The sequence below is a fragment of the Alkalicoccobacillus porphyridii genome, assembly GCF_007293315.1.
In the GTDB taxonomy this organism is placed as follows: domain Bacteria; phylum Bacillota; class Bacilli; order Bacillales; family Bacillaceae_D; genus Alkalicoccobacillus; species Alkalicoccobacillus porphyridii.
This window is the reverse complement of record NZ_VLXZ01000001.1, coordinates 115,343-346,028: the sequence shown is the minus strand read 5'-3', so window position 1 is coordinate 346,028 and position 230,686 is coordinate 115,343. Positions and strand designations below refer to the sequence as shown.

Below are 230,686 nucleotides of genomic sequence, written 5' to 3'. Positions count from 1 at the left end.
AAAGGTAGAATTCATTTGGAATCAGGTTGTAACGGAGATTCAAGAAGAGAATGGTAAGGTTGGAAGTGTGAAGCTGAAAAACACGCAAACGGGTGAAGAGTCCGAGTTCAAAGCAGATGGTGTGTTCATTTACATTGGTATGCTTCCATTAAATGAAAGTGTTAAGGATTTAGGTATTCTTAATGAAGAAGGCTATGTGGTGACAAACGAGGAGATGGAAACAAAGGTTCCTGGTATCTTTGCCGCTGGAGACATTCGCGAAAAATCTTTACGTCAAATTGTGACAGCTACAGGTGACGGAAGTATCGCCGCTCAAAATGTGCAACACTATATCGAAAGTCTTGCTGAAAAAGTCAAACCATGACGAAATGTCAAACTGTTGTATAAAATGTAGGATAAAAGATACTATGTTTTAGGCAATATTCAAAAATGGGGGACTCTGAAACCCTTGCAGGGACAGGGTTTCGTAATTCGCTCTTAATCATTCTGTAACAATCATGAAATATAAAACTGTTACACTATGTTTAAGTAATTGACCCCCTTTTTATATATCTTTTGCACGAGTTCTTTGGAGCTCGTGCCCTTTTTTTGTGCAAATGGAAGAGTGAGTAGGCTTCTGAATAATTGTAGCAGTCTCAAAATAAATGTATACTATTACTGTAAAGACATTGAGGTGATTTGATTGCAGCGAGTAACAAATTGCACGGTTATAAAAGATGGCAAGGTTTTGCTTCTACAAAAGCCAAGTCGTGGCTGGTGGGTGGCTCCAGGTGGAAAGATGGAGACAGGCGAAACCATTAAGGAATCAGCTATTAGAGAATGTAGAGAAGAGACAGGCTTTACTGTAAAAAATCCTGAATTAACAGGAGTTTACACGATGGTTATAGAAGAAGATGGTAAGGTTATCTCGGAATGGATGCTATTTACCTTTAAGGGCACGGATTACTCAGGAACCATGCTTGAGCATTCTCCAGAAGGTGAGCTGAAATGGTGGGATACCGATAAAACAAATAACCTGCCTATGGCTGAGGGCGACAGAAAATTAATGCAGCACTCGTTACACGGTGAGGGTATCATGTTCGGAACCTTTTACTACTCACCGAGTTATGAGCTTCTCCGATCACGGATAGATTCAGATCCTACGGTGAAATCATAATATCAAGTACTAACAAGAGGTGTTTTTTATGGGAGAGGTAGATCATACAATTGAAATCGTCATCATAACAGGAATGTCTGGAGCGGGGAAAACGGTAGCTGTTCAGAGCTTTGAAGATCTGGGCTATTTCTGTGTTGATAACCTCCCACCAGCACTGCTTCCAAAATTTATTGATTTAATTGAGGGTGCCAGCGGTAAGATGAACAAAGTGGCTTTAGTTATGGATTTACGGGGGCAGCGCTTTTTTGATCATTTATTTGAAGCCGTAGATCAGCTAAGTAACGGAAACAGCAAACCAAACGTTCAAATACTTTTTCTTGAATCAAAGGATAATAAACTCGTGCAACGCTATAAGGAATCAAGGAGAACACACCCACTTGCTAAAAACGGATTACCACTTGAGGGTATTCGATTAGAGAGGGAAATGCTTGAAGAGCTTAAAGGGCGAGCGCAATTTATTATTGATACGACAGATCTTAAGCCAATTGAGCTTAGAGAGCGACTCATTCGACGTTTTTCTTCTGATGCTAAACAATCCTTTTCAGTTCAGCTCCAGTCATTTGGTTTTAAGTATGGTATTCCTATTGATGCAGACTTAGTTTTTGATGTTCGATTCTTACCTAATCCTCATTATGTTGACCATATGAGACCGCAAACGGGGCTTGACGAAGAGGTTTCTTCCTATGTCCTAAAATGGTCAGAGACTCAGCAATTTGTGGAAAAGCTAACGGACCTTTTGAATTTTATGCTGCCACAGTACAAACGAGAAGGAAAAAGCCAGGTAGTCATTGGCATCGGCTGTACGGGTGGTCAACATCGATCGGTCACATTGGTCGAGTATTTTGCTAAGCAGTTTTCAAAGGACTACGAGGTACATGCAACTCACCGAGATATTTCCAAGCGAAAGGGCGTCCATTCTTGAAGCGTAATATAGTAGTTATAGGTGGCGGGACGGGCTTATCCGTGTTATTACGTGGACTAAAAACGTACCCTGTCAATATTACAGCCATTGTTACGGTAGCTGATGATGGTGGAAGCTCCGGCATTCTTCGGAAAGAACTGGATATTCCTCCTCCGGGAGACGTTAGAAACGTCTTAACAGCACTTGCAGAAGTTGAACCATTAGTCGAAGAGTTATTTCAACATCGTTTTACAAATGGTAGTGGATTGTCCGGGCACTCTCTTGGGAATTTACTTCTTGCAGGAATGACGTCCATTACTGGAGATTTTCATCAAGGAATTGTGGCCGTGAGCCGTGTTTTAAATGTACGTGGGACGGTTCTACCAGCCGCAAACCAAAGTATCGTCCTGCATGCTGAAATGCAGGATGGTTCGATCATTTCAGGAGAGTCAAAGATTCCTGCCGTTCAAAAACCGATTAAACGAGTCTTTCTTACTCCTGAACAGATTGACCCTTTACCAGAAAGTCTGCAAGCAATTAAAGAGGCAGATTGGATTGTCTTAGGGCCAGGAAGCTTATATACAAGTGTGCTTCCGAATTTATTGGTGCCAGGAATAGCAGAGGCGATTCAGAGTTCGACGGCGAGAAAGGTCTACATTTGTAATGTGATGACGCAGCAGGGTGAAACGGACGGTTACAGTGCCGCCGATCATTTAAAAGGCATCATTTCACATTGTGGGACAGGGCTAGTCGATGATATTTTGGTGAACGGAACTACAATTTCCGATCAAGTTATGGAACGCTATGCAGAAGAAATGGCTTTTCCCGTAATGGTTGATCAAGAGGAGCTTAACAAGCTTGGTGTGCAGGTGATTAAAGACCATTTTGTGCTCGAACAGGATGGACAGCTTCGACATCATGCTAAAAAGGTCTCGGAAGCCATTTTAAGTGCAGGACCCTATAAACTTAATTGTTAATACAGACTTAAATGGAAGGAGTGGGCGAAGATGTCCTTTGCAGCCAAAGTAAAAAAAGAACTGACTCAGCTGGAACCTGCCGATACATTTGCCTCAGCTGAATTGGCTGCCTTAGTTCGCATGAACGGCTCGCTTTCGTTTGGTCGACAGCAAGTAGGGCTGGATATAACAACGGAAAATGCAGCCATAGCAAGACGCATCTATACACTGCTAAAGCAAGTGTTTCCAGATACATTTATCGAGCTTTTAGTTCGAAAAAAAATGCGATTAAAGAAAAATAATGTGTACCTGGTACGAGTATCCAGAGGTGCACAAGCTTTGATGGAACAGCTTGGTATTTTGGGTGAAGGCTTTACAATCATACGAACGATTGACCCACATGTGATTGATACAGAGCAAAGAAAAAGAGCATATATGCGTGGCGCTTTTCTTGCTGGAGGGTCAGTCAATCACCCAGAAACCTCGTCCTATCACCTTGAGATATTCTCTTCCTCGGAGGAGCATAATATCTCTCTTTGTGAACTGATGAACGAGTATGGATTACGAGCAAAGACACTGGAACGGAAAAAGGGCTATATTGTGTACATTAAAGAAAGTGAAAAAATCACCGAGTTCCTTAGTATTATTGGTGCTCATCAAGCATTACTTTACTTTGAAGATGTGCGTATCTTAAAAGATATGCGCAACTCTGTAAACCGTTTAGTCAATTGTGAAACGGCAAACTTAAATAAAACAGTTGGGGCGGCATTACGCCAAGTCGAAAATATCCGCCTTATTCAACGAACGATTGGCTTAGAGCAGTTGCCGCCAAAGCTACGCGAAATTGCTTTATTACGTCTGACCCATCAAGATGTTACATTAAAAGAACTTGGGGATATGCTTGAGGGCGGCAAGGTCAGTAAATCAGGAATTAACCATAGATTAAAAAAAATAGATGAAGTCGCAGAAAAGATACGAAACGGTGAAGTTTTGAAAAATTAAATGCTAAGGGGATATGTATATGCTTAAAGAAGAAGTAACAGTTGCCATAAAGGGAGGGCTTCAGGCTCGCCCGGCCGCATTGTTTGTGCAGGAAGCTAATCGTTTTTCATCAAATGTTAACATTGAAAAAGACGGAAAAATAGCAAATGCAAAAAGTATCATGGGAATCATGAGCTTAGCTATCAGACATAACGCATCCATCGTAATCAGTACAGATGGACACGACGAACAAGAAGCATTAGACGCACTAGTAGCTTATGTTTCAGACCAAGCATAAAGTGTAACAGACTGCGATTGGAGAGAAGGGCAGGGGTGATAGCAGCGGGCCAAACCAGGTTTTTTATCGTGCCTACGGAAAGCGTCTCCAATTGTTGACTTGGATGCAATTACTAAACAAATCAAAAAAGCTTGCCAACAAGTTAACTTGTTGGCAAGCTCGGATGGCCAATGGCCGTCTTTTTTTGTGTCATTATTTCTGAGGCTGAGAAGCAATAACTTCATCAATTAAGCCGTACTCTTTGGCACGTTCAGCAGTCATGAAGTTATCACGATCTGTGTCACGAGAGATAATATCAATCGTTTGACCCGTACGCTCAGAAAGAATTTCATTTAGCTTCGAGCGCATCTCAATGATACGACGAGCATGGATTTCGATATCTGAAGCCTGTCCTTGTGTTCCGCCTAATGGCTGGTGAATCATAACTTCACTGTTTGGAAGAGCAAGACGTTTACCTTTTGCACCTGCAGCTAATAGGAAAGATCCCATTGAAGCAGCCATACCTATGCAGATGGTTGATACATCAGGCTTGATAAATTGCATCGTGTCATAAATGGCCATACCAGACGTGATAGAACCACCCGGACTGTTAATATAAAGTGAGATGTCCTTATCTGGATCCTCTGCTTGTAGGAATAAAAGCTGAGCCACAATCGAATTTGCGACGTTATCATCAATCGCGCTTCCTAGCATAATAATTCTGTCCTTCAAAAGACGAGAATAAATATCATAGGCACGCTCGCCGCGGTTGGTTTGTTCAATAACTGTAGGGATGAGATTCATGTTTCATTCCTCCTGTGAAATGTAGTTAAATTAAGTAAGTTCAGCTTAGATTTAATTGCTGTATGTACATCATACCGATTAGGTCAAAGAAGGTCAAATAAAATACACTCCTTCTCTTTTATTAATTCCCTACGCTTAGCAAAAACCCTTCTTTAATCATTTCCGATTTATTCAAATGTTAAACCGGCTTATCGTCAATCGCTGAGTTTTGCTATACTAAACATAATACGTATGAAACGGAGACAAAGATCATGCATCTAATCTTTTATTCTAAGGAAAACTGTTCAATTTGTGATAAAGGGCTGCAAACCATCGAATCTCTTAAAAAAGAATTTACATTTACATTAGAATATGTCGATATCTATTCCGATGACCAATTGCTAGAACAATATATGTGGAGAATTCCCGTCGTTAAAATGGATGGAAAGGTAATTGATGAAGGCATCCTTTCAACAAGCAAATTGCGTTCTTCATTTCCAAAAACGTAATCATTTGTACCTGTAAAAAAGCAGGCAAAAAACTTGTCAATGTCGTGAACAATTGATATGATATGAAGTGAAGTAGACATTTGCTCTCATTGGGACGTAAAATGTCTATGAGGGACATTTTATGTCCCGTTAAAGGAAGAGGTGCTGCTGATGATGAGGAGCTTGGTTACTTTGCAAAAGCAGCTTGTGCCAGAATTGGTAGAGGTTATGCAGGAGCGCTATCGCCTGATGCAATTTGTTTTTTTACATCAGCCAATAGGACGAAGAGCCCTTGCCGTGAATCTTCAGCTTTCTGAACGGATTGTACGCAGTGAAGTAACATTCCTGAAGAATCAGCGCCTAGTTTCATTTACAACGGCTGGTATGAGCTTAACGCGAGAAGGAGAAACTGTTCTTGTCCAACTTGAGGATCTTATGAAGGAGATTCTGGGTTTGAGCGCGCTTGAAACAAAGCTCGAACAAAAGCTGGGTGTTGCAAAGGCTGTGATTGTAGCAGGAGACAGTGATGAAGAAGACTGGGTGAAACAGGAGATGGGCCAGGCTTGTGTGAAAGAGCTTAAGGCTATTATTGAACCCGATTCTGTTGTTTCGGTTATGGGTGGAACAACTCTTGCGGCAGTTGCTCAAATGATGACACCTGATCCAAAGGTAAGTCAATGTATCTTTGTACCAGCGCGTGGAGGCCTCGGTGAGAAGGTTGAAAATCAAGCCAACACCATTAGTGCAGAATTTGCTGATCGAGCTGGGGCAGAATACCGATTGATGCATGTACCGGATCAGTTAAGTGAAGAGGCTTATGCATCACTGATCCAAGAGCCTTCTGTAAAGGAAATACTTGATTTAATCAAAACCTCTCGCATTCTCATGCACGGAATTGGTGATGCTACGAGAATGGCAGCTAGAAGAAGCTCAGAAGAGCCGTTTATGATGAAATTAAAAAGGGAACACGCAGTAGCAGAGGCCTTTGGTTATTATTTTAATCAAAGTGGTGAGATTATTCACCGCCAGCGCACAATCGGTTTGCAGTTAGATGAACTCGACACTGGAAAGCATGTTATTTCTGTTGCAGGTGGGGCATCAAAAGCAAATGCCATAGCTGCTTACACCAAGCATAGGCCGAGTGATGTATTAATCACAGATGAAGCTGCTGCTAGAAAATTGCTTCAATTGTAAGACTCAACGTAGGAGAAAAGAGCAATGCTCTTTTTGATAGATTAAGCTTTTAAATTATGTCAGGAGGAATTTCAACATGGCAACGAAAATTGGTATTAATGGTTTTGGACGTATTGGACGTAATGTATTCCGCACGGCGCTTCAAAACCCTAACGTAGAGGTAGTAGCAATCAACGACTTAACAGATGCAAACATGCTTGCTCATCTTTTAAAGTATGACACGGTTCACGGGAACCTGGATGTAAGCATCGAAGTAAAAGACAACGCGATTGTTGTTGACGGTCAAGAGATCAAAGTATCTGCTGAGCGTAACCCAGCTGAAATTGGATGGGATAAGCACGGAGTAGAAGTGGTTATTGAGTCAACTGGTTTCTTCACTAAACGTGCAGACGCAGCGAAGCACATCGAAGCAGGAGCAAAGAAAGTAATTATCTCTGCACCAGCCTCTGATGAAGATATCACTGTCGTTGTAGGTGTAAACGAAGACAAATATGATCCAGCAAATCATGACGTTATTTCTAACGCATCTTGTACAACTAACTGCTTAGCGCCTTTCGCTAAAGTATTAAACGATCAATTTGGTATCCGTCGTGGACTAATGAACACTGTTCACTCTTACACAAATGATCAGCAAATTCTTGATCTTCCACACAAGGATTATCGTCGTGCTCGTGCAGCTGCTGAGAACATCATTCCAACATCAACTGGTGCAGCTAAAGCCGTAGCTCTAGTTCTTCCAGAGCTTAAAGGAAAACTTAATGGTGCAGCAATGCGTGTACCTACACCAAACGTATCACTAGTTGACCTTGTTGTTGAGCTTGATAAAGAAGTAACAGCTGAAGAAGTAAACGCAGCACTTAAAGAAGCATCTGAGGGTAAACTTAAAGGTGTTCTTGGTTACTCTGAAGAGCCATTAGTATCTCATGACTACAATGGCAACACACATTCTTCTACAATCGACGCACTTTCTACAATGGTTATGGAAGGCAACATGGTTAAGGTTATCTCTTGGTATGATAACGAAACTGGCTTCTCAAACCGTGTCGTTGACTTAGTTGAATACATCGCAAGCAAAGGGCTATAATGGAGCAAGCGGAATATTTAAGAGGAGCAGGGTCTAACATCTGACTCCTCTTTCCGCTTGTAACACTTTAAGAATGAGGAGGGCATGTTCATGAAGAAGCAAACGCTTCAGGATGTAACACTTACTGGAAAACGCGTGTTTGTTCGTGTTGATTTTAATGTACCAATGAAAGATGGAGCTATTACCGATGAAACGCGTATCAAAGCAGCGCTCCCAACGATTAAGCACCTAGTAGAACAAGGAGCTAAAGTCATCCTTGCCAGTCATTTGGGTCGACCAAAAGGACAAGCAGTGGACGAGCTTCGCTTAAAGCCTATAGCTGAAAGATTGTCTGAGCTATTGAACAAGCCTGTAGCCTCAAGTACTGAAGCTCGTGGTGAAGTAGCAGAAAAGGCTGTTAACGAGCTGAACGATGGCGATGTACTATTACTTGAAAATGTTCGTTTTTATTCTGGAGAAGAGAAAAATGATGCAGAGCTTGCAAAAGAATTTGCAGCATTAGCTGATTTTTATGTAAATGATGCATTTGGCGCAGCTCACCGTGCTCATGCTTCAACCGAAGGCATTGCCAAACATCTTCCTTCTGCCGCTGGATTCTTAATGGAAAAAGAACTTGAGGTACTTGGTCAAGCATTAACTGAGCCAAAACGTCCATTCACAGCCATCATTGGTGGGGCGAAGGTAAAGGACAAAATTGGTGTTATTGACCATTTGCTAGACAAAGTAGATAACCTAATCATTGGTGGAGGACTTGCTTACACCTTTGTAAAAGCCCTTGGTCATGAAGTAGGAAAATCACTTCTAGAAGAAGATAAGATCGACCTAGCTAAAAGCTTTATGGAAAAAGCAAAAAAGAACGGTGTAAACTTCTATATGCCTGAGGACGTTATCGTTTCTGATGACTTCTCTAACGATGCGAACACACAAATTGTTCCAATTAGCGAAATTCCGGCAGACTGGGAAGCTCTGGACATTGGTCCAAAAACACAGGATACATATAAAAAGGTCGTTGCAGACTCTGCACTTGTGATCTGGAACGGTCCAATGGGTGTATTCGAACTTGAGACCTTTGCAGGTGGAACAAAAGCAGTAGCGACAGCACTTGCCGAAAGCACAGACACCTACTCTGTTATTGGTGGGGGAGACTCAGCCGCTGCAGTAGAAATGTTTGGACTAGCAGATAAAATGAGTCATATCTCCACTGGTGGTGGCGCATCACTTGAGTTTATGGAAGGTAAGGACCTTCCTGGTGTTGTGGCCCTTTCAGATAAAAAGTAATTAATTACGAAAGGTGATGAAGCATGCGTAAACCTATTATTGCAGGTAACTGGAAAATGAACAAAACCCTTTCTGAGGCAACAGCGTTTGCTGAAGAGGTAAAAAACAAGATTCCTCACGCAGATGCGGTTGATTCAGTTGTGTGTGCACCATCCCTTTTCCTTCATAGCCTTGTTCAGGCAGCAGAAGGAACGGATTTACAAATTGGTGCGCAAAATGCTTACTTTGAAACAAGTGGAGCTTTCACTGGAGAAACAAGCCCAGCTGCTCTTGCTGACTTAAAGGTAGAGTATGTTGTACTTGGTCACTCTGAACGCCGTGAGCTTTTTGGTGAAACAGATGAGCTTATTAACAAAAAGGTACATGCTGCTCACGAACAAGGTCTAATTCCTATTCTTTGCTGCGGTGAAACGTTAGAAGAGAAGGAAGCAAATCGTACGAATGATGTGCTAAATGAGCAGATTACAAAAGGTCTTGCTGGTTTAACTGAAGAACAGGTTAAGAAAACCGTGATCGCTTATGAGCCAGTATGGGCAATTGGTACAGGGAAATCTTCATCTTCAGAGGATGCTAACGAAGGCTGCGGTTATATCCGTACAGTGGTCGCAGAAGCATTTACGCATGAAGTATCAGATGCTGTTCGTATTCAATACGGCGGTAGCGTAAAACCAGCGAATATTGCTGAATACATGGCGCAATCTGATATTGACGGAGCTTTAGTTGGAGGAGCAAGTCTTGAACCAGCTTCATTCCTAGAGCTTCTGGAGGCGGTAAAATGAGTAAGAAACCCGTTGCTCTAATTATCCTAGATGGCTTTGGTTTAAGGGACGAGACCAAAGGCAACGCGGTAGAGCAGGCGAACAAACCCAATTATGACCGTTTTCACAATGAATTCCCCCACGCAACGCTTAAAGCGGATGGGGAAGCCGTTGGATTACCAGCCGGTCAAATGGGTAACTCAGAAGTAGGTCATCTAAACATCGGTGCGGGACGCATTGTGTATCAAAGTTTAACACGTGTTAATTTAGCTATTCGTGAAGGGGAGTTCTTTGAGAACCAAACCTTCTTAGATGCGATTAATCATGTGAAAGAAAAAGGAACAGCTCTTCACCTATATGGCTTACTTTCTGATGGTGGAATTCATAGCCATATTGATCACCTTTTTGCTCTGTTAGATTTAGCTAAGAGAGAGAACCTAGAGAAGGTGTATATTCATGGTTTCTTAGATGGTCGTGATGTGAGCCCTACCTCTGCCGAATCCTACATCAAGTCCCTTCAAACAAAGCTTGATGAGATCGGCATTGGAGAGATTGCTACATTACATGGCCGCTATTATGCTATGGACCGTGATAAGCGTTGGGATCGACTTGATAAATCCTACCGTGCCATGGTTTACGGTGAAGGACCATCTTACAGCAGTGCGTATGAAGTGATTGAAGACAATTATAAAAACGAAATCTATGATGAGTTTGTTATTCCTTCTGTGTTGACGAACAAAGAAGGCCAGCCTGTAGCTACAGTGCAAAATGAGGATGCCGTTATTTTCTTTAACTTCCGTCCTGATCGTGCCATTCAGCTATCACAGGTATTTACAAACGATGATTTCAGAGGATTTGAACGTGGAGATAAGTTTCCAAAGCATCTTCATTTTGTTTGCCTGACAAGATTCAGTGAGTCTATTGACGGATTTGTAGCCTTCAAACCAACAAATCTTGATAATACACTTGGTGAAGTATTGTCGCAGCAGAACCTACGTCAATTAAGAATTGCAGAAACGGAGAAATACCCGCATGTAACATTCTTCTTTAGTGGGGGACGTGAGCAGGAATTCCCTGGTGAAGAACGAATTTTGATTGATTCACCAAAAGTAGCAACCTATGACTTAAAGCCGGAAATGAGTGCCTACGAAGTAACAGATGCGTTGGTGGCTGAGATTGAGGCTGAGAAGCATGATGCGATTATTTTAAACTTTGCAAATCCAGACATGGTAGGACATTCAGGAATGCTTGAACCAACCATTAAAGCGATCGAGGCAGTTGATGAGTGTCTTGGACGAGTAGTCGATGCCATCCATGAAAAAGGCGGCGCTGCAATTATTACTGCTGATCACGGTAATGCAGACGAAGTCGTGACTCTAGAGGGCAAGCCAATGACGGCTCATACAACAAATCGTGTGCCAGTGATTGTAACTGAAAAAGGAGTAACACTACGTGAGGATGGCAAATTAGCAGACCTTGCACCAACCCTTCTTCAATTACTTGATGCAAAACAGCCGGAAGAAATGACGGGACAAACATTAATTAAATAACAAACAAAAAGGGAGATGATTAGCTTGACTATGATTACTGATATTCATGCACGTGAGGTTCTTGATTCACGCGGAAATCCAACAGTAGAAGTAGAAGTTTACCTAGAATCTGGAGAATGGGGCCGTGCACTTGTACCAAGTGGTGCTTCCACAGGAGAATATGAGGCAGTAGAGCTTCGCGATGGCGGAGACCGCTTCATGGGTAAAGGAGTTCTTCAAGCAGTAGCAAACGTTAATGATATCATTGCACCAGAATTAATTGGTGAAGATTCACTAGACCAGCTTGGTATCGACAAGCTTTTACTAGAGCTTGATGGCACAAAGAACAAAGCAAAACTAGGAGCGAATGCAATCCTTGGTGTATCTATGGCCGTTGCACACGCAGCAGCAAAAGCACTAGGATTACCACTTTACGTATACCTGGGTGGATTCAACGCTAAAACTCTACCAGTACCAATGATGAACATCATCAACGGTGGAGAGCATGCTGACAATAACGTAGACATTCAAGAGTTTATGATTATGCCAGTGGGAGCAGAAAACTTTAAGCACGCCGTTCAAATCGGTGCAGAAATTTTCCACAACCTTAAAGCTGTTCTTAAATCAAAAGGCTACAACACAGCTGTAGGTGATGAAGGTGGATTTGCTCCAAACCTATCTTCAAACGAAGAAGCGCTTCAAACAATCATTGAAGCCATCGAAAAAGCAGGCTACAAGCCAGGAGAAGAAGTTCAATTAGCAATGGATGTTGCCTCTTCAGAGCTATTTAATAAAGAAGACGGTAAATACCATCTTTCAGGAGAAGGTAAAGTCTTCACATCTGAAGAGCTTGTTGGCTTCTATGAAGAGCTTGTATCTAAATACCCAATCATCTCCATTGAAGATGGCCTAGACGAAAACGACTGGGATGGTCACAAGCTATTAACTGAAAAGCTTGGCGACAAAGTACAGCTTGTTGGAGATGACTTATTTGTAACCAACACAGAAAAGCTAGCTGAAGGAATTGAAAAAGGAATTTCTAACTCAATCCTTATCAAAGTGAATCAAATCGGTACACTTACAGAAACATTCGAAGCAATCGAAATGGCAAAACGCGCTGGTTACACAGCTGTCATCTCTCACCGCTCTGGTGAAACAGAAGATGCTACCATCGCAGACATTGCAGTTGCAACAAACGCTGGTCAAATCAAAACGGGTGCTCCATCACGTACAGACCGCGTAGCGAAGTACAACCAATTACTTCGTATCGAAGACGAGCTTGCTGACGTAGCTATCTACGGCGGACGTAAGTCTTTCTACAACCTATCTAAATAAGTACGCAAATAAAAGCCCCTTAGGATGACTCCTTAGGGGCTTTTTTATATGGATTCAGTGAGACGGTGGGTTGGTCTTGGTAAAGAGCGTGGAGTTCTTGGAGAGGAAGCCGTTCTTCTTGGTAAGCGATGCTGAGTCTTGGTAATGGACGTGGAGTTCTTGGAGAGGAAGCCGTTCTTCTTGGTAAGCGATGATGGGTCTTGGTAAAGAGCGTGGAGTTCTTGGAGAGGAAGCCGTTCTTCTTGGTAAGCGATGCTGAGTCTTGGTATGGACGTGGAGTTCTTGGAGAGGAAGCCGTTCTTCTTGGTAAGCGTGGCTGAGTCTTGGTAAAGAGCATGGAGTTCTTGGAAAGGAAGCAGCTTTTCTTGGTAAGTGAGGCTGGGTCTTGGTAAAGAGCGTGGAGTTCTTGGAGAGGAACCTGTTCTTCTTGGTAAGCGTGGCTGGGTCTTGGTAAAGAGCGTGGAGTTCTTGGAGAGGAAGCCGTTCTTCTTGGTAAACGATGATGGGTCTTGGTAAAGAGCGTGGTGTTCTTGGGGAGGAAGCCACTTTACTTGGTAAGTGAGGCTGGGTCTTGGTAAAGAGCGCGAAGCTCTTGGAGGGGAAGCCGTTCTTCTTGGTAAGCGTGGCTGGGTCTTGGTATGGAGCGTGAAGCTCTTGGAAAGGAAGCAGTACTTCTTGTAAAAGTGCTTAGACACTAGTAAAGTCCTTATTATTGTGTGATAACTGACTCCAATTCCCATCTAAATAAGCGGACGAAAATGGAGGGCCGACACCTGCGGGATATAAAGGAGGCCACTGAAAAACGATCTTTCTAAGACTTCGAACTCTCATCAATTGTTTAAGTCAGAACGTAGGGTTCTCCTGCGGTAAGCGAGTCCCCATTTTCGGGAGCGGCAGCCGAAGAAACAAAACATTTCCGGTCCTGCTGTGATAGATCATAAATGTGACTCATACCTTCTCCCTAACAAGCAGAAGAAATCAAAGAGCCTAGCCCTGACAGTTCAACCCACTCATTCGACAGCTCTAAAATATTGCGCGGGAAATGATGGCGGTAATACGCACATTAAGAGGAATTATCGTTCAAGTCCTTATTATTGTGTAAATAGCGTGCCCCCTATTTTGGCAGCGAAGGACGAAGAAATGAATCAAAGCAGCCCTCTTTCCTTAAAATTTACAGATCCATTTACACATAAATTCGGACTAAATCGAATTATCGAAGAAAGGCATAATACACTTATAATTATCTCAACGATTTTATTTATTTCTAGTAATGACATTGCTTAAGCCGCAATGGTATGGTAAGTTTATACTAGCGCAAGATGTGCATGGAGGTGTGAGTTTTGCAGTTAACGTTAATGATCTTATTAGTAATTAATTCAATTGCTCTTATTACGGTTGTAGTTCTTCAATCTGGGAAAAGCGCTGGTTTATCGGGTGCCATTTCTGGTGGAGCTGAGCAGTTAATAGGGAAGCAGAAAGCCCGCGGAGTCGATCTCGTTCTACATAGAGCAACGATTGTATTGGCTGTCACGTTTTTTCTTTTATCTGTAACTCTTGGATACTTCTTATAATAAATGCTTGTAGGAATCACTCCCATCATTTACAGATGAATGGAGTGGTTCCTTTTTATTTTTCAATAAATTCTTCTGTATCCATGACGCTTACTGTTCCAGACCAATGTAGAATAGTTGCGATAAAATCTCGAATGTCAAGTCCTGGCATGTCGTAGGTTGTTTCCGTGTTTACGGTCGCAGAGGCGTCCTCTATAAAGGTAACGGAGTATCCCTTCTCTTGAGCGATGATGGCATTAAACAAGCAACAAAATTCAACGTTAAACCCAACAATGACAAGATCTGTGATAGCTTCTTTTTGGAGCCATTCTTCTAGTAGTTGATTTTTAAATACGCTAGGTTGGTCTTTTAAGAGAATTTCATTTGTGTATGCAACTACTCGGGGATCAATCTCGGCCAGGTCTGTACCGGCTGGTATATAGCTAGAACTAGACGAATCAAAATGTTTTGTTGCATAGATTGGCCATTTCCGCTGTTTAAAGTATTCGGCGATATCTGTAATATGATTAATTTCAGTGTCAAAAGAGCCCGCTTGAACAAAACCTTTTTGAACATCTAGCATTAATAATGCACTTTTCAAAGGCAACCAACTCCTTTCACAATCTATGATACTACATTTAAACAGCTTTTGATTATTAAAAACGGGGTGGTTTGCATTAGTCAATTTATTTTAGCTTTTTTAATGATCGCCATTGGTCTAGTTTTAGGAAGAATGTTACGAATGTTTGCAGATACACAAAGGCTGCCAGGCTGGTTTCCGTTAAGTAAGTTCTTATCCATATGTATTCGAGTGGTTCTTTTGGGTATTAATCCGATTATTTTGATCGGTGCGTTTTGGTATGTTGAATTGACTAATCCTAATCTTATCTATCTTCCTATGCTAGGCATCTTCACCATTATGCTTGGTGGATTATTTGGTGTTTTCCTATCAAAATATAATAAACTTTCAAGAGCTCAGACGGGTTCGATGTTTGTGACGGGGTCCTTCATTAATCTAGGCAGCTTTGGGTCGTTATTTTGTGTCTTATTACTAGGGGAAGAAAGTCTTGCCTACGTTGTCATGTTCAGGCTCTTCGAGGAATTGTTTTATTATACTGTGTGCTATCCTATAGCGAAGAGCTTTGGTCAGGCGAAGAAATCAGATGAGACATTAAAGTCTAGAGTACATATGATTCTTAAAGATCCTTTTATCATGATTACATTTTGTGCGGTCATTACAGGTGGTCTGCTAAATCTATCCCCTTGGGAGCGGCTAGATGGGTATGGGGAATTGAATCAAATTCTTGTTCCTCTTTCCGTTGTTATTTTACTTATTCCAGTAGGTTTTTCAATGAGATTGACTTCAGTCAAGAAGCATCTCAAATTAGGACTTTCACTATCAGTAGCAAAAAATGTGATCGTGCCAGTTTGTGTGATCAGTCTTGCTCTTTTGTTGGGTCTTGGTGAGATGTACGACGGCTATTTAATTCAAGTGATTTTAGTGCTGACAGTCATGCCTACAGCGGTGTCCTCATTAGTGCCTCCGCAAATTTTCAAATTAGATGTGGAGCTAGCTAATTCTAACTGGATTATTAATACCGCTTTACTAATCATAACGATTCCATTTTTGTATTTAATCATTTCCGTCTTATAATTAAAAACTGTACTTAATAACATTTGCTGTTATAATACTAACAAAGCTAACAAAAGACGTTGTCAGGTGGTGGGGGAAATGGGTCAAAAGAAAATAACCATGCAGGTCATTGCTGATACTGTAGGGGTTTCTAAATATGTGGTATCAAAAACATTAAATAGTAAGCCTGGAGTGAGTGAAACTACAAGGCAAAAAATTCTTTTTACTGCTAAGCAGTTGGGTTATTTTAAGGAAAGAGAAAATGGTAATGGTCAATCTAATAGTGGATCTATAGAGGTCGAAAATGGATACATTTTAGTTGTACTGCCGAACTACGAATATCAGAGTATCTCTTATACGTATTGGGGAGCTGTCTTTCAAGGGCTTTCAGTTGGTATTCAGTCGAAAAAAGCTGGTATGATCGTCATTACGAGTGAAATGGATTTGACAAAAAAGGTAGATGTGACAAACTTGATTGGCATTATTACTGTGGGAACTCTGGACGAACAAACACTTATTTCCCTTACTGATTATCAACTTCCTATAGTTATGGTTGATCATGAAGATAAGCTCATGCAGGCAGATAGTATTTTTATGGATAATCAAAATGGAGTAGAGAGAATGACCAATCACTTAATAGGTTTAGGTCATAAGCAAATAATGTTTGTCGGCCAAATCAATTATTCTCGCAGCTTTTATGATCGATGGATGGGCTTTAGAAAAGCTATGGAGCAAGCTGGATTTGATGAATGCACAAAAGAAAATGCACTCATTGATATTCGCTATAATGATGATTTCGAGATTTATTTACAAGAAAAGATAAATGAAATGATGCGTAAAAAGACCCTGCCAACAGCTTTTGTATGTGCAAATGACCACATTGCTAGACGAGTAATTGATCAGTTTCAGCTAAACGGGTACAAGGTTCCAGAGGATTTTTCGGTTACTGGATTCGATATGTTAGACGAAGAAGAAGGAAAGACACCTTCTCTGACTACAGTGCAGGTACTAAAACAGGTAATCGGTCAAAGAGCTGTTGATCGGTTAGTGTGGAGGATTCAGCATACTGAATACCCACCAGAAAAGATTTTGATTATTGGAGATATGCATATAAAAGAATCGATTGATAAGCCAAAACGTGATTAAAGCTGGGGTTTCCAGCTTTTTTTATATTTTATAAAATTAAGCGTTTACATTCTCGTGATTTAGTGATATCTTTTTACTTGTAAATAACTTTTATAATAACAATACTAACAACTATAGGGGGAGTAAGTATGCATCATCTAGCTCGTAAATCATTGTTGGTTTTAGGAACGGCGGGATTGGTAGCAGGTTTAGCTGCATGTTCATCTGGTTCCAGTTCTTCTGGAGGCGGAAGTGAAGATGGCGACGATGTAACATTAACAATGTGGCTTTGGCCTGGGATGGGTTTTGAAGAGAAAGCTAGACAATATGAAGATGAAAACCCTGGTATTACAATCAACATTCAAGAAGCTGAATATGCAGATGCTCACCAGAATTTGATCACAGCTTTAGCAGCAGGATCTGGAGCACCTGATATCTCTGGAGTGGATGAAGGTTACTTAGAGAGAATTAAAGAAAGTAGCGATATGTTCTATGACTTATCAGAGTATGGTGCAGCTGATCTTGAAGGCGATTACTTAGATTGGAAATGGAAACAAGCTTCAACTGAAGATGGACTAGTTATTGGGATTCCAACTGATATCGGACCAATGGCAATGGCATATCGTGTAGATTTATTTGAAGAAGCTGGTCTTCCAACTGATCCTGATGAAGTGTCTCAAGTATTAAGCACATGGGATCAATACATTGAAGCTGGTAGACAGTTAAAAGACGAAACTGGCGTTTATATGTTTAGTGATGTGGCTGATATGTACTCTGCTATTAGAGAGCAAGGAGATAAGCAGTACTTTGAAACAGACGGTACATTAATTCTTGAAGATAGCCCACAAATTATCAAAGCTTGGGATACATCAATCGAAGCGATTGATATTCAAATGAACATTGAAAGACAAACACCTGAGTGGGGAGCAGCGCTAGCTAATGGAGATTTTGCAACCGTATTCTTACCACCTTGGATGCTTCAAAACATCAAAAATGACGCACCTGACACTTCTGGACTTTGGGATATCACATTAATGCCTGAGGGCTCTGGAAACTGGGGAGGATCATTCCTTACTGTTCCTAAACAAAGTGATCATCCAGAGGAAGCATATGATTTCATCACTTGGTTAATGTCTCCAGAAAATCAACTAGACATTTTTGAAGAGAATGGCAACTTCCCATCAACTCCTGGAATTTACGATGAACCAGCTATTCAAGAATTAAATGATGAATTCTTTATCCGTAACGATATTGGTGGTATTTACGCTGAGGCAGCTACATTGGTTCAAGATGTATATCGTGCTCCAATGACTGCACCTATCAATACCATTATGCAGGATGCACTAGGTTCTGTAGCGGATGGAAATTCAACACCTGAAGCTGCATGGGATAATGCTCTTCAAGAAGTCGATAGACAGGTTTCACGTTAACAAAGCCTTATAACAGCGTAGGAGGAATCTTACGCTGTTTCTTATGAACATTAAGGAAGGGTGAAGAGCATGAGCACGCAATCAGATGTGCAGCAAAGTCCAACCATACCGCGTAAAGAGAAACGAAAATATAATCAACGAGTTAAGGATCGTATTTCCGGCTATTTATACATCTCACCTTTTTTCTTATTATTTGGTGTTTTTGGCCTATTTCCATTAATATTTACAGCTTATTTATCCTTTCACAAATGGAATATACTAGGAGAAAGAGAGTTTATTGGTTTCGCGAACTATGTTGGGCTTTTTACAAATGACCCGTTGTTTTGGAAGGCTGTAGGAAATACTTTTAGTATTTGGGCACTGTCAACAATTCCTCAGTTATTTGTAGCCTTAGTGCTAGCATTTTTATTAAATCAAGCGTTCCTAAAAGGAAAGAGCTTATTTCGATTAGCTGTATTTATGCCAAACGTAACCTCCATTGTAGCAGTAACCATTGTATTCTCTGCTATTTTTGGTACTCAATATGGAATTATTAATTATGTACTTAGCACAATAGGAATCGATCCTGTTAATTGGAAGGGGTCATACTTTGGTACACATGTGGCTATTTCCTTAATGGTCATGTGGCGCTGGGTCGGCTATAACACAATTATTTATCTAGCTGGACTTCAAAGTATCCCAAAAGACTTGTATGAAGCTGCCACTATAGATGGGGCTAATAAAATTCAACAGTTTTTCTATATCACGATCCCAATGGTACGTCCAATTATCATTTTTACTGTTTTGTTGTCTTCCATTGGAGGTATGCAAATTTTTACAGAACCATTGATCTTTGGAGCTGGATCGGAGTCTCAAGGCTTAACTATGACTCTATATTTATATCAAGAAGCTTTTGAACGCTTCTCATTTGGATATGCTGCAGCCATAGCTTGGGTTCTATTCCTTATTATTATTGTGGTTTCCATCATTAACATGATCTTAACGAAACGTATTAAGTCAGCGTAAGGCAGGAAGGAGAGGCGCGATTATGAAAGAAGTAGGTCAAAGAAAGCTGCCAAAGATTCTATTATATGTCTTCTTGGTAATGAGTTCACTCTTATCATTATTTCCATTTTATTGGATGTTTGTCATTGGTTCTAATACGACAAACTCGGTTAATCAATTTCCGCCAGCCATGCTCCCAGGAACACATTTCTTTGAGAATGCAATGAATGTGTTTGATAGAATAGATTTCTTTGGTGCCATGTTTAACTCATTTTTTATCTCTTCAGCGGTAACAATGTCCGTTTTATTCTTTTGTTCTTTAGCTGGATTTGCTTTTGCAAAGCTACAATTCGAAGGGAAAAATATGTTATTTGTATTCCTTCTAGCTACGATGATGATTCCGCCACAATTGGGGCTAATTCCATCATTTATGATCATAAGTTGGTTAGGATGGATTGATACACTTCAGGCAGTTATTGTTCCAGCGATGGTTAGTGCCTTCGGTGTGTTTTGGATGAGACAATATATCTCTTCATCAATCCCAGATGAACTACTTGAAGCCGCAAGAATGGATGGTTGCAGTACATTCCGTACGTATTGGAATATTGTCCTGCCAACTGTAAAACCAGGTCTTGCTACATTAGGAATTGTTACCTTTATGAACACATGGAATGATTTCTTATGGCCGTTAGTAGTACTTAAGGATCGTAGTGTCCATACCATTCAAATCGCATTAAGAACGTTAAATGATGTTTTTTATACCGATTATTCAATGATTTTAGCCGGAACATTTATGGCTACTCTACCAATCTTAATCGTCTTCATTATCTTTAGCAGATACTTTATTGCAGGATTAACAGAAGGCGCTGTTAAAAACTAGTTGTGAAGGAGTTCTACCAATGAGTTACTTATTCTTCTATGATGATACATTCCCTTATGATGGTGTGAGACCGTCACAACATATCTTGTCTGGATTAACCGATCAAGTTGTCAATGCAGAACAATTAGCTGATGCTTTAGCAAGTGGACATTATCAAACATTTGTTAATTTGCATGGTTCCTATTTTCCAAAAGACGTATGGTCACTTATCCTTACCTTTTTACAAGGTGGAGGCGGGCTTGTTCACACGGGTGACATTCCATTTAGAAAGCCGGTTTATAAAGAACAGGGTGAATGGAAAGTAGAGGTTGAACAAACAGCTTACCATCAGCAGTTGAACATTCATGAGGCGTTAGAGGTGACTACATCGAAGGTTGAGCAGCAAATTAGTGTTGCAGAACGCCCATTATTGGAGGATTTAGAAGATGCTTTCTCTATCCAGCCAACCTATGGCTTTGTTCTTCACCCTACAAAAGAAGATGATCAGCCACATGAAAATGGTTCAAGTGGTCCGATGGATGCGCATATTTATCCACTACTTAAAGGGCTTACTTCAGATGGAAGAGATATTTCTGCTCCAGTGGTCCTTATTGAAAATACAAAAGGTGTATTTGCGGGTGGAAGATGGATTTTCTTAAACCAACGCTTAGATGAACAATTTTGGAAGATGGGTGAGAAAGTTCTCACTACCCTTGCTTGGTATGCTGCAGAAGGAGTAACGGAGATTTGGTTGAAGCCGGGATATGCAAGCTACTATCCTCAAGAAGTGCCTTCCCTTTCCATACAGCTTCAAAGCTTGTCGCTACAGCACAAAAAAAGCGAAGGCAAACAGTGGACATTTGAGCTGCACGTATTAAAGGAAGGATCAAATGAAATTCTTTATCAAGAGGTGATTGCACTTGATGAATCAAAAGAATGGTCTTGGATCAGACGCACATTACCGTTTCAGGTGGAAGAAGGCTTCTATACAATACATGCCAAAGCTTCATCTACAGCGGGTGAAATTTCCCACTTCCACCAGGGATTCTGGGGCTTTTCAGAAAGCCTTTTACAGGAAGGGTCTCCTTTAGTCGCAAAACGTGATTACTTTGAAAAGGACGGTAAACCTTTCCCAATCGTTGGAATGACGTACATGACTTCAGATGTAGCTAGAAAGTTTTTGTTTATGCCAAATGCTATGGTGTGGGACCAGGACATGGAGCAAATGAAGCATGCTGGAATTAACCATATCCGTTCTGGAATTTGGACGGCTTGGAGACAAATCATGTATGTGGATGGTCATCCGTACGAAGAGGTCCTTCGCGCTATAGACGCCTTTGTACTTACGGCGAAAAAGCATGATCTTGATCTGTGTTTCACCTTCTTTGCTTTTACTCCAGAGCTATGGGAAGGAAAGAATCCATATCTTGACCCACGTAGTGTAGAGGCTCAAAAACGTTTTATTGCGGCAATCACGTCTCGTTATACGCAAGCAACACATCTGCACTGGGATCTAATTAATGAACCGTCTATGTTTGACCCTAAGAGAATCTTTTCAGGACCAAAATCAGCAAGAGACCCATTTGAAATAAAGGCATTCCAAGAGTGGGTCAAAGAAAAGTATCAAACCATTCGTCAGCTACAGGAAGCTTGGAACTATTCATCTGTTGAATTGCCAGACTTTTCGGCGGTTACCACTCCTGAGGCAGAGGACATGAACTTTGATGTACAGGATATGAGAAATCCTAGTAAAAGCCTTGTTTGGCTTGATTACACATTGTTCACAATGGACATGCACAATCGCTGGGCGGCTGAGCTGTCTACGACCATTCATGAAACCAATCCGGGCCGCTTAATAACGGTAGGTCAGGATGAAGCGTTAGTATCACAGCGTCCTACTCCGTTTTTCTATGAATCGGTAGTAGATTATACGACGAACCATACGTGGTGGCAGCAGGACCACTTGGTTTGGGACGGTGTCTTCACTAAGACAGCTAACAAACCAAATCTAGTTCAAGAAACAGGTATTATGTATCTTGAGCAGCCGGATGGAATGGCAAAACGTTCTGAAGAAGAGCTTCGAAACATTTTGGAACGGAAATATGCCTATGCGTTCTCTACTGGTGGCGCTGGAGCTGTACAATGGCTGTGGAACACAAACTTCTACATGAACAATGTAAACGAATCAAACATTGGCGCATTAAGAGCAGACGGCACTGAAAAGCCTGAGGCAGATGTATCGTATGATTTTGGTGCCTTTATGAATGAGTCTAAGGATTTGTTTGTGAATAGAAGCTTGGAAGAAGTGGCTGTGGTCTATCCATATTCAAACGATTTCTCAAGCCGTAAATTAGCGTTTGAAGCTACATCTAAAACGATTCGTACCCTTTCCTATGAGATGAATACTCATGCCCGTGGCTTTGGTGAGTATCACTTAGATGAGCTATTAGAAAATCAACCTAAGCTTGTGATTGTACCAAGTGCACATAACTTCAGTGATGAAGCCTTTGATAAGCTGATTGCTTATGCAGAACAGGGTGGAACGGTACTTTATACTGGCCCATTACGACTTAATGCTGGCTGGAAGGAATCAGCTAGATTAGTTGAACTTGGAGCTACCGAACGCCGCAATGTTCTTAGAGAAGAAGCTTTAGTAATTGACGGAAAATCTTATCCTGTCAGCTTTGGTGCACGTCGTATTGCTGAACTGACAAAAGAAACATTAGTGGAGTCTACCCGTAATGAAGTGATTAGCACTTCTATAGGAGACGGTCAATTTATCTGGAGTCCTCTCCCGATTGAATTAAACAATCGACTTGAATCCGTTATAGCCCTTTATGCATATGCTCTAAATCAGGCAGGCGTTTCCGAAGAGCTAATTTGGAGCAAGGGAGCCGAGAACCCTGGAATTTACGGCCGCCGATTGTCATATGATCAGGGTGATCTTTATATCTTTGTTTCCGAGTTTGCAGGGGAAGCAGAAATTGAAGTCACAAATCCAGAAAACAATCAATCGTATTCCTTTGTGATGGAGGAAGAACGTTCAATCCTTTTCCGGACCAATAAACAAGGCGACGTCATCTCAGTGTACCGTCCAAAAGAAGTTAAGATTGAGGCGGGCATCGTAAACGTATAACGTAAGCTAAAATACAGTGAGTAGCCCTTCGTTTTTCAGCTTGTCGACTTTGTCGACAAGCTTTTTTTGGTTGAAGGGAATGGAAAGTTTATGTTTTACATGCAAGAGTCAAGCAGCTCCGACGACAAGGATAGGGTCCATGCATGTGCGTAAATTAGTTTTGTTTCTTCGGCTGCCGCTCCCGAAAATGAAGGGCACGCTTACCGCGGGAAGGTAATGAGCTAACTCGAATCCGTCGATCTATCTCATTGAACCTTTTCATCCCGCAGGTGTCGGCCCTCCATTTTCGTCCGCTTATTAGATGAATATTGGAATTAGTATTTATGCAATCAGAAGGACTTTACCTCTTTCCAGATATAGTCCATGTTCAAACAAAAAAATAGAGGAAGGATACTGTTTTGTATCTTCGACGCCGCTCCAAAAATGGGGTACGCATACCCGAGGCAAGGTAATGAGCTAACTCAACTACGTCGATTTATATCATTGAACCTTTTTATCGAAGTCCCTGTAAAAGAAGCTAAGGATGATAGTGAATCTTCTTTTAAACAAAAAATTCTTCATTTCTTTAAATGGAAATGTTAGTCAGTTGGCTGATCGGGAACATGAGCGGAAGGAGAAAACGGAGACTCCGGAACAGAACGAGGCAGACCGACATTGAAGTGGCGTACTTTCACTTCAAGGGCTGAGGCCATTCCCGTGGAAAGCGTAGGTTTCTCCTGTAGCGGTGCACATGAGCTTAGTTCTAGATGACTTTTTCAGTGGCCTCCAATTTCATCCGCTTGTTAAATAGGTATTGGAAGCAGTATTTACACAAAAATATGAACTTTACCGCGACAAGCGAGGAGCTCATCTCTCCATGCAAGCCCGGCATTTTAACAAGCAAATAGCAGTCTGATTGTTCTTTTTTTATGATTAATGTACAGGATTAAAAGCCGAATAATAGGGAATCTAAACGAAAAAGGATACAATAAGGGGGAGGGGCGTGATACATTGATAAAGCTTGGTATCCTCGATCAAATCCCTTTGTCAAAGGGCCATCTTGTGGAGGACAGACTAAAGGAAACATTAGAGATGGTTCAACTGGCTGAGCAACTTGGCTACTCTCGTTATTGGTTTGCAGAGCACCATGGAACTAAAGGGATGTTAAGCAGTGCGCCTGAAATTTTGATGGCAGCAGCCGCTGCTTCGACAAAATATATTCGAATTGGAACGGGTGGCATTTTATTACCTCAATACAGTCCTTACAAGGTGGCGGAGGTTAGTAAACAGCTCGCAGCCTTATTTCCAGGTCGGATTGATATCGGAATAGGTCGTTCGCCTGGAGGCAATAGAGCAATACAAACAGCCTTATCGGATGGAGAACCTAAAGGAATGGAGGATTTTGATCGGAAGCTTCGGGATTTGGTCTATTTTATAAGAGATCAGCTACCAAATACACATGCTTATTCTGGAGTAAAGGCAGTGCCTCAGGTTGAGTCTCCACCTCCAATATGGCTGCTTGGTCTTGGTGAAAATAGTGCAGAGCTCGCGGCTGATCATGATATTGGATTTGTGTTTGGGCACTTTATTAAGCCGCAACGGGGAGCTAAGGCCTTTGAAGTATTTCATCAAGCGGCAAGTCCCAATACGAATAATCAAGACATGGCCGCTATTTTTATAATTTGTGCTGACACAGATGAAGAGGCGTGGGAGCTTGCCAAAACTCAGGATCTCTGGCTTCTGAAGGTAGAGAAGGGCATAGATAGTCGAGTTCCTAGCCCTGAAGAAGTCGTTAATTATCCATATACAGCTCTAGATAAAGAGCGAATGATACATAATCACAGTCGAATGATTATTGGATCAAAGGAAACCGTTCGTAGAAAGCTTATGATTTTGGCTGAACAATACGGAATAAACGAATTTTTGATTTTGTGTAATCTCCATTATGCGAATGATCGAAAGAAATCTTATCAATTAGTAGCTGAGGCTGTAGGTCAATCATAAGATAAGGTAAGAATAAGGAGGGAGCAGCGTTGAAAGGGTGTCTTTGTATTCATGGCTTTACAGGTGAACCGTGGGAAGTTGAACCGATTGCAGAGTCTTTACGCAAACAAAAGGATTGGCTGGTTTATGCTCCGACCTTACCTGGTCATGGGCCTAATGGGGATTTGCGCCAGGTGACGTATCAGGAATGGCTATATATGGTCGAGGTTGCAACAGAAGAGCTATTAAATCGATGCGATGAAGTGTATGTAATTGGCTTTTCCATGGGTGGTTTGTTAGCGTGTTACATTGCAGCAAAATACCCGATTAAAAAACTGGTTCTGCTTAATGCGGCGGCCTATTACCTTAATCCATCTATGTTAATGGATTCTATTAAGGAAATGGTTCATACTCAAATAACAGGGGAATCTAGTCCTGATCAAATGGTTGATCTATACCGTTATAAAGTGATACACACACCGATGCATGCTCTGCGTCAGTTTATGACCGCTGTTAAGAAGATAAGACCGTACATTAGACATGTAACAACTCCTGTTTTAATCATACAAGGAGAACGAGATGCGCTTGTACCTAGAAGAAGCTCGGAATTTTTATTTAAAAATATTGCAGCCGAAGAGAAGCACATTTATTATCTGAAGGATGGCAGACATATGATTTGTCATGGCTTTGAGCAAAGTCAGCTCTTAGGATACATTCACGATTTTTTTATGGAAGCACAGGATAGAGAGGATGTTTTAGATGAAGTTAGTAGCACCTAAGCCTTTTTTCTTTGAAGGAGGCGATAAAGCTGTGTTACTTCTGCATGGGTTCACAGGAACCACTGCAGATGTAAGGATGCTTGGCCGATTTCTCCAGAAAGAAGGCTATACTTGTTATGCACCACTTTATAAAGGGCATGGGGTTCCACCAGAGGAACTTGTTCAAACCGGACCAAAAGACTGGTGGAAGGACGTTGAAGATGGCTACAATGAACTAAAAGATAAAGGATATCATGACATAGCGGTTTGCGGATTATCGCTTGGAGGGGTATTCTCCTTAAAAATCGGTTACACTCTACCTGTAAAGGGTATCGTATCTATGTGTGCACCTGTAAAAGCACGTACGGAAGACGCGATTTATGAGGGAATGCTTGAGTATGCAGAAGCTTATAAGAAAAGGGAGCAAAAATCAGAAGACACGATTCAAGAAGAAATGTCTGCTTTCAAGCAGCTTCCAATGGATACCTTGTTCCAGCTCAAAGAGTTAATGAACGATGTGCGTAGCCAATTAGATTACATTTATTCGCCATTATTTGTTGTTCAAGCGACAAATGACGAAATGATTGATACAAATAGCGCCAACATTATACATGACGAGGCGGAGTCAGATCGTAAGCAAATAAAATGGTACGAGCACTCCACACATGTGATTACACTAAGCGATGAGAAAGAGCAGCTCCATCAGGATATCTTAGACTTCTTAGAAGCATGTGATTGGGAACAATAATAGATCTAAAAGGGAAGACACAGTAGAGAGAGATGAAAGGAGTCAGACAGACATGAATGAAGAACAAATAACAAAACTCACACATTATTTTAAAGACACAGCAGAAAAGCCCCTTTCTGTCTCAGAGTTAGAAGTTGTGTTCCCTACACAAAGTAGTGAGGAATTTAAAGAACTTGTTAAAACTCTTAATGAGATGGAGCGTAGAGGCATTTTAGTTCAGACTAGAACGAACCGCTATGGCGTGCCTGAAAAGATGAACCTAGTTCGAGGTAGATTACAGGTACATGCCAAAGGCTTTGGCTTTGTCATACCTGAAGAGCAGGAAGAACAGGATATTTACATCGGAGCCGAAGATATGCAAGGTGCGATGAATGGAGATACCGTCCTTGTTAGACTGCATTCGCGTAATTCGGGTTCAAGACAAGAGGGACAGGTTATCCGTATCGTTGAGAGAGGCACAAGCGATATCGTAGGTGAGTATGTAGATTATGAAGCATACGGAATGGTCATTGCGGATGATAAACGAATTCCCGATGACATTTTGATTCCAAAAGGTAAAGAAAAAGGTGCTGTTTCCGGGCATAAAGTCGTTATTGAAATTACAAAATACCCCCAAAATCGTTCAGGCGCTGAGGGTGCGGTTAAACAAATTCTAGGTCACAAAAATGACCCAGGTATGGATATTCTCAGCATCATTTATAAACACGGCATTCCGCTAGAATTTCCTAAAGAAGCATTACAGCAGGCTGAAGAGGTTGGAGATGAAATTGATCCAGCTGCCATTGCGGGACGCAGAGATTTACGCGGTGAAACGATCGTTACAATTGATGGTGCCGATGCAAAAGACCTTGATGATGCTGTGCAGGTAAAACAGCTTGAAAACGGTAACTACGTGCTTGGTGTTCACATTGCCGATGTGACGCACTATGTAACCGAAGGATCAGCTATTGATAAGGAAGCGGCGGAAAGAGGAACCAGTGTCTATCTTGTAGACCGAGTGATTCCTATGATTCCGCACCGACTTTCAAATGGCATCTGTTCTTTAAACCCGCAAGTAGACCGATTAACGCTCTCGTGCGAAATGGAGTTTGACAAAAAAGGAAAAGTGGTGAACCACGACATCTTTGAAAGTGTGATTCGCACAACAGAGCGAATGACCTATAAGGATGTAAATTCCATTTTACTTGGAACGGATGATGAAGTCAGCAAACGTTATGAGGAGTTAATTCCAACGTTTAAAGAAATGGAGCAGCTTGCAGCAATCTTACGCACGAAAAGAACCGAGCGCGGCGCCATCGATTTTGACTTTAAAGAAGCCAAGGTATTAGTGGATGAAGAAAGCAAACCAGTAGACGTAGTCATTCGTGAACGTGGACTGGCTGAGAAGCTGATTGAAGAGTTTATGCTGGCAGCAAATGAAACGATAGCAGAGCATTTCCACCGTATGGATTTACCTTTTGTTTATCGAATTCACGAAGACCCTAAGACGGAAAAGCTGGAGAAATTCCTAGAGTTCATTACAAACTTCGGTTACGTGGTACGCGGAACAGCGAATACCGTTCATCCACGTGCCCTGCAGAAGCTTTTAACTGAAGTAAAAGGGGAACCTGAAGAGGCGGTCATTAGTACAATTATGCTTCGCTCCATGCAGCAAGCAAAATACGATCCACATAGTCTCGGGCACTTTGGATTATCTGCAGACTTTTACACTCATTTCACATCACCAATTCGCCGCTATCCGGATTTAATTGTTCACCGCTTAATTCGAACATATTTAATCCGTGGAAAAGTGGACAAGGCGACTCAGGATCACTGGAATGAGCGCTTACCAGAGATTACAAAGCACTCATCAGAAATGGAGCGCCGCGCAGTTGACGCTGAACGCGACACAGATAGTGCAAAAAAAGCTCAATATATGCAGGACAAAATTGGCGAAGTGTTTGAAGGTATCATTAGTGGTGTAACCAACTTTGGCTTGTTTGTTGAGCTTGAGAATACCATCGAAGGGCTTGTTCACGTCAGCTACCTCACCGATGATTATTACCATTATGATGAGAAGCAGTATGCAATGATTGGGGAACGAACAGGCAAGGTCTTCCGTATAGGCGACCAAGTTGAAATTCGCGTCGTTCAAGTAAACGTAGAAGAATCATCCATTGATTTTGAACTAACTGGTATGAAAGCACGTCCAAAACGTGAAAGCAAAAGCCGACCAAAAGTCATTGATGGCGGCAAACGCAAACCACGCTCAAGCAAAACAGGACGCCAGCCATTAAAAACATCCGGAGCAAAAGACAAAGACTCCTCAGGCTCAAGTGGCCGCAAGAAAAAGAAAAAACCATTCTACGAAAACGCACCAGGCGCCAAGCGTAAAAAAGGCAAACGGAAGAAGAAGTAGTTGGTGTGGGGGATTATTAATGCTGTTCTCATAACAAGCGCACAAAATCGGAGGGCCGACACCTGCGGGATGAAGAGGAAGCCACTAAAAAACGATCTTTCCAAGACTGTGAACGTTCATCCATTGTTTAAGTCAGTACGTTAGCGGAAGGAGAACCCGTAGACTCCTGCGGAACAGAACGCGTCTGAAGACATCGAAGTGGTGGTTTTCCACTTCGAGGGCTGAGGCCGTTCCCGCGGAAAGCGTAGGGTTCTCCTGTAGCGGCGCCAGTAAGCTCATTCTTACATGACTTTTTCAATGTCTGCCCGCGGTAAGCGTGCCCCCGATTTTGGGAGCGACAGCTAGAACTTCTTGCATGAGCATACCTATATCCCAGAAACACCAACAGTGTCTAATTGACGTTCACTCAAAGCCTTTGCTAAGATAGATAAACGAAGACAAATTGAGGTGCGGACAATGGCAAAACCAAAAACTGATGACAATGTAATAGCACAAAATAAAAAAGCACGTCATGACTATTTTGTAGAAGAAACCTTCGAAGCCGGAATGGTACTTCAAGGAACCGAAATCAAGTCCATGCGTGCTGGCCGTATGCAGTTAAAAGACTCATTCGCCCGTATTCGAAATGGCGAAGTATACCTGCACAACGCTCATATTTCAGAATACGAACAGGGCAACCGCTTCAACCACGAGCCAACACGTGCTCGTAAGCTACTCTTAAAGAAAAAAGAAATCAACCAGCTCATCGGACAAACCCAGCAACAGGGCTACTCCCTTGTGCCACTAAAAGTGTATATTAAAAACGGCTTTGCCAAAGTATTACTCGGCGTGGCAAAAGGGAAAAAGAACTTTGACAAACGTGAAACCCTAAAGCGCCAGGATGCTAAAAGAGACGTAGAACGCGCATTAAGGGAACGGATGAAAGGCTGACTCACACTGGCTTTACATCATGTTTTGTGTTATCATTATAGTTCTGAGGGACAAAAACCTCGGAACTTTTTCTGACACGGGGACGTTTTGGATTCGACAGGAACAGGTCGTGCTTGCGTTGCGAGCCGTGGGGGTCGGCCACGTTAAAACGCCAAAGCCAATTAACTGGCAAAGAAAACAACAACTTCGCAGTAGCAGCGTAACAGCTCTTTTGCGGTTCCACCCTCCATCGCCCATGTGGTAGGATCTGGGACTCACTTATAGTGGGCTACGCCTTTCCCCTGCAGTCTGAAGGGGCAGGAAGAGAATAATCGGGCTAGCCGTATCAAAGCCTGTTACTGGGCCGAGATGACGGCGAAATGCTAATACAGTAACTACGCTCGTAGAAGCGTAAGTGTCGTTGTTTCTGGACGTGGGTTCGATTCCCACCGTCTCCATTATATAATAAAGCGCCAAGATCCTTAAACAGGATCTTGGCGCTTTATTATATATACCATTGGAGGGGAATATATGTTGGGCTTATCTGTTATAACTGGAATGTTAGGATCGGCAATTACTTCTATAGTTGAGAAAAAAATAATAGAAGAGCCAATTGAGAGAGTTTTTGATAATGCACTAAATAAATTCATAATTAAAAATGACGAAGAAAAAAGAAACTTGAATCTAGAACTAATAAGAGGAGTATATAGATCGGTTTTTAAAGCCTTAAAAAGAATAAACTCTGAGGTAATTGAGATAGTAGATAAAGAGGGAGATCAAAGTAAATGGGTAGCAAATTATTTAAAAGAAATTAACAAGAAATCTGATAAAAAGTTAGAAAGTATCATTGAAGCATCAAATCCATTTGTAGAGGTAGAAAAAGCACTAGGCTATCTTTCTTCACTTGATAATCTGGAAAAAAGTACTTTCAATAAAAAAGGCTTTGAAGAAGATTTAATTGAACTAGCTTTATCTATATTTAAAGTTGAATCAGAAATCTATGAGAACAGGGTTAAAACTAAAATATTCAGTTATACGAGACAAGAACTTATATCTCAGATTATAAATAACGAAGAGTTTAATGTGATTTTTTCAATACATTTAAATACATCAACTAATGAAAAAGTTAAGTATTTGGTTGGAGATAGTAAAATCCAAAATAATAAACTAAACGAAATAAAATCGGATTTAGAGAATTTAGATAAACTTCTGACTGGGAGTTTAGATAGAAATTCTAGAGATAAGCAGAATGAAGAATCGGAACATTTAATAATTGAAATTAACAATAAGAATGAAATGGTAACGAGCGATAAAGAGTTGTTCATATTAATTAATAAGGCACATGATATATTAATGACTGGAAAGACACCAATATATATAATGAAATTTCACATAACTAAATTATTTAAAGTTAAATTAGGTAAGTTAAATAGTGAAATATTGAATTCTGAAAATGAGGAGATTATCCTAAAAATTAGAGAAGATTTTAGAGATTACAAGACAGCATTAGAAAGAAAAGAGCGAGAAGCGAAAGATATTACTAATATGTTAAGAGTTTTATATATGAATAAATCTCTTTACTCCTACCTTTATCAAACAAAGGAGGAGAATTTAATGATATGTATAAAAAACATAATAGAAATAGGTCTAGGGACGTCAAGAAATTCTAATTATACAAAAGGTACTCTAATTGAAGCATACGCTTCTCAAAAATTACCTTCAATAAAATTCAGTTTGACCGAAGAAAAAGAAACTAGTTTCCTAAAGGAAGATAAAGATTATATTCTATTAAGATTCCAAGGTAGTTATTTCTTATTTGATTTACATGAAGATACGATAGTTAAAAAAGCAATTCCTGCATATTTACAGATTTACTGTATATTTGTTGAAAGACATCCTGAATTAAAGAGTGATCATAAGTTTAATGATTTATTTAGCTGGTACGTAGGGTTAGCTTAATCAGTAAATGTCTAGTGCAAACTCATTCAAATGAAATGTGGAGATTTGATTGTCGAAATGCTCTTCAATCAAACTAATAGTAACGAATTTATAAATATTTTAAGATCCGTGTATCTAACTTATTATCAGCTTATTATTTATCATAAAAGAAAAGCATCCTAAAGGGTAACAAATTATTATTGTATGGATTTGGTGGGGGATTGGCTCATGCTGGATTACTCATTCATTGGACGATTGATGGTTAGGGTTTACATAGGTGGCAGGAAAGAACGATTACCTTTTAAGGGACAAAAGAAGAAAAAGGAGCAGAGATTCAGTTTATACTATATATGACTTGTTTAGAAAATATATTTACCATGGATAACTCGCTTGGTCACGAGATCATACAAATCTATCAGAAGAATTAATGTAGTCAGTTGTTTCAACAGAGTCCAATCTTGTACTCTTAATTAAAGTATACTACACATACGTAACGATTATCAGTCTTTGTTTTTTTCGTTTTTTTGTTATCGTTATCTTACCAGTGAATGGGAGGGTAACAGATGATTGATTACAGAATAAAAACGAAAAAGCATTACACGGATAAGATCGGGGAGCTTGTCTCTATGCTTGAGCACACTAGAGAGGTCACAGTTAGTGAAATCACTGATTTAGCTCAACACGAATTAGACTATTTAGCGAATGAGAAATCAAATTCAATTGGTGCATTGCTCGCTCATATTACATCGATAGAGTATGTTCATCAGGTTATTTCATTTGAAACTCGAGATTTAACTAAAGAAGAATATCGAAAATGGGGCACCGCCTTAGAGCTAGGAAGTAAGGCAAGAAAAGAAATAAAGGATCGTCCTGTAGACTACTATATTGAGGAATTACACAAGGTTAGAAAAAATACGCTAACCTATCTTAAATCAATTGAAGATAGCTGGTTATTTGAAGAAAAGAAATGGGATAATGGGGTTTATCATAATAACTATTATTTATGGTTTCATGTGATCGAAGATGAAATAAGCCATCGCGGGCAAATAAAAACAATCAAAAGGCTACTGTTAGAGAAATAGCTTGTTCAAAGATTATGATGGTAATTGATCAATCCATGAAATGACTTCCTCGACTAATTGATTTAGCTCATCTTCTGAATGCTGCAATATATCATAATTTGCACATAGTAGTTTTAATAACGCTTTTGCATCTTGTGGCTACATTACATTAATTTTATTTATTCTTCTTTCAAGATCAGTCATGTCGAAACCTCCTCGTATTTATTTATTTTATAAGAATAAGCGATTGTTTTGAAACGATCAATAAGTGAGGTGTTATGATGTCTAACTCTGCACATAAACAAATAAATAATACACTTCTTTCTGATTGCAGCCAATGCTTTGGCTTATGCTGTGTGGCTTTACCGTATGCTAGATCAGCTGATTTTCCCGTGGACAAGGCTGCTGGTACGGCGTGTCAGAACTTACAGGCAAATTATCAGTGTCGTATTCATACGGCCTTGCAGGAGCATGGTTATAAGGGATGTACAGTGTATGAATGCTTTGGAGCGGGACAGAAGGTATCTCAGTTTACGTATGAAGGTGTTAGTTGGAGGGATCAACCCGAGACGGCTGAAGAGATGTTTGCTGTTTTTCCTATCATGCAACAGCTCCACGAAATACTTTATTACTTAGATGAGGCATTGTTGAGAAAAGAAGCCAAGTCCCTTCACCAAGAGCTACAGCAGGCATATGAGGAAATAAAAGGATGTACCCTTCTTCCACCTTCTGCTTTATTAAAGCTGGATGTTTCCAGCTTACGGAGTGATATTAGCGTTTTGTTAAGGTTAGTCGGAGAATTTGTAGGTCAAAAAAGACCAAATAGAAATCAATTTAAATCAGTCGATTTTGTTGGTGCTGATTGTAGAAAGCAGGATTTACGTGGTGCCAATCTAAGAGGAGCACTTATGATTGCTGCTGACTTACGAGGGGTGAATTTGCGATCAGCTGAATTATTAGGTGCCGACTTGCGTGATACAAATATTAGTAGAGCTGACTTACGAGATACGATTTTCTTAACGCAAGCACAGGTAAACGCAGCCAGAGGAAATAGCAAAACCAAGCTGCCAGGGCATGTACAAAGACCAAAACACTGGCCCGAGTAACTGTGGAAAGGGAAAAATAGAATGTACCTTCATACCAAGAGACTGACCATTCGACCGTTCAAATCAACGGACTGGCAAGATGTACACGCTTATACTTGCAATCCGACTGTCATGCATTACTTACCTGAAGAAGTATTTTCTGAAGAGGCAGCCAAACAGTTTGTGCAGGATCATTCAGGAGAAGATGCAAAGCAATTCGCTGTAACAATAAAGGATACAAACCAACTTATTGGACATATTTCCTTCTTCCCATACTTCGGAAGACATACCTATGAGATAGGCTGGGTATTTCATCCATCATTTTATAACAAAGGCTATGCCACTGAGGCCGCAGCTGCGGTCATTCATTTTGCGTTCTCTAACATGGATATTCATCGCATCATAGCCACCTGCCAGCCAGAGAATCACGCATCCTACAAAATCATGGAGAAGATAGGGATGAGAAGAGAAGGACATTTTAAGAAGTGTATTCCGAGTGGAAGTGAATGGTGGGACGAGTATTATTATGCGGTACTAAGGGAAGAGTGGGGTAACAAAGGTATTAAGCGATTAGAATAAAAAGAGACCCTGGGTGTTCGACCACCCAAGGTCTTGTACAACCACCTCATTAAGAGGTTGGCTCTGTAAGGTCGGAATAGACCATACCCTAGAACTTTGTGGTCTCAAGGGATGGTCTATTTTTTATACTGAAATGAACGCACCTACCTTTTGGGTTAGGTGTTATTTGTTATTCAAATAAGTTGTATAAAGAGTTTTATACACAATATATGTGAAAAACACAATTCCTATTATAATCAGAGTGCTCACAATGGGCGTTGGTTCACCTAACAAATCATATAATAGCGGGGCGATTGAAGGATTAAGGCCAAAGCGTCTCAGAATAGCTAGTATGAATATACCTGAAGTAATTCCAGCAATAAACCACAGTGTTAGCTTCATGAAGACCTCCCATTTTTAATTGTTGTGTCTTAAGTGTAACAAGCCATGCTACAGAATAAAACCTAGATCCATCAAAATGACAAGTATCCCGACCAGACATTCCGTGTTTTATATCACTGGATGTTTCCCTAAAGGAAAAGATTTGGTATGATCGTATGGGAATATTTATTACGGATAAAAGGGAGAGACTTATGGGCAAACAACTTGTTTTTGGACACAAAAATCCTGATACAGATACGATTACATCTGCGATTGTATATGCAGCCTTAAAGAAGCAGCTTGGAGCAGATGTAGAGGCTGTTCGTCTTGGTGAGGTAAATGGGGAGACGGCGTTTGCATTGGACTACTTTAATGCGGAGGCGCCTCGTCTTGTTGATACGGTTGCCAATGAAGTATCAGAAGTCATCCTGGTTGATCATAATGAGAAGCAGCAGAGTGCAGATGATCTAGATGATGTCAGAGTGGTAGAAGTGATTGACCATCACCGTATTGCAAACTTTGAAACCAATGACCCACTTTATTATCGTGCGGAGCCGGTTGGTTGCACAGCTACTATTCTTTTGAAATTGTTTAAAGAAAACAATGTGACTGTAACAAAGGAGTTGGCAGGATTAATGCTCTCGGCTATTATTTCTGATTCCCTTCTGTTCAAATCACCTACATGCACAGATCAAGATGTAGCGGCAGCGAAGGAACTTGAAGTCATTGCTGGTGTGGATGCCGGGGTTTACGGATTGGACATGCTTAAAGCAGGAGCAGACCTAAGTCAGAAAACAGTTCAAGAGCTAATCACGATCGATGCAAAAGAGTTCTCAATGGGCAGCAAAGAAGTTGAAATTGCTCAAGTAAACACGGTGGATGTTCAGGATGTTGTCGCTCGCCAAGTAGAGATTGAAGCAGAAGTGGAAAAAGTCATTGCAGAAAAAGGCTTGGATCTTTTTGTGCTAGTGATTACAGATATTCTTGCTAATGATTCAGTTGTGTTGGCCCTTGGAGCATCAACCGAAGCTGTAGAAAATGCGTTTCAAGTGAAACTGGACAACCATGTTGCGAGTTTACCTGGAGTTGTCTCACGAAAAAAACAAGTGGTTCCACCATTATCTGAAATTCTTAGTTAAAATAAATAGCGTTTAGTAAGGTCCAACAAGTCTGCTATGACAGCCTGTTGGACTTTTTTTGGACGCTCACGTCTTTTTCCCAATACGAAAAGATGTTTTATACCCCTTGGCCTAAGGTAATAGAGAAGGACAACATAGGAAAGGGGTCTACATCATGAAAATGAAATTGAGCTTTTTAATGATTTTAAGTGTGATCCTGGTGGCTTGTGGTAGCGATGAAGAAGCGCCTGAAACCGGAGCTCCGGCTGATCCGCCTGAAGCGATACCAGAGACAGAGGATGAAGAAGCTAGAGCAGAGCTAATGGATGATGAGGGGAATTCAGTAGGGTTAGTTAGTTTTCTTAGAGCCCCTGACGGTAACTTACATGTAGAAGCTTCCGTAAATGGACTTGGACCGGGATTCCACGGATTCCACATACATGAAGCACCTGCTTGTGATCATGAGCATGATGAGGGTGCATTTACTTCAGCTGAAGGGCATTATGATCAAGATGGAAATTCACATGGTGACCATGCGGGGGACATGCCTGCACTTTTTGTAAATGAAGATGGAACGGCTCAAATGACATTTAGCTTTGACCGTGTAACGACGGAAGAGTTAATTGATGAAACCACTGTGATGGTTCATGCTGATCCAGATAATTATGGACATATCCCGGATCGTTACCAATCAGATGACCAAGAAGAGCCAGGACCAGATGAAGAGTCTTTATCTACTGGTGATGCTGGAGATCGAGTAGCGTGTGGTGTGGTGGAATCACCGCAGTAAGAAGTCTCAAAAGCAGGCGATTTGCCTGCTTTTTGTTATGAGGCAGAGGCTTTTGATAGAGTGAATAAGCTTAGAAACGGAATAAGAATAGTGGAAGCCATAACGACCCAAAGTATTGTTAGGTTAGTACCTCGATGAAACAAAACAATGTGATCAAAAAGCTCGTTATGGACAGGAGGGATTAATAAAACCAAGATAATGGCTAGTAATGCTAGGTAAACGGCTAGCTGACCAAAGCGATACAATAAACTCGCTAAAAAATATAAGAGGGTGCCAAAAAAGATAGAAAGAAGTAAGTCTAATCCGAAATTCAGAAGATAGCTCATATATTGATTAGAGAAAACAGACCAAGTCCCTGTATCTTGACTAAGAAGAGAGGACCATGTACTAGTAGTTAAAAAATGCCCGACTAGATTTCCTTGTAGTATCGATATGGTAAATAATAATAATTGATTAAAGATATTGAATAGCAAAGATACAGCAATAATGTACATCATACTACTTAACACAAAACGATTTCTTGTTGATCCAAGGTGTATGGAGTAACCAAAATCATCTTTTACTAGGCGGAAAGCTGTAATAGCAATGAAAACATAGATGGGGACATTTGTAATTACGAACATACTCACGGCACCAAAGATAGCAGCAATTGAGTAAAAACCAATAACAACTAAAACCAATATCGTCCAAAAGATTGTAATGTTAAGCTTTAATTCAGATGAATGCAAGCGAAGCTGAGCGATTACTTGACCCATAGTGAGTTCTCCTCCTTGTGATTTGTTAGGTATACCATAAGCTGCTGAAGTGAAAGCTTATGTTTTTTACACGTTGTGGGGATTGAAAAGTCATCCAGTGAATCTTCATGTACATATAGAGTCAAGCTATAATCCCCCATGAAATTCGATTTATCTAATACGTGGCCTTTAGGATAAAGCGATTCTATCGCATCCTTAGGACCATGAATTAAAAAGGCTCTCTGTTGCAGATTATCAATTGTTTCATGCAAAGCGATTTCGCCTTTTTTCATAAAATATACTTCTTGAAATAAGTCACTGACTTCATCAATAAGATGTGTGGATAGGATGATTGTACGAGGGTGCTCTGTGTAGTCATCAAGCAGTTCTTTATAGAATTCATCCCTCGCATGTGCATCCATCCCAATATAGGGTTCATCAAAAATAGTAAGAGGTGCACGGCTGGCGATACCTACTGTAATGCCTAGTGCAGATTCCATTCCCTTTGAAAGCTGTGATACCTTTTTTGTTAGAGGGAGCTCAAAAAGCTCTAATAATTCGGTTGCTTTATGTTGGTTCCAATTGGGGTAGAATGCTGGCATCATCTTTATGATCGCCCTTATTGACAGAGTAGGTTTAAAATTCTGACTTTCCCGAATGAAACAAATTTGTTTTTGGGAATGTTCATGATTAAAAGGGTTTTGGCCACTAATTTTTATTGAGCCCTCATCAGGAAGAGATTTACCAGAAATCATGTTAAGGAGTGTTGTTTTTCCAGCACCATTCCTTCCGAGTAACCCGTATATTACATCCTTTTCAAAGGAGCAAGAGACACTTGAAAGGACTTTGTTTTTATTAAGAGACTTAGAGACATTTTGAACCGTTGCTTGAAAAGACATTTAGATAGTTCCCCCTTCATCAATCATTTTTTTAATTTGATCCTTACTCAGTTGAAGGTATTCAGCTTCCTGTAATAAAGGCACTATATATCGCTGATAAAACTCAATTTGACGTTGTTTCACAAGAAGGTCCCTTGCCCCCTCGGCCACAAACATACCCACACCCCTTTTTTTAAATAAAATCTCTTGTTCCACTAAAAGGTTTATGCCTTTTGCTGCTGTAGCAGGATTAATCTGATAATGTTTGGCGAATTGATTTGTAGAAGGTACCTGCTCTCCTTCTTTTGTTGCGCCATTAATGATGTCATCCTCTATTCGTCTAGCAATTTGCAGAAATATCGGCTGACCCTCATCAAATGATTGAGTCATATTAACCTCCTTGGTTCATTACTCATGTAACTAACTATAGAACCTGTGTGTAGAAATTGTCAATAGGTTATTTGAAATTTTTTGAAAAAATAATTAGGGAACAGATATTAGAGAATAAGAGCTGAAATATTATAAGTGAAAGGCGGAGGTAGATAATACATCGGAAGAAGAGAGAGCGGATACATCACGAGGAGGTAGAAATACATCGGAAGGAGAGCGGATACATCGCGCGGAGGCAGAAGTACATCGGAAGAAGAGCGGATACATCGTGCGGAGCAGAAAATACATTGAAAGAAAAGCGGAATACATCGCGAGGAAGCTAAAAACCACGACACAAAAAAACAAAGCAACCAGCGTCACTGGTCACTTTGCTCAGAATACTGTTATAAACTCATTCACAATTCATCTTCCTCAAAAAATTAATGTGTGTTTGTATAGGGAAGCTGGTTGCTATAGCCGGAGAATTGCTGGTAGCTTTGCTGCAGCTTTTGTGGGGACTCGCTTTCGATGGCGTATAGTCCTTTTTGGAACATGAGTGTGTATAGATGTCTCTGGCAATCCTGAGACTCTTGGTAGATCATGTTGATGTCCTGGTAGAGCTGGGAGTGGCTGGCTTCATTTTCAGCGATGTCGTAAGCGGATGTGATGTATTTTTCGGTTGTGAGCATGTCTGTAATAAATTCACGGTCGGTCATGTGTGTGTTTTTAGGATATTGAACTTCTTGATTTTGAATTTTCATGAGTGTCTCCTTTTCACATTATTGAACAGTTGGCTGCTCGGTGGTTGGTTTAAGGTGGGTAAGTAGGCGTTCATAGTGGCGTTGGTGCATTTGACCGGCCTGTGAAATCGCTTCTTTGATTTCGGGATCCTGACAATTTTCCGCATAGAAATAGGCTTTTTTTGTTGCGAGCAGATTCCATGACAGCATGTCATTAAGGTAAAGATGGTCTTTGTTTGAAATGACCTGTGGTGGTTCTGAAATAAATCCTTGTTGTTGATTTTGTTGCATCCCGTTTCCTGGTTGTTGTTGCATAATCAATCCTCCTAACAAAAGTATGTCCTGCATGGTTAGTTTGAAATAAGTTGGCTGATTTTATCCATGAAATGCATTTCAATTGTGGAGTGATTTAAAATCGGACATAATAAAAAGGATGAATCAAAAGGAGGTTGGCGGAGAATGAGTGTTACGTTTTATCATTATCCAAAGTGTGGAACATGCCGCAAAGCGAAGAAATGGTTAGAGGAACACGAAGTCGATGTAAAAGCAGTACATATTGTAGAAAACCCGCCGCAAGCAGCCACATTAAAGGATTTGTATCAAAAAAGCGGACTAGAGCTTAAGAAATTTTTTAATACGAGTGGGCAAAAATATCGCGAATTAGGACTAAAGGATAAGCTTGCAACGATGAGTGAACAGGAGATGTTAGAGCTACTCGCGTCTGACGGGATGCTAATTAAACGACCAATCACTACGGATGGACAAAAGGTCACTGTAGGATTTAAAGAAGCAGAATTTGAACAAAACTGGCACTAACTCGTTTTTTTTATGAGCAAGTTCAGTTATAATGAATGCAGATTTGAACAAGTAGATGGAGGGATTTAGTCATGAGTAAGCTACCAGCAGAACTTAAGTATTCAGAAGAACATGAGTGGGTTAAAACAGAAGGGGACAAAGTTAGAATTGGAATCACTGACTTTGCTCAATCCGAACTAGGAGATATCGTATTTGTTGAGCTTCCAGAAGTAGGAGACGAAATCGAAGCGGACGAGCCTTTTGGAAGTGTTGAATCCGTAAAGACGGTTTCTGAGCTATATGCTCCAGTTAGTGGAAAAGTAGTTGAAATTAATGAGGATCTAGATGACTCTCCAGAGTTTGTGAACGAATCACCATATGAGAAAGCATGGATGATTGTTGTAGAGCCAAGTAATGCCTCAGATGTAGACAAATTAATGTCAGCAGATGAGTACAACACCATGATCAGCGAAGAAGATTAATTCTTCTTTAAAAGCGAGCTTCACGTGGATAACATGTAGGAGCTCGTTTTTTTGTTAAAAAAGTTAATGCATATGCCTTCTATTCCTGAAAGAGTTCGTATATAGTTACTTAGGGTGGCGAAATATACATGAGAGTTCAGGAGAACATAGATGGCACAATTTACAAAAGATTGGTCAAGCAAGTTAAAAGGATATAATAAAAATATACGTCTATTCCTCATCGCATCAGTTTTACTAAATGTCGGGATGGGTATCTTTATGGTGATTTATAATTATTACATACGAGAACTAGGGTATTCCGATGATGTGAATGGACGAGTGATCGCGATGCAGGCAACGGCTACGGCGATTGCCTTACTGCCGGTCGGTCTGTTGAGTGATCGCCTTGGGAAGAAGCGGCTCATCGTCATTGGTTCATTACTTGTAACCGCTAGCTTACTGTTTAGAAGTATCGGAGTTGCGGAAGACCTTTTGATCGTAGGAGCGTTTATTACGGGGTTCTTTATGGCCTTTGTTCAGGTGACGGCCATTCCGCTATTGGCAGAGAACTCAAAGGAATCTGAGCGAGTTCATCTGTTTAGCTTAAACGCAGCATTTATGATGGCGGCGAATGTCATTGGGAATCTATTCGGTGGATTATCAACAGATGCCCTTCATGCCTGGTTTGGGATCTCCATGCTTTCTAGTGTGCGTATCACACTTCTACTTGGCGTTTTAATTGTGTGCTTTGGATTACTGCCATTATTTAAAATTAAAGAAGAACGTAAGCTACAGCATATTCTAACAAGACGTCTAGCAGGCTTTAAGCAGATGAAGGAAAAAGCAGAATCACTAAAGCTCATCGTTTTATTTGCGATCGCTAGTCTATTAATTGGGTTTGGATCTGGTTTAGTTATCCCCTACTTAAATTTATATTTTACGGATCGTTTTGACATTAGCTATTCGTTAGTAGGATTTATCCTAGCACTGGGGCAAGGCATGACCGCAGTGGCGTTGCTGATTGGTCCAAGTGTAGTGAAGCGATTTGGAGAAGTAAAAGCGGTGGTGCTGCTTCAGCTTGGTTCCTTGCCTTTCCTACTTTTAAGTGCGTATACAGAAATACTCTGGCTAGCAGTGATTGGTTTCTTATTCAGGCAAGCTTTGATGAACGCCGGAAACCCGATACACTCTGCGTTGATGATGCGGCTAGTGGACCCATCTATGCGTGGTCTTGCTAATTCGCTTGGTCAGATGGTCTTTCAGCTTGGTTGGGCTGTCATGGGTCCCGTATCAATGGGGATTGTCCTCGCATATGGTTCTTATACAGGCTATGCGATTGTCTTTTCTATTACAGCAGGCCTCTATTTAATTGGCTCCATCTACTTTTATTTTGTTTTTAGCAGACGTCAGAAGAATGTACCAGTTCAAAAGACCGTATAAAAAGATTGACCAAAAGTCATTCCCGTGCTATGATTCTCGCATTCAATAAATAATGTTATGGATAATTAAATATACTCTTATCGAGAGTGGCGGAGGGACTGGCCCTTTGATGCCCGGCAACCACGGAACATTAATTTGTTCTGCAGGTGCTAAATCCAGCAGAGTGATTCACTCTGGCAGATGAGAGAGGGATATAATGAAACCTTCTGCTTATCTGCAGGAAGGTTTTTTTGTTGTATAAAGGTGATTAGAAAGTGGGGAGCAGTAAGTGATTGCATTAAGAGGATTACAGAAAATTTTTGCCTTAAAAAGCGGAGCGGTAACAGCTGTTGATGGGGTCGATCTCACCATTAATAAAGGTGGCATCTTCGGTATCATTGGCTATAGTGGTGCTGGTAAAAGTACACTGATACGCTTACTAAATATGCTTGAGCGCCCAACAGATGGCGCAGTTGAAATAGATGGACAGGACATTTCTAAGTTAACCAATAAAGAGCTTAGAAAGGCACGCCAAGGTATGGGTATGATTTTTCAACACTTTAACCTTCTTTGGTCACGTACTGTCTATGATAATATCGCTTTTCCTCTAGAGATTGCAGGGGTAAAAGGTGAAAAGAAACACAATCGCGTCAAGGAGCTCATACAGCTTGTAGGTCTAGAAGGCCGTGATAAAAGCTATCCCTCACAGCTGAGTGGTGGTCAGAAGCAGCGTGTGGGTATTGCAAGAGCATTGGCTAATAATCCAAAGGTTCTCCTGTGTGACGAGGCAACCTCAGCACTTGATCCAAAAACCACGGAATCGATTTTAGATCTGTTAGTAGATATTAATCAAAAGCTAAACCTAACGATTGTACTAATTACCCATGAAATGCACGTCATTCGCAAGATTTGTAATGAGGTTGCCGTCATGGAAAACGGGAAGATCGTTGAGAAAGGTCCTGTACTTGATGTGTTTAAAAACCCTAAGGAAAAAATGACAAAGGAATTTCTTAAACAAATTACAGAGCAGGATGATACAGAGGAAACCATAAAGGATATCTTGAACGAAACAAAGGACGGAGATGTGGTTCAACTAACCTTCTCAGGCACAAATGCAGAGCAGCCTTTAATTTCCCAGCTCATTCGCCAGTTCCAAGTGGATGTCTCCATTATCCATGGAAAGATAACCAAGGTCCAAGGTGGTTCTTATGGAACGTTGTTTATTCAACTAACGGGCGATGAGACTGAAAAGCAAAAAGCGCTAGCATTTATGAATGATAAAGAAGTAAAAGCGGAGGTGTTACGCCGTGATTGAATCACTTTTACCGAATGTAAGATGGGATAGAATGTGGGAAGCCACATATGAAACCCTATATATGACGTCAATTTCTCTATTTGCTACATTTATTCTTGGTATTCTGCTCGGATTACTGTTATATTTAACTTCAAGAGATAGTCTCTGGGCAAACAAGCCTTTAAATGCCATCATTGCGGCCTATGTAAATATCACAAGATCTATCCCGTTTATTATCTTATTAATTCTCATTATCCCTTTTACTAAATTTTTGGTTGGGACAATGCTTGGTCCAACAGCCGCCTTACCTGCTTTGATCATTGGCGCTGCACCGTTTTATGCACGGATGGTTGAGATTGCATTGCGTGAGATTGATAAAGGCGTGATAGAAGCTGCCCAATCAATGGGCGCCTCATCATCAACCATTATCTTTAAAGTGCTATTACCAGAATCAACTCCTGCTATTATTTCAGGTATTACCGTGACAGCTATTGCATTAATCGGTTATACAGCCATGGCCGGAGTAGCTGGAGGAGGCGGATTAGGTACACTCGCCTATCAGGAAGGCTTTCAACGAAATAACAGCGACGTTATGTTGGTGGCAACAATCGTAATTCTATTGATTGTCTTTATCATTCAGTGGATTGGCGATTTTCTCACATATATCACAGATAAACGATAAAAAAGGATGGGGGAAAGAAACATGAAAAAGAAATTATTTGGTACGCTTGGAACAGCAGGTCTAGTATTGGCTTTAGCCGCTTGCGGTACATCTGATGATGGTGGGGACGCAACGAGCGGAGATAACGGCGCAAGTGACGAAGAAACAACTGTTTTGAGAATTAGTGCCTCAAACACTCCTCACGCTGAAATTTTAGAAGAAGCGGAGTCTCTATTAGAAGAGGAAGGCATTGAGCTTGATGTAACCATTGCACAAGACTATAAAATACCAAACATCGCATTAGACGAAGGTGAAATTGATGCGAACTTCTTCCAGCATCAGCCATACCTTGATTCAGAAATTGAAGCAGAAGGCTATGATTTTGCAGTAGCTGGAGCGATTCATATTGAGCCATTCGCCCTTTATTCTCAGGATTTTGATAGCGTTGACGATATTCCAGATGGCGGAACGATTATTTTCAGTAACGTTTCAGCTGAAGAAGGAAGAGCACTTAATCTGTTAGCTGAAGGCGGATTAATTACACTTGCTGATGGTGTTGGTTACGAAGCAACTTTAGATGACATTGAAGACAATCCTAAGAACTTAAACTTTGTGAATAATGTTGAGCCAGCTCTACTTCCGCAAGCGTATCAGAACAATGAGGGCGATGCGATCATTATCAATGCAAACTATGCACTTGAAATTGATCTAAACCCTACAAATGATGGTCTGATCACAGAAGCAGGCGACTCGGATAATCCATTCGCAAACCTAGTGGTCACACAAGCTGGTGACGAAAATCGTGAAGACATTCAAAAGCTAGTCGAAGTCCTACACTCAGAAGAAATCACAAACTTCATTAATGAAAATTATGAAGGTGCTGTCATTCCAGTAAGCGAATAATCTAAAAGCTTGTCGCTATTTCTCACTGTGTGAGAGAAGCGGCAAGCTTTTTTAGTTAGTTTTGGAGGCGGGCATGATCAAGAGGTGGGGGAGCAAGAAGGAAGTAGTGCATACCAAGAAGAAAGAGCGAGTTACCAAGAGAGGAAGCGCCTTACCAAAAAGAAAATCAAACCACCAAGACACACACTCAGCCCACCAAGAAAAACGAGCGCGTTACCAAGAAAGTAAGGGCCTTACCAAGAGAGGTGGGATGAAAACCAAGAAGAAATGATGAATAACCAAGCTCATACCCTCAATAGCAAGAACAACTTGGGTGTAACCAAGAAGAAAGGGAGCAAAACCAAGCTCCTAACCCCTTTACCAAGAACAACCACCTCAAAACCAAGAGGAATTCTGATTTACCAAGACCACCCACGCGGCACGGACGCTAGCAACCCGAGGAACTAAGTGCATGGACCTTACCAAGAAGAAAAATCAAACTACCAAGAAAATCACCCAGCACAGCAAGAAAAACGAGCACGTTACTAAGAGAAAAAGTGCCTTACCAAGAGAAGCGCGATGAACACCAAGAAGTATGAGAGAAGAACCAAGCTCCTACCTACGATAGCAAGAGCCCCGATCTCATCACCAAGAGAGGAAGGGTATTACCAAGAGAAACGGAATAAACACCAAGAAGAAAGAGAGAAGAACCAAGCTCTACCCTTCAATACCAAGAACAATCATGATGTAACCAAGAAGAAAGGGGGCAAAACCAAGCTCCTACTTCCTTTACCAAGACCACCTACCCCATTAGCAAGAGGAAATTTAATTTACCAAGCCCCATCCCTCGCCACCAACCTAAAAAACTCCCCAATCATCATCTTGTCATTTTTCCACCGCATAACCTCCCGCACCAATGCTCATACTACTGACATACTATGCTAGTTGGAAGGGGTTCATAAAAATGGATCAACAGCAATCGCAGCAGGATAATACGATTCAAGAAGCGCTACACACATACAAAGAGGGCTTAAGCTCATTCACTGAGAAACTGCCACATATCGCAAAATCTTATAATAAGTTCACGGAAACCTGCTTTGAAGAAGGGAAATTGAGCAAAAAAGGAAAGCAGCTGATTGCGCTTGGTATTAGTGTCTATTCTCAAGACGAGTATTGCATTATCTATCATACAAAGGGTTGTCTCGACCAAGGCTGTAGTGAGGATGAGATTCTTGAGTCTGTCGGTGTAGCTGCTGCTTTTGGTGGGGGAGCGGCGATGAGTCAAGGTGTAACCCTGGTGCAGGAAGCGATTCAAAAGCTAAAGCCACCTTCATCAGATCAAGCATTTCAGTAGGCTGGTTCTTCATTCAAGCAGCACCCTTTGGTGTTGCTCTTTTTTTTGTTATAATGAAGTTTCGGGAATAGGTCCGACTCCTTGAACTCAGGTTGGATTTGTTATAAGATTAGAATGAGAATAGAATGATAATAAGTAAAACTGAATGGCTGTGCATGAATGATCAGCTCAGCATATAAATTGGAGGTAGTGAAAATGGCAGCATCACACTTGAAAATTGAGAATTTGAATGTATCGATAGAAGGTAAACACATTCTCAGAGACTTTAACTTAGAGGTTAAGGGCGGAGAAATTCATGCCATCATGGGTCCAAACGGAACAGGGAAATCAACTCTTGCTTCTGCAATCATGGGTCACCCGAAATATGAAATCACAAGCGGTTCCATCTTTATGGACGGGGAAGATGTTTTAGAAATGGAAGTAGACGAACGTGCGCAAGCAGGTCTATTCCTTGCTATGCAATACCCAAGTGAAATTAGTGGTATTACAAATGCTGATTTCCTTCGTTCTGCGATCAACTCTGGACGTGAGGAAGGCGAAGAAATCTCACTCATGAAGTTCATCCGGAAAATGGATAGCAAAATGGACACACTTGATATTGATCAATCATTCTCTCAGCGTTACCTAAACGAAGGGTTCTCTGGTGGGGAAAAGAAACGTAACGAAATTCTACAACTATTAATGCTTGAGCCTAAGATTGCTATCTTAGATGAGATTGATTCTGGTCTAGATATTGATGCACTTAAAGTTGTTTCTAAAGGTGTAAATGAAATGCGCAGCGAGGACTTCGGCTGTTTAATCATTACTCACTATCAACGTCTGTTGAACTACATCACTCCTGATAAAGTCCATGTTATGATGCAAGGTCGTATTGTAAAATCCGGCGGAGCTGAGCTTGCAGAGCGTTTAGAAGCAGAAGGTTATGACTGGATCAAAACAGAGCTTGGTATTGAAGACGAGCGTGTTAATGTAAATCAGGAAGCGTAAAATAAAGCAGATCAACGATAAAGGGTGGGTAAAATATGCCAGTTGAGACAAATGTACAGGTTTGGCAGGATGCTGTCCAAACACTTTCAAAAGAATTAAATGAGCCACAATGGCTAAATGAATTACGAATGAACGCAGTGTCTCAAGTAGAATCACTTGAACTGCCTAAACCAGATAAAACAAAAATTACAAAATGGAACTTTACATCATTTACACATGAGATCGTAGACAATAAGGTTGCCTCCACTCTTGATGCACTGCCAGAAGGAATTCAGGCATTAATTGAGAAAGATGTAGAGAACGTGATTGTTCAGGAAAATGGTGATACAACATTCAGTAAGGTTTCTGAAGCACTTACGCAGAAAGGTGTCATTTTCACTGATTTAAAAACCGCTGTGAAAGAGCATGGCGATCTTCTAAAGAAATATCTTTTCACTGATGTAGTGAATGCAACGGAAAACCGTTTAACTGCTATTAACGCAGCACTTATGGCGGGTGGAGTTTTCCTATACGTACCAAAGAACGTAGAAGTTGAGCTGCCGCTTCAGGCCGTATATGCTCAGAACCAAGCAGATGGCGGTTTGTTTAACCATGTGGTCATCGTGGCTGAAGATAATAGTTCTGTCACATACGTTGAAAACTATGCAACAACAGGTGATAAAGCAGCTCAAGCGAATATCATTGCTGAGGTCCATGTTGGAGCCAATGCGCGTGTTTCCTTTGGTGCAGTTGATAATTTAGACGATCAGGTTACCTCTTATATTGTACGTCGTGGTCATGTAGCTCGTGATGGACGTTTAGAGTGGGCACTTGGATTGATGAACAATGGTGATACTGTATATGAGAACACAACACATCTTGTAGGTGATGGTTCAACAGCTGATACGAAGTCAGTAACAGTTGGAACAGGCACGCAAAAGCAAAATATCACAACAACCGTTTTCCATCACGGCAAAAACTCTGATGGGCAAATTTTGAAGCATGGTGTTCTTAAAGAAGGAGCATCCGTTATCTTTAACGGGATTTCTAAAATTGAGCACGGTGCAACAAAATCAAATGGTGAGCAAACAGAACGTGTGTTAATGCTTAGTGAAAAAGCACGTGGTGATGCAAACCCAATTCTATTGATTGATGAAGATGATGTAACAGCTGGACATGCTGCTTCTGTTGGCCGTATTGATCCACTGCAAATGTTCTATCTAATGAGCCGCGGCATTCCGCGCCATGAGGCAGAGCGTCTAGTCATTCATGGTTTCTTGGCACCTGTTGTCAATGAACTTCCGATTGAATCCGTAAAAGATCGTTTACGTGAAGCAATCGAAAGGAAAGTTAAGTAATGAATGCAAAGGAAATCAAGAAGCTGTTTCCGCTTCTTGACCAGCATGTGAACGGCAAACCTCTTGTCTATTTAGATAGTTCAGCCACTTCTCAAAAGCCCTACACGGTTATTGAGAAGCTGGATGATTATTATAGACGCTATAATTCAAATGTTCACAGGGGCGTTCACACACTTGGCACTATGGCAACAGATGAATATGAAGGAGCCAGAGATAAGGTTCGAACATTCATTGGTGCTGAGTCAACTCAAGAAGTCATTTTCACTCGCGGAACAACCACGGCTATTAATATGGTGGCTTCAAGCTATGGGAAAGCAAATTTGGCTGAAGGCGATGAAATTGTCATTACGCCAATGGAGCATCATAGTAATATCATCCCTTGGCAGCAAACGGCTAAGGCGACTGGTGCAACTCTCAAGTATTTAACGCTACTTGAGGATGGGACCATTGATATGGAAGAAGCGAAGAACATCATTACTGAGAATACGAAGATTGTATCTGTGATGCAGGTTTCAAATGTACTTGGTACCATCAATCCAATTAAAGAGCTAGCTCAGCTTGCTCACAAAAATGGAGCGATCATGGTGGTAGATGGAGCGCAAAGTGCACCCCACATCAAGATTGATGTCCAGGATTTGGATTGCGATTTCTTTGCTTTTTCAGGCCATAAGCTTGGTGGACCAACAGGAATCGGTGTATTATATGGGAAGAAGCATTTGCTTGAGAACATGGAGCCCTTTGAATTCGGCGGAGAGATGATTGACTTTGTTGGTTTATATGAATCAACATGGAAAGAGCTACCGTGGAAATTCGAAGGCGGAACCCCGATCATTGCGGGGGCGATTGGACTCGGCGCAGCCATTGATTTTATAGAAGATCTAGGTTTCGATGCCATTGAAGAGCATGAGCAGGAACTAGTATCATATAGCTTTGAACGATTATCAGAAATTGAAGGACTAACAATCTTTGGTCCGAAAAAACGGGCAGGAGTTGTAACATTCCAATTAGATGATATCCATCCACACGACGTAGCAACTGTACTTGATGCAGAGGGTATTGCCGTGAGAGCGGGACATCACTGTGCGCAGCTCTTAATGAAATGGCTGAACGTATCAGCAACAGCACGTGCTAGCTATTATGTGTACAACACAGAGGAAGATATCGACGCCTTAAAAGATGGGTTAGTTAAAACAAAGGAGTATTTCGGTGATGTCTACTCATAATCTTGACACGCTTTATCGGCAGGTTATCATGGATCACTATAAGAACCCACGTAACCTTGGGCAGCTATCAGATGATACACTTACAGTAAACTTGAATAACCCAACCTGCGGAGACCGTGTTCAAATCCAGATGAAAATTGAGGATGGACAGGTCGAAACAGCTAAATTTGAAGGAGAAGGCTGCTCGATTAGTATGGCATCTGCATCCATGATGACTCAAGCCGTTAAAGGCCTGAAAGTGAACGAAGCATTAAAGATGTCCAAAATCTTCTCCGATATGATGCTGGGTAAGGAATACGATGAAGACTTGTTTGACTTGGGTGACATAGAAGCGCTGCAGGGCGTAGCTAAATTCCCTGCACGCATCAAATGTGCGACGCTTGCCTGGAAGGCAATGGAACAAGGGCTGAACGAGCAAGAAAAATAAGCAAGTTGATTCTCATTAGGAGGGATTCACAATGGCAAAAAAAATGCCTGATATTGGTGAATATAAATATGGATTTTCGGATCGCGATGTTTCGATCTTCCGTTCAGGTCGTGGCCTAACAAAAGAGATCGTTGAGGAAATCTCTCGCATGAAAGAAGAGCCTCAATGGATGCTTGACTTCCGTCTTAAATCACTTGAGCTTTTCTACAAAATGCCGATGCCACAATGGGGCGGAGATCTTTCAGAGCTAGACTTTGATGATATCACGTACTATGTAAAAGCATCTGAGCAAACAGAACGCTCTTGGGATGAAGTACCAGAGGAAATCAAAAACACATTTGATAAGCTTGGTATTCCTGAAGCAGAGCAAAAGTATCTTGCAGGGGTATCCGCTCAGTATGAATCTGAGGTTGTTTATCACAACATGAAGCAAGAGCTTACGGATCTTGGAATCATCTTCAAAGATACCGACTCAGCTCTTCGTGAAAACGAAGACATCTTCAAAAAGCACTTCGGAACGATTATCCCTCCAGCGGATAATAAGTTCGCAGCACTGAACTCAGCCGTATGGTCTGGTGGATCATTCATCTACGTTCCTAAAGGGGTAAAAACGGAAACGCCTCTACAAGCGTACTTCCGTATCAACTCTGAGAACATGGGACAATTTGAGCGTACATTGATCATCGCTGATGAAGATAGCTCCGTACACTATGTAGAAGGCTGTACAGCACCTGTGTACACAACAAATTCTCTACACAGTGCCGTTGTAGAAATCATTGTTAAAGACAACGCATACTGCCGCTACACAACCATTCAAAACTGGGCACCAAACATCTTCAACCTCGTTACTAAACGTGCAGTTGCAGACGCTGGCGCAACCATGGAATGGGTAGACGGTAACATCGGTTCGAAGCTAACAATGAAATATCCAGCTGTCATCATGCGTGGCGAAGGAGCAAAAGGTACAATCCTTTCCATCGCAATCGCAGGCAAAGGTCAGCACCAGGATGCTGGTGCAAAAGTATCTCACTTAGCACCAAACTGCTCATCCACTATCGTTTCAAAATCGATCTCTAAACACGGCGGGAAAGTAACCTATCGCGGAATTTGCCACTTCGGACGACGCTCCGACGGATCAAAATCCAAGATTGAGTGCGACACCCTGATCATGGATAACCAATCCACATCAGACACGATCCCGTACAACGAGATCCTAAATAACAACATTACACTCGAGCACGAAGCCACCGTATCAAAGGTATCCGAAGACCAGCTCTTCTACCTCATGAGCCGCGGAATCTCTGAGCAAGAAGCCACAGAGATGATCGTCATGGGCTTCATCGAGCCATTCACAAAAGAACTACCAATGGAATACGCAGTTGAAATGAACCGTCTGATCAAGTTCGAAATGGAAGGTTCAATTGGTTAATATGTAATGATAAAAGCGAATCCCTTGGGATTCGCTTTTTTTTTGGAAGTCATTTGGAGAAGGAAAAAGGTTTACGGGTTTATCCTGACCAGTTAATAGATTTTGAAAATTGTTTAATGTGCTTTGCCAATTCATTCGGTTTCTCTTCGGGGATATAATGGCCACATCCAGATATTTGATGACCAGTAATATTTGTAATTGAGCGCTTCCACACATCTAGAACAGGCAAACCGTGTAAGTTTCCTTGCTCTCCCCATAGAATCAGTGTCTTTTTATTAAGCATCCTTTTAGAAGCTGTTTCAATCTCATAACGTGGCAGATCAATATGATAAGTTGCTCTGTAGTCATTAAGAGCACCTAAAACGGCACCTGGTTGCATCCATGATTTTAAGTATGCTTCCCATGCTCCATCGCTTTGCAATAAATTAAATAAACCATCACCTCTACTTAATAAAAATTTTAGATAGATCTCCTCTTTGTCTTTAATTAGTTCCTCAGGAAGCTCGTTAACCACTTGAAATGTCCAATGCCAGTATTTTGTCGCTGCATCAGCTGCTGATAAGTCTCCATAAATGTATTCTGTTGGCATAATGTCAATAAAAATAAGGCCAGCTACTACATCTGGAGAGTCTAAAGCTAGCCTTCTTGCTATCCTGGCCCCACGATCATGTCCGACAATTAGTGCTTCTTTGATTTTCAAATGCTGTAAGAGTTCGTGTATTTCATTCGCAACAATACTAGTATCATAGCTTTCCATATCACTCGGCTTATCAGATTCTCCATATCCTTTTAAATCAATGGCAATAACTTTATGGGTGGATAGAAGCTTTGGAATGACATAACGCCAAGTCAACCAATTCTGTGGGAACCCATGAAGCAAAACGCAAACAGGTCCATTTTCTAATCCTCCTGTAACATAATGTAATGATGTACCGTTAAAAATAGCTTGGTGGTGATTAATATGTGATTCAAGTTCTTTGAGAATTGAGCTCACTATAAAACCTCCTGATCATTTTAAGCTGTCGCCTTCATTATAACGATCTTATAAACGACGGTCGACTGCAATGCCAAGGCTATCCTCTTTCAATGTGACTTACTCAATGCCTTAAAGTTCTAACATAGGGACTTGTTTAGGTTCTGTTTTAATAAGTTAGGCTTTTATGTTGGCAATATAACAATAGAAAAAGCGGGCCCCATAGGACTCGCTTTTTCTCAAATATTTTTGGTCATAAGACAAAAGATATGTCCATCAATTTCCAAACCTCTCAAGAGTGTTTACATCAGCATCACCTAGTGTGGCCTTATAAACCCGAATATCCCCAGGCTGCTCCACAGTTGCATTCGAACTTATCTCAAAGTTCTCAGCTAATGCGATCGTCCAAGCAGCATTGTGCTCATCATCGCTCAAAACAATCGCTAATGTCCCGTGCTGCTGGATGTTCTCCCATGCAAAAGTTTGTCTCTCGCCATTGTCTTCTACTGAAATGCCTTCAGGGCCGCTGATTACTCTTGTTTCTCCATCTTGCCATTCACCGTAAATTTCGGAGCTGACATAGTAGTAGGAAATTCCGTCGCCACGATCGCCGTACGTGGCTATGTGTTGTTGAATGTTTTGATTATGATCTTGATAGGTGACAGCAGCTACGTCATTTGCCAGCCATTCTACCTGTAATTCATGTTCACTTGCAGAGATTCTTTGAAGGGGTCTTGCTAGAATAGTATAGTACTCTCGGTAGTAGATGATGTCTCCCTGTTCTTTATCCTGTTTCAATACAAGTGTATGCTTCCCGTCTGGTGAGAGACTGACGATATTGTTTACCTCCTGGCTGGTTGTGTAGATGAGGTAGGTGTTTACTACAATGAATAAAGTAAAGACGCTGCCACCAATAAGTAGCCATTTTCTTGTTTGTTGAAAATAAAGAAGAAAGGAAATAGCTAAACTAAGGATGCAAGCAATATTAATAAGGTAGAAAAGTTGATTATGAATATATTCCACTTCTCTTCCTACTAAGTTAGGTAGAAAGAGGTAACCCATTTGTAAAATAAAGAGTCCAAGAGACATTAAAAAGAAACACGCTGCGAAGAGGTTTCGCTGCTTTTTAAGGAAGTTCATCTGGCTCTACCTCCTTAACAAATTTCCACGTTAAGCCTTCGTCTTCAGAATGAAATTCGCCCTTCACTCGACCACCCAAATAATCGCCGTTTGGACCTTGATTCACATGCAGAACCATTTGATTATCGCGTATAAAAGGTACTTCCGCTTGAACAAAGATCACTCCATATTCCTCGGGAACATGAATGTCAGCCGATGTCCAGCTTGTGCCTGCATCATTTGTTACATACAAGTCAGGAGCATCAGGGTTAATAGTGCCATAGGAGAGGAATCCAGTAGTTTCATTGATAAAGCCTCCACCTGCTATAAGTCGGATCGTGTCAGGTATACCAACTAACGTCCAACTTTCGCCACCGTCATTCGTTAGGTAGACGTAACCCGATTCACTAGACATCGTGCGTTCTCCTGAGAAAATTAAATATCCAAACTTTTCATTTAATAGATCCATTGTTCGAAAACGTAGAGTAGGTCTAGATTCAATATTACTAATAGGTGTCTCTTGCCAGGACTTTCCTTGATCGGTTGTTGATATGGTATGAACAGTTATGCCACTCGTTTGATGAACAGCGTATAGAAAAACCGCTCGATCCTTCGTTAATACATAGCTATCGTTTATTAACTCCTCTTGACTGCCAGTATACTCGCCAGTAAACAGGGTTTGTGGTTCGATAGGGACTTGAATCCAATTCTCTCCCTGATCAAAGGTCACTAGAAATTCCTCATCATTAATAGAATAATCAGCTGGTTGATCCGTAACGGGAATTACTGGTTCTTGTTCTTGCTGCTCTGTTTCTTGAACCTGCTCTGCTAGCTTTTCTGATTGAGTCTGTGCAGGTAATGAAGTCATAGGTTCTTGCTGCATAAGCATGCCAACAGATAAACCAATGATCATCATAGCTGATAAAGTAATGGCCACCTTTTTCACTTGAAAACTCCTTTACATCAATGAACTATCCAAACAGCTTCCATTATATACTAATTATTATCTGATGTAAGTAGTAATCGTCTATTTTTGTTCTGTAAATAAATATTGTAATATCTTCAAGTAATAGTAGTATTAGAGATATCGCGAAATGTTGTAACTTGTAAAGATGTAAGGGGATTCATAAATGAATTAGGTTAGGATGTGAAAGGATGATAAAACCAAAAGTACTTGTTCTAGGTACATTTCATATGCATGAGGGTCTAGACTCCATTTCTCAAAAAACGGACTCAGGACATAGCTTATTGCCTGAGGCTGAAAGTGAGATTGCACTACTAGTTGAGAGAATGGCGGCATTTAAACCAAATAAGGTTTCGGTTGAAGTCGAGGTAAAACGACAAGTGGAAATCGATAAGGCATACCAGCAATATCTACATAACGATGACTGGAAGCTTCCTATTAATGAGATTCATCAAATAGGTTTTCGTTTGGCTAGGGCTATGGAGCTTGAGAAAGTATACGCATCGATTGGATGGATCTCCTTCCAGAGCAGAAATCGCTCGGTGATGTACTAGATTGGGCAGAAGAGAATCAGTCCGAATTGAATCATCTCTTAACAGAAAAGATTCAGAGCGTCCAAAAAGCGCATGCGGGATCTGGAACTAATCTTCTTGATTGGTATAGGCATATGAATGATGCTCGCTCTATTCAATCTGATCATGAGATCTACATGCATATTGCCAGAATTGGTGACTGGGAACATTATATTGGCGTGGATTGGCTACGCTGGTGGTATCAACGGAATTTAATTATCTATGCTAATCTAACAAAGCTTATTGAATCAAACGAGGAACGGATTTTTCTTGTCATTGGAGCTGCTCATCTTCATACCGTGCAGCAATTTCTAAGAGAGTCAGGATTATTTGAGGTGGAGGAGGCACATAGCTATCTATAAAAACTAAAACGATTGTTGGTATCAATAATTTTAGTAGTTCAAACTATTATAAAAAAACACCCCAGGGAGACATGGAAATGATCCAACTAAATCAAATAAATTTAACCTACCCTTCTTCAGAACAACCTATCTTAAATGATCTGTCTATTCAGATTAGTAAAGGGGAGTGGGTTTCACTTGTGGGCCCTTCAGGTTCGGGCAAGACCTCTCTTTTAAAAATTTTATCAGGAACGGTTGAACCTACACAGGGTGATATCGTTATAAATCAAACGAATATTAACGAAATGCCTTTAAAGAAACGACATGATTTTTTGCGTAAGCAGGTCGCTACGGTCTACCAACAATTTCGTTTGCTGCCGCAGTTTTCGGTTTTAGAAAATGTGATGCTGCCGTTAGTCCCATATACGAAACAAAAAAAGCAGCTTGAACAAAGGGCACTAGCGTTAATAACAGAGGTAGGGCTAGATCATCGGGTCCATCATTTTCCCGAGCAACTATCAGGGGGAGAGCAACAGAGAGTCGCTATTGCTCGTGCTCTATTATCTGATCCTCCCATTCTCTTATGCGATGAGCCAACTGGAAATTTAGATTCAAAAAATAGAGATGTGATATTAGAGTTATTAAGTAAAATACATAGTACAGGAAAAACCATTCTTTTAGCTACACATGATGAGGTGGTGGCACAAAAAGGAGACACCATCCATACATTCCATGATGGTGTTGTGCATACTGGAGCACCATCCACATGATTGGGTACAGTTGGAAATCAATTAAAAATAACAAGCGAGCTTCGATATTAATCTTTTTTTCCTTGGCAGCCATTTTTATCGCTGCGCCAATGACGATCTCTGCTCTTTTTGATATTCAAACCAATGTTGAGGACAATATTCAGCAGTATGCCAGAGGAAGTTATGATCTACTCATTCGTCCCGAAGGTGCTCAAACGGAAATCGAGAAATCTATAGGGAAAGTAGAAGAGAACTATTTGAATTATGGGGATGGTGGAATTTCCATTGAAGAATGGAAAGAGATTAAAAACCTAGATAGTGTTGAAATTGCAGCACCTGTGGCGTCTCTTGGGTATTTTACTGGAGAAGATAAGACCTTGTCTTTGGCTTATCCCTCTAGCAGTAGTTATATTGAATTTGCTTTTTCAACCTATGATGGAGTAAATGAGTACGCACTTCTTGACGAAGGTGGATTCTTCTATATGCTTGAGCAAGACGAGTATGAAGAAGGGTTTGACTTTTATGGTGAGAATAGAAGCTCGACAAAGGTGGCAGGGATGAAACCTGAATTTGTCGTACCCACTACGTATCATCTTACAGTTGGAGTTGATCAGGAAGAAGAGGAGAAGCTTTCAAGGGTCAATCTTTCTGCTCTTCAAAACCCCATTCCGCCAGATCTTCAAATGGGGTTCGGGGATTTAGGGGCTAAAGATATTCCAATCATATACTTATCAGATTCTCAGATTCCGTTAAAAGGAAAAGCTCGCCTCACTGATATTAGTTGGAATAGTGGTAAAACCCTTTCCTTAAAAAAGCATTTTAATCTTAAAGAAGAAGACCCATTATTTTTCGGGGAAGACCGTTATTGGGAGGAAATGCCTGAGATCTTATCGGATATTGAACGTCGATCTACTGAGACTTATGAAGTGTCATTAAGTGATTTCATGAATCCATTTTATTATGAACCCTTATCTTATAACTATGATGGGACGTTTAGTGAAGAATTTAATTATGCTTTTGGGGTAACAGAAAGTTCTAGATTTTATTTTACAAAACCGATAGATTATAATCTGCTTGATGATGGCAACATGAAAGTTCATCAAATTGGAGTAGAAACAGGTATCCCTACTTATCGAGAAATAGAAGAACACGGAGCATCTACGGTGGATTACTATGCTTCAGGAGAAGAGGAAGATATTCCCTTCTTGTTATATCCCGTCGGCTCCTTCACAACAGAATCCTACCAAGACTCAATCGCCTCCAGCCCTTTAGGTATCTATCAGCAGGCTCCTTCTGTAACGGTGGACGGGGTCACATTGCATGAAACGATTACACCTGGAAGCTTTGTCAGTTCCCCTGCACATGGCATCATGTCACTTGAGGATGCGGCTTATATTAAGGGGGAAAATCCCATTGATGCGATTCGACTAAAGGTAAGTGGTATTTCTGCTTATAATGAGGATGCTGTGGAGAAAATTAATGAGGTGATTGTTGCTTTAACAACCATTGGTGATTATGATATTACGGTTGTGGCAGGTGCCTCGCCATCCGTTGTTACTTTGGATGTTGAGGGCATAGGACTTGTGGAACAATCGTGGACTAGCTTAGGGGCAGCTGCAACGATATCTGAAGGCTGGAATACAACCAATCAGCTGATTGCTGGGTTGTTTGTCGTAATTAGCTTTTTGTATATTTTGAATCACAGTTTATTTCGAAAGTACACAAAAACGGGGGAGCAAACGCTTCTTTTGGATTTAGGCTGGTCAACTCGTCATATTCAGCAGTTTCATTTGTTGGAGAATGTCCTTTTAATTCTTTTTGCCGCGCTAACAAGTGGAATCGTTCTTGCCGCTTTTTATTCTTTTGAGATCGTCAGTTTGTTGACGCTACCGATTTTTGGAACTATATTTGTGTTAACATTGGGTGTGACCTGGATCAATATTGTGGTTATGAAACGTAAACCTTTTAATGCGCTGAAGGGAATCAAGTTCAAGGAGCTATGGCTCAGAAATCTTTCATTTTATAAAAAGCTGATCTCGATCTCCTTTATTCAGTTAATTTGTGCCGCGTTATTAGTGAACTTTGTTCTCGGGGCTCTCTACATAACAAGCCAAAACACAGGGCAAACGAATCTCGGCATGCACATAAATGATATGATTCTTTTCTTAGTTGGTGTTGTTCTCCTAGCTACCATATATCTGGTGATTACAACCATGATAGAAAGCATCTCGTCCTTTCTCCTGATTCGTAAGGAGGAGATATTAACGTTAAGAGATATTGGTTGGAGAATGAGGGAGATACGGCGTATGTACGTGGGTGAGTTTCTTGCTTGGATTATTCCATCTATAGGATTGGGTATGATTTTTAATTTGCTTCTGTTCGTGTTACTTTTCACCGTATCCATCGAAATTATAGCTATAGCTAGCGCTGTGACAATGGTTCTAGTGTTTATCGGTTTTATCGTAGCAATTGCTGTTGTTCGAAAAACAGTAATTACCTTAGCTTAAGACGTCATGTTTATAAAGGGTTGTAAAATATGCTTATTTCAATTAAATCTCCTTTTATCCCTCTGCTCTTTAAGCAGAAGCTAGTAGAATCTGAAAAGAAGGTTGGCTATTTAAAAGCGACAAGATTTTTGGGTCGTATTAAGGGTAATAAATCATACGAAGTTAAGTACAAACAGAACAGAATAAAGATTATTGAAGGAAAAACAGAGAACGGAAAAAGACGTTGGGGCATAGTTGAGTTAAATGAAAATGAAGAGAAAGAGATTGGTTCATTGTTTTTAGTGTCCTCAGCAAAAGAAACGCTATCGCGTGGTATCACCGAATACGAAGTCAAATACGATACAGTAATCTATCATGTGAATAAGCCTTTCATGCATCAAAAGAATTATTGTGAGCTGAAAAACGAGAGCAACAAGATCATTGCTAAGCATCAAGAGCAAGATATTCTACGTTGGAGAAGAGATATTAAAGTAGAGGAAGAAACATTAAATGAACGTGACATTGCAGTATGTGTTTTGGTGTTATCACTGATTATCTTTATATCATAGCTACATGCTCTAAGAAAGCAGATTAAATAGCCATCTGAACAGCATGATAATCTGGCGAGGAATTAACAATAAAATTTCAATCATTAAATGGACCCAGTGAGATTGATCGGTTTTTTCTTTTGTTTTGGCAGGTTTACTATTCATAGCTCTCCTAGGGTAGATACATTTTATGTAATTTTAACACATATAAAGGATATTACTAGTTATTTTAATTGTACTTGGTTAAGTAATACATGCTTTTTTTATTGTAGGTTGCCCACATAACAAGCGGACGAAATGAGAGGGTCAACATATGCGGCAAGTACAGGAGGTCACTGAAAAACGTTCTTTATAAGCTGCGAAATTTCTTCAATTGTTTAAGTCATACCGTTAGCGGGTGTGAACCCGAAGACTCCTGCGGAACAGAACGAGTCTGAAGACATCGAAGTGGTGGTTTTCCACTTAGAGGGCTGAGGCCGTTCCCGCGGAAAGCGTAGGGTTCTCCTGTAGCGGCGCCATTCCACTCATTCTTACATGAATTTTTCAGTGGTCTCGAGGTACAGGTTCATTGAAATAAGATGGCAAAACCAGATTAATTCAATACCTGACCACAGGTAAGTCCCCCTCATTTCGGGAGCGGAAGCCAGGAGCCCGCATTGAGTATTTAGAGTCTTGCTCCCCCACCCAAACCATAATATGATAAACTTAAATACAAACAGAAGCTCTTAAGGCATGTCAGTTACAAAAGCGAGTCCACGCGGATTCGCTTTTCGTTTATCTATATATAGCACAAAGGAGTTACGCGTATGATCTACATTGGGTTAACGGGCTGGGGCGATCATGATTCGCTCTATGAAGGTACACCAGCCTCTGAGAAGCTCATCACCTATGCGGGGTACTTTCCGATTGTTGAGCTGGATTCTTCCTTTTATGCAGTTCAACCGGAGCGAACGATGACAAAATGGGCAACTGAAACGCCAGACTCTTTTTCATTTATTGTCAAAGCTTATCAAGGCATGACGGGCCATATTTCAGACTTTGGCCCTTTTGAGGATCGCGAGGCGATGTTTCAAGCTTTTATTAGCTCTCTTCAGCCGCTGGGTTCAAAGCTTGCGATGGTGCTCTGTCAGTTTCCACCTTGGTTTGATTGTCGTAAGGAGAATGTTCTTTGGGTACGCTATGTGAAGGAGAAGCTGCGTGATTTTCCGGTTGCTTTGGAGTTCCGTAATCAAAGCTGGTTCCGCGCGGACATGCGTGAGCGTACGCTTGAATTTATGGAGCAGGAGGGTTGGATTCATTCGATCTGTGATGAACCGCAGGCAGGGAATGGCTCCATTCCAACGGTGCTTCATCCAACGCACCCAGACAAAACCTTGGTTCGGTTACACGGGCGGAATGTCTATGGCTGGAATGATACAAAGGATGGCAAATGGCGTGAGGTTCGCTATCTTTATCGGTATAATAAAGAGGAACTGGAAGAATGGCGTCAATATGTATTAGAATTAGAGAAACAAAGTAAAGATATCTATGTTGTGTTTAATAATAATTCTGGTGGAGATGCCGCGGATAATGCGAAGCAGTTTATTGAAGCGTTAGGAATTTCGTATCAAGGCTTAGCACCGCGTCAGCTGGATTTGTTTGATTGATCTGAATGTAGAAGAAGGGTTGTCAGCATGAGTTGGTTATTGCTAGTAATTGTAGGTTTGGTAGCGGGTACGCTCGGCAGTTTAATGGGACTTGGGGGAGGCATCATCGTTGTCCCTTCCTTGCTTTTGTTAGATGGTGTGCTGCCTATTTTGCAAAATGTTACGCCTCAGGTGGCTGCAGGTACGTCCTTATTAATTATGATTTTTACAGGTATTTCTTCGACGATTGCCTATGCAAAGCAAAAGACGATTGATTTTAAAAGTGGGGCGATCTTCTCTATTGGCATCGTTCCAGGGGCAATTTGTGGTGTGGTCATCAACCGAGCCGTAAACACCGATGATTTTCTAATGTATTTTGGCTTTTTTATGTTAGTGGTTGCTTTCACTTTTTTTATTCGAAAGTATTTAAAGCCGATGCCATTACGTCCAAAAGGTTACAAACGAACGGTGCTTGATCGAGAAGGCAATGAATTTACATATGGCTATCAGCCGGTATTTGCCGTAGTCCTTAGTTTCTTTGTTGGGATTATTTCAAGCTTGTTTGGTGTTGGTGGGGGAGCCCTAATGGTTCCATTTATGATTATTCTCTTTGGGTTCCCAGCTCATGTGGCTGTGGCAACATCGATGTTTGTTATATTAGTATCCGCCTTTATTGGTTCGATTTCGCACATGGCAGCAGGACATGTGAACTGGTTATATGCATTAGCGCTTGTTCCTGGAGCATGGTTTGGTGGGCAGCTGGGCGCAGCAATTAACCGGCGAATCTCGAGTGATCGATTGATATTTATTCTGCGAATTTTTATGGTGTTAATCGCAATTCGCCTCATTTTTCAAGGGATAAATGGGTAAAGAGAGAAAGAAAGACATAGAGGGGGATCACGTAATGGGACAAAAGCATCTCACTCTTTTCCATACGAATGATATTCACAGTGATTTCCGGCAATGGCCGGGAATTGTTCGATATGTAAAGGAACATCGCACGAAGGACACGTTGTTTTTAGAGTTAGGTGATCATGCCGATCGCAGTCACCCCATTACAGAAGCAACGGAGGGGAAGGCAAATATTGCCCTGTTAAATATTGCAGGAGTCGATTACGCAACGATTGGAAATAACGAAGGTGTCACATTTTCTAAGGAGCAGTTGGATGAGCTCTACCCGGAAGCAACATTCCCAATTTTACTTGCAAACTTATTAGATGAAGAGGGCCAGCAAACCACGTGGTCAAGCCCCTCTACCATAAGAACAATGGATAATGGGGTGAAGGTTGGACTGTTTGGTGTAACGGCGCCGCTTTCGCACTTCTATGAGAAATTAGGCTGGACGGTCCTTGACCTAGATACGTGTATCCAAAAGCATGTAGACGAATTAAGGCCACAGGTAGATGTGCTGATCCTATTATCTCATCTGGGCATGTTTAAGGATGAGAAGATTGCTAAAGAGGTTAAAGGCATTGATGTCATTGTTGGTGCTCATACTCATCACGTGCTTTTGCAAGGCGAGCGGATAAATAAGACATTGATTGTGCAGGCCGGAAAGCACGGCCACTTTCTCGGGGAGGTTACATTAACGTTAACGGAAGAAAATCAGCTCCTAAGCACAGCGGCCGTTTTACATGAAACAAAAGACCTGCCTGCCGATCCAGCTTCAAAAGAGTATTTAGAAAAAGCTAAACATGAAGCGGATCATATTTTAGAAAAACCCATGGCTGTTTTGCCTGAAACATTACCGGTTGATTGGTATAAAGAAACGACGGCCACCCGGCTCCTCTGTGATGGAGTGACGGAATGGTGCGGAGAGTCAATTGGGATGCTAAATGCTGGTGTTCTTCTTAGTGATTTACCAAAAGGGCAACTCACAAGAGGAGAAATTCATAGAATTTGTCCGCACCCTATTAACCCGTGCATCATTCGTGTAACGGGGGAAGAGCTACGTGTAACCGTTGAACGAGCCGCAAGCTTTGACTTAATCAACCTTGAGCTTAAGGGCTTTGGCTTCCGAGGACAAGTACTTGGAAAAATGATCTTTACAGGCATTGAAGTTGAATACGATCCAGAAAATGAAGAGCGGGTCACAGCGATTTCTGCCCTGGGTCAGCCTCTGGATCTAGAAGCTGAATATAAACTAGCTACACTTGATATGTACACATTTGGATTTTTGTATCCTGAATTAACTGACGCTGAAGATAAAACATATCTCATGCCAGAATTCTTGCGCGACATCCTCGCGTGGAAGCTGAATCAGCTATAAATGTAGGAACACACCTACCCGCGTATCCATAGGATGAAGGGAAAGGGGTGTTCTGCATGATTGAAGTTCAGCCAATTACCATTAAAGGTGTAGGATTTACTGCAATTACAGTGAAGCTGCCAAAGACAAACTTTATGGCGGTTACCGGCAGTGATGGGTATATTATGTGTGGGGCATTAGATGTTGGCTTATTAAACGAAAAGCTTAAAGAACGAGGCATCCTCGCCGGACGTGCAGTAGGTGTCCGCACCATCGAACAACTCCTAGATGCCCCACTCGAATCCGTCACCCACGCCGCCGAAGAACTAGGCGTAATCAAAGGCACCATCGGACGAGACGCCATGCTCTTGTTACACGGAATGAAAGACAATCAGTAGGCTTTTGTTTTTCATCATTATAAAAGTTGATTCTGTTAACTAGCGGACAAAATAGGAGGGCCGACACCTGCGGGATGAACAGGTTCATTGAGATAAGATGGCAGAGCCAGATTAGCTCAATACCTGCCCGCGGTAAGCATGCCCCAAAATACGGGAGCGAAAGCGAAGAGCCAAGATTTCCGGACAAGTCATACTACATATCTTAGGAGGAACACAATGATCTCATTTATTTTCGCAATGGACGAAGAAAGAGCAATTGGCAAAAACAACGACCTGCCTTGGCATCTGCCAGCTGATTTTCAATTTTTTAAAGACACAACCAAACACCACACCATTATCATGGGGCGCAAAACCTTTGATTCACTCGATAAAAAAGCCTTGCCTCACCGCAGAAACATCATCGTTACACGGAACGAAGGATACGAAGCAAACGGATGCGAGGTTGTACATACAGTAGAAGAAGCAGAATCCTTACTCGATCCAGGTGAAGAGAACTTTGTCATCGGCGGAACCGAGCTATTCAAACTATTTATGGACAAAGCAGATCGAATGTATGTGACACGTATTGAAGGTGTATTTGGCGGAGATACCTTTTTCCCTGAGGTACCAGAAGAAGATTGGGAGCTAGTATCCAGTCGCGAAGGCGTTGTAGATGAAAAGAATAAACACAAGCATACATATGAGGTGTATGACCGCGTCTAAGGTTGTTCAAAGATAAAAGGTCAAATCCCCCTTCTCCCTGCATAGAGATGATACAGGAGGGGGAATTTGGCATGCTCAATAGACGTCCGATTAGACGAAAAAAGCAAAAAGGACCGTTGCCTTTTCGGTATGTCCTGCTGCTATCCACACTCATTTTTACACTAATGACCTATCAGGGAATCTGGCTCATTGATCAGAAAATACGCCCCGTGTTAACTCAAATTGCCAAAATGGAACTAAAAAATATCGCCACTCATTCCATTGAGGGAGCGTTAACCAATACATTAGGCCAAATCATTGATATGGATGAGCTGCTAGTTGTAGAAAAGGATGATACCGGTTATGTAACGATGCTTAATTTTGATGCGGGGGAATATAACCGGATCTTGGGAGAGACCTTAGCAGAGGTACACGACCAATTAGAATTGTTAAAAGCAGGACATTTAAATCGCGAGGGAGAAAAAGTAGTAGAGGGTGAGAGTGCTATTCTATATGAAATTCCCATCGGTCGTGCGTTAAATAATTCATTACTCGCTGATCTTGGTCCAACGATCCCCGTGCGTTTTCAGACTATTAGTCATGTAAAGGTGAATATGAGTGATAAAGTAGAACGAGTGAACATCAACAGTACGCGAATATCCGCCTATATTGATATAGATATTGATGTTGAAGTAATTATCCCTTTTGCTGTCACAACTGATACTATTAGCGTTAGCTTACCAGTTGGGTTCTCCGTCATTACCGGGCCCGTGCCAAACTACTATATGGAGGGCGGTGGCGGAGCTATTATGCCTGCACCTGTCGTCATTCCAGAGCAGCTAGAGGAAAATGAAGAATTGGAAGAATCCTCTCCATAGAATTTTACACAATCCTATTGATCTTACGATTGTTTCTGTGATAGGATTGACAGGTTGACTTACAAATTTAATAGGAAAAGCCTCATTTTACATGAGGTAGAGGCGCGAACCTTATCAGTATGTTATTTGAGCGGCAGCTATGAGAATAATTGAAAGGAAGCTTCGCCGAAATGATATCTTATGCAACAGGATATCATTGGGTCAGTGTTGAATAAATACTGGACTGTCACAGCCATTTGGTTGTGGAGGACTATCATGAATGTTTTGGTGCTTTTGCTTTTAGACCATCATGGATAGCCATGGTGGTTTTTATTTTTTCTAATAGAAAGGAACATTTTTTTATGGATATTTATTCAATTATTCCTCCGCTTCTTGCCCTTATTTTGGTTATTCTAACTCGTAGGGTTTTACTTTCATTAGGAGTCAGCATTATTGTTGGGGCATTAATGCTATATGACTTTTCAGTGCCAAAAGCAGGTGTAGAACTGCTTCATATTCTTAGCTCTTTATTTTTTAGCTATGATGTAGCTGAGCCAGTCACCGTGGGCGGCATATTCTCTGGAATTGCTGACAGTGGCTTTGCCATCAATGACTGGGAGTTCTTTATTCTATTGTTCCTTATTTTCCTAGGGATGGTTGCTTCATTTATTTCATTCTCTGGTGGGAGTACGGCTTTTGGAGAATGGGCGGTTAAACGAATCAAAACACGCAGAGGCGCTCAGCTTCTTCCGATTGTTTTAGGTTTTATCATTTTTATTGATGATTATTTTAATAGCTTAACCGTTGGGAACGTCAGTAGACCGGTTACGGATCGACATCGGATCTCGCGTGCAAAGCTCGCTTATTATGTGGATTCAACGGCTGCGCCAATCTGTGTCATTGCTCCATTATCAAGCTGGGGCGCGTATATCATTACATTTATAGCTGAGATTTTTGAAAATAATCAGGTGACCGAGTATGGTGCCTTCCAAGCGTTCCTGATGATGATTCCTATGAACCTTTATGCCATTACTGCATTATCTATGGTATTTATCGTTGCTTTGTATAAGTTTGACTTTGGTTTAATGAAAAAGCATGAGGATCTAGCAGTACGCGAGGGTGTCCTTTATGATCTTGAAAAAGGTGAACCAGAAGGCTCTGCTGAAACAGGCGCCGGGGAACAAAAGGGTAAGATCAGCTATTTAATTGCGCCGATTCTTGCACTTGTTGTAGTTACTGTTGGATTAATGATAAGTACGGGAATATCAGGAGCTCAGGCTGATGGTGTAGCTGTTACGACCATGTCTATTCTTGAATATACAGACATCGCTCGAGCGTTACTTTATGGTTCAATTGTTGGAATGCTCACCGCTCTAATCTGTACAGTTTTGACAAAACCAGTAGCAAAGGACGTCTGGACCGTTTCCCTTGCTGGTGTGAAGTCCATGATGCCTGCCGTTTTAATATTGATCCTTGCTTGGACGATTAGTTCGATTATTGGTGATCTTGGAACAGGGGCTTACCTGGCTTCGTTAGTAGAAGGCGGCATACCACCATATCTACTACCAGTTATGCTATTTGTGATCGCCGGTATCTCAGCTGTTTCAACAGGAACATCTTGGGGCACCTTCGCCATTCTGTTACCGATTGCCGGTGACATGGGCGCAAATGTAGACAGCACATTATTATTACCAATGCTTGCGGCCGTTCTCGCCGGATCCATTTTTGGGGATCACGTATCACCGATCTCTGATACAACGATTCTCTCAGCTGCTGGATCAGGAAGCCATCACATTGACCATGTTATGACACAGCTTCCATACGCACTACTTGCCGCCGCAGCGGCTCTAGTCGGCTACATTGTTCTTCCTTTTGCAGGAACGATTGTAGCAGTGATTGTATCGATTGCTCTCCTGCTCATCGCAGCATGGATTATAAAAAGATTACAAGCTAGAAAAACGTCAGAATAATATACGCAAGTTAGCTTGTCGATAAGCTCTCATTCGGGAGAGTATCGACAAGCTTTTTTTGTTTTCAAAGAGTTAGGGTGTAGAGATTGGTACTCTGCGAGGAGAACCTCTCTATATTCTTTTTTCAAAATGGATAGAACTAACTTTGACATTCTTTAAATGACAAGCCTATAATGTATAATTGACAATAATGTGCAGGGAAGTCATTGAATTTTCTGAGTTATTATCCAATTAAATTATCTGATCATTTTGACTAAGTGGTCGAATATTGTCGAGAGAGTCGAAGGGAGTTAGAGAGAATGGCAGAAAGAGAACAATGGGGATCAAGAGCGGGCTTTGTACTCGCAGCAATTGGTTCTGCGGTAGGACTAGGTAATATCTGGAGGTTTCCTTATGTAGCGTATGACAATGGGGGAGGGGCTTTCCTCATTCCTTATTTATTTGCGCTACTGACAGCGGGGATTCCGATCCTAATCATGGAATTTACAATGGGGCAACGATTCCGTGGATCGTCACCTCTAACCTATGCACGAATTAATAAAAAAGCAGAATGGATGGGCTGGTGGCAGGTTGGGATAGCCTTCGTCATTTCCACTTACTACTCAGTAATTATTGCTTGGGCGATATCTTATACTTATTTTTCATTTAGTTTAAGCTGGGGTGATGACCCTGGAACATTTTTAATGACGGAATTTTTACAAGCAACAGAAACTACAGGAACTTTAGGCTCACTTGTGCCAGGTGTACTACTCCCATTACTACTGGTGTGGGTTGTTACTTTGGGCATTCTTTTTAAAGGGGTCAAAAAAGGAATTGAGTTAGCAAACCGTGTTCTTATTCCTGCCTTAATTTTCATGTTCTTATGTATTGTTGTTCGTGCACTTACACTCGAAGGTGCTGCACTAGGATTAGATGCGTTCTTTAAACCGGAGTGGTCAGGTTTGTTGGATTCAACTGTTTGGGTGGCGGCTTATGGCCATATTTTCTTTAGTTTATCAGTAGCATTTGCGATTATGATTACTTATTCGAGCTACTTACCTAAAAAGGCTGATATTAATAATAATGCTTTTATCACTGCATTTAGTAATTCTGGATTTGAGATTCTTGCCGGTATAGGTGTATTTGCGGTATTAGGTTTTATGGCTGTTCAAAGTGGCTTAGGTATTGATGAGGTAGCAGATGGCGGAGTTGGTCTTGCCTTTGTGGTGTTCCCGCAGATTATTAATACATTCCCAGGTTTCAATGAATTCTTCGGTGTACTGTTCTTTGGATGTTTAGTACTTGCAGGGATTACGTCGCTTATCTCTATTGTTGAAACATACGTGGCGGGTATCCAAGATAAGTTTAATGTATCTCGTACAAAAGCAGTAATGGTCGGGGGCGGGCTATCAGCATTGATCTCGCTTCTATATGCTACACAAAACGGTGTTAATGTCCTTGACGCGGTTGACTACTTTATTAACAACTTCGGTATCGCTGTTTCAGGTCTAGTTACGGTTGTCGCTATGGGCTGGGTTCTTAAAAAGCTCCCTGAAATCAAGGATCATACGAACCAGGTTTCTGATTTCCGTATCGGTAGCTGGTGGACCTTCTGCCTGATGGTTGTAACACCTGTTATTCTTGGAATTATGTTTGTTCAAAATCTCTATACAAACCTAACATCAAATTATGAGGATCTGCCAACAGGTTTTCTAATTACGTTTGGTTGGAGTGTAGCCGTACTCGCTGTTGTATTCGGATTTGTAGTGACAGCATTTAAATGGCAAACGGGTAAAAATAAGCTTACCGTTGAGCAGGTTCAGCGAGAAGGGAACGATGACTAATGAGTACAAGTGCCATTGTCATGCTGATCTTTAGCACCACCCTTATCTGGGGCGGGCTAGTATTCAGCATAGTAAACGCTAAAAAAGCAACAAAACGACGTGAGGCAGAAAATAAATAAAAAGAAAAAAAGGATAAAATGGACATCGTCCGTTTTATCCTTTTTTTGAGGGTTGGGTAGGATCCTTAGTATGTGATGAGGGACGCCGCATGTCGCTAGAGGAGCCCGCATGTGGATAGAGAGCCGCCGCATGTCGCTAGAGGAGCCCGCATGCTGATAGAGAGCCGCCGCATGTCGATAAAAGAGCCCACATGTCGATAGAAGGACGCCGCATGTCGCTAGAGGAGCCCGCATGTGGGTAGAGAGCCGCCGCATGTCGATAGAAGAGCCCGCATGCCGATAGAGAGTCGCCGCATGTCGATAGAAGAGCCCGCATGTCGATAGAGGGACGCCGCATGTCGCTAGAGGAGCCCGCATGCCGATAGAGGGACGCCGTATGTCGATAGAAGAGCCCGCATGCCGATAGAGAGCCGCCGCATGTCAATTGAGCCCCACCGCATGCCGCAAGAGCATCCCGCATGCCAATTAACCGCCACCGCATCTCGCAAGAAAACCTCCCCCTTGCTCTACTTCTTCCGGTCCTTATAAGCTTGTCTTTCCCAGCTCTTCAGCAATGGATAAGGATCAAACGACCATTCGGTGACGCCGTTATCACGGTACATTCCATAGTGGAGGTGGGGAGGGAACTTGCCTTGTGTACCTGGTTTTCCGTAGCCGGAGCTGCCGCAATATCCAATGATTTGACCGGGCTTGACGACGTCTCCTTTTTCAAGGCCTTTTTCAAAGCCGCTTAGATGAGCATAGTAGTGATAAATGTTATCGAGGTCTCGGATACCCACACGCCAGCCCCCGTAATTGTTCCAGCCGATAAGTTCAACGGTTCCATAGGAAGTGGATTGGATGGGTACGCCATAGCCGGCAAATAGATCCGTCCCTTCATGCATTCGTCTGCCGCCCCATCCTCTTTTTGCTCCCCACGTGCTGCGGTAGCTATAAGTAGCGTGGAGTGGCATCACAAAGCTATGATCATGTAAGTCGAGTCTGCCAAATGTTTTGTAAGCTCTTGCGTGAGATTGAATGATGGAAACAGATTGTTCGCGTTTGTAATATTCCCATAGAGCGATCCGCATGTCTTCTTCTTTAAAACCGTATTTTTCAAGGAAGTGCGCATAAGAGTACAGAATATCGGCATCGTTAAATCGATCGGCTTTCCCGTCGCCGTCACCGTCCATTCCAAGTCCCCCGAACATAGCTATCGACAGTGGATCTGTATCCTCTAGCTCTGGATTTAATGGACCAGCCCACTGTGAAGGTGAGTAGAAAATAGAAATAAGGCCCTGTGCTTCATCTCGATCACGTAAGGCTTTACGTAATCCCCGTTCATAGGTATCAACAGCGGCTAAATAATACCATGGCACGTTTGTTAGGGCTTCGGTATTTTTGTATAAAGTGAATCGATCTTCATAGGTTGTATCCGTTTGCTCGGCAGCCGTCCCTGTTTGAGGAAGGAGCAGTCCAAGGCAGGTAAATACAATTACTGATACATGCAAAATTCGTGAGCGAGACATGGTGTATCTGCTCCTTTCAAACAATATGATTTGTTGATAGTGTGAACCAATCCCTTGAAAAAATTGCAGAGAAACTTTGGGAATTCTATACAAAGTGGTGATTTGTCTAAATGGCTGCAAACATGATAAAGTAGAATAAGGATAAAACTAGATATGAATAGTAAGGATGGTGGATGGAGTTGGCAAAAAAAGAGGACCACATACGTAAACCAGAGTGGCTCAAAATTAAATTAAATACAAATGAATCTTATACCGGCCTTAAAAAAATGATGCGCGAAAAAAAACTACATACCGTCTGTGAGGAAGCAAGATGTCCGAATATTCATGAATGCTGGGCTGTAAGAAAAACAGCAACATTTATGATTTTAGGTGATATCTGTACAAGAGCCTGTCGTTTCTGTGCTGTAAAGACGGGTCTACCGACAGAGCTTGATTTAGAGGAACCAGAACGCGTAGCAGATTCAGTTAGTGACATGGGTTTAAAGCATGTTGTGATTACGGCTGTTGCTCGTGATGATTTAAAGGATGGCGGTGCAGCCGTATTTGCAGAAACAGTGAAGGCCATTCGCCGCAAGAATCCGTTTTGCACGATTGAGGTGCTTCCTTCCGACATGCTTGGAAATGAGGAGAGCTTACGAACACTTATGGATGCGCGACCAAATATTATGAACCATAATATTGAAACGGTACGCCGCTTATCTCCAAGAGTTCGAGCTAGAGCAACCTACGAACGTACGCTGGAATTTCTACGTCGAGCTAAAGAGATGCATGAGGATATCCCGACAAAATCAAGCTTAATGATTGGTCTGGGTGAGACGAAGGAAGAAATTATTGAAACGATGGATGATCTGCGTGCTAATAACGTGAATATCATGACAATTGGACAATATTTGCAGCCGACCAAAAAGCATTTAAAGGTACAGAAATATTATCATCCTGATGAATTTGCTGAGCTTAAAGACATTGCGATGAGCAAAGGATTTAGTCACTGTGAAGCTGGCCCACTTGTTCGCTCTTCTTATCATGCGGACGAGCAGGTGAATCAGGCTCAAGTCAATGAAGAAGCCAAAAAGGTACAGAATGAATCCTATGTTAAATAGTTCAGAAACAGATAGCTGATGCAAACGTACAGCTATCTGTTTTTTGTCTGCCTTTCCTGCATCTTAACGCGTATGATACAATGAAAAAAAGAGCATGAGAGGTGTGTGCTATGGTCAATATTCAAGAGCTTCAATTTGAAGTGGTTGAAGATGTAAAAGAAGGCTGGGATGAAGAAGCATTTAAGTCACGTTATAGTGACGTTCTAAATAAATATGACTATATTGTTGGAGATTGGGGTTATAATCAACTTCGATTAAGGGGTTTCTTTGAGGACAAACACAAGAAATCAACCTATGATTCAAAAATTAGCACATTGCCTGATTATCTGTATGAATACTGTAATTTTGGATGTGCCTATTTTGTTGTGAAACGAGTAAAAAAGCGCTCTGAAAAAGGAAAAAATAAACAAAAAAAAGGGCAGGAGAAGCCCTCAATTGAAACGGAAGCTTAAGAGTCGTGCGGAGGATGGTGACCGGGATATTTTCTTGGTGTATGCTGATGCAAGTCTTTATTTACATAATTAAAGGCACTGTAGGTTCGCTGATCCTCTTCCCACTCTGTGCTTTTTCCTTGTACTGGAGTATTGCGTCCGATTGGTGAACCATAAGGACCCTCCGGCGTACCTTCAGGAATTACATACGCATGCATATCTTCCACATTTTTAAAATCTTGATAGGTTGGCTTGTTTTTCTTTTTGGCCAAGCTGTCACCCCCTTATACAGTAAGTTGCCCGATGTGAACGAAAATACCCAAGGCTTATAAGAGAAAGGATAGACAACATGTATTTTGTTGATCGTACGAACATTGAGAATACATTAAATTATATGGAATCCCTGTTCCCACTCGTAAAAAAGCTACAGCAACCCAAGGATCAAGTAGAAGAGCTTGCTTTGGAAAGAGTCTGTTATTTATTCATTGAATCGATTATTGATGTTGGCAATAATATGATTGATGGTTTTATTATGAGAGACCCAGGTAGTTATGCGGATATTGTAGACATTCTAATGGATGAAAAAGTGATTAGCGAAACGGATGGCGAATCACTGAAACAAATTTTGCAAAGCAGAAAAGAGATCATTCAAACCTCTGGTAGCATAAACCACCAGCAATTAGCTCAGTTGCTTCATCATCAATATGAGGCATTGGTTGCTTTTCCCGGAGCGATCAGACATTATCTTACGACTGAATTAGGTCCAGTGTCTGCCTTTCTCCCTGAACAGTCCGAGTAAGCTCAGATATTTTACAAATTGTACATCCATCGCTTACAATAAACGTAAGGTGGTGGACGGAATGGGAGATCAAACAGCTTCAACCCGCCAAACCGTATTAACATTGTTAAAGCGATGGCACGAGCTTACTACAGCGGAGCTTGCGGCTAAGCTCAACATAACTGAAATGGCTGTAAGACGTCATTTAAAAGGATTAGAAGAAGAAGGATTGTTAACTTCGCGTGCAATTAAACAGAATATGGGGCGGCCGGTTCATAAATATTATTTAACAGATCAGGGAAGAGAAAGCTTCCCGCGTAATTATAGTCAGTTATCACTAGGGTTTCTTGATGATTTGCGTGCATTGTACGGAGCTGAATCAGTGAATCAGCTATTTGAGAAGCGTCATGATCGCTTACAGCAAACCTATAAGACACGTGTGAATGGAAGCTTAAAGGAACGTATAGAAGCGTTAGCTACGATTCAAAATGAACAAGGATATATGGTAGAGTGGCATGAAAAGAAAGACGGCTCCTATCAATTTGTTGAGTATAATTGTCCAATTGCTCAGGTGGCACGATCTTATCCAGTAGCTTGTTCCTGTGAAAAGAGACTATTTCAGGAGCTTTTAGGTACCAAGCAGGTGGAACGAAACGCGTGTATGGCGGAAAATGGTGACGCGCACTGTGTATATACCATTCATAAAGAAACACATCATACAAAATAATAAAAATATAAAGCCGTCCAATTAGGGCGGCTTATTTGTGAGAGAGGGATTTCATTGGGTTACAAGGGATATTTACTTGATTTAGATGGAACCATGTATCGAGGAGGACAAGCGATTCCAGAGGCGGTGGAATTCGTGCATGAATTAAAGAGAAGGCAACTGCCGTATTTATTTGTAACGAATAACTCAACAAAAACTCAAGAGGCGGTTGCTGAGCATCTGCAAGGATTTGGTGTGCCCGTAAAACCTCATCAAGTCTTTACTTCAGGAATGGCCGCTTCCTCCTACTTGAGTGAACAAACGCGGGCGTATATTGTGGGAGAATCAGGGTTAAAGCAAGCTTTGAAAAAGGCGGGCCACATAGAAACAGATCAGCAGGTAGATGCAGTGGTGGTGGGGCTTGACCGAGAATTCACTTATGAAAAGCTAAAAAGAGCATCTCTTCTTATCCAGCAAGGCGCACAATTGATTGCTACAAATGGAGATAAAGCCATTCCAAGTGAGGATGGCTTAGTACCTGGGAATGGTTCCATCGTTGCAGCCATAGCCACTGCCTCTCAAACAGAACCACTATTTGTCGGAAAACCTGAGGCAATTATGATGAAACAGGCACTTGCTGTACTTGGCACTGATCCACGGGACACGATTATGGTAGGAGACAATTACCAGACGGATATCTTAGCGGGCATACAGGCAGGCTTAGATACATTGCTTGTTTTTTCTGGGGTTACAACGGCAGCTCAAGTGAACTTGGTAGATATTAAACCAACGTTTACTCATCACTCTTTATCTGAGTGGACTCTGTTTGAGTAAACTGTTTGGCATCGGTACTGTGAGCTAGTCGGCTAGAGGCGGCTGCAGCGATCGCTCCAACAATATCATCAAGAAAAGTATGGCAGGTACCATCCGTTTTATTATTTAATTTCTTTAGGATCCCAGGCTTTAACTTATCGATATAGCCATAGTTCGTAAACCCGATCGATCCATAAATATTGACGATGGAAAGGGCAATGACTTCATCAATGCCATATAAGCTTTCATCTCGAGCGAGTATTTCTTGAAGGGGAGCTTCCAACTGATTTTGTTCGGTTAATATATCCAACTGAATGCCAGTTAGAATTGCGTTTTGAACTTCTCTTTTTGAAACAACTCGCTCCACATTTTCTTTACAGAGCTCAAGCGTTAACTGTGGATGATATTGGACTTGAAGAAAATGAACAAGCTCAGCGATGTGTTCAATTGTTACACCTCTTGCTAGCAACCATTCGCGTGCCTTCGTCTCTAATATTTCACCAGGGTTACTTGGTTTCATAACATCTCTCCTTTTGGCAAAGCAAAGCGGTTAATTCTAGTCTACGATTGATGTACACATTTTATGCGAATGGGTCATAGACTACTTATAAGGAATTGTGCGTGAGGAGGGTGCCTGTGTTTGAGCGGAATATATATGATAGCTATCGGTTATATAGTGAGCGACGGTTTAAAATGAGTGGGTATGAATGCTTTGAAGCAGGGGGGACGGCTTATATATTGTTCCCTAGAGATGAAAGTGCTTCGGATGAACAAGATATTCTTGCCTTTGTCTCGTTTTTAAGAGAGGCGGGAGATTCAACCATACCCGAGTTTGTGCCTACTGTTCATGGGGCGCAGGCGGGATTAATCGAAGGCGTAGAAACGTATCTCTGTAAGCTCCCGCATCCAGAACAGGTAAGGCTGAGGAAATATCCCCAAGACGCGCGCTCAATGGGCGAGGAGTTAGCAGCTTGGCACGAATTTAGCAGACCCATTCAATCAAAGCTAGGCCGTCGAAGCTTAGTCGGTCAATGGGGGAAGATCTGGACGACTCGACTTGAACAGCTTGAAGATTGGTATGAACAATTATATATGCAGGGGCCAAGCACTGTGGTAGACGAGGCTTTTTTGACGACGTACCCCTATTTTATGGGGTTATCTGAAAATGCGATTCAGTATGCCGTCGATACGGACATGGACGGCAATGGGGAGGAGCATTATGCGGGAACTCTATGTCATCGTAGATTCTCCCATGATGCATGGATCCCCCTTTCTTCCTATGGAGGGATCATTAAGCCACCTACATCCTTAATTTATGATCATCCAGCCCGAGACCTAGCTGAATGGTTACGAAGTAGGAGAAGTCATGTCATTGGAGAACGGAGCTGGAGTGATGCCGAAGGGTTTTTACAGGGCTATCAGCGAACCAAAGGCATTTCTAGTGGCTGTAATCGACTCATATTTGCCCGACTCTTGTATCCTGTTCATTACTTTGAAGTCGTTGAGGATTACTATAGATGTCAAATTCCAATGGATCAGCAAAAGCTTGGCCATTCCTTTTTAAAGCTCATAGAGGACGAAAAGACAAATGAGCAATTTTTGTATCAATTTGCTGAAACGAGAAGTATGCCCAATACTCCAACTGGCTTCCCACGGGTTGATTGGTTATGAGTATGGAGTTTGAGATATAGAAGTATGAAGATTATACAAAAACCATAAAATCTGAGCCATGACATATTTGATGTCCTCGTTCGGGTTTTTTATTTTTGGTGGGACTGTGCTAATTGGTTAGGGTTAATTCATTATAAATATTCATACTAAAGCCTAGCTAAAACAAGCAGACGAAAATGGAGGTCACCGAAAAACGATCTTTCTAAGATTGCAAATGTTCTACAATTGTTAAAGTCAAAACATGAGCGGAAGGAGAACCCGTAGACTCCTGCGGAACAGAACGAGTCTGAAGACATTGAAGTGGCGCACTTTCACTTCAAGGGCTGAGGCCGTTCCCGCGGAAAGCGAAGGGTTCTCCTGTAGCGGCGTCATCCAGCTCATTCTTACATGACTTTTTCAGTGGCTTCGGGTAAGTGCCTCTTATTTTAGGAGCGACGGACGAAGAAACAAATCATAAGCCACCCTCTATCAAAAAAACCTCGAGTTCATTTACACATAAACTTGGACACACTCAATGGGTTAGAGTCTTGTGTTAGGAATGACTTTTTGTATAAAAAGTCAGATCTTTATGAAACTTCTGCTAGGTTCTTGTTTTCGATCCGAATCAAGTCTATAATGTCCTTTATATATATACAACTGTATTTTTAAAGAGCATGGATGGGAGTGGAAGATGTGGCAGAGTCAGTGAAGGTAGGATTACTTGGTTTAGGAACAGTGGGAACGGGTGTAGCCTCAATTATCACTCGCCACCAGAAAGAACTGCAGCACCAAATAGGCTGTCCAGTTGAAATAAAAAAGGTTCTCGTACGAAATAAACAGAAGCTACGGGAAAATTCGTTTGAAGATGAGTTGTTAACAGAGGATCCACAAGACGTCTTGTTAGATGATGAGATTGATGTCATTGTAGAGGTCATTGGTGGAGTTGAGCAAACAAAGGAGTGGCTCATCACAGCTCTTAGTCAACAAAAGCATGTCGTTACAGCAAATAAAGACTTAATGGCCATCCATGGAGCTACCTTACTTGAAAAGGCTGCTGAATATGGCTGTGATTTATATTATGAGGCAAGTGTAGCAGGGGGTATCCCGATTCTTCGCAGCTTGTCAGACGGATTATCTGCAGATCGTATTACAAAGATAATGGGCATTGTTAATGGCACCACAAATTACATTCTCACAAAAATGAGTACGTATGGCAGCTCGTACGATGACGTTCTAAAGCAGGCACAAGAACTAGGCTTTGCTGAAAGTGATCCAACGGCTGATGTGGAAGGCCTAGATGCAGCGAGAAAAATGGCCATCCTGGCTACCCTTGGATTCTCTGCTCCTGTTAGTCTTGACGATGTGAAAGTAAAAGGCATTAGTGGAATCTCAGATATTGATTTAGACTATGCTAAACGTTTAGGCTATACGATTAAACTCATTGGAATTGCTGATCGATCAGAAGGGAAAATCGATGTTAGCGTACGTCCGACATTGTTACCTAATGAGCATCCTTTATCATCTGTACACAATGAATATAATGCTGTTTATATTCATGGAGAGGCTGTAGGCGAAACAATGTTTTATGGCCCTGGTGCAGGATCTCTGCCGACAGCAACGGCCGTCGTATCAGATTTAGTAACCGTCATGAAAAATATGAGGTTAGGAATCAACGGGAAGAGTACTCTTGCTCCAATGAATGCAAAGCAATTAAAAGCTAATGATGAAATTCATACGCAATATTTTATTCGTTTACGAGTGATTGATCGTACAGGTATTTTTTCAGCGATCACTTCTTTATTTGCAGAATATGAAGTGAGCTTTGAAAAGCTACTGCAATTACCAGTCGAGGGCGAGGAATTAGCGGAAATTATTATCGTGACACATAAAACAAGCCAGCAAACATTTGAAGAGCTTTTAGAACGGTTAAATCAGGTCGATGTCGTTGAATCGGTTGAGAGTAGTTATTGTGTAGAAGGGGGAAATTAAGATGAGTAGCTGGCAGGGGTTAATTAAGGAATATGGGGAGTATCTACCGGTGTCGAATGAAACGCCAAACTTATCATTATCAGAAGGGAATACTCCACTTGTGCCACTTGAGCGACTCTCAAAAGAGTGGGGAGTAGAGATTCACGTAAAGTATGAAGGTGCAAATCCTACAGGCTCATTCAAGGATAGAGGCATGGTTATGGCTGTAGCCAAGGCAAAGGAAGAAGGAAGTAAGGCCATTATCTGTGCTTCCACAGGTAACACATCAGCCGCTGCCGCCGCATATGGTGCTCGTGCTGGACTTCGTTGTATTGTTGTCATTCCAGAAGGGAAAATTGCAATGGGCAAGCTTGCTCAGGCTGTGATGTACGGAGCTGAAGTCCTTGAAATTAAAGGGAATTTTGACCATGCCTTAGAAATTGTACGAGCAATTAGTGAGGTTGAGCCAATCACTCTTGTAAACTCAGTGAACCCTTATAGAATTGAAGGACAAAAAACCGCTGCGTTTGAGGTGTGTGATGCGCTTGGACAGGCGCCGGATGTTCTATGTATTCCTGTAGGTAACGCCGGTAACATCACAGCCTACTGGAAAGGCTTTAAAGAATACCACGAGGCAAAAGGAACAGGGCTTCCCGAAATGAGAGGCTTTGAAGCAGAGGGGGCAGCAGCAATTGTTCGTAACGAGGTCATTAGTGATCCAGAAACAATTGCTACAGCAATTCGTATTGGGAATCCAGCAAGCTGGGACAAGGCAGTAGCAGCAGCTTCCGAGTCCAATGGGAAAATTGACTTTGTAACAGATGAGGAAATTATTCATGCTTACCAGACGCTCGCCACAAAAGAAGGTGTGTTTGCTGAACCGGCATCGGCCGCGTCGCTCGCAGGATTAAAAAAACAAATTGATTCAGGTGAAATAAAGCAAGGATCAAAGGTTGTTTGCGTCCTAACCGGTAATGGATTAAAGGATCCTGCCACAGCGATTGATAGTGTAGAGGTAAAACCGACTCAGCTGCCTAACGAAAAAGATGGATTTTTAGCTCATTTAAAACAGGGTGTGGCTCTATAATGGAGTCTTTATCATTTCAAATCAAGGTCCCAGGCAGTACTGCAAATCTGGGACCGGGATTTGACTCGATTGGAATGGCTGTGAGTAGATATCTGGAGTTACAGGTGCACACAGCAGATAGATGGTTGTTTTCATCCCACTCAAAAGATTTAGCTGGAATTCGGACAGATGAAAGCAATCTCGTCGCAGAAGTAGCTAAGCATACCGGAAAAGAGTTAGGCATTACGATTCCACCTTGCCATGTAGAGATGACAAGTAACATTCCGTTAGCACGAGGACTGGGCAGTAGCGCCGCGGCCATTGTGGCAGGAATTGAACTTGGCTGCTATTTTTATGAAAAGCCCGTTTCGCCATCATACAAGGTAAGGCTGGCCAGTCTTTGGGAAGGTCACCCCGATAATGTAGCAGCCTCCGTGTATGGTGGAATAGTGATCGGAACACATAGTGATGAGTCTACGCATGTATTACCTATTGAGGCGCCAGAGCTTGATTTAGTATTTCTCATACCAGAGGAAGAAGTAATGACAAAAAAGGCCAGAAGTGTTTTACCTAGTGAGCTCTCTTTTCCTGAAGCGGTGAAAGCCGGAAGTGTCGGGAATGTCCTCACCGCAGCTATTTTAACGGGAAATTGGAAGGTCGCTGGAGAAATGATGGGTAAAGATTTATATCATCAGCCTTATCGTAAGCATTTGATTCCGTTATTAGACAAGGTGTTGTCGTTTGCAGCTGATAAGAAAGAGATCTATGGAGCAGCCTTAAGTGGTGCAGGACCAACCATCCTATGTATCACAAAAAAGGGCAGAGGATCAAGTGTAGCTACTATGATTGGTGAGGCGTTCGAAGGAATGGAGATCGACATTCTGACCCCTGCCAAACAAGGAGTCCAACTCGTGACGAATAGTAATCGTTAAAAATTTTTGGTATACATTTAGCATGACTGCATATACTACGGCTGAATTCAATTAGGCTGGAGGTGGATAAAATGTTAGATGTGAATAGCTTATACGAAGGGCAGTCCGTTTATATTATCTACCGAAATCCTCACACGCCAACTGTGGCAACGATACAGGAAGCAACGATTGCGCGTGATCCGATGGAACCATCAATTTTGTCGTTACTACTTTACGATTATTATCATCCCATTGAAGAAGATGACGCGATCTTTGAATCCTACGAAGCTGCTGAACAAATGTATGATCAATTTATGATGTAAAAAAAAACGCCCGGTCATTTGACCAGGCGTTTTTGCTTTATTAAAATACTTGCTCAAGTTCCTTTACTCCTGGCACTTCCTCAAGAAGAGCACGCTCAATACCAGCTTTTAGCGTAATCGTTGAACTTGGGCATGAACCGCATGCTCCTAGTAGACGAACACGTACAATACCATCCTCTACTCCAACTAGCTCAACATCTCCACCATCACGGAGTAAAAATGGACGAAGCTTTTCCAACACTTCTTGTACTTCTTCTATCATATCAGTACTTGTTTCCATGGTTCAACACTCCTTTCTTATATTCATTATAGTTCCCCAAACAAAAAAAATCCATCATCACGGACGATTTTTTTGAGAAATGTTCTCACAGATTATGAAAAATGGGCATGGAATGCGGGTTCTTTTATTGAATAATACTGATTTTTTAGGTACTCTTCATATAAAAGGGAGTGAGCACATTGGGAATTATAATGACAGTATACGGTGCAGAACAAAAGTGTGCAAGCTGCGTGCATCTGCCAAGTGCCTTAGAAACGAAGGAATGGTTAGAAGCAGCAGTAAATAGAAAATTTCCAGAAGCTAATCTTTCCGTTGTGTACGTCGATATCGAAAAGCCAGTGGGAGAAGAGCAAGAATCATACGCCAAAGCCATTCTAAATGACGAATATTTTTATCCACTTGTTATTTTAAATGGTGAAGTCGTAGCAGAAGGTAATCCAAATCTCAAGTCGATTTCCAAGAAGATTGAAGCCTTAATACCTGAAGCAAAATAATGGAGTACACCAAGAAAGAAGCTCTGCAAAGCAAGAAGAGCGAGTAAATTTTCAAGACTGGAGTAACATACCAAGAAAGAAGCCCAGCATAGTACGAAGAACGAGAGCCGGAGTGGCATACCAAGAAAGAAGCCGAGCATAGCAAGAAGAACGAGCACCAGACCAAGAGCCGGAGTGGCATACCAAGAAAGAAGCCCATCATAGCAAGAAGAACGAGCACCAGACCAAGAGCCAGAGCGCCCTACCAAGAAAGAAGCCCAGCATAGCAAGAAGAACCAGCACCAGACCAAGAGCCAGAGCGACTTACCAAGAAAGAAGCCCAGCATAGCAAGAAGAACGAGCACCAGACCAAGAGCCGGAGTGCCTTACCAAGAAAGAAGCCTAGCATAGCAAGAAGAACGAGCTCCGGACCAAGAGCTGGAGCGCCCTACCAAGAAAGAAGACTAGCATAGCAAGAAGAACCAGCCCCCCACCAAGAGCCAGAGCCGAACACCAAGAGAAGCACCCCACCCCTTACCAAGAAGAACCAGCCCCCCACCAAAAAGAGCTTGCGAGAGATCATCTCTCACAAGCTCTTTAAGCTTATTCATTAACCTGAATGATACTTATACATCCATAACACGCCACTTTTTAGGACGCGAGGTACGCGGCCGAGTAGGGTGCGTTCTCCCATGAGGCCGAAGCCGTGTTTCTTGCCGAGGGATCCGAGTACACCTTTTAGCTTAATGCGCGGAAGCTTTTCAGGGAGCTCTTCCCCTTTCCATTGAGCTTTCAGAATTTGTACGATTTGTTCGGCCTGCCCCTCTGCTAGCTGCGCACTTGGTGCATGAGGCAGGCTGGCACAGTCGCCAACTACAAATACGTCTTCGTTTCCTGGAAGGAAATGCTGAGGAGTTAACTCGATTCGTCCTGATGAATCTTTTGCTACATCTAGATTTCTGACGACTTCCACTGGTTGTATTCCAGCAGTCCAGATTACGGCATCTACATCAATACGTTCGTCATGATTATAGATGGCATCTGGTTCAACTTTGGTTATATTGGACTTGTTAATGATTTCGACACCATGATCTACAAACCAGCCTTGTACATAGGTACTTAATTTACGAGGGAAGGCAGATAGAATGATTTCCCCACGGTCAAAGAGCTTGATTGTTAAATCAGGACGGCTTTCTCTTAATTCACTGGCAAGCTCAACTCCACTTAAGCCAGCACCAACTATAGAAACAACGCCTTCTGGTCGCACATTGTTGAGTGCTTCGTAGGTTTTTCTTGTTGCTTCCATTGATTGAATACCATATGAGAATTCCTTTGCTCCGGTAACGCCATGGTATTTGTCCTCGCACCCAAGTCCGATAATTAGCTTGTTATAATCAATGGTTTCTCCTGATTCTAAGTGAATCAGTTGATTATCTAGCTCAATTGATGTGACGTTGGCATAGGTCACCTTTAAGCGAGGATCCTCTGGAAAAGCCACACGTAGATGGTGATCTGCCGCTGTGCCAGCAGCGAGTGCATAGTATTCTGTTTTTAAGCAGTGGTAAGGTAAACGATCGATTAAAGTAATTTCAATATTATCAGGCAAATCATTCGGCAATAAACGTTGCATTACACGCATTCCGCCGTAGCCTGCGCCTAATATGACTAGTTTTTCCATATGAAATGTACTCCTTTTCGCAATAATGGCTGTTAAGCTTGCTTCGACCAAAGTCATTACGCGATTTAACAGTTGAGACCGTGATGGTTCTTTAGAGTATAGATGAATTCCGTAAGACACATGAGAATGGATAATATGAGACCAAAGCTCTGTATCTGTGTCAGTATTCAATTCCCCATTTGAGGTAGCCGCATCAAGCATGTCTCTCCAATGTGATAGTAGAAGCTGTTCTTCATCCAAAACGTATTTCCAGATTTGTATGGTCAGCATAGGATGCTGATCATATTCATCTAAAATAAAATATAAATAGGAATGAATGCGTTTAGAAAGCTGAAGCTGATTTCGTGGATACTGGCGAATATGCTTCATCACACTTGTTAATCGTTCTTTTGCTAAGGAATGCATGATCGATTCTTTTGTAGGAAAGTAATTAAAAAACGTGCCTTTTGCTACCTTGGCTGCGGTCGTAATCTCTTGAACAGTTGTACGGTCAAAGCCTTTTTCCCTAAATAGACGTAATGCAGCGTTTTCAATTCGTTCCATCGTTTCTACTTTTTTGTCTTGCTGTTTCAATTGTGTCTCTCCTTAAATGACCCCGGTCATTTTTAAATTATACCGACCATCATTATTGAAAACAAGGTCAATTTTTTGGAACAGCTCTCTTCATTGACTTCTTTTTTTCTAAAAGGTAGTCTATAGGTAGAAATTTGAGGTGAAGATATGAGACCAATTATAGAGTTCTGTTTCAGTAATTTGGCGAGTGTATCGCAAAAAGCAATGGAACAGCTCGAAAAAGACCCTAATCTGGATATCGTTGATTATGGGTGCTTAAGTCACTGTGGCGCTTGTGCAATGGAGCCATTTGCATTAGTAAATGGTGAATATGTTTCCGGCGAAACCGCAGAAGAGCTTGTTATGAATATTTATGATTTCTTGGAAGAGAACCCAATGTTTTAACCAAATATATGATTCACAGGCTTCTAGCGGCGACTAGAAGTTTTTTTGTGAGATATCTAAGGAGGGTCTTGAGATGCCAGTTATACCTTTTTCACATTCATGGCCATATGATAAGCAATACCAGGATATATATTTGCATGAGTGTCCGTTTTGCGGGGCCGACCAGGTACTTACGCACATGAAAATAAGAGATTTAAATGATGCAAAAGACGGCATAAAAAAACAATTGAATCTGCCTTGCTGTCATGGAAGACTAACCATCCTTGAGGCAGATGAAGATTATTTTTGGACGAATAAACCGTTGCGGGAGGATCGCTAATCATGAACTTTACGAAAATGCACGGACTAGGAAATAGTTATATTTATATTGACCTCTTTAAAGAAGATCTTAACGAAGAAACGTTACCTGAGTTGGCAATAAAGGTAGCAGATAAAAATACAGGCATTGGATCGGATGGCATGATTTTAATTGGACCATCTGAGATTGCTGATGTAAGTATGCGCGTATTTAATAACGATGGCTCTGAAGCGATGAATTGTGGCAATGGCTTACGTTGTGTGGCTAAGTTTGCCTATGAAAATAACTATGTATCTCAAACGGTTTTCAAGATTGAGACAAAAGGAGGACTTGTTGAAGCGACCGTGCACCCGGATCAGAATCAAAAGGTCCCAACGGTCACAATAAATATGGGCGCACCAAGACTGAATCGGTCCCAGATTCCCATGATTGGTTCTCAGAAGGACCAAGTTGTAAATGAGCCTTTTCAACTTAATGAGCAAGACATTCATTTAACAGCTGTATCGATGGGTAATCCTCATGCTGTACTATTCACGGATAATATTCAGAGCATCCCATTGCTTGTGGTAGGCCCAGCCTTAGAAAAGCACAGCCGTTTTCCTGAATGGGTAAATGTTGAGTATGTAGAGGTTGTCAGCGAAAACGAAATTCATTTCCGTGTGTGGGAGCGTGGAACGGGAATAACACAAGCATGTGGAACAGGAGCTTGTGCGGCGGTTGTTGCCACTATTCTTAATGGATTCTCGCAAAAAGGAAAAGAAGTAAAGGTTCATTTATTAGGTGGAGATTTACACATCACATGGAAAGAAAATGGAGATGTCTTAATGAATGGGGCAGCAGAAACAATCTGCGAAGGGGTATGGCTAGGTTAACTACGACACGAAAAATAAAAAAACAATCCGATCTGGTATGAATCGGATTGTTTTTTGTTATGAAAATATGTGTCTTAATAGGTTTTGATCACATTGTAGAATGTATCACGTTCAATTGGTGTTTTATTGGCACTTTTAATTAAGTGGATCAGTTCATCACGGGTAATTCCTGAAGAAGTTAAAGCACCCACGGAATGGGAGATTCTTTCTTCAATAAGAGTACCGTGTATATCACTTGAACCAAATGTAAGAGCCATTTGTGTAAGTTGAACACCAATATTAATCCAATAAGCCTTAATATGATCAAAGTTATCAAGCATTAGTCGGCTAATAGCCAGGGTACGCATATCATCAAAGGCTGATGTTCTGCGTTTTAGACTTGCTTTCACACTACGTGGCTGCATCGCAAGTGGAATAAATACCATAAAGCCATTTGTGCGGTCTTGAAGCTGACGTAAACGATCCATATGAATAAGACGCTCTTCTTTAGACTCAATAGAACCGTATAGCATGGTCGCGTGAGTCCGTAACCCAAGATCATGTGCAATCTCGTGTGCTTCGAGCCACTGATCTGTAGAGGCTTTGTCAGGACTCATCTTAGCGCGGTAATTCTCAGTAAGAATCTCAGCGCCACCTCCAGGAAGTGTATCAAGTCCTGCTTTAATAAGCTCTTCAAGTACACCCTTCATGCTCAAGCCTGAAATACGTGAGAAGAATTCAATTTCTGCACCTGTATAGGCTTTAACAGTGGCAGTTGGGTAATGCTTCTTTAATGTACGAATGGTATCAAGGTAGTATTCAAAACCTACTTCGACGTTATGCCCACCAACAATATGGAATTCACGAATATTGTCATTCCAACGCTCACCTACATAATTAAGTAGCGCTTCTGAATCCATTGTATATGCGCCTTCTTGTCCTGGTTTACGTTTAAACCCACAGAAGCTACATGATGCCTCACAGACGTTCGTTGGGTTAATGTACATGTTCTGAATGAAATAGACATTGTCCCCATTTTTCTTCTGATTGACTTGATTTGCAAGCTGTGCAACTCCAAGCAGATCAGGTGTGTCAAATAAGTAAAGACCATCCTCCATCGTTAATCTTTCGCCATGGACGACTTTTTCCTTAATACCTTCAAGCTTTGAATCGTTTAATAAGATACTCATTACATTCATCTCCTGCTCTCTAGTTGACCGATTAGTAGGTCAGCTGGATTACAATCTATTTAACTATTTATGATACTGTGTAATCTTTCACTATTATACTACCGTTGCTTACCAATTAAAAGACATGCGCATTCTATCCTAGCATTCTGAATGATTGAATATTTATAAAAAAAAGTGCAAGTATATAATTTATTGGCGTTCATCACTTGCGTCTATAGGTATATTTTAGTAGACTAAAAGAAATGGATTTCCTTTTAATGGTTTATACAAAAAGGGGGAAGCATCGTGTGTCTTTCATTTGGAAATGAATTTTCTTATGAAGAACAGATTGAAAAAACGAGAGAGAAAATGCAAGAGGCTGCTAAACGACTTGGATTAAATCATCCTCAGGTGCTTTTATTTAGTCAAGAATTGGACAAGCTTCATACTAGTCTAATGTTAAAAAACAGTAAGAGCAAGCAGGTTGGTTGAGATTAGACACCCATCGTACTATAATGTGAATATAGTGAAGTGATGGGAGGATAATCATGATTACATTAACTGATGCGGCAGTTGGTCACATTAGAGAGATGATGGAAGCTGAAGAAGATCATACACTCATGCTTCGTGTAGGAGTTAAAGGTGGCGGGTGCAGCGGTCTCTCTTATGGTATGGGCTTTGACAATGAGCAGGCTCCCGAGGATACAAAACTCGAGATTAATGGGCTCTCTGTTATTGTTGATAAAGAGAGTGCACCAATGATTAAAGGATTAGTCATTGATTATAAACAAAACATGATGGGCGGAGGATTTACGATCGATAATCCGAACGCTATTGCATCATGTGGCTGTGGTACATCCTTTAAAACAGCTACAAACACTGGAACACCTGAAGAATGCTAAGTATAATAATTCATTAACCGTTTAACATTATATGTGTTAGGCGGTTTTTTTCATGATTGATTAGGGAAAGGGTAGGTAACATAGTTAGGCTAGCTTTTAAAGTATGCTACTAAGTTATTTAATCTTGTCGCAGCCCCATGTGACGAAACTATGTAAACATTTAGTTGAAGGGAACGTTTACAAGCATATAAAATAAGGACATAAGTCGTACTTATCATTTCTTACATTATAAAAAGGGGGAACAGTGATGGCTGAAAAGACCAGCATTCGTTCAAAGATTCAAAAGTTCGGCAGTAACTTAAGTGGCATGATCATGCCAAACATCGGGGCATTTATCGCCTGGGGTTTAATTACTGCAATTAACGCATTTTTTGGTGAAGCATTAGGTATAACATTCCTTGGTGATATGGTTGAACCAATGATTTTCTATCTATTGCCTTTACTTATTGCTTATACAGGTGGACGCATGATTCACGACTTCCGAGGCGGGGTTGTGGGTGCAACCGCTGCAATGGGTGTCATTGCGGCAACAAGTGTACCAATGTTTATTGGTGCAATGATTATGGGTCCACTAGGTGGTTACTTAATCAAAAAGGTTGACCAAGCATTAGATGGAAAAGTGAAACAAGGCTTTGAAATGCTTGTTAATAACTTCTCTGCCGGTATCCTTGCGGCCATTCTTGCTTGTTTTGGTTCATTAGCAGTTGCACCACTTGTAGGTGGCTTAACTCAGCTTATGGGACTTGGTGCTGAAACAATTATTGGATGGGGCCTACTTCCTTTAGCAAGTATTTTCATTGAACCTGCAAAAATTATGTTCTTAAATAACGCAATTAACCACGGGATTTTAACACCAATCTCGATTGAGCAAGCAAGTGATATTGGAAAATCTGTCTTCTTCTTATTAGAAGCTAACCCAGGACCAGGTCTTGGAATTCTTCTTGCATTCATGATTTTTGGTAAAGGCGCATCTAAAGCTTCTTCTTACGGAGCTGGAATCATCCACTTCTTTGGTGGGATTCATGAGATTTACTTCCCGTATGTACTAATGAAGCCTTTAATGTTCTTTGCAGCTATCTTTGGTGGTATGACAGGTGTATTTGTTTTCACTATATTTGGTGTAGGTCTAGTCGCTCCAGCTTCACCAGGAAGTATTATTCCTATTATGCTTCTAACGGCACAGGGTGACCACTTAGGCGTTCTTGCAGGTGTTCTTTCTGCAACAGCTGTATCCTTTGCAATCGGTTCATTAATTTTGAAATTCGACCGTAAAGGTGAGGAAGAAAATATTGCTGACGCAACAAGTAAAATGGAAGCAATGAAAGGTAAAAAGAGCAGCGTTTCTTCAACTCTTTCAGGTTCAAACACAGCTTCTTACGCGAACGTAAACAAAATTGTCTTTGCTTGTGATGCTGGAATGGGATCAAGTGCAATGGGAGCTTCCATCATGCGTGACCGAGTGAAGAAAGCCGGTCTTGATACGGAAGTTGTAAACACATCTATCAGCAATATTCCTGATGATGCGGATCTTATCATTACACACAAGGATTTAACTGATCGTGCTAAATCAAAGAAATCTGATGCAATCCATGTATCAGTTGAGAACTTTATGAACAGCCCGCGTTATAATGAAATTGTTGAAGATCTTCAAAATGGAGACAGCGGATCATCTGCTGAAGCAGCTGGTGGTCAAAAGTCTAAAGATGAGATCAAAAAGGTCATCTTTGCTTGCGACGCTGGCATGGGTTCAAGTGCCATGGGTTCATCTATTCTTAAGAATAAAGTCAAAAAAGCTGAGCTAGATGTAGCGGTAACGAACACATCTATCAGTAATATTCCAGATGATGCAGATGTTGTGTTTACACATAAAGACTTAACAGATCGTGCGAAACAAAAGCAACCAAATGCTGAGCATATTTCTGTCGAGAACTTTATGAACAGTCCAAAGTATGATGAATTCGTTGATCGTTTGAAATAAGACAAAAGGAGGAGGCGCTCATGTATATTCCAGCTAGAGAAAGACAGTTACTCAAGCTCTTGCTTGCGAACGAGGAGCATTTGGATTTACGTGAGCTTGCCTCTTCACTTGATGTTAGTACAAGAACAATTCAACGGGATTTAAAAGCATTGAGTGCGGTTATGGCAGATTATAACCTCACTTTACATAAAGAAGCATCGAAGGGTTATGATATTCACGGATTAGCAGCTGACCTCAGGCGTTTAAAGGATGATTTGGCAACATTAGAGCCAAATGAATTTACACCTGAAGAGCGTCAGTTGCTTTTACTTGTAGCCTTGCTTGAAAAGCCTGAGCCTATTAAACTATTTACGCTTGCCGAACAATTGAATGTAACAGTTGCAACAGTGAGCCATGATTTGACGAAAGTCGAGGAATGGCTATCTTCATTTCAATTGACTTTAATACGTAGACGTGGATATGGGATTGAAGTTTCAGGAAGTGAAACCAATATAAGAAGAAGTCTCAGTAGCTTAATTACTGAGAATATTAATGAGGCAAGTTTTTATCGTTCACTGGATAAGGATGACGCGGTTGATTCGTATACTGAATCGATCTCAGAGCGACTCCTTGATATTGTTGACTCAACAAAGATTCAACGAATTCAGCATGCAGTAGAAGATCTTAGAACTCATTCAAATGGTCAGATGGCGGACTCATCTTATATTGGGTTAATCGTACATCTTGCGTTGGCTATTGAGCGAATTCAGCAGGGCGAGAATGTACAAATGGCTAGTGAACAGCTTGATAGCTTGCGTAGTGAGCCTGTTTTTGATTTAGCCGTAAGACTGGCACATACGTTAGAAGGAATATTTTCGATTCAGATTCCAGAGGAAGAAGTTGGCTACATCGTGATGCACTTGCGTGGCGCCAAGGTTCAACGTGATTATAATTTGTTTAATCATAAGGACTATACAGAGCTCTCTTATTTGGCTGATCGCTTAATTAAACAAATGGAGCAACAGCTTCAGCTTGTCTTCGATGATGATTCTCTTTATTCTGGACTTATCGCTCATTTAGAGCCAGCTCTTTATCGAATGAACCAAGGAATGAAAATTCATAATCCACTGCTGGATAGGATTAAACAGAATTATTCAACTTTGTACAACCATGTAACAGACGTAGTACATCAGGTATTTGAACAGGTAGAGGTTCCAGAAGAAGAAATTGGTTTTCTTGTGATGCATTTTGGATCAGCAATGGAAAGGCAACAGCAAAAAAATCCGCTAAAAGCAATGGTCATCTGTTCAAGTGGGATTGGTTCGTCTAAGCTATTAGCTAGTCGTTTAGAAAAAGAATTTCCGGAAATCGAGCAAATTGATAATATTTCACTCTTTGATTTTAAAAAGAGGGAAGCTCGCTTCTACGATCTAATTATCTCTACTGTTCCCTTACCACAATCAGAGCAGTATTTTTTAGTTAAGCCATTTCTTTCTAAAGAAGAAACAGAACAAATCAGGCAGCATATCAAAACACTAAAGAAAAAGCGCCCGATTGTCAGCCATAAAAACTCAGTCAAATATCAATTTATGGAAGAGATGATTCCTGAAGCTTTTTTTGAACAGCTCTCCTTCCTTAGCCGAGATATTGCCTTAATTATAGATTCATTTGCCCTAAATAAGGGTAAAGTATTGGATGAGAGCCTAGCACAGCTTTGCACAGAATTAGAGGAAGCAGGTACGCTATCAGATGCAGTGCCTGTCTTTGAAGCATTGTTACAGAGAGAAAGATTAGGCGGTTTAGGTATTCCTGATACTTCACTTGCCCTCTTTCACACCCGAACGGCTGAGGTAAACAAACCGGTCTTTACAATGTTGCAGCTAGATAAAGAAGAATCTCTAGCATCTATGGGAGACCAACCTATTGATGTAAATCGCGTGATTTTAATGCTAGCGCCACTGGATGCAGAACAAAAGCTGTTAGATATGTTAAGCAGCTTAAGTGTCATGCTGATAGCGAGTGAGGAGCATACGCGAATTGTAGAAATGGGCTCTGAAGCAGAGATCAAAAAGTTAATTAGCCAGCATTGTTTTGAATATATACAAAAGCTATTACAAAAAGGAGTGCACAAATCATGACAAATAACATTTTAAAACAAGATAATATTGTTGTACATGCACAGGCCAAAACTAAAAAGGATGCTATTCAAGAGGCTGGTAATATCCTTTCAGAACGTGGATATGTATCTGCTGAATATGTAGTAAAAATGCATGAACGTGAAGAGCTAACTTCAACTTATATGGGAAATATGCTTGCCATTCCACATGGTACAGAGGAAGCAAAAACGGAAGTAAAGGAATCTGGAATTTCAATTCTACTATATGATGAAGCCATTGACTGGGACGGAAATGATGTACGCTTGGTTATTGGGATAGCTGGAAAAGGTAATGAACACCTTGAAATTCTTTCGAAAATTGCCATTGCATGTTCAGAAGAAGAAAATGTGGAGAAGCTTCTACAATCTTCGTCATCAGAGGATGTTCTTAACTTTTTCTCCGAGGTGAACGAATAATGAAAGCTGTACATTTTGGAGCAGGTAATATCGGGCGCGGATTTATTGGCGCCCTTTTAAGTCGTGCAGGCTATGAGGTTGTTTTTGCAGATGTAAATGAAGCAGTCATTTCAGAGCTTAATAAACGTGGAGAATATACTGTTACTATTGCTAGTGTAGAAGGTGGACAGGAGCATGTAACAGGTGTTCGGGGTTTGCATAGCAGTGAGGACGAAGCAGCACTTATCGAGGAAATTGCCACAGCTGACTTAGTTACAACAGCTGTGGGTCCAGCTATTTTGAAGTTCATCGCTCCAACGCTTGCTAAAGGATTACAACAGCGTGCTGCCAATGATAAACCATTAGATGTTATCGCATGTGAAAATGCTATTCGTGCAACATCTACATTAAAAGAATACACAAAGGATCTAATCCCAGACGATGAGTGGGCTGCAATAATTGAAGCAACTGGTTTTGCGGATGCAGCAGTGGATCGTATTGTACCTAATCAAAAAAATGAAGATATCCTTGCGGTGTCAGTCGAACCATTTTTCGAATGGGTTGTAGAAAAACCATCTTTAAAGGGAGCTAACACATCTATAGAAGGAGTTACATATGTAGATGATCTAATTCCATTTATTGAACGCAAGCTTTTCACAGTGAATACAGGGCATGCTCTAGCTGCTTATTTTGGGTACGCTAAAAGTTTAACCACAATAAAAGAAGCGATGGAAGATACAGAAGTGAAGGAAAAGGTGCAAGCTGGACTAAACGAAACGAAACAAGTATTGGTTCAGGCATATGGTTTTGATCAGTCAGAACACGAAGCCTATATTCAAAAGATCATCAGACGATTTGAAAATCCATATCTATCCGATGACATTGTTCGTGTAGGCAGAGGCCCCATTCGAAAGCTTGGTTTTAATGATCGTTTGATCAAACCAGCAAGAATGCTTGCTGACCAAGGCCAAACCCCTACAGTTCTACTAGAAGTCATTGAAGCTGCGCTCCATTTTGATGTCGCAGATGACACAGAAAGCCAAGAGCTTCAAAAGCTTATTAAAGAAAAAGGCAAAAAAGCAGCACTTGTTCAAGTAACGGGCTTAGAAGCGGATCATCCAATTATTCAAGTTTTAACATAAAATACGAGCGAAAACCCTACCAAATGTTTGGTGGGGTTTTCTTTTGCGTATGGGTGGGTGGCGAAAGACCTTTTGAAATTGAGTGTAACTAAGAAAATTTGTGCGATTCCTAAATGCACCGCAACATTCTCTATCAATAATGATGTTTGCATAGCTAGTAGGAAACTGGGATGTTACATCACGAGGAGGCCGAAATACATCGGAAGAAGAGCAGATACATCGGGAGGAGACCGAAATACATCGAAAGAAGAGCAGATACATCGCAAACAAGGCAGATACATCGTAAAAAGAAACAACAACGCGTTGGAAGCAATTCATTTGCGACGAATATCAGGTTATACGCAGGTACGGTCATAAAAGTGACTGGGACAGAACTACAAAGAACTATATCTTACTGATAAAAAGACGAACGATGTAACTGCTGTAGAATGGACCGTCATGTGCGGTTCTTTAGAAGTTGAACGGCCGGCCTCTCCCTTGCTACATCCTTCATGTTAAAATCAACTTCTTATGTAGGAAAGTTACGTAGACTCTGCGTGAGTCATCTCTCATATCCTTGATACCTGCTACTCAACAAGCGGACGAAAATGGAGGGCCCACACCTGTGGGATGAAAAGGTTCAATGAGCTAAATCGACGGAGTCGAGTTAGCTCATTACCTTCCCGCGGTAAGCGTGCCCCCATTTTTGGGAGCGGCAGCGATACACCTACACTAAGATATCCTCCAATTCCTCCATTTATTTATACAAGCGGAGTAAATTTCTGGAGCGATATCTACCCTCGTTTGTACAATAAAAAAAGCCGAACAATGAATGGAGAAACTCCAACATTCTTCAGCTTTTAGATTAGTAATAATTCTTTTGCCCAGCCTCTTAAATAAGAGCTGTCAAGGAGATGATCCTATCTCCAGCACAAGATCTCAATTCTAAAATAAGCTTGTACTGTGCCCTGGGTGTAAGCGAGCTTTTGGATCAATATAGGCTTTTGCATTATTTACAGCAGTTGGTGCTTCACCAAAGCCTGTTGCAATTAATTTAACTTTGCCATCGTACGTACATACGTCTCCAGCACTATAAATACCTTTAATATTTGTTTCCATCTTTGTATTTACAAGAATAGAGTTTTTCTCTATCTCGATGCCCCAATCTTTAATGGGGCCAAGGGAGGAAACAAAACCGTAGTTTACGATTAATGCATCAACATCAATGGTTTTTTTGCCTTCACCTTTCACTTCGCCTAACTCTACTTGGGTGATGACACCATTGTCGGCATTAAGTCCTGTAATCTCATATGGGGTAAGAATATTTACTTTTGATTGCTCTAATAGCTGGACGCTATGTTCATGGGCACGGAACTTGTCTCGGCGGTGAACGATCGTGACTTCTTCTGCTAGAGGTTCAAGCATGAGAGACCAGTCTAGGGCAGAGTCTCCACCGCCTAGAACAACGACACGTTTACCAGCAAAAGCGCTAAGGTCTTTTATGAAGTAATGAAGGTTGGTATTTTCATAGGCTTCTGCTCCTTCTAATTGAAGGCGACGAGGCTGAAAGGCTCCAGCTCCGGCTGTAATAATAATAGCTTTTGAATAGTGTGTTTCTTTATCAGTTTGAATAATAAAGGTTTCGTCTTCTTGTTTAGTAAGCTCTTTAACAGCCTGCTCTAAAACAATTTCAGGATTAAATTGCTGTGCTTGTAAGGTTAGTTGCTCAACTAAATCTTGTGCCTTGACTTTAGGAAAGCCAGCAACATCATATATATATTTTTCAGGATAGAGAGCAGAAAGCTGTCCACCTAATTGTGGCATACTTTCAATAATTTTCACTTTAGCTTTACGCATACCAGCATAAAACGCCGCGAATAAACCAGTTGGCCCTCCTCCGATAATTGTAATGTCAAATAAATCTTCTTGCTCTGACATGAATGGACACCTCCGAATATTATCTGCCTTATCCATTATAGCGGTAGTTCCTAGGAAAAACAAAGGTTGAGAATCTTTTTCATTAAAATTTTAAATCGATCAAACATATGTAAGACTATCTTTCATAATTCACACAAAAAGTGTTGTAATGTCTAAGTAAAACGAATATTATAGTATGTAGGTGAATTGTGTCTATTTTGGGTCAATTTTTGTATAGATATATCTTTGTTCGTGAAATAGATCACAAGAAATGCTTTAAAAAATATATGATGGAAGTGATATTGTGAATAAGCCACATATTGTGATCCTCGGAGCAGGGTACGGTGGAATGATTACGGCAACAAGACTTCAGAAGAAAATGGATGATAATGAAGCAAAGATTACGCTAGTTAACAAGCACGATTATCATTATCAAACGACTTGGTTGCATGAGCCAGCTGCTGGAACCATGCTTCCAGAGAAAACAAGAATGCCTATCAGCAGTGTTCTTGATTTCCGCAAGATTAATTTTGTTCAAGATGAAGTAGTTGAAATCAATACTGAAAAGAAAAAGATTGAGCTTAAAGACGGAGAGCTTGATTATGATTATTTAGTTATTGGCCTTGGTGCTGAAGCTGAAACCTTTGGCGTACCAGGTGTACACGAGCATGCATATAGCAAGTGGACAGTGAATGGCGCTCGTCAAATTAAAGATCATATTGAAAACTGTTTTGCTAAATATAACAACCAAAAAGAAAAAGAAGAAGGCCTACTTACGTTTGTTGTAGCTGGTGCTGGTTTTACTGGAATTGAATTTATTGGTGAGCTTTCTGAGCGTGCTCCTGAGCTCTGTAAGCAGTACGACATTCCACGTGATCAAGTGAAGCTATACGTGGTTGAAGCAGCTCCAACAGCTCTTCCAGGATTTGATCCTGAGCTAGTCGAATATGCGATGAACCTTCTTGAGAGCCGCGGAGTAGAGTTCAAGATCAATACACCGATTAAAGAAGTAACAGCTTCTGGTGTTGTTGTTGGAGAAGGCGAAGAGATTAAAGCTGCGACTGTAGTTTGGGCAACTGGTGTACGTGGAAGTTCAATTATCGATCGCTCTGGTTTTGAGAATATGCGTGGTCGTGTGAAGGTTGAGCCTGATCTACGTGCTCCTGGATTTGACGATGTCTTTATCATTGGGGACTGTGCGTTAGTTATTAATGAAGAGATTAATCGTCCTTACCCACCAACTGCACAAATTGCTATGCAAATGGCTGAAATCTGTGCTGGGAACTTAAAGTCATTAATAAGTGGTGGAGATCTAAAATCATTTAAGCCTGATATTAAAGGAACTGTTGCGTCACTTGGTGGTAAAGAAGCAATTGGTGCTGTTGGTTCTCGTAAGCTTTATGGTGGAAGTGCAAACTTTATGAAGAAAATGATTGATAACCGTTACCTGTTAATGTTAGGTGGAGTTGGACTTGTACTTAAAAAAGGGAAAAAACCATTTTAATACAGGAATTATACAATCTTTCTACTCATATATTCGTGTTTAAAAAGAGCCCGGGGGAATCATTTGATGTCCCGGGCTTTATATGTGTTGAAGAGGTGACAAAGTCAAAGACTAGATTGACTCTCTTCTAAGGGGTTTTGTAAACTGTAAGATGTAGATAGGGGTGAGAATGGTAATGAATATTCCACAGTTAGTTCTTTCGATGCTGATTTTTTTAGTAATGTTCTTTGGAATCGGTTTCTTATTAAATATGTTGCTACGCTCTACATGGCTTATGGCGTTTATCTATCCAATTGTTGTTCTGATTATTGTAAATCAGAGCCCTTTTGGCAGTTATCTAACACAACCAATGCTAGAGATCCAGAATTTAGGGACAGCTTTGGTTGAATTAAAATTAGTAGATCACCTTGTCCTGTCATTTGGATTAATTGGTTCAATTGTAGCAGGGATCGTTATAAAAATGCTTCGTGTCCGCGGTTATCAGATGTTTTAGGTAAGCACTCCCCTCTTTCACATGAATACTTCTCTTCTATTTAGGAGATGCTGTTTTGTGAGAGGAGTGAGTGTTCTTGAATCGACCAACGAACGGTCCATCTAGAAGCTTGTTAAGTCGTATGTTCATGAGTGTGCTGGTCATGCTTGCTTTATGGTCGACCTTTACAACTATTTCTGGTGTTAAATTGGAGCATTTACAAACGTGGACATCTAACCAAATGATTAAGTCTGAACAGGTCGTGTATCCTGTGGCTCACCATAGTCATAAGGAACTAGCTCTTTCACCTAAGTGGATACCTTCCTATCAAACAGCTCATGCCACATTGTCAAACCAAGTTGAAGCCGAACCAAATGAAGTGAATAGCCTCGATCTTGCAGAAGATTGGAGCAGATATCCAGTACACAGAGTGGAAGCAACTGGCTACACAGCAGGCTATGAATCAACTGGAAAAGTTCCAAGTGACGAGGCCTATGGCATTACATATTCTGGAGTACCGGTTACAAGAGATGTCTATTCGACGATTGCCGCTGATACCAATCTGTTTCCCATAGGGACGGTCCTTTACATTCCCGGATATGGATATGGAGTGGTAGCTGACACTGGCTCAGCAATCAAAGGAAATAAAATAGATCTGTATTATCATACCGTTGATGATGTTTACGAGCGATGGGGCAAAAAAGAGCTTGATGTCTTTATTGTCGAAGAAGGAACAGGTACGCTATCAGAGGAAGAGCTTGTGGCTATGAATGAGGCTGAAGCTGTTCAAGTATTTAGAGGGCAAATTGATCCATAAAAAAATAGCAGCGACATCAATATCTGATGTTCGCTGCTTTTTTTTGATTGATTATTAAAATATCCAGTTATACAAGCCTAGCGTAATGAAGATACCTAGCAATGCTCCAAAAAACACTTCAATTGGTTGATGCCCGAGTAGCTCCTTAAGTTTCTCTGCGTCTTCTTTTTTTGGCCAGGTTTTCACTTCATCAACCAGTTTGTTAAAGTCTGCAACAAGCTGATTTAAGACGGTTGCATGATAACCCGCATGCCTTCTGACACCTGTCGCATCAAACATAACAATAATACCGAGAATAGCCGTTGCCGCAAATACTGGAGAATCAAGACCCATTTCAATAGCCACTGCGGTAGAAAGGGCAGTGACAGCCGCAGAGTGAGAGCTTGGCATGCCTCCTGTGCTAGTAAACAATTCGAAATTAAGTTTCTTAGTGGCGAAATAAGCTAATGGAATCTTAATAAATTGCGCCACAATGATTGCAATTAAAGCAGACCATAAGGGGAAGTTTTGAAAAATCTCCATGTTGGCAATAACGTCCTTTCCTCAGAACAGACTAACAATTTCAATTATATTATAACACAGACCATAACTAGATTAAAAAGGGAGCTTGCGATGTACAGCACGTTGTTTTAGCATAAAACATGTTATACTAAAGTAACAAAAGGAGGAGTTTATTTGTTTACACAGTCAAAAGAATTTACTAAAGAATCTACACATGATGTACTCGTTATTGGCTTATTAAAAAATAAGGAACTTGATGCAGGTGGTGCTGCATTAGATCAGCTTATCCACAATCAATTAACAGAGCTAAAAAAGAAACAATTGCTTTCTTCAGATAAAGGAGAGCTTCGTTCTTTTTATACATTCAACCAAGCCCAAACTCCAACCATTTATACTATTGGACTTGGAGATAAGAAAGATCTAGATGCAGAAGTCATTCGTGAGTTAGTAGGCAAAGTCGGCAAAAAGCTGAAAGAGGACCGCGTTGGTCATGCTGCTGTTAGTCTGGATGCTTTTGTGACAGATGAAATTTCTTTACAAGAGGTGGCATTTTTATTCGGAGAAGGTTTAGAGTTAGGTACATATGAAGTTGTTGATTACAAAGACAAATCCAATAAACCGGATAAAAAGGTAGAAGCCGTTACATTCTATACAGAATCCAATGAGCAGGTTGTAGCATCTGCTGAAGAAGGAAAAGCCTATGGAGAAGGTACTAATTATGCGCGCACATTGGTCAATACGCCAGCTAACCTATTAACTCCAACAGACTTAGCTGAAGAAGCATTAAAGCTGTCTCAGCGCTATGATTTTAAGCTTGAGGTTCTTGAGGAAGAGGATATGAAACGTTTGGGCATGGGCGCCTTACTTGCGGTAACAGCAGGAAGCGACCAGCCTGCTAAAATGATCATCTTAACCTATCAAGGAACTGATAAATGGGAAAATGCCATTGGTCTTGTTGGAAAAGGTATGACCTTTGATGCAGGTGGTGTTTCATTAAAACCAGCTGCAGGTATGCACGAAATGAAAATGGACATGGGTGGTGCAGGTGCCGTTCTTGGTGCTATGGAGACAATTGGTCAATTGAAGCCAGCGGTTAATGTTGTTGCAGTTATCCCTTCTGCTGAGAATATGATTAATGGCTCCGCTTTAAAGCCTGGGGACGTTGTTCGAACCATGACTGGAAAAACGATTGAAATTCGAAATACAGATGCTGAAGGAAGACTAATCCTAGCAGACGGTGTAGCCTATGCACGACAGCTTGGCGTCGATTATCTTGTTGATGTTGCCACTCTTACAGGAGCAGTGATTGTTGCTCTAGGCGATTACACAACAGGAGCCATCAGTAATAACGATAGCTGGATGCAAAAGGTAAACGAAGCGTCTGAAGCGGCAGGAGAATGGATCTGGAGACTTCCAAACCATAAACCTTACAAAAAGATGCTACAAACAAGTAATGTGGCTGACTTGAATAATTCTCCAGGAAGAGCGGGAGGAAGCATTACCGCTGGCTTATTCATTGGTGAATTTGTAGAAAATACACCATGGGTACACCTAGATATCGCCGGAACAGCTTGGCAGGACAAGCCAACTATTAATGGACCTGCTGGTGCAACAGGTGTAATGGCTCGTACACTGACAAAGCTTGTAACAAGTCACGCTAAATAATGCAATAACATGCTTGTTTATGGACAACTAAAATAAGGAACGCTCAAAAAATGGAGCGTTCCTTATTTGTATTCAAGCAGTGGGAATTTAATCCTTATCCAATGGACGGTTTGTTATTTTACTGCATCTTTTAATTGTTTTCCGGCTTTAAAAGCAGGAGTTTTGGTAGCAGCAATATTAATCTCTTCCCCTGTTTGAGGGTTACGTCCTTTCCTGGCTGCGCGTTCTCTCACTTCAAAGTTTCCAAACCCAATTAACTGAACGGTTTCACCCTTTTCAAGCGACTCAGAAATGATATCAAAAGCTGATTGAATCGCGAGTCCAGCATCTTTTTTTGTTAACTCAGAGCGTTCTGCAACAGCAGAGATAAGTTCTGATTTATTCATTGTTTTACAACTCCTTTTTCTAGATACGATCTGCTACCATCGTTTCCCATTGAAAAAGAAATTATACATCAATACAAAATATTTTTTAGAGGAACCGTTTGCGTTGGTAAATGACAGCGTTAATCTGACCTCCAAGTACCAGCATAATTCCTGTGATAAAGAACCAAAGCATGAGGATGATGACACCACCCAAACTTCCGTAAGTGGCTGAATAGTTACCGAAGTTGCTTACATAGATTGAAAAGAATAAGGATACTAGCTGCCATCCCAATGTAGCAACAACTGCTCCAACAATAACCTCTTTAATTCGTAGCTTTACATTTGGAGAGATCCAATATAGCAAAGTTAACAGCAAGATCATAAAGCCAATGCCAATCACATAGCGCAGGACATTTAAGAAAGAAGAGGTTTCTTGAGGTAGAGCCATATAGCTCTCTAAGAATCCAATGATAACATTGCCAAAAACCGGCATAACCAAAGTAATAACAATTGTGACAATCATACCAACAGTCATAATAATGGAAAAGAGCCGCAATTTAATAAAGTTCCGCGTTTCTTCAATGTCGTAAGAGCGGTTGATCGCTCTAATAAGTGCATTAAGACCGTTAGATGCGGACCAAATGGTAGCTAAGATACCGAATGAGAGCAAGCCTCCAGAAGGTTCGTTTACTGTTTCAATGATCGTTGAGGAGAAAAGCGTAGCAATTTCCTCGGGTAGATAATCACCAATAAAACCTTCTATTTCCGTATTATCTAGGTTGAAATACGGAACAATGGCGAGTAAAAAGATGATTAATGGAAAGATAGAGAGCATAAAATAGTAAGCAAGTGTGGCGGACCAATCTGGAATAGGATCTGTTTTTAATTTAGTTATCAGTTGTTTAGAAAATGAGCGCCTTCTCATATGCATCATCCTTTGAAAAATAAGTTATAATAGCTCTTTTGAATAAATCCCCTTCTTTTCATGATACTAAACTCCTGTATAATAGACGTTGACTGATTTTGATAGGGGGAGTAGGTTACCTATTATGTATAAGGCGAAAGAATCTAAATTTCTGTGGTTGTTGTTACTAATTACTTCACTGGTTTATGCGTTTTTCTTAGACGGAGTGTACCAGCTTCTGGCTGTGGTGGTTGCTGCTATTTTTGCTGTGATTATGTTCTCACATTATACTTTGTCTATTAACGAGAACAGTATTACGTTTTCTTGGTACCTTGCAGGTCTCAGAGCACTAAATAGAGAGATTCCTGCATCTTCTATGAAACGAATCACGTTTATTACGTCCATTCGCCAGACCCTAGCTTTAGTAGAGCTGCATAAAGGGTTTCGAGTAAAGCTTCACCGCTTTAGGCCTGATGGATATATTGAAGAACTTAAGAGCTTTACGGATCTGCATCAAGTCGACAAGGAAGAGACCAGCTTTCTGAAGCAAGACCAATGACAAATGGAAACGGGTTAGATATACTTGATGAAATCATATTAAAGGAGTGATTAGCTTGCCAACAGTGGAAAGCTTTGAGCTAGATCATACGATTGTGAAGGCACCATTTGTTCGTCCTTGTGGCACAATTAAGGTAGGCTCTGATGGTGAGGTTCGGAAGTTTGATATCCGCTTTATGCAGCCAAATAAAGGCGCAATGAAACCGGACGTTATTCACACGATGGAGCATTTGCTTGCATTAAATATCCGACGGTTTGCTGAAGAGTATGACCATTTTGATGTGGTTGATCTTTCTCCTATGGGTTGCCAAACTGGCTTTTACCTTATTATGCACGGAACTCCAACAGTGAGTGAGATTATTGATGTGCTTGAGAAGACTATGGAGTATTCGGTAAAGATTGACGAAGTTCCTGCTGCAACAGAAAAACAATGCGGTCAAGCGAAGTTACATGATTTAGAGGGATCAAAGAAATTAATGAAATACTGGTTATCGCAGGATAAAGATTCCTTACAGGAAATCTACAAATAAAGAGTCTTTTGGTTGGGACTATTAGAAAAGCTGAACAATTTAATTGTTCAGCTTTTTTTGTTGCATAAAATGAATGAGCGAGGAGGTTGTTCCAGAAATTCACTTCGCATGCATAAGTAATTGGAGAATATCTGAGTATCGGCTCTTCGTCCGGCGCTCCCAAATGGGGACATGATTACCGCGGGAGTACCCGCGGTAATCTGGCTCCGCCACCTTATCTCAATAATGAATTTTTTATCGAGGTCACTGAAAAACGATCTTTATAAGACTGCGAACATTCTTCAATAGTTTAAGTTAGAACGATAGCGGAAGGAGAACCCGTAGACTCCTGCGGAACAGAACGTGTCTGAAGACATCGAAGTGGCGGTTTTCCACTTCGAGGGCTGAGGCCGTTCCCGCGGAAAGCGAAGGGTTCTCCTGGAGCGACGCCATTCAGCTCATTTCTACATGACTTTTTCGGTGGCCTGTTTTTCATCCCCCAGGTCTAGGCCACCATTTTCGTCCGCTTGGTGAGAGTAGCAGGTAAAGTGATCAGTGTATGAGAGATGACACTAACGTCTACATAACATTCTTTCACAAGAATTTGTTTGATTTAGCAAGCACTAATTGACTCTAACTATTCCTTCTTCCCACCTTGCTCCTGAATATCCTCCGTTGTATCCCCGTTAAACCTAAGCTCTGTGGATGAAGTGATGTTGCCTTTTAGGACATCTCGGATTAGGTGGAGGGCTTCTTTGTTTGCTGAGAGAGTATTAGAAGCTGTACAATCTTCTGGTACATAGAGTTTGTAATCTCGCATGTAGGCATCATTTGCTGTAAAATGTACACACATATTTCCCGCAACGCCAGTTAAAATGACCGTTTCCACCTTTAAGTGTTCTAGAAGAAGGTGGAGAGGGGTGGCGAAAAATCCAGAGAATTTAGGCTTTAAGACAAAATAATCCTCTTCAGCTGGCTTCAGCAGCTCAGTAATCGATTTGCCTAACTTGTCCTCCTCAATAATATATTCCACAATCTCTTTAAAATCCGACTGCCACCGACCGTAATTATCATTTACATAAATAGTCGGGATGCCGGCATCTTTGGCTCTTCTTTTAAGCTCCGCAATTCGCTCTGCACACGGGTAAGCATGTTCATAAAGATCATTCGCATCTTCAAAGTCCATCGCATTAATCATATCGATTATAATTAACGCTGTTTTATTTTTGGTATTTGATGTATTTTCGATTGTGTCCACCTCCAAGTAACTATATAAAAGATTAAAAAGTCATAAAGAGTGTTCGTTCCAAATTGTCCGCTATGTTATGATATACAAAAACCAACGGTAACATTCTGGAGCAGGAAGGGAAGTTATACAAATGGATTCAAAAGCGATTGAAATCCTTCAAATTATAGAATCAAATGGTCGAATAGAAATTCCGATCTTAGCTAAGATGGTAGATGCTACAGAAGAAGAAGTAAAGCAATATCTAGCTGAGCTGGAAAAAGAAAGAGTGATCCTCAGTTATTCGGCGGTCATTGATTGGGCAAAAGTCCGTGATCAAGAAGGGATTACAGCAGTTATAGATGTTAAAGTAACACCAAAACGCGGAGTTGGTTTTGATGAAGTGGCTGAACGAATTTATCGATTTCCTGAGGTTCAGGCATTGTATTTAATGTCAGGAGCATATGACCTCTCCGTTGTGATAGAAAGCAAAACAATGTCTGAGAGTGCGCGCTTTGTATCAGATAAATTATCAACGATTGACTCTGTTATTTCCACAACCACTCATTTTCAGTTGAAGAAATATAAGCATGATGGTGTGGTTTTTGATGAACCAGATAAAGATCGTCGTATGGTGGTGTCTCCATGAGTTCAATTAGTATAAATCAAACATCTAGATTATCACAGCGTGTTCAAGAAATTCCTCCGTCTGGCATTCGCCGTTTTTTTGATTTAGCTTCCACGATGGAGAATGTGATATCACTAGGCGTAGGAGAGCCAGATTATGTCACGCCATGGAAGGTAAGAGAGGCGAGCATATCTTCCTTAGAACGAGGATTTACTTCATATTCAGCTAATGCAGGCGTAATAGAATTGCGTAAAGCGATTTCTGATTATATGCAAGATCGTTTTTCAGTCAGCTACGATCCTGAAACAGAGGTTTTGGTGACTGTAGGTGCTAGTGAAGCCATTGATATTGGTATGCGTGCCATTCTGAACCCTGGGGATGAAGTGATTATTGTGGAGCCAACGTTTGTATCCTATCGTTCACTTGTATCTATGGCTGGAGGGGTTCCCGTTCCAGTTCGTACGGGCGTAGAGAACCAATTTAAGGTGACAGCAGAGCAAATTAAAGAGGCGATCACTCCAAGAACAAAGGCGCTTATGATTTGTTTTCCAAACAATCCTACAGGTTCGACGATGACCAAAGAAGAATTAAAGGAACTATCGGCACTCGCAAACGAACATAATTTACTTGTTTTTTCAGATGAAATTTATGCTGAACTTTCTTATGATGAAGAACATTGTAGCATCGCAGAATTGGATGGAATGAAAGATCGAACGATTTTAATTTCCGGTTTCTCTAAGGCGTTCGCAATGACTGGTTGGCGTCTTGGCTTTGTTCTTGCTCCTCCTGATATTTTAGCAGCTATGTTAAAAATTCATCAATACACCTTAATGTGTGCGCCAACTATGGCTCAATATGGTGCGATTGAGGCATTGGAGAATGGCATGGAAGATGTAGAGCAAATGCGAAACTCCTACAGGCAACGTAGAAATTATGTTGTAAAATCGTTTGCAGAAATTGGATTGCCTTGCCACTCACCTGGTGGAGCGTTTTATGCCTTTCCTTCAGTCGGGAGTACGGGTTTTACTTCGGAAGAATTTGCTGAACGATTACTTCTTGAAGAAAGAGTGGCTGTAGTTCCGGGGCATGTATTTGGAGAAGGTGGAGAAGGCTATATTCGTTGTTCCTATGCCACATCCATGGATCACCTTAAAGAGGCAATGACGCGTTTGGATCGTTTTTTAACAAAATATAAGTAAAGAAAACTGCTTATTAGGGTAGTCTAATAAGCGGTTTCTTTCCGTGTGAATGACAGGAGGTAAAAGATGTGCTGAATAAAGTGAAAGAAATAAATCCGTTGGTTCATTGTATGACCAATATGGTGGTCACAACATTTACAGCCAATGGACTGTTAGCTTTAGGTGCTTCCCCCGTTATGGCCTATGCAAAGGAAGAGGTAGAGGATATGGCGGGTGCAGCGGGTGCACTGTTATTAAACATTGGTACACCCTCTGTTGAACTGGCTCATGCCATGATTCTTGCAGGAAAAGCCGCAAATAAAGCAGGGAAGCCGGTTATTTTAGACCCTGTTGGAGCGGGGGCTACGCCTTTTCGTACTCAAATCTGCCATCAGATACTTGAGGAAGTGGACGTTACAATCATACGTGGTAATGCTGGTGAAGCGGCAGCCTTATTAGGATTAGAAGGCACTGTAAAAGGGGTCGATGGGTCTCTAGAAGGAGACAAGCTGGAGGTAGCCAAACAGTTAGCAAACACGTACCAATGTATTGCTGTAGTGACGGGTGATATTGATGTGATTACAGACGGCTCAAACGTACAAACGATCGCTAATGGACATGAGTGGCTAACCAAAATTGTTGGAGCAGGATGCTTACTTGGTGGAGTCGTTGCTGCATTTGCAGCCGTATCAGACCGTAAGGATGATGTAGAAACAGCTGCATCAGCCGTTTCATATTATGGCGTGGCTGCAGAAAAAGCGTTTCAAGAGACAAAGAAAGAAGGCTTTGGTTCTTTTGCGCAAAGCTTTATCAATCAACTCGGTATGATGACAGAGGATGAAGCACGTTCAATGAGAAGAGAAGCTCGTTAGATAAATAATAAAAGGTGTGAGTAAGGATTCATGACAAATCTATTTCAATCTGATGTATTACCCAAGTATGTAAAACAAGCATTGGCACAAATGAATATTAGCGAACCGACGGATATTCAACAGAAAATGATTCCCGAAGCTCTTGAGGGTCAAAGTATTATCGCACGCTCTCAAACGGGTACGGGGAAAACATTAGCTTATCTACTCCCTGCTCTCACGCGTTTAGATGCTACTCAAAAAGGGCTACAAGTTATCATATTAGCGCCAACTCAAGAGCTATCCATGCAAATATATGAAGTCGCTAAACAACTTGTAGCGGATCAACCTATTCACGTGGCTGCTTTCATTGGTGGAGCTAACATTAACCGCCAGCTTGAAAAGCTAAAGAAGCAAAAACCACAAGTGGTGATTGGCACACCTGGACGCTTATTAGAGCTCATTAACTTAAAGAAATTAAAACTAAAAGATGTTGTGACGGTTACCGTGGACGAAGCAGATCGCATGCTTGGGGAGACAACTTCCTGGTCAGCTGTTACTGAAATTTCAAAACGAATTGGGCGAGACAAGCAGTTCTTATTTGTCTCAGCAACAATCCCTCAAGGTCTACAAGAAAAAATTGAAGGGTTTGCACCATTCACAATTGAGCTTGAAGCAGATGGAGAAGACATTAACCAAGAGTCGGTATCACACTTTTATATACAAACAGAGGCACGGGATAAAATTGATACGGTGCGAAAGCTCATTCATGCAGAAGACATCCAAAGAGGAATTGTTTTCGTAAACCAGCTTGAGCGACTTGTTGAAACAACGGAAAAATTAGTGTATCGAGGGTTAAAAGCAGCCTCTTTGTCATCTGAAAGCACAAAAGTAGAAAGAGAAAAAGCTCTAACCGCTTTTCGGAAGTCCGAATTAAATATTCTTGTCGCAACGGATTTAGCTGCCAGGGGATTAGATGTAACAGAAGTGACACATATCATACAACTAGATGCACCAAAAGAATCAGATTCTTACCTACACCGAGCCGGCCGAACCGGAAGAGCCGGTCAATCAGGGCAAGTATACACACTAATCGAACCACGCCAAGCCTATAAGCTAAATCAATTAAAGCAAGAATTAAACATTGACCTCCAAGAAGCAATCATAAAAGGTGGACAAGTTTTCTATAAAGAGGTTTAGGATCCTGTGGGGGTTAATTGTTGGATAATATCTTAACTTAGCGGACGGGATGAGTGGCCGACTCCGAAGGGAATTACGGGCAGGGTTGAAATACACTGGCAAAGCCAGTTTAGTTCAACGCCCGCCCTCGGAAAGCGTGCCCTCATCCAGGGAGCGAGTATAGAACAACCTAACTTGGTATACCTCTTTCAAAAAGCTTTGGTTAAAATCCAATAGACTCAGGGTAGCAAAAGCAATGAAAAAAATGTAATTATAATAATTTTTAGTCTTTAAATGCTTTTTGCATAATTTCAAAACCTATGTTAAAATCAAAAGGTTAAAAAATAGTTGGGAGATGTATGTGCATGGCTAATTATGAAGTAGGAAGTATCATTGAAGGTAAAGTTACGGGTATTAAACCGTTTGGAGCCTTTATTGCAATTGATGAGCAGAAGCAGGGGTTAGTACACATTTCGGAGGTGGCTCACGGCTTTGTTAAGGATATTAATGATGTCCTTACAGTTGGAGATGAAGTAAAAGTAAAAGTCATTTCTGTAGACGAGAACTCAGGAAAAATTTCTTTATCTATCCGTGCAACTCAAGAAGCACCAGCTCGTCCGGCAAGCAAGCCACGTCCAAGCGGCGGCGGTGGAAGCTACGGTGGTGGCGGTTCACGTAAACCAGCTCAGCAACAAAAACAACAAGGCTTTAACACGCTTGAAGACAAGCTTAAAGAATGGTTAAAGCAGTCTAACGAGATCCAAGCCGATCTTAACAAACGTGCAAAGAAATAAGGATTAAGAAATAAAAGAATCTCTACATCGGTAGAGGTTCTTTTTTTGTTAACAAAATAGAGGCGCACCAAGGTACACCTCTATGCCATTATATCCGTTAACGTTCTGTTTCAGGGATACGCTCGATTTCTTCATCTGGCTTAAACAGAATAGAGATACAATATAAACCTGCCAGACCAACTAAAGCATAAATCACTCTTGAAAATGCTGCTGCCTGACCACCAAATAAAGCAGCGACTAAGTCAAATCGGAAAAAACCAATAAGTCCCCAGTTGATTGCCCCAATAATAGCCAGAACTAGAGCAGTCCGTTGAATGCCACTCACATCAATCACCTCCGTTGTTGTAGGATTTGCACAACCATCGATGTGAGGGTGTGCTTCTCCTTTAGAATGAGGAACTATAGAGGAAATTATGCATAACAATGTGTGAGTCGCAAAAATGTGAGTACAATAGCACAGAGCAAGTTTCTTTACAGATGATTATGAACTGGATTAGGATATTCAATAGAAAGCAGAGGAGGCGTAACAGAATGGACGCATTTACGTTTTATAATCCAACGAAATTAATCTACGGAATTGATCAGACAAATGAACTTGCCACACAGCTCCCTAAAAACGAGAGCATTTTACTTGTATATGGTGGAGGCAGCATCAAGAAAAATGGTCTATATGACCGAGTTCTTTCACAATTAGAGCAGGTGAATGCTGAGGTCATTGAGCTAGCAGGTGTTGAACCAAATCCACGCTTAACAACCGTACGAAAAGGAATTGAACTATGTAAACAGCATAATGTAGGCTTTATTCTTGCTGTAGGCGGCGGAAGTGTGATTGATGCAACGAAAGCTATTGCTGTAGGCGCACAATATGATGGAGACATCTGGGATATTATTACTAAAAAAGAAACGGCGACTGGAGCACTTCCTTTTGGTACAATTCTTACCTTGGCAGCTACAGGATCCGAAATGAACGCAGGTTCTGTAATTACCAACTGGGAAACAAATCAAAAAGTTGGCTGGGGCAGTCCTTTTTCTTATCCGACATTCTCTATCCTTGATCCCAAAAACACAGTGAGTGTTCCTCAAGATCAGACGGTGTATGGTATCGTTGATATGATGAGCCATGTATTAGAAGCTTATTTTCATCAGGTGGAAAATACGCCATTACAGGACCGTATTTGCGAATCCATCCTTTTAACTGTTATGGAAACAGCACCTAAGCTGTTGGATAACCTAGAAAATCTAGAGCACAGAGGGACCATTCTTTATAGTGGGACGATGGCTCTTAACGGAATAACACAAATGGGTGCTAGAGGAGATTGGGGCTCTCATAATATTGAGCACGCAGTTTCGGCTATCTCGGACATTCCACACGCAGGTGGGCTGGCCATTATTTTTCCACACTGGCTTCGAAATAGCATGAGTGTTGGTTTAAACCGACATGTACAGCTTGCTACCCGCGTTCTTCAAGTAAACCCTGAAGGAAAAACGGACGAGCAGATTGCTGAAGAAGGTATTCAGAAGTTAAGCGAATTCTGGTCAAGCTTAGGTGCACCAAATCGTTTAGCTGATTACGACATCGATGAGAGTCAAATCGAGCGTATGTCTGGAATCGCGGCTGAGAATGGTCAATTTGGTAATTATGCTGTACTACAGGAAAAAGATGTGCAGCGTATTTTAACTGCGGCTCTTTAATCAACAATGCTTTAAATGAATAGTGGAGTTTTTTTACGGCGGGGTAAATTCCCGCCCATTTTTTGTGAGAACCAAGCGCTTGTCTTTTGTGCGTGTGTTCGGTAAAGTGGTTATATACATATTTAAACGTAAGGGAGGTTCTTCACTAAATGGAGAACATGTCATTTCAATATTCGCAAGCACTTGATTTTTTTAATGAGCAAGAGGTGAATAATCTTGCACCAGCTGTTGAAACAGCACACCACTCTTTGCATAATGGAACTGGAGTCGGAAGTGATTATTTAGGTTGGATTGATTTGCCTGTAAACTACGATAAAGAAGAATTTTCTCGAATTGAAAAAGCAGCAGCAAAAATCAGAAAGGATTCCGATGTATTGCTAGTTGTAGGGATTGGCGGCTCCTATCTTGGAGCACGTGCAGCAATTGAAGCTCTAACACATAGCTTCTATAACACACTTACAGCAGAAGACCGCAAAGCTCCTCAAATCTTTTTTGTAGGGCAAAACATCAGCTCTACCTATGTTAAGGATCTATTTGACCTTCTAAAAGATAAGGACGTCTCTGTGAACGTTATTTCTAAATCAGGCACAACGACGGAGCCAGCGATTGCATTTAGGATTTTCCGTGAATTCCTTGAACAGAAATACGGAAAAGCCGAAGCACGTAAACGAATTTACGCTACGACAGATAGTAAACGCGGTGCACTAAAGACTCTAGCGACGGAGGAAGGATATGAATCCTTTGTTATTCCTGATGATGTGGGCGGACGCTTCTCTGTTTTAACAGCTGTTGGTTTACTTCCGATCGCAGCTAGCGGATTAAATATTCAGTCGATGATGGAGGGTGCAGCAGCAGCTCGAACGGCATATAGCAACCCTAAGCTAGAAGAAAATGAAGCGTATCAATATGCAGCTATCAGAAACCTTCTTTACAATAAAGGGAAAACGATCGAGTTATTTGTGAACTATGAGCCATCTCTTCACTTTGTTTCTGAATGGTGGAAACAGCTTTTTGGAGAGAGTGAGGGCAAGGACCAAAAAGGAATTTTCCCTGCTTCCGTAGACTTCTCTACTGATTTACATTCAATGGGGCAGTACGTGCAGGACGGTCGCAGAGATTTATTTGAAACGGTTTTAAATGTGCAAACGGTGCGTGAAGAAATTACGATTGATAGAGCTGAAGCGGACTTAGACGGATTAAATTACTTATCAGGTCAAACGATGGACTTTGTAAACAAAAAAGCCTTCCAGGGAACGATGCTTGCTCATACAGATGGCGGAGTACCAAATTTAGTGGTTAACATCCCTGAACTGAATGAATATCATTTTGGATATCTTGTTTATTTCTTTGAAAAAGCTTGCGCAATCAGTGGTTATTTACTTGGAGTAAATCCATTTAATCAGCCTGGGGTTGAAGATTACAAGCGAAACATGTTTGCCTTACTTGGAAAAAAAGGATATGAGAAAGAAAGAGAAGAGCTAGAAAAACGTCTTTAATTAGACTGGCTGGAACTGAACCAGCTCGGTCCTACCAAACATAAACTAATCAACACAAGAGCCGAACCACAATGTGTTTACATAATGGTTCGGCTCTTCTTGTAGCGAAAATACAATTCTGTCCTATCAAGTACTTAACTATTTTGCTTTCTTGACAATAACACTGTTCCAACCACTCCGACAACAATACCAACACCTATCCCAAGAGCAATGTTGCCCGTGCTTAGTCCAACAACCATACCTATAATTAATCCAAAAATAATCGCAATTCCTTCGGCGTATTTCTTCATTTATAAATAACCCCCGTTAAAAAAACATCATATCCTAAGTGTATAGTAAATGACCAGCAGTTTCTAATAGGATGTATATATTTAAGGTTTTTAGTTAAAATTAATGTGTAAAATAATGATTACGGGGAATAGACGAACTATAGTCTTTCTAAATAGGAGAGTACAAGTATGATTGAAGAGCATGACATCGTTATGTTTACACGTGAACTAAGTAAACTGAAACTTGAGTACCTAGAATCCACCAACGCCACACTTAAAGAATGTATTCAATACGACATTCTTTTTTTAGAAGATGTCTTAAATAATTCGCTCCATTAAACGCTCCCCCCCCCCTTGACGTGAGAGAGTGCCTACACTCTCAAATACATACACCTTATATCCCATCTACCTACCCTTACATATTTTCTAGCATAGCTGACATACTAATATGACAATACAGATGTAAAGATAAAGGAGCCTATGACGATGATTCCCATACAGTCAACGATAGAAGGAAAGTCCTTTAAATTTGAGACATTAGAAGCCCTGTTAAAACCCCTCGGATATACAATCGGAAGTAATTGGGAATATGATCATGGATATTTTGACTATACCATTGATCAAGATCAGGGTTATACTTTTCTCCGTGTCCCTTTTCGCACTGAATATGGAGAGCTTGGACAAAAGGGAACAACCGTGATTCTGGATACACCATTTATATTAAAGCATAATTACCAAGAAGACCTTGATGACAATATATCCAGTGGTACCGTCCCTATCCAGGTAAGCGGCCTAATTAATCAGTTTCAAGAGCCGGTAAATAAGGATGGAGATGTGAGCGATAAATACGTACCTATTGCTGAGAATTTAGTAAAAGAGGTCGAAACCGTTCTTCTTCCATGATGAAGTTGTCATAATCAGAATCAACTGGTATGATGATGAAAAATGTAGGATGCGGGGAATTAAATGAGCACAGCGATTATCTTTGGAGTGGCTATCTTTTTAGGATGGATCATTCTTGATATTGTAAACCACAAAAAACTTCAACTCGAAACAGTAATCACATCATTTCTTGCAGGTGTAGCGGGAGCTGGATTTTGGTTGCTACTTAATATTATTTTTTAAATAAGACCATTTGCGGAAGACGCAAATGGTCTTATTGTATTTTGGGGAGTGGAGCCCCTTGAGCTTTCTCAGGAAATGAAAAAAATAAAATAAAGTTAATTAGGTCAATAGCTATTATCCTGCCACTCTTTTACTTGATTTACTAAGTTGCTTTCTTAACAACGGAAGTGCAAGAGACCACAATAAAAACGCAGTTGCCGCAATGGCTAAAGTGATAGTCCAATTCACCTGTTGATAGATAACAAGATCTTTCATTGCTAATAATACAGCCGTAACTAACCCGGCAATAATACCATCTAATAATTTGCTGCTTGTCACGCTCATGATTTCCTCCTAGTTAATTCGTCTATCTCTACATTCCCTGATGCGAGAGGGATAAAACATAAATAAAATTGGTTTTGCCCTCTCTAAAAAGGGTATCTAGATGAAAAAAACGGAGGTTATGATGATGGCAGACAAGCACAATATTGAGGAAGAGATTATAGAGATTGTCCAAAAAGGAAATACATCGAAACTAGACGTAGCTGAAGAGATCATTCAATCCAGAAATTTAGAGTCGTTTGAAGCATTTGAAATCATTGATAGCATGGTAAATGAAGGTCAACTGATAAAAGAAAATGAAACCATCGGTGATTATGAGATTAAAGTTGCAAAGAAGGCATAGGAATGTCAAACCATTTTTAACGATGGAGCTCTCCAATTGGGGGGCTTTTCGTTACGGTTAAGACCCACATAGATAAAGAATAATAATGGGAGGGGGAGGACTTTGTTTAGTTTGATGGATTGGTTAAGGTTGTTTATGGCTGCGCTATTTATTCTGCCCCTAGTCACCGTAATTAGGGAGTCTGGTTATTATATTGCAGCGACATTACTCGGAGGGACGAATAAAAAGCTTATTGTTGGCAGTGGACCAACACTTTTTAAATGGCATACGTTAGAAGTAAGGAGATACTTTTTTATGTATAGCTGGATGGAATATGATGAACTACGCCCGAGTACAAAGTTTTGGCACGCATTTATTTATATTTCTCCAATTTTAACAACTTCTTTTTGTGCTATATTAGTGAATTGGCTAATTTTACAAGGAACTCTCTCAGATAATATATTTTGGACCACCTTTGTGTTCTATTGCTTTTATTTTGTCCTATTTGATGTCATTCCTGTTTACTTGCCGGATGGTCAGCCTACAAATGGGAGAGCAATCTTTGATTTAATTTGGCATGGCGAACGCTCCGACTATAAAAAAATGAGAGAAGAAAAGACCGTGAATGAGCCGAAATCAGAAGAGGAAAGAAGTAACACAGATGCACAAGAAGAAACGATGGAAAATAGGGATCGAGATGATGAGGAACGAAAGGATCACACAGATACTAGCTACCCTCAGAACACCGCAAATCAGAGAAGCTACACTGAGAAACAAGAAAAAACAAAACAAAACCGAGATCGAGATGAAAAGGAACGAAAAGATCATACAGAGCCTAATTGAAATTCGCCCTAACCTGCTTGAATACGCTAGTAAGTTTTCGTGGCTTGATTAAGGGTATATAAAAACATAGGTATCGACCAAACCAATCTGAGGAGGATATCTATGTTAAATCACATAGATCGAGAGCTATTTCAACGTGATATTCAATTCCTCAAGATGTTACAGGGGAAAATGCCGAATGATAAAAGTCATCTATCCGCAACAATCGAGGAAGAAATTAAACAATTAGAAATAGTAATCGAAGAAACAGAGATGCAAGTAAATTTTTAGTGCGAAAGAGTGGGTGTTTGACCCACTCTACATAGTGTTCTAATCAGTTATTGTCTCTAGGTATAAAGAGGGCGTGAATTCATCCATGTCCTCTTTTTTATGTTATCTAAAAGTAATTAGAATAGAATGAAGTGGTTAAGCAAACCCTTTTAAAGTATCAAAAAAAAGGGGGCACAAAATGGGCATATTATCAGGAAATCCAAAAGAAGAGCCAATGCATTACGGAGAAGTATTCAGTACTTGGAATTTTGTCATGATGTCTAATAAAGCAATTGCTGAAGCGCAGGTATTATTAAATCATGCAGGAGATAGTGACCTAAAGAAATTGTTAAAGGAATCAATTGAATTAGGTCAATCCGAAGTAAAAAAGGTATCTGAGTTACTTTTAGAAAATGGTGTTGCTGTGCCACCATCTGCTCCAGAACCTCCCAAAGTAGATGTAAATGATATTCCTGTAGGTGCGAAGTTAGCAGATCCGGATATAGCGATATCAGCCTCAGAGAAAATTGCAGCTGGATTAGTAACGTGTAGTGGAATTATGGGTCAATCCATTAGAGAAGATATTGCAATGATGTTTGGACAGTTTCACACAAGTAAGGCAGCACTCGGAGCTAAATATCTAAATCTTATCAAAGAAAAAGGATGGATGATTCCGCCACCACTTCACTTCAGTCAAAAGGATAAAGTAGAAGCATAAAAAATCCTCTTTTCCAGCGAACATGAAGATCTTAAAAGATCTTCATGTTTTTTCTTTGTAAAATCTTAGAAGGTGAAAGAACTTCTTTAAGTATTAAAAGCTATGTCTGCCTGGATGACTAATTTAATATGCCATTTGCAATGGCTTGGTCAACACTTGAATAAACCTTCACTCTATCTAGTTTTATACCTAAGTGAACAGCAGTTTGCGCTATCTCAGGTCTAACACCTGATAACGAAGCTTCTACACCAAGTAGCTGGAGTCCGTTCATAAGATCAAACAATTTCCCTGCTACCATGGTATCAATAATCGGAACTCCTGATAAATCGATGATTAGATGTAATAGCTTTTTCTCTGAACATGTATTCAATACTTGTTCAAAAACAATGCTAGCACGATATGTATCAATCTCGCCAATTAAAGGGAGTATACCTGTTTTTGTAGTCAGCTGAATAACAGGAGCACTCAGTTCAGTTATCATTTGCATTTGTGAGTTCAAAAGGTTTTTTTGGTTTTTCTCAAATTCATCTGTGATAGTTACGATAATTGTACGCATTGTCTCTAAGATTAGTTCTCTATACTTTTTAATTTCGATTGAAGTAACAGTCGAGTGTTCAACTGAAAAGTCATATAAAATTTCTAAATATTGCTCTTGAGTTCTAAGGAATTCATTAATTATAGAAGAATTAGATGTGTGAAGATGGGCCTCATCATTTGAAATGAGATTAATCCAGTCTTTCATTTCCAGAAAAAAAAGACTTCTCTCAGTTGAGAAAACCTTAAAGAAATTAATGTGAAAACTCATGTTTTGTTCTTTCAAAATCTCAATTGATTTATTAGACGTAGAAGAATATACTCCATTATCCTCAGTGTTAAGAGAATCGTACCAATCTTCTGTAATGTTATCTAATCTATCCATAAAATAATTGTAGAGTGTAAGATCGTTTGTCATATAAATAGTTCCCTTCCTAGGTATAATATAATTTTACATGATTACAAGTGATATTAAAAATTTCAAGATCTAAGGAATGAGATGTCAAAATAAATAGTCAAGGAGTGAAGGTTAACTTATGACTCAAGGAGGAAAGGTTAGATGGTTTTGCAAAGAGGTCTATTCAAGAATCAATCTGAACAGATAATGATATGGTTAAGAGAAGACAATGCAGGAAATTAGAATGTAGTAGTAAATAAGGAGAAGAAAAATATAAAGCTCACTAGTTTTATATATGTAAGGTTCGGGTAACAAGCTCTAAGTCTAAATAATTTCGAAAAACTATAGAGTTAGACCACTATTATGATAAGTTACCCGATATTTTCAAAAACCATTAATATGCTTAGCTTTTAATTTCATCTTCTGAATATTCATCAAGAAGTGATCGTATGTCCTGTGCAAACTCATTTGGATTGAAGTTCACAGTAGCTTTTTTGTTAATCTCTAATTGACTGTAAATCACTTTTAAAAGAGGCCGAGCATCTTTTTCTTCCAGGGCATTGATTTGCTGAATTCTTTTTTGTAGATACGGCATATGCACCTCCCATAATATGGTTGGATTTTAGTATAACATACTCTTGAAAGGAAAATTCTTGATTATTTAATACGTAACATAAACTTAATAGGGAACATGTTAAATGATCGGGATTTTTCGCCACTTTATAGATTCGTAAAAGCTTTTCATATCAACTAGAAAGATAACCTTGCTCATGATTGTTCACCTCATCATCATAATTACTTTCAGTATATGGGAATGTATGTTCGATATACGATAAGAAAAATGAGCCATTATAGGCTCATCTGAACAATTTATTAAAACTGTGATTGACCGCCCGCCTCACTACGAGCTTTGCGTATGTTCCATTGTTTACTGACTTAACATTACCAAAGATATAAAAAATCTAAAATGATGTACGCATGAGTCACCGTCTAATTTAGAATTTTTTCTTTTTGTGCTTTAAACTCTTCCTCTGAAATAGCACCCATATCAAGTAATTCCTTAAGCTCTTTTATCTTAGAAAATCCACTTGTTTCCGTTGTAGCTGCTACAGTAGATGAAGTGGTTTTCAAAGCATCTATGGCCTTATTAGTAGCGTCTATAAATGGTTGTATGGTTCCTTTATCACAATGAGTAATGTTGAATGACTCTGCACCATCCCATATGTGAATTTCTCCTAACAACATACCGCGTTTTTGGGCAATAGAGTTAATTTTGTCTAATGCTATTTCCTTTTGTTTTAGTCCATATATCATACCTTTATCTAAGAAGATAACGCGCTTATTAGTAGATACAACCAACCAAGTACTGCTCCCTAGGAAACCGCTAGTTGCATAATTAACAATCTCGTCGTTTGTCAGAATTTTAGGAAGTTCTTTGATTTCCTTCTTCGTTCCATATTTACCTGTTACACCAACTTCTTCAAAACGCTTTTTAATAGATTCATGTGTATGCATGGTGTTCCTCCCATAGTCTTACATATTATAAGTAAATACTACTATGGTTTACGTTATGCAACAAGATAAATTATCCAATTTATTAAATAACAAAGTGATATAAATATGAATACGCCTCGGGAATAATAGGTTCACCGGAGACAACCAAAGGCTAACCCTCATCATCATAATTACCTTTAGTGTATGAGAATGTACGTTCTGTATGCAACAAGAAAAAAGAGCCAATTAAGGCTCTTTATTTCTCCATGGCTGGGTGATGCCAATATTCATCAGCGATATTAGGAAGATTATCGAATAAAACATTATCAAAATTTATTTTTTCTCTTGTATCAGCAGTGAATGAAGACGTCATTGCAATTTCATCTTTTTCATTTCCGTATTGATCAACAAGAGTCGTTAGAATGTTGAAATCAACTGTATCAATTCCCTCAACACCTTCTAAGGATTCTAATGTATCCAATTGAGCTATGTACCAAGATTTCCGTGTCATATTAATCGTAAGGTTATCTGGTCCTTGTACTCTGAATAGAACAAAGTTGTTATCTTCATTGTATGATACCTCATCTACTCCTGAAAACGCGTCATCAGCAATAGCATTAATTCTTTCTTCTATAGAAGGCTCTGATTCAGTTTCTTCTACAACTTCCTCAGTGTTATCCTCTTCTTCTGTGGCTTCTTCAGTAGTTTCCTCTTCAGTAACATCTTCTTCATTTACTTCCTCTTTTTTAGTTTCTTCCGTTGAATCATCTTTAGGTTCAGCGTTCGCTTCCTCATTTGGTGAAACGGGTGTGACAATGAATGCTAAGACAAAGACAGCAATGCCAATCCACGTTTGCTTGTTTTTCTTTTCGCCATTCTTTTTACGCTTCCGATTTCCGATAATCCCAGTGACAATCAAGACAATAGCAACAAGGCCTAGTAAAGTACCTAAAGTTTGCAAATATTATTCCCCCATATTTTTCTATAATCTAGTGCAATGATACTATGATTTGCGCATTGCAACAAGATAAAGTTTCCAAAAAGTGGAAAACTGATAAAAATATGAGTTTGCCTCCAATCCGCCTCCGCATAAACATAATATAATAAAACAAAACACCCTCCACTAAGTGAAAGGTGCTTGCATTAAGGTTTCTCGTAGATGGAGCCTAGGGGGCTCGAACCCCTGACCTCCACGCTGCCAGCGTGGCGCTCTCCCAGCTGAGCTAAGGCCCCAATTCTGTAATATGTAAGCGGTACTGAATGATTATAGCATACAGAAATGTAGGATGGCAATTACTTTTATTAGTGTTTGAAGTAGCCTGTCTAATTATAGATATACTTTAGTCTTACTGGTTTTTAATTCATAAATCTATTATAATAATCAATAAATTTAGAATAGAATGTTATTAGGGCGTATATTCATGCTATGATAGCGGGGGATAGGTTTGTATACTTTTAATGACTTCAAGGGAGGGTCTTTATAAAAGCAATTAATGCCTCGTAATAGTGTCAATTACATCTATTAAGTTAATATGCATTACGGAATAATCGGAAGGCCTATGTAGTCGTATTATGACTATATAGAGCGTAATAGATATTTATAAAAATGTAAGCGCTATCTAAATAACGAGAGGATGACTTCAATGGCGGAACAATTAAAAGCTCGTATGACTGTGGATCGAGAATTTAAAATTGGTGAGATTGATAAGAGGTTGTATGGTTCATTTATTGAGCACTTAGGAAGAGCCGTATATGGAGGGATTTATGAGGTAGATCATCCGGACTCAACAGAAGAGGGGTTTCGTACGGATGTTATAGAATTGGTTAAGGAACTTCAGGTCCCAATTGTACGATATCCGGGTGGAAATATGGTATCGGCTTATAATTGGGAGGATGGAGTTGGCCCAATATCCGAACGACCTAAGAAATTAGAGCTAGCCTGGAGGGTTATCGAGCCTAACTATGTGGGGACCAATGAGTTTGCAGAATGGGCAAGACTTGCGGACACAGAGGTAATGATGGCTGTGAATCTTGGCACTAGAGGAATTGATGCTGCAAGGAATTTACTGGAATATTGTAATCACCCTAAAGGTAGCTATTGGAGTGATCTAAGACGTAATCACGGGTATAAGGAACCACATAAGATTAAGACATGGTGCCTTGGGAACGAAATGGATGGACCATGGCAGGTGGGTCATAAAACAGCAAACGAATATGGTAGGCTTGCCTTAGAGACAGCTAAAGCAATGAGACTTGTGGATCCGAGCATAGAATTAGTAGCGTGTGGAAGTTCAAGTGCACAGATGCCAACGTTTCCAGAGTGGGAAGCAACGATACTAGATCATACGTATGAAGAGGTTGATTATTTATCTTTGCATCAATATTACGGAAACCGGTCAGGAGATACAGCTAATTATCTTGCTAAAACACTTGAAATGAATGACTTTATTAAAACAGTAGTAGCAACCTGCGACTACATAAAAGCAAAAAAAAGAAGTAAAAAAACAATGCATTTAAGTTTTGACGAATGGAATGTATGGTTTCACTCCAATCAAGCAGATAGAGAAATTGAGCCTTGGAGTGTCGCTCCTCCTCAGTTAGAGGATGTGTATACTTTTGAGGATGCTCTCTTAGTAGGATCTATTTTAATGACGTTAGTACGTAATGCAGATCGGGTGAAGATGGCATGTATGGCACAGCTTGTGAATGTTATTGCGCCTATTATGACGGAGACGGGTGGTAGTGCATGGAGACAGACTATCTTCTATCCTTACATGCATGTTTCTGTGTTTGGAAGAGGCACGTCGTTACATCCAGTTATATCGTCACCAAAATATGATTCAAAAGAATTTACTGATGTTCCTTATTTGGACTCTGCGGTTGTCTGGAATGAAGAAAAAGATGAGCTGACTATCTTTATGTTAAATCGACATCTTGAAGAAGGCTTAGAGGTAAATGTTGATATTAGAAGTTTCGAAGAGTATAAGCTTAAAGAGCATATTGTGCTTGAAAACGATGATTTAAAAGCGGTGAACACAGCTATTTCTCAACCGGTTAAACCACATACAAATGGTCATTCAACTGTTAATGACGGATATTTGCAGGTGCAAGCACCAAAAGCCTCGTGGCATGTTATTAGATTAGGTAAGTAATCAGAATCAGATGGGCTCAAAGCCCATCTGTATTTTGTTTGATTCCGTATTTTGTTCCAGATATACTTAACAGAATAAGAAAAAAGCAACGTTCAACCCATTCAAAGTATGTAAGAAAGGAGCATTCGGATGAGTTTCTATCATCAACACCTGCTAGAAGAAGATTACTATCCTGTGGTTCGATTTTACTATTATAAAGAATGGCAGGACTTTACGATGTCTATTCATTCACATGAAGCAATTGAGATTATGTATGTGTTATCAGGAACCTGTCTAATTGAAGTGGATGGGGATACTCATAAGCTGAAAAAGGGTCAATTTATTTTTATTGATGGAAATATACCGCATAGACTACATGTTGAGCCGGGTAAATCGTGTAGAATGAGTAACATTGAATTTAGCTTTCAGGGGCTTGAAACCGTGTTTCCATCATTTCGAGACATTGTAACTGAAAATAAAGCTCTGAGGCAATTAACAGAATCACCACATTCTTATTTGCTCCTTCACGATTCAACGGATATCTCTCAGTGCTTACATGCTCTAATTTTAGAGTTAGATCGAAAGGATCGAGAATCTCCCTTTACAGAACAATTGTTATTAAGTCAGATCCTGCTTCGTATGGCTGAAATAGCAGTGCATACTCAAGAAGCCCCCGAACAGCATGTGTATATACAGAAATCAATTGAATACATGCATCAGAACTATGATCGAGATTTGCGTGTGAAGGATGTAGCTGATGCCGTGCATCTTCATCCAGGGTATTTACACCGAATCTTCAAAAAAGCGATGGGGACCTCTGTTAACGGTTACCTTATTAATCACCGAATGGCCAAGGCTAAGGAGTTGCTTCTGCGTACAAATATATCCATTACGGATATTCCTCATTATATTGGCATGAACTCACAGCAATACTTTAGTACAATCTTTCGTCAGCAGACAGGATTTACTCCAAAGCAATTTAGACGAGAGGGACGTTACAAGGAGCATTTGCAATCAGCAGGTGATTATTTTAAACATTCAGTGAACCAAAGGTAAGAAAAATGAAAGCGTTATCTATAAAGGGGTGATACGATACAAGAAAAAGCAGAGGAGTGACTGACAATGTCTTTTAAAATTGCATTTATTGGGGCGGGCAGTATTGGATTTACCCGTTCTCTTCTTCGAGATGTATTATCTGTCCCTGAGTTTTCAGATATTGAGATCGCCTTTACAGATATAGACAAGAGGAATCTGCAAATGGTAACAGAGCTTTGTCAACGTGATATAAAAGAGAATGGTAGAATGATATCCATTCAGGCAACAATGAATCGCCGTGAGGCTCTAAAAGACGCTCGGTATATTTTTTCAGTTGTCCGTATTGGAGGGTTAGAGGCGTTTGAGACCGACATCTCTATCCCCCTTCAATACGGTGTGGACCAATGCGTAGGTGATACGTTAAGCGCCGGAGGCATTATGTACGGGCAGCGTGGAATCCACGAAATGCTATCTATTTGTAAGGATATTCGTGAGGTAGCGGAACCGGATTGCTTATTGCTAAATTATGCTAACCCAATGGCCATGCTCACCTGGGCTTGTAATGAATTTGGTGGAGTACATACGATTGGACTTTGTCATGGGGTTCAAGGTGGCCATAACCAAATTGCGAATGTCTTTGGACTTAAGAAAGAAGAGATTGATATTGTATGTGCCGGAATTAATCATCAGACGTGGTATATACAGATTAAACATCAAGGCGAGGATCTAACAGGAAAGCTACTTGAGGCCTTTGAAGCGCATGAGGAATATAAACAGACAGAAAAGGTTCGCATAGATATCCTCAGGCGGTTCGGTTATTATAGTACCGAGTCAAATGGCCATTTAAGTGAATATGTGCCCTGGTACAGAAAACGACCAGAAGAAATTCAGGAATGGATTGATTTAGGAAGCTGGATAAATGGTGAAACTGGTGGGTATTTGCGTGTGTGTACTGAAGGTAGAAATTGGTTTATGGAGGATTTTCCTAATTGGATGAATGAGCCAGCCTATGAGTATAGTCAGGACAAACGCAGTGAGGAGCACGGTTCCTATATCATTGAAGGGCTTGAGACGGGAAGAGTCTATCGTGGACATTTTAATACAATCAATCGTGGTGTCATAACCAATCTTCCGGATGATGCAATTATTGAAGCTCCAGGTTATGTTGATCGAAATGGAATTAATGTTCCACAGGTTGGGGAGCTTCCGTTAGGCTGTGCAGCAGTATGCCAAGCAAGCATTTCTGTTCAAAGGCTTGCGGTCATGGCAGCAGTGCATGGAGATGACAGCTTGCTGCGCCAAGCCTTTATGATGGATCCATTAGTCGGGGCTGTGTGTTCTCCACCAGAGATTTGGCAAATGGTTGATGATATGCTGATAGCTGGTGAAAAATGGCTGCCGCAGTATCGGAATAGCATCTTAGAAGCAAAGGAACGAAGAGACCATCAACCGCGACTTGCTACTAAGTCCTATGAAGGAGCGGCTCGTTTAAAGACAAAGTCCATTGATGAGATGAAGGCTAATCGTGCAGAAGCATCCAGAAATGCCAAAGAAGCAGATAAAGCAAAGAATCGACCAGCTTCCTTATCGTGAGGAGGAAAGACGTGTCAATGTTTGATGGAATAAAAGGAGTACTGGTTGACTTAGATGGCACAGTATTCCAAGGTCAGGAGCTAATTAGTGGGACAGATGAAGCTATTCAGGCCATACAGTCAAGTGGTAGAAAAGTAGTCTACCTAAGCAATCGAGGGAATCATTCACGGCGTGCCGGATGGGAAAAGCTAAAAAAGCACGGAATTCAATCAGAACTAGAGGATGTTATTTTTTCTTCAACAGTCACAGCTCAGTTTATCAAAAAACACTATCCACTTGCTAAGGTTTGGGTGCTCGGAAATAGTGGTTTAACAGATGAGATGCTTGAGCACAAAGTGATGGTTGCAGATCAACCGGAGGAAGCAGACTTCGTTGTCATTACGTTACACGATGAGGTTAGTTATTCGGAGCTAAATCAAGCATTTCGTGCTACGTCCGCCGGAGCAAGAATTATTGCTACAAACAGTGATAAAACCTATCCGGATGAAAATGGACCCGCTATCGATGTAGCAGGATTTATTGGTGCCATTGAATCAGCTACGGGACAAAAAACAGAATTAGTCATCGGTAAACCATCTTGCTTTATGGTTGAAGCTGCACTTGCTCAAATTGGATTGGAAGCACATGAATGCATGGTAGTAGGAGATAGTCTTGGAACAGATATTGTAATGGGCAACATGCAAGGGATGAGAACCGTTTTGGTCTTAACCGGAAATACAACGGCATCAAAAGCCGAGGAGGCCGCTCCAAGAAGCAAACCTCACTATATATTAAACAGTATGGCTGACTTAAGGGGTGAACTATGAAGCTAAAACAACGATTTGATGAGATTATGGAAAGTCCAACCTTCCAGCATTCTACTCATCCAATAATCATTGCAGAGAAAGCCTTTGGAGCAATGACGGACTATGTTGTGAGTCAATCGTACAAAAATATTATCATGATTGTAGATGAGAATACGTATAAGGCAGCCGGAAAAGAAGTAGAAGATTATCTGAATGAAACCAATTCTAAACTAAGCATCCACTGTCTTCAATGCAATGACAAAGGAGATATCATCGCCGATGAGCAAACGATTGTAGATGTCTTGATTCAAGTTCAACCTGAAACTGACTGTCTCTTAGCGGTTGGTTCAGGGACCATTCATGATATCGTGCGTTTTGTCAGTGCTAAAATAGGAAAGCCATTTATCTCACTGCCAACAGCTCCCTCAGTTGATGGTTTTAATTCTAAAGGAGCCCCAATTATTATTAAGGGTGTAAAAACAACGTATCAAACGGTTGCACCAGTTGCTCTATTCGCCGATGTAACCATTCTAAGTCAGGCACCTGCACCTCTTATCGCAGCAGGATTTGGAGATATGATTGGCAAGCATACTTCTCTCGTCGATTGGAAAGCTGGCGCACTAATAGCCGGGGAAGCATACGATCAGGACATCGCAGACTTAACTCGAGAAGCCATGGAAGCGTGTATAGACGTAGCTGAAAAAATCGGCCAAGGTGATATAGAAGGCATTGAAGTTCTGATGAAGGGACTTGTGCTGTCAGGTATTGCTATGGCTTCCTTTGGAGCCTCGCACCCCGCTTCAGGCGCCGAGCATCACTTATCTCATTATTGGGAGATGCGTTTTATAGAGGATGGACATAAGCAGCTTTTTCACGGAGCAAAGATTGGAAGATCGACCCTTCTGATTATGAATTATTACAAACAAATGGTAAAACCAAGCTTAGAAAAAGATCCAACCGAGCAAAATCTTCGCTTAGTTGAATTAATTGATTCACTGCCAGACGTTGCAAAGGTTGAAAAGGATCTTCGTCTGGCAGGCTGGAATCCAGACCATGTTCAAATTGATGAGGAATTGATTCAGTTAAGTCTTTTAAAAGCGTATCATCTTCGTGATCGCTGGACCCTACTTCGCTACTATCATGAAACCCTTCATTGGGGTCCAGATTTATAGGTTACACCTTGAGACTGCAACAGAAGTATTATAACTACTTAAAAAAGCTGAACAGACATTGTTCGGCTTTTTTATTTGTACCATATGCTTCTGTCTTAGTATGATTTTTTATTCCTTTCTATAAACAGTTCATTTTTTTTGAAGTGATTTGTATAAGTTTAATCTGTAGAAAGCTGATGTTGAATGATCTATACTAAAAGATGTAACTAAGGGGGAATAATTATGTCAGATTTTATTAAAGTAGGGTCGTTACAGCCAGAGGATAAAAAAACAGTAACCCAACTACTAATAGATAGCTACCAACAATATGAAGAAGTGTTTCGTAGTCCAGAAGCATGGGCAGAATATTTGGAGAACATAACCGTTTCACTCGATAATCCTAATTTGGATGAGGTTTTGGTAGCGAGAAATGGCGACCAAATTGTTGGGTCAATCCAAATGTTTGCTTCTGGAGAGATGGCTTATCAGCGGGAGGAACTAGCAGTTAAACATCCTGTTATTCGCTTACTGGCAGTCCACCCTGATGCACGTGGTCTTGGCGTAGCTCAGGCTCTATTGCGTGAAAGTATAGACAGGGCAGCCAATAATGGAGCAAGTTATTTGTATCTTCATACCGGAGATATTATGCAAAAGGCCAGAGAATTATATGAATGGTTAGGCTTTAAAAGAGACGAGGCTTATGAATTTAGTAATGGAGATTCTTTGGTTCGTTGTTATTTTGTTGATCTACATGAATATCGTCAATCTGTGACCAAGAGAGCTTCTAAAGAAGTTATGGAAGCAGTAGATGCGTAATATGATGTATAGCTAAGAAGAGTACATAAGGATGTACATACGTAGAAAGGAGAGATTGTAATGGCTAATGTGACAATTATTTATGGAGGGAACAGTCAGCGTTCCAGATTAAAGGCTCTTCATCAAAAGTCTGAGGCTGCCTTTAAAGAAGAGGGACACCATGTGGATTCTATCTTTGTACATGAGCTACCAGCCGAGGATTTGATTCATGCGAATTTTGCAAGTGAAGCCATCAAGGAAGCTAACGTAAAGGTGGAGCAAGCCTCGTTGGTTGTTGTGATAACACCTGTTTATAAGGCTGCCTATTCAGGCATTCTAAAAACCTATCTAGACCTTCTACCGCAAAAAGGATTAGAGGGAAAAACATTGTTGCCCCTTGTACTAGGAGGATCTTTTGGTCATTTGTTAACCATTGATTATGCACTTAAGCCAGTCTTGTCCTCTTTAGGAGCAACTAATATTCTTAGCGGTGCGTATGTACTAGATTCTCATATTGAGCGAGCAGACCAGGAACAATTTATTATTTCGTCTGACATTCAAGAAAGAATTGACGGAGTATTAAAGCTTGCTTGTGAAGAATTAAATGAAAAATAAAAAAGTGGGCAAGGTCATCGATGACCTTGCCCACTTTTTTTAACGTAAGATTATAACAAATAGAGTCCATGCTTATGTGTAAATGACATTGATGTAAAGAGATAGAGGACGGAAAATGTTAGGTTTCTTCGGCTACCGCTTCCGAAAATGGGGGCACTTACCCGAGGCAAGGTAATGAGCTAACCCGACTACGTGGATTTATCTTATTGAACCTTTATATCGAGGTCACTGCAAAGGAAGCTTTATATGATAGTGAATCTTCTTATCAACAAATGACAATCCTTATTTCCTTAGATAGGAATGTTGGTCATTTGTCTGATCGGGAACATGAGCAGAAGGAGAAACTGGAGACTCCTACGGAACAGAACGCGTCTGAAGACATTGAAGTGGCGCACTTCCACTTCAAGGGCTGAGGCCGTTCCCGTGGAAAGCGTAGGTTTCTCCTGTAGCGGTGCAAAGGAGCTCAATTCTAGATAATTTTTTCATTGACCTCCTTTTTATCCCTCATTTCTTTTTTTATTCATCATTATTTTTAAAAATAATGATCCCAATACCCGAACTTCTCGTTACCTAGGTATATGAACTAGATTAAACTGTAAGAGAGAAGAACAAAAATAGATGGGATAAAGTGAGTTGAAATGAGATGAAATGGCTAACTTCCTTTTTAACTATAGGTATTTTGTTAATCGGTTTAGTGGCTTTCAGCACAGCCTCAACATCAGGTGGCACATTAGATCTATCTACTATGGTAGTTGGTAGTGATGAAAGTGAGAATACCACCTCTGAAACAGTTGATTTAGAGCCACCGTCTGAAGAAGAAAATGTAATTCAAAATGAGGATTCTGATGCCGAGTTTACTTTTCTAGATACAGCTGTGGTTGAAGAGGCAGAGGCCATTCAATCTCAAATTAAACAACAAGAAGAACAACGCAATCAAGGTGTGACACCAGCACACATTCGTATACCCTCCATTGGAGTAGATGCTGATATAGAAGATGTGGGTATCCTAGAAAATGGGCAAATGGGCGTTCCAGAGGATGTAGATGGTGTAGGGTGGTTTGAACCTGGAACTAATCCAGGTGCGATTGGAAATTCTGTTATGGCTGGTCACGTTGACAGTAGAACAGGACCGGCCGTTTTCTTTGACTTAGAAGACTTAGTTGAAGGAGACGAAATTATTATTGAGGATCAGGACGGACAAGAGCTTACTTTTGAAGTCAAATATCAAGAGAGCTACGACAGAAGCAATGCACCCATCCAAGATATATTTGGTGCAGCGAATACTAGAAATCTTAATTTGATTACGTGCTCTGGGACATTTAACCGAGATGAAGGAACTCACGAGGAGCGCCTTGTTGTGTATGCAGAGCTTGTTGAGGAAGAGATCGAGCTTGATGTTGATCCTCCCGAATCGCCGGATAATGTAGTAGTGCAGGGTGCTTTTCTAACATGGCATGCCGTTAGAGAGGAACATGTTGCCGGATACCGGATTTATCGTGAAATGGAAGATGATCAGTTTGAACATGTTGAAAGTCTGTCAGCTCACGAACGAAAAAGCTTCTCGTTGCCTGAGGGTGGCAGGGCAGATACGTATTATGTGACAACGGTTGATCTATATGGCCAGGAATCTGATCCATCTGAAATGGTTGGAACAAGTGAATAAATCTATGAGACTAAGCAAGAACCTTCGTCCTGCTTAGTCTTTTTTCTTGTATTTATTATTTTAGTTGATAAGGACAAATAGTGGTCAAGCATTCTTTTTTTGCATATAATAACGGAAATAGCTCTTCTATCGTTTGTTCACAATAGAAGGTAGCTTGGAAATCAAATAATTAATTTGAATGATGGAGGCATATCATGATACGGTTTGCGACCGAGACTGAAAATGAAGAGGATATACGACAGATCAACGAATTAACCTATAGTATACTTGAAACCCTTGATCTAGCATCCATTCGTGAAACCCCGAAAGAAAGATACTTGGATTTTCTTGCATCCTTATTTCAAAAAGAAGGAAATCGATTCAGCTACCATAACTTTCTTTTAAGTGAGCTGGAAGGTCAAATTGCAGCCATTGCCATTGTTTATCATTATGAGGATGCTCATTATTATGATCATAACTTTAGTATGCAAGTAGCAGAGTGGTTTAACGTTGAAGCTCCAACCATTCAACCTGAAGCAATGGAGAATGAGTTTTACATTGATTCAATTGCAGTTGCTGAAGATTTTCGTAATCAAAAAATAGGTAGTATGCTCATTGAAGCTATTGAAGAAGAAGCAATTGGTAAAGGCTATACTCAGCTTTCCCTAAATGTAGATAAAAATAATGTGAAAGCAAAACGGTTATATGATCGCTTCGGTTTTTTGTTAGCCAATGAATTTCAGTTGTATGGGCATCCATATGATCATTTAATTAAAGACTTAACATAGCTACAGTTTAATCATAGAATTAGGTGAAAATCATGACAGACAATGAGCACCACTCAGAAAAGAACAAGCAAGCATGGAATGAAGAATCGTATCAAGCATGGATTAAACGGTTTGGTACGCCAGAAGAGGCTGCTAGTAGAATTGTCAAAAAACCAGAGCAAATGCTTAGTACATTATTAGTGCATTTGGGACCAGTAACCAACAAAAGGATTTTGAATCTAATGGGATCAAATGGAACCAAGGCCGTTCCATTAGCCATACTTGGGGCTGATGTAACGGTAGTAGATTTCTCTGAAGGCAACCGTCGCTACGCACTTGAGCTAGCGGAAGCGGCAAGTGTAAACATCAACTATCAACTAGACGATGTCTTAAACCTGTCCGCTAAAGGTGAAAATCTCTACGACATTGTATTTGCGGAAATGGGGATATTACATTATTTTGATGATTTACTTCCCTTTTTTAAGATGATTCGCTCCATGTTAAAGCCAGAGGGTAAATGTATCATTAGAGACTTTCATCCAGTTTCTACAAAACTAATTACCTCTAGAGGAAGCACCGCAAAGGTACGTAAGCATAAAGTAACCGGTAATTACTTTGATACAGAGTTAAAACAGCAGGAGGTTGCTTTTTCAAAATATGGGGAAGAGCAAGCACCTGTGGTCTTGCTGAGACAATGGACACTCGGTGAAATCGTAACTTCTGCAGCCCAAAGTGGACTAGCTATCACTAAGCTGGTGGAAGAACCGAATCTTTCAAGTGACACATTTGATAAGGGTATTCCAAAAACATTTGTCTTAGAAGCGCGCAGACTGACTTAGAGCCTTGGACATAGCGATAAAAATAGCCGAATGATTGTTGGTTTAACCAAATCATTCGGCTATTTTTTGTTAAAAAGCAGTGACGGATTCTCTTTTATCCTAGCTTTTTGTCGTTAAGAGGTTTATAGAGTGCTGAATAGACTCTTTCTATTTCAGAGAGAGTTAATTCATACAACTGATGTCCATCCTGTTTATAGATATGGTGCTTCAAAAGCCTAGAAATGAGTTGTTGTTTTCTGATTTCAACGGCATCCTCAAGTTTTCCCACTCGTCTTAATCCTCCTTTTAATATATACTATCCGATTATTTTGTATTCATATTAAACAATCTATTCCTATATGTAAAGTATGAATTAAAACCTTTAATTGGACAAAATAAGAGTAACTTCGTACGATATAGGAATATCATTTGATAGAGGAGGAAGTTAAATTGACAGAATCATTAGTTAATAAACTGAAAGAGGAAAAAGAACAGGTAATAAATTGGAGAAGGTATTTCCATCAGCATCCAGAGCTATCTTTTCAAGAAACAAAAACGGCTGCTTATATTGCAGAGACTCTGAAGGGGTTTGGCTTAGAGGTCATAACGAATGTTGGTGGAAATGGGGTTCTAGCCTATATACGTGGGGATAAAGCAGGTCCAGTGATTGCGCTACGAGCTGATTTTGATGCATTACCGATACAAGAACAGAATGATGTCCCTTATCGATCTGAGGTAGATGGAGTGATGCATGCTTGCGGACATGATGGTCACGCTTCAGCTTTACTTGGGGTAGCGAAGGTTCTTTCATCAGAAACACACCGTCTAAAAGGAACCATTGTGCTTATCTTTCAACATGCGGAAGAGCTGATTCCAGGAGGGGCAAAGTCGATGATTGAGGCAGGAGCACTGGATGGAGTAGAGAAAGTATTTGGTGCACATGTATCCTCAGATATTCCTTTAGGCAAAGTTGCTATAAGAGAAGGAGCTGTTATGGCAGCAGCTGATACATTTTCAATTCAGATTCAAGGAAAAGGCGGACATGGGGCGAAACCTCATACAACGGTTGATTCAATTGCTTTAGGTAGTCAAATCGTTAATTATCTACAGCAAATTGTTAGTAGACGGGTAAATCCTATTGATCCTGCTGTGGTAACCGTAGGGGTATTTCAATCGGGAACCGCATTTAATGTCATTGCAGATACTGCAAAAATTGAGGGGACTGTTCGTACATACAATCCTGATACAAGGATTTTTATAGAGGGAGAGATCGAACGTATTGTTGAAGGTTTGTGTCATGCATCTCACGCGAGCTACCAATATGAGTACACGCGTGGCTATCCTGCACTCGTAAATGATGAAGCGGAGACGGCAAAAGTTAGAGAGATCACAAAGAAGCATCTTGGAGAGGATGTTCCGATTATTGTCGCTCCGATCTTAGGAGGAGAAGATTTTGCTTATTATCTGAAGGAAAAACCAGGCGTTTTCTTCCACGTTGGCGGACGAACAGACGAGGAGCATACACAATTTCCCCACCACCATCCTCGATTTGACTTTGATGAAGATGCCCTGCATGAGATCGGCAAAATGTTCTTAGCGATTGTAGAGGAGTATGTAGGTTTTAGAGATTAAAAATAGCTAGAGACTGAGACATTAATACAAAGAACGATAACTTAAAGATAAAGCGAAGAACAATGCCGCTTTAGAGGAATGTTACGCAATCCACGACCCTGCCCTTAACTATTGAAGTGAAAAAATCCATTTATAGTATGAGTTGGTCATTTGTCACAAACGTGATGCCTGCTAACCACTAAGCGGACGAAAACGGAGGGCTGACACCTGCGGGATGAAAAGGAGACCATTGAAAGAGTCGTAAGAATGAGCTGAATGGCGCCGCTACAGGAGAACCTACGCTTTCCGCGGGAACGGCCTCAGCCATTGAGTGGAAAACCACCACTTCAATGTCTTCAGACTCGTTCTGTTCCGCAGGAGTCTACGGTTTCTCCTTCCGCTAGTGTTCTGACTTAAACAATTGAAGAACGTTCTCAGTCTTATAAAGATCGTTTTTCAGTGGTCTCGATGAAAAGGTACATTGAGCTAAATCGATGTAGTCGAGTTAGCTCAGGTACTCCCGCGGTAAGCGTTCGAAGTAGTAATACGTATTTACAATAATAAAGCTTAACAAACATTGTTCAGCTTTGCTTCTTAGTATGTTTTTAAACTTTTATAATAGGAAAGGTTTCTTCGGCTGTGATCATGCTTACGTTTGATCTGTGCTCACTTTTTTTGCAATCAAAAGCTGAACAAATGTATTTTTTGGTATCAATGTAAAGTCAAACCCCGCTGTTTTACACATATTTATCAACTCAGCAGAAGTAGTATAAAATTCCGTCTCAAGATCCGTAGCCAGTCGGTCAAAATTGTTCTTTTTAGCAATCTCAATCATTTCTTTTTTTGCCTGAGCAGATTGAAAAATAGTATCTGCAAACACAAGCTTGCCGTTTAAGGGTAATAACTCTGCATATGTCTGCAACGCTACCGCTTTCTCCTTATCGGTGAGGTGATGAAACGCATAGGTGCTAACAATCGTATCCACATGCCCTACAGATGGAAATTGCATAAAGTCCCCTTTTAACAACCGAAAGTTAGCAGGTAGCTTACTTTTGGCTTTTTTTATCATCTTGCTAGATGGCTCTACTCCCGTTACGTTGAGTCCTTTATCGAGCAGCTTCTTCGTTAAATTCCCCGTTCCTACGCCAAATTCAAGCACATGTCCCTCCGCTTGCTCTGCCACTGCATGAAGAATTTCATCATAATGTTCAAAAGCTTGTTTGTATTGTGGATCCGTGCCCATCACGGTTTCATCATACGTATCTGACCAAATGTCGAAAAGCTTTGTGAAGTCTTTACTCATGTATCTTCCCACCAATCATAATCTATCTGATTAAGCTAATGTATGTTACATCTCAAAAAAGGTAACAAAAACGATAGGAATTATATATATATGTATGGTGAAGGGGGGCTGTAAGTGCGTAAGCAAAGTGTTCATACATTAATTGGGAACACCCCGTTAATTGAAGTACGATATTTGCCTTTGCCAGAGGGCGTTAGAATTTTTGCGAAGTTAGAATACTTGAATCCAGGAGGGAGCATCAAGGATCGCCTCGGAATTAATTTGATTCATCATGCACTTCAAGAGAAGCATATTACAGCAAACGGTACGATTATTGAACCAACGGCGGGCAATACAGGTATTGGTCTTGCCCTAGCTGCTGTAGGGACTTCTATTTCAATATGCTGTATCATTCCCGAAGGTTTTAGCCAGGAGAAGGTGCAGCTGATACGGGCTCTTGGGGCAAAAGTCATTCGGACTCCTAAGGAGCAGGGGATAAAAGGAGCTATTGAATATGCACGAGCGTTATCGAAAACCATTTCCGATAGCTACTGTCCCATGCAATTTGAGAATCCTGTGAATCCAAAGACGTACTATGAAACATTAGCTCCGGAGATCTGGTCTCAATTAGATGGCAAAGTAGATATTTTTGTAGCTGGTGCAGGAAGTGGAGGTACTTTTACTGGAATGGCACGCTATTTAAAAGAAAGAAATGAATCCATACGTACAGTGATTGTTGAGCCTGAAGGTTCAATATTAAATGGAGGAGAAGCAGGAGCACATCAAACAGAAGGTATCGGGATGGAGAAGATTCCAGCATTCTTGGACCTGAGCGATATTGATCATATTTATACAGTCTCAGATAAGGACGCATTCCGTGCCGTAGAACAGTTAGCTCGAAACGAAGGTCTGCTTGTAGGAAGCTCATCTGGTGCTGCCTTTCATGCGGCGTTTCTTGAAGCGAAGTCAGCGACTAAAGGCACAAATATCGTTACGATCTTTCCGGACAGTAGCGATCGCTATTTAAGTAAAGGGATTTACAAGGAGGAGGAAGTATGAGACGGAAAACAAAGCTCATTCATGGAGGGATTCCTCAAGACCAACATACGGGAGGAGTCAGCTTTCCCATTCAATTATCGAGTACATTTAAACAAAAAAGTATAGGCGATTTTAATTATGAATATGCTCGAACAGGGAATCCAACTCGAGAAGCGCTTGAAAAGCTGATCGCGGAACTAGAGGATGGGAATGCTGGTTTTGCTTTTGCTTCGGGTATGGCTGCCATTACAACTGTATGTAAGCTATTTTCACAAGGAGATCATCTCTTATTCTCTGAGGACGTATATGGGGGGACATACCGGCTTGTAGTAAATGTATTATCGAAGGAAGGCATTACAGCTGATTTTGTTGATACAACAGATTTAAATAAGGTCGAAAAAACTCTTCAAAATAATACAAAAGCTATTTTTCTTGAGACGCCAACTAACCCGTTACTAACGATTACAGATATAGCTAGCATAAGTAAATGGGCACAGGATAAAGGATTGTTAACAATCGTTGATAATACATTTGCCACACCTTATTGGCAGAACCCGCTTCAGCTTGGAGCAGATGTCGTGCTACACAGCGCAACGAAGTATTTAGGCGGGCATAGCGATGTATTGGCCGGTTTAGTTGTGGTCCATTCAAAGGCGTTGGCAGATGAGATCGGTTTTTTACAAAATGCGACTGGAGCGGTATTAGGAGCACAGGATAGCTGGCTCTTAATTAGAGGCATTCGAACGCTCGCTGTACGAATGGAGGAGATAGAAAGTCATGCAAATCAAGTAGCAACATTTCTCCAACAGCATTCAACCGTACCCATTGTTTATTACCCGGGTCTCCCAACACACACTGGTTATGAACTGCATCATAAGCAGTCAAGAGGCAGTGGAGGTATTCTTTCTTTTGAATGTGGAAGTGAAGAAAGAGTAAGCAAAATCCTATCCTCTTTAAGCTATTTTACATTAGCAGAAAGTCTTGGAGCTGTTGAAAGCCTCATATCGGTTCCAGCGAAAATGACTCATGCATCCATTCCAGCAGAAAGGCGAAAAGAATTAGGTATTACAGACGGCTTAATTAGATTATCGATTGGGTTAGAGGACCCAGATGATTTAATCGAAGATCTTGAACGTGCACTTAAAAAATAAATGAAATAAGAGGCTGAGATCTGATGGTATTGAATCCATGAACTCTTGTTGGATATAGAAGAGCTAAAACACTTCTGCCTCAGCCTCTTATAAATTGAATAGAAATCTCTTTTCCAGAACTCCAGCTCTGTTATACTATAAGTATATGAGATGAAATGTTCATGGAGGGATATTGTGAAGCCGAAAGTGATTGTGTACAGTCGAGTTCCCGATGAGGTATTAACTCGAATTAAAAAAGAATGTGATGTTACATATTATGAAAAACTGACAAATGATAATTATTCAGACTTTATGAAAGAGCTTACAGAAGCGGAAGGGGTATTAGGTTCTGGACTAAAAGTGGATAAACAACTACTGGAGAAAGCAAAACGTTTGAAAGTAGTAAGCAATATAACCGTTGGATATGATAACCTAGCTATCGATGAGTTAACCGCTCGTGGTGTGCTCGCAACGAATACTCCCACCGTCCTTGATGATACTGTCGCTGATACAATGATGGCGTTGATATTAACAACGAGAAGGCGTGTTGTTGAGTTAGATCAGCTTGTCAAAAATGGCGAGTGGAAGGATTCTATCGCTGAAGAGCACTTTGGTCTCGATGTTCATCATAAAAAGCTAGGTATTATCGGGATGGGCAGAGTTGGACAAACTCTGGCGAAGCGAGCCTATGCAGGATTTGATATGGAAATTTTGTATCATAATCGTTCACGTAATGAGTGGGCAGAAGATACACTTCAAGCGAAGTATTGTTCTTTAGAGGAATTACTGGAGCAATCGGATGTAGTTTGTCTTCTAACCCCATTAACAAAAGAGACAGAGGGGCTTATGGGAAATCAGCAATTTGAACTAATGAAATCAAGTGCAGTATTTATCAATGGATCTAGAGGGGCCACCGTAGATGAACAAGCCCTAATACATGCGCTTGAAGAAGGTAAAATTTATGCAGCTGGATTAGATGTGTATAAAGAAGAACCAGTTCCTGTGGATCACCCATTGTTATCTATGAGAAACGTTGTGAGTTTACCTCATATTGGTTCGGCTACACATGAAACAAGACACAATATGGCCCAACTGGCTGCAGACAATTTGTTGGCGGCATTAAATGGAGCCAGCCCTCCTACTCCAATCAATGAGAAAGACCTTTCCTAGCCTGGCTTTTTCTTGCATTCATTGAAAAAGAGCGTATAATACAATGGGCAAGTGAAGTTTTTCACAACTGAATGCTCGATCTTGTCAAAAAGTAGTCACAAAGGTTTGACAGGTTTTTGGAATGTGCCTCTCGAATCTGGCATTTGTGAAGGTTTATGATAGACTTATTAATGAGCCTATTAACAAGAAAGACTCTTTTTTGAGCAAATCAGTGGCGTGGCTTTGCTTTATTAGGCGGAGTCTTTATACTGAGAGAGGAGTCCCTCATGAAAAGTGTGAAGTTAGAGAAAACCGTAGAACAAACACAAACAACTTCCGTTTCAAATGTATCCTATTATGCGGATATTTTGTTTGAGACGATTAAAACAGGAATTATCAAATCAAATGTACTTGCTATGTTTGCAGGGCTTTGCTTTGCTTTATTTATACATGGAGGTTCGCTTTTTAATCATATGGGAGCTATCATTCTAGCATTAGTTGGAAGCTCGCTTGTGATTGGGGCCGCTGGTACATTTAATAACCTGTATGACCGTGATATAGATGCTAAAATGGAAAGAACCAAAAAGCGTCCAACTGTAACAGGTTCTATGACGCTGAAAAACGGTTTAATTTTAGGTATATTATTTTCGATAACTGGTATTATCTTATTGGCGTTTGCCAGCCCGCTAGCTGCTTTGCTAGGATTTCTAGGGTTATTTCTTTATACCGTGCCTTACACGATATGGACCAAGCGTTCAACTATTTATAATACAGAGGTAGGCAGTTTGTCCGGAGCTGTACCTCCGCTTATTGGGTGGGCCGCGATTTCACCTGATATTTATCATCCAGCGGCTATTGGTTTATTTGTTTTAATGCTTATTTGGCAGATGCCTCACTTCTATGCGATCGCCATTCGTAAGCTTGATGATTATCGTGCAGCAGGGGTACCAATGCTACCTGTAATCAAAGGAATTCGTCGTACAAAGATTCAAACGTTAGTTTATCTTGTCATTCTATTAGCATCCTCTGTATTATTTTTTCCTTTTAGTAAGACGATTGCGATTACCTCATTTGTTCTTACGTTAGGTTGGATGATCCTTGGAATAGCTGGATACAAACGAATGAGTGATTATAAATGGGCTACAGCGATGTTTATCTATTCCCTTAATCATATTACGATTCTTTTTGCATTAATTATTGGATACTCGCTCATTCTAATGTATATAAAATAGGAAATCCTGTTCCCTACATTTGCTGTGTAGAGGGACAGGCTTTCATGTTTATAAATACGTAAGATAAAGTGAACTTATACTGAAAAGGGGAATCCAAGTTGGACAATAACTTACTCCTCATTCCGATCGTGTTGGCTTTTGTAATGGGTGGCGTGGCACTTCTTGTTAGAATGAAAGCAGCAAAAAAACCAGCCTCATTAAAGAAGATTATTTTACCACCTATCTTTATGTCTACCGGTTTTTTAATGTTTTTATACGAACCAACAAGACCTGCACCTTTGCAAGTTGCGGAAGCGCTTGCAGTGGGGATGATTTTTTCGATTTTGCTTATTATGACATCTAAGTTTGAAATACGTAATCATCAAATTTATTTACAGCGTTCAAAAGCTTTTATGTTTATTTTATTAGGACTTTTAGTAATACGGATTGCGTTTAGGGCGTTTTTAGGAAAAGATATTAATCCTGAAGAATTATCGGGAATGTTTTTCTTATTAGCGTATGGTATGATCCTGCCTTGGAGAATTTCTATGCTTGTTTCTTTTCGTAAAATAGAGCGAAGGTTGCATCGCTTAGAAGAAAGTCCAATCGTTCATTCAAAGCACGAACCGGCGCCGAATAAATAATTTTATACTATAATACATCTAGTAGGAACATTTATAGCAAGCTACATTATTAATTAAAGGAGGTGGCTATTTTGTATAGTATTTTCTATGAATCTCATGCTGGATCATGGGCCATTCTAATTCTTTTGTTTTTGGCTTCTTATTTCTTATTTCGTTGGGGGAAACAGAAAGCCTCAAAAATCGTGTACATGATCGTTCGTTTGTTCTACATAATTATGCTTGTATCTGGTGTAGGTATGCTTTTTAATAATATGCAGCTAAGCTTTATTATCAAAGGTGTATTAGCAATTATGTTAATAGGAATTATGGAAGTTATTATGGGAAGAACAAAAAGAAAAGAGCTAACAGGTTCGTTTTGGATCGTTTTTGCTGTTTTACTTGCCGTAGTAGTAGCACTCGGTTACTTAAAGCTATAAGGATGAATCGTGGTGAGAATCTTTTGGATTTTCACCCTTTTTTTGAATGATTTATTAAAGGAGTTTAAAAATACTGTTTTCACCGGCTTCTTAAAAGGGAATGATATAGATATCCTTATGGGAAGTTAAAGGAGATAATGAAATAGAGCATTGATTTAGGGGAGTAACTTCTAATATTGCATCTTGTTATTACAACAATTACATAGAGGGAGGGGATAAGCATGGGAGATACACTCGTTTTACCACATATCTATTCACTTAATGAAACCACAATGGTCGTTCAATTTGCAAATAACATCGATCCAACTACGCAAGAACAAATCTTGCCCTTTATTGATCTCCTTGAAGCATCTCCTTTTTCAGGATTTGTTGAGTGTTTACCAAGCTATACAGGTGTAGCTGTTTTTTATAATCCTGCCGAGGTCATTCTAGATCATCGATTAAGTCCAAGTGATGTCGTTCGGGGCATACTGGAAGAAACAATGGTTGCCATTCAACATAGCCAGCATACACAGCAGAGCAAAACAATCGAAATACCTGTTTGTTATGATCCATCCTTAGGACCAGACCTTGAAGAAGTAGCCAAACATAACCAACTGTCAGTAGAGGATGTTATTTCTATTCATTCAAATGGCAGCTATCATGTATACATGATTGGATTTGCACCAGGATTTCCGTTTCTCGGGGGGATGGACGAATCAATTGCCACTCCACGAAAAAAGCAACCAAGGCTTGAGATTCCTGCTGGCTCAGTGGGGATTGCAGGTAAGCAGACCGGTGTGTATCCAATGGTGACGCCTGGAGGATGGCAATTGATTGGACGTACACCTCTTACAATGTTTGACCTTCATCGTGAAGAGCCAAGCTTATTAAAGCCTGGTCATATAGTTACGTTTAAACCAATCTCCTTAGAAGAGTACCATAGCCTAAAGGAGCGTGAATAAATGAATATACAAGTCAGTAAGCCTGGGTTACAGACCACGATACAAGACCTGGGGCGCGTAGGGTTTATGAGTCAAGGTGTTTCTGTGACCGGGGTTATGGATGCCCGATCAACACGTATTGCCAATATGCTAGTTGGAAATGAAGAAAGTGAAGCCGTTCTTGAAATGACGATGAATGGCCCGTCTTTAACATTTGAGGACGACAGGCTCATCGCGGTAACTGGTGGAGGCATGCTTCCTGTTATGAATGGAAGGAGACTTCAGTTAAATACACCTTTTTACGTGGCAGGTGGAACGCAGCTTCATTTTGAACCATTAAAGACTGGTTGCAGGGCCTATCTTGCTATTGCGGGAGGTTTTAATGTTCCACGAGTGATGGAAAGTAAAAGCACGTATTTGAGAGCAGGATTTGGTGGGTTTGAAGGAAGAGCATTGCAAAAAGGCGACCGCATTCCTCTGCATCCTATGTCCAAATTAGTTAAGCAGTTTATAGAGACACTGTCTTCAGAGTCCCACCGTCTATCTCCGCCATGGCGTGTAAGCGATACTTTAGTTGAGCAAAAGCGTCCGACCGTTATCAGAGTGCTAAAAGGTACCCATTTTTCACGTTTTACGAGTCAAAGTCAAGACGTTTTCTTTGAAGAAGAATTTCAGATTTCTTCCCAATCTGACCGAATGGGCTATCGACTTGAAACAGATGTAACCATGGAGTTGGCAGAGCCGTTTGAGTTACTTTCAGAAGCTGTTACACTTGGAACCATTCAGCTACCTCCAGGGGGTAAACCAATTATTTTGCTAGCCGATCGACAATCAACAGGTGGATACCCACGAATTGGACAAGTGATGATTGTTGATATTCCTAAGCTGGCACAATTAAGACCTGGCGAAACGATCATGTTTAAAGAAGTGTCCTTGCAGGAAGCAGAACAAATTTATATACAAAACGAGAGAAATCTTGCTGAAATAAAAGCTGCGATTGCTTTAAAAGGGATGAAAGTAGAATCAACGGATGGGAGAGAGTCTATATATGAAGCGAATTGATTTAAACTGTGATTTAGGAGAAAGCTACGGCGTTTTTAAAGTAGGAAATGATGAAGAGATCCTCCCATTGGTCAGCTCGGTCAATGTTGCTTGTGGCTATCACGCTGGCGATCATAATACGATGGCCCACACCGTTAAATTGGCTAAAGAAGCAGGTGCTAGGGTAGGGGCTCATCCTGGATTTAGTGATCTATTTGGATTTGGCCGTCGTCCTATCCAAACAACCCCTGAGGATATCTACCATTTTGTCTTCTACCAAATCAGTGCATTAGAAGGTTTTTGCAAATTAAATGGGGTAACGATGCAGCACGTCAAACCGCACGGAGCTTTATTTAATATGGCGGCCGTTGATCCTATTATGTCCGAAGCGATTGCTAAAGCTGTAAAGGATGCTAATCCGGATTTAATTTTATTTGGACTGTCAGGTAGTGAACTCATTAAAGCTGGGCGAAAATATGGACTGAATGTAGCAAATGAAGTATTTGCTGATCGGACCTACCAGCCCGATGGAACATTAACGCCACGAAACTTAGAAAATGCCCTAATCACAGACGATCAACAAGCAGTGGAACAGGTCCTGCAAATGATTACAACCTCTACAGTTATAGCTGTTGATGGCAGTACCATTCCTTTGGAGGCGGATACTGTTTGTGTACATGGAGACGGACAACATGCTTTACTCTTTGTGAAAGAGCTTCGTCGTAATTTGGCAGAGCATCAGATTGAAGTTGCGTCCCTATTATAATCTAATGTTTATACCAGAATCCTCTGCTTAGTCTAGGATGTTTTTAATTATATGAAGAGCGAAACGATCAGTTGGATCTAACATCATCGTTTTGTTCTTCTTTTTTTAACCGGAGAGGTGAGCTCCGCTTCGGAATTACACTTCGCTGGTTTATGCAATAGAGCCGAACCATTATGTCATCAAACACATAATGGTTCGGCTCTACTTATCATCTCCTCAGCTTTGAGTCTGTTGCTGCTCATGATCCTTCATAAGTCTTGTATATAATTGATCTATTTCTGCCATGCTTAATTCAAATAAGTGGCGATTTTTTAATTTAAAGACTCCAAGTTCAATAATACGTGCGATGAGGTGGTCTCGACGATCAGAGTCAGGTGAAAGTTGTTGATTCATCTAGAATCCTCTCCATAATTTATTTTAATGTCGCTTTAGTGAAATTAATTTGGATATCAGTGAACGGGTTTGTCCGTTGAATTCAAATCGATAAAGACAAAACACATAAGTTGGCTCAAAGATAGGCTGCTTATGTGTTAACAAAGTAAAATCTTCCTTTCCTTGAGCAAACCATTGTACCTTTACTCTTTTTGTTGAACCATCAGAAAAACCTACAACGGCTTTTTCTGGCATGATCCAGGTGTTTTCTTGTTGGTATTCAGGTTTCTTGTCTATCATAAGCTGTAAAGGAATGGTTGTTATGTCTTGGATACAGTCCATGATTAACCCATAAGAGCCTGAGTCCCAGAATCTTATTACATCTTTTTTTGATTGAAGGGTCCAAACAAATGAAGGCCCTCCCTCAAATGAAAAAATCCGATCAAATTGGTTCATTCTTCTACTCACTTTGTAGTTTAAAGCTGCGTGTGTTTGCGCAAGTGTGTCCTTGACAAACCTAGTTGACAAGTAGTTTTTGGACCACTTATAAGGTGTATATAGTAGGCTAACACCTATAGCCGGGTTTTGTTTTCTAACTTTTAATAAGACTTGAGGATCGAAGCTTTGAATATGTACCCGGCCCTCCATTTTCAGCGAAGTAATCATTTTGAGCAAATCCTCCACCGTGTCTCTTTCCTTCACTTCAAGTAAAAGCAATGGATGAGCATTCTTGAAATATTTTAAAAAGTACTCTACATCAATGATTGGGTGTATCTTTTTTAATTGTTGAAAAGTATACGCTGAAACCGGACCTTTACTTGAGGTTGTGCGGTTGATTGTTGTATCGTGAAAAAGTATTAACCGATCATCCTTCGTTCTGCGAATATCTGTTTCAAGTACATCTGCACCTAGCTTCAACGCTCTTTCAAAAGAATCAAGAGTATTTTCAGCTGCCAGCTGTGGAGCACCTCGATGTGCGATGACGATCGGCTTAGCTAATATGTGAAGGCGCTCATACGCACTGATTAGCTTTGAACTATAATCACCATTTTCAACGAGGATAGCATTTACACCTGCGCGAACTAAATGGTGAAGGTCTGTAGTGTCTCTACCCTCACTCCAAACAGTAAAAGCGTGTTTATGAAAATGGATGAGATTATCAACGGCGTCTCTTGGTTTAAGCATGATAGAGCGAATACCCGTACGATTCATAGTGGCAATTAAATCTTCTGCTTTAGCTTCTGTATTGTTACAGATCCAAATGCGTTCTTTCACACAAAGTAAACGACGATAACCTTGAAGAGTAGTTAAATTGCTTGAAAGAACAAGCACTTGAATATCTAAGTAGGAGGACATATATTGGTCGAGTAGGTCGACTTGCTCATCACTTTCTACTATGATGGCCACAACGGTTATTTTTGACAGTATAAAATGTCGCTCAGCAGATGTCATACCCTGTAAGATGGATATTGGGAAAAGTACATTGACAGAACGGTGTTTAATCGTTTTTAATTGATCTGGATTGTTTATCATCAAAATACTACTTGGATTGTAGCTTTTTATGTTAGTAGATAAATGATTAAATGTATTTGTGTCTTTTCGATCTCGCATAGTTTGATTTATACCCCTTTCTTTTGGGTAACAAACCTTAACCATCCTTTTATAAGTAGGATGCGTTCAAAGAGAGCATAATATGATTCATGAGGGAGTCTTTAATGAAAAATAGGTCGCTGTTAAGTCTTAGTATCGTTTTATTTAGTTTATTTATTTTACTCACTTTCACATATGAATTACCTTTCTTTCAGGCCATTGATCTTTATTTAATGGAAGGGATTCCTTCATTACGACTAGATTGGGTTACTAGCATCATGTTTTTTTTAGCTTGGTTAGGTAGTGTCAAAGTAATAGCTGTGCTTACATTATGCTTGATCGTACTGCTTGTATGGAGGGAGCGAAGCCTTTCTCCTGTCGTTATTCCTGCCGTTGTAATGGGAGGAACAGCTGTTTTAAATAATCTATCTAAGCAGCTGATTAATCGCGCTAGACCTGATTTTCTACCGTTGCTCGATCAGCCTGGCTTCAGCTTTCCAAGTGGCCACACGATGGCAGCTGTATCATTATGTGGAGTGATCATCTATTTAGTTTATTTACATATGAAACATTCTGTTGCACGGGTGGTGGTGATAATTACATTCATCGGAATTCCAATTCTTATGGGAGTTAGTCGAATTTATCTTGGTGTTCATTTCTTTACAGATATTGTAGGAGGCATGTTATTAAGTGTCTCGTGGCTACTATTTTCAGTTGTGATTGTTAATCAATTTATTCTTAAAAAGGTGTAAATCATTTAGCACTAGTAAGATAGAGTAAATGCTTATCTGTAAATGACATCGATGTGAAGAAGTAGAGGATGGAAGATGTGTTGCTCCGTCGACTGCCGCTCCCGATAATCGGGGCACTTACCTGAGGAAAGGTTATGAGCTAACCCGACTCCGTCGATTTATCTCATAGAATCTTTATATCGAGGTCACTGAAAAAGTCATGTAAGAATGAGCTGAATGGCGCCGCTACAGGAGAACCCTACGCTTTCCGCGGGAACGGCCTCAGCCCTCGAAGCGGAAAACCGCCACTTCGATGTCTTCAGACGCATTCTGTTCCGCAGGAGTCTTCGGTTTCTCCTTCCGCTAACGTTTTGACTTAAACAATTGATGAAATTTCCTAGTCTTAGAAAGATCGTTTTTCAGTGGCCTCCTTTTAATCCCGCAAGTGTTGGCCCCCATTTTCGTCCACCTATTTAGATAGGTATTGCAATCAATAGTTACACAGTAATTAGATCTTTACCCAAAATAAATAAACCACGTGATCTCGCTATAAAGAGATCACGTGGTTTATTTATTGTAGATAAGGGTATTAAGATGAGTAATTAGACTTACTTTGTGAGGGGGTCTTATTTCTTAGGAATTAAATCAAAAATTTCCCCGCTTTCGAAAAGCTCTGTTACCTCGGATAACCATTTGTAGTAATTCTCCGCATGGTCAAGTTTCTTTAAATCGGTATTAATTCTCTCATTTGAGGAGGAACTAGCTTTGAAGTGCTCATTATTCTTTAAGTGAAGGAGGGTATCTCGCATTTGATGGACAGCTAATAGGTTATCTTCTACAGAGGTTTTCCATCTCTTCACAAAAACTGTCGAAAAGGACTTATACCAGTCATCGACAGGCTGATACAAATCTTTACGTACACCTTTTTTCCAGGTTTTATCCACCATATCAGCTTCCATTAAGACTCTGATACCTGTACTCATACTTGTTTTGCTCATACCGAGTGATTGACTCATCTCATCCAATGTTAATGGATGTTCAGCAAATAAAACGGTTCCATATAAACGCCCGATTGACTCAGAGATGCCATAATGATGCATATTTTGAGCAAGCTCCTGGATAAAAATCTCTCGAGCTTGCTCGATCTGATCACATTCACCTGATGGACGGTTTTCCATGTTTAGTGACCTCCTTCATTCTTACCAACTAAAGTGTAGCAGATAAGATAGGACGGAAGAACTGTTTAATAGGAGACGATTACAGAGGATACGGAAGGATTTAAAAGGATAACTAACTTTAAAAGCGTACAGTTTAAACTGTACATAAAATACAATCGATATGTCCAATATATGAAAATTGCTCAATTTATTTTTAAACTGTATAGTTAAAAAGTTGAATAATAACAGGATGATGACAAATGAGGTGATTAGTCTATGGCTAAAATTAAAGTTGAAGGGCTGACAAAAGTGTTTGGGAAAAAGCCTAAACGTGCTTTAGACTTACTTGCAGAAAAAAAAAGCAAGGATGAAATATTAAAAGAAACAGGAATGACTGTAGGGGTCAACCAAGCAAGCTTTGAGGTACAAGATGGAGAGATCTTTGTCATTATGGGTCTTTCGGGAAGTGGAAAATCAACGATTGTAAGATTATTAAATCGTTTGATTGAACCCACAACTGGTAGTGTCATGATTGATGGTGAAGATTTGGCAGCGATGGATGATAAAAAGCTAAGAGAAGCCCGTCGTAAAAAAATGAGTATGGTGTTTCAGAAGTTCGGTTTATTTCCGAACCGTACCATTTTAGAAAACGTAGAGTATGGTCTTGAGGTGCAAGGTGTACCTAAAGGAAAAAGAAGAGAAACAGCGACAACTTCGTTAAATTTAGTTGGACTAAAAGGCTATGAATCTAGTTATCCTAGTCAGTTATCTGGTGGGATGCAGCAGCGTGTTGGTCTTGCTAGGGCTCTTGCCAATGACCCGGACGTTCTTTTAATGGATGAAGCATTCTCGGCATTAGATCCTTTAATCCGAAAAGACATGCAGGATGAGCTACTAGATCTTCAGGAGACCATGCAAAAGACCATTATCTTCATTACTCATGACTTAGATGAAGCATTACGCATTGGAGATCGCATCATGATTATGAAGGACGGAGCCATTGTACAAATTGGTTCACCGGAAGAAATTCTTCAAAATCCTAAAAATGATTATGTTGAGAAGTTCGTTGAAGATGTGGATCGTTCAAAGGTATTTACAGCGGAGAACGTGATGATCCGCCCGGAAACAGTTAATTATGAGAAGGATGGACCTCGTGTGGCATTACAACGCATGAAGGATGCAGGCATTTCCAGTATTTTTGTAACAAAGCGTAATAAAGAATTAGTAGGCATTGTACATGCTAAGGAAGTAGCAGATCTAATTAAATCGGGACAAAACTCTATCGAATCCATTATTAAAAATGATTTGATTCGAGTAACACCGGAGACGACATTGTCAGATCTGTTTGAACAGGTCTCTACAAGTCCAGTTCCACTAGCCGTAGTAAATGATAATAAATTAAGAGGCATTATTGTAAGAGGAGCCGTACTGGGTGCTCTGTCTGGAAGCGAGGTTGATTTTAATGGATATACTACCACGACTACCACTAGCTGACTGGATTGATGCGTTAGTTGAATGGATAAGAGGGGCAAGCGGATTTTTTACTGGTATTCGTAATTTTATCGGCTGGAGTGTGGATACAATAGGGGATGTCTTATCTCTTCCACCATCATGGCTATTAATATTAATTATAGTAATTGGCACATTTTTTCTGCATAAGCGGAAGTGGGGACTTGCATTATTTGTCCTTATTGGTTTACTCCTTATTGATAATTTAGATTACTGGAGTCAAATGATTGATACATTGTCCCTTGTATTAACGGCAGGACTTATCTCTATTATTATAGGTATTCCACTAGGTATTTGGATGGCCAAAAGTAGTATTGTGGAAAGCATTGTTAAACCAATTCTTGACTTTATGCAGACGATGCCAGCGTTTGTTTACTTAATACCGGCTGTTGCATTCTTTGGAATTGGAATGGTTCCTGGCGTAGTCGCATCTGTTATTTTTGCAATGCCACCTACCGTTCGATTAACGAACTTAGGGATTCGCCAAGTATCCACAGAATTAGTGGAAGCAGCAGATGCATTTGGTTCTACAGGAGCACAAAAGCTCTTTAAAGTAGAATTACCTATGGCTAAAGGAACGATCATGGCTGGTGTAAACCAGAGTATTATGCTTGCTCTTTCCATGGTTGTTATTGCTGCAATGATTGGTGCCCGCGGACTTGGGCAATCCGTTTACACAGCGGTTGGTCAGAACAATGTGGGTGTAGGATTTGAAGCAGGGATAGCGATCGTTATTGTGGCCATTATCTTAGACCGTACAACGCAAATCTTTAATAGTCAGACAAACCAAGGACATTAATTGATTCAATGAATCAGTTAAAATATATAAAGATAAAAGGAGAGGTTCAATTATGAAAATGGACGCAAAGAAATTAGGTATGGCAGTAGGATTAACTTCTATTCTTGCTCTTGCAGCTTGTGGAGACGGTGGAGACACTGCAGCTGGAGATGATTCTAATGGCGAAAGCGTAGATGCATCTGACCTTAGAGAAATCACTGGAATTGATGGTGGAGCAGGAATAATGGCTGCTACTGAAACAGCGATTGACACATACGGTTTAGATCTTGGACTACAAGTAAGCTCTGGGGCCGCAATGACAGAAGCTTTAGGTAACGCCATTGCTAATGAAGAAGCAATTGTTGTAACTGGTTGGACCCCACATTGGAAATTTGGTGCATATGACTTAAAATATCTAGATGATCCAGAAGGCGTTTACGGTGGTGAAGAGAGCATTCATACCTTTACTCGCGAAGGGTTAGCAGAGGATGCGCCAGAGGCTAACGCAGTACTAGATAATTTCTATTGGACAGAAGACGATATGAATGCTGTAATGGTTGACATTCAGGAAGGCATGGATCCGGAAGAAGCTGCGGCGAATTGGGTTGATGAAAATGCTGATCTTGTTTCTGAGTGGACCGATGGAGTAGATCAAGTAAACGGTGAGAGTGTTTCTCTTGCGTATGTTTCATGGGATTCTGAAATAGCTTCTACAAACGTTGTAAAAACAGTACTTGAATCTGTTGGTTATGATGTAGAGCTTTCATCAATGGAAAGTGCATTCATGTGGACAGCCATTGCAGAGGGTGAACAGGATGCAATGGTAGCAGGATGGTTACCAGCAACTCATGAAGCGTATTATGAAGATTACAAGGATCAAATCGTTGATCTTGGAGTAAACTTTGAAGGTGCGAAGATTGGATTAGTTGTTCCAACATACATGGAAGATGTAAATTCTATTGAAGACTTGAAATAATCTTACATGAGGGAGAAACGGACATTCTATGTTCGTTTCTTTTTTTGATTTAGAGTCAAGATAGTTATGATTGTGAAAAAAGAGAAAGATAGAAACAATGAACTGTAGTATAATTCATTCGTTCCCTTATAATTAACGCAGATACTTTTAGGAGTGAATGACGTGTTTACCGACCTTATTATAAATAATTCTTTACTTATGATTGTTTTGGTTATAGGTATTGCATTATGTTTACGATATATCATAAAAAAAACAAAACGAAAAAAATATGATGTTTCTAAAATTACATTAAAGGACATTGATTTAATGTCTGGTCACGACTTTGAAGATTATCTGCAGGTACTGTTTGCGGTAAATGGCTATGACACCTTTGTAACAAAAAAGAGTCGGGATTACGGAGCAGATATGCTGTATGTGAATGATCAAGATCAAAAAATCATTGTACAGGCAAAACGATATCAAGCAAAGCTGGGTTTAGGATCCGTACAAGAAATTCATGCAGCAAAAAGCTTTTACCAAACAGACATGGCTTTGGTCATTACATCAGCTGAGGATGTCACTGATTCTTGTTGGAAGCTCGCAGCAGCTACAGGTGTTGTTTTTTTACTGAGGGAAGAACTAGAACGTATCATTAAATATACGAAGCAGGGTGATGTTGAGAGGGCTAGGGAAGTCATAGATCATCCTCTACAACCGGAACCACCAAAAAACGCGGAGCTATTAGAGCCGTTACATATATCTCGAGGAAAAATTCAAGCTGGAGAGTATTTCTATAAGAAGTGAGCAAAGAAATAAATCTAACACATAATAATAAGAGAAGAGGTTTAATACTGCTCTAGTTATATAGACTCTGGTTGTGTAAATCTATTATATACTTGATGCCTGCCACTCATCAAGCGGACGAGAAATGGAGGGACGGCACCTGCGGGATGAACAGGAGGCTACTGAAAAAGTCATGTAAGAATGAGCTGAATGGCGCCGCTACAGGAGAACCCTACGCTTTCCGCGGGAACGGCCTCAGCCCTCGAAGTGGAAAACCACCACTTCAATGTCTTCAGACGCGTTCTGTTCCGCAGGAGTCTACGGGTTCTCCTTCCGCTAACTTTCTAACTTAAATAATTGAAGAACGTTCGCCGTTTTATAAAGATCGTTTTTCAGTGACCTCGATAAAAAGGTTCATTGAGATAAGATGGCAGAGCCAGATTAGCTCAGGTACTCCCTTGGTAAGTGTGCTCCCATTTTCGGTAGCTACAGCGAAGAACCAACACTCAGATCCGCTCCAATTCCTTCATTTACTTATGCATGCAAAGTGTATTTCTATAGTTACATCCACTATCATTCATTTTCATACAGTAAAAAAGCGGAACAATGAATGGAGAGACTCCAACATTGTTCCGCTTTTCTAATAGTTTTAATACTTATGTTCTAACCACTTTGTGTATATAAATAAATTTTATTTCGCCAAGGCCCCTGGACGACTAATTTTATCACCGATTTTCGCAATGACTGATTCAAGAGAGTGCTGATCCTGTAATAGGTCATACTCATTAATATTGATCTTTAGAACAGGACAGGCATCGAACTCAGCAATCCATTTTTGATAGCGTCCATACATCTCTTCCCAATAAGAAAGAGGTGTTTGCTTTTCCATCTCTCGCCCACGTTGTTGGATACGATTAAGAATATCCTCAAGGCTGCCATCGAGGTAAATTAATAGATTCGGATGAGGGAAGTAAGGTGTCATGACCATCGCATCAAACAGACTTTTATATGTTGTATAATCTACCTCAGACATTGTGCCTTTATCGGCATGCATCTTCGCAAAAATACCTGTATCCTCATAGATGGAACGATCCTGAATGAAATTACCTCCTTGCTCGAACATTAGCTTCTGCTCTTTAAAGCGCTCCGCTAAAAAGTAGATCTGTAAATGAAAGCTCCAACGCTCAAAATCAGCGTAGAACTTGTCCAAATAAGGGTTATTGTCTACTTTTTCAAAAGAGGTACGGAAACCTAACTCTGAGGCAAGTGCCTTTGTTAAGGTAGATTTTCCAACGCCAACCGTACCCGCGACTGTAATTAATGCATGATCAGGAATTTGATATTTCTCTCTTAGGTTCAATGGTAGTACTCCTTCTATTATGTAGTTTCTCGAACTAATTGGTATATGTATTCAAGGTCATTTGATCTTTCCACAAAGTCAAATTGATCACCGTCAATTTTAATAATTGGAACATGCGGATACATTGCCGCCATAGATGATATCGCCTCTTCATAGTCGAACATTAATTGTTTTAAATACTCTGGATCAATCTGCTTTTCAATGCTTCGCCCCCGTTGATTAATACGTTTTAATAACGTAGGAAGGCTAGCGTGAAGGTAGATGATGGCCGTTGGTTCAGGGACACCCTCGGTTAAAATATTGTAGATACGGATGTACTTATCAAGCTGCTCCTTTGGCAATGTGCGACGAGCAAAAATTAGGTTCTTAAAAATATGGTAGTCAGCAACAATAGGTACGCCAACCTGAAGCTTTTCAGCGGTGTCACCAAGCTGCTTATAGCGATTGCATAGAAAAAACATTTCCGTTTGAAAGCTCCATTCCTCAATATTCTCATAAAACTTACCGAGAAATGGATTCTCTTCAACGATTTCTGTAAGACTAGCAAAGCCAAATTCGGCTGCTAGTAATTTAGTCAGGGTGGTTTTACCCACCCCTATAGGTCCTTCAACAACTAAAAATGGTGTGTGTTCTGACATGATGACTCCCCTTATAGCGTGTAATCAAGTATTAAAAAACTTTTGTAGTCCAATCCTCGCAATTCCAGATATCTGTCACCAAGCCTTCATAGAATTCCGGTTCGTGGCATATGATTAGCACGGAACCTTTATATTCCTGCAACGCTTTTTTTAACTCAGCTTTAGCATCAACATCGAGGTGATTGGTGGGCTCATCAAGGATAAGAATATTGGTTTCTCTGTTCATAAGTTTACATAAACGAACTTTTGCTTTCTCTCCACCACTTAACACTTTTATTTTGCTTTCAATGTGCTTGGTCGTTAAGCCACATCTAGCTAAAGACGCGCGTACTTCCTGCTGAGTAAAAGACGGGAAGGTGTCCCATATTTCCTCGATACATGTCTTATTTGAATCCTGTACCTCTTGCTCAAAATATCCAATTTCCTGATAATCACCACGGATGACCTTTCCTTCAAGAGGATCAATTAATCCTAGCAGGCTTTTAAGCAATGTAGTCTTTCCGATCCCATTGGCTCCAGTTAAGGCAATCTTTGAGTTACGGATCATTTCGAGATCAAGAGGTCTTGTTAATGGTTCATCGTAGCCAATGACTAGATCTTTCGCTTCAAATACATACTTAGAGGGTGTCCTTGCCGTATGGAAATGAAAGTCCGGCTTTGGCTTTTCTTTTGCAAGCTCAATGACATCCATTTTATCAAGTTTCTTTTGTCTAGACATCGCCATGTTTCGAGTAGAGACTCTTGCTTTATTTCTTGCAACAAAATCCTTCAGCTGAGAAATTTCCTGTTGCTGGCGCTTAAAGGCTGCCTCAAGCTGCTGTTTCTTCACTTCATGAACCTCTAAAAAGTGATTGTAATCCCCAACATAGCGATTAAGCTCCTGATTCTCCATGTGATAGATTAAGTTCACCACCCGATTTAAAAACGGGATGTCATGCGAGATGAGGATAAAGGCGTTATCATACTCCTGTAAATAACGGGTTAGCCACGTAATATGCTGCTCATCGAGATAGTTTGTAGGCTCATCTAAAAGCAGGATGTCTGGCTTTTCCAGTAAAAGCTTGGCTAAGAGCACCTTTGTCCGTTGTCCGCCACTTAAGTCGGTTACATCCTTATCCAGACCAATTTCATCGAGGCCAAGACCACGAGCGATCTCCTCAACCTTTGTATCAACAATATAAAAATCATTGTTTGTTAATGTGTCTTGGATGACGCCAACATCTTCTAATAGCTTCTCCAGCTTATCTGCATCCACTTCACCCATCTTTTCATAAAGGGCATTCATTTGTGCTTCCATATCAAAGAGGTATTGAAAGGCGCTTTTCAGAACATCTCGTATCGTTAAGCCTTTCTGAAGGGCGGTGTGCTGATCCAAATAGCCAACCCTCACATTTTTAGACCACTCTACCTTGCCCTCATCAGGCATTAAGGTACCTGTAATAATATTCATAAACGTGGATTTACCTTCACCGTTTGCGCCAATTAGCCCAATATGTTCGCCTTTTAATAGACGGAAGGAGACATCCTGAAAAATAGCCCGGTCACCAAAACCGTGGCTTAATTTACTAACTGATAAAATGCTCATTTAAACACCCTGCTTTGCTAAAATCTGATTATATTATTTTACCATACTTATGAGCTTGAGTCAGAAGGCATAATATGCACATTGTCCTAATTTATTTGAAGTTGAATAAACTACGCCGAGTTTCAACACAATCCTTCGTACCCGTAATCACCGCCTGAACAGCATCTGAATGCCGCTCCGCCAGAAAACCTTCGCTTTTCGTGGGAACGGCCTCAGCCCTTGAAATGGAAAACGACCCTTTTATGTCTTCAGACGGGTTCTATCGAAGTTACTGAAAAAGTCATGTAAGTATGAGCTAAATAGCGCCGCTACAGGAGAACCCTACGCTTTCCGCGGGAACGGCCTCAGCCCTCGAAGTGGAAAACCACCACTTCGATGTCTTCAGACACGTTCTGTTCCGCAGGAGTCTACGGGTTCTCCTTCCGCTAATGTTCTGACCTTAAACAATTAAAGTTAAAGAACGTTCGCAGTCTTTTTAGTGGACTCTTCTATCCCGCAGGAGTCTCAGATTTCTGGCTCAGCTGGTTGAGTTTTCTCTCAAATAACAACCTAGTAATTAGTGTAGTTGAGCACATCAGCCATCTGATTTTTTCTGTGAGTTTATGCACTTTTACAGCGGACGGAATGGGACCGACTCCTGGGGGATTATACCAGGCACCACTGAAGAAGAGATATTTTAATTAAAATGAATCTTATTACAAATCAAAAACATCCTTGATTTCCTTAAATGAGAATGATGGTCATTTGTTTAATCCTAAACAAGAGCGTAGGTTTCTCCTGTAGCGAGGCATGAGCTCATTTTTAAACGACTTTTTCCCGCCCACGGGTGCGTGCCTTATTCCGTGGACGACGTTTCAATAGGTCGAAAGCTTCGTAAGCTTTTGGATGGAGTACAGTGCACGTAGCCATAATGCTTCATCCTTATACTCCTCATAATCTGCCGTAAATTGACCATCCTGGTTGTTCCAAATACGGTGGAAATATTCTCGGATATCATTCGCTATGTCTGCATCGGCATCAGACTGAAGGTACAGGTTGGTCTCCAGATTTAAATCCTCAAGATTACGTCGTGTGAAATTAGCGGAACCGTTTAAGATCCGGGCATTATATGTGGAATCGACAAATAGAAGCTTTGGATGATACTGCTCTTTCTCGGTTTCATACCAACGTATTTGCAGATTTGAATTCGCTTCCTGCAATAATCGATACGCTACCGGTTTATTAGGCAATCCAATTTTTTGGTTTCCAAAGGATTCAATGTTTTGATCTAACACAATCTGAACGGAAACGCCTCTATGTGCAGCTTCAACTAACGCGTCACAAATCAGGGATTCTGATAAATAAAGCATCCCCATCCAAATGGTATCACCTTGTTCAGCCTCGTTTATCATAGATAAAGCTTTTTTATGAATTTTACTCTCTGTTAAGACTTGTCCATAAATGTCTGTGTGGGCTTCGTCTGTTTGTGATAAGGAATTTGGTATTAATGTACGATTGGCAGAATAGTTAGCTACAGCTTCTTCTGTTAAGAGGAGATCCCATACTAATTCCCCCTTAAAAGCAATCGCAGTATTATTATGATAGGCGCTTGCATTATGAGGGTTTCCTGAAGTGATTAAGCCCTCATTCTCCGTTACTACTACTTTTCGATGGTTAGCTTTTCCGTTCAAAGATCCAAAATATGAATGGAGATTTACATCATGGCCATTTGACCCTAATGGGTTGGGAAGCCAGTTACCCCACTTTAGAGTGTCCCAACGTAAAAACATTTTATAATAGCTTGCGAATAAAGGATTAGAATCCCTTAGAGTCGTCAAGTCACTAATAATAACTGGTATGTCCTCATCTTGAAGCTCAGCAAGGTAATCAGGTTCAAATGCCCCATACATTGTATTTACTGGATCTGTAATAACCGTAATTTCCATGTCAGGATTGCTTTGTTTTTTCTGAATAAGTACAGCTGTCATTTCTTCAGCTAAGGCAGGGAAGCTCTCTTCTTCTTGATATATATTATTAAATAAAAACATATCAAATACGATCCAGTCATCTGCTTCCTGAATCATTTGTTTGATGTATTCAAATATATCTTGTTCTAGTATTTGCTCATCCATTTGCTGATGAGTAATGTCACTGAGAAATACAGGGTCATACACCGGCTTTAATTCACTTTCGTAGGAAATATTTGTATGAGGTAGCGGGCGGTTCACACCATGTATAATGTTACCGATATAAATGAATAGAAAAGCGAGGATAAAAAGTAGTGCTGCATACTTTTTATTAAATAGTTTTCCTGACATGTCATTCTCCTTTTTATTACTTTATCTGAGATTACCATTCCTTAAAAGCCTGAGTTCTAAACAATTGTTTTTAAACTATGCAGCATGTAAAATGAGTAGCAATTACATAGTTAAAAAATTCGTCGAACGAAACCTTGATGAATAAAAAGGAAAAGCCAAACTTTTTATCGAATTAGAGTTATGGATTTTCTCTAACAGCTTTTGGTTTTGTTAGACGGAAAGAAGGAGTGTCAGGATGCATCAGTTTGATGAGGTTATTGAAAGAAAAGGAACAAATTCATTAAAGTGGGATGGAGTAGTAAAAAGATACGGAGCCGATGAATTGATACCGCTTTGGGTGGCAGACATGGATTTCAAAGCTCCTCAACCAGTACTTGATGCACTTACAGAACGAGTACAGCAAGGTGTGTTTGGTTACATCACTCCTTCTTCTTCCGTGAATGAATCCATTGTTAATTGGGCAAGGCGTAGGTATGAATGGGAGATTAGTGAAAAATGGTTGATCCACACAGTTGGTATCGTCCCAACAATTAGTAATATCATTAAGTCGTTTACCGATCTTGGAGATGAAATCGTCATCCAAACCCCAGTTTACTATCCATTTTATGACGTAATTAAATTGAATGACCGCTCAGTTCTAAGAAACCCACTTCAACAAGATGAAACAACAGGCCAATTTAAAATGGATTTAGAGCAACTTGAAGCTTCAATTACAGAAAGAACAAAGATGCTACTGTTTTGTCATCCTCATAATCCTGGTGGCAGAGTGTGGTCCAAGCAGGAGTTGGAAGCATTAGCGGCTGTCTGCAAGAAGTATGATTTACTGGTGATTTCTGATGAGATTCATGCTGATTTATTATACGACGGGTATCAACATATTCCGCTTGCCTCCATTAATGAAGATATGGCTGAACGAACATTCACATGTATGGCTCCAACAAAAACATTTAATTTAGCAGGAATTATTGCTTCATATATTGTTGTGAAGGATAATAAACTTCGCCTGCAGTTAAGACGATTTTTAGAGAGTACATTCATGAATAGCCAGAATGCGTTCGCCGAGTTAGCAACTGAAACAGCGTATAACAAAGGAGAAGAGTGGCTAGAAGAGCTGATGAAGTATATACAAGAAAATTACCGGTTTGCCGCTCAATTTATCAGAGAGAATATGCCTAAAATCAACGTAATTAAGCCACAGGGAACGTATCTGCTTTGGCTGGATTTTAATGAGATTCCTTTAACATCGGAGCAACGAAAAAAATGGTTAGTTGAAGAGGCGAGAGTAGCTCTTAACCATGGTCCGACGTTTGGAAGAGAAGCAGAAAACTTTGAACGCCTTAACTTAGCATGTCCAAAAGCGACATTAGAAGAAGGGCTAAATCGAATGAAACAAGCTTATCTCAAAAGCAAATTCTAAAATAGGAGTGTGTGTCGGAGGGATAATGGATAATTTAAATAATGATATGTTGGTGGAAGCGTATGTAAAAGCAAAAGAGCTGGATTTAAATGAAGACTTTATCATGCTTCTTCATCAAGAGCTTGTCGATCGTCATTTACTGCATAAGTTGGACTCATATTATGCGACTCCGACCATTTAACGAAAAAAACAGAAAAGTTAAAGCAGGAATCTGGGTATGTAAGTTGAAGTTACATGTTAACCAAAAAGTCATATCGTCCACATTTATGAATATAAGTTGATGGAGAGGATGGCGTAATTAGTCGCGATGCTTAACTATTAAGTTCTTATAGAAATGGGGCATTACACATGACATGTATAAATCACTTATATGAAGAACTGGTTAACGATTTCAAATCTAAGCTGCAAAGAGATTTGACACCAGAAGAGAAGAAGTTTCTAAAGTGGGTCGAACAAAAACAAATCGAGACACTATTTAAGGACGTTAAAAGTTCTTAGTGTCTGTCGTACGAGCAGGGTTTCCATCATTGGAAGCTGCTGCTTTTTTTTCGCCAAAAAAGGCCACAGATTTACTTCGGATGTTCACTGTGGTTAAATATAAGTAACTAATTTGTTACGGGAGGTGCTTTGTGAAGACTTTTAAATTGTATGCGTTGTACTTGTTAGCTGGAGATAATGAAACGATTAGACAGGAAGCCATTCCGCTTACAGATGGGTTGATTATTAATATGGAAAACAGTGAACGAACATGGTTTATCGATGCCGTGGTTCCTAAGGAATTTAAGACTTTTTTTGAAGGGGAACAACAAGCCAATCGTCATGTTTTTTTAAATGTAATTATTACAAGCAAAGATAATCATCCGGCAGCTATGATTACAAGTATTGAGACAATTACTGAGTTGAGTGAAGGCTATAGTATTGTTTTCAAAGGGCGCATTGTACTTGGGCGTGATGATGTATTGGAGGATGTTCTGGAAGACCTTCTTTCAGATGGGCATTCTACGGAGAGTTTGCTTGAGCGGTTTAAACAGCGTACAGAAAACCTTGATTCCTATTCAGACAAGACATTAAATGAAGTGTATAAGGATCTTAAAGAAAGCGGAAAATACGTTCTGCTTTAAAGAAGATGACCGAAGCTGGTGAAGATTCATTTCTCGCCAGCTTCTTTTTTTTATGTTGTGAATAGAGTCCCGAGTTTATTTTATACTAAGACTAATAACAGAGAGTTTAAGGGGGGAGAGAGGTGAAACAAAAGAATATATGGGGAATTGGATCCATTGCATCGATTCCCCTTGTGATGACGTTAGGTAATTCAATGCTGATCCCCGTCCTTCCTACAATCGAAAAAAAATTAGGGATCAGTTCTTTACAAGTTAGTTTACTCATCACTGTGTATTCCATCGTAGCGATTTTGTGCATTCCAATCGCTGGCTACTTATCTGATCACATAGGAAGAAAACAAGTGATTATCCCAAGTTTAATTTTGGCTGCGGCGGGAGGAACCTTGGCTGGTGTGGCCGCATGGCGTTTTGATTCCCCCTATTTCTGGATATTAGCAGGAAGGCTACTACAAGGGATTGGCGCGGCAGGTGCTGCTCCTATTGCCTTTCCCTTAGTTGGGGATTTGTTCACAACAGAAAAAGAAGTAAGTGCTGGTTTAGGATTAGTTGAGACATCCAATACCTTTGGTAAGGTAATTAGTCCGATCCTTGGAGCTATACTTGCTTCAATTATTTGGTACCTTCCTTTTTTCTCTTTTCCTATTTTTTGTTTTATTTCTATCCTCCTGCTTATCTTTTTTGTTCACATCCAACCCAGCCAAAAAAAACCACAAAAATTCAAAGCGTTTATTAAATCAATTAAGGAAATTTTTAAACGAGAAGGTCGCTGGCTTTTTATTGTCTTTTTTATTGGTGGTTTATGTATGTACTTGATTTTCGGGCTATTATTTTATTTGTCCACTCATTTAGAGAAGCAATATGGTATCCAGGATATAAAAAAGGGAGTCGTTTTGGCTTTTCCTCTGGCTGCGCTATGCCTTTCTTCTTATTTGTCAGGGAAACTGATTGGTCAAGATAAAATGAAAATGAAATGGTATACAGTGTTCGGCTTAGCCCTGCTTACAATATCAATCATGTGGATTTCCTTATCAGAGGATATCTATGTCCTCCTGACGGCTTTATTTCTTGCTGGATTAGGTATTGGAGCAGCATTACCAAGCTTAGATGCTTTTGTGACAGAGGGTATTAGACAAGAACAACGAGGGTCTATCACCTCTTTATACAGCAGTATGCGATTTGTTGGCGTGGCACTTGGCCCACCTGTTTTTGCTGCACTCGCTCAGTTTAACCATTTTGTTATTTTCTTTTCTCATGCGCTTTTTTGTTTGATATCCCTGCTTCTAACAATTGTGATGATTAAGCCAGAAAAGCCAATTAAGAGTAACTGGAGCTAAGGTAAGGAAGAAACTAAACCATTATCCTCCCTCTATTTCTTTACATCGATGTAATTTCCAAATAAGCATGGACTCTATCGGAGCTGAGCATAGAAATAAGCGTCTATAAGGGGTATACTGCTATAAAAAGCAGGAATGGGGGATTAGAGTGCACACGTTTTTAGATTATTATAAGCGAGAGGTGCAATTGTCCTTTGAGGATCACCCTTTTTCAGCTAACCCTATGCATGTGTGGGTGATATGTCGGTATAGAAATCAGTGGCTGTTAACCAATCATAAAAAGCGTGGCTTGGAGTTTCCTGGGGGGAAAGTTGAAAAAAGTGAAAAGGCTGAACAGGCAGCCTGTAGGGAGGTACTAGAGGAAACAGGAGCGGACATAAGCAGTCTTCGATATATTGGACAATATCAGATTCCTACAGAACAGATTTGTAAAAATATCTATTATGCAGAAATACATACTTTAGAAACAAAAGAAGACTATTTAGAAACAGATGGGCCCGTTTGTGTCAGCCATTTTCCGAAGAATTTGCGTCAAGATGAGCATTATAGCTTTATTATGAAAGATCATGTTCTTACTCACTGTCTTTCGTACATAGATACACAAGGGTTGATCTAGGAGGGGGCGTACGTGCTTATTAACAAACAACGTATCCCTTCTCCCCACCCCGATATTCGTTTATTTTTGTTAACATATTTGAGTGATGGGTTAAGAGTTAAGGGATATCTAGCAGAGCCTGCATGGAGTCAATCACTGCCAGGCTTAGTTTATCTTAGAGGCGGAATAAAAAATGTAGGCATGGTAAGGGTCCAACGCATCATCCAATGGGCATCAGAGGGATTTGTTGTCTTAGCTCCATTTTACCGGGGGAACAAGGGTGGCGAAGGAAATGAAGATTTTGCTGGGAAGGATCGTGAGGATGGTATAAGTGCGGTTGATCTACTAAAGACGATCCCCACTTTTGATTCGGAGCAGGGGATTCATCTCATCGGATTTTCAAGAGGTGGGGTCATGGCGTTTTGGGCTGCGATTGCTAGAGAAGAGGTAGCAACAGTTACTAGCTGGAATGGCGTCACTGATATGTTTCTGACCTATGAGGAGCGTGTCGATCTCCGGCGAATGCTTAAACGAGTCATCGGTGGTACACCTAACAAGGTTCCCGAATCCTATGATTGGCGAACCCCACTCTCTAAGTTGCCTACATTAAACGCTTCAGTCCTATTGATTCACGGTGTATTAGATGAACATGTATCAATAGAGCATGCGTACGCTGTAGAAAAGGTTTTACGCGCATCTGAGTTGCCTGTAGAATCGTGGTATTTTAACAACTTTCATCATCAGTTTCCTATCAAAGAGCAGCAGAAGGTTCTCCATAACGCAGCAGAATGGATGAAGAGCCAGGTGAAGGGTTATTAGAGCACGGGACATAAGTGTTTTCATCTCAAGAAGACCCGAGTGGTTATGTTAATTAACATAACCGCTCGGGTCTTTTTTGTTGAAGCAGGAAAGGTGGCTGGCTACGATTTGAGGTCAATCGACGTATCCAGTGTTAGAGCAGGTACTCCCGTGGAAAGCGTGCCCCCATTTTCGGGAGCGGCGACGAAGCAGCCAAACTCTGTTACCCTTCCAATTCTTCTTAGATCACCTAATAGCATTTCAGCAGTATGACTCAGGATCTACTTTGGACCAGCTTGAAGAATGTCTTCAGCTATTCCTTCAAATTTAGCGAAATTTTGTTTGAATTTGCTTGCTAGTTCTACCGCTTTTTCTTCGTATGCATTTACATTTTCCCATGTAGTACGTGGTTGCAGCACGGCATCAGGTACTCCAGGGCATTGTTTTGGGATGTCCAACCCGAAAATGGGATCTTGAATCGTTTCAATTTCTATTAGCTCTCCATTTAAAGCTGCACTCACCATAGAACGAGTATAGTGTAAGTCTATTCTTTGCCCAGTCCCATAAGGACCTCCCGACCAACCTGTATTAACAAGATACACATTCACATCATGCTTTTTGATTAGATTTCCGAGCATTTCGGCGTAGTGATAGGCTGGTAACGGAAGAAAAGGTGCACCGAAACATGTCGAGAAGGTTGCTTCTGGTTCAGTTACGCCACGTTCTGTACCTGCTAGCTTACTTGTGTAGCCGGATAAAAAATGATACATAGCCTGCTCTGGGCGTAGCTTGCTGATAGGAGGCAGAACACCAAAAGCATCTGCAGTTAAGAAAATAATGGTAGTGGGGTGTCCAGCAACACTTGGCTCTAAAGCATTTGGAATATAATGTAGAGGATAAGCAGCTCGCGTATTCTCTGTTAATGAGACATTATGATAATCAGGCTCTCCATTTTCATCTGAGACTGAAACATTTTCTAATACCGTACCAAATTTAATCGCATTCCAGATCTGCGGCTCTTTATCCTCTGTTAGTCCTACACACTTTGCATAGCAACCGCCCTCTATATTAAAGATGCCATCTTCAGACCAGGCATGTTCATCATCTCCAATTAAGAGACGATCGGGAGAAGCAGATAATGTTGTCTTACCGGTACCAGATAATCCAAAAAATAAAGCTACTTCTCCAGTTGAACTTGTATTTCCTGAGCAATGCATGGTTAGTACCTCTTCTTCTACCGGAAGCAGATAATTCATAATAGAAAAGATTGACTTTTTCATCTCACCTGCGTATTCTGTTCCGCCAATTAGTATAACCCTTTCTTCAAATGAGATGATGACAAAAGCTTCAGAGTGAGTACCATCTACTTTAGGATCTGCCTTAAAGCTGGGAGCTGAGACAATGGTAAAAGGCTCTTTACTCAGTGATTGATCGCTGTTGTCTGGTCGTATAAATAATTGTCTAGCAAAAATCTGGTGCCATGCAAACTCATTAATGATATGGATCGGTAAACGAAAGGACTGGTCTGCACCTGCATACCCACGTGAGGCAAACAGCTCTTTTTTCTCATGCAGATGGGCTAAAACCTTTTTATATAAAGCTGTAAATACAGGCTTCTCAATAGGTTGATTCACCTTTCCCCAATCAATCCTATCCGCAACCGAACGTTCTTTTACAATAAACTTATCATTAGGTGAACGACCAGTATACGCTCCGGTTTCAACACTGAGAGCTCCAGATGATGTCAGCTTGCCTTCTCCTCGCTCGAGAGAACGTTCTACCAGTTGGGCAATGGATAAATCGTGTTTTGTCGCTGTTCTGGACAAAAGTTGTTCTAAGTGAACAGGAATGTTCATTGTTTTCATGATACTAATCTCCTCTCGAATGGGCTAATTATAATCTATTTAATGCTAATTAGTATAACACATTTAGTTTAATAGTCTATACTTTTTGTGTGGCATATGTCTGTGATTAAACCATTGTCTTGTTGACTTTTCACATCCTGTGTTATATACTTTTTCGCGAACGGATCTTATCGAAGAGCCGGCGGAGGGACAGGCCCAGCGAAGCCCAGCAACCACCATATAGGATATGGAAAGGTGCTAACCTGCAAGGCATTGCCTTGAACGATAAGAGGTTAAAGGACAACATTTCAACCCTTTTCCTCAGAACAGAGGGATAGGGTTTTTTATTGCGTATTTTTAATCTCAATCTAATCAAACAGGCAGATAAGAGAAGGATTAGACTGATTTGGAAGGGTGATTTTAGAATGGCAGAATTAAAAAGTAGACAACTATTTACATCAGAGTCAGTAACAGAGGGACATCCAGACAAGATTTGTGACCAAATCTCTGATGCGATTTTAGATGAGATTTTGAAGAAGGACCCAAATGCACGGGTGGCATGTGAAACATCTGTGACAACCGGATTAGTACTTGTAGCAGGAGAGATTACAACAAGTACATACGTGGATATTCCTCGTGTTGTTCGTGATACGATCAAAGGTATTGGCTATACTCGTGCAAAATATGGCTTTGATGCAGAAACTTGCGCAGTGCTTGTATCTATTGATGAGCAGTCAGCTGACATTGCACAAGGGGTAGACCAAGCACTTGAAGCACGTGAAGGGCAAATGACTGAGGAAGAAATTGAAGCAATTGGAGCAGGAGACCAAGGTCTAATGTTTGGCTTTGCAACCAATGAAACCGAAGAGCTTATGCCCTTACCTATTTCATTAAGTCACAAATTGGCTCGTCGTCTTGCTGAAGTTCGCAAAGAAGAGATCATTGACTACTTAAGACCTGATGCAAAAACACAGGTAACGGTAGAATATGACGAACATGGCAAGCCAGCAAGAGTTGATACGATCGTTATTTCGACTCAACATCATCCAGAAACGACGCTTGAGCAAATACAGGCAGATTTAAAAACACATGTTATTAACCAGGTTGTACCGTCCAATCTCATTGATGAAAAGACAAAATACTTTATTAATCCAACTGGGCGTTTTGTAATTGGCGGACCTCAGGGGGATGCGGGATTAACAGGTCGTAAGATTATTGTTGATACGTACGGCGGATACGCTAGACATGGTGGTGGCGCCTTCTCAGGTAAAGATGCTACAAAGGTTGACCGCTCTGGTGCGTATGCGGCACGTTATGTGGCAAAGAATATCGTTGCTGCAGGACTTGCTGATAAAGCAGAGGTTCAGCTTGCTTATGCGATTGGTGTGGCTCAACCCGTATCAATTGCAGTAGATACCTTTGGTACAGGTAAAGTAACGGAAGAAAACCTAGTAAAGCTTATTCGTCAGAACTTTGACCTACGCCCTGCTGGCATCATTCGTATGCTAGACCTTCGCCGTCCAATCTATAAACAAACAGCAGCATACGGGCATTTTGGCCGTACAGATGTATCTCTTCCTTGGGAGGAAACAGATAAAGCAGCAGTGTTAAAGGAACAAGCAGAGCTTAAATCTATATAACATAACATAAAAAAACTCGATTCTCTTATAAGGGGAACCGAGTTTTTTTAGTGGTTACTTTGAATCTGTCTTCATTTGTTTGTAGATTTGACCTTTCTCCACATACTCACGACGGATACGTTCCATATCCGCCTTATCTTCATCATTTAGATCTCTAACCACCTTTGCAGGACGCCCAAATGCAAGCGTATGAGGAGGAATTTGTTTACCAGGAGGAACCAAACTTCCAGCTCCGATAAACGCACCCTCTCCAATGATTGCACCATCTAAAATAGTGGAACCCATGCCAATGAGGGCGTTTTTTTCAATGGTACAGCTATGAAGCATGGATTGATGGCCAACAGTCACATCATTTTTTATAACTAAAGGAATGCCAGGACTTTGATGAAGCATGGATTGATCTTGTATGTTAACCCTTTCGCCAATTCGCGTAGGAGATACATCGCCACGAATTACCGTTTGAAACCATATACTTGATTGCTCCCCAATCACAACATCCCCTGTAATTGTGACGTAATCTGCAACAAATGCACTCTCAGCAATTTGAGGTTTTTTGTTTAGATATGTATAAATCATAACTCCACATCCTTTCAGTCTCGTAAAAAAAACGCTATACTTAATCATAACGTATATATGCAGGTAAAAACACCGAGATTTCATGGGGCAAGGAGTGGGACGATATGTGGAAATGGGAAGTATCTGAGCCAAGGGGAGTAGTTGTTATGGTTCATGGAGCAGGAGAGCACCATGGCCGTTATTATTGGCTCGCAGAAAAATGGAATGAACATGGCTTTGACGTAGTCATGGGAGATCTGCCAGGACAGGGAAAAACTCGAGGCAGGCGTGGCCATATACAAACTTTCCAGCAATATCTTGATAGTGTCGAGGAATGGCTCCATGAAGCAAGAACAAAACAGCTTCCTATTCTATTGTTTGGACACAGTATGGGTGGGTTAATTGCCATTCGTACCGTAATGGAACGAGATAATTCTTTTATTCATGGATTGATATTATCTTCACCTTGTCTAGATCTAAGCCATCCTCTTCCAAAAGCGAAAAAGGCGGCATCTAAAGTGCTTCAACATGTGGCACCGACCTTTAGTGTGAACTCGGGTATCCGTTCCGATCGGGCGACACGTAACCAGGACGTTGTAGAGGCCTACTTACGCGATCCCTTAAAGGTAAGTAAAGTGTCAGCTCGTTGGTATCAAGAGCTAGAAAAAACCATGCGACTCACAAGAAGGTATCCAGAAAAATTCCCTAATATCCCACTGCTTTTGTTACAAGCAGGTGAGGACTATCTCGTGGATAAAGCCGCAAGCCAAGAATGGTTTAATCACTTAATTTTAACCCATAAGTCTTATAAAGAATGGGAAGGCTTTTACCATGAGTTATTTAATGAACCCGAACGAGAGGAAGTCTTTCGACATACGGTAGGGTTCGTTAATCAGCTGTTCCCTTGATGTATAAAGTAATCACAAACAAAAACATTGTCAATTGGACGGGGTTTTTGGTTTGTTTCAGGCATGGGAGGAGGATCGGTCTTGGTGGGCGAGTCATTTCTCTTGGTGTTGAGTTCAAAGTTCTTGGTAAAGCGGATCAGCGCTTGGTAAGAGAGCCGTTTCTCTTGGTATTGAGTTCAAAGTTCTTGGTAAAGCGGATCAGCACTTGGTAAGAGGGCCGTTTCTCTTGGTGTTAAGCTCATAGTTCTTGGTAAGGAGGATCGGTCTTGGTGGGAGAGTCATTTCTCTTGGTATTGAGTTCAAAGCTCTTGGTAAAGCGGATCAGCACTTGGTAAGTGAGCCATTTCTCTTGCTGTTAAGCTCAAAGTTCTTAAAAAAGCAGCCTGGCTCTTGGTGTGAGAGCCAGGCTGCTTGGTTTTCGCTCCAAATCTTTGGAAAAATGCTGTCTAGAGCTTTTGTCCCCTTTTATCTTCCGTCGCCTCTTTTAATTAACTCTAGTTGTCCTGTTTCAGGGTGAATCACTAACCCGTGTACGGGAACTTCTTTTGGCATGAGTGGGTGGTTTTCTACGATCCCAACACTATGATGTACACTCTCTTCTACATTAGCGAAGCCTGTTAGAAATTGTTTGACGTCAACACCAGCATACTCAAGCGGTTCAATTGTTTTCATATCAACTCCGCGCTGCTCTGCTTTTTTAAGGATGCTTTTTGATTCTAGGCCTGCCATACCGCAGCCATGATGACCAATAATTAACACTTCTTCTGCTTGAAGCTCGTACACAGCTAAAAGAATGCTTCTCATAATACTTCCAAATGGATGTGAAATAACTGCTCCTGCGTTTCGAATAATTTTAGCATCGCCTTGACCCACATTCATCGCCCGAGGCAACAGTTCAGCTAAACGAGCATCCATGCATGTTAGTATCACTAATTTTTTATTAGGGAATTTAGTGGTTTGATAGTTTTCGTATTCTTTGGTTTCTACAAAATGCTTATTGTATTCGAGAATGTTATCTAAGTTTGGCACGGTTCTTCACTGCCTTTCAATTGGGTTAGCGTTTTTCAATTGCAATAATAAAGGGTGGAGCATTTTTTTGATTAATAAATCCGTATTGGAGCACATGTGCTTGCTCCTGGGGGAGGTTCTCGACATAGTTGAGAACGGCGTCTTTTTCGATGGCACCTTCAGTATGACCGTGATAAACAACAAGAACAATCAATCCCCCCGGTGACATTGCGCCAAACAAATTAGCAATGGCTGCAATGGTTGTCTCTGCGTGAGTGGTAATGCTCTTGTCGCTTCCGGGTAAGTAGCCTAAGTTAAAAATAGCCGCTTTTAGAGAGTGAAGGTGCTCACTTTGAATATGATTGATCGCATGCTCATGTCCAGTATGATATAAGTGGATTCGTTCTGCTATGCCTTCATTAAGAACTCGAGAGTGTGTAGCTTGAATCGCGGCTTCCTGCACATCAAAGCTATAGACGTGTCCTTTTGCGCCAACAAGCTTGGCCAAGTAACAGCTGTCATGACCATTTCCGGCCGTGGCGTCAACAGCGGTATCTCCTTCCGTCACAACAGAAGCAAGTAGTTCGCGAGCAAAAGGAAGAATGCCTTTTAGCTTCATTGGCCTGACTCTTTCTGATAGTGATACCCTTGCCATGTACCGCGATCCTTTAATTCCTTTTCAATTCCGTTTAGAACATCCCATTTGTTCATACTCCACATCGGTCCAATGAGTAGCTCGGGTGGGCCATCACCTGTTAGTCGATGCACAATCATATCTTTTGGAATGACTTCGAGTTGGTCTGCTACAAGCTTAATATACTCATCCATATCCATTAAATCAACTAGACCTTTTTCATATTGCTTAACCATACCTGTTTTCTTTAAAAGGTGAAGCAGATGAATTTTGATTCCTTGCACATCAAGCTTGGCCACTTCTTTAGCTGTTTCTAGCATCATTTCCGTTGTCTCAAGTGGTAATCCATTAATGATATGAGAGCATACGCGTATGCCGTGCTTTCGAAGCTTGGCAACACCCTCCTTGTAGCATTCGTAATCATGGGCGCGATTAATAATATTTGCCGTACGTTCGTGAACCGTCTGTAAGCCAAGCTCTACCCAAAGGTAAGTGCGCTCATTTAATTCGGCCAAATATTCCACTACATCATCAGGTAAACAGTCGGGACGAGTCGCAATGGAAAGACCAACAACGCCTTCTTGTTTCAGAATGACTTCAAAATAATTACGAAGGGTTTCGACAGGGGCATAGGTATTTGTATAGGCTTGGAAATAACCAATGTACTTACCTGTTTTCCACTTCTTATGCATTCGTTCTTTAATCGTATGAAATTGGGTGACTAAATCATCGGTTCGATCACCGGCAAAGTCGCCAGAACCTCTCACACTGCAAAAGGTACAGCCACCATGAGCGACCTGGCCATCTCGGTTCGGACAATCAAAGCCGGCATCAAGAGGAACCTTAAATACCTTGGTGCCAAAATGATCTCGCAAATGAGCACTCCATGTGTAATAGCGCTTGTCTATAAAATGAGATGGAATCGGTTGTACTGCTGAATTCATCAAATCTACCTTCCTATGTTAAACAACAATTAATATGGATGCATATTTTTATCCTTCATTTTATCATGTGACATGATGAAGAGCCACTTTAATTCTAAGGAAGAAAATAAATTGCTTTTCAGCATTAAGTGACATAGGATTACTTCTTGAGTAACTAATAAAGGCAGGAGAGAGACATATGCCAAAGTCCATATGGATTTTAATTATTGCCATGACGATGAGCGTCACTGGTATTTCATTTTTGTGGCCATTGAATGCTATTTATATTCATGAAGAGTTAGGAAAATCGTTAACGATAGCTGGATTTGTACTTATGTTAAATTCTGCTGCTGGCGTGTGTGGGAATTTGCTGGGAGGGCGATTATTTGATCAGATCGGTGCCTATCGAACCCTGGTTCTTGGAGTAACTGCTGCTGCTATTAGTGCCTGTTTGTTAGCTTTTTTTCATAGCTTTACTTATTATATGCTGTTGCTCATGGGTGTAGGATTCGGATCGGGGATGATGGCACCAGCTTTATATGCATTAGCTGGAACGTTATGGCCGGAAGGGGGTAGACGTCCGTTTAATGCGATGTATGTCGCGCAAAATGTCGGTGTATCAATTGGTACCGCGCTGATTGGAGTGGTAGCTGCTAATGAATTAACAGCGGTCTTTCAAGCAAATGCGCTGATGCACGCGGGCTTATTTGTATTTGTATTATTTGCTTTTCGTAAGCTAAAGGCCAAATCAACAGGTCATGACACAATGAAGCCATTAGAGAACATTCCATTCAGGAGACATTTTCGTTTTCACTCCTTGATTTTTGTGAGCATAGCTTTTGTTATTTGTTGGATGAGTTATACTCAGTGGCAGGCAAACGTGTCGGTCCACACCCAGGGTTTGGGTCTTTCTCTTGGAGCGTACAGTTTATTTTGGACGGTTAATGGTTTGATGATCGTTTGTGCCCAGCCGCTTTTATCTTTGGTTATAAAGAAATGGATACAGGGAATTAAAGCGCAGATGGTTGCAGGTGTGATCTTATTTATCGTTTCTTTTCTTGTTTTGACTCAAGTTACACAGTTCTCTGGTTTTATGACAGCAATGATTATTTTAACCATTGGTGAAATGTTTATCTGGCCAGCAGTTCCAACAGTGGCGAGTCAGTTAGCTCCAGATGGCAGAGAGGGATTCTATCAGGGTCTAGTTAATAGTGTAGCCATGGTCGGAAGAATGTTTGGTCCAATATTAGGGGGCTTTATAGTTGATGTCTACTCGATTTACGTATTGTTTTATGTTCTTGTGGGTATGCTGATTCTATCGATTCCATTCTTACTCGTTTATGATCACCCATTAAAAAAACACCACATGCCTAGCTAGGCAGAATCATTATTTTTAATCATTCTGAGCGGTCGCTTGACAGAGCGGTGACAACTTCATACAATACTAGTAAGTTCATACGAGAAAAGTTGATGTTAACGAGGAATAGTAGATGTATCTGGGAATGCAGAGAGTTGGCGGAAGGTGCGAGCCAGCCGAACAGGTAGATTGAACTCCCCTTCGAGTCTTGAGGGTGAAATGGGTAGTAACCTTCAACGGGTCACGTCCGTTATTTGTGTAAAGAGTGAACAGAGGCTAACTCTGTTAATCTGGGTGGTACCGCGGGATAAGCATAGAAGCTAACTCTCGTCCCTGATAATTAATTTTATTAGGGGCGGGAGTTTTTTTATATGCAAACGGACTCATACGCTAACAACTTACTGGACCATAACTACTAACAGGGGGAAAAGTAATGTCTTTTTCACATAACAAAATCGAACCAAAATGGCAGGCGTACTGGGAGCAAAATAAGACGTTCCGTACAAATACAGCAAGTGATAAGCCAAAATACTATGCATTAGATATGTTTCCGTATCCATCTGGAGCAGGGCTTCATGTTGGTCATCCAGAAGGAATGACTGCGACGGATATTTTATCAAGAATGAAACGTATGCAAGGGTATGAGGTCATGCATCCAATGGGATGGGATGCTTTTGGACTTCCTGCGGAGCAATATGCCATTGATACAGGGAACGCACCTGCAGCATTTACTCAATTAAATATTGATACCTTCCGCAGACAGATTAAAGAGCTAGGATTCTCATATGACTGGGATCGTGAAGTGGATACGACGGATCCTAATTACTATAAATGGACGCAGTGGATTTTCATTCAGCTTTATAACAAAGGGTTGGCCTATGTTGATGAAGTAGCAGTGAATTGGTGTCCAGCACTTGGTACGGTCCTTGCAAACGAAGAGGTTATTGATGGATTGAGCGAACGAGGTGGGCATCCGGTTGAACGCCGTCCGATGAGACAGTGGATCTTACGAATTACTGCCTATGCGGATCGTTTGTTAGAGGACTTAGAAGATCTTGACTGGCCGGAAAGTCTTAAGGATATGCAAAGAAACTGGATTGGTCGTTCAGAAGGTGCGCAAGTTGAATTTCAGCTTGATGGATTTGAGGACGTTATTTCTGTTTTTACCACGCGACCAGACACATTATTTGGTGCAACATATATGGTGTTGGCGCCTGAGCATAAACTAGTGTCAACCATTACATCTCCAGAGCAAAAGGATGAGGTTGAGACTTATCAAAAGAAGGTGGCTACAAAAAGTGACCTTGAACGCACAGAGCTTTCTAAAGAGAAATCTGGAGCATTTACTGGAGCTTATGCAATCAACCCAATCAATGGTGAGAAGATCCCTGTTTGGATTGCTGACTATGTGTTAGTTAGCTATGGAACAGGTGCGATTATGGCTGTACCTGCTCATGATGAGCGTGACTATGAATTTGCTACTGCCTTTTCATTACCAATTCGTGAAGTGGTTGCAGGAGGAGACATCGAACAAGGAGCCTACATTGGCGACGGTAAGCATGTGAACTCTGGTTTCTTAGATGGATTAGGAAAAGACGAGGCTATTACGAAGGCCATTACATGGCTAGAAGAAAAATCAGTTGGTACGAAAAAAGTAACATATCGTTTGCGTGATTGGTTATTCAGCCGTCAACGCTATTGGGGAGAGCCAATCCCAGTCATTCACTGGGAGGATGGAACAACCACTACTGTGCCAGAAGACCAATTGCCATTGATTCTGCCTGAAATGGATGAGATTAAGCCTTCTGGAGTGGGGGAATCTCCACTTGCGAATGCAAAAGAGTGGCTAGAAGTGATTGATCCAGAAACGGGAATGAAAGGAAGAAGAGAAACCAATACAATGCCACAATGGGCAGGAAGCTGCTGGTACTACCTTCGTTACCTTGATCCAAATAATACAGAAGCCTTGGCTGACCCTGAAATTTTGAAGGATTGGTTACCTGTTGATATGTATATTGGAGGAGCGGAGCACGCCGTACTGCATTTATTGTACGCTCGTTTCTGGCATAAATTTTTGTATGATATTGGCGTGGTTCCGACCAAAGAGCCGTTCCAACGCTTATATAATCAAGGTATGATCCTAGGCGAAAACAATGAGAAGATGAGTAAGTCAAAAGGAAACGTAGTGAATCCCGATGATGTCATTAAATCTCATGGTGCTGACACCTTGCGTCTTTACGAAATGTTTATGGGACCACTTGATGGAACCATTGCGTGGTCTACCAATGGTTTAGACGGATCACGTCGCTTCCTTGAAAGAGTGTGGAGATTATTTATTGAAGAGGTATCAGGAAACATAAGCCCAATCATTACTGATAGTGAAGGCACTGAATCCTTAACACGTGTTTACCATCAAACGATTAAAAAAGTAACAGAAGACTTCAAGGAATTGCGCTTTAACGTAGGAATATCACAAATGATGGTTTATATTAATGAAGCGTATAAGCAAGAAACATTGCCTAAAGATCAAATGGAAGGCTTCGTAAAAATCCTTTCACCAATCGCTCCTCACATAGCTGAAGAATTGTGGTCAAAGCTTGGACATACGGAGACTGTTACCTATGCAGCATGGCCTGAATTCGATGAGGCTAAGCTCGTTGAAAACGAAGTAGAAGTTGTTGTCCAGATTAACGGAAAGCTTAAAGCAAAACTCGTTATTCCTGCAGACTCTTCTCGCGAGCAAATGGAAGAGCTTGCCCGTGCTAACGAAACCGTCCAAGAAGCTATGGCTGGCAAAACCGTACGTAAAGTCATCGCCGTACCAAGGAAGTTAGTGAATATCGTTGTAGGATAAGTAAATATAGCCCCGTAGCACCATTCTTGGTGCTGCGGGGTTTTTACGATGAGGCATTGGATTTTCCTTTGTGGAGAAAGATGGATTCTTGGTAAGGAGAGTGTTCATCTTGGAGAAGAGCCCTTCTTTCTTGGTAAGCGGATGAGGGTCTTGGTAAGGAGAGCATTTGTCTTGGAGAAGAGCCCGTTTTTCTTGGTAAGCGGATGTGGGTCTTGGTAAGGAGAGCATTCGACTTGGAGAAGAGCCCTTCTTTCTTGGTAAGCGGATGTGGTTCTTGGTAAGGAGAGCATTCGACTTGGAGAAGAGCCGAACTTTCTTGGTAAGCGAATGAGGTTCTTGGTAAGGAGGACATTGATCTTGGAGAGGAGCCGGTCCTTCTTGGTAAGTCGATGTGTCTCTTGGTAAGGGGATCATTCGTCTTGGAAAGGAGCCGGTCTTTCTTGGTAAGCAGGTATGGCTCTTGGTAAGGAGGACATTGATCTTGGAGAAGAAGCCGTCTTTCTTAGTAAGCCGATTTGGCTCGGTCAAGACCTTATTATTGTGTGAAAAGTATTACTGATACCTACCCTAAAACAAGCGGACAAAATAGGAGGGTCGACACCTGCGGGATGAAAAGGTTCATTGAGATAAATCGACGGAGTCGGGTTAGCTCAATACCTTCCCGCGGTAAGCGTGCCCCCTATTTTGGGAGCGACGGACGAACAAAAGAATTATGAGTCACCCTCTATCCAGAAAATCCTCAATTTCATTTGCACATAGACCTGGACGTTGTCGTACTCATCATATATTAAGCCTCTCCTAAAAAAAGCTTAGCCCCCAACACATCGTTGGGGGCTAAGACACGTTCACACTCGTTCAGCTGCTGATTTACCCGCTGTATAGCCGGTCGAAAAGGCGCAGGTAATGTTATACCCGCCCGTGTAACCGTGAATATCCAAAACCTCTCCGCAAAAATATAGTCCTTCTGCTTTTTTTGAGTGCATGGTTTTAGGTTCTATCTCTTTGACAGACACACCACCACCCGTCACGAAGGCTTTTTCAATTGAAAGAGTTCCGTTAGCATGTATGATAAACTGTTTCAATGTTTTGGCCAGTTGTCGGAGAACTTCATGAGAAATATTAGCACAGGTCGCCTCAGAAGGAATCGAGAGGTGCTCGTACAAATACAGCAGCATCCGTTCCTGAGTTACAACCTTGAGGACATTTTTAAGCTGTTTTTTAGGCTCTGCTTTGACTGATTTCCAAAGCTCTTGAAATAGATCCTCTTCAGACTTCCCAGGAAATAAATCTACACGTAATTCAATCGAGGAGACATCAAACTTTTTAAGTGCTTTGACTACATACTGACTGCAGCGTAACGAGGCTGGTCCGGAAATGCCAAAGTGCGTAAAAATCATATCTCCTTCGTGAGTTTTTATTATCTTCCCTTTAGGATTAATAACAGAGAGCTCTATGTCACGTAATGAGAGACCTTGAAGAGCTTTTTTCTTGATAAATGGATCATCTGAAGTGATTGGAACTTCCGTTGGATAAAGCTCGGTAATCGTATGGCCGGCTTTCTTAGCCCATGGATATCCATCTCCAGTTGAGCCGGTGTGTGGTACGGATTTGCCTCCTGTTGCCACAATAATTGATTTTGTTTTGAGTACTTGTCCGTCCATTAATTTAACGGAGTCAACCTTTCCATCTAGGTAATCAATTGTTTTGACGGCTGCATTTGTCCAGATCGTCACTCGTAAATCTTGAATGCGGCGTAGCAAGGTATCAACGACTGTTTGAGCTTTGTCGTTAACCGGGAACATGCGTCCGCGATCTTCTTCTTTTAATTGGATTCCTAGTCCCTCGAAAAATTGGATAATATCTTCATTATCAAATGTTGCAAACGGACTGTGCATAAACTTACCATTGCCTGGAATGTGCTCTATCAGCTGTTTGCGCTCCATTCGATTTGTAACATTACAGCGTCCGCCACCTGAGATGGCTAATTTCCTGCCTAATTTATTGCCTTTATCTATGAGAAGCACCTTCGCTCCATGTTCTGCAGCCGAAGCAGCAGCCATAAGACCTGAAGGGCCACCTCCTATAACAATGACCTCATACATTTCCCGAATCTCCTTTGTGTTTCCTGCTCGAATCAAGTAAATAGCTTTAATCATACTATCACAATTTCACTTAAAAGAGTAAATGGGGAAGGGGCGGGCTAAATAGTGTAGCCAATTAATGTCATAATTAAAGGAATTCTCTTTTTTGATGTAAAAAATCTGTTATACTATGAAGTGAATGTAAGCGCTTTACTTATAAGCTTTTGATGAGAGTGGTGTACGCTATGATTGAGTGGGGTTTAAACCGAATTCATGGCATAAAAAATAAGATTATTATTATTGCCATCTTACAATTAGTCTTTTTCTGTATTATGGGGATCATTAGCTTTAGAGTATTTACAGCAGTGTATGAGACAGAGGTATACAACGAGTCTGCAAACACATTAAAAATTTCTTCCACGGTATTAGATGAAGAATTAAAAAAAATTGAGCAAATGTCATTCCAAATAAGTACGGATCCAGTTATTCAGAATTACATGGAAGGCATTAACTATGAATATTATGGGTACGATGTGTATCGATCAAGGAGGTTTTTATTAGAACGGTTAAATTCATATTACTCTCAGGAGCGTTATGTTTCTTCTATTCAGATGCTTGATACACTAGGTGAATATTATGTAGTTGGTAACCAACCCATCAATGACTTTATTGATAGAGAATGGACAGACGAAATGAGTGCAGCTAGTGGAGCAAATGTTTGGATGTCGCTTTCGGATGAGGGCGTATTAGTATCAACAAGGGAAATGAGAAAGCTAAATGATTTAAGCCTTTCTTACTTAGGCTCCGTCTTTATTACGATTGATATGGAGGAGTTTATCTCTGATTCCCTCAACCTTTCCTCTGACAAAAGCTTTGTCATTATGAAGGACGATGAAGTCATGTATGTAAAGGATTTTCCAATTGAGGCAGAGACATTGCTTGAAGGAGCTACTAATACTAATTATCAAATTAAAGAATGGAATGATAGAAAATACTTTTATACCTCCCAACACTCAAGGCATTCTGAGTTGATGTATTTTAATATTTTACCATTTGATGAAGTGGCAGGGTCTACAAGTAGACTAAATCAGCTAATGATCGGATCATTTATTCTAATTCTCTTCATTATCATACTTATTAGTAGTAAGCTGGCGCGAACGATCTCTAAACCACTAGAAGATTTAACTCAGAAAATGAAGCAGGTAGAAATGGGGAATTTCACACCGATGGAAAATGAGAAGCGTGTGCATTCATCAGGTGAAATTGAACAGCTTCATACCAATTTTGACTCAATGATCCAGAAAATTAATACGTTAATAACTGAAAATTATTCAAAGCAGCTTGTTATTAAAGAAACGGAGTATCGAGCTTTACAGGCGCAAATTAATCCCCACTTCTTATACAACACATTAGATTCAATTAATTGGTTAGCAAAGGTTAATCGGCAAAATGATATTTCAAACATTGCAGAATCATTAGGAAATATGATGAGAACAATCATTAGTAAAAAAGAGCCGCTTATCTCCATACAAGAGGAGCTAAATATTGTTCATCATTATATGGTGATACAAAAATACCGTTATAAAAAAAGACTGACGTTTGAAATGAAGCAGCCAGATGAAGTAGATCTTTATCGCATACCGAAGCTAACGATCCAGCCAATAGTAGAAAATGCTATTCAACATAGCTTGGAGGAAATTATTGACGAATGTGTCATTCAAGTAGAGCTCACTGTAAATGATCAGTCTATAGAAATTTTAATTAGTGATAATGGTGTCGGGATGAGCCAGGAGACGATTCAAGCCATTTATGAGGGGCGTGTGAAACCGAAACGGTCCGGGATTGGTCTCGCCAATATCATGGAGCGTATTCAATTAATGTTTGGAGAACCATATGGTTTAGATATTCAAAGTGAAGTGGGCAATGGCACAACCGTTACAATAACTCTCCCTACCGTAAAGGAGTGATGTAGATGTACAAGGTATTATTAGTTGATGATGAAGTTAATATTCTTGAGGGTATTGCAGCTTTAGTAAACTGGAAAGCTTGTGGTACTCAGTTAATTGGTAAGGCAGGGAATGGTCTAAGTGCCTTTGAGCAAATTCAAGAAAAAGAGCCGGATATTGTGATTACTGATATTAAGATGCCTGGACTAAATGGAATTGAATTGATTAAACGTGTACATCCACTTAATCCAAAGATTAAATGGATCATTCTTTCTGGTCACGATGAGTTTGAATTTGCAAAAACAGCGATGGAGCATGAAGTAAAGCACTATCTTTTAAAACCATCAAACGAACAAAAGATCGAAGAAGCATTAAAGCAAGTCACAACGAACCTAGATAAACAAAAGCAGGATGAAGATTTTGTGTTGAAAATGAAAAATAGATTACACGAAATTCTACCTAAAGCAAGAACTCAGGTATTAAAGGAGGTCTTATCAGATAACACATTTGGGGCGCAGGAGTGGGGGCATTTTCAGCATTTGTTTGGATCGGATGATATTGTGGCCCCATTAAAATTAATCGTCATGATTATTGATGAACCAGAGGACCGAACGATCGGTTATCAATCCGAGGAATTTGAACATTTTTATGCTTTAAAGGAAATGGCAACCTATGAGTTACAGCAGGTACAAACCGTCCTACTTTCTACTACCATTGGAGAGAAAGTCGTCATCCTCATTGAAAGCTGTCCAGATCAACAATTAATTTCCACATTAAAAGAAGTAAAGCAACATTTTAATTATTTCTATCAACTAAGCTTTACTAGTGCCATAAGCTCGGAAAATAACGTCACGCATCTAAGACAGCTGTTTAGAGAGGCGCTACAGAGTTTGGCTCAACGTTTTTATATAGGTGAGGGAGGAATTATATCTACGGGGTCACTAGATCAGCAGCCGTTTCGATTTGATGAACTACAGTTTAACCATGAAGAACTGCTAGTCTTTATAAGAAGCGGAAACAAAAGCGAGGTTCAAAGCTATCTTGATCACTATTTTTCATACGTAGCAGAGAAAAAGTATGACGTTAGTATCGTAAAAGCCCATAGTCTCGAGCTTTATACTTCAATCATTAGGCAGGCATCAAATGAGCTAATGAATGAGCTGTTTAAAGAAGTAACCAGCTTTCAAAGGCTTAATACATTTAATCAAATTGAAGAGTTCTTGAAAGAGGCAGCACAAAAGGTTACGAGCGAAAACTATACCTCCGCTAAAAAACACCTAAGTACAACTATTCATAATGTATGCGAATATGTTGAATCCCATTATGACAACACTGATGTATCCTTATCTCAATTATCAAATGATGTATTCTATATGAATTCTGATTATCTTGGTAAGTTGTTTAAAAAAGAAATAGGGGAAAAGTTTTCCCATTATTTAATGAAGCTTAGAATTTCAAAAGCAGTAGAATTAATTGAAACGTCAGACGACATTAAAGTGGCAGACATAGCTGAAATGGTTGGCTTTGGAAACAACCCAAGATACTTTAGCCAGGTATTTAAAAAACAGATTGGTTTTACTCCAAGTGAGTATAAAGAAGTTAGAACCTCTTAGCTACAGGGAGATCTTGGAGAAGGATCATCTAAATTTTCTGAGCGGTCACAGTTTGGTTTGTTTCAAACCTTTGTCAAAATGCCTCTAAGGAACGAATCCTTGGGGGCATTTTGAATGTTAATAGACATTTTTACGTCACCTCTGTTTTTTGAACAAAAAGTATCTGAAAATTGGATTACATCAAAAAATCAGATAGTGTACTATATTAGCAGGTAGAGAAAGCGCTTACAAAAAATGAGGGGGTTACTTAATGAAAAAGAAATGGTTTGGATTAACTACTTCAATTTTAACTGCATCATTAATTATGACCGCATGTGCTGGAGGAGCTTCAGGTGGCGACAATACTGATTCAACTGGTGGCGGCGATGGTGGTAATGGTGGCGACGAGCAGGTAACACTAAGAATGTCATGGTGGGGCTCACAGGAGCGACATGATATGACATTTAAAATCATTGAAATGTATGAGGATGCGAACCCTCATGTGAAAATTGAACCTGAATTCACAGGGTTTGATGGCTACTTTGAACGAATGGCTGCACAAGCTGCAGGTAATAATCTCCCCGACATTATGCAACAGAACTTTGGAGAATACTTAAATCTATATGCCAGTCAGAACTTATTAACAGACCTATCTGAATTTCTTGATGATGGAACCATTGATGTTAGCCAGGTAGATGAACTAGTGCTGGAATCTGGAGTGAAGGATGGCAAGCAATTAGGTATTCCAAGTGGAATGAATGCACTTACCGTTATCTATAGTCAGGAAATGCTTGACGAAGCAGGAGTCGAGATTGATGAGAATTGGACGTGGGAAGACTTTGAAGAAATCGCCTACCAGGTTCATGAAGAACTTGATACGTACGGAACGCGTTCGTTTGATCCAAAGAATATCTTTGAGTACTACTTGAGAGAAAAGGGACACACCTTATTTAACGAAGATGGAACAGGTTTAGGCTACGATGATGATCAATTATTAACAGATTTCTTAACTTTAGAAAAGAATATGGTTGATGACGGTGTAGCACCAGGCTATGATGTCGTCCAACAAATTCAAGGTATTGAGGATGAATTAATTGTCCATGGAACGGCTCCATTTGATTTTAGATGGTCAAATCAGGTGGTAACTATGTCGAGTGCAGCAGATTATTCCTTTGATTTAAATGTTTTACCTGGAGAGAATAACAACCAGGCGATGTATCTAAAGCCCGCTATGCTATGGTCTGTAAGTGAAAACTCTCAGAATAAAGAGGAAGCTGCGAAATTTATTGACTTCTTTACAAACACAGCGGAAGTATTTGAGACGATTGGATCCGACAGAGGGGTTCCAATCAATGCTGAAATTCGTGATGGAATGCAAGCTGATCTAAATGAAGTAGAAACCAAGATTTATGAATATATCGATTATGTTACAGAGAATAGCTCTCCTATCGATACTAATTTCCCAGCTGAATCTACTGAAGTGCTTCAAGCGCTTGAAAATGTAGATGAGCGAGTGATGTATGGACAGCTTACACCTGAAGAAGGTGCAGAGGAATTTAGAAGAACAGCTGAGATGATCTTAGGAAATTAAAGTAGAGAAGTGATCCTGTCAAGTTTATCACTGACTGGATCACTTTCTTTAAATTATAAAATCAAAAGCTAGGAGTGGAGAATATGGCACAAAATCAAACGGGAAAAGAGCCCGTTGTACCCGTTAAACCTCGCTTTAATAAGCCATTTAAACGCCCGAAAAGACTTCGGACAGGGTATGAGGAAACAGCAGGTTATGCATTTATTTCCCCCTTTATTATTGGGCTTGTTGCTTTTACAATGTATCCCATTATTTATTCTCTTTATCTATCATTTACCGACTATGGAATGGGTGGAGAATACAGCTGGATAGGCTTTGGTAACTATGAACGAATGTTCACCACAGATGATACATGGAGACAGTCATTAAAAGTTACGTTTCTTTACGCGGGGACAGCGGTTCCCATTCGACTTGTCTTTGCATTAATGGTAGCGGTTGCACTTAATAAAATTGTTGAAGCCGTTGGTTTGTATCGTACGATGCTTTACCTGCCGTCAGTTGTAGGAGGCAGCATTGGTATCTCAATTATGTGGAGACAGTTGTTCGGTAATGATGGAGCATTCAACTCAGTCTTAGCATCTATTGGATTACCAACACATTCATGGTTAGGTGATCCGGGTACAGCCATCTGGACGCTTGTTGCCTTATATGGCTGGCAATTTGGATCTTCGATGTTGATTTTCCTAGCTGGTTTACGTAATATTCCTAAGACTTTTTATGAAGCTTCCTCTGTGGATGGAGCCAAGCCTTGGCAGCAATTCTTTAAAATTACGATTCCTTTATTAACGCCGGTGATCCTATTTAACACGATTATGCAGACGATTCAAGGATTCATGGCCTTTACGCCGAGTTTCATCGTCACAAATGGTGGACCTATGAACAGTACATTACTTTATGTTCTGTATATGTACCGCCGTGCCTTTGAATTCTTTGATATGGGTTATGCATCTGCGATGGCGTGGGTCATGCTTATTATCATTGCAGTATTTACAGCTGTAATTTTTAAAAGCTCTGATAAATGGGTTCACTATAACGATTAATAAAGGAAGGAGAATGAGCAATGGATACAAAACGCAAGAAGTTTATTAAAAAAATTATTCAGCATGTCTTAATGATTATCTTCACATTAATTATGCTTTATCCTTTAGCATGGATGGTCATGAGTTCATTTAAACAGAGCTCTGACGTTTTTGTTGATGCACACACCTTAATTCCTAGAGAATGGGCCTTTCATAATTTCACAGAAGGATGGCAAGGATTTGGTGGGATTACGTTTACAACCTTCTTTAGAAACTCATTTGTTATTACCATCATTGCAACAATCGGAAGCGTTATTTCATCAACATTTATCGCATACGGTTTTGCGAGAATTAAATTTACCGGAAAAAAATTGTGGTTTGTCTTAATGATGTTAACATTAATGCTGCCTTATGAGATGGTTATGATTCCCCAGTACGTAATGTTTTCAGGATTTGGTTGGATTGATACGTACCTACCATTAATTCTTCCTACTTTTTTTGGAGTACCATTTTTCATCTTTTTAATCATGCAGTTTATTAGAACGATCCCAACTGAGCTTGATCAAGCAGCAAAAATTGATGGATGTAATACATTTTCTATCTTCTTCCGAATTATTGTGCCATTAGTCGTTCCGGCTATGATGACAGCTGCGATCTTCTCCTTCTATTGGAGATGGGATGATTTTATGGGACCATTAATTTATTTGGTCACACCGGAAAAATATCCTGTATCATTAGCATTAAAGCTGTTCTCTGATCCAAGTGCAGTGACGAACTGGGGGGCTATGTTTGCGATGACAACGGTTAGTATTGCGCCGGTGTTTATCATTTTCTTTATCTTCCAGCGCTACATTGTAGACGGAATTAGTACAAGTGGATTGAAGTCTTAATTATGTAAGGAGACGATGGAATGAAACGTTATGCCGTATGTGGAGTAAGTAATCGTGCGATTGGAATGTTTATTCAACCTATGTTAAATACGTTTACTGCTTCATCCGAATTAGTAGGATTGTTAGACTATGATTCAAAGAGGTTTCGTTTAACAAAGGAAAAGCTACCGCAAATAGAACATGTAAGAGAGTATAAGGAATCGGAATTTGAGCTTATGGTTCAGGAAACAAAGCCAGATGTAATCATTGTCACAGGTAGAGATGATACCCATGTTGACTATATTATTAAAGCTCTTGAACATGATTTAGACGTCATAACAGAGAAACCAATGGCTACAACTGCGGCGGATTGTAAGCGAATTATGGATGCTGAAGAGAAAAGTAAAGGGGAGGTAACGGTTACCTTTAACTATCGGTATAGTCCCTTCCACACCAAAATTAAGGAAATGATTCTTGAGGGAAGGGTTGGCAGAGTCACTTCTGTCGACCTGAACTGGTACATCGACACGTATCATGGCTCAAGTTATTTTCAACGGTGGAACCGGAAGCGAGAATTTTCCGGTGGGCTTTCTATTCATAAGAGCTCTCATCACTTTGATCTCATTAATTGGTGGCTCGACCAAACTCCAAAAGAGGCCTTTGCTTTTGGGGCACTAAATTATTACGGGCAAGATAGCGTTCATAACCCTAAAAAAGAAGACGGTCGTGTGTGTGCTACCTGTAATCTGCAGCTGCAGTGTCCATATTATGCACGTTGGAATTCTAGAAGCAACAGTATGAAAGTGAAGGATGATCACATTCAATCAGATAAAAGCAGAAAGGATCAATATACGAATTACAGACCAGATCAATGTATATTTGATTCAGAGATTGAAATTGAAGATACCTACACAGCGACTGTACGTTATGATCAAGGTGCTTTGTTAAGCTACTCCATTAATTTTTCGTTGCCATATGAAGGCTATCGTCTTGCTATTAATGGTACAGAAGGAAGAATTGAAACAAAAGAGATTCACGCACCATCCCGTGTTCCATTTCCGTTTGAAGAACAGAGCATTGATTACTTCCCATTGTTTGGTTCGAAGGAAACGATCCATGTGGTCCAACGCGAAGGTGGGCATGGAGGCGGGGATCCAGTGATTCAAGAGGATTTATTTATGGGGCCTGATCCAACGCGTTCATACGAGATCTTATCGGGTAGCCGAGATGGAAGCTATGCCGTAGCCACAGGTGAAGCTATTTGGCGCTCAGTTAAGGAGAAAAAGTCCGTTCATATTGACGAGCTGTTAAAGCAAACATCAACACATGTATAGATTGAACAGATAGGAGAGGGTCATAATGGAGATGAATCGACTGTTTACAGGGATTTATAATCTCTGCAAATGGATTACGTATTTTTTCTTGCTTAATCTTTATTGGGTAGGAGGAACATTAATTGGTGGAATTGTATTTGGACTTATGCCAAGTACAACAGCAGTTTATGAGATCGCGAGAAAAACAGCTGCAGGGGAAGAAGAAATCCTCCTTTTTAAAACATTCTGGTCTGTGTACCGCCAATCGTTTTTTCGCTCAAATGGAATCGGTCTAGTCATTTTGGTTCTCTCTCTTATCTGGTATATCGATTTTATGTTCTTTAGGCATATTGAAGGTACATTTCATTCTGTCCTTCATATTATGATGATTGTCATGGGCATCTCTCTTGGCATGATGCTGCTGTATGTATTTCCGGTTCTTGTTCATTATCAAGAGGGCGTGGTTGCCACTATAAAAAAAGCCTTATTTATTGGTTTTCTACAGCCTGCAAATATGGTTTTCTTATTTGCGAGTATACTCTCTACGTATTATTTTCTAATCTTTTTACCTGGTCTCATCCCGCTATTTGGAGTCAGTTTTATCATACATGTGAACATGTGGATTGCTTATAAAGGGTTTGAACGCTTACAAGAGATTCATAAGAAAAATCAGCAAAAACAAGCATCATCTAAGCAGGTATTAACCTAAATAAAAAGTCGAACGGAGTGTGGGACATACACTTCGTTCGACTTTTTTTATTATGAATCAACCGTTTTCATTATAAGGATAAAGGGAATAGATTAGCATTATTCACAAAAAAGGAGGAGATTACAGTGTTAGAGAAGAAGACGTTACGTACATCAGATAGAGACAAAATGATTGATGTCACCCGAGAGGTTGTAGATGTGGTAAATGCTTCTCACATAAAGAATGGCCAAGTTACAATCTATTGTCCACATACAACGGCTGGCATCACCATTAATGAAAATGCAGATCCGGATGTAAAGCACGATATGTTGATGCGGTTAGATGAGGTGTACCCATGGGAACATAAAAATTATCGTCATCTGGAGGGCAACAGTGCAGCTCATCTTAAGGCTAGTACAGTAGGGCCATCTCAAACTGTGATCATATCTGAAGGTGAAATGATTCTAGGGCAATGGCAGGGTATCTATTTTTGTGAATTTGACGGGCCCAGAACCCGGACTTATTACATTAAAGTAACAAAAGATGAATAGACTGAGGAGGAATTATGATGAAGGCAGAGGTTGTTTGGAAAGCAAAGGCACAGCTTGGGGAAGGGCCTTTTTGGGACGAAGATAAAGAGGAGCTTCTTTGGGTAGATATTGATGGATGTAAGTTGAATACATACTCACCAGCCAGCGAGGAAAATACACAGCTTTCCTTTGGCCAGAAGGTTACTGCGGTAGTCAAACGTAAGAAAGGTGGGCTTTTACTCGCCATGACTGATGGAATCTATACCTTTGAGGCGGATCGTTTAGAAAAAGTGGCTTCACCTGAAAAAACCGTTCCGTATCATCGCTTTAATGATGGAAAGTGTGATCCCGCAGGACGGTTTTGGGCAGGAACGATGGTAACAGAGGGACAAACTAAAGATGCTGCCCTGTATAGAGTAGATACAGATTTAACGTGTGAAAAGGTGTTAGGAGATATTCAGATATCCAACGGCTTAGCATGGGATGTATCTCATCAACGTATGTATTATATTGATACCAAAACACAGCAGGTTGTATCGTATGACTACAATCTAGAAACGGGAGAAATTACAAACAAAGATGTGGTTTACACATTTCCAGAAACCGATGGGCATCCGGACGGTATGACAATTGATGAGGATGGCATGCTTTGGGTCGCCATGTATAATGGCTGGCAGGTCATTCAAATCAATCCACTCACAAAAGAGAAACTTGCAGCCATAGAAGTTGGTGCTAAATGTGTAACCTCTTGTGCGTTTGGTGGAGAGGATTACCAAACTCTATTTATTACCTCTGCATCAAGTGGAGATGAAGCAGATCCTTTAGGAGGTTCACTCTTCGCGGTAAAAACAAATTCAAAGGGCTTTAAGCCAGATGAATTCAAAGGTTAAGATTCATTTGTGCTGTCAACACTAAAGAGACGATCATCGTCTCTTTTTTTTACATGAATCGTCATAAATATTTGTATCTAAACTATGCTACAATTCATACTAGACGTTTTTTCAGTTGATGGCACAGGAGGAAAAGATGGCAGAAACAAATTTGATGCGCGGTACAAAGGTTTTGACCGTGGCAACACTTGTCTCAAAAATTTTAGGTTTTATCTATGTTGTTCCCTTTTCTGCCTTAGTTGGTCAAACGGGGTTAGGGCTTTATTCATATGGATATACACCCTATACAATTCTTTTAAGCTTAGCAACGCTCGGGTTTCCTTTAGCCGTTTCTAAGTTTGTCTCTAAGTATCAATCCCTTGGAGACTATGATACGGGGTATCGATTATTTAAATCAGGTCTAGTTGTGATGAGTATAACTGGATTGATTGCTTTTTTGCTGCTTTTTTTTATGGCTCCAGTTATTACCCCTTGGATCCTACCGGATGAAGCGGCAGGAGTAAACTCCTATGAGGATATTATCTTCACCATTCGTATGGTGAGTGTTGCCCTATTGATCGTACCAATAATGGGTATGATACGGGGGTATTTTCAAGGCTGTCATTCCATGATGCCAACCGCTGTATCTCAAGTTATAGAACAGATTGTACGTATTGCATTTATTTTAGCAGCCGCCTTTTTAATTATGAATGTATATGATGGAAATATTGGACTCGCCGTGGGCTTTGCTACGTTTGGTGCATTTGTTGGTGGGTTAGCAGGTTTAGGCGTATTATTATATTATTTATTCAAGAACCGGAAGAACATGCTTGGAATGGCGCGCACAAAGACGGCAGAAAAACCTTTGCCTCTAAGAGCGATGTATAAAGAATTAATTAGCTATGCCATTCCATTATCTATAGTAGGACTAGCCATCCCATTCTTTCAACTAATTGATACAATGACTATCAATGGTGCCCTTTCAAGAATCGGGATGGGTGAGGTTTCAGAGAATTACATTGGGGTTTTAACACAATCTGCTCATAAAATTGTCTTAATTCCGATGGCGTTAGCTACTGCTTTATCTGTTACACTTGTACCAACGATTACAAATGCTTATACAGCAAATGATCCGAATCGATTACAACAATTAATTACACAAACATTTCAGCTTATATTATTTATTTCTATTCCTGCAGCTGTTGGTTTATTTGCCTTGTCTGACCCGATTTTTGCTGCGCTATTTGGTTTAGAGGACTTAGCAATAGGTGGGCAGACCTTGCAATGGTATGGCCCAATTACACTGTTCTTTTCTCTTTTTTCCGTAACAGCGGCAATTTTGCAGGGCATTAATAGACAGATGCTTGCAATCACAGCTTTAGTAGCTGGTTTAGGATTAAAGCTTTTATTAAATACGTTCTTAATGCTTGCAATTGGACCAAATGGTGCCATTCTTGCTACGTATATTGGTTTTACAGCTGCGATTTCAATTACAGTATGGGGAATCGGAAAGTATACCGGATTTTCGTTTGCATTAATCTTAAAACGATTAGGCTGGATGCTCGCTTTTGCTGTCATTATGGCTATCTCTGTAATGGTTATTGAAACGGGGTTAAGTCTGACTTTTCCTTTAACAACGAGGTTTAACAGCTACATTCTTTCTGGACTCGGAGCGAGTGCAGGGGCCATTGTCTACGCATTTTTAGCATATCGTACCCGATTAGCTGAAATCGTACTTGGACCGCGATTTAAGAGACCCGACTAAAGAATTAGATTATTTGCGTCAATCACGCACAATTTTCAACATGGTATGACAGCTTCATCCTCTTTTTCATTGGTGCAGGCTCTGCTATAATAAAGGAACTGATTATGTTCGGGTAAAGTGGGGGAGGCAATGAAATATTCGTTTATCAAAGATAATGACTGGTTGCTGATCATAACAGTCTTTGCATTAGCCTCTTTTGGTGTGCTGATGGTGTTTAGCGCAAGCTATGTGGAAGGGATCTATAGTGCTTCTGGGGATCCATACTTCTATTTGAAGAGGCAGTTTGTCTGGTTTGTGTTGGCTTCTGGTTTGTTTATTATCTTTATGCATTTAAATCACCAGCTTTACAAAAAGCTCTCACCTGCAATTATTGGGGTATCCCTACTTCTATTAGTAATGGTCTTAATCCCTGGCTTAGGCGATACGGGTGGAGGAGCACAGCGCTGGCTGCAGCTCGGTCCGATTCGACTTCAGCCCTCTGAATTTGTAAAACTGGGTGTTATCATTTATTTGGCACAAGTGTACTCACAGAAACAAGTCTATATACATAATTTTGTCCGTGGCGTATTACCTCCGCTGATTGTTGTTGGTATAGTCTTTGTTTTAATTATGAGGCAGCCTGACTTTGGGACGGCTGTATCACTATTATTGGTGACTCTATTTATTATCTTTTTGTCTGGAGCAAGATGGATTCATTTAGTTGGACTTGGTGCAGTGGGGGGATCATTGTTCGCTGCATTAGCTGTCTCAGAATCCTACCGTTTTGCTAGGTTAACCTCCTTTGTAGATCCATTTGCAGATCCAATGAACAAAGGACTACAACTAATTCAAGGCTACATAGCCTTTGCACATGGCGGCTTAACAGGAACAGGGCTTGGAGGCAGTGTTCAGAAGCTGAAGTACTTACCAGAGGCACATACCGATTTTATTCTAGCCATTGTTGCTGAAGAACTAGGTATTCTGGGCGTTCTATTTGTACTCGGCTGTTATGGTGTTTTACTATTTAGAGGAGTTGTAGTTGGCACTCGTTGTCGTACTCCTTTTGGAAGTTTACTGGCGTTTGGGATTGTTTTTCAATTAGCCATTCAGGTTGTCTTTAACATTGGGGCAGTAAGCGGGTTGCTTCCAATCACCGGGGTCACCCTACCTCTTGTGAGTAATGGAGGATCCTCCCTATTAGTGACCATGATTTCAATTGCAATCCTTTCAAATATCTCTCGAAGTACCATTCGTCAAAGACGAATGAAAGAGGAACATGATGAGGATATTCAAACGGCCTGATAAAGGAATAACCATACATTTTGGAGGCTCAGTATGCAGGAAAGAAAATCAAGCCTTCAACAGCTTGACTATACATTATTGTTTTTACTGTTTATCTTGATGTGTATTAGTTTACTTGCTATCTATACCAGCTCTGGTCAGTATAATGTGGATCCAAGTTACTTTGTGATTCGCCAAGTAATTTGGTTTATCATCGGTGCAGTGATCATTGCTGGCGTCATGTTTATAGATTATGACTTTTTCAAAAACTTCACCATACCCGTTTATGCACTTGGTATGGTTCTACTACTCGCTGTTGAGTTTTTTGGTGTATACCGAAATGGGGCTCAGCGGTGGATTAATTTAGGTGTGACAGAAATACAGCCATCAGAATTTATGAAGATTTTTCTTATTTTGGCGCTTGCACACCTACTGTATAGATTAACGATCGATCGTAAAGATACATCGATCCAAGGAGACCTTGTGCTTCTCTTAAAAGTGCTTGCTTTAGGTGTCCCTCCTTTTTTCCTGATTTTAAAGCAACCTGACCTTGGTACGGCACTAGTTATTGCTAGTATTATTGCAGTCATGCTACTTATGTCGGGAATTAGATGGCGAATCTTATTCTTCCTACTCTTTATGGTTGTTTTTGCAATTGTTGCTCTAGTATGGCTGCATAACAATTACTTTGATTTTTTCACTATATTTATTCAGCCACATCAGCTGGATCGTATTTACGGCTGGCTTGATCCGGATGGTGATACGTCAGGTATTGGCTATCAGCTTAATTTAGCCTTACAAGGCATTGGTTCGGGGCAATTCTATGGTAGTGGTTTCATGCAGGGTGTTCAGACACAAAGTGATACGCTACCGGAAATTCATACGGATTTCATCTTTGCTGCAATTGGTGAAGAGTTTGGTTTCTTTGGCGCCATGATTTTGATCGTAACCTATTTCTTATTATTTTATCGTATGATTATGATTGCACTAACTTGCAACAACTTATACGGTTCTTACTTAGTGGCTGGTGTCATTGGCCTTTTAGTCTTTCAAGTCTTTCAAAATATCGCAATGACGATTGGATTAATGCCGATTACTGGTCTAGCGCTTCCATTTATCAGCTATGGAGGAAGTGCACTCTTATCAAATATGCTGGCGATGGGCATTGTCTTAAATGTTAACATGCGAACAAAGCACTATATGTTTGAAACCAAAGAAACAGCTGCGAACTAAAGCGGCTGTTTTTTTCTTTAAACATCATCCTCATAAAATGGACTGGGCAAACAAGAAGGAACTAGCTATAATAAAAGAAGGAGTTGGTAATATAAGGTGGTTTTAGAATGGTAAAGGCGAAGCTGGATTATAATATTCTTTTTTTATTATTCTTATTTATGGCGATTAGCTGTTTTTACATATATGAAGCGCAGCAATTAGAGCAATACTATGGGAACTTTGTTATTAGACAGTTTGTGATTTATATTGGGGTGTTTTTGTTAGTTATCGCCATGTCATACATAGACATTGATTATATTAAGCAAAGTCAGTGGGTGATTTATGCATTCGGAATCATCATATTAGTTGGTTTGCTTATCGTGCCAGGGAAATTTGTGATGACCAATGGAGGAGCAACTCGTTGGTATAGTCTTCCTGTTATTGGTTCTTTTCAGCCTGCTGAGCTGACAAAAATCTGTCTGATTCTTACCTTCGCTTACTTAGTTGAAAAGCATAAGGATTGGTCTACAAAGTGGAAAAGTGATCTTTGGCTTTTAGTTAAATTAGGGTTGGTTTGTTTACCCGTGCTTTTGCTCTTGCGACAGCAGCCTGATATGGGTACCGTAATGCAAATAGCTGCTATTTTTATGGCTATTATTATTGTCTCAAAAATAAGTATGAATTGGATTCTACCTGTTATATTCATACCAGTGACAGTTATCGTTGGTTTTGTGTTTACATATCATACAAGGTTAGACCTTCTAGAAAGATATTTCTTTGTCTATTTAGAAGGCTATCAAGAGAGACGATTTCACGGCTGGTTGAATCCAACTGAATATGCTGATGAGGGGCATCAAGTAAACCTTGCGATGCGTGCGGTTGGCTCTGGACGATTAAGTGGTTTGGGTATGGATAATAACAGCTTCTTTATACCAGAGGCTCACACTGATTTTATTTTCTCAATCATTGGTCATACACACGGATTTGTAGGAGCATGCTTTCTTATTTGCATTTACTTTATTCTTTTGTATCAGATTGTTATGATTGGCTTTCAATCGACTAGTCAATTTGACTTAAGTGTTTGTGCAGGAGTGGCCGGGTTGTTCACCTTTCAAATCTTTCAAAATATCGGGATGAATGTTGGCTTATTGCCAGTAACGGGGTTCTCCTTGCCTTTTGTCAGTTATGGAGGGAGCTCATTAATAACAGCAGGTTTAGCTCTAGGCTTGGTATTGTGCGTAAAAGCCAATCGAAAAGAGTACATGTTTGAGAAGTCTGAAGAATAATAAAGAGGTGCTACTATTCATGAGAATGGATAAACTTCTTGCAGACTCAGGATATGGGTCTAGAAAAGAAGTCAAAAAAATATTAAAAACGGGACTTGTAACTGTTGATGATAAAGTAATAAAGGATGCAAAATATCAGGTGAATCCGAATGATCAAGAGATTAGAGTAGGGGAAGATCTCGTTGACTATCGTGAGGAAGTATACCTTATGCTAAACAAACCACCAGGAGTTATTTCGGCAACAGAGGACTCATTACATCGTACAGTTTTAGACCTGTTAAGTAATGAGTGGAGAAGCTATAAGCTTTTTCCTGTGGGTAGATTAGATAAAGATACAGAAGGACTGCTTTTATTAACAACGGATGGGGAGTTCTCTCATCGCCTCATGTCACCACGCCGTCATGTTTCCAAGTGTTATCAAGCGAAGATTGAGGGACTTGTGACAGAGGAAGACGTAGAAGCATTCTCTAAAGGAGTTCAACTTGATGATGGTTATATGACAAAGCCCGCAGAGCTTGTTATCACTGAATCTGCTGACATGTCATATATAGAATTAACGATTACTGAGGGGAAATTCCATCAGGTGAAGCGCATGTTCAAAGCACGTGGGAAAACAGTCATTACACTAAGACGAAAATCTATTGGCAAGCTAGAGCTCGATCCGGAGCTTAAACCAGGAGAGTATCGAGAGCTCACATCAGAAGAGCTACAATTATTTTAAATGAAGCAAAAGAGACCGAGGCATACTGTTATGCCTCGGTCTCTTCATCATATAGAGTTTCAATTACGAAACTCGCGTCTTTTTGTTTGTAGTACTCCACTTACCGCGAGTTGGGCTAGTCACAAGCTTGTTGTACTCCAGTACATTTAAATCGCGTTGGATGGTCCGTTGAGTAATTCCGAACTCTTCAACTAATTCATTCGTCGTGACGGTCCCCCTTTGTTTAATGTAGAGGTAAATGGACTTGATACGAGTCAGCATGCGATCAGTTGAAGTTTTCAAAACACCACTCCTTATACATAATCATGACTAGATCCTGTTGCTAAATGTATGCAGTGAATTCCTGCATCATGCACGGTTCTTTAATGATTGATAAGTCAGGGATGTGTGTCTCTCTATCAGAGGAATGAGTCTAATGTAATATGATTATAGTCAGACTATTCATCCTCTTCCCTAGACGCCTATATTATATAAAAGCCTGTCTACTTTAGCAAGTGTTTAATTGTGTATAATTATGTGTTGGGTAAAAAGCTATAGAAATGGAATTAGCTGATTACAGATAGATACGTGGCGCATGATAAGGATGAGAAGGATTAACAATAAGAACTGAGGTGGTTTGTTAAGAAGGCGCAGAGAAGGGTATTAACAAAAAGGAGCAGTTTAGCAAGAGCCAGAGCGACTTACCAAGACTAAGGGCAGAAGAGCAAGAAGAGAGGAAGAATGACCAAGAGTCACGGCGTCTTACTCAAACTGAAACAGACGAACAACTGATGTCCGCCTGTTCCCGAAAATTCATGCATCCTTTACTCAAAAGCAAACAAATCTGTGGATAGGTATCTTTCACCTGTGTCGCAGGCGATGGCTACTACGGTATCTTCTGGTGAGAGACGATTAGCTACTTCTAAGGCGGCATAGCACGCTGCACCAGATGACGGACCGACCAATATACCTTCTTCTCGTGCTAATGCTCTTGTCACGTCATAGGCATCTTCGTCACTTATTTTTAGGATTTCTTGATAAACGTCTGTATTAAGAATCGGGGGAACAAATCCTGGGCTCGTGCCTACAAGCTTATGTGGACCGGGCTTTCCTCCAGATAATACAGGGGATCCTGCAGGTTCTACCACGTGTATAGAAATATCAGGGTATATTTTTTTTAATTCTTCACCAGTTCCTGTTACGGTACCGCCTGTGCCTGAGGCTGCTACAAAAGCAGAGAGGCTGCGTTCAATACCATCAAGAGATTGTTTTATTTCAAGTGCCGTTGTTTTGCGGTGGGCATCAGGATTTGCAGGATTCTCAAATTGCATGGGCATAAAGCTATTTTCAATCGACGCGACGAGTTCATGTGCCTTTTTAATCGCACCGGGCATTTTTTCGTCTCCATCCGTTAATACGACCTTGGCCCCGTATGCTTTTAATAGATTAATTCGTTCTTGTGACATGGTGTCAGGCATCACAAGGATAGACTTATAACCTCTGGCTGCGGCATTCATGGCAATACCGATACCAGTGTTGCCGCTAGTTGGTTCAATAATAGTGTATCCTGGCTTCAATAGACCTTCTTTTTCAGCTTGAAGAATCATATAAAAAGCAGCTCTATCTTTAACGGAACCACTAGGATTTTGACTTTCCATTTTTAAATAAACAGCAGCACCATCTTGATGAGCAATACGTTGTAAGCGTACCAACGGAGTACGACCTATAAGTTCTGCTGTATTTTGAAATACATTCATTCTGACACTCCCTCTTTAAACAAAAGCTAAAGATAGTTTATCATATGTAGATGGAGAAATTGCACCGTTTTGATTATCGGCTTATTTGAAAAGCTAGAAAGTAGGAAAATAGTTGCGAAATCATTATTTTATAGCAATCCCACTTCCCGAACCCTTTAAGGAAGAGATTCATGGCACTTTGAAAGGTACTTGGTCATCAGATGCTTTTAAGAAATGGGTTCACCCAAGTGATTATCACCTTACTTTAGTGTTTTTAGGAGATGTGGCTCCAGAACGTCTAGAGGAATTGTTAAAGAAACTCAAAGGAACCCTAAGAAGCGTCCCGCCCTTTCATCTAAACATTGACGAGACGGGTATATTTGGTCAATTAACGCAGCCACGAATTTATTGGCTGGGACTTCAACTCAGTGAAGCACTTCAAACATTGCAGCAGGAAGTACTGGAGTGTGTGAAGGAAGAAGGGCTGGAGGTAGATACTAAACCTTTTAAACCACATATTACTCTTGCACGTAAGTGGAATTTGCAGGCACCATACGGTCATAAGTCTTTAGGACTTGCAGAACGAACATTTGAGGTATCTAAGATCTTTTTATACCAGACTGCGCCTCAGAAAGAACCTAAGTATAGGCCGATAAATCAACTGTTATTGGGTGATGCCTGATGGGGAAGTATATCCTTCAAATCCTCTTTCATCTCGTTGTCCTCAGTTTGTTCTTATTTATAGGTAACTTTTTGCAAAGTTTTTTAAACATCCCGTTTCCAGGGAGTTTACTTGGAATGATTTTATTACTTATAGGATTAATCACAAAAGTCGTACCTGTACGCTATGTCGATACAGGGGCTTTATTTATATTAAAGCATCTTTCGTTATTATTTATCCCGCTTGTTGTTGGAATTATTACGTTTCCATTTTTATTTACGTTAGAGGGTTTTAAGTTAATCTCCATTTGTATCATTAGTACAATCATGGTTATCTATTGCTCAGGGATTGTGAGTCAAAAGTTAGCAAAAAAGAGAGAAGAAGCTTCATGATCATTCAATTAACCCTTTTAGTAGGGATGACTGCATTAACTGTGTTTGCATACATGATTGCTAGATGGCTGTATATTCGGCTCCCATCTCCATTTTTACTACCTTTAGTAACCAGCACTCTCATTGTAATTATTTTTATATTTCTCACAGGTATTGATTTTGAGCTATACCATAGAGGTGCAGGCTGGTTGGAGCAATTAATTGGTTTGGCAGTTGTTGCTCTTGCATTTCCGCTCTATAAACAGATGCATATTCTTAAAGCTTATACCAAACCGCTTTTACTTGGCACTGCTATAGGGTCATTGGTTGGAGTTGTTAGTGCCCTAATCTTAGCAAGTCTAATTGGCTTAAATGAAGAGATCATTATCTCTTTGTTACCAAAATCCGTAACAATGGCCGTGGCTGTCGACTTAGCTATTGCAGCAGGTGGTGAATCTTCATTAACGGCTATCCTCGTCACTGTGGCAGGACTCACTGGTACCATACTTTATCCTTACTATAATCTATGTCGTATCCATCACCCTATTGGACAAGCGGTAGGCGTTGGTAGTGCTTCACATGCCATAGGAACAGCAAAGGCACTAGAAAATGGTGAGCTAGAGGGAGCTGTTAGCACAGTGGCGATGACATTATGTGCAATCATGGTCTCAATCCTCATGCCACTAAGTTTATGGGTGTGGTTTGATCTATTGAGGTGAAGAACCGAATAGGTTGTGAGTGTGGTAAAATAGTGTAATAAAGCTCGCGAGTAAATGAGTCGCAAGTAGTCTACGGGAGGTGGAGCTGTGGCTCATATTATTAGGATAAAAGAATGTCAGTCAAGATATCAAACAGACTTGCAACGTTACCCCAGTCAATTTACAAGAATAAAAAAAGAGAGATGGCACTATTTGCAGGAGAGCTGGCAGCGAGAGTTTGCAGAAGGACTGCGCCTAGAATATGAGGACTTAAACGAGAAAGCTTCTATCCTTACATTATGGAACAAAGCTGTTAGCCAAGTTAAAAGGATCTCTACCTCAGAATCAGCTGTAAATGAAAAACAAAGAAAAGAAGATGCATTTCAGGTGCTAAAAAAACAGTACAAACAAGAAATTTTTGAGATGCAGCTTCTTTGGGCCGGGGTTAAAGTGAATGAGCCAGGTGAGCAGTTCGATTTAGCTGAACTAAGTCAGGATAAGTGGCTAAAATGGCTGGCACTGGAGCTCCCTGATAATTGCTTTGTGTTCTATAAACCAGTCATGTATGTGAAAAGAGCAGAAATAGAGCTTGATGTGATTGTCATTAGTCCGGCAGCGATTTATTGCTTAACTTTACTAAAGGGAGACCCTTTAAGTGTATTTGAGGCTACCTCAGAGCGTTATTGGGTAGAATACATTCATCAAGAGAGGCGGAATAGGCTTAGTCCAATCCCAACGCTTGAACGGATGGCGAAAATCCTTAATCAGCTACTGGCTGATCATCAGCTTGATTTGCCGATACAAAGCTTTGTGGTGGCCCCCGAATCCATTATAGATAACCGAACAAATGGTCTAAAGTTTGAATGCTTAGATAAAAGAACGTTCGATGCTTGGAAAATGAAGCTGGTACAATCACAGGTTCCTCTAAAATATCAGCAGGTAAAAGCGGCAGAATGTTTGTTAAAGTATTGTGAACCAAATAGATCAAACGAGACATCATCTTAAAAATATTTCCTGGAGCATTGAAAGCATAGATGTGGGCACGTATAATAAACAATTGGATTCAACGTGACCGTGTGAGTAATTGAGATGTCCACGTAAAAAAAGAGAGGAGAGAATAAGTAATAATGAGGGCGGGAAACAATCTTCAATATTACGATGTAAAGCCAGAGGACTTTACTTGGTATCTCCGACAGGTGCCAAACTGGCTTGGAAGTAAGGAATATATGATTGAGCTAGAAGGAATAGATGGCTGTGTCAGCTTTGGTGATACAGTAAAAGAGGCGAAGCAAGGTTTGAAGTCAGCCTTATCCCAATGGATGACACGTTACGGAGAGTTCTCCTTGCCCGTACAATCAGAAGGAGCCCATCTCATTCATCTTATACCTGAAATGACAAATGTAGAAGTCCAATATATAAATGAAGAACTTCAGAAGCTGATATAGTACTATAAAAAGAACCGAGCGATTGTGTGAGATCAACACAATCGCTCGGTTCTTCTATGTTGAAACGTAAGTGCTAGGACACGCCTTGGAAATACTCTCGCCCTTTCACTAGAAGCGGACGTCTAAGAAAAAACAACTGTTTTATTTCCATGGATAATAACTCGGTCCTCGTGATGCCACATAACCGCTCGTGCAAGTGCTACACGCTCCACATTTCTACCAGCTATACGAAGGTCTTCACTGGAGTAACGATGATTTACCCGCATAATATCCTGTTCAATAATAGGACCTTCATCCAAATCATCGGTTACATAATGAGCTGTAGCCCCGATTAGTTTAACGCCTCTCTCAAATGCTTTTGCATAAGGATTTGCCCCAATAAAAGCAGGTAAAAAGGAGTGATGAATGTTAATGATTTTATGGGCAAAGGTTTGCACAAAGGTTGGAGATAGGATTTGCATATATCTTGCCAAAACGACAAAATCAATATCGTGCTCCTTGATTAACTCGATAGCTCTCTTTTCAGCCTCTTGTTTTTTCCCTTTTTCTACAGGGATGTGATGAAAAGGAATGCCATAAGATTCAACTTCTTTTTGGTGATCTGCGTGGTTGCTAATCACTAATGGAATCTCCACGTGCAATTCATTCGCCTTCCACTTCCAAAGAAGCTCGAGCAGACAATGGCTTTCCTTTGAGACGAAAATAACCATTCTTTTTTTGCGAACAGCCTGTTCCATTCTCCAGTCAAACTGAAAATCTGCGGCAACTTTTTTGAACCCTTCTTTAATTTCTAGAAAGCTGTTTCTTTCAGTTGACCAATCAAATTCAATCCTCATAAAGAACATGCCGCCCTCTGGATCGGTAGTATATTGATCGGATTGAACAATATTTGCCCCCTGCTGCTGCAGGTAGCTTGATATAGAAGCAACAATGCCTGGTTGATCTGAACAGGCAACCAGCAATCGACCTCTATTATCAGGTATTAAATGCGTCATGATTTTCCCTCCACGATATGAGTACCAGAAATAAAGTAGCGCCTGAGTTTTTTATCTACATAGGCTAAGCAAGAATTGCGTATAAGTAAGCGTGAATAGGTTTATCATTCCTTTAATCAATTATGATATGTAAGTGAATGATTAATGCGAATGCTAGGAAGGAGCTTTTCTTATTGAAGCAAATCCAACAGAGTGCTGTCAATTCTATTTTGAAGGATGCTACCCTACAGACGATGGAACAAGTGAGAATAAGATGCTCTAGAAAAGTATGTGTAGAAGAAATAAATCATTTTAAGCTCTTGTGCAATGGAGAGGTTCTACCCACATTCATATTGGATTCAGAAGGGGAGCAAGTAACGATAAAGCTTAAGGTGCCATTTCCGTTTGCAGAGCCAGTGTATGTAGCTCTTAACAATGAACATTGTCCTGTATTTATTAATGAGGTAGTTCGAACAAAAGAATTTGACTCCACATTTTACTATGCGGCTAACGATCTTGGGGTGCGTTATCTGAAAGAGCGAAGTGACTTCGCCGTTTGGACACCAGTGGCTCTGAGGGTTGAGTTAGTATTATATCGACAATGGTATGACCAGACGGGGGAAGTGTTACCTTTACTACGTGATCGTTTTGGTGTTTGGCGCATAACGATTGATGAAGATATACGAGGCTATTGCTATCAATATCTGCTTACACATGTCGATCGTACAGAGCTTGTCGTGGATCCGTATGCTAAATACCTTTCAATAAATGGGCAAAAAGCGATTATAGATCAATGTGACAATCACCAACCACATATAGAGGTAGAGTCACTACCGAAGGAGCAAGCCATCATTTATGAATTACATGTGCGTGACTTTACTAAAGACCAGGCTAGTGGGGTTCGGCACAAAGGCAAATATCAAGGGTTAACAGAAGTGAATACAACGAATCCTCATGGTGAATGCACAGGGTTAGACTATTTAGCGTATTTAGGTGTGACACACGTACAAATCATGCCTGTTTTTAAGTTTGCAAATGTAGAAGAAAGTAATCCAGACGAGGCTTACAACTGGGGGTACGATACGACTCATTTTTTTGCCCTCGAAGGCAGCTATTCAGATAATCCTTATTCTGGAGTCGCTCAAGTGAAAGAATTTAAAGAGCTAGTTAATAGTTTCCATAAAAATGGGTTAAGAGTGATTATAGACGTCGTATATAATCATTTGTTTCAATGGGAGAATACCTCGCTCGAGAAGCTTGTGCCGGGCTATTTTTTTCGATATTCAGAAGACGGCTTGATTAGTAACGGGACAGGGGTAGGGAATGATCTTGCTTCAGAGCGACGGATGGTCGGCAAACTTCTAACTGATTCTGTTTGCTATCTCATTTCAGAATTTAAGGTGGATGGCTTACGTTTTGATTTAATGGGCATTATTGATATCAACACAATGAAGAGTATTGTTCATGCAGTAAAATTGTTAAAAAAAGATGTCTTACTTCTTGGAGAAGGATGGCGTATGCCAACTCATCATCCAACAGATCAATTAGCGACTATAAAAGAAGCGGCCCGCCTTCCAGCTGTATCATTTTTTGATGATCAATTTCGTGATATGGTAAAAGGCTCGATCTTCACAGTGAATAGCAAAAGTTTTATTTTATCTGGTGTGGAACCATCTAGTCTTAAAGAAATCATTAGTGGTGGGCCTTCCCGGTATGTGTCTCCATCTCAGGCTATTCACTATGCAGAAGTTCATGATAACCAAACTCTATGGGATCATCTTATCAAACGAATGGAGCTTAAGAATAGGGAGGAAATTGAAAGCTGTCACAAGCTCATTACAAGTATCGTACTACTCTCTCAAGGAATTCCTTTTCTACATGCTGGTCAAGAGTTTTGTCGAACAAAATTTGGTCATGAGAACTCATTTCAAGCTCCTGATTGGATCAATCAAATAGATTGGTCAAGAAGATCTGAGTATAGTCACTTTGTAAATTACGTAAGAGGACTAATTCAAATTAGGCGAGCTCAGCCTGTCTTTACTCTCCCTTCTTTTGAAGAGATAAACCGTCAGTTAACTTGGCTTATAACAGAGCCAACGTATATTGTTTATCAGTTGCAGCCTAATTCAGTAAATAAAAATCAATGGAAAAGGATCTTAGTTATACACAATGCATCAAGAGAATCTAGAGCTTTACATTGTGAAATTGAAGGTTTATGGCAAGTTTGCGTTGACGAAAAAGCTGCTTCTTTGGTACCATTGTATTCACTGCGTGGGGAACAGATTATGGTTCACCCACTGTCAACTATGATTTGTTATCAATAGCAAATTGGCAGAGCCAGACATGAGAGTAGCTCTGCTTATTTTAGGTTGATTTTAATAGAAACGTGCTTGGTTCATAGGACTAAATACGCTATACTAACTTAATGAGTATAAATTGTTTAAATGAAGAGGAAATTGAAGGTGAATGGGTTGGAAATGTTTTTAGGAGATGGCTGGGAAGTTCAACCAGCCGGAGGTGCAACTGGAGAAGCATATGTAGCCCGGCATGGTGACCAGCAGGTCTTTTTGAAACGCAATTCTTCACCTTTTCTAGCTGTTCTTTCAGCTGAAGGCATTGTTCCAAAGCTGCTTTGGACAAAACGCTTAGAGAACGGAGATGTCATTACGGCTCAAAGATGGGTTAAAGGTCAAGAACTGAAGGCTCATCAAATGAAAGATTCCCAAGTAGCGAGTCTACTGTCTACCATTCATGGTTCAAGCGAATTATTGGATATGTTCAAACGAATTGGAAATGAGCCACTCATTCCTGAGGTAATGCTTGAGAATTTGCATATTCAAACAGAGCTAGCAGGATTAACAACAAAGATCATAAAAGCGGGAATGGAGTTTCTTGGTCAAGAAATTCATAAGGTAAAAGACTTCCCAAGTGTTGTCTGTCATTGTGATATCAATCATAACAATTGGATTATTGATGATGCGACTGATAATTTGTATTTAATTGACTGGGATGGTGCAATGGTTGCCGATCCTGCCCTTGATATTGGGTTGTTGTTATACTCTTACATTGCCGAACAGGATTGGGCTGAATGGTTAGATCATTACGGGATAACGCTTGATCGTTCTCTAAGGGATCGAATGCACTGGTATGTGGTTGCGCAAACCATCACGCTTATCACCTGGCATTACGAAAGAGGACAGCCTGAAGAGGCAGCGAAATTTCAGGATTACTTGATTACTCTTTTATAAGATATCAAAGCTCATCCTTTATTGGATGAGCTTTGAATGTTATTTCCTGAGAAATGATCTGTTATCCTGTCGTATAGTCAGTGCTTAGTGAATGGACCCAGTTGCTTACATCCTGTGAAAAAGGTCGATTATCTAATTGGTGTGACTCTTGTATCTGCTGGAGCGTTTGTAATAAGCCAGGGTTTATTGAAGGATCACGTGATAGGCTTTGCAGAAGCCGCTCAATTTGGTGCGCTTCTCCATCTGTCATGTACTGTTCATCTGATTGATTTTGTAAAAGGTCACACAGTAATTGAATTTTATGAGAATTTGAGAGGGCCATATCCAATCTCCTTTATGGATGATGGTGTTAATGTGTCCGAAAAATACACGTTTATACGAAACGGTTGATCTGGAGGAAATGTTATTATGAGATTGCGTCACAAGCCATGGGCAGTAGAGGAGTTAATGAAGAGAGATCATATTGTTATTCAAAATCCTCAAAGCATAGCAGGAAAGTGGAAAAGCCACTTCGGGGAATTTAAGAAGCTTCATGTTGAGGTTGGCACAGGCAAAGGGCAGTTTTTGAAAGGCATGGGTGAGCTTCATCCCGATACGCTGTTTGTAGGGGTAGAAAAATATCAAAGTGTTTTATATACAGCTATGGAAAGAGTCGAAGAAGCGGGACTAAACAATGTGAAGCTACTAGCAGAAGATGTATCCAATCTTTCCGATTTCTTTGCAGAAGGGGAAGTGGACCAATTTTACATAAACTTCACCGATCCATGGCCAAAATCACGTCATGAAAAGCGGAGATTAACCTATAATTCATTTCTAGCTCTTTATGAGCGCCTTCTTGTGAAAGAAGGAGAAGTTCATTTTAAAACAGACAATCAAGGACTGTTTGAGTATTCCTTACACAGCTTCTCTCTCTATGGAATGATACTAAATCAGGTAAGCTTAAATTTACACGAGAGCGGTATAGAAGGAAATGTAATGACAGAGTACGAGGAGAAATTCTCAAAGAAAAATATGAGAATTTATCGATGCGAAGCGAAATATAGAGGGTGAAATGAGGACAAAATACGTGCTCATTAAAGCTTGCCGACAACATCTACTAAACGTTGTCGGCAAGCTTTTTTTAATGGTGCAGTCATACATAAAAAAAAGCCTATCAACCACCTCAAGTATTGAGAGATGCTGTCGACAAGCTCCATCCGAAAAGCATTTATTTTTCGGTTTTTTCATTAATTATGATTGAATTAGTTCTAATAACGTGCCGTTTTTAGTTTCTACAATAAAATCAAATTGCACGGTACCTTCAGGAGTAGAGGTAGAAATGCCACCACGATACACCTCATATTGAAGACCAAAGCGCTCAACCTTTTCTGGGTTCATGTGAATCCAAGAGCCGCTAATTGTATGCTGGGCAGAGGCCGTAGCTTTTGCTTTTTTTAGTGCTTTCTCAGGTGAAATCCGTTCTTTGGTAATGGTAGGGCGTAGAAAAAAGCCTAATAAAAATCCAAGTCCTAGTCCAATCGATAGCTTCTTCATGCTTTTATTCATTCCTCTCTTCAACGGGTGAATAATTGTAATCATACCAGTAGTTCGCTTTCTCTGCAAAGCTCGTCTCCTAGAGGATATCATAATAAAGCTAAAAGATGTTGACAGGATAAGAAAAGTAGCAATTTAAGGAGAGATTCGATACACTGAGAGTAGATTAGGTAGTACATAGTATGAGTATGAATCGAAAGAAAGAGAGGAATTTTAGATGAATAAAGACACGTTATCGCTTTTTAAGACATTAACAGAACTACAGGGGGCTCCAGGCTTTGAGCACGAGGTACGCAGCTTTGTTCGTGAAGAGCTATCAAAATATACGGATGAGATTGTACAGGATCGCCTAGGAAGTATATTTGGAGTCAAGCGTGGTGATGAAAGTGGACCCACAGTAATGGTCGCTGGACATATGGATGAAGTAGGGTTCATGGTTACCTCTATTAATGATAAAGGGTTAATTAAGTTTCAGACGTTAGGTGGTTGGTGGAGCCAAGTATTACTCGCTCAACGTGTTCAAATTATAACGGACCAAGGGCCTGTTATCGGTGTGATAGGATCAACCCCCCCACACCTATTAGAGGATGCCCAGCGTAACAAACCAATGGCATTAAAACAAATGTATATTGATATTGGCGCTGATGATAAAGAAGACGCAGAGAAAATAGGTATTAAACCCGGGCAGCAAATTGTGCCCGTAAGTGAATTTACTCCACTTGCCAATTCTAAGAAAATTCTAGCTAAAGCGTGGGACAATCGATACGGAGTCGGTTTATCTATTGAGTTGCTGAAAGAGCTTCAGAACGAAAGCCTTCCGAATGTCCTTTATTCCGGAGCTACTGTGCAGGAAGAAGTAGGACTAAGAGGTGCACAAACTGCAGCTCAAATGATTAATCCGGATCTATTTTATGCGTTGGATGCAAGCCCGGCTAATGATGCAACTGGAGGCAAAGATGCTTTTGGTCACTTAGGCAAGGGGGCATTATTGCGTATATTTGATCGTACGATGATTACACATAAAGGCATGCGCGAATTTATCTTAGATACGGCTGAATCAAATGATATTCCTTACCAGTATTTCATTTCACCAGGAGGCACAGATGCAGGGCGAGTTCACCTTGTTAACGAAGGAGTGCCATCAGCGGTTGTTGGCATATGTTCAAGATATATTCATACGTCAGGCTCTATTATCCACGTAGATGATTATGCAGCCGCAAAAGAGTTATTGGTGAAGCTTGTGAAATCATCCGATCAGTCAACATTTGATTCAATCATTGGCCACTCATAATGAGCGATCAGCTAATAAATCAGTCCCTTGTAGCTATTGGCACTAAAAACCCTGCAAAGGTTCATGCTGTTCAAGAAGCGCTCATTCGTGAGTCATTACGTTTCATCACGATTGATGCTCCCTCTGGAGTAAGCTGCCAACCCTTTTCCAACGAAGAAACCAGGACCGGTGCGATAAATCGTGCAAAAGCCGCACTCGCTGAAGCAGAGACAGATCTTGGCATTGGATTAGAAGGTGGAGTGCATGAGAGTGATAACGGGCAACTCTTTCTTTGTAATTGGGGAGCGCTGGTTGATGCAAAGGGGCATATTTGGGAGGCGAGTGGCCTCAGTATCCCTGTTCCTTCTGAGGTTCAAACTCAGCTACTCAGAGGTCAAGAATTAGGGACCATTATGGATGAGATCTCAAACGAGTATGAGACAAGTAAAAGAGAAGGCGCGGTTGGATTTTTTACAAACAATTGGATTTCTCGTAAGGAGATGTTCAGTCATATTGTAAAAGCCTTGTATGGTCAATACTTGTTGACACGGTAAAAATTTTTTTGATACAAAGATTAGTGGGCAAAGACATCTGAGGATGACTTTGCCCACGTTTTTTTACAGTCTTATATTATTCTTCTTCAAAAATATACGAAAGCGCAGCGACTGCTTGCTCCGGTGTTTCTACCACAACTTGAGCCTTATTAGATAGTTCTTTTAAAGCATGGTGCAATGTCTCGGGGCGAATAAGAATTAAAGGTTTTCCTTTAGCGATTGCAGTTGATGCATCCATAGCTGTGTTCCATTGCTTGTACGATTCGCCGAACAAAGCAATCACTACGTCTGATTTCTCAAGCAGAATTTGAGTTCTCAAATTATTAATACTAGAAGCCGCTTCGTCTTTTAGAATAGCAGTAGGCTGCTCACCTAGGATCTCTTCTCCAATATGATCAGAACGATCATGGTTCTCCATTGGTCCGTAACAAGTGATAGAAAGATTGGCCTCGTTTACTAATTGTTTAATATCTTCCCTCCAAGAGCTATGAATCTCACCAGCTAAATAAACAGACAGTTCCATAAAATACACCCTTTCCATTTAATCTATCTTAAATATACCTTACCCATTATCAGAATTATAGAATCATTTTTAAAATACTTAACAAGTGTCTTGTCATATGTAAAAAGTATCGGTATGATGGGAATGGTATGAGACAGGGGGAGAGAGAAGTGGGAAGTTTTTTACGTAGAAAAGGCGTACATATTCATTGGCGTGTCTATCTCATTGATGCAATGGGGCAGATGGCTATTGGTTTCTTTGCAACACTTATTATTGGACTAATCATTAGTACGGCAGGCGAACAGTTTGGTATTGAAAGCTTTATTCGTGTTGGAGATTTAGCAATGAGCATGATGGGACCAGCGATTGGTGCTGCTGTAGCATTAGGTTTAAAGGCACCAAGACTTGTTGTCTTATCGGCTGTCGTAGCAGGTGCAGCTGGAGCTGAGTTTGGAGGGGTATCAGGGAGCTTTGTGGCGGCTGTCATCGCTACAGAATTTGGAAAACTCATTAGTGGTGAGACAAAAATAGACATTATCCTTGTTCCTTTAGTAACGGTGGCTAGTGGTTATCTCACGGCTGTTTTTGCAGGTCCAGGCGTTCAAACAACCATGACAGCGCTTGGACAAGCGATCATGTGGGCAGGGGAACAACAGCCGCTGCTCATGTGTATACTCGTGGCGATGCTCATGGGCTTGGTCATTACAGGACCAACATCCAGCGCTGCCCTTGCGATGGTGTTAGAATTAGAAGGCCCGATTGCAGGTGCCGCTACCATAGGTTGTGCCGCTCAGATGATGGGCTTTGCGTTAAGTAGTTATCGAGACAATGGTCTATCTGGACTGATCCCACTTGGTATGGGAACGTCTATGCTTCAGTTACCAAACGTGGTCAAGAAACCGATCATTATTATTCCGCCACTGTTAGCCGGAGCCATTTTAGCACCTATTGGCGTGATAGGATTTGGTATAACTAACATCCCAGCAGGCGCCGGAATGGGGACAAGCGGACTAGTAGGACCTATTATGACTTTCCGAGATATGGGCTTTAGTACATCAAGTTTAACGGCCGTTCTTATCTTTTATTTTATTGCACCAGCCATACTTAGTTTGTTATTCTCGGAATTCATGAGGAAAATAGGTTATATTAAAGATGGAGATATGAAACTCTACGCCTTATCAAAGGGAAATAATGAGGAGAGATAACAATGGAACATGTAAAAGATTTAGAGCATTTTAAACAAATTAGCGAGCAGGAGACAGCTGTTTTTATGTTTTCGGCTGATTGGTGCCCAGATTGCCGGATAATTGAGCCAGTTCTACCAAGAATCGAAGCTGACTTTCCTACCTTTAGCTTTTATTATGTAGACCGTGATCAGTTTATCGATCTGTGCGGTGAGTTAAGTATTTTTGGCATTCCAAGCTTTTTGGTGTATGCAAAGGGTGAAGAAGTTAGCAGGTTTGTAAGTAAAGACAGAAAGACACAAGAAGAAATCGAGCAGTTCTTAACAGAAGCGGAAGCAAAAAGTGTGTAACTAAATGAAGCTTGTATTGTAGACCTCTGAGAAGTTATTTTTGAGAGGTCTTTTTTTGGCTTGTGTTGGAGTGCCTTACCAAGAGCCAGAGATAGAGACCATGCTTATGTGTAAATGACATCGATGTAAAGAAATAGAGGACGGGTAATGTTTTGTTTCTTCGGCTGCCGCTCCCGAAAATGGGGGCACTTACCCGAGGCAAGGTAATGAGATAAATCGACTACGTCGATTTATCTCATTACCTTTATATCCCGCAGGTATTGGTCTCCATTTTCGTCCGCTTGTTTAGAGAGGTATTGGAAACAGTATTTACGCAATCTAAGAGCTGGATCAGGATCCCAAGAAAGAAGCGCCGCATACCAAGAAGAACAAGTGACTTACCAAGAGCTGGATCAGGATCCCAAGAAAGAAGCGCCGCATACCAAGAAGAACGAGCGACTTACCAAGAGCTGGAGCAGGATATCAAGAAAGAAGCCCCGCCTACCAAGAAGAACGTGTGACTTACCAAGAGCTGGAGCAGGATATCAAGAAAGAATCCCCGTATACCAAGGAGAATGAGCTCCTTACCAAGAGCCATGGCACAATACCCAGAAAGAACCCCCGCATACCAAAAAGAACGAGCTCCTTACCAAGAGCTGGAGCAGGATCCCAAGAAAGAAGCGCCGCCTACCAAGAAGAACGAGCGACTTACCAAGAATTGGAGCAGGATCCCAAGAAAGAAGCGCCGCCTACCAAGGAGAACGAGTGACTTACCAAGAGCTGGAGCAGGATCCCAAGAAAGAAGCGCCGCCTACCAAGAAGAACGAGCGACTTACCAAGAGCTGGAGCAGGATACCAAGAAGAACGAGTGACTTACCAAGAGCTGGAGCAGGATATCAAGAAAGAATCCCCGCACACCAAGAAGAATGAGCTCCTTACCAAGAGCCATGGCACAATACCCAGAAAGAACCCCCGCATACCAAAAAGAACGAGCGACTTACCAAGAGCCAGAGTCTGATACCAAGAAAGAAACCCCGCACACCAAGAAGAATGAGCTCCTTACCAAGAGCCATGGCACAATACCCAGAAAGAAGCCCCACCCACCAAGGAGAACCAGCACCTGACCAAGAGCTAACGCCCAATACCAAGAAAGAAGCCCCGCATACCAAGAAGAGTCAGCACAGCACCAAGAGCCACAGCAGTTACGCAGAAAGTAGAACTCCCACTCATCAAGAATTCCAAACACCTAACCAAGATTTTTAGCATGCCCCATCCAGTTTCTTTGGCATGTTCTCGTAGGCATGATAGAATCTTACTAAGAATCAATTTTATTTATGAACTGTATGTAAGGAAGGAAGATTCGTATGAACATGCAAGAATTCCGTAAGAAAATAGAAGCTGAGCTTCAGCATCCAGAATGGAAACTTATTTATAATCAAAAAGAAGCTGTTCTTCGCATAGAGGATACAGTTACTCATAAAGGGGTAAATCTTTCACTCCGCCCATTGCTAGCAAAGTGGGAACGTGAGGATTATCAAGGAGTCGAGGAATCCGTTCGTTATGTTCGAGTTGGCCTTGAGTCAATGAGGAAAAAGCTTGTTTTAAAAGGGAATGAATCTCATATTTTCCCTGTGATACGAGCTGCTTCTTTCCCTGAGGAATCAAGTGAAGGCAAGAAGCTTGTTTTTCATGAGCATACAGCGGAGACACGCGTGTATTATGCACTTGATCTAGGAGATTCATATTCATTAATTGATTATAGTTTATTAGAAGATAATGACTTTACCGTTGAATCGCTACGAGAAACGGCGTTATTTAATGTGCGTTCTTTACCTCAACCGTTTAAGCAACAGGAAGTGGCTGGTAACACGTTTTACTTTATGAATGCTAAAGACGGATATGAAGCAAGTCGTATTTTAGATCAGTCATTAATTGAGCGAATGGGTCAAAAGGTGCATGGCGAACTGGGGGTTGCTATTCCGCATCAAGATGCGTTAATGTTTGTAGATCTGGTGAATGATACCGGATATGATGTCATGGCTCAGACGGCCTTAACTTTCTTCGGACAGGGAAGAGTTCCAGTTACCGCATTACCGTTCCTTATGAAGGATGGAGAACTTGAACCGGTATTTATTATGGCACAAAAAAAACCTAAAGGTCCATCTACTTAAAAAAAACCTGTGTTATAATGGAGAACAGAACAGAATAAAGGAGCACCCGAATGAATATTTTTTATAATCTTAAAGGGATTGGCGATACACTGCTAATTTCTCTTTCGCCTGTTGAGATAGAAGAAAAGGCGTTTGAACGTAAGGGAAACGTGGCAAGAATTTACAGCGCAGATACAAATGAAACGATTGGATATAATATTTTTAATGCGTCTTCATATGGGGACATTCAAGGAGCCGGGAATCTGGAACAAACAGATTCACTAATAAAGATGGTTCAAGACGTGCTTAGTCGCGAAGGGTTTGACGTAAATCTTAGTGAGAATGCACAACCTGCTTTTGTAGTAGGTCATGTGACGGCAAAAGAGAAGCATCCTAATGCAGACAAATTGAACATTTGCCAGGTGGATGTAGGGTCGACCTCTCTTCAAATTGTGTGTGGAGCTCCAAACGTGGAAGCGAATCAAAAAGTTGTGGTTGCTTTAGAAGGTGCAGTTATGCCAAGTGGTCTTATCATCAAAAAAGCGCAATTACGTGGTGTAGAGTCAAACGGAATGATATGCTCTGCTAAAGAATTAAATCTTCCGAATGCTTCAGAAGAAAAAGGGATACTTGTGCTGGAAGCCTCAGCAAAGGTCGGAGAATCATTTACAATTAATAAAACAGCCTAGAGAAAAGGTTGGTTTAGCAAAGGATCTATGTAGGTTGATATCTACTAGAGCTTATGCTGCCGGCTTTTTCCTGTTCTTGGGGCGGAACGTGTTAAGAAAGCAGGTGAACCAAAGATATGGAGCCTATTCAACGCTTACAAAAATGGATCCAACAAACCTTTTTTGGTGCAGAGGTTCATGAGAATGAAAATGAAATAGAAAATAATAACCCTAATCAGTCTACTAAGAATCATTCTACTGAACGTATTAGCGGTCAGAGAGCAACCCATACATACGCTTCTAATCAAGGACCCTCTCAAGGTGGTCCGCGAATTACATACCAATATGCAAAAACTAATGGTGTGTATGTTTCTTCAGAAGTGAAAGAGGAAGCTAAACAACTGATGCAACATCGAAAAGTAATTAATCAGGATGAGAACAAGAAAGTTCGTACATCACATCGTTCGCAAGTTCAATCTGATCAAAAAAGAAACAACACAGAGGTCGCACCTAAACAGAAACGAGAAAAGTTTAACAATCCAGACTTTAAACCAACTGCTATTCCTTCGCCTATCCATGGCTTTAGAAAAGTACTACCTAGCCAAAGGACACAGTTAACACTTCATGAGCCAGAGGAAGAAGCTGTTACAGAGCGTTTGGTTATTGAAGAAACGTATAGTGAATCTGATGTTCAATTTGTGCAAACAGATCCCGTGGAGCGAACAGAAGAAGAAACTCATGAAGATACACACGAAGATGTCATTCATTCCGCTATGCAAGAAGCGCCATATAGTGACCCAGAAGAGAACACTTCTATGGAGGAACTGCCAGTTATTAAAGAAGTAGAAGTGGAAATGGAGCATTCAATACCGGAAGAGCATCACGAGGTTCATTATGAGCAGAACGAGCAGCTTGAACAAGATGAACCTCTAGAAGAAAATATAATAGATTCAAAAAGAGCTAGTGATGCTGTGAGTGACTCTTCTCAGATAAACAATGAACGGGCAAAAAGTGATCATTCTGCATCAGTAGACTTTACTAAAAACCGACAAGCTAAAAACGATCATAAAGATAAAGCAAAACCCAGTGTTCCTTTTAATGTATTAATGATGCCTAAGGATAAACAAGCGTCTACTTCCATGACTCAGGCAAGCAACAGTTATACCAGTCCGAGCATACAGCTTTTAAGGTTTCCTGAGGTTAAGCAAGAAAAAGATACAGGGTGGATGGAAGAGCAAGCGATTCTTTTGGAAGAGACGCTGCAAAGCTTTCATGTAGATGCAAAGGTTGTTCATACAACGATGGGACCATCTGTCACAAGATTTGAAATCCAACCAGCACGGGGTGTCAAAGTAAATAAAGTAACAAATTTAAGTGATGATATTAAAATGGCATTATCCGCAAAGGAAATTAGAATAGAGGCACCTATCCCTGGTAAGAACACGATCGGTATTGAAGTGCCGAATCAAATTTCTGAGGCAGTTTGGCTAAGGGAAATTTTAAGAAGAGATGTATTTATTCAGCCTACTTCGCCGATGACTGTAGCGTTAGGATTAGATATATCTGGTCAACCCATTGTCACAGACTTACGTAAAATGCCACATGGCTTAGTAGCAGGGGCGACGGGATCAGGTAAAAGTGTTTGTATTAATTCAATCCTAATTAGTCTTTTATATAAAGCGACCCCAGATGAAGTGAAGCTACTGTTAGTGGATCCAAAGATGGTGGAGCTTGCTCCTTACAATGATGTTCCACATCTGGTAGCTCCAGTTATTACAGATGCTAAACAGGCAACCATTGCTTTAAAATGGGCGGTGGCGGAAATGGAACGTCGTTACGAACAGTTTAGTGAGAAGGGTGTCCGAGATGTCAGCCGCTATAATGAATTGTATTCTGAGCAGCCTGATAAGCCGGCCATGCCATATATACTTGTTGTCATTGACGAGTTAGCGGATCTAATGATGGTCTCACCACAAGAAGTAGAGGATTCAATTTGTCGGATTGCTCAGAAAGCACGTGCATGTGGCATACATCTATTAGTAGCCACCCAACGTCCATCAGTAGATGTTATTACGGGGTTAATTAAAGCCAACATCCCAACACGTATTGCTTTTTCTGTATCGTCGCAAACCGATTCACGTACAATATTAGATATGAATGGGGCAGAACGATTACTGGGACGCGGAGATATGCTGTTTAGTGAGAATGGTTCACCAAAGCCAGTCAGGGTACAGGGTACCTTTGTAACAGATGAAGAAATTGAAGATGTCATTTCATATGTAAAAAAACAAAGGAAGCCGGAATTTCTTCTCGATGTTGAGCAAATGCAGAAATCAGTAGAGCATACAGAACAAGAAGATGATTTGTTTGAAGAAGCCTGTTACCATGTCATTAATCAGGGCACCGCTTCTGCGTCAAATCTTCAGCGACGTTTTCGAATTGGCTATAACCGAGCAGCTCGTTTAATCGATATGCTTGAAGCTCGTGGGGTAATTACTGGAGCAATGGGTAGTAAACCTCGACAAGTGCTGGTCGATGAACTTTCCATCGATGAGATCTTAAGCTAAAGTAATAACTAATCAATAAGACCCTTGTCTAATTTCAGCTAGTTCTATATTATAGGTTAAGGTTGGACGCTTGTGCAGTTATGGCAGCTTGGTTGTCAGAGACTTTTTACAAGCATGGTACATATAGTAGTGGATAGGAATCGTGAATGAGTAAGACATGCCTGCCATTAAACTATAAAAGAAAAAAGACCAATAAATTTGAATGAATGCTTATTCTCACCTTCTGCTTAGATTCAGTTTGTATATGGTGAGAGGCAGCAGGGAGGCTTACCTATGAGCAATTATCATTTTGTAGGAATAAAAGGTTCAGGAATGAGTGCCTTAGCTCAAGTATTGCATGATATGAATTTCAATGTACAGGGTTCTGATGTAGATAAAACATTTTTTACTCAAAAACCTCTTGAAAAAAAAGGCATTCCTCTTTTACCATTTGATAAAGCAAACATAAAAGAAAATCAACAAATCATTGTATCAGCTGCCTATAATGAGGAGCATGTTGAGCTGCAGGAGGCTGCAAAAAGAGGAATAGCGGTTGAAGAATACCCCACCTTTCTTGGACGATTCATCCATCAGTTTACTAGTGTGGCGGTGACAGGCTCACATGGAAAGACATCGACAACAGGCTTGCTATCACATGTCTTAGGCTCTGTGTATCCAGTGTCTTATTTGATTGGTGATGGAACAGGGAAGGGCGAAGAAGACTCTAAATACTTTGTATTTGAGGCGTGCGAGTACCGTCGTCACTTTTTGAACTATCAACCTGATTATTGTGTGATGACTAATATTGACTTTGATCATCCTGATTATTTTTCTGGAATTGACGATGTGTTTGATGCTTTTCAGGAAATGGCTAAGCAAGTTAAAAAGGCGATCATTGCATGTGGAGATGACGAACATCTTCAGAGAATCCATGCAAATGTACCTGTTGTATATTATGGTTTCAAAGACCATAACGATTTTCAGGCACATAATGTAGTGAGCAGTGAAAACGGAACTACTTTTGATGTGTATGTTCGTAACAGCTTATACGGAACATTCACCATTCCTGGATTCGGAAACCACAGTGTATTAAATGCACTGTCGGTAATTGCTATCTGTCATTATGAGGGTGTTTCAGCAGAAGCATTGGCTGCTCACCTACAAACATTTGATGGTGTGAAACGCAGATTTAGCGAACAGCATTTTGGTGAGCAAATATTAATTGATGATTATGCTCATCATCCTACAGAAATAGCTGTCACAATAGAAGCAGCTAGAAAAAAGCATCCAGAGCGTGAAGTAGTGGCAATTTTTCAACCCCATACCTTTACTCGAACGAAGACATTCTTAGACGAATTTGCTTCGGCTTTGTCTAAAGCAGATGCTGTTTATTTATGTGATATTTTTGGTTCGGCACGTGAGGATAAAGGGAGCTTAACGATTGAGCACTTGCAGCAGCTTGTTCCGCAATCAGAAGTATTACACGAGGATGAGGTGTCAGTCCTAGCAAAGCATTCTTCAAGTGTGCTGTTGTTTATGGGTGCTGGGGATATTCAGAAATTCCAAAAAAGATATGAACATCTTGTTCAGCAATAAAATGTGATGAGAGTAAAGAAACCAAGTTTTCTTTGCTCTTTTTTTAGTTGGGAAAGATTCTTTTCTGTACACAAAGGTTGATTTATTTAATAAAAAAAAGCCATAATATGAATAAGGTAAAGGGAATCTAAGAAAACTGCCGAATATATATCCAAATACATATGTTTTAATTTATTTTATTTTGGGTAATTCTTTGAGTATGAAGGAGGGATAATCATGGATTGGGCAATACTGTTATACATAAGTGCCTTAATTGCTGCAGTGGCATTTGCTGTTTTAGTTATTTTTCTTGTCAGAACGTTACGTTCAGCCAATCGTACTTTGGAGCATACAGCGAATACGGTGGCGAATCTGGAGAAGCAATTAAATGGAATCACAATCGAGACTGAGCAATTACTGAATAAAACAAATCGACTTGCTGATGACATTCAGCAAAAAACGGAATCAGTGAACTCATTATTTACATCTGTTAAGGACTTAGGTCAATCAGTGACACAGTTTAATCAGTCAATTAAACAGGTGTCTAATTCCGTTACCACTCAAGTGGGTGAGCAGTCTGAAAACATTGCAAAAGCTGTAAATTGGGGGACAACAGCCCTTGATTTGTATACAAAGTTTAAGCTAAGAAAGCAGCATCTCGACGAACCAATAAAAACTCAAGGAGGAAATTAACATGGGAGATATGAATACGAAGGACTTTCTGATTGGTACATTAATTGGAGGAATTGTTGGAGCGACAACAGCGTTATTCCTTGCACCTAAATCCGGAAAGGAATTACGTAATGATCTAGGTGAACAAGCACAGATTGCTAAAACCAAAACGTCTGAAATTACTTCATCTGCCTACGATAAGGGTAATGAATGGGCATCTATCGCTAAAGAAAAATCTTCAAACATTGCTAAAACTGTATCTGAACAATCAAATCAAGTGGCAGATAAAGTGAAAGAAGTCGCCTCAACTGTCAAAAATGAAGCAGATAGTACAAAGGAAGATTTGTCTGCTTTAACAGAGGATTTAACTGGGGAACTTAAAGAATCAGGCTCAAAAGTATCAGAAACGGTTAAATCAGAGGTAGATGATTTAGAGAAGAAATTTGAAGAGGAAAAGAAAAACTTTTAATGAAAAATCTAATTGGAAGAATTCTACGTTTGCCACTAATTATTCTTTTGGCTGGCTTGAATTCTTCTGCTATAAACAAAAGAAGAACGGTCCTTATCATGGGACCGTTCTTCTTTTAGGTTTATTTATCTTGTGGAGACCCCTTCTTTAGATGCTCTCCAATTTAGCCAGCTCCCTAAACTGTATTTAGCTTGGTGAGATCTTTGCCTGGTTATTTATATCGATACAAATGTGAGTTCCACTCTGTCGCCTTGACTAAGTGGACTAATAAATTCAGCAGGAGATTGATTTATTGTTAGCTTAAAGGTTTGTTTAGACCCAACTGGAATGGTAATGTCCGCTATCGCAAATAGATCTTGAATAATAAAAGGCTCTAATTTAGCTGTTTGTGTTGTTAGAACATCATGTGGATGAATAGTAGCTGATGCTGATAGCTTCTCACTTCCTCGGTAAAGCTCGATTGAACTTCTGGTTAAGCTTAATGGTTTTTCGTTAAATGTGACGTCAAGTGACTGTTGAAGCGATCCTAACGCCTCGTAAATATCAGCCGCAAGGAAATGTGTCTCACCTGTGCTCGGATGGTGGACATCCACACGATCGCCTTGAGCAAGCGTTTGTTCTAATGTAGCTGATCGCCCATTTACTAAAAGAGACGTGTGTTGTTTGGTTACTGATGTCGTTTTATGATTAACGTCAACAGATATGGACGTAAACCATCTAGGGTCTATATTCGCATTCTGCAGCAAATCCTTTACCGAAGAGAGAGCTTGTACTTTAATTGTATCGCGATCCTGAAGCTTCTGATTACGATCGACACGCTCTTGATTTCTTGTAATAACTGTAGCAATCTCAACAGGGTTTCCATTTATATAACATGTGATAGTAGAGGATTGATCAATGATATCGCCAATGGTTGCCTCAGGCTCTGTCCCGTTCTGGCCAGGTTTAATAATTAAGTGATCCCCTTCAGATATCGAATCCGTTATGAGGGCAGGAACTCCATTTTTTGTGATTTGTGGAGCTTTACCATGAAAACCAGGAATGGTTATGAGCTTGTCATTTACTTCAACAACAATAGCCATACCGGGCTTCCCATATTGTTTCACGACGTCGATACCTGCAGATACAAACGCGTCTCCGATCGTTAATTTTTTTGCGTCAAATAGACGGAGTACACGTCCATTTACATTCACACTTACATAGTGAATTGGATTTTGTTTTGCTGCAATGGCGATACCTACAGGCGTTACTAGCTCTGGACCTATAAGCTCTTCGTTTAAAGCAGAGAAATTCTGTATCGCTTCTATGCCACGGACAGCCACTCGTTCTTTTGGAAGGTTGAGTGAATCAGCCAACATCTCAGTAAGAAAGGGTGTCTGACTGCCTCCACCAACTAGCATCACGGCTTTTGGTGGTTTACCATTTAAACGAAGGATCTCATCAGCGATCGACATCGCTATCGATTGAATAGCTGGTTTGATTGGATCAAATAATTCCTCACTTGTATAATCCTTAGTGTGACCAAGAATATCTGTTACTGAAATCTTTTGTGTTTCAAGGGAAAGTCTTTTAATCTTTTCGGCTTCAGGAAAATCGAGAAGATAATAGTCACTTAACGCTTCTGTAATTTCATCGCCAGCGATTGGAACCATGCCATATGCCTGGACCGTTCCCTCGGCTGTAAGTGCAATATCAGATGTTCCAGCCCCAATATCAACTAAGGCGACATTTAAACGCCGCATAGAGGTTGGAATAAGAACATCAATGGCAGCGATTGGTTCAAGTGTGAGTGCTTCTAGCTGCAAGTCTACTTTATGCAAGGCAGAAAGAAGAGACTCAACAACAACTTTTGGTAAAAAAGTCGCGATCACTTCAATCTCAGCTTGTTTCCCATTTTGTTGCAATAGACTTCCAATTGAAGATCCATCCAAGCGGTATTCTAACACTGAATACCCTACACAATCATATCTTGAAGTCATTTGATCCTCAGATTCAAGAGATAATTGATATTGGGCTTGGCTCACTGCACTAAGTTCAAGGTTTAAAAGATCTTCACGTGTCTCAAGTACATGCTCATCAAGACTAATGGCATAGGAGGCTCGTTTCGTTAATAACGATCGCCCTGCAGCGGCCACGCAAGCTCGATGCAATGGATGATGTCTTTTTTCCAATCGTTCCTTGACCTCGGCAATCACTGCCGCTACAGAAGGTATATTATGTATCTGACCATCAAGCATAGAACGCTCTTGATGTTCAATCACTTCAATATCAATAAGTTCATGCTGGTCGCCATTCTCTCTTAGCAAGAGCCCAACCACAGAACGAGTTCCAATGTCCAAAGCAAATAATGTTGGAGAGTCGATTGCCATGCTGTCACCTATTACCTTTCATTTAGCCTACTGCTATTTTACTAGAAAAAGGCGATAAAAGGTATAAATAAATAAGAAACACTTTAGCGCTTAAAAGCGTCTAAGAAATAAAGAGAAATGTCGTGACATTCGGAATAACATCCTTTATAATGAAACCTAGTTAAAGAGAACATATTTTTGTGAGGAGTGGAGTATGGTATGAGTAATGAACAACTGGAACAGTTAAGGTCTGAGCTAGATGATGTGAATTTAAAACTACTTGCTTTAATAAATCAGCGTGCAGGTTTAGTACAAAAAATAGGATCTGTAAAGCGTGAGTCGGGTGTTAATCGGTTTGATCCGGTTAGAGAGCGGAAAATGCTTGACCACATTGCAGAGCACAATGAAGGTCCATTTGAAACAAGTACACTTCAACATTTATTTAAACAAATCTTTAAAGCTGGTTTAGAGCTTCAAGAAGATGATAATAGTAAGGCTCTTCTAGTCTCAAGAAAAAAACAGCAGAATAATACGATCGTAGATTTAGGAGGCGAACTGATTGGAGATGGGCAGCAGCGCCTAATCATGGGACCTTGCGCTGTTGAGAGCTATGAGCAAGTAACAGCTGTCGCTAAAGCAATGAAAGAAAGAGGACTAAAATTATTACGAGGCGGCGCATTTAAGCCAAGAACGTCCCCATATGATTTTCAGGGTTTGGGACTTGAAGGTCTACAAATTTTAAAGCGTGTAGCAGAAGAACAAGATATGGTCGTTATTAGTGAAATTGTTAGCCCATCTGACATTGAAACTGCGGTTGAATACATTGATGTCATTCAGATTGGTGCTCGTAATATGCAGAACTTTGAGCTTCTTAAGGCTGCGGGGTCTGTTAACAAGCCTGTCCTACTCAAGCGTGGGCTATCTGCAACGATTGAAGAATTTATCCATGCTGCTGAATACATTGTTTCAAAAGGTAATAGTCAAATTATGCTGTGCGAGCGTGGTATTCGCACATACGAGAAAGCAACACGTAATACTCTAGATATCTCGGCTGTACCTATTCTTAAGCAGGAAACACATCTTCCTGTCTTAGTAGATGTTACACACTCTACGGGAAGAAGAGATTTGTTACTACCGACTGCTAAGGCAGCACTTGCTATTGGAGCTGATGCTGTAATGGCTGAGGTACACCCTGATCCTGCTGTTGCATTATCTGACTCTGCTCAGCAAATGGATATTCCTACGTTCCATTCATTTATTGATCAATTAAAAGAATCTGGATTATATAAATAATAAGGAATATTTACAGGCAACCCCTTCGATAGAAGTGGGTTGCTTTTCCTATAAGTGAGAATTAAAATGAATGAATACTCTTTTTGGAGAATACAAGCATATATTGCACGAATCAAGGGAATACTAGAGTAAAATAGTACAGGTAGTGTTATACCTCTTAAATAATGTAGGAATTCTCAGATATTGTCGAATAAATGCGAAAGACATTGCAGAAGCCTGATTTGTAGCGTATGATAACAGTACAAACTAGGTAAAGTATGTCATGAGGAGGATCAATGTGAATACAACGATTTATGATGTAGCAAGAGAAGCAGGCGTATCCATGGCCACTGTATCACGAGTAGTGAACGGTAACCCAAATGTTAAGCCTACAACCAGGAAGAAAGTACTAGAAGCCATTGAACGATTAGGTTATCGTCCAAATGCTGTCGCTAGAGGGCTTGCAAGCAAAAGAACAACAACAGTTGGGGTAATCATTCCTGACATTTCTAGCATCTTTTTCTCTGAACTTGCTAGAGGCATAGAAGATATTGCAACGATGTATAAGTATAATATCATTCTTTGTAATTCAGATCAGAACAAAGAAAAAGAAATTCATTTGATTAATACCCTACTAGAAAAGCAAGTGGATGGTATTGTTTACATGGGTGGCGAAATTACTGAAGAGCATGCGATTCAGTTTAAGCGTTCACCGGTTCCAATTGTTCTAGCAGCAACTCTTGATCAAGAGCAGACGTTCCCATCTGTTAACATTGACTATAAGCAAGCTGCTGAGGATGCGATATCCATGTTAATAGAAAAGGGGCACACAAGAATTGGTATGTTAAGTGGATCTTTAGATGATCCGATTAATGGCTACCAAAAGTTTGCCGGTTATCGTTCTGCACTGGACAAGCATCAGATTACATTTGATGAAGATTTAATTGTTCTTGGTGATTATACATATGATTCCGGAATTGAAGCGATGGAATCATTTGTAGGAATGAAAGAAATGCCTACTGCTATTTTTGCATCATCAGACGAAATGGCTCTTGGTGTTATTCATGGGGCACAGGATAAAGGCTATCACGTACCAGATGATTTTGATGTCATCGGTTTTGATAACACAAGATTATCTGTAATGGTTCGTCCAACACTCACAACAGTTGTTCAGCCTATGTATGATATTGGTGCTGTTTCTATGCGATTACTTACAAAGTTTATGAACAAAGAAGAAGTTGCTGATCACACGGTTCAATTGCCGCATCGAATTGAATTTAGACAATCCACAAAGAGCAATTAATCAGTTTATGATGGGGAAACGAATTGGATTAATTGGCGCAATGGATGAGGAGATTCGCCAGCTTCGTTCAGAGCTACAGATGGAAAGTACAGAAGAACGGGCAGGTATTACGTTTTATATTGGTGAGATAAATGGCAGTTCTGTTGTCCTTTGTCGCTCTGGCGTTGGTAAGGTAAATGCTGCCGTGACTACTCAAATTTTGATTGATGCGTTTGAGGTGTCTCATATCCTTTTTACTGGAATTGCTGGGGCATTAGATAAGAGCTTACAGGTTGGAGATATGGTGATTTCATCAAGCGCTATGCAGCATGATATGGATGCAACAGCACTTGGTTTTCCTAAGGGACAAATTCCAATGCAATCTACTTCCTCTATTTTTCAAGCAGATAGCGGTTTAGTAGAGCTTGCTTTTAGATCAGCAGAAAGAATTCTTTCCTGTAGGATCTTAAAAGGAAGAATATTAAGCGGGGATCAATTTATTGCAGACTTACATACAGCGCAAACACTTTATGATGAATTTACAGGTGCTTGTGTTGAAATGGAAGGGGCTGCAGTAGCACAAGTGGCTACAATGAGTGAAATCCCATTTGTGATTATTCGAGCAATTTCTGATAATGCTAACGAGCAAGCCTCTATGAGCTTTACTGAGTTTACCGAGCTTGCAAGTAAGCAATCACATATACTTGTCATGGAAATGCTAAGTAGCTGGAATGATTATAATAAGATATAAAAGACACAAAGCAAAAATCCGATCACAATGTACATTGTGATCGGATTTTTTGTTATCGCATATCCTTTTGCTTTATCTTTTTTCATTGATAGGTGTACGCAGTGATTTTTTTTCATTTCGAATATAATATAAAGCCTTCTCAACCGTCTGCTGATTTCGTGTGGTAATAATCGGTTTTCTAGGCACGATAGGAAGCATATCCTCAGGATCATGCCAAACAGAAGGTAGTAATTCTTCAGCCTGTTCCTTCCATGCTTCATGCCACATTTGGGGTATTGGTTGATTTAGAATGTCTGTTTGTTCGGTCATTTCAAGCCAAATGCTTCCCCAAGCTCTAGGTACTACGCGCCAATGATCATAGCCGCCACCACCAACCGCTACCCAGCGGCCATTGCAATAGGTATGAGCTAATTCATGTGCTAGCTTTGGAATGGCGTGGAAGCTTTTTAATGAGGTATGCAGATGTGTTAATGGATCGAGGTAGTGTGAATCTGCTCCGTTCTGAGTTATGATCACATCTGGTCGAAAGAATTCTACGACTTCTCTGAAGGTCGTTTCATAGCTTTCTAAAAACGACTCATCCTCTGTAAACGCCTCAAGAGGTATGTTTAATTTCATTCCGTAGCCTGCACCTGCTCCTTTTTCTGTTACACTGCCGGTGCCAGGAAATAAGTAGCGACCCGTTTCATGAATACTAAGTGTGAACACATCAGGATCATCATAAAAACACCATTGAACCCCGTCACCGTGGTGTGCATCTGTGTCAACATAAAGCACTCTTGCCTGATAGTTTTGCTTTAAGTATTCGATAGCAATGGCCGAATCATTATAGATACAGAAGCCTGAAGCTTTGCCTTTAAATCCATGATGTAGTCCTCCAGCAAGGTGTAGAGCATGTGAATAGGATCCGTTCATAACCGCATCAACCGCTGTTAAGGTTCCACCGACTAGTAAGGAGGCAGCCTCATGCATTCCTTCAAAAAAAGGAGTATCATCCGTACCTATGCCATAGTTACGGGCTTGCTCTTCTACTAAGCGACCGCACCCAGCCTGTTTTACCGCTTCAATAAACGCTTGATCGTGTACTAAAGCTAATTCTTGGTCCGTTGCATAACGAGGTTTAAGAATCATTGATTGATCCAAGGCACCACTATACTGTAATAAATCCATGGTTAGCCTTAATCGACGCGGATTAAAGGGGTGTTTTTCATGAAAGTGATATAGGTGCTCCTCGCTTGAATAGATAAAAGCAGCTTCAGCTGTTTTCATGGAGTTCTCCGTGTAAATCGGGACCTTTGACTTTAAATCCAGCGTTTTGAATGGCTTGAATAACCTGTCTGGCATCTATCGTCTGTGCTCTAAAAAGCAAAATTTTTGTCTGTTCTGATGTCGATGGATAGACCATGACACTATGAATGTTTATGTCGAATTCTTTGAAGATTAAGGCAATAGAGGCTAGCTGACCTGGACTATTATCTACTTCTACATCAATCTGAGTACTCGGCTGGTCTGCACCCATTAACTCAACAAACGTATGAAGAAGCTCTGTTTCTGTCACCATACCAACTAAGCGGTCTTCTTCGGTAATTGGCAAGCAGCCAATGTGATATAGATAGAAGACAGAGGCGACTTCCTGTACTAAATCGTCTGGTTCTGCCGTAATAATATTCGTGGACATAACGGTAGACAACGGTCGATTCAGCTCCGTTCCATCCGTTTGTTCTTCAAATATAGAGGGTCTGGCATCTCTAATATCTCGATCGGATACAATACCTTCAATTTCATTATTTGCCCCTAAAATAGGGATGTGTCTAATTCTATTTTTCTCAAGCAGCTGCAGTGCCTCTCCAATTGTATGGTTTGCAGAAAGTGTGATGACATTTCTTTGCATAATATCTTTTACTTTCATATGACCTGCCTCCTTAGTGTCCTATTTTAATACATAAAACGGTTATGAAAGCGTAGTTGATCAAATTGTTGCACGGACTTTTGGTCAACATTGGTGCCAATTCGGGCCATTAGACAGTTGGCAGGATGAGAGCTGATTTCAGGATCATCTGTAGCAAACCACTCAAGTCCGCCACTTCCCATCATTTTTTCCATGACTTTTCGATATTCCCAAACATCTAACCCACTTCCTTTTAAGTCCCAATGCCAATAATATTCAGTTGTAATAATAATATAATCTTCCATTGCTGGGTCAAGCATAGATAGCTTAATAAGGTTTTTCCCCGCAGAAATGCCACGATAAGCTGATGCAATTTCTATGGCACCTAACTCAAGTAAATTCTCCATGTTTCCTTCAGACCACCTTTCCATCGGATCGGGGTATAAGAAGGTAACATAGCCTACAACGGTTTGATCATCTACTACAACATTAATTCTGCCCTCAGGTAAATCAGCAATTTCAATTAAGGCCTCCTTCTGTTTCTCAGCTGGACGGAATGATTCCAGACCACTATGAAACTGATAAGAGGATAATTTCCCACTGCTAATTGGGCCTTCAAGTAATAAAGATCTTCCTTCGTAGGGGATGGTTGTTGAATGGTAGCTTTTTGTATGAATCATATGTTCGTCACTCACCTTTGTCAGGCTAATACGTTCATTATACACAAATCTAACATACTTGCAGGGATGAATAGAAGATAACTTGCTTTTTCTTAAAAAGAATCAGCGTTTTCTTTCTGTTTGTATAAATCAATTATGTATATTATACTGATGTTAATTCATTACAGAAAGGAAGAGAACTCATGAAAATGCAAGCGCTTCCACCTGAAAATGGAACTTACAATCTAGAAAACTATAAAAAAGAATACGAAAGCTTTGATTGGGGCTCTGTTGAGAAAGAGTTTACTTGGAGTGAGACTGGGAAAGTGAACCTTGCATTTGAAGCGATTGATCGTTTTGCAGAGGGAGAGAAAGCGAGTCAAGTTGCCCTTCACTATAGTGATAAACAGAGAGAAGAATCTTATACATTTGAACAGATGAAAAGACAATCCAATAAAGCTGGTAATGTTTTAAAAGATGCTGGAGTCAAAAAAGGAGATCGTGTTTTTATTTTTATGCCTCGTTCACCCGAGCTTTATTTTGCGCTGTTTGGTGCTATTAAGCTTGGTGCAATTGTGGGGCCCCTTTTTGAAGCCTTTATGGAAGGTGCCGTTCGCGATCGCCTTGAGGATAGTGGAGCAAAGGTCTTAGTAACGACTCCCCTATTGCTAGAGCGAGTTCCTTTTGAGGATCTCCCTGATTTGAAGAAGGTTTTAATTGTAGATCCAAATCATACGGATGATGGTGCATTTATTAACTTTAATACTCATCTTGAGTCGGCTTCTGACGAGCTTGAGATAGAGTGGGTCGATCGTGAGGACGGGTTAATTTTACATTACACGTCAGGGTCTACTGGAAAACCAAAAGGCGTACTACATGTCCATAATGCTATGGTTCAGCATTATCAAACGGCTAAGTGGGTGCTTGATCTAAAGGATGATGACGTTTACTGGTGTACAGCTGATCCAGGCTGGGTAACAGGTACATCCTATGGAATATTTGCTCCTTGGCTTGCTGGCGTAACCAATATTGTCAGAGGGGGCCGCTTCAGCCCGGATGACTGGTATTCAACACTTGATAAATACAATGTAACCGTGTGGTACAGTGCCCCAACGGCTTTCAGAATGCTGATGAGTGCAGGGGATGAAGTCGTTAAACGCTACGATTTAACCCATCTACGACACATTTTAAGTGTAGGAGAACCACTGAATCCAGAAGTCATTCGCTGGGGATCAAAGGTCTTTAATAAACGAATTCACGATACATGGTGGATGACCGAAACAGGAGCTCAGCTTATTTGTAATTATCCATCGGAAGAGGTACGTCCAGGTTCTATGGGTAAACCGATACCAGGTATTAAAGCTGCGATAATTGATGATAGGGGTAATGAGCTGCCACCAAACAGAATGGGTAATCTAGCGATTAGTAAAGGCTGGCCATCTATGATGAGACAAATCTGGAACAACCCAGAGAAATTTAATAGCTATTTTGAACTTGAAGGCTGGTATATCTCTGGAGATTCAGCTTATATGGATGAGGACGGTTATTTCTGGTTTCAAGGGCGCATTGACGATGTCATTATGACCTCTGGTGAGAGAGTTGGGCCATTTGAAGTAGAGAGTAAGCTTATTGAGCATCCTGCTATTGCAGAAGCCGGAGTGATTGGAAAGCCAGACCCTGTGCGTGGAGAGATCATCAAAGCATTTGTTGCCTTACGCGACGGTTATGATGTCTCTGATGAGTTAAAGGAAGAAATTCGTACATTTGTGAAGCAAGGTCTTTCTGCTCATGCAGCGCCACGAGAAATTGAATTTAGAAAAGGATTACCGAAGACTAGAAGCGGTAAAATCATGAGACGTGTGCTCAAAGCATGGGAGCTAGATTTGCCAACGGGTGATCTATCAACTATGGAGGACTAGATAAGTGTGTTAGCTAGAGGGAAAGTCGAACGAATGGTGTTAATCTAACACATAATTGTTCGGCTTTTCTTTGTTAAGAGGCAGGACAGGTTTTGGAAGGGACGGAGAAGAAATCAAACATTAGCTGTCCTCTTGTACTAAATAGTCCAGAGAATGTCGGGAGGAGATAATATGATACATAAAACAGCTGCTCAGCTATTTACGTTAAGAGAAGAAATGAAGAGAGGCATTAAGCCTGTGCTGGCAGAGCTGAAACAAATGGGCTGGCCAGGTGTGCAGCTTTCTGCATTGCCAGAGGGCTATGATCCGCAAGAGCTTGCAGCATGGCTTCAAGAATATAATCTCAAAGCAGCAGGTATGCATGTATCTCTTCAGCGTTTAGAAAAGGATCTTGAAGGAGTAATAGAGGAAGTAAATCTATACCAAACAAAGGATATTGTCTGTCCATTTCTCCCAGAATCCACTCGTACGAAAGAAGGCTATACCGAAATAAAGCACAAGCTAAACAAATGGGCTAAACAAGCAAGTAGCTATCGGATTAGCTATCATAATCATGATTTTGAGTTTGATGTAGTAATGGATGAAGGGCAGTCTGCTTTAGAGTATTTGCTAGAGCCTACACCTGACAACCTAATCTACGCAGAGATTGACGTATATTGGGTAAAAAAGGCAGGACTTAATCCCGTTTCGTTTATTCGACCATACGCCAAGCGCATGCCATTACTTCATCTAAAGGATATGACAAACGACCATCGACAAACCTTTGCAGAAATCGGTCAGGGACAAATTGACTTTCTGCCAATCATTGAGTGGGGAGAGCAATCTGGAGTAGAATGGTATATCGTTGAGCAGGATCAATGTGAAAGAGATCCAATGCGAAGTCTCGAAATGAGTTTAGTTTATCTAAACCAGATGAAAGTCTGAGACGTACTTACGTCCATAATGAAGAGCTTGTCGACAATGATACCATTGCCAACAAGCTCTTTTACATTCTTTATAAATCTTAGCCAACTACCCACTCATTAGCTGTTTTCTATAATATTCAGGCGTCTCACCCGTTAATTGCTTGAATATCCTTGAAAAATGAGATGGATACTTGAACCCGTGCTGATAGCTTAAATCAGTAATACTCTGTTCTGGCTCAAGCGTTAAACTGACTTTAGCCTGATTAATTCTTTTCTGCAGAAGATATTTGAAAATGGTGACCCCGGTTACTTCTTTAAAAATTTTAGATAAATAATATTTACTCAGGTGCAGCTCTGATTCAAGAATGTCTAAGTGAAAGTCTCTTTGATAATGCGTCTCAATGTATGAGATCACTTTTTGAACATGTTTTTCTTTATCAGATTGAGGTCGGATAGAGTCTTGAAGTGGATTTTGGCAGTACGGATAAAGAAAAGTGAGTAACTCCATAAAGGATAATTGAAACTTAAAGTTATCCATTTCAGTTTCTGATTGTTGCAATTCATTCATCTTTACTAAATAAGATTCAAGTGTAGACTGTTCCTCATCTTGGAAGGCTAAATGAATAAATGAGAGCTGTTTGAAGGGATCCACAAGCTGTGGCATCCCCATTGGAGTAAGTATCTCCGAATAATATGGCTGATTGAAGTGAATGGTGGTCCTTATATAAGGACTACCCTCAAACAATTTAGGTCGATGTAGTGTCATCCCATTCATAAGGATGACACTACCCGATGACAACGGAAGAATACGATCTCCAATTAAATACGTGCATTTTCCCTTATGGAAATAAAATAGTTCAGCTGCTTGGTGAGAGTGGAAGTCTGATTTTACTTTCTTATCCTCGGCATAGTTTATGGATAAATGAAACTGCGTCATACGCGTGCAGTAGGTCTAATGACTTGCGCCTGCTGCTGGGAAAGAAGGCATAGTTCAGCTGCTTTAAAAGCATGCTCTTGAGTCATTGCATTTTCGGTTCGATGAATGCAATCAAGAATAAGTTCCCCGAAGAAAGGAAAGCCAACTTTTCCGGAAACAGCGAAGTGTTGTTCACCGTCATCATTTACAAGGTATACATGGTTACCACCTGATCCCTCTTTAGCTACATCTGTATACTTACGAATCTCGATCGTTCCTTTTGTTCCTGTGAGGAAAAGTCGACCATCCCCCCAAGTACCTAACCCATCAGGAGTGTACCAATCTACTCTAAAATAGTGGGTAGCTCCGTTTTCACCTACTAATGTGGCATCCCCATAGTCCTCAAGCTCTGGATAGTCCTCGCAATTATAGTGAGCCACCTTACTATGAAGAACTTCGGCATCCTTATTTCCCGTATAAAACAAAAACTGTTCGATTTGATGACTTCCAATATCACATAAAATGCCACCATACTGTTCTTTTTTGAAGAACCAGTCTGGACGATAGTCTTTATTTAATCGATGAGGACCAAAGCCAGTTACCTGAATAACCTCACCAATCGCACCTTGCTCTACAAGCTGACCAGCAAAAATAGCAGATTCAACGTGCAACCTCTCGCTGTAATAGACCATATATTTTTGCTGTGTCTCTTTTGTGATACGTTTTGTTTCCTCAAGCTGCTCGAGCGTCGTAAAAGGTGTTTTATCTGTGAAATAGTCCTTGCCATGCTGCATCACGCGGTTACCGAGCTCACTTCGTTTGTTAGGAATAGCAGCAGCAGCGACAAGCTGAATAGAAGGGTCTTCCAGTATGTCTAGTTCGCTTTGAGCAAGTTCAACATCGGGAAATTCCTTTTGGAACTTTTTCAGTTTTTCTGGGTCTGGATCGTATACTTTTGTTAAGGTAGCACCAGCTTCAATTAAACCATGGCACATACCATAAATATGACCATGATCAAGAGCTACGGCAGCAAATAGAAATTCTCCAGGTTCTACTACATGGGCGGGTTTTCCTTTAGGTGCGTAATTCATTCCATCACTATTTGTCATTATCATTTCCCCCTTTAATGAGTTCCTTTAACATCTAACGACTTTTCAACGACACTTTTTTTAACGGTAGATTGATCTTTCCTGGTGTTCAAATGCTCAAGATACAAATCTTCATCAAGAGGCAAGGAGACCCAATTGTCGATCCACGTGGATAGTTGCATAGCGTTTGATAATGTTAACCCATTAATCCCCTGTTCCCCAGGAGCGACTAATGATTTTTGATGTAAAATAGCTTCAATAAAGTTTTGGGTGATACCAGCATGCCCCGTATTTGGACCCTCAATTGGAATCTCGCATTTCCATGTTTCAGGTGCACCAAATCCACCCGTATAGCTTTGATTAAATTCAGGCTCCGACATTCTTAGTCTCCAGAAGGATAGTTTGTTATTCTCAACAACCACCTTGCCGTTCTCACCAGTGATCTCAAGGCGATTTGTTCCTGGAGCTTCACCAGTTGTTGTAACGAAGACGGCGGTTGCGCCATTTTCATATTCGGCATAGGCGGTGACGTCATCTTCTACTTCAATATCGCGGTACTTACCGAAATGACAGAAGGCTCGAATTCGTTCTGGCAACTGTCCGGTCAACCAATACATAAGATCCAATTGATGTGGACATTGATTAATAAGAACGCCTCCGCCTTCACCTTCCCAGGTGGCACGCCAGCTACTTGAATCATAGTAGCTCTGAGTACGGTACCAATCAGTGATAATCCAATTAATTCTTCTAATACCACCTAATTCGCCATCTTGAATGAGCTCTCGTAATTTTTGATAAATGGGATTCATACGTTGGTTATACATTATTGAAAAAACCAGTTGATGCTTTTGCGCTTCCTCATTCATCTCACGCACTTGCTTTGTGTATACACCAGCAGGCTTCTCTACTAATACATGTATACCATGCTCAAAGGCTCGAATGGCAAGTGATGGGTGACTGTAGTGAGGTGTAGCAATAATGACGGCGTCCACAGTTCCAGATTCAAAAAAGGCATTTTCATCAGAGAAAACGTTTACATTTTTTCCGTCGAAATGATGACTAATCTCGTCAATCCGACTCGTTCTTTTTTCCAGAATGGCCGTTAACACGGCGCCTTTAATACTTCCCTTTAAAAGGTAATCGGCATGAACCATGCCCATGTTACCGACACCAATGACGCCTATCCTAACTTCATCACTCATTCAATCAACTCCAATCAGTGTATAGTGTTCAGTATAACGGATTTAACCTTGTTACGCTTCCCCCTAATTGATGAAACCAGAGAGTCATTTATACCTCATTGTTGTCTGAGGCCATTGAAAAAGTCATGAAAGAATGAGCTGAGTGGCGCCGCTACAGGAGAACCCTACGCTTTCCGCGGGAACGGCCTCAGCCCTCGAAGTGGAAAACCACCCCTTCGATGTCTTCAGACGCGTTCTGTTCCGCAGGAGTCTACGGGTTCTCCTTCCGCTAACGTTCTGACTTAAACATTGAAGAACGTTACCAGTCTTATAAAGATCGTTTTTCAGTGGCCTCTCCTTGCTCCTCCAGGAGTCTTCTTATATCTCCTACGATGATTTATGCTCTCATTTTTTTATTTAACAACCTTCTCAATTTTCATTCGAATTCAATTTTATATCTGGATAAATTTTTTTACTTCAAACTGAAAAAGAAAATAGAGAGTAAAGTCATTTGATGATGACCTTACCCTCTATTCATAATTGTAGCGGCTCAAGTAATATTTTAATTATTTGTTCGGTTTCTAAGGCGATTTTTGCATTAATGTCCCAAGCTCTTCTATGTTATTTAATAGGGGAGAGTGAGGCTATGCTTAGTAAATACACTCTGCTTTCCAATGAACGCGGGTCGCTTCCCGCTGCTAAAGAAGTCTAGCAGCTTTGATATTAATCGTCATCTGATTCTTCATCATTATCATCATCATCTGTGTTATCCTGCTCATCTTCATCTGAATCATCGTCTGAATCTGAATCTGAATCTCCTTGTTCGTCTTCATCTGATTGAGCATCGTCTTCTTCTTTCTTCTTCTGTTCCTCTTCGTCTTTTGACAGCCAATCGTTACCTTTGGCGATGTCAGAAGCATCGGATTCATTTCCAACAGAATCAACTGCGGTCACATAATAAGCGTACTTGCCATCATTCACATCAGCACTTGTTGACTCATTTCCCTTTACTGATTGAACAACTTTGAAGTTGTCACTTCCATTATCGGCACGGTAGACTCTGTACCCAACAATATCACTTGCACCATGCTTAGACCAAGATAATGAGCTACCACTTAGTGATACACCAGAAACCTTGCCAGGTGTACTGCCATCATCAGGAGCCTCCTGGTCGCTTACAATACCTGATACAGAATCAGGTAGGTAGGAAGAGATGTCACCTATGTTAAAGAGGTCTCCAGAGAGGGAAATGCCTCTTTCTGTAAATTCTTCAGGTGTTTGTGAACGTGCTTTGTAGTTTTTGCCGTTAATTGTCACATAACGCTCTGATTTTAAGTCATCACTTGAGTTAGGTAGAAACTTTTTATTAAACAGATCTGTTGTAACTAAACCAGCTTCTTCACAAGCCTTTGATGGAGCAGTTCCAGTTAAGCTACAGATTTTTCTTGAGACAACACCCTCTGGTTGACTGAAGGAGTTGGAAGGAGCCATAAGCTCAGCGTTAACCCCATACGCGGCATTGGCGATGTTAGACCAGATTTTTTGGTTTCTGGGACCATATCGCAAGCCATTTACTGTTTGTGTAATAGAGTGGTTTGAGTCGTACCCTATCCATACACCTAATGTGACATTTGGATTGGTAGCCACAAACCATGAATCTCTTGTATTTTGTGTAGTTCCTGTTTTGCCTGCCCAATCAGCAGAGAAGTTCAAATTTCCTGGTACACTGCTTGCCGTACCACCAGATTTTAGGACATCCCTCATCATATCAAGCGTTAAATAATTGGTCTCGACAGTAAAAACATCCGTTTCCTTCTCTTCATGCTCAAACACGATGTCTCCATCCGCAGTTTCAATGCGATCAATCATATAAGACTCAACGCGTTTTCCGCCATTGCCAAAGGTAGAATAAGCGTTAGTATTCTCTTCAACAGTCATATCTATTGTTCCAAGAACGGTAGATTCAAAAGGCGCACCATCTTGAACAGGAATACCAAGTCTTTGCAACGTTTCTCTTGCAGCATCATGTTGAACACTGTTAGCCGCTCGAACTGCAGGCACGTTTCTTGACTGAGCAAGGGACTTTCTTGCGGATTGAAGCCCTTTATAACCGTGATCAAAGTTTCTAATAGGGTCACCACTTGATGAATAATTCATTGGAGTGTCTGGTATAACAATACCAGGCTGTGTGGATCCAATTTCCATAGCGGGTGCATAACCAAGTAAAGGCTTCATCGTTGATCCTGTTTGTCTTTTTGCTTGAGTCGCATGATTAAATTGTTTGTCTTGATTGCCTTCTTCACGACCACCTACAAATCCAATAATGGCTCCTGTTTTATTATCTTGGAGAACGGCTCCAACTTCTTCATTTTCGCCTTCTTTTTCCGGACCAAAAAGACTATTATCTTTCACAGCATCCTGCATCGCATCATAAATATCCTGATCAATTGTTGTATGAATACGATACCCGTTATTAGATAAATCATGTGCTGCAGCAGCGGTGTATTCTTGTGCCGTTTCATTACGTTTGGCATCACTCATATCATCTAAGTTCACTTCATCCGCTGCCATTTTCGCTTCGGCAATAATAGGCGTAGCACGACTCATAATTTCGTATGTTAAGTATTGGTATTTCTCCGTGATAGGCGGAGTGCGATCTGTAAAATTAGCCTGTATATCATAGTCTAAGGCTTCTTGCATTTCTTCTTCCGAGATATATCCTTCCGACTGCATACGACTTAGTACTGTGCGCATACGGTTAAGGGCTGGATCAATTGATGCCTTTACCTCGCCGCTTGATAGGAATGGAGTATACCCAAATGGACTTTGTGGCAGACCTGCAATAAAAGCAGATTGTGCCAAGTTCAAGTCCTTCGCTTCTACACCAAATATTCCAGTAGCAGCTGATTGAACACCAGCAATTTGATTGCCTGATGCATTACGACCAAAAGGAACAACATTTAAATAAGCTTCTAGAATGTCTTCCTTGCTCATAAAATGCTCCAAACGCATGGCCAACAAAATCTCAGTTGCCTTACGATCAAACGAAACTTCACTTGAAAGAATTTGCTGCTTGATAAGCTGCTGGGTTAAGGTACTTCCTCCCGTTTGAGTAGAGGAGTTTGCAAATTCCTGGTACGTCGCTCTCATAATGGCTTTTGGAACAATACCTTCATGCTCATAGAAATATTCATCTTCTGTAGCAATAATAGCTTGCTTTACATAGTCTGAAATGTCGTCAAGAGCCACTTGATGACGCTCTAA

At 40.6% G+C, this 230,686-nt stretch carries 228 protein-coding genes, 1 tRNA gene, 1 other RNA gene, 2 pseudogenes, 3 riboswitches and 1 other annotated feature (2 of these 236 cut by a window edge); of the genes and pseudogenes, 171 read left to right on the top strand and 61 right to left on the bottom strand.

The features are described from left to right. The 6 genes from trxB to FN960_RS01635 form a co-directional block, all read left to right on the top strand. Positions 1 to 364, top strand: the final stretch of a protein-coding gene (gene trxB / locus FN960_RS01660) for a thioredoxin-disulfide reductase (RefSeq protein WP_143846628.1). 581 nt of this gene lie to the left of the window's left edge; the window shows 364 of its 945 coding nt (coding positions 582–945); its start codon lies off the left edge, out of view; it ends in the stop codon at positions 362 to 364. Positions 365 to 682: 318 nt separating this feature from the next. Then, complete coding sequence (locus FN960_RS01655; protein ID WP_143846627.1) at positions 683 to 1,156, top strand: 8-oxo-dGTP diphosphatase; 474 nt, start codon at positions 683 to 685, stop codon at positions 1,154 to 1,156. A gap of 28 nt (positions 1,157 to 1,184) precedes the next feature. Continuing rightward, the gene (gene rapZ, locus FN960_RS01650; RefSeq protein ID WP_143846626.1) at positions 1,185 to 2,078 is read left to right on the top strand and encodes an RNase adapter RapZ; all 894 of its coding nucleotides are present in this window, start codon (positions 1,185 to 1,187) and stop codon (positions 2,076 to 2,078) included. Then, positions 2,075 to 3,034, top strand: coding sequence for a gluconeogenesis factor YvcK family protein (locus FN960_RS01645; protein WP_143846625.1), 960 nt, complete (start codon positions 2,075 to 2,077; stop codon positions 3,032 to 3,034). The genes rapZ and FN960_RS01645 overlap by 4 nt, the downstream gene beginning before the upstream one ends. A 30-nt stretch (positions 3,035 to 3,064) precedes the next feature. Next, positions 3,065 to 4,015 (top strand): DNA-binding protein WhiA, encoded by a 951-nt coding sequence (gene whiA / locus FN960_RS01640; protein WP_143846624.1) that lies wholly within the window; start codon positions 3,065 to 3,067, stop codon positions 4,013 to 4,015. Positions 4,016 to 4,034: 19 nt separating this feature from the next. Next, positions 4,035 to 4,292: an HPr family phosphocarrier protein gene (locus FN960_RS01635; protein ID WP_143846623.1), complete on the top strand. Its 258-nt coding sequence runs from the start codon at positions 4,035 to 4,037 to the stop codon at positions 4,290 to 4,292. A gap of 192 nt (positions 4,293 to 4,484) precedes the next feature. Here the strand turns inward: FN960_RS01635 and clpP are convergent, their stop codons facing one another. After that, complete coding sequence (clpP, locus tag FN960_RS01630) at positions 4,485 to 5,075, bottom strand: ATP-dependent Clp endopeptidase proteolytic subunit ClpP (protein ID WP_143846622.1); 591 nt, start codon at positions 5,073 to 5,075, stop codon at positions 4,485 to 4,487. Between the two features lie 251 nt (positions 5,076 to 5,326). Between clpP and FN960_RS01625 the strand changes: the two genes are divergently transcribed. The 9 genes from FN960_RS01625 to secG all read left to right on the top strand — a co-directional run bounded on the left by FN960_RS01625 (position 5,327) and on the right by secG (position 14,291). Beyond that, the gene (locus tag FN960_RS01625; RefSeq protein WP_260681889.1) at positions 5,327 to 5,563 is read left to right on the top strand and encodes a glutaredoxin family protein; all 237 of its coding nucleotides are present in this window, start codon (positions 5,327 to 5,329) and stop codon (positions 5,561 to 5,563) included. 153 nt (positions 5,564 to 5,716) lie between these two features. Then, complete coding sequence (locus tag FN960_RS01620; RefSeq protein ID WP_143846964.1) at positions 5,717 to 6,736, top strand: sugar-binding transcriptional regulator; 1,020 nt, start codon at positions 5,717 to 5,719, stop codon at positions 6,734 to 6,736. Positions 6,737 to 6,812: 76 nt separating this feature from the next. Beyond that, positions 6,813 to 7,820: a type I glyceraldehyde-3-phosphate dehydrogenase gene (gene gap / locus FN960_RS01615; protein ID WP_143846620.1), complete on the top strand. Its 1,008-nt coding sequence runs from the start codon at positions 6,813 to 6,815 to the stop codon at positions 7,818 to 7,820. A 90-nt stretch (positions 7,821 to 7,910) separates the two neighbouring features. Further along, positions 7,911 to 9,098 carry a phosphoglycerate kinase gene (locus FN960_RS01610; RefSeq protein ID WP_143846619.1) on the top strand — a complete coding sequence of 396 codons (1,188 nt, stop codon included), beginning with the start codon at positions 7,911 to 7,913 and terminating at the stop codon, positions 9,096 to 9,098. A 23-nt stretch (positions 9,099 to 9,121) separates the two neighbouring features. Then, positions 9,122 to 9,877 carry a triose-phosphate isomerase gene (tpiA, locus tag FN960_RS01605; RefSeq protein ID WP_143846618.1) on the top strand — a complete coding sequence of 252 codons (756 nt, stop codon included), beginning with the start codon at positions 9,122 to 9,124 and terminating at the stop codon, positions 9,875 to 9,877. Continuing rightward, complete coding sequence (gpmI, locus tag FN960_RS22680) at positions 9,874 to 11,406, top strand: 2,3-bisphosphoglycerate-independent phosphoglycerate mutase (protein ID WP_185970866.1); 1,533 nt, start codon at positions 9,874 to 9,876, stop codon at positions 11,404 to 11,406. Before tpiA ends, gpmI begins: the two co-directional genes overlap by 4 nt. Positions 11,407 to 11,436: 30 nt before the next feature. After that, a complete protein-coding gene (gene eno / locus FN960_RS22675; RefSeq protein WP_438799591.1) occupies positions 11,437 to 12,720 on the top strand; it encodes a phosphopyruvate hydratase in 1,284 nt (427 codons plus the stop codon). 1,140 nt (positions 12,721 to 13,860) lie between these two features. Beyond that, the gene (locus FN960_RS22670; RefSeq protein WP_185970864.1) at positions 13,861 to 14,004 is read left to right on the top strand and encodes a hypothetical protein; all 144 of its coding nucleotides are present in this window, start codon (positions 13,861 to 13,863) and stop codon (positions 14,002 to 14,004) included. Between the two features lie 56 nt (positions 14,005 to 14,060). Next, positions 14,061 to 14,291: a preprotein translocase subunit SecG gene (secG, locus tag FN960_RS01595; RefSeq protein ID WP_143846617.1), complete on the top strand. Its 231-nt coding sequence runs from the start codon at positions 14,061 to 14,063 to the stop codon at positions 14,289 to 14,291. A 55-nt stretch (positions 14,292 to 14,346) separates the two neighbouring features. On the opposite strand, the gene FN960_RS01590 is transcribed toward secG, so the two are convergent. Next, positions 14,347 to 14,871 carry a cysteine hydrolase family protein gene (locus FN960_RS01590; protein ID WP_143846616.1) on the bottom strand — a complete coding sequence of 175 codons (525 nt, stop codon included), beginning with the start codon at positions 14,869 to 14,871 and terminating at the stop codon, positions 14,347 to 14,349. A 141-nt stretch (positions 14,872 to 15,012) separates the two neighbouring features. Here FN960_RS01590 and FN960_RS01585 point away from each other — a divergent pair, with 141 nt between their 5' ends. The 16 genes from FN960_RS01585 to FN960_RS01510 all read left to right on the top strand — a co-directional run bounded on the left by FN960_RS01585 (position 15,013) and on the right by FN960_RS01510 (position 34,875). Further along, positions 15,013 to 15,924: an AEC family transporter gene (locus FN960_RS01585; RefSeq protein WP_143846615.1), complete on the top strand. Its 912-nt coding sequence runs from the start codon at positions 15,013 to 15,015 to the stop codon at positions 15,922 to 15,924. A 78-nt stretch (positions 15,925 to 16,002) separates the two neighbouring features. Next, positions 16,003 to 17,049 (top strand): LacI family DNA-binding transcriptional regulator, encoded by a 1,047-nt coding sequence (locus tag FN960_RS01580; protein ID WP_143846614.1) that lies wholly within the window; start codon positions 16,003 to 16,005, stop codon positions 17,047 to 17,049. A 128-nt stretch (positions 17,050 to 17,177) separates the two neighbouring features. Further along, complete coding sequence (locus FN960_RS01575; protein ID WP_143846613.1) at positions 17,178 to 18,458, top strand: ABC transporter substrate-binding protein; 1,281 nt, start codon at positions 17,178 to 17,180, stop codon at positions 18,456 to 18,458. A gap of 69 nt (positions 18,459 to 18,527) precedes the next feature. Then, positions 18,528 to 19,463: a carbohydrate ABC transporter permease gene (locus FN960_RS01570; protein ID WP_143846612.1), complete on the top strand. Its 936-nt coding sequence runs from the start codon at positions 18,528 to 18,530 to the stop codon at positions 19,461 to 19,463. Between the two features lie 22 nt (positions 19,464 to 19,485). Next, positions 19,486 to 20,322, top strand: coding sequence for a carbohydrate ABC transporter permease (locus tag FN960_RS01565; protein WP_143846611.1), 837 nt, complete (start codon positions 19,486 to 19,488; stop codon positions 20,320 to 20,322). 19 nt (positions 20,323 to 20,341) lie between these two features. Continuing rightward, positions 20,342 to 23,437 carry a beta-galactosidase gene (locus tag FN960_RS01560; protein WP_143846610.1) on the top strand — a complete coding sequence of 1,032 codons (3,096 nt, stop codon included), beginning with the start codon at positions 20,342 to 20,344 and terminating at the stop codon, positions 23,435 to 23,437. A gap of 990 nt (positions 23,438 to 24,427) precedes the next feature. Beyond that, entirely contained in the window at positions 24,428 to 25,420 is a 993-nt protein-coding gene (locus tag FN960_RS01555; protein WP_185970863.1) for an LLM class flavin-dependent oxidoreductase, read from the top strand. 29 nt (positions 25,421 to 25,449) lie between these two features. Beyond that, the gene (locus FN960_RS01550; protein ID WP_143846608.1) at positions 25,450 to 26,178 is read left to right on the top strand and encodes an alpha/beta hydrolase; all 729 of its coding nucleotides are present in this window, start codon (positions 25,450 to 25,452) and stop codon (positions 26,176 to 26,178) included. After that, the gene (locus FN960_RS01545) at positions 26,159 to 26,905 is read left to right on the top strand and encodes an alpha/beta hydrolase (protein ID WP_143846607.1); all 747 of its coding nucleotides are present in this window, start codon (positions 26,159 to 26,161) and stop codon (positions 26,903 to 26,905) included. The genes FN960_RS01550 and FN960_RS01545 overlap by 20 nt, the downstream gene beginning before the upstream one ends. Before the next feature lie 52 nt (positions 26,906 to 26,957). Next, positions 26,958 to 29,303, top strand: a complete 2,346-nt coding sequence (rnr, locus tag FN960_RS01540) for a ribonuclease R (protein ID WP_143846606.1) — start codon at positions 26,958 to 26,960, stop codon at positions 29,301 to 29,303. A 456-nt stretch (positions 29,304 to 29,759) separates the two neighbouring features. Then, a complete protein-coding gene (gene smpB, locus FN960_RS01535; protein ID WP_143846605.1) occupies positions 29,760 to 30,233 on the top strand; it encodes an SsrA-binding protein SmpB in 474 nt (157 codons plus the stop codon). A 78-nt stretch (positions 30,234 to 30,311) separates the two neighbouring features. Further along, positions 30,312 to 30,673: a transfer-messenger RNA gene (gene ssrA / locus FN960_RS01530) on the top strand. Between the two features lie 70 nt (positions 30,674 to 30,743). Further along, complete coding sequence (locus tag FN960_RS01525; RefSeq protein ID WP_143846604.1) at positions 30,744 to 32,171, top strand: hypothetical protein; 1,428 nt, start codon at positions 30,744 to 30,746, stop codon at positions 32,169 to 32,171. Positions 32,172 to 32,713: 542 nt separating this feature from the next. Continuing rightward, positions 32,714 to 33,232, top strand: a complete 519-nt coding sequence (locus FN960_RS01520; RefSeq protein ID WP_143846603.1) for a DinB family protein — start codon at positions 32,714 to 32,716, stop codon at positions 33,230 to 33,232. 257 nt (positions 33,233 to 33,489) lie between these two features. Beyond that, on the top strand, positions 33,490 to 34,317 hold the full coding sequence (locus FN960_RS01515) for a pentapeptide repeat-containing protein (RefSeq protein ID WP_438799588.1): 828 nt from the start codon (positions 33,490 to 33,492) through the stop codon (positions 34,315 to 34,317). A gap of 21 nt (positions 34,318 to 34,338) precedes the next feature. Continuing rightward, positions 34,339 to 34,875: a GNAT family N-acetyltransferase gene (locus FN960_RS01510; protein WP_143846602.1), complete on the top strand. Its 537-nt coding sequence runs from the start codon at positions 34,339 to 34,341 to the stop codon at positions 34,873 to 34,875. Positions 34,876 to 35,037: 162 nt separating this feature from the next. Here the strand turns inward: FN960_RS01510 and FN960_RS01505 are convergent, their stop codons facing one another. Then, the gene (locus FN960_RS01505; protein ID WP_143846601.1) at positions 35,038 to 35,256 is read right to left on the bottom strand and encodes a hypothetical protein; all 219 of its coding nucleotides are present in this window, start codon (positions 35,254 to 35,256) and stop codon (positions 35,038 to 35,040) included. Positions 35,257 to 35,447: 191 nt separating this feature from the next. On the opposite strand from FN960_RS01505, the gene FN960_RS01500 reads away from it, so the two are divergent. Together FN960_RS01500 and FN960_RS01495 are read left to right on the top strand one after the other, a co-directional pair. Beyond that, positions 35,448 to 36,374: a manganese-dependent inorganic pyrophosphatase gene (locus FN960_RS01500; RefSeq protein ID WP_143846600.1), complete on the top strand. Its 927-nt coding sequence runs from the start codon at positions 35,448 to 35,450 to the stop codon at positions 36,372 to 36,374. 154 nt (positions 36,375 to 36,528) lie between these two features. Continuing rightward, positions 36,529 to 37,143, top strand: coding sequence for a superoxide dismutase family protein (locus FN960_RS01495; RefSeq protein ID WP_143846599.1), 615 nt, complete (start codon positions 36,529 to 36,531; stop codon positions 37,141 to 37,143). Positions 37,144 to 37,178: 35 nt separating this feature from the next. Here the strand turns inward: FN960_RS01495 and FN960_RS01490 are convergent, their stop codons facing one another. From FN960_RS01490 to FN960_RS01470, 5 genes are all read right to left on the bottom strand, one after another. Then, positions 37,179 to 37,898, bottom strand: coding sequence for a hypothetical protein (locus FN960_RS01490; RefSeq protein ID WP_143846598.1), 720 nt, complete (start codon positions 37,896 to 37,898; stop codon positions 37,179 to 37,181). Continuing rightward, a complete protein-coding gene (locus tag FN960_RS01485) occupies positions 37,886 to 38,776 on the bottom strand; it encodes an ATP-binding cassette domain-containing protein (RefSeq protein ID WP_143846597.1) in 891 nt (296 codons plus the stop codon). The genes FN960_RS01490 and FN960_RS01485 overlap by 13 nt, the downstream gene beginning before the upstream one ends. Then, positions 38,777 to 39,145: a GntR family transcriptional regulator gene (locus FN960_RS01480; RefSeq protein ID WP_143846596.1), complete on the bottom strand. Its 369-nt coding sequence runs from the start codon at positions 39,143 to 39,145 to the stop codon at positions 38,777 to 38,779. A 419-nt stretch (positions 39,146 to 39,564) separates the two neighbouring features. Further along, positions 39,565 to 39,885 carry a spore coat protein gene (locus tag FN960_RS01475; protein WP_143846595.1) on the bottom strand — a complete coding sequence of 107 codons (321 nt, stop codon included), beginning with the start codon at positions 39,883 to 39,885 and terminating at the stop codon, positions 39,565 to 39,567. 18 nt (positions 39,886 to 39,903) lie between these two features. After that, positions 39,904 to 40,179, bottom strand: coding sequence for a hypothetical protein (locus FN960_RS01470; protein WP_143846594.1), 276 nt, complete (start codon positions 40,177 to 40,179; stop codon positions 39,904 to 39,906). Positions 40,180 to 40,323: 144 nt separating this feature from the next. Here FN960_RS01470 and FN960_RS01465 point away from each other — a divergent pair, with 144 nt between their 5' ends. The 12 genes from FN960_RS01465 (at position 40,324) to sufB (ending at position 52,133) form a co-directional block, all read left to right on the top strand. Further along, positions 40,324 to 40,680 (top strand): arsenate reductase family protein, encoded by a 357-nt coding sequence (locus FN960_RS01465; protein ID WP_143846593.1) that lies wholly within the window; start codon positions 40,324 to 40,326, stop codon positions 40,678 to 40,680. Positions 40,681 to 40,751: 71 nt separating this feature from the next. Further along, the gene (gcvH, locus tag FN960_RS01460) at positions 40,752 to 41,141 is read left to right on the top strand and encodes a glycine cleavage system protein GcvH (RefSeq protein ID WP_143846592.1); all 390 of its coding nucleotides are present in this window, start codon (positions 40,752 to 40,754) and stop codon (positions 41,139 to 41,141) included. 150 nt (positions 41,142 to 41,291) lie between these two features. Beyond that, complete coding sequence (locus FN960_RS01455; protein ID WP_143846591.1) at positions 41,292 to 42,560, top strand: MFS transporter; 1,269 nt, start codon at positions 41,292 to 41,294, stop codon at positions 42,558 to 42,560. Positions 42,561 to 42,634: 74 nt separating this feature from the next. Then, positions 42,635 to 42,747, top strand: a riboswitch (SAM riboswitch). A gap of 81 nt (positions 42,748 to 42,828) precedes the next feature. After that, positions 42,829 to 43,854, top strand: a complete 1,026-nt coding sequence (locus FN960_RS01450; protein WP_143846590.1) for a methionine ABC transporter ATP-binding protein — start codon at positions 42,829 to 42,831, stop codon at positions 43,852 to 43,854. After that, entirely contained in the window at positions 43,847 to 44,515 is a 669-nt protein-coding gene (locus FN960_RS01445) for a methionine ABC transporter permease (protein WP_306461595.1), read from the top strand. Before FN960_RS01450 ends, FN960_RS01445 begins: the two co-directional genes overlap by 8 nt. A 21-nt stretch (positions 44,516 to 44,536) precedes the next feature. Next, positions 44,537 to 45,397, top strand: coding sequence for a MetQ/NlpA family ABC transporter substrate-binding protein (locus FN960_RS01440; protein ID WP_143846589.1), 861 nt, complete (start codon positions 44,537 to 44,539; stop codon positions 45,395 to 45,397). Positions 45,398 to 46,340: 943 nt separating this feature from the next. Further along, on the top strand, positions 46,341 to 46,730 hold the full coding sequence (locus tag FN960_RS01435; RefSeq protein WP_143846588.1) for a carboxymuconolactone decarboxylase family protein: 390 nt from the start codon (positions 46,341 to 46,343) through the stop codon (positions 46,728 to 46,730). Positions 46,731 to 46,925: 195 nt separating this feature from the next. Further along, positions 46,926 to 47,717, top strand: coding sequence for a Fe-S cluster assembly ATPase SufC (sufC, locus tag FN960_RS01430; RefSeq protein WP_143846587.1), 792 nt, complete (start codon positions 46,926 to 46,928; stop codon positions 47,715 to 47,717). A gap of 35 nt (positions 47,718 to 47,752) precedes the next feature. Next, entirely contained in the window at positions 47,753 to 49,054 is a 1,302-nt protein-coding gene (gene sufD, locus FN960_RS01425; RefSeq protein WP_143846586.1) for a Fe-S cluster assembly protein SufD, read from the top strand. After that, positions 49,054 to 50,277, top strand: coding sequence for a cysteine desulfurase (locus FN960_RS01420; protein ID WP_143846585.1), 1,224 nt, complete (start codon positions 49,054 to 49,056; stop codon positions 50,275 to 50,277). Before sufD ends, FN960_RS01420 begins: the two co-directional genes overlap by 1 nt. Beyond that, positions 50,264 to 50,704 (top strand): Fe-S cluster assembly sulfur transfer protein SufU, encoded by a 441-nt coding sequence (sufU, locus tag FN960_RS01415; protein ID WP_143846584.1) that lies wholly within the window; start codon positions 50,264 to 50,266, stop codon positions 50,702 to 50,704. The genes FN960_RS01420 and sufU overlap by 14 nt, the downstream gene beginning before the upstream one ends. 31 nt (positions 50,705 to 50,735) lie before the next feature. After that, on the top strand, positions 50,736 to 52,133 hold the full coding sequence (sufB, locus tag FN960_RS01410) for a Fe-S cluster assembly protein SufB (RefSeq protein ID WP_143846583.1): 1,398 nt from the start codon (positions 50,736 to 50,738) through the stop codon (positions 52,131 to 52,133). Between the two features lie 79 nt (positions 52,134 to 52,212). Here sufB and FN960_RS01405 read toward each other — a convergent pair whose 3' ends face one another. The 3 genes from FN960_RS01405 to FN960_RS01395 form a co-directional block, all read right to left on the bottom strand. Continuing rightward, positions 52,213 to 53,127 (bottom strand): alpha/beta fold hydrolase, encoded by a 915-nt coding sequence (locus FN960_RS01405; protein ID WP_143846582.1) that lies wholly within the window; start codon positions 53,125 to 53,127, stop codon positions 52,213 to 52,215. 255 nt (positions 53,128 to 53,382) lie between these two features. Next, the gene (locus FN960_RS01400) at positions 53,383 to 54,246 is read right to left on the bottom strand and encodes a hypothetical protein (protein ID WP_143846581.1); all 864 of its coding nucleotides are present in this window, start codon (positions 54,244 to 54,246) and stop codon (positions 53,383 to 53,385) included. Then, complete coding sequence (locus tag FN960_RS01395; protein ID WP_143846580.1) at positions 54,233 to 55,171, bottom strand: WD40/YVTN/BNR-like repeat-containing protein; 939 nt, start codon at positions 55,169 to 55,171, stop codon at positions 54,233 to 54,235. The genes FN960_RS01400 and FN960_RS01395 overlap by 14 nt, the downstream gene beginning before the upstream one ends. A gap of 209 nt (positions 55,172 to 55,380) precedes the next feature. Between FN960_RS01395 and FN960_RS01385 the strand changes: the two are divergent. The 4 genes and pseudogenes from FN960_RS01385 (at position 55,381) to FN960_RS01370 (ending at position 59,906) form a co-directional block, all read left to right on the top strand. Continuing rightward, positions 55,381 to 56,123: pseudogene (locus tag FN960_RS01385) on the top strand (DUF5694 domain-containing protein). 77 nt (positions 56,124 to 56,200) lie between these two features. Continuing rightward, positions 56,201 to 56,872, top strand: a complete 672-nt coding sequence (locus tag FN960_RS01380; protein WP_185970862.1) for an ABC transporter ATP-binding protein — start codon at positions 56,201 to 56,203, stop codon at positions 56,870 to 56,872. Then, positions 56,869 to 59,358, top strand: coding sequence for a cation-translocating P-type ATPase (locus tag FN960_RS01375; RefSeq protein WP_143846576.1), 2,490 nt, complete (start codon positions 56,869 to 56,871; stop codon positions 59,356 to 59,358). The genes FN960_RS01380 and FN960_RS01375 overlap by 4 nt, the downstream gene beginning before the upstream one ends. Positions 59,359 to 59,387: 29 nt before the next feature. Beyond that, entirely contained in the window at positions 59,388 to 59,906 is a 519-nt protein-coding gene (locus tag FN960_RS01370) for a hypothetical protein (RefSeq protein ID WP_143846575.1), read from the top strand. Between the two features lie 9 nt (positions 59,907 to 59,915). Here FN960_RS01370 and FN960_RS23125 read toward each other — a convergent pair whose 3' ends face one another. Then, positions 59,916 to 60,050 (bottom strand): hypothetical protein, encoded by a 135-nt coding sequence (locus FN960_RS23125; RefSeq protein ID WP_260681888.1) that lies wholly within the window; start codon positions 60,048 to 60,050, stop codon positions 59,916 to 59,918. 641 nt (positions 60,051 to 60,691) lie between these two features. On the opposite strand from FN960_RS23125, the gene FN960_RS01365 reads away from it, so the two are divergent. The 9 genes from FN960_RS01365 to FN960_RS01325 all read left to right on the top strand — a co-directional run bounded on the left by FN960_RS01365 (position 60,692) and on the right by FN960_RS01325 (position 69,606). Continuing rightward, positions 60,692 to 61,531 (top strand): DUF72 domain-containing protein, encoded by an 840-nt coding sequence (locus FN960_RS01365; RefSeq protein ID WP_143846574.1) that lies wholly within the window; start codon positions 60,692 to 60,694, stop codon positions 61,529 to 61,531. 27 nt (positions 61,532 to 61,558) lie between these two features. Further along, the gene (locus tag FN960_RS01360; RefSeq protein ID WP_143846573.1) at positions 61,559 to 62,380 is read left to right on the top strand and encodes a sulfite exporter TauE/SafE family protein; all 822 of its coding nucleotides are present in this window, start codon (positions 61,559 to 61,561) and stop codon (positions 62,378 to 62,380) included. A gap of 34 nt (positions 62,381 to 62,414) precedes the next feature. Further along, positions 62,415 to 63,779, top strand: coding sequence for a bifunctional metallophosphatase/5'-nucleotidase (locus FN960_RS01355; protein ID WP_143846572.1), 1,365 nt, complete (start codon positions 62,415 to 62,417; stop codon positions 63,777 to 63,779). A 56-nt stretch (positions 63,780 to 63,835) separates the two neighbouring features. Continuing rightward, positions 63,836 to 64,156 (top strand): YunC family protein, encoded by a 321-nt coding sequence (locus tag FN960_RS01350; RefSeq protein ID WP_143846571.1) that lies wholly within the window; start codon positions 63,836 to 63,838, stop codon positions 64,154 to 64,156. A 216-nt stretch (positions 64,157 to 64,372) separates the two neighbouring features. Further along, the gene (locus tag FN960_RS01345; RefSeq protein ID WP_143846570.1) at positions 64,373 to 64,858 is read left to right on the top strand and encodes a dihydrofolate reductase; all 486 of its coding nucleotides are present in this window, start codon (positions 64,373 to 64,375) and stop codon (positions 64,856 to 64,858) included. Between the two features lie 71 nt (positions 64,859 to 64,929). Continuing rightward, complete coding sequence (gene yunB, locus FN960_RS01340) at positions 64,930 to 65,715, top strand: sporulation protein YunB (RefSeq protein ID WP_185970861.1); 786 nt, start codon at positions 64,930 to 64,932, stop codon at positions 65,713 to 65,715. Between the two features lie 89 nt (positions 65,716 to 65,804). Then, positions 65,805 to 65,976: riboswitch (Lysine riboswitch) on the top strand. A gap of 80 nt (positions 65,977 to 66,056) precedes the next feature. Further along, positions 66,057 to 67,664 (top strand): Na+/H+ antiporter NhaC family protein, encoded by a 1,608-nt coding sequence (locus FN960_RS01335; RefSeq protein ID WP_143846568.1) that lies wholly within the window; start codon positions 66,057 to 66,059, stop codon positions 67,662 to 67,664. A 299-nt stretch (positions 67,665 to 67,963) separates the two neighbouring features. Beyond that, a complete protein-coding gene (locus FN960_RS01330) occupies positions 67,964 to 69,487 on the top strand; it encodes a sodium-dependent transporter (RefSeq protein WP_143846567.1) in 1,524 nt (507 codons plus the stop codon). Continuing rightward, positions 69,487 to 69,606 carry a methionine/alanine import family NSS transporter small subunit gene (locus FN960_RS01325; protein WP_143846566.1) on the top strand — a complete coding sequence of 40 codons (120 nt, stop codon included), beginning with the start codon at positions 69,487 to 69,489 and terminating at the stop codon, positions 69,604 to 69,606. Before FN960_RS01330 ends, FN960_RS01325 begins: the two co-directional genes overlap by 1 nt. Before the next feature lie 506 nt (positions 69,607 to 70,112). On the opposite strand, the gene FN960_RS01320 is transcribed toward FN960_RS01325, so the two are convergent. Further along, complete coding sequence (locus FN960_RS01320; protein ID WP_143846565.1) at positions 70,113 to 71,114, bottom strand: M23 family metallopeptidase; 1,002 nt, start codon at positions 71,112 to 71,114, stop codon at positions 70,113 to 70,115. Between the two features lie 173 nt (positions 71,115 to 71,287). On the opposite strand from FN960_RS01320, the gene lipA reads away from it, so the two are divergent. Further along, the gene (gene lipA, locus FN960_RS01315; RefSeq protein WP_143846564.1) at positions 71,288 to 72,214 is read left to right on the top strand and encodes a lipoyl synthase; all 927 of its coding nucleotides are present in this window, start codon (positions 71,288 to 71,290) and stop codon (positions 72,212 to 72,214) included. A gap of 110 nt (positions 72,215 to 72,324) precedes the next feature. Beyond that, a complete protein-coding gene (locus FN960_RS01310; protein WP_143846563.1) occupies positions 72,325 to 72,666 on the top strand; it encodes a YutD family protein in 342 nt (113 codons plus the stop codon). Here the strand turns inward: FN960_RS01310 and FN960_RS01305 are convergent. Continuing rightward, positions 72,663 to 72,917: a hypothetical protein gene (locus FN960_RS01305; RefSeq protein WP_185970859.1), complete on the bottom strand. Its 255-nt coding sequence runs from the start codon at positions 72,915 to 72,917 to the stop codon at positions 72,663 to 72,665. The two genes, FN960_RS01310 and FN960_RS01305, sit on opposite strands and share 4 nt — an antisense overlap. 77 nt (positions 72,918 to 72,994) lie before the next feature. Between FN960_RS01305 and FN960_RS01300 the strand changes: the two genes are divergently transcribed. The 3 genes from FN960_RS01300 (at position 72,995) to FN960_RS01290 (ending at position 74,963) form a co-directional block, all read left to right on the top strand. After that, positions 72,995 to 73,444 carry a DUF86 domain-containing protein gene (locus tag FN960_RS01300; protein ID WP_143846562.1) on the top strand — a complete coding sequence of 150 codons (450 nt, stop codon included), beginning with the start codon at positions 72,995 to 72,997 and terminating at the stop codon, positions 73,442 to 73,444. Positions 73,445 to 73,505: 61 nt separating this feature from the next. Next, on the top strand, positions 73,506 to 74,150 hold the full coding sequence (locus tag FN960_RS01295) for a helix-turn-helix transcriptional regulator (RefSeq protein WP_143846561.1): 645 nt from the start codon (positions 73,506 to 73,508) through the stop codon (positions 74,148 to 74,150). Between the two features lie 54 nt (positions 74,151 to 74,204). Beyond that, positions 74,205 to 74,963 carry a TIGR01457 family HAD-type hydrolase gene (locus tag FN960_RS01290; RefSeq protein ID WP_143846560.1) on the top strand — a complete coding sequence of 253 codons (759 nt, stop codon included), beginning with the start codon at positions 74,205 to 74,207 and terminating at the stop codon, positions 74,961 to 74,963. On the opposite strand, the gene FN960_RS01285 is transcribed toward FN960_RS01290, so the two are convergent. Next, positions 74,923 to 75,462 (bottom strand): phosphatidylglycerophosphatase A family protein, encoded by a 540-nt coding sequence (locus tag FN960_RS01285; protein ID WP_143846559.1) that lies wholly within the window; start codon positions 75,460 to 75,462, stop codon positions 74,923 to 74,925. The genes FN960_RS01290 and FN960_RS01285 overlap by 41 nt on opposite strands. A 116-nt stretch (positions 75,463 to 75,578) precedes the next feature. Between FN960_RS01285 and yutH the strand changes: the two genes are divergently transcribed. The 5 genes from yutH (at position 75,579) to FN960_RS01260 (ending at position 80,860) form a co-directional block, all read left to right on the top strand. Continuing rightward, positions 75,579 to 76,613: a spore coat putative kinase YutH gene (gene yutH, locus FN960_RS01280; protein WP_185970858.1), complete on the top strand. Its 1,035-nt coding sequence runs from the start codon at positions 75,579 to 75,581 to the stop codon at positions 76,611 to 76,613. A gap of 672 nt (positions 76,614 to 77,285) precedes the next feature. Beyond that, positions 77,286 to 78,581, top strand: a complete 1,296-nt coding sequence (locus FN960_RS01275; protein ID WP_143846557.1) for a homoserine dehydrogenase — start codon at positions 77,286 to 77,288, stop codon at positions 78,579 to 78,581. A gap of 1 nt (position 78,582) precedes the next feature. Further along, positions 78,583 to 79,647, top strand: a complete 1,065-nt coding sequence (thrC, locus tag FN960_RS01270; protein WP_143846556.1) for a threonine synthase — start codon at positions 78,583 to 78,585, stop codon at positions 79,645 to 79,647. Beyond that, positions 79,647 to 80,558: a homoserine kinase gene (thrB, locus tag FN960_RS01265; protein WP_143846555.1), complete on the top strand. Its 912-nt coding sequence runs from the start codon at positions 79,647 to 79,649 to the stop codon at positions 80,556 to 80,558. Before thrC ends, thrB begins: the two co-directional genes overlap by 1 nt. Positions 80,559 to 80,629: 71 nt before the next feature. After that, the gene (locus FN960_RS01260) at positions 80,630 to 80,860 is read left to right on the top strand and encodes a transcriptional regulator SplA domain-containing protein (protein WP_143846554.1); all 231 of its coding nucleotides are present in this window, start codon (positions 80,630 to 80,632) and stop codon (positions 80,858 to 80,860) included. Positions 80,861 to 80,900: 40 nt separating this feature from the next. On the opposite strand, the gene FN960_RS01255 is transcribed toward FN960_RS01260, so the two are convergent. Beyond that, the gene (locus FN960_RS01255; RefSeq protein ID WP_143846553.1) at positions 80,901 to 81,140 is read right to left on the bottom strand and encodes a NifU family protein; all 240 of its coding nucleotides are present in this window, start codon (positions 81,138 to 81,140) and stop codon (positions 80,901 to 80,903) included. 191 nt (positions 81,141 to 81,331) lie between these two features. On the opposite strand from FN960_RS01255, the gene FN960_RS01250 reads away from it, so the two are divergent. Continuing rightward, positions 81,332 to 81,634, top strand: a complete 303-nt coding sequence (locus FN960_RS01250; RefSeq protein ID WP_143846960.1) for a YuzD family protein — start codon at positions 81,332 to 81,334, stop codon at positions 81,632 to 81,634. Positions 81,635 to 82,223: 589 nt separating this feature from the next. Here FN960_RS01250 and FN960_RS01245 read toward each other — a convergent pair. Beyond that, positions 82,224 to 83,291 carry an NAD(P)/FAD-dependent oxidoreductase gene (locus FN960_RS01245; protein ID WP_438799590.1) on the bottom strand — a complete coding sequence of 356 codons (1,068 nt, stop codon included), beginning with the start codon at positions 83,289 to 83,291 and terminating at the stop codon, positions 82,224 to 82,226. Positions 83,292 to 83,702: 411 nt separating this feature from the next. Beyond that, positions 83,703 to 83,834: pseudogene (locus FN960_RS24880) on the bottom strand (TetR/AcrR family transcriptional regulator); the annotation flags it as partial. A gap of 177 nt (positions 83,835 to 84,011) precedes the next feature. Here FN960_RS24880 and FN960_RS01240 point away from each other — a divergent pair. The 3 genes from FN960_RS01240 to dapF all read left to right on the top strand — a co-directional run bounded on the left by FN960_RS01240 (position 84,012) and on the right by dapF (position 85,418). Further along, positions 84,012 to 84,248: a YuzB family protein gene (locus FN960_RS01240; protein ID WP_143846551.1), complete on the top strand. Its 237-nt coding sequence runs from the start codon at positions 84,012 to 84,014 to the stop codon at positions 84,246 to 84,248. 73 nt (positions 84,249 to 84,321) lie between these two features. After that, positions 84,322 to 84,567 carry a hypothetical protein gene (locus FN960_RS01235; protein WP_143846550.1) on the top strand — a complete coding sequence of 82 codons (246 nt, stop codon included), beginning with the start codon at positions 84,322 to 84,324 and terminating at the stop codon, positions 84,565 to 84,567. Between the two features lie 2 nt (positions 84,568 to 84,569). Further along, complete coding sequence (gene dapF / locus FN960_RS01230; protein WP_143846549.1) at positions 84,570 to 85,418, top strand: diaminopimelate epimerase; 849 nt, start codon at positions 84,570 to 84,572, stop codon at positions 85,416 to 85,418. A gap of 74 nt (positions 85,419 to 85,492) precedes the next feature. Here the strand turns inward: dapF and mqnE are convergent, their stop codons facing one another. Then, the gene (gene mqnE / locus FN960_RS01225) at positions 85,493 to 86,587 is read right to left on the bottom strand and encodes an aminofutalosine synthase MqnE (RefSeq protein ID WP_143846548.1); all 1,095 of its coding nucleotides are present in this window, start codon (positions 86,585 to 86,587) and stop codon (positions 85,493 to 85,495) included. A 285-nt stretch (positions 86,588 to 86,872) separates the two neighbouring features. Between mqnE and FN960_RS01220 the strand changes: the two genes are divergently transcribed. The 6 genes from FN960_RS01220 to FN960_RS01195 all read left to right on the top strand — a co-directional run bounded on the left by FN960_RS01220 (position 86,873) and on the right by FN960_RS01195 (position 93,118). Further along, positions 86,873 to 87,058 carry an aspartyl-phosphate phosphatase Spo0E family protein gene (locus FN960_RS01220; RefSeq protein ID WP_260681886.1) on the top strand — a complete coding sequence of 62 codons (186 nt, stop codon included), beginning with the start codon at positions 86,873 to 86,875 and terminating at the stop codon, positions 87,056 to 87,058. 56 nt (positions 87,059 to 87,114) lie between these two features. Next, complete coding sequence (locus tag FN960_RS01215) at positions 87,115 to 87,468, top strand: HesB/IscA family protein (protein ID WP_143846547.1); 354 nt, start codon at positions 87,115 to 87,117, stop codon at positions 87,466 to 87,468. Positions 87,469 to 87,715: 247 nt separating this feature from the next. Beyond that, the gene (locus tag FN960_RS01210) at positions 87,716 to 89,446 is read left to right on the top strand and encodes a PTS mannitol transporter subunit IIBC (protein ID WP_143846546.1); all 1,731 of its coding nucleotides are present in this window, start codon (positions 87,716 to 87,718) and stop codon (positions 89,444 to 89,446) included. 20 nt (positions 89,447 to 89,466) lie between these two features. After that, complete coding sequence (locus tag FN960_RS01205; RefSeq protein ID WP_143846545.1) at positions 89,467 to 91,563, top strand: BglG family transcription antiterminator; 2,097 nt, start codon at positions 89,467 to 89,469, stop codon at positions 91,561 to 91,563. Further along, positions 91,560 to 91,997, top strand: coding sequence for a PTS mannitol transporter subunit IIA (locus FN960_RS01200; protein WP_143846544.1), 438 nt, complete (start codon positions 91,560 to 91,562; stop codon positions 91,995 to 91,997). Before FN960_RS01205 ends, FN960_RS01200 begins: the two co-directional genes overlap by 4 nt. Further along, a complete protein-coding gene (locus tag FN960_RS01195) occupies positions 91,997 to 93,118 on the top strand; it encodes a mannitol-1-phosphate 5-dehydrogenase (RefSeq protein ID WP_143846543.1) in 1,122 nt (373 codons plus the stop codon). Before FN960_RS01200 ends, FN960_RS01195 begins: the two co-directional genes overlap by 1 nt. Positions 93,119 to 94,042: 924 nt before the next feature. Here the strand turns inward: FN960_RS01195 and FN960_RS01190 are convergent. Further along, positions 94,043 to 95,035: an NAD(P)/FAD-dependent oxidoreductase gene (locus tag FN960_RS01190; protein ID WP_143846542.1), complete on the bottom strand. Its 993-nt coding sequence runs from the start codon at positions 95,033 to 95,035 to the stop codon at positions 94,043 to 94,045. Between the two features lie 283 nt (positions 95,036 to 95,318). Between FN960_RS01190 and FN960_RS01185 the strand changes: the two genes are divergently transcribed. The 3 genes from FN960_RS01185 (at position 95,319) to spsC (ending at position 97,807) form a co-directional block, all read left to right on the top strand. Further along, positions 95,319 to 96,518, top strand: a complete 1,200-nt coding sequence (locus FN960_RS01185) for an NAD(P)/FAD-dependent oxidoreductase (RefSeq protein WP_143846541.1) — start codon at positions 95,319 to 95,321, stop codon at positions 96,516 to 96,518. A gap of 175 nt (positions 96,519 to 96,693) precedes the next feature. Beyond that, complete coding sequence (locus tag FN960_RS01180; protein ID WP_143846540.1) at positions 96,694 to 97,011, top strand: YuiB family protein; 318 nt, start codon at positions 96,694 to 96,696, stop codon at positions 97,009 to 97,011. Between the two features lie 76 nt (positions 97,012 to 97,087). Beyond that, on the top strand, positions 97,088 to 97,807 hold the full coding sequence (spsC, locus tag FN960_RS01175) for a stationary phase survival protein SpsC (RefSeq protein WP_306461594.1): 720 nt from the start codon (positions 97,088 to 97,090) through the stop codon (positions 97,805 to 97,807). Positions 97,808 to 97,861: 54 nt separating this feature from the next. Here the strand turns inward: spsC and FN960_RS01170 are convergent, their stop codons facing one another. After that, positions 97,862 to 98,329, bottom strand: a complete 468-nt coding sequence (locus FN960_RS01170) for a divergent PAP2 family protein (protein WP_143846539.1) — start codon at positions 98,327 to 98,329, stop codon at positions 97,862 to 97,864. A gap of 153 nt (positions 98,330 to 98,482) precedes the next feature. Between FN960_RS01170 and FN960_RS01165 the strand changes: the two genes are divergently transcribed. Further along, positions 98,483 to 99,973 (top strand): leucyl aminopeptidase, encoded by a 1,491-nt coding sequence (locus FN960_RS01165; RefSeq protein ID WP_143846538.1) that lies wholly within the window; start codon positions 98,483 to 98,485, stop codon positions 99,971 to 99,973. A 113-nt stretch (positions 99,974 to 100,086) separates the two neighbouring features. On the opposite strand, the gene FN960_RS01160 is transcribed toward FN960_RS01165, so the two are convergent. Continuing rightward, positions 100,087 to 100,359, bottom strand: coding sequence for an HU family DNA-binding protein (locus FN960_RS01160; protein ID WP_143846537.1), 273 nt, complete (start codon positions 100,357 to 100,359; stop codon positions 100,087 to 100,089). Between the two features lie 85 nt (positions 100,360 to 100,444). Beyond that, complete coding sequence (locus FN960_RS01155; protein WP_143846536.1) at positions 100,445 to 101,263, bottom strand: YihY/virulence factor BrkB family protein; 819 nt, start codon at positions 101,261 to 101,263, stop codon at positions 100,445 to 100,447. A 124-nt stretch (positions 101,264 to 101,387) separates the two neighbouring features. Here FN960_RS01155 and FN960_RS01150 point away from each other — a divergent pair, with 124 nt between their 5' ends. Both FN960_RS01150 and FN960_RS01145 read left to right on the top strand, forming a co-directional pair. Continuing rightward, entirely contained in the window at positions 101,388 to 101,801 is a 414-nt protein-coding gene (locus tag FN960_RS01150; protein WP_143846535.1) for a hypothetical protein, read from the top strand. Between the two features lie 55 nt (positions 101,802 to 101,856). After that, a complete protein-coding gene (locus tag FN960_RS01145; RefSeq protein WP_143846534.1) occupies positions 101,857 to 102,330 on the top strand; it encodes an S-ribosylhomocysteine lyase in 474 nt (157 codons plus the stop codon). 616 nt (positions 102,331 to 102,946) lie between these two features. On the opposite strand, the gene FN960_RS01140 is transcribed toward FN960_RS01145, so the two are convergent. Next, positions 102,947 to 103,567 carry a cysteine hydrolase family protein gene (locus FN960_RS01140; protein ID WP_260681885.1) on the bottom strand — a complete coding sequence of 207 codons (621 nt, stop codon included), beginning with the start codon at positions 103,565 to 103,567 and terminating at the stop codon, positions 102,947 to 102,949. Positions 103,568 to 103,688: 121 nt separating this feature from the next. Between FN960_RS01140 and FN960_RS01135 the strand changes: the two genes are divergently transcribed. The 5 genes from FN960_RS01135 to yugI all read left to right on the top strand — a co-directional run bounded on the left by FN960_RS01135 (position 103,689) and on the right by yugI (position 108,161). Continuing rightward, positions 103,689 to 104,183, top strand: a complete 495-nt coding sequence (locus FN960_RS01135) for an Lrp/AsnC family transcriptional regulator (protein ID WP_143846533.1) — start codon at positions 103,689 to 103,691, stop codon at positions 104,181 to 104,183. After that, positions 104,180 to 105,361 (top strand): aminotransferase, encoded by a 1,182-nt coding sequence (locus FN960_RS01130; RefSeq protein ID WP_143846532.1) that lies wholly within the window; start codon positions 104,180 to 104,182, stop codon positions 105,359 to 105,361. The genes FN960_RS01135 and FN960_RS01130 overlap by 4 nt, the downstream gene beginning before the upstream one ends. 71 nt (positions 105,362 to 105,432) lie before the next feature. Further along, positions 105,433 to 106,212 carry a hydroxyethylthiazole kinase gene (thiM, locus tag FN960_RS01125; RefSeq protein WP_143846956.1) on the top strand — a complete coding sequence of 260 codons (780 nt, stop codon included), beginning with the start codon at positions 105,433 to 105,435 and terminating at the stop codon, positions 106,210 to 106,212. A 30-nt stretch (positions 106,213 to 106,242) separates the two neighbouring features. Further along, a complete protein-coding gene (locus tag FN960_RS01120) occupies positions 106,243 to 107,388 on the top strand; it encodes a DEAD/DEAH box helicase (RefSeq protein WP_143846531.1) in 1,146 nt (381 codons plus the stop codon). 344 nt (positions 107,389 to 107,732) lie between these two features. Further along, positions 107,733 to 108,161: a S1 domain-containing post-transcriptional regulator GSP13 gene (gene yugI / locus FN960_RS01115; protein ID WP_143846530.1), complete on the top strand. Its 429-nt coding sequence runs from the start codon at positions 107,733 to 107,735 to the stop codon at positions 108,159 to 108,161. 97 nt (positions 108,162 to 108,258) lie between these two features. Here yugI and FN960_RS01110 read toward each other — a convergent pair whose 3' ends face one another. Further along, on the bottom strand, positions 108,259 to 108,486 hold the full coding sequence (locus FN960_RS01110) for a DUF378 domain-containing protein (protein WP_143846529.1): 228 nt from the start codon (positions 108,484 to 108,486) through the stop codon (positions 108,259 to 108,261). Positions 108,487 to 108,692: 206 nt separating this feature from the next. On the opposite strand from FN960_RS01110, the gene FN960_RS01105 reads away from it, so the two are divergent. Beyond that, positions 108,693 to 109,853 (top strand): iron-containing alcohol dehydrogenase, encoded by a 1,161-nt coding sequence (locus FN960_RS01105; protein ID WP_143846528.1) that lies wholly within the window; start codon positions 108,693 to 108,695, stop codon positions 109,851 to 109,853. A gap of 149 nt (positions 109,854 to 110,002) precedes the next feature. Further along, entirely contained in the window at positions 110,003 to 111,349 is a 1,347-nt protein-coding gene (locus FN960_RS01100; protein ID WP_143846527.1) for a glucose-6-phosphate isomerase, read from the top strand. A 134-nt stretch (positions 111,350 to 111,483) separates the two neighbouring features. Here the strand turns inward: FN960_RS01100 and FN960_RS22665 are convergent, their stop codons facing one another. After that, entirely contained in the window at positions 111,484 to 111,639 is a 156-nt protein-coding gene (locus tag FN960_RS22665) for a hypothetical protein (RefSeq protein ID WP_185970856.1), read from the bottom strand. A 168-nt stretch (positions 111,640 to 111,807) separates the two neighbouring features. Here FN960_RS22665 and FN960_RS22660 point away from each other — a divergent pair, with 168 nt between their 5' ends. From FN960_RS22660 to FN960_RS22655, 3 genes are all read left to right on the top strand, one after another. Beyond that, positions 111,808 to 111,957 (top strand): hypothetical protein, encoded by a 150-nt coding sequence (locus tag FN960_RS22660; RefSeq protein ID WP_185970855.1) that lies wholly within the window; start codon positions 111,808 to 111,810, stop codon positions 111,955 to 111,957. A gap of 147 nt (positions 111,958 to 112,104) precedes the next feature. Then, positions 112,105 to 112,521 carry a YugN-like family protein gene (locus tag FN960_RS01095; protein WP_143846526.1) on the top strand — a complete coding sequence of 139 codons (417 nt, stop codon included), beginning with the start codon at positions 112,105 to 112,107 and terminating at the stop codon, positions 112,519 to 112,521. Between the two features lie 63 nt (positions 112,522 to 112,584). Next, the gene (locus FN960_RS22655) at positions 112,585 to 112,743 is read left to right on the top strand and encodes a hypothetical protein (RefSeq protein ID WP_185970854.1); all 159 of its coding nucleotides are present in this window, start codon (positions 112,585 to 112,587) and stop codon (positions 112,741 to 112,743) included. A 114-nt stretch (positions 112,744 to 112,857) separates the two neighbouring features. Here FN960_RS22655 and FN960_RS01090 read toward each other — a convergent pair whose 3' ends face one another. Beyond that, the gene (locus FN960_RS01090; RefSeq protein WP_143846525.1) at positions 112,858 to 113,067 is read right to left on the bottom strand and encodes a hypothetical protein; all 210 of its coding nucleotides are present in this window, start codon (positions 113,065 to 113,067) and stop codon (positions 112,858 to 112,860) included. Positions 113,068 to 113,167: 100 nt separating this feature from the next. On the opposite strand from FN960_RS01090, the gene FN960_RS01085 reads away from it, so the two are divergent. The 4 genes from FN960_RS01085 to FN960_RS01075 all read left to right on the top strand — a co-directional run bounded on the left by FN960_RS01085 (position 113,168) and on the right by FN960_RS01075 (position 115,196). Then, on the top strand, positions 113,168 to 113,407 hold the full coding sequence (locus tag FN960_RS01085; protein ID WP_143846524.1) for a hypothetical protein: 240 nt from the start codon (positions 113,168 to 113,170) through the stop codon (positions 113,405 to 113,407). Between the two features lie 102 nt (positions 113,408 to 113,509). After that, on the top strand, positions 113,510 to 114,229 hold the full coding sequence (locus tag FN960_RS01080; protein WP_185970853.1) for a hypothetical protein: 720 nt from the start codon (positions 113,510 to 113,512) through the stop codon (positions 114,227 to 114,229). A gap of 102 nt (positions 114,230 to 114,331) precedes the next feature. Then, positions 114,332 to 114,499, top strand: a complete 168-nt coding sequence (locus FN960_RS22650; RefSeq protein WP_185970852.1) for a hypothetical protein — start codon at positions 114,332 to 114,334, stop codon at positions 114,497 to 114,499. Between the two features lie 178 nt (positions 114,500 to 114,677). After that, entirely contained in the window at positions 114,678 to 115,196 is a 519-nt protein-coding gene (locus FN960_RS01075; RefSeq protein WP_143846523.1) for a DUF3231 family protein, read from the top strand. A gap of 118 nt (positions 115,197 to 115,314) precedes the next feature. Here the strand turns inward: FN960_RS01075 and FN960_RS01070 are convergent, their stop codons facing one another. From FN960_RS01070 to FN960_RS01050, 5 genes are all read right to left on the bottom strand, one after another. Beyond that, positions 115,315 to 116,148: an STAS domain-containing protein gene (locus FN960_RS01070; protein ID WP_143846522.1), complete on the bottom strand. Its 834-nt coding sequence runs from the start codon at positions 116,146 to 116,148 to the stop codon at positions 115,315 to 115,317. A 382-nt stretch (positions 116,149 to 116,530) separates the two neighbouring features. After that, complete coding sequence (locus tag FN960_RS01065) at positions 116,531 to 116,722, bottom strand: hypothetical protein (RefSeq protein ID WP_143846521.1); 192 nt, start codon at positions 116,720 to 116,722, stop codon at positions 116,531 to 116,533. A 395-nt stretch (positions 116,723 to 117,117) separates the two neighbouring features. Beyond that, positions 117,118 to 117,642, bottom strand: a complete 525-nt coding sequence (locus tag FN960_RS01060) for a PH domain-containing protein (RefSeq protein ID WP_143846520.1) — start codon at positions 117,640 to 117,642, stop codon at positions 117,118 to 117,120. 235 nt (positions 117,643 to 117,877) lie between these two features. Further along, entirely contained in the window at positions 117,878 to 118,582 is a 705-nt protein-coding gene (locus FN960_RS01055; RefSeq protein WP_143846519.1) for a cytochrome b family protein, read from the bottom strand. 199 nt (positions 118,583 to 118,781) lie between these two features. Continuing rightward, positions 118,782 to 118,854, bottom strand: a tRNA-Ala gene (locus FN960_RS01050). A gap of 410 nt (positions 118,855 to 119,264) precedes the next feature. Between FN960_RS01050 and arfA the strand changes: the two genes are divergently transcribed. The 11 genes from arfA (at position 119,265) to FN960_RS00995 (ending at position 129,974) form a co-directional block, all read left to right on the top strand. After that, complete coding sequence (gene arfA / locus FN960_RS01045) at positions 119,265 to 120,773, top strand: arabinosylfuranosidase ArfA (protein WP_143846518.1); 1,509 nt, start codon at positions 119,265 to 119,267, stop codon at positions 120,771 to 120,773. Positions 120,774 to 120,902: 129 nt separating this feature from the next. Then, the gene (locus FN960_RS01040) at positions 120,903 to 121,808 is read left to right on the top strand and encodes an AraC family transcriptional regulator (protein ID WP_143846517.1); all 906 of its coding nucleotides are present in this window, start codon (positions 120,903 to 120,905) and stop codon (positions 121,806 to 121,808) included. A 66-nt stretch (positions 121,809 to 121,874) separates the two neighbouring features. Further along, a complete protein-coding gene (locus tag FN960_RS01035) occupies positions 121,875 to 123,380 on the top strand; it encodes an alpha-glucosidase/alpha-galactosidase (RefSeq protein ID WP_143846516.1) in 1,506 nt (501 codons plus the stop codon). A gap of 17 nt (positions 123,381 to 123,397) precedes the next feature. After that, entirely contained in the window at positions 123,398 to 124,186 is a 789-nt protein-coding gene (locus tag FN960_RS01030) for an HAD-IIA family hydrolase (protein ID WP_143846955.1), read from the top strand. Next, positions 124,183 to 125,337, top strand: coding sequence for a sn-glycerol-1-phosphate dehydrogenase (locus FN960_RS01025; RefSeq protein ID WP_260681884.1), 1,155 nt, complete (start codon positions 124,183 to 124,185; stop codon positions 125,335 to 125,337). The genes FN960_RS01030 and FN960_RS01025 overlap by 4 nt, the downstream gene beginning before the upstream one ends. 222 nt (positions 125,338 to 125,559) lie before the next feature. Further along, positions 125,560 to 126,132 carry a GNAT family N-acetyltransferase gene (locus FN960_RS01020; RefSeq protein WP_143846515.1) on the top strand — a complete coding sequence of 191 codons (573 nt, stop codon included), beginning with the start codon at positions 125,560 to 125,562 and terminating at the stop codon, positions 126,130 to 126,132. A gap of 60 nt (positions 126,133 to 126,192) precedes the next feature. Further along, the gene (gene ssuE / locus FN960_RS01015) at positions 126,193 to 126,726 is read left to right on the top strand and encodes an NADPH-dependent FMN reductase (protein ID WP_143846514.1); all 534 of its coding nucleotides are present in this window, start codon (positions 126,193 to 126,195) and stop codon (positions 126,724 to 126,726) included. 206 nt (positions 126,727 to 126,932) lie between these two features. Then, positions 126,933 to 127,139, top strand: a complete 207-nt coding sequence (locus FN960_RS01010) for a hypothetical protein (protein WP_143846513.1) — start codon at positions 126,933 to 126,935, stop codon at positions 127,137 to 127,139. A gap of 230 nt (positions 127,140 to 127,369) precedes the next feature. Next, positions 127,370 to 128,389, top strand: a complete 1,020-nt coding sequence (locus FN960_RS01005) for a class F sortase (protein ID WP_143846512.1) — start codon at positions 127,370 to 127,372, stop codon at positions 128,387 to 128,389. A 194-nt stretch (positions 128,390 to 128,583) separates the two neighbouring features. Continuing rightward, entirely contained in the window at positions 128,584 to 129,156 is a 573-nt protein-coding gene (locus FN960_RS01000; protein WP_143846511.1) for a GNAT family N-acetyltransferase, read from the top strand. 32 nt (positions 129,157 to 129,188) lie between these two features. Then, positions 129,189 to 129,974 carry a class I SAM-dependent methyltransferase gene (locus FN960_RS00995; RefSeq protein ID WP_143846510.1) on the top strand — a complete coding sequence of 262 codons (786 nt, stop codon included), beginning with the start codon at positions 129,189 to 129,191 and terminating at the stop codon, positions 129,972 to 129,974. A 94-nt stretch (positions 129,975 to 130,068) separates the two neighbouring features. On the opposite strand, the gene FN960_RS00990 is transcribed toward FN960_RS00995, so the two are convergent. Next, positions 130,069 to 130,242 carry a Fur-regulated basic protein FbpA gene (locus tag FN960_RS00990; protein WP_143846509.1) on the bottom strand — a complete coding sequence of 58 codons (174 nt, stop codon included), beginning with the start codon at positions 130,240 to 130,242 and terminating at the stop codon, positions 130,069 to 130,071. A 161-nt stretch (positions 130,243 to 130,403) separates the two neighbouring features. On the opposite strand from FN960_RS00990, the gene FN960_RS00985 reads away from it, so the two are divergent. Then, the gene (locus tag FN960_RS00985; protein WP_143846508.1) at positions 130,404 to 131,585 is read left to right on the top strand and encodes a M20 metallopeptidase family protein; all 1,182 of its coding nucleotides are present in this window, start codon (positions 130,404 to 130,406) and stop codon (positions 131,583 to 131,585) included. Positions 131,586 to 132,213: 628 nt separating this feature from the next. Here the strand turns inward: FN960_RS00985 and FN960_RS00980 are convergent. After that, positions 132,214 to 132,867, bottom strand: coding sequence for a class I SAM-dependent DNA methyltransferase (locus FN960_RS00980; RefSeq protein WP_143846507.1), 654 nt, complete (start codon positions 132,865 to 132,867; stop codon positions 132,214 to 132,216). A 114-nt stretch (positions 132,868 to 132,981) separates the two neighbouring features. On the opposite strand from FN960_RS00980, the gene FN960_RS00975 reads away from it, so the two are divergent. The 9 genes from FN960_RS00975 to FN960_RS00935 all read left to right on the top strand — a co-directional run bounded on the left by FN960_RS00975 (position 132,982) and on the right by FN960_RS00935 (position 141,164). Further along, positions 132,982 to 133,905 carry a PLP-dependent cysteine synthase family protein gene (locus FN960_RS00975; RefSeq protein WP_143846506.1) on the top strand — a complete coding sequence of 308 codons (924 nt, stop codon included), beginning with the start codon at positions 132,982 to 132,984 and terminating at the stop codon, positions 133,903 to 133,905. Then, positions 133,902 to 135,035 carry a bifunctional cystathionine gamma-lyase/homocysteine desulfhydrase gene (locus FN960_RS00970; protein WP_143846505.1) on the top strand — a complete coding sequence of 378 codons (1,134 nt, stop codon included), beginning with the start codon at positions 133,902 to 133,904 and terminating at the stop codon, positions 135,033 to 135,035. The genes FN960_RS00975 and FN960_RS00970 overlap by 4 nt, the downstream gene beginning before the upstream one ends. 174 nt (positions 135,036 to 135,209) lie before the next feature. Further along, positions 135,210 to 136,184: a 2-hydroxyacid dehydrogenase gene (locus FN960_RS00965; protein ID WP_143846504.1), complete on the top strand. Its 975-nt coding sequence runs from the start codon at positions 135,210 to 135,212 to the stop codon at positions 136,182 to 136,184. 266 nt (positions 136,185 to 136,450) lie between these two features. Beyond that, positions 136,451 to 137,395, top strand: a complete 945-nt coding sequence (gene cyoE, locus FN960_RS00960; protein ID WP_143846503.1) for a heme o synthase — start codon at positions 136,451 to 136,453, stop codon at positions 137,393 to 137,395. A 98-nt stretch (positions 137,396 to 137,493) separates the two neighbouring features. Beyond that, positions 137,494 to 138,018, top strand: a complete 525-nt coding sequence (locus FN960_RS00955) for a CcdC family protein (RefSeq protein WP_143846502.1) — start codon at positions 137,494 to 137,496, stop codon at positions 138,016 to 138,018. 71 nt (positions 138,019 to 138,089) lie between these two features. Continuing rightward, positions 138,090 to 138,434 carry a DUF1516 family protein gene (locus FN960_RS00950; RefSeq protein ID WP_143846501.1) on the top strand — a complete coding sequence of 115 codons (345 nt, stop codon included), beginning with the start codon at positions 138,090 to 138,092 and terminating at the stop codon, positions 138,432 to 138,434. A 221-nt stretch (positions 138,435 to 138,655) separates the two neighbouring features. Beyond that, positions 138,656 to 139,378, top strand: coding sequence for a 5-oxoprolinase subunit PxpB (gene pxpB, locus FN960_RS00945; RefSeq protein WP_143846500.1), 723 nt, complete (start codon positions 138,656 to 138,658; stop codon positions 139,376 to 139,378). Further along, positions 139,379 to 140,419, top strand: coding sequence for a 5-oxoprolinase subunit C family protein (locus FN960_RS00940; protein WP_143846499.1), 1,041 nt, complete (start codon positions 139,379 to 139,381; stop codon positions 140,417 to 140,419). After that, the gene (locus FN960_RS00935; protein ID WP_143846498.1) at positions 140,406 to 141,164 is read left to right on the top strand and encodes a 5-oxoprolinase subunit PxpA; all 759 of its coding nucleotides are present in this window, start codon (positions 140,406 to 140,408) and stop codon (positions 141,162 to 141,164) included. The genes FN960_RS00940 and FN960_RS00935 overlap by 14 nt, the downstream gene beginning before the upstream one ends. A gap of 216 nt (positions 141,165 to 141,380) precedes the next feature. On the opposite strand, the gene FN960_RS00930 is transcribed toward FN960_RS00935, so the two are convergent. Together FN960_RS00930 and FN960_RS00925 are read right to left on the bottom strand one after the other, a co-directional pair. Beyond that, positions 141,381 to 141,557 carry a Fur-regulated basic protein FbpA gene (locus FN960_RS00930; protein WP_143846497.1) on the bottom strand — a complete coding sequence of 59 codons (177 nt, stop codon included), beginning with the start codon at positions 141,555 to 141,557 and terminating at the stop codon, positions 141,381 to 141,383. A gap of 24 nt (positions 141,558 to 141,581) precedes the next feature. Then, positions 141,582 to 143,147, bottom strand: coding sequence for a glycerophosphodiester phosphodiesterase (locus tag FN960_RS00925; protein ID WP_185970851.1), 1,566 nt, complete (start codon positions 143,145 to 143,147; stop codon positions 141,582 to 141,584). A 104-nt stretch (positions 143,148 to 143,251) separates the two neighbouring features. Between FN960_RS00925 and FN960_RS00920 the strand changes: the two genes are divergently transcribed. Then, positions 143,252 to 143,878 carry a phosphatase PAP2 family protein gene (locus tag FN960_RS00920; RefSeq protein WP_185970850.1) on the top strand — a complete coding sequence of 209 codons (627 nt, stop codon included), beginning with the start codon at positions 143,252 to 143,254 and terminating at the stop codon, positions 143,876 to 143,878. A gap of 605 nt (positions 143,879 to 144,483) precedes the next feature. Here the strand turns inward: FN960_RS00920 and FN960_RS00915 are convergent. Next, positions 144,484 to 145,035 carry a GbsR/MarR family transcriptional regulator gene (locus FN960_RS00915; RefSeq protein ID WP_143846494.1) on the bottom strand — a complete coding sequence of 184 codons (552 nt, stop codon included), beginning with the start codon at positions 145,033 to 145,035 and terminating at the stop codon, positions 144,484 to 144,486. A 255-nt stretch (positions 145,036 to 145,290) separates the two neighbouring features. Between FN960_RS00915 and FN960_RS00910 the strand changes: the two genes are divergently transcribed. From FN960_RS00910 to FN960_RS00895, 4 genes are all read left to right on the top strand, one after another. Continuing rightward, positions 145,291 to 146,508: a quaternary amine ABC transporter ATP-binding protein gene (locus FN960_RS00910; RefSeq protein ID WP_143846493.1), complete on the top strand. Its 1,218-nt coding sequence runs from the start codon at positions 145,291 to 145,293 to the stop codon at positions 146,506 to 146,508. After that, a complete protein-coding gene (locus FN960_RS00905; RefSeq protein ID WP_143846492.1) occupies positions 146,477 to 147,322 on the top strand; it encodes an ABC transporter permease in 846 nt (281 codons plus the stop codon). Before FN960_RS00910 ends, FN960_RS00905 begins: the two co-directional genes overlap by 32 nt. A gap of 52 nt (positions 147,323 to 147,374) precedes the next feature. Then, a complete protein-coding gene (locus FN960_RS00900; RefSeq protein ID WP_260681883.1) occupies positions 147,375 to 148,277 on the top strand; it encodes a glycine betaine ABC transporter substrate-binding protein in 903 nt (300 codons plus the stop codon). A gap of 162 nt (positions 148,278 to 148,439) precedes the next feature. Further along, on the top strand, positions 148,440 to 149,060 hold the full coding sequence (locus tag FN960_RS00895) for a restriction endonuclease (RefSeq protein ID WP_143846491.1): 621 nt from the start codon (positions 148,440 to 148,442) through the stop codon (positions 149,058 to 149,060). Positions 149,061 to 149,730: 670 nt separating this feature from the next. On the opposite strand, the gene FN960_RS00890 is transcribed toward FN960_RS00895, so the two are convergent. From FN960_RS00890 to FN960_RS00875, 4 genes are all read right to left on the bottom strand, one after another. Next, a complete protein-coding gene (locus tag FN960_RS00890; protein ID WP_143846490.1) occupies positions 149,731 to 150,399 on the bottom strand; it encodes a deoxynucleoside kinase in 669 nt (222 codons plus the stop codon). Between the two features lie 17 nt (positions 150,400 to 150,416). After that, positions 150,417 to 151,037, bottom strand: a complete 621-nt coding sequence (locus tag FN960_RS00885) for a deoxynucleoside kinase (protein ID WP_143846489.1) — start codon at positions 151,035 to 151,037, stop codon at positions 150,417 to 150,419. A gap of 31 nt (positions 151,038 to 151,068) precedes the next feature. Further along, the gene (locus tag FN960_RS00880) at positions 151,069 to 152,622 is read right to left on the bottom strand and encodes an ABC-F family ATP-binding cassette domain-containing protein (RefSeq protein ID WP_143846488.1); all 1,554 of its coding nucleotides are present in this window, start codon (positions 152,620 to 152,622) and stop codon (positions 151,069 to 151,071) included. A gap of 854 nt (positions 152,623 to 153,476) precedes the next feature. Next, positions 153,477 to 154,919, bottom strand: coding sequence for a phospholipase D-like domain-containing protein (locus FN960_RS00875; protein ID WP_143846487.1), 1,443 nt, complete (start codon positions 154,917 to 154,919; stop codon positions 153,477 to 153,479). Between the two features lie 235 nt (positions 154,920 to 155,154). Between FN960_RS00875 and FN960_RS00870 the strand changes: the two genes are divergently transcribed. The 6 genes from FN960_RS00870 to FN960_RS00845 all read left to right on the top strand — a co-directional run bounded on the left by FN960_RS00870 (position 155,155) and on the right by FN960_RS00845 (position 160,205). Then, positions 155,155 to 156,336, top strand: coding sequence for a MalY/PatB family protein (locus FN960_RS00870; protein WP_143846486.1), 1,182 nt, complete (start codon positions 155,155 to 155,157; stop codon positions 156,334 to 156,336). Between the two features lie 25 nt (positions 156,337 to 156,361). Next, a complete protein-coding gene (locus FN960_RS00865; protein WP_143846485.1) occupies positions 156,362 to 156,517 on the top strand; it encodes a sporulation histidine kinase inhibitor Sda in 156 nt (51 codons plus the stop codon). Positions 156,518 to 156,965: 448 nt separating this feature from the next. Further along, positions 156,966 to 157,457, top strand: a complete 492-nt coding sequence (locus tag FN960_RS00860) for a YwpF-like family protein (RefSeq protein ID WP_143846484.1) — start codon at positions 156,966 to 156,968, stop codon at positions 157,455 to 157,457. Positions 157,458 to 157,579: 122 nt separating this feature from the next. Beyond that, positions 157,580 to 158,791, top strand: coding sequence for an MFS transporter (locus FN960_RS00855; RefSeq protein ID WP_143846483.1), 1,212 nt, complete (start codon positions 157,580 to 157,582; stop codon positions 158,789 to 158,791). A 148-nt stretch (positions 158,792 to 158,939) separates the two neighbouring features. Beyond that, on the top strand, positions 158,940 to 159,407 hold the full coding sequence (gene ytkD, locus FN960_RS00850; protein ID WP_143846482.1) for an RNA deprotection pyrophosphohydrolase: 468 nt from the start codon (positions 158,940 to 158,942) through the stop codon (positions 159,405 to 159,407). A 12-nt stretch (positions 159,408 to 159,419) separates the two neighbouring features. Then, positions 159,420 to 160,205 (top strand): alpha/beta hydrolase family protein, encoded by a 786-nt coding sequence (locus tag FN960_RS00845; RefSeq protein WP_143846481.1) that lies wholly within the window; start codon positions 159,420 to 159,422, stop codon positions 160,203 to 160,205. Between the two features lie 260 nt (positions 160,206 to 160,465). Here the strand turns inward: FN960_RS00845 and pckA are convergent, their stop codons facing one another. Beyond that, positions 160,466 to 162,049: a phosphoenolpyruvate carboxykinase (ATP) gene (pckA, locus tag FN960_RS00840; RefSeq protein WP_143846480.1), complete on the bottom strand. Its 1,584-nt coding sequence runs from the start codon at positions 162,047 to 162,049 to the stop codon at positions 160,466 to 160,468. Positions 162,050 to 162,213: 164 nt separating this feature from the next. Further along, positions 162,214 to 162,320, top strand: a riboswitch (SAM riboswitch). Between the two features lie 133 nt (positions 162,321 to 162,453). On the opposite strand from pckA, the gene metK reads away from it, so the two are divergent. Beyond that, positions 162,454 to 163,668 (top strand): methionine adenosyltransferase, encoded by a 1,215-nt coding sequence (gene metK / locus FN960_RS00835; RefSeq protein WP_143846479.1) that lies wholly within the window; start codon positions 162,454 to 162,456, stop codon positions 163,666 to 163,668. 54 nt (positions 163,669 to 163,722) lie between these two features. Here the strand turns inward: metK and FN960_RS00830 are convergent, their stop codons facing one another. Beyond that, positions 163,723 to 164,244: a gamma carbonic anhydrase gene (locus FN960_RS00830; RefSeq protein WP_143846478.1), complete on the bottom strand. Its 522-nt coding sequence runs from the start codon at positions 164,242 to 164,244 to the stop codon at positions 163,723 to 163,725. A 104-nt stretch (positions 164,245 to 164,348) separates the two neighbouring features. On the opposite strand from FN960_RS00830, the gene FN960_RS00825 reads away from it, so the two are divergent. Further along, a complete protein-coding gene (locus FN960_RS00825) occupies positions 164,349 to 165,131 on the top strand; it encodes an alpha/beta hydrolase (protein WP_143846477.1) in 783 nt (260 codons plus the stop codon). Between the two features lie 465 nt (positions 165,132 to 165,596). Here FN960_RS00825 and FN960_RS00820 read toward each other — a convergent pair whose 3' ends face one another. The 3 genes from FN960_RS00820 to mnmL are packed head-to-tail and all read right to left on the bottom strand — an operon-like array spanning position 165,597 to position 167,717. Then, entirely contained in the window at positions 165,597 to 166,160 is a 564-nt protein-coding gene (locus FN960_RS00820) for a beta-class carbonic anhydrase (protein WP_143846476.1), read from the bottom strand. A gap of 25 nt (positions 166,161 to 166,185) precedes the next feature. Then, positions 166,186 to 166,758: a tRNA 5-(aminomethyl)-2-thiouridylate-methyltransferase MnmM gene (gene mnmM / locus FN960_RS00815; protein WP_143846475.1), complete on the bottom strand. Its 573-nt coding sequence runs from the start codon at positions 166,756 to 166,758 to the stop codon at positions 166,186 to 166,188. Beyond that, on the bottom strand, positions 166,755 to 167,717 hold the full coding sequence (gene mnmL, locus FN960_RS00810; RefSeq protein WP_143846474.1) for a tRNA modification radical SAM protein MnmL/YtqA: 963 nt from the start codon (positions 167,715 to 167,717) through the stop codon (positions 166,755 to 166,757). The genes mnmM and mnmL overlap by 4 nt, the downstream gene beginning before the upstream one ends. A gap of 178 nt (positions 167,718 to 167,895) precedes the next feature. Here mnmL and FN960_RS00805 point away from each other — a divergent pair, with 178 nt between their 5' ends. Both FN960_RS00805 and leuS read left to right on the top strand, forming a co-directional pair. Beyond that, positions 167,896 to 169,074 carry an MDR family MFS transporter gene (locus tag FN960_RS00805; protein WP_143846473.1) on the top strand — a complete coding sequence of 393 codons (1,179 nt, stop codon included), beginning with the start codon at positions 167,896 to 167,898 and terminating at the stop codon, positions 169,072 to 169,074. Between the two features lie 86 nt (positions 169,075 to 169,160). Continuing rightward, positions 169,161 to 169,391, top strand: a binding site (T-box leader). Between the two features lie 95 nt (positions 169,392 to 169,486). Continuing rightward, on the top strand, positions 169,487 to 171,907 hold the full coding sequence (leuS, locus tag FN960_RS00800) for a leucine--tRNA ligase (RefSeq protein ID WP_143846472.1): 2,421 nt from the start codon (positions 169,487 to 169,489) through the stop codon (positions 171,905 to 171,907). Between the two features lie 845 nt (positions 171,908 to 172,752). On the opposite strand, the gene FN960_RS00795 is transcribed toward leuS, so the two are convergent. Next, a complete protein-coding gene (locus FN960_RS00795; RefSeq protein ID WP_143846471.1) occupies positions 172,753 to 174,009 on the bottom strand; it encodes a BaiN/RdsA family NAD(P)/FAD-dependent oxidoreductase in 1,257 nt (418 codons plus the stop codon). A gap of 224 nt (positions 174,010 to 174,233) precedes the next feature. Between FN960_RS00795 and FN960_RS00790 the strand changes: the two genes are divergently transcribed. The 14 genes from FN960_RS00790 to FN960_RS00725 all read left to right on the top strand — a co-directional run bounded on the left by FN960_RS00790 (position 174,234) and on the right by FN960_RS00725 (position 190,649). After that, positions 174,234 to 175,955 carry a sensor histidine kinase gene (locus tag FN960_RS00790; RefSeq protein ID WP_185970849.1) on the top strand — a complete coding sequence of 574 codons (1,722 nt, stop codon included), beginning with the start codon at positions 174,234 to 174,236 and terminating at the stop codon, positions 175,953 to 175,955. A gap of 5 nt (positions 175,956 to 175,960) precedes the next feature. Next, positions 175,961 to 177,547 carry a response regulator gene (locus FN960_RS00785; RefSeq protein WP_143846469.1) on the top strand — a complete coding sequence of 529 codons (1,587 nt, stop codon included), beginning with the start codon at positions 175,961 to 175,963 and terminating at the stop codon, positions 177,545 to 177,547. A 250-nt stretch (positions 177,548 to 177,797) separates the two neighbouring features. Further along, positions 177,798 to 179,117: an ABC transporter substrate-binding protein gene (locus FN960_RS00780; RefSeq protein WP_143846468.1), complete on the top strand. Its 1,320-nt coding sequence runs from the start codon at positions 177,798 to 177,800 to the stop codon at positions 179,115 to 179,117. An 83-nt stretch (positions 179,118 to 179,200) separates the two neighbouring features. After that, the gene (locus FN960_RS00775; RefSeq protein ID WP_143846467.1) at positions 179,201 to 180,157 is read left to right on the top strand and encodes a carbohydrate ABC transporter permease; all 957 of its coding nucleotides are present in this window, start codon (positions 179,201 to 179,203) and stop codon (positions 180,155 to 180,157) included. Between the two features lie 20 nt (positions 180,158 to 180,177). Beyond that, positions 180,178 to 181,026, top strand: a complete 849-nt coding sequence (locus tag FN960_RS00770; RefSeq protein ID WP_143846466.1) for a carbohydrate ABC transporter permease — start codon at positions 180,178 to 180,180, stop codon at positions 181,024 to 181,026. A 20-nt stretch (positions 181,027 to 181,046) separates the two neighbouring features. Next, on the top strand, positions 181,047 to 182,339 hold the full coding sequence (locus FN960_RS00765) for a Gfo/Idh/MocA family protein (protein WP_143846465.1): 1,293 nt from the start codon (positions 181,047 to 181,049) through the stop codon (positions 182,337 to 182,339). Between the two features lie 25 nt (positions 182,340 to 182,364). Then, entirely contained in the window at positions 182,365 to 183,027 is a 663-nt protein-coding gene (locus FN960_RS00760; RefSeq protein ID WP_143846464.1) for a YesL family protein, read from the top strand. Between the two features lie 125 nt (positions 183,028 to 183,152). Then, a complete protein-coding gene (locus FN960_RS00755) occupies positions 183,153 to 183,557 on the top strand; it encodes a secondary thiamine-phosphate synthase enzyme YjbQ (RefSeq protein WP_143846463.1) in 405 nt (134 codons plus the stop codon). Positions 183,558 to 183,571: 14 nt separating this feature from the next. Continuing rightward, positions 183,572 to 184,426: an SMP-30/gluconolactonase/LRE family protein gene (locus tag FN960_RS00750; protein ID WP_143846462.1), complete on the top strand. Its 855-nt coding sequence runs from the start codon at positions 183,572 to 183,574 to the stop codon at positions 184,424 to 184,426. A 136-nt stretch (positions 184,427 to 184,562) separates the two neighbouring features. Continuing rightward, on the top strand, positions 184,563 to 186,170 hold the full coding sequence (locus FN960_RS00745) for a putative polysaccharide biosynthesis protein (RefSeq protein WP_143846461.1): 1,608 nt from the start codon (positions 184,563 to 184,565) through the stop codon (positions 186,168 to 186,170). A 129-nt stretch (positions 186,171 to 186,299) separates the two neighbouring features. Then, complete coding sequence (gene ftsW / locus FN960_RS00740) at positions 186,300 to 187,451, top strand: putative lipid II flippase FtsW (protein WP_143846460.1); 1,152 nt, start codon at positions 186,300 to 186,302, stop codon at positions 187,449 to 187,451. A gap of 33 nt (positions 187,452 to 187,484) precedes the next feature. Next, complete coding sequence (rodA, locus tag FN960_RS00735) at positions 187,485 to 188,663, top strand: rod shape-determining protein RodA (RefSeq protein ID WP_143846459.1); 1,179 nt, start codon at positions 187,485 to 187,487, stop codon at positions 188,661 to 188,663. A 107-nt stretch (positions 188,664 to 188,770) separates the two neighbouring features. Further along, a complete protein-coding gene (locus tag FN960_RS00730) occupies positions 188,771 to 189,928 on the top strand; it encodes an FtsW/RodA/SpoVE family cell cycle protein (RefSeq protein ID WP_143846458.1) in 1,158 nt (385 codons plus the stop codon). A gap of 19 nt (positions 189,929 to 189,947) precedes the next feature. Then, the gene (locus FN960_RS00725; RefSeq protein ID WP_143846457.1) at positions 189,948 to 190,649 is read left to right on the top strand and encodes a pseudouridine synthase; all 702 of its coding nucleotides are present in this window, start codon (positions 189,948 to 189,950) and stop codon (positions 190,647 to 190,649) included. 63 nt (positions 190,650 to 190,712) lie between these two features. Here FN960_RS00725 and FN960_RS00720 read toward each other — a convergent pair whose 3' ends face one another. Next, entirely contained in the window at positions 190,713 to 190,931 is a 219-nt protein-coding gene (locus tag FN960_RS00720) for a DeoR family transcriptional regulator (RefSeq protein WP_143846456.1), read from the bottom strand. Between the two features lie 521 nt (positions 190,932 to 191,452). Beyond that, entirely contained in the window at positions 191,453 to 192,385 is a 933-nt protein-coding gene (cysK, locus tag FN960_RS00715) for a cysteine synthase A (protein ID WP_143846455.1), read from the bottom strand. A 112-nt stretch (positions 192,386 to 192,497) separates the two neighbouring features. Here cysK and thpR point away from each other — a divergent pair, with 112 nt between their 5' ends. From thpR to FN960_RS00690, 5 genes are all read left to right on the top strand, one after another. Then, complete coding sequence (gene thpR, locus FN960_RS00710) at positions 192,498 to 193,046, top strand: RNA 2',3'-cyclic phosphodiesterase (RefSeq protein WP_143846454.1); 549 nt, start codon at positions 192,498 to 192,500, stop codon at positions 193,044 to 193,046. Continuing rightward, on the top strand, positions 193,046 to 193,417 hold the full coding sequence (locus tag FN960_RS00705) for a CidA/LrgA family protein (protein ID WP_143846453.1): 372 nt from the start codon (positions 193,046 to 193,048) through the stop codon (positions 193,415 to 193,417). The genes thpR and FN960_RS00705 overlap by 1 nt, the downstream gene beginning before the upstream one ends. Further along, positions 193,414 to 194,115 carry an LrgB family protein gene (locus FN960_RS00700; protein ID WP_143846452.1) on the top strand — a complete coding sequence of 234 codons (702 nt, stop codon included), beginning with the start codon at positions 193,414 to 193,416 and terminating at the stop codon, positions 194,113 to 194,115. Before FN960_RS00705 ends, FN960_RS00700 begins: the two co-directional genes overlap by 4 nt. Positions 194,116 to 194,202: 87 nt before the next feature. Further along, positions 194,203 to 195,099, top strand: coding sequence for a nuclease-related domain-containing protein (locus FN960_RS00695; RefSeq protein WP_143846451.1), 897 nt, complete (start codon positions 194,203 to 194,205; stop codon positions 195,097 to 195,099). Between the two features lie 122 nt (positions 195,100 to 195,221). Continuing rightward, the gene (locus FN960_RS00690) at positions 195,222 to 195,539 is read left to right on the top strand and encodes a type II toxin-antitoxin system HicB family antitoxin (protein ID WP_143846450.1); all 318 of its coding nucleotides are present in this window, start codon (positions 195,222 to 195,224) and stop codon (positions 195,537 to 195,539) included. A 122-nt stretch (positions 195,540 to 195,661) separates the two neighbouring features. On the opposite strand, the gene purU is transcribed toward FN960_RS00690, so the two are convergent. Next, the gene (gene purU / locus FN960_RS00685; RefSeq protein WP_143846449.1) at positions 195,662 to 196,534 is read right to left on the bottom strand and encodes a formyltetrahydrofolate deformylase; all 873 of its coding nucleotides are present in this window, start codon (positions 196,532 to 196,534) and stop codon (positions 195,662 to 195,664) included. A 173-nt stretch (positions 196,535 to 196,707) separates the two neighbouring features. On the opposite strand from purU, the gene pulA reads away from it, so the two are divergent. Further along, on the top strand, positions 196,708 to 198,837 hold the full coding sequence (pulA, locus tag FN960_RS00680) for a type I pullulanase (RefSeq protein ID WP_185970848.1): 2,130 nt from the start codon (positions 196,708 to 196,710) through the stop codon (positions 198,835 to 198,837). 147 nt (positions 198,838 to 198,984) lie between these two features. Continuing rightward, entirely contained in the window at positions 198,985 to 199,761 is a 777-nt protein-coding gene (locus tag FN960_RS00675) for a phosphotransferase family protein (RefSeq protein ID WP_143846952.1), read from the top strand. Between the two features lie 61 nt (positions 199,762 to 199,822). Here FN960_RS00675 and FN960_RS00670 read toward each other — a convergent pair whose 3' ends face one another. After that, positions 199,823 to 200,083, bottom strand: coding sequence for a YtzH-like family protein (locus FN960_RS00670; RefSeq protein WP_143846447.1), 261 nt, complete (start codon positions 200,081 to 200,083; stop codon positions 199,823 to 199,825). An 86-nt stretch (positions 200,084 to 200,169) separates the two neighbouring features. On the opposite strand from FN960_RS00670, the gene trmB reads away from it, so the two are divergent. Then, the gene (trmB, locus tag FN960_RS00665) at positions 200,170 to 200,811 is read left to right on the top strand and encodes a tRNA (guanosine(46)-N7)-methyltransferase TrmB (RefSeq protein WP_143846446.1); all 642 of its coding nucleotides are present in this window, start codon (positions 200,170 to 200,172) and stop codon (positions 200,809 to 200,811) included. A 180-nt stretch (positions 200,812 to 200,991) separates the two neighbouring features. Here the strand turns inward: trmB and FN960_RS00660 are convergent, their stop codons facing one another. Next, positions 200,992 to 201,363, bottom strand: a complete 372-nt coding sequence (locus FN960_RS00660) for a PepSY domain-containing protein (RefSeq protein ID WP_260681881.1) — start codon at positions 201,361 to 201,363, stop codon at positions 200,992 to 200,994. A 148-nt stretch (positions 201,364 to 201,511) separates the two neighbouring features. On the opposite strand from FN960_RS00660, the gene FN960_RS00655 reads away from it, so the two are divergent. Both FN960_RS00655 and FN960_RS00650 read left to right on the top strand, forming a co-directional pair. Continuing rightward, a complete protein-coding gene (locus FN960_RS00655) occupies positions 201,512 to 202,585 on the top strand; it encodes a M42 family metallopeptidase (protein ID WP_143846445.1) in 1,074 nt (357 codons plus the stop codon). Further along, the gene (locus FN960_RS00650) at positions 202,585 to 203,118 is read left to right on the top strand and encodes a DUF84 family protein (RefSeq protein WP_143846444.1); all 534 of its coding nucleotides are present in this window, start codon (positions 202,585 to 202,587) and stop codon (positions 203,116 to 203,118) included. Before FN960_RS00655 ends, FN960_RS00650 begins: the two co-directional genes overlap by 1 nt. 76 nt (positions 203,119 to 203,194) lie before the next feature. Here the strand turns inward: FN960_RS00650 and FN960_RS00645 are convergent, their stop codons facing one another. Beyond that, on the bottom strand, positions 203,195 to 203,641 hold the full coding sequence (locus FN960_RS00645) for a YtoQ family protein (RefSeq protein WP_143846443.1): 447 nt from the start codon (positions 203,639 to 203,641) through the stop codon (positions 203,195 to 203,197). Positions 203,642 to 203,790: 149 nt separating this feature from the next. Here FN960_RS00645 and FN960_RS00640 point away from each other — a divergent pair, with 149 nt between their 5' ends. The 8 genes from FN960_RS00640 (at position 203,791) to FN960_RS00605 (ending at position 213,213) form a co-directional block, all read left to right on the top strand. Next, on the top strand, positions 203,791 to 204,825 hold the full coding sequence (locus FN960_RS00640) for a PTS sugar transporter subunit IIC (protein ID WP_185970847.1): 1,035 nt from the start codon (positions 203,791 to 203,793) through the stop codon (positions 204,823 to 204,825). 2 nt (positions 204,826 to 204,827) lie between these two features. Further along, entirely contained in the window at positions 204,828 to 205,154 is a 327-nt protein-coding gene (locus FN960_RS00635; RefSeq protein WP_143846441.1) for a thioredoxin family protein, read from the top strand. A 1,343-nt stretch (positions 205,155 to 206,497) separates the two neighbouring features. Continuing rightward, positions 206,498 to 207,304: a DUF1444 family protein gene (locus FN960_RS00630; protein WP_143846440.1), complete on the top strand. Its 807-nt coding sequence runs from the start codon at positions 206,498 to 206,500 to the stop codon at positions 207,302 to 207,304. A gap of 50 nt (positions 207,305 to 207,354) precedes the next feature. Continuing rightward, entirely contained in the window at positions 207,355 to 207,972 is a 618-nt protein-coding gene (gene ytpR, locus FN960_RS00625) for a YtpR family tRNA-binding protein (RefSeq protein ID WP_143846439.1), read from the top strand. Positions 207,973 to 208,088: 116 nt separating this feature from the next. Next, positions 208,089 to 210,518 carry a DNA translocase FtsK gene (locus tag FN960_RS23320; RefSeq protein ID WP_143846438.1) on the top strand — a complete coding sequence of 810 codons (2,430 nt, stop codon included), beginning with the start codon at positions 208,089 to 208,091 and terminating at the stop codon, positions 210,516 to 210,518. Between the two features lie 273 nt (positions 210,519 to 210,791). Further along, entirely contained in the window at positions 210,792 to 212,093 is a 1,302-nt protein-coding gene (gene murC / locus FN960_RS00615) for a UDP-N-acetylmuramate--L-alanine ligase (protein ID WP_143846437.1), read from the top strand. Between the two features lie 216 nt (positions 212,094 to 212,309). Continuing rightward, the gene (locus tag FN960_RS00610; protein WP_143846436.1) at positions 212,310 to 212,765 is read left to right on the top strand and encodes a DUF948 domain-containing protein; all 456 of its coding nucleotides are present in this window, start codon (positions 212,310 to 212,312) and stop codon (positions 212,763 to 212,765) included. A gap of 1 nt (position 212,766) precedes the next feature. After that, positions 212,767 to 213,213, top strand: coding sequence for a YtxH domain-containing protein (locus FN960_RS00605; protein ID WP_143846435.1), 447 nt, complete (start codon positions 212,767 to 212,769; stop codon positions 213,211 to 213,213). A gap of 215 nt (positions 213,214 to 213,428) precedes the next feature. On the opposite strand, the gene FN960_RS00600 is transcribed toward FN960_RS00605, so the two are convergent. After that, the gene (locus tag FN960_RS00600; protein ID WP_143846434.1) at positions 213,429 to 215,582 is read right to left on the bottom strand and encodes a cell division protein FtsA; all 2,154 of its coding nucleotides are present in this window, start codon (positions 215,580 to 215,582) and stop codon (positions 213,429 to 213,431) included. Between the two features lie 198 nt (positions 215,583 to 215,780). Between FN960_RS00600 and FN960_RS00595 the strand changes: the two genes are divergently transcribed. The 3 genes from FN960_RS00595 (at position 215,781) to FN960_RS00585 (ending at position 218,866) form a co-directional block, all read left to right on the top strand. Beyond that, positions 215,781 to 216,854, top strand: coding sequence for a bifunctional 3-deoxy-7-phosphoheptulonate synthase/chorismate mutase (locus tag FN960_RS00595; protein ID WP_143846433.1), 1,074 nt, complete (start codon positions 215,781 to 215,783; stop codon positions 216,852 to 216,854). 277 nt (positions 216,855 to 217,131) lie between these two features. Beyond that, complete coding sequence (gene ccpA / locus FN960_RS00590) at positions 217,132 to 218,136, top strand: catabolite control protein A (protein ID WP_143846432.1); 1,005 nt, start codon at positions 217,132 to 217,134, stop codon at positions 218,134 to 218,136. Next, on the top strand, positions 218,105 to 218,866 hold the full coding sequence (locus tag FN960_RS00585; protein WP_306461592.1) for a 5'-methylthioadenosine/adenosylhomocysteine nucleosidase: 762 nt from the start codon (positions 218,105 to 218,107) through the stop codon (positions 218,864 to 218,866). The genes ccpA and FN960_RS00585 overlap by 32 nt, the downstream gene beginning before the upstream one ends. Positions 218,867 to 218,938: 72 nt before the next feature. Here the strand turns inward: FN960_RS00585 and FN960_RS00580 are convergent, their stop codons facing one another. The 3 genes from FN960_RS00580 to FN960_RS00570 are packed head-to-tail and all read right to left on the bottom strand — an operon-like array spanning position 218,939 to position 221,434. Next, complete coding sequence (locus FN960_RS00580; protein WP_143846431.1) at positions 218,939 to 220,135, bottom strand: acetoin utilization protein AcuC; 1,197 nt, start codon at positions 220,133 to 220,135, stop codon at positions 218,939 to 218,941. Continuing rightward, a complete protein-coding gene (locus tag FN960_RS00575; RefSeq protein ID WP_143846430.1) occupies positions 220,122 to 220,775 on the bottom strand; it encodes a CBS and ACT domain-containing protein in 654 nt (217 codons plus the stop codon). The genes FN960_RS00580 and FN960_RS00575 overlap by 14 nt, the downstream gene beginning before the upstream one ends. A 26-nt stretch (positions 220,776 to 220,801) precedes the next feature. Continuing rightward, positions 220,802 to 221,434: a GNAT family N-acetyltransferase gene (locus FN960_RS00570; protein ID WP_143846429.1), complete on the bottom strand. Its 633-nt coding sequence runs from the start codon at positions 221,432 to 221,434 to the stop codon at positions 220,802 to 220,804. A 182-nt stretch (positions 221,435 to 221,616) separates the two neighbouring features. On the opposite strand from FN960_RS00570, the gene acsA reads away from it, so the two are divergent. Together acsA and FN960_RS00560 are read left to right on the top strand one after the other, a co-directional pair. Next, positions 221,617 to 223,332 (top strand): acetate--CoA ligase, encoded by a 1,716-nt coding sequence (gene acsA / locus FN960_RS00565; RefSeq protein ID WP_143846428.1) that lies wholly within the window; start codon positions 221,617 to 221,619, stop codon positions 223,330 to 223,332. A 171-nt stretch (positions 223,333 to 223,503) separates the two neighbouring features. Next, entirely contained in the window at positions 223,504 to 224,256 is a 753-nt protein-coding gene (locus FN960_RS00560; protein WP_143846427.1) for a sugar phosphate isomerase/epimerase family protein, read from the top strand. Between the two features lie 87 nt (positions 224,257 to 224,343). Here the strand turns inward: FN960_RS00560 and FN960_RS00555 are convergent, their stop codons facing one another. From FN960_RS00555 to FN960_RS00540, 4 genes are all read right to left on the bottom strand, one after another. Beyond that, positions 224,344 to 225,174, bottom strand: a complete 831-nt coding sequence (locus FN960_RS00555) for an AraC family transcriptional regulator (RefSeq protein ID WP_143846426.1) — start codon at positions 225,172 to 225,174, stop codon at positions 224,344 to 224,346. Continuing rightward, complete coding sequence (locus FN960_RS00550; RefSeq protein WP_143846425.1) at positions 225,171 to 226,262, bottom strand: Gfo/Idh/MocA family protein; 1,092 nt, start codon at positions 226,260 to 226,262, stop codon at positions 225,171 to 225,173. The genes FN960_RS00555 and FN960_RS00550 overlap by 4 nt, the downstream gene beginning before the upstream one ends. Before the next feature lie 14 nt (positions 226,263 to 226,276). Beyond that, a complete protein-coding gene (locus FN960_RS00545; protein WP_143846424.1) occupies positions 226,277 to 227,443 on the bottom strand; it encodes a Gfo/Idh/MocA family protein in 1,167 nt (388 codons plus the stop codon). Positions 227,444 to 228,145: 702 nt separating this feature from the next. Further along, positions 228,146 to 230,686 carry the 3' portion of a transglycosylase domain-containing protein gene (locus FN960_RS00540; protein WP_143846423.1) on the bottom strand. The gene runs 306 nt beyond the window's last position, so 2,541 of the gene's 2,847 nt are visible here — the last part of the coding sequence; its start codon lies off the right edge, out of view — the gene reads right to left on this strand; the stop codon is at positions 228,146 to 228,148.

Bases quoted from the DNA above. Each gene is read 5' to 3' on its own strand.
- rapZ (WP_143846626.1), top strand. From the start codon at position 1,185: ATGGGAGAGGTAGATCATACAATTGAAATCGTCATCATAACAGGAATG.
- whiA (WP_143846624.1), top strand. From the start codon at position 3,065: ATGTCCTTTGCAGCCAAAGTAAAAAAAGAACTGACTCAGCTGGAACCT.
- FN960_RS01635 (WP_143846623.1), top strand. From the start codon at position 4,035: ATGCTTAAAGAAGAAGTAACAGTTGCCATAAAGGGAGGGCTTCAGGCT.
- clpP (WP_143846622.1), bottom strand. From the start codon at position 5,075: ATGAATCTCATCCCTACAGTTATTGAACAAACCAACCGCGGCGAGCGT.
- FN960_RS01625 (WP_260681889.1), top strand. From the start codon at position 5,327: ATGCATCTAATCTTTTATTCTAAGGAAAACTGTTCAATTTGTGATAAA.
- FN960_RS01620 (WP_143846964.1), top strand. From the start codon at position 5,717: ATGAGGAGCTTGGTTACTTTGCAAAAGCAGCTTGTGCCAGAATTGGTA.
- gap (WP_143846620.1), top strand. From the start codon at position 6,813: ATGGCAACGAAAATTGGTATTAATGGTTTTGGACGTATTGGACGTAAT.
- FN960_RS01610 (WP_143846619.1), top strand. From the start codon at position 7,911: ATGAAGAAGCAAACGCTTCAGGATGTAACACTTACTGGAAAACGCGTG.
- tpiA (WP_143846618.1), top strand. From the start codon at position 9,122: ATGCGTAAACCTATTATTGCAGGTAACTGGAAAATGAACAAAACCCTT.
- gpmI (WP_185970866.1), top strand. From the start codon at position 9,874: ATGAGTAAGAAACCCGTTGCTCTAATTATCCTAGATGGCTTTGGTTTA.
- eno (WP_438799591.1), top strand. From the start codon at position 11,437: ATGATTACTGATATTCATGCACGTGAGGTTCTTGATTCACGCGGAAAT.
- FN960_RS22670 (WP_185970864.1), top strand. From the start codon at position 13,861: ATGAATCAAAGCAGCCCTCTTTCCTTAAAATTTACAGATCCATTTACA.
- FN960_RS01585 (WP_143846615.1), top strand. From the start codon at position 15,013: ATGTTTGCAGATACACAAAGGCTGCCAGGCTGGTTTCCGTTAAGTAAG.
- FN960_RS01580 (WP_143846614.1), top strand. From the start codon at position 16,003: ATGGGTCAAAAGAAAATAACCATGCAGGTCATTGCTGATACTGTAGGG.
- FN960_RS01575 (WP_143846613.1), top strand. From the start codon at position 17,178: ATGCATCATCTAGCTCGTAAATCATTGTTGGTTTTAGGAACGGCGGGA.
- FN960_RS01570 (WP_143846612.1), top strand. From the start codon at position 18,528: ATGAGCACGCAATCAGATGTGCAGCAAAGTCCAACCATACCGCGTAAA.
- FN960_RS01565 (WP_143846611.1), top strand. From the start codon at position 19,486: ATGAAAGAAGTAGGTCAAAGAAAGCTGCCAAAGATTCTATTATATGTC.
- FN960_RS01560 (WP_143846610.1), top strand. From the start codon at position 20,342: ATGAGTTACTTATTCTTCTATGATGATACATTCCCTTATGATGGTGTG.
- FN960_RS01545 (WP_143846607.1), top strand. From the start codon at position 26,159: ATGAAGTTAGTAGCACCTAAGCCTTTTTTCTTTGAAGGAGGCGATAAA.
- rnr (WP_143846606.1), top strand. From the start codon at position 26,958: ATGAATGAAGAACAAATAACAAAACTCACACATTATTTTAAAGACACA.
- smpB (WP_143846605.1), top strand. From the start codon at position 29,760: ATGGCAAAACCAAAAACTGATGACAATGTAATAGCACAAAATAAAAAA.
- FN960_RS01525 (WP_143846604.1), top strand. From the start codon at position 30,744: ATGTTGGGCTTATCTGTTATAACTGGAATGTTAGGATCGGCAATTACT.
- FN960_RS01520 (WP_143846603.1), top strand. From the start codon at position 32,714: ATGATTGATTACAGAATAAAAACGAAAAAGCATTACACGGATAAGATC.
- FN960_RS01515 (WP_438799588.1), top strand. From the start codon at position 33,490: ATGATGTCTAACTCTGCACATAAACAAATAAATAATACACTTCTTTCT.
- FN960_RS01510 (WP_143846602.1), top strand. From the start codon at position 34,339: ATGTACCTTCATACCAAGAGACTGACCATTCGACCGTTCAAATCAACG.
- FN960_RS01505 (WP_143846601.1), bottom strand. From the start codon at position 35,256: ATGAAGCTAACACTGTGGTTTATTGCTGGAATTACTTCAGGTATATTC.
- FN960_RS01500 (WP_143846600.1), top strand. From the start codon at position 35,448: ATGGGCAAACAACTTGTTTTTGGACACAAAAATCCTGATACAGATACG.
- FN960_RS01495 (WP_143846599.1), top strand. From the start codon at position 36,529: ATGAAAATGAAATTGAGCTTTTTAATGATTTTAAGTGTGATCCTGGTG.
- FN960_RS01490 (WP_143846598.1), bottom strand. From the start codon at position 37,898: ATGGGTCAAGTAATCGCTCAGCTTCGCTTGCATTCATCTGAATTAAAG.
- FN960_RS01485 (WP_143846597.1), bottom strand. From the start codon at position 38,776: ATGTCTTTTCAAGCAACGGTTCAAAATGTCTCTAAGTCTCTTAATAAA.
- FN960_RS01480 (WP_143846596.1), bottom strand. From the start codon at position 39,145: ATGACTCAATCATTTGATGAGGGTCAGCCGATATTTCTGCAAATTGCT.
- FN960_RS01475 (WP_143846595.1), bottom strand. From the start codon at position 39,885: ATGAAAATTCAAAATCAAGAAGTTCAATATCCTAAAAACACACACATG.
- FN960_RS01470 (WP_143846594.1), bottom strand. From the start codon at position 40,179: ATGCAACAACAACCAGGAAACGGGATGCAACAAAATCAACAACAAGGA.
- FN960_RS01465 (WP_143846593.1), top strand. From the start codon at position 40,324: ATGAGTGTTACGTTTTATCATTATCCAAAGTGTGGAACATGCCGCAAA.
- gcvH (WP_143846592.1), top strand. From the start codon at position 40,752: ATGAGTAAGCTACCAGCAGAACTTAAGTATTCAGAAGAACATGAGTGG.
- FN960_RS01455 (WP_143846591.1), top strand. From the start codon at position 41,292: ATGGCACAATTTACAAAAGATTGGTCAAGCAAGTTAAAAGGATATAAT.
- FN960_RS01440 (WP_143846589.1), top strand. From the start codon at position 44,537: ATGAAAAAGAAATTATTTGGTACGCTTGGAACAGCAGGTCTAGTATTG.
- FN960_RS01435 (WP_143846588.1), top strand. From the start codon at position 46,341: ATGGATCAACAGCAATCGCAGCAGGATAATACGATTCAAGAAGCGCTA.
- sufC (WP_143846587.1), top strand. From the start codon at position 46,926: ATGGCAGCATCACACTTGAAAATTGAGAATTTGAATGTATCGATAGAA.
- sufD (WP_143846586.1), top strand. From the start codon at position 47,753: ATGCCAGTTGAGACAAATGTACAGGTTTGGCAGGATGCTGTCCAAACA.
- FN960_RS01420 (WP_143846585.1), top strand. From the start codon at position 49,054: ATGAATGCAAAGGAAATCAAGAAGCTGTTTCCGCTTCTTGACCAGCAT.
- sufU (WP_143846584.1), top strand. From the start codon at position 50,264: ATGTCTACTCATAATCTTGACACGCTTTATCGGCAGGTTATCATGGAT.
- sufB (WP_143846583.1), top strand. From the start codon at position 50,736: ATGGCAAAAAAAATGCCTGATATTGGTGAATATAAATATGGATTTTCG.
- FN960_RS01400 (WP_143846581.1), bottom strand. From the start codon at position 54,246: ATGAACTTCCTTAAAAAGCAGCGAAACCTCTTCGCAGCGTGTTTCTTT.
- FN960_RS01380 (WP_185970862.1), top strand. From the start codon at position 56,201: ATGATCCAACTAAATCAAATAAATTTAACCTACCCTTCTTCAGAACAA.
- FN960_RS01375 (WP_143846576.1), top strand. From the start codon at position 56,869: ATGATTGGGTACAGTTGGAAATCAATTAAAAATAACAAGCGAGCTTCG.
- FN960_RS01370 (WP_143846575.1), top strand. From the start codon at position 59,388: ATGCTTATTTCAATTAAATCTCCTTTTATCCCTCTGCTCTTTAAGCAG.
- FN960_RS23125 (WP_260681888.1), bottom strand. From the start codon at position 60,050: ATGAATAGTAAACCTGCCAAAACAAAAGAAAAAACCGATCAATCTCAC.
- FN960_RS01365 (WP_143846574.1), top strand. From the start codon at position 60,692: ATGATCTACATTGGGTTAACGGGCTGGGGCGATCATGATTCGCTCTAT.
- FN960_RS01360 (WP_143846573.1), top strand. From the start codon at position 61,559: ATGAGTTGGTTATTGCTAGTAATTGTAGGTTTGGTAGCGGGTACGCTC.
- FN960_RS01355 (WP_143846572.1), top strand. From the start codon at position 62,415: ATGGGACAAAAGCATCTCACTCTTTTCCATACGAATGATATTCACAGT.
- FN960_RS01350 (WP_143846571.1), top strand. From the start codon at position 63,836: ATGATTGAAGTTCAGCCAATTACCATTAAAGGTGTAGGATTTACTGCA.
- FN960_RS01345 (WP_143846570.1), top strand. From the start codon at position 64,373: ATGATCTCATTTATTTTCGCAATGGACGAAGAAAGAGCAATTGGCAAA.
- yunB (WP_185970861.1), top strand. From the start codon at position 64,930: ATGCTCAATAGACGTCCGATTAGACGAAAAAAGCAAAAAGGACCGTTG.
- FN960_RS01335 (WP_143846568.1), top strand. From the start codon at position 66,057: ATGGATATTTATTCAATTATTCCTCCGCTTCTTGCCCTTATTTTGGTT.
- FN960_RS01330 (WP_143846567.1), top strand. From the start codon at position 67,964: ATGGCAGAAAGAGAACAATGGGGATCAAGAGCGGGCTTTGTACTCGCA.
- FN960_RS01325 (WP_143846566.1), top strand. From the start codon at position 69,487: ATGAGTACAAGTGCCATTGTCATGCTGATCTTTAGCACCACCCTTATC.
- FN960_RS01320 (WP_143846565.1), bottom strand. From the start codon at position 71,114: ATGTCTCGCTCACGAATTTTGCATGTATCAGTAATTGTATTTACCTGC.
- lipA (WP_143846564.1), top strand. From the start codon at position 71,288: ATGGAGTTGGCAAAAAAAGAGGACCACATACGTAAACCAGAGTGGCTC.
- FN960_RS01310 (WP_143846563.1), top strand. From the start codon at position 72,325: ATGGTCAATATTCAAGAGCTTCAATTTGAAGTGGTTGAAGATGTAAAA.
- FN960_RS01300 (WP_143846562.1), top strand. From the start codon at position 72,995: ATGTATTTTGTTGATCGTACGAACATTGAGAATACATTAAATTATATG.
- FN960_RS01295 (WP_143846561.1), top strand. From the start codon at position 73,506: ATGGGAGATCAAACAGCTTCAACCCGCCAAACCGTATTAACATTGTTA.
- FN960_RS01285 (WP_143846559.1), bottom strand. From the start codon at position 75,462: ATGAAACCAAGTAACCCTGGTGAAATATTAGAGACGAAGGCACGCGAA.
- thrC (WP_143846556.1), top strand. From the start codon at position 78,583: ATGAGTAGCTGGCAGGGGTTAATTAAGGAATATGGGGAGTATCTACCG.
- thrB (WP_143846555.1), top strand. From the start codon at position 79,647: ATGGAGTCTTTATCATTTCAAATCAAGGTCCCAGGCAGTACTGCAAAT.
- FN960_RS01260 (WP_143846554.1), top strand. From the start codon at position 80,630: ATGTTAGATGTGAATAGCTTATACGAAGGGCAGTCCGTTTATATTATC.
- FN960_RS01255 (WP_143846553.1), bottom strand. From the start codon at position 81,140: ATGGAAACAAGTACTGATATGATAGAAGAAGTACAAGAAGTGTTGGAA.
- FN960_RS01250 (WP_143846960.1), top strand. From the start codon at position 81,332: ATGACAGTATACGGTGCAGAACAAAAGTGTGCAAGCTGCGTGCATCTG.
- FN960_RS01245 (WP_438799590.1), bottom strand. From the start codon at position 83,291: ATGGAAAAACTAGTCATATTAGGCGCAGGCTACGGCGGAATGCGTGTA.
- FN960_RS01240 (WP_143846551.1), top strand. From the start codon at position 84,012: ATGAGACCAATTATAGAGTTCTGTTTCAGTAATTTGGCGAGTGTATCG.
- FN960_RS01235 (WP_143846550.1), top strand. From the start codon at position 84,322: ATGCCAGTTATACCTTTTTCACATTCATGGCCATATGATAAGCAATAC.
- dapF (WP_143846549.1), top strand. From the start codon at position 84,570: ATGAACTTTACGAAAATGCACGGACTAGGAAATAGTTATATTTATATT.
- mqnE (WP_143846548.1), bottom strand. From the start codon at position 86,587: ATGAGTATCTTATTAAACGATTCAAAGCTTGAAGGTATTAAGGAAAAA.
- FN960_RS01215 (WP_143846547.1), top strand. From the start codon at position 87,115: ATGATTACATTAACTGATGCGGCAGTTGGTCACATTAGAGAGATGATG.
- FN960_RS01210 (WP_143846546.1), top strand. From the start codon at position 87,716: ATGGCTGAAAAGACCAGCATTCGTTCAAAGATTCAAAAGTTCGGCAGT.
- FN960_RS01205 (WP_143846545.1), top strand. From the start codon at position 89,467: ATGTATATTCCAGCTAGAGAAAGACAGTTACTCAAGCTCTTGCTTGCG.
- FN960_RS01200 (WP_143846544.1), top strand. From the start codon at position 91,560: ATGACAAATAACATTTTAAAACAAGATAATATTGTTGTACATGCACAG.
- FN960_RS01195 (WP_143846543.1), top strand. From the start codon at position 91,997: ATGAAAGCTGTACATTTTGGAGCAGGTAATATCGGGCGCGGATTTATT.
- FN960_RS01190 (WP_143846542.1), bottom strand. From the start codon at position 95,035: ATGTCAGAGCAAGAAGATTTATTTGACATTACAATTATCGGAGGAGGG.
- FN960_RS01180 (WP_143846540.1), top strand. From the start codon at position 96,694: ATGAATATTCCACAGTTAGTTCTTTCGATGCTGATTTTTTTAGTAATG.
- FN960_RS01170 (WP_143846539.1), bottom strand. From the start codon at position 98,329: ATGGAGATTTTTCAAAACTTCCCCTTATGGTCTGCTTTAATTGCAATC.
- FN960_RS01160 (WP_143846537.1), bottom strand. From the start codon at position 100,359: ATGAATAAATCAGAACTTATCTCTGCTGTTGCAGAACGCTCTGAGTTA.
- FN960_RS01155 (WP_143846536.1), bottom strand. From the start codon at position 101,263: ATGAGAAGGCGCTCATTTTCTAAACAACTGATAACTAAATTAAAAACA.
- FN960_RS01150 (WP_143846535.1), top strand. From the start codon at position 101,388: ATGTATAAGGCGAAAGAATCTAAATTTCTGTGGTTGTTGTTACTAATT.
- FN960_RS01135 (WP_143846533.1), top strand. From the start codon at position 103,689: ATGGATTCAAAAGCGATTGAAATCCTTCAAATTATAGAATCAAATGGT.
- FN960_RS01130 (WP_143846532.1), top strand. From the start codon at position 104,180: ATGAGTTCAATTAGTATAAATCAAACATCTAGATTATCACAGCGTGTT.
- FN960_RS01120 (WP_143846531.1), top strand. From the start codon at position 106,243: ATGACAAATCTATTTCAATCTGATGTATTACCCAAGTATGTAAAACAA.
- yugI (WP_143846530.1), top strand. From the start codon at position 107,733: ATGGCTAATTATGAAGTAGGAAGTATCATTGAAGGTAAAGTTACGGGT.
- FN960_RS01105 (WP_143846528.1), top strand. From the start codon at position 108,693: ATGGACGCATTTACGTTTTATAATCCAACGAAATTAATCTACGGAATT.
- FN960_RS01100 (WP_143846527.1), top strand. From the start codon at position 110,003: ATGGAGAACATGTCATTTCAATATTCGCAAGCACTTGATTTTTTTAAT.
- FN960_RS22665 (WP_185970856.1), bottom strand. From the start codon at position 111,639: ATGAAGAAATACGCCGAAGGAATTGCGATTATTTTTGGATTAATTATA.
- FN960_RS22660 (WP_185970855.1), top strand. From the start codon at position 111,808: ATGATTGAAGAGCATGACATCGTTATGTTTACACGTGAACTAAGTAAA.
- FN960_RS01095 (WP_143846526.1), top strand. From the start codon at position 112,105: ATGATTCCCATACAGTCAACGATAGAAGGAAAGTCCTTTAAATTTGAG.
- FN960_RS22655 (WP_185970854.1), top strand. From the start codon at position 112,585: ATGAGCACAGCGATTATCTTTGGAGTGGCTATCTTTTTAGGATGGATC.
- FN960_RS01090 (WP_143846525.1), bottom strand. From the start codon at position 113,067: ATGAGCGTGACAAGCAGCAAATTATTAGATGGTATTATTGCCGGGTTA.
- FN960_RS01085 (WP_143846524.1), top strand. From the start codon at position 113,168: ATGAAAAAAACGGAGGTTATGATGATGGCAGACAAGCACAATATTGAG.
- FN960_RS22650 (WP_185970852.1), top strand. From the start codon at position 114,332: ATGTTAAATCACATAGATCGAGAGCTATTTCAACGTGATATTCAATTC.
- FN960_RS01075 (WP_143846523.1), top strand. From the start codon at position 114,678: ATGGGCATATTATCAGGAAATCCAAAAGAAGAGCCAATGCATTACGGA.
- FN960_RS01070 (WP_143846522.1), bottom strand. From the start codon at position 116,148: ATGACAAACGATCTTACACTCTACAATTATTTTATGGATAGATTAGAT.
- FN960_RS01065 (WP_143846521.1), bottom strand. From the start codon at position 116,722: ATGCCGTATCTACAAAAAAGAATTCAGCAAATCAATGCCCTGGAAGAA.
- FN960_RS01060 (WP_143846520.1), bottom strand. From the start codon at position 117,642: ATGCATACACATGAATCTATTAAAAAGCGTTTTGAAGAAGTTGGTGTA.
- arfA (WP_143846518.1), top strand. From the start codon at position 119,265: ATGGCGGAACAATTAAAAGCTCGTATGACTGTGGATCGAGAATTTAAA.
- FN960_RS01040 (WP_143846517.1), top strand. From the start codon at position 120,903: ATGAGTTTCTATCATCAACACCTGCTAGAAGAAGATTACTATCCTGTG.
- FN960_RS01035 (WP_143846516.1), top strand. From the start codon at position 121,875: ATGTCTTTTAAAATTGCATTTATTGGGGCGGGCAGTATTGGATTTACC.
- FN960_RS01030 (WP_143846955.1), top strand. From the start codon at position 123,398: ATGTTTGATGGAATAAAAGGAGTACTGGTTGACTTAGATGGCACAGTA.
- FN960_RS01025 (WP_260681884.1), top strand. From the start codon at position 124,183: ATGAAGCTAAAACAACGATTTGATGAGATTATGGAAAGTCCAACCTTC.
- FN960_RS01020 (WP_143846515.1), top strand. From the start codon at position 125,560: ATGTCAGATTTTATTAAAGTAGGGTCGTTACAGCCAGAGGATAAAAAA.
- ssuE (WP_143846514.1), top strand. From the start codon at position 126,193: ATGGCTAATGTGACAATTATTTATGGAGGGAACAGTCAGCGTTCCAGA.
- FN960_RS01005 (WP_143846512.1), top strand. From the start codon at position 127,370: ATGAAATGGCTAACTTCCTTTTTAACTATAGGTATTTTGTTAATCGGT.
- FN960_RS01000 (WP_143846511.1), top strand. From the start codon at position 128,584: ATGATACGGTTTGCGACCGAGACTGAAAATGAAGAGGATATACGACAG.
- FN960_RS00995 (WP_143846510.1), top strand. From the start codon at position 129,189: ATGACAGACAATGAGCACCACTCAGAAAAGAACAAGCAAGCATGGAAT.
- FN960_RS00980 (WP_143846507.1), bottom strand. From the start codon at position 132,867: ATGAGTAAAGACTTCACAAAGCTTTTCGACATTTGGTCAGATACGTAT.
- FN960_RS00970 (WP_143846505.1), top strand. From the start codon at position 133,902: ATGAGACGGAAAACAAAGCTCATTCATGGAGGGATTCCTCAAGACCAA.
- cyoE (WP_143846503.1), top strand. From the start codon at position 136,451: ATGAAAAGTGTGAAGTTAGAGAAAACCGTAGAACAAACACAAACAACT.
- pxpB (WP_143846500.1), top strand. From the start codon at position 138,656: ATGGGAGATACACTCGTTTTACCACATATCTATTCACTTAATGAAACC.
- FN960_RS00940 (WP_143846499.1), top strand. From the start codon at position 139,379: ATGAATATACAAGTCAGTAAGCCTGGGTTACAGACCACGATACAAGAC.
- FN960_RS00935 (WP_143846498.1), top strand. From the start codon at position 140,406: ATGAAGCGAATTGATTTAAACTGTGATTTAGGAGAAAGCTACGGCGTT.
- FN960_RS00930 (WP_143846497.1), bottom strand. From the start codon at position 141,557: ATGAATCAACAACTTTCACCTGACTCTGATCGTCGAGACCACCTCATC.
- FN960_RS00925 (WP_185970851.1), bottom strand. From the start codon at position 143,147: ATGCGAGATCGAAAAGACACAAATACATTTAATCATTTATCTACTAAC.
- FN960_RS00920 (WP_185970850.1), top strand. From the start codon at position 143,252: ATGAAAAATAGGTCGCTGTTAAGTCTTAGTATCGTTTTATTTAGTTTA.
- FN960_RS00915 (WP_143846494.1), bottom strand. From the start codon at position 145,035: ATGGAAAACCGTCCATCAGGTGAATGTGATCAGATCGAGCAAGCTCGA.
- FN960_RS00910 (WP_143846493.1), top strand. From the start codon at position 145,291: ATGGCTAAAATTAAAGTTGAAGGGCTGACAAAAGTGTTTGGGAAAAAG.
- FN960_RS00905 (WP_143846492.1), top strand. From the start codon at position 146,477: ATGGATATACTACCACGACTACCACTAGCTGACTGGATTGATGCGTTA.
- FN960_RS00900 (WP_260681883.1), top strand. From the start codon at position 147,375: ATGAAAATGGACGCAAAGAAATTAGGTATGGCAGTAGGATTAACTTCT.
- FN960_RS00885 (WP_143846489.1), bottom strand. From the start codon at position 151,037: ATGTCAGAACACACACCATTTTTAGTTGTTGAAGGACCTATAGGGGTG.
- FN960_RS00880 (WP_143846488.1), bottom strand. From the start codon at position 152,622: ATGAGCATTTTATCAGTTAGTAAATTAAGCCACGGTTTTGGTGACCGG.
- FN960_RS00875 (WP_143846487.1), bottom strand. From the start codon at position 154,919: ATGTCAGGAAAACTATTTAATAAAAAGTATGCAGCACTACTTTTTATC.
- FN960_RS00870 (WP_143846486.1), top strand. From the start codon at position 155,155: ATGCATCAGTTTGATGAGGTTATTGAAAGAAAAGGAACAAATTCATTA.
- FN960_RS00865 (WP_143846485.1), top strand. From the start codon at position 156,362: ATGGATAATTTAAATAATGATATGTTGGTGGAAGCGTATGTAAAAGCA.
- pckA (WP_143846480.1), bottom strand. From the start codon at position 162,049: ATGAAAACAATGAACATTCCTGTTCACTTAGAACAACTTTTGTCCAGA.
- metK (WP_143846479.1), top strand. From the start codon at position 162,454: ATGGCAGAATTAAAAAGTAGACAACTATTTACATCAGAGTCAGTAACA.
- FN960_RS00830 (WP_143846478.1), bottom strand. From the start codon at position 164,244: ATGATTTATACATATCTAAACAAAAAACCTCAAATTGCTGAGAGTGCA.
- FN960_RS00825 (WP_143846477.1), top strand. From the start codon at position 164,349: ATGTGGAAATGGGAAGTATCTGAGCCAAGGGGAGTAGTTGTTATGGTT.
- mnmM (WP_143846475.1), bottom strand. From the start codon at position 166,758: ATGAAGCTAAAAGGCATTCTTCCTTTTGCTCGCGAACTACTTGCTTCT.
- mnmL (WP_143846474.1), bottom strand. From the start codon at position 167,717: ATGAATTCAGCAGTACAACCGATTCCATCTCATTTTATAGACAAGCGC.
- FN960_RS00805 (WP_143846473.1), top strand. From the start codon at position 167,896: ATGCCAAAGTCCATATGGATTTTAATTATTGCCATGACGATGAGCGTC.
- leuS (WP_143846472.1), top strand. From the start codon at position 169,487: ATGTCTTTTTCACATAACAAAATCGAACCAAAATGGCAGGCGTACTGG.
- FN960_RS00795 (WP_143846471.1), bottom strand. From the start codon at position 174,009: ATGTATGAGGTCATTGTTATAGGAGGTGGCCCTTCAGGTCTTATGGCT.
- FN960_RS00790 (WP_185970849.1), top strand. From the start codon at position 174,234: ATGATTGAGTGGGGTTTAAACCGAATTCATGGCATAAAAAATAAGATT.
- FN960_RS00785 (WP_143846469.1), top strand. From the start codon at position 175,961: ATGTACAAGGTATTATTAGTTGATGATGAAGTTAATATTCTTGAGGGT.
- FN960_RS00780 (WP_143846468.1), top strand. From the start codon at position 177,798: ATGAAAAAGAAATGGTTTGGATTAACTACTTCAATTTTAACTGCATCA.
- FN960_RS00775 (WP_143846467.1), top strand. From the start codon at position 179,201: ATGGCACAAAATCAAACGGGAAAAGAGCCCGTTGTACCCGTTAAACCT.
- FN960_RS00770 (WP_143846466.1), top strand. From the start codon at position 180,178: ATGGATACAAAACGCAAGAAGTTTATTAAAAAAATTATTCAGCATGTC.
- FN960_RS00765 (WP_143846465.1), top strand. From the start codon at position 181,047: ATGAAACGTTATGCCGTATGTGGAGTAAGTAATCGTGCGATTGGAATG.
- FN960_RS00760 (WP_143846464.1), top strand. From the start codon at position 182,365: ATGGAGATGAATCGACTGTTTACAGGGATTTATAATCTCTGCAAATGG.
- FN960_RS00750 (WP_143846462.1), top strand. From the start codon at position 183,572: ATGATGAAGGCAGAGGTTGTTTGGAAAGCAAAGGCACAGCTTGGGGAA.
- FN960_RS00745 (WP_143846461.1), top strand. From the start codon at position 184,563: ATGGCAGAAACAAATTTGATGCGCGGTACAAAGGTTTTGACCGTGGCA.
- ftsW (WP_143846460.1), top strand. From the start codon at position 186,300: ATGAAATATTCGTTTATCAAAGATAATGACTGGTTGCTGATCATAACA.
- rodA (WP_143846459.1), top strand. From the start codon at position 187,485: ATGCAGGAAAGAAAATCAAGCCTTCAACAGCTTGACTATACATTATTG.
- FN960_RS00730 (WP_143846458.1), top strand. From the start codon at position 188,771: ATGGTAAAGGCGAAGCTGGATTATAATATTCTTTTTTTATTATTCTTA.
- FN960_RS00725 (WP_143846457.1), top strand. From the start codon at position 189,948: ATGAGAATGGATAAACTTCTTGCAGACTCAGGATATGGGTCTAGAAAA.
- cysK (WP_143846455.1), bottom strand. From the start codon at position 192,385: ATGAATGTATTTCAAAATACAGCAGAACTTATAGGTCGTACTCCGTTG.
- FN960_RS00705 (WP_143846453.1), top strand. From the start codon at position 193,046: ATGGGGAAGTATATCCTTCAAATCCTCTTTCATCTCGTTGTCCTCAGT.
- FN960_RS00700 (WP_143846452.1), top strand. From the start codon at position 193,414: ATGATCATTCAATTAACCCTTTTAGTAGGGATGACTGCATTAACTGTG.
- FN960_RS00690 (WP_143846450.1), top strand. From the start codon at position 195,222: ATGAGGGCGGGAAACAATCTTCAATATTACGATGTAAAGCCAGAGGAC.
- purU (WP_143846449.1), bottom strand. From the start codon at position 196,534: ATGACGCATTTAATACCTGATAATAGAGGTCGATTGCTGGTTGCCTGT.
- FN960_RS00670 (WP_143846447.1), bottom strand. From the start codon at position 200,083: ATGGCCCTCTCAAATTCTCATAAAATTCAATTACTGTGTGACCTTTTA.
- trmB (WP_143846446.1), top strand. From the start codon at position 200,170: ATGAGATTGCGTCACAAGCCATGGGCAGTAGAGGAGTTAATGAAGAGA.
- FN960_RS00655 (WP_143846445.1), top strand. From the start codon at position 201,512: ATGAATAAAGACACGTTATCGCTTTTTAAGACATTAACAGAACTACAG.
- FN960_RS00650 (WP_143846444.1), top strand. From the start codon at position 202,585: ATGAGCGATCAGCTAATAAATCAGTCCCTTGTAGCTATTGGCACTAAA.
- FN960_RS00645 (WP_143846443.1), bottom strand. From the start codon at position 203,641: ATGGAACTGTCTGTTTATTTAGCTGGTGAGATTCATAGCTCTTGGAGG.
- FN960_RS00635 (WP_143846441.1), top strand. From the start codon at position 204,828: ATGGAACATGTAAAAGATTTAGAGCATTTTAAACAAATTAGCGAGCAG.
- FN960_RS00630 (WP_143846440.1), top strand. From the start codon at position 206,498: ATGAACATGCAAGAATTCCGTAAGAAAATAGAAGCTGAGCTTCAGCAT.
- ytpR (WP_143846439.1), top strand. From the start codon at position 207,355: ATGAATATTTTTTATAATCTTAAAGGGATTGGCGATACACTGCTAATT.
- FN960_RS23320 (WP_143846438.1), top strand. From the start codon at position 208,089: ATGGAGCCTATTCAACGCTTACAAAAATGGATCCAACAAACCTTTTTT.
- murC (WP_143846437.1), top strand. From the start codon at position 210,792: ATGAGCAATTATCATTTTGTAGGAATAAAAGGTTCAGGAATGAGTGCC.
- FN960_RS00610 (WP_143846436.1), top strand. From the start codon at position 212,310: ATGGATTGGGCAATACTGTTATACATAAGTGCCTTAATTGCTGCAGTG.
- FN960_RS00605 (WP_143846435.1), top strand. From the start codon at position 212,767: ATGGGAGATATGAATACGAAGGACTTTCTGATTGGTACATTAATTGGA.
- FN960_RS00600 (WP_143846434.1), bottom strand. From the start codon at position 215,582: ATGGCAATCGACTCTCCAACATTATTTGCTTTGGACATTGGAACTCGT.
- FN960_RS00595 (WP_143846433.1), top strand. From the start codon at position 215,781: ATGAGTAATGAACAACTGGAACAGTTAAGGTCTGAGCTAGATGATGTG.
- FN960_RS00580 (WP_143846431.1), bottom strand. From the start codon at position 220,135: ATGAAAACAGCTGAAGCTGCTTTTATCTATTCAAGCGAGGAGCACCTA.
- FN960_RS00575 (WP_143846430.1), bottom strand. From the start codon at position 220,775: ATGAAAGTAAAAGATATTATGCAAAGAAATGTCATCACACTTTCTGCA.
- FN960_RS00570 (WP_143846429.1), bottom strand. From the start codon at position 221,434: ATGATTCATACAAAAAGCTACCATTCAACAACCATCCCCTACGAAGGA.
- acsA (WP_143846428.1), top strand. From the start codon at position 221,617: ATGAAAATGCAAGCGCTTCCACCTGAAAATGGAACTTACAATCTAGAA.
- FN960_RS00560 (WP_143846427.1), top strand. From the start codon at position 223,504: ATGATACATAAAACAGCTGCTCAGCTATTTACGTTAAGAGAAGAAATG.
- FN960_RS00555 (WP_143846426.1), bottom strand. From the start codon at position 225,174: ATGACGCAGTTTCATTTATCCATAAACTATGCCGAGGATAAGAAAGTA.
- FN960_RS00550 (WP_143846425.1), bottom strand. From the start codon at position 226,262: ATGACAAATAGTGATGGAATGAATTACGCACCTAAAGGAAAACCCGCC.
- FN960_RS00545 (WP_143846424.1), bottom strand. From the start codon at position 227,443: ATGAGTGATGAAGTTAGGATAGGCGTCATTGGTGTCGGTAACATGGGC.